The organism is Klebsiella sp. CN_Kp073 (assembly GCF_040065495.2).
GTDB classification, from domain to species: Bacteria; Pseudomonadota; Gammaproteobacteria; order Enterobacterales; family Enterobacteriaceae; genus Klebsiella; species Klebsiella aerogenes.
The window spans coordinates 569983-800668 of the sequence record NZ_CM198051.1 but is presented as its reverse complement, the minus strand read 5'-3'; the positions used below and the strand labels follow the sequence as shown (position 1 = coordinate 800668).

Below are 230686 nucleotides of genomic sequence, written 5' to 3'. Positions count from 1 at the left end.
TGGACGGTATGGGCGGCGCCTCAATCTTCCGCGTAAAAGCGGGCGATCCGAACCTCGGCGTCATTTCCGAAACCCTGACCGAACTGGGTAGCCGCTACTGCATGGCGCAGAATTACCTGCCTGCCATCAAAGACGGCGACAAACGTGTGCTGGTTGTGGACGGCGAACCAGTGCCATACTGCCTGGCGCGTATCCCGCAGGGCGGTGAAACGCGCGGCAACCTGGCCGCCGGCGGCCGTGGCGAAGCGCGTCCGCTGACCGAAAGCGATTGGGAAATTGCCCGCCGCGTCGGCCCGACGCTAAAAGCCAAAGGCCTTATCTTCGTCGGCCTGGATATCATCGGCGATCGCCTGACCGAGATTAACGTCACCAGCCCGACCTGTGTGCGCGAAATCGAAGCCGCTTTCCCGGACGTGTCGATTACCGGCATGCTAATGGACGCTATCGAAAAACGTATCAATAAATAAGTACTGGGGCGGGCAAACGCCCGCCCGCCAGGCGTCTTCCGGCGCCGGTAAAATAAAGTGCATCGACACGTTTCTACTTTACCCGCATACTGGGTGTTGTTTTTTTAAACCAGGAACAGAACCTCTGACAATGAATTTACAGCATCACTTTCTGATTGCCATGCCTGCGCTACAGGACCCTCTTTTCCGTCGCTCCGTCGTCTATATCTGCGAGTACAACGACGATGGCGCCATGGGCATTATCATCAATAAGCCGCTGGAAAATTTGCAGGTGGAAGGGATCCTGGAAAAACTGAAAATCGCGCCGGTGGCGCGCAACCCGGAAATTCGCCTGGATAAACCGGTGATGGTCGGCGGCCCGCTGGCGGAGGATCGCGGTTTTATCCTGCATACGCCGCCGTCTGATTTTTCCTCCAGCATCCGTATCTCCGACAACACGGTGATTACCACCTCACGCGACGTGCTGGAAACTCTCGGTACCGATAAACAACCGAGCAACGTGCTGGTCGCGTTGGGCTACGCGTCGTGGGAAAAAGGGCAACTGGAGCAGGAAATTCTCGATAACGCCTGGCTTACCGCACCGGCCGATCAGAATATTTTGTTTAAAACGCCGATTGCCGATCGCTGGCGCGAAGCGGCCAAACTTATCGGTATCGATATCGTGACGATGCCTGCCGACGCGGGGCATGCATAATGAGCGGTACCTTTCTGAGTTTTGATTTTGGCACCAAAAGCATCGGCGTCGCCGTTGGGCAGCGCATTACCGGCACGGCGCGTCCGCTCCCGGCGCTGAAGGCGCAGGACGGCAAACCGGACTGGAACATCATCGAAAAGCTGCTGAAAGAGTGGCAGCCGGAAGCGGTGATTGTCGGCCTGCCGCTGAACATGGACGGCACTGAACAACCGCTAACCGCGCGAGCACGTAACTTCGCCAATAAAATTCATGGCCGCTTCGGCGTAAAAATCACTCTCCACGACGAGCGTTTAAGCACCGTCGAAGCCCGCGCCGGGCTGTTCGAACACGGAGGTTTTCGCGCGCTCAATAAAGGCAGCGTTGATTCCGCCTCTGCCGTGGTTATCCTCGAAAGCTATTTCGAACAAGGATACTGATCGGTAGCTCTGGGATGAAAGCGAAGCATAGATTCGCTTTTGCGCCGGGTGGCGGCTTCGCCTTACCCGGCCTACAAAACTTCCGCTGGCATCACCCGTAGGCCCGCGCAAGCGTAGCGCCGCCGGGCAATCATGGCAGCGGACGCGGAGCCGCTTTCGCGCCGGGTGGCGGCTTCGCCTTACCCGGCCTACAACCCCTTCGCTGGCATCACCCGTAGGCCCCCGCAAGCGTAGCCCCGCCGGGCAATCATGGCAACGGACGCGGAGCCGCTTTCGCGCCGGGTGGCGGCTTCGCCTTACCCGGCCTACAACCCCTCGCTGGCATCACCCGTAGGCCCGCGCAAGCGTAGCGCCGCCGGGCAATCAGTGACGCAGATGTTCATTCGCCCAGCTCACCGCCTGGGTACGGTTCTTCACGCTCAGCTTACGGAACACATTGTACAGATGAGTACGTACGGTGTTTTCGCTGATAAACAGCGCGCGAGCGATATCCATATTTGTTGCGCCACAGCGCAGCTCGTTGAGGATCTCACATTCACGCTCGGTCAACGGTGAGTTCTCCGTCGGCGCCGTGACCTGATCCGCAGAATACAGCGCCGGGTGCATCACGCTCAATTCAGCCGTCTGTTCACCATTCAATACGGCTTTGACGCCCTCAATTAAGCGCGATTGGTCATCGTCATGACGGAATACGCCATATAACGCAGGCCATTGCGCCATTTCGTACAACTCATACTTTTGCGCGCTATTGATAATCAATAAACGCGGATTATCTGCCTGTACGCGAATAATATCTCGCCACACGCTATTCAATTTCTTATTGGAAACAGCAATATCAAACAATATTACGGAATCTTTTGCCAGGCGTTGAGTTAGCGGTTTGTTGATATTATGCAGAGTTACGTTTACGGATAGCTTCTCAGTCAACCACGTCGCAAATGCATTACTCTGAATGGACGGATGAGTAATGAAAGTCACCTGACGCGAATGCAGTAAATTCTCCGATAAATTAATCACTTGAAACTCTCCTTAGCAGTACCCCGCCATCTTAGCGGTTAAATTAACTGAAAATTAAACGTTCAATAATGTATTTATATTTTCAAATACATTTTGGTTATTGAAACATCATTTCATGAGAATCTTCCTATTCCCGCAAACAGCATAAATCGAACCCCGCAAAAGTGTCAAAAGGTAATCCCACTTTTTTCCTGGTTAAGCGGGGTAAATGTAAGCCCGCTGTCATAACATTCATTATTTAGTCTTAGGTCGTACCACTTATTTGTATTATAAAAACATTTATCAAAACATTAATTGAACACTGAATTAACAATTTAATGAATACCATCTTAGTTTCATCACTACGAGGGGGATAACTCACCTGCCGCTGCACGTTGTTGAAAACTCTGCGCAAAGGTTTGCATCCCAGCCTGCTGGCTGGTTTGCATCACGCCGGGTAGTTGATGCGTTTTCCCTTCGCGGATCAAATTTGCCACCGCCGGCGTGTTCACTAAAAGTTCGTATAGCGCAACCCGGCCGCCAGAAGCATTTGGCAACAATTTTTGCGCCGCCACGGCGCATAAACTCCCTGCCAGCTGGCTACGAACCGGCTCTTTTTCTTCCGCTGGAAAGACATCCACCAGCCGCTCGATGGCCTGCGCCGCGCTGCGGGTATGCAGCGTCGCCATCACCAGGTGCCCGGTTTCGGCTGCGGTCAGCGCCAGGCGAATGGTTTCGCTATCGCGCAGCTCGCCTAATAAGATGACGTCAGGGTCCTGGCGCAGCGCCACGCGTAGCGCCGCCGCGAAGGAGGAGCAATGGCGGCCGATTTCGCGCTGCTGGATCAGGCAGTTTTTGCTGGCGTGAATAAACTCCACGGGATCCTCAAGGGTTAAAATATGACCATGGCGATGTTGATTGAGGTAGTCCACCATCGCCGCCAGGGTGGTCGATTTGCCGCTACCGGTAGCGCCGGTAACCAGGATCAAACCACTCTCTTCATTTAGCAGTTCGCTAAGCGCGGCGGGCGCGCACAAATCAACCAACTGCGGGCATTGCTGCGGCAACAGACGCAAAGCCAGCGACAGGCCGCGCGTGTGGGCAAAAGCGCTGGCGCGCAGCCGAGGCCCGTTCGGGAGGACCAAAGCGAAGTCAACCTGACCATCGGTACGCCACTTCGCCAGCTGTGGGTCGTTAAGCCAGCGAGCGAGGATTTTCTCAACATCCGGCGAAGTAAAGGGCGCAGGCTCAAGCTTTCCCAAACGACGCCAGCGCGGCGGATACGCGCTGCACAGGTGTAGATCGGAGACGTTATGCTTTACACTAAGGGCCACGATTTCTTCCAGCTCCATAACTGATCCTCGGAATATGAACGATATTGCGCATAACCTGGCACAGGTCCGGGATAAAATCTCAGGCGCTGCCGCCCGCTGCGGCCGCGCTCCAGAAGAAGTTACGTTGCTTGCAGTGAGTAAAACCAAACCTGCGAGCGCTATCGAAGAAGCAATGGCCGCAGGACAGCGGGCATTCGGCGAAAACTACGTCCAGGAAGGGGTGGATAAAATCCGCTATTTCCAGCAGGCGGGCGTCAGCGGGCTGCAATGGCACTTCATCGGCCCGTTGCAGTCCAACAAAAGCCGGCTGGTGGCCGAACATTTTGACTGGTGCCACACCGTCGACCGGTTGAAAATCGCCAGCCGCCTGAGCGAGCAACGTCCGGCGGATCTAGCGCCGCTGAACGTGCTGATTCAAATCAACATCAGCGATGAACAGAGTAAATCCGGGATCCCGCTGGCGGAGCTTGACGCTTTAGCCGCCGGTGTCGCCGCCTTACCGAACCTCCAGCTTCGCGGGTTAATGGCCATTCCGGCGCCAGAGTCAGAGTATGAAAGGCAGTTTGCCGTCGCCCAACAAATGGCGGTAGCATTCGCGCAACTGAAAACGCTCTACCCTTCGGTTGATACGCTCTCTCTGGGCATGTCGGATGACATGGAAGCCGCTATCGCGGCGGGAAGCACTATGGTGCGCATCGGGACCGCAATCTTCGGCGCGCGCGACTACAGCAAAAAATAAGGAATCTGAGGAACGCCATGAAGACGTTGACCTTCCTGCTCTCCACGGTCATTGAACTCTACACAATGGTCATGTTGTTACGCGTCTGGATGCAGTGGGCGCGCTGCGACTTTTACAATCCGTTTTCGCAGTTCGTGGTGAAAGCCACCCAGCCTATCGTCGGGCCACTGCGCCGGATTATCCCGGCAATGGGGCCGCTGGATAGCGCCTCCCTGCTGGTCGCCTTCGTGCTCTGCGTTATCAAGGCGATCGTGCTGTTTATGGTAGTCACCTTCCAGCCGATTATCTGGATTGCCGCGGTGCTGATCCTGCTGAAAACCATCGGTTCGCTGATTTTCTGGGTGCTGCTGCTGATGGCTATTATGAGCTGGGTAAGTCAGGGTCGCAGCCCGGTGGAATACGTGCTGATGCAGTTGGCCGACCCGCTGCTGCGCCCGATTCGCAACCTTCTGCCATCCATGGGCGGCATCGACTTTTCGCCGATGGTGCTGGTGCTGCTGCTGTACGTGATTAATATGGGGATCGCCGAGCTGCTGCAAGCTACCGGCAATGTCCTGCTTCCGGGTCTGTGGATGGCGCTATGAGTGCCGTTGAAGTCTGTGCTGACGGGCTGGTGCTCAGGCTGTATATTCAGCCAAAGGCCAGCCGCGATAGCCTTGTTGGTCTGCATGGCGACGAGCTCAAAGTCGCCATCACCGCCCCACCCGTCGACGGCCAGGCAAATGCCCATCTGGTAAAATATCTCGCTAAACAGTTCCGCGTCGCGAAAAGCCAGGTGCTTATCGAAAAAGGCGAACTGGGCCGTCATAAACAGGTAAAAATCATTCACCCGCAGCAGATCCCGCCCGCCGTCGCGGCGCTGACTGACTAAACAGGATTGAATATGCAAAAAGTTGTACTCGCTACCGGCAACGCCGGTAAAGTTCGCGAGCTGGCCTCGCTGCTGGAAGATTTTGGTCTCGACGTCGTCGCCCAGACCGAGCTTGGGGTCGATTCCGCCGAAGAAACCGGCCTGACCTTTATCGAAAACGCGATCCTCAAAGCGCGTCACGCCGCGCAGGTCACCGGCCTGCCGGCCATCGCCGACGATTCGGGCCTGGCGGTGGATGCGCTGAGCGGCGCGCCGGGAATTTACTCCGCCCGCTACTCGGGCGAAAACGCCAGCGACCAGCAGAATCTGGAAAAGCTGCTGGATGCTCTGCAGGATGTGCCCGATGAGCAACGTCAGGCCCAGTTCCACTGCGTGCTGGTGTATCTGCGTCATGCCGAAGACCCGACGCCGCTGGTATGCCATGGCAGCTGGCCGGGCGTGATTACTCGTCAGGCGGCAGGTAACGGCGGCTTTGGCTATGACCCAATTTTCTTTGTACCGTCCGAGGGTAAAACCGCGGCGGAGCTGAGCCGTGAAGAGAAAAGCGCCATTTCCCACCGCGGGCAGGCGCTGAAACTGTTACTGGAAGCATTACGTAATGGCTAATTTGCCGCCTCTGAGTCTTTATATTCATATCCCGTGGTGCGTGCAGAAGTGCCCGTACTGCGATTTCAATTCGCATGCGTTAAAGGGCGAAGTGCCGCACGACGACTACGTCCAGCACCTGCTTGCCGATCTGCGCCACGATGCGCCATACGCACAGGGACGTGAAATTAAGACTATTTTTATCGGCGGCGGTACGCCGAGCCTGCTTTCCGGCCCGGCGATGAAAACCCTGCTTGATGGCGTGCGCGCCTGCCTGCCGCTGGCGGCGGATGCGGAGATCACCATGGAAGCCAATCCGGGGACCGTGGAGGCCGATCGCTTCGTTGACTATCAGCGTGCCGGCGTCAACCGTATCTCCATCGGCGTGCAGAGCTTTAGCGAGCCCAAATTGCAGCGTCTGGGACGTATTCACGGCCCGGAAGAGGCAAAACGCGCGGCGCGGCTGGCGAGCGGCCTCGGGCTGCGTAGCTTTAACCTCGATTTAATGCATGGCCTGCCGGACCAGTCGCTGGAAGAAGCGCTGGATGACTTACGCCAGGCGATCGCGCTGAATCCGCCGCATCTGTCGTGGTATCAGTTGACTATTGAACCGAACACGCTGTTTGGTTCGCGTCCGCCGGTGTTACCGGATGACGATGCGCTGTGGGATATTTTCGAACAGGGACATCAATTGCTGCGCGCCGCAGGTTATCAGCAGTACGAGACCTCCGCTTACGCCAAACCAGGCTATCAGTGCCAGCACAATCTCAACTACTGGCGCTTTGGCGACTACCTCGGTATCGGCTGCGGCGCGCACGGCAAAGTGACCTTCCCCGATGGCCGCATTCTGCGTACGGCGAAAACCCGTCACCCGCGCGGCTACATGGAAGGCCGTTACCTGGAGCGTCAGCACGACGTGGAGGCGGCGGATAAACCGTTCGAGTTCTTTATGAACCGCTTCCGCCTGCTGGAGGCCGCGCCGCGCGCGGAGTTCAGCTTGTATACCGGACTTGATGAGCAGGTTATCCGTCCGCAAATCGATGCCGCCATCGCCGAAGGCTATCTGCTGGAAGATGCGCAAAACTGGCAGATTACCGAGCACGGTAAGCTGTTTTTAAATTCGCTGCTGGAGCTGTTCCTCAGCGAAGAATAATCCCTGCGGGCGGCGCATCGTCGCCCGTATCTTCCCCCTACATCCTCTCCCGCTACGGTCAAATCGACTGGCGTTTTTTTGTTCGCTTATTTGCTGCGAATCACAAAATCCGATCGACTTTTTTCCTTTTCTTGACTCATTTTTTGCGCAATGGTAATCCTGCTTCATCGGTTGAGCAAATGTAAAACCGACGTATCCTACATGTGAATTATTGGTAACTCTGATTAAAAAAGTCTCTGTAACGTCGGCGCAACCCGGCGGGCTTAAGCCTATAAAAAAGAGGGTAACACAATGAATTACCGTAATATATTTATCACACTCGCCGCACTAACCGGCACCGTCACGGCTTCAGCCTGGTCTGCAGAGTCCGCCACCGTGGCCTTTTTAATGCCCGATCAGGCCTCTACCCGCTATGAGCAGCACGACTTCCCCGGTTTTAAGGCGGAAATGAGCAAGCTTTGCGCGGAATGTAAGGTCATCTATCAGAATGCCAACGCCAACGCGTCGCTCCAGCAGCAGCAGTTCAACTCGGTAATCGCCCAGGGGGCGAAAGTGATCGTCCTGGATCCGGTTGACTCTTCCGCCGCCGCCGCGCTGGTCGAAAACGCCCAGGCGCAGGGGGTCAAGGTCATTGCCTATGACCGCCCGGTGCCAAACAAACCGGCCGATTTCTACGTCTCATTTGATAACGAGGGCATTGGCTACGCCATCGCGAAATCTCTCACCGACCATTTGAAAGCGAGCGGCGTGCCGCAGGACGCCGGGGTGCTGCAAATTAACGGTTCGCCAACCGATGCCGCCGCAGGGCTGATCCGCGACGGTATCCATCGCGGATTGAAAGAGTCCGGTTACAAAACGCTGGCCGAATTCGACACCCCGGAGTGGGCGCCGCCGAAAGCCCAGGAGTGGACCGCCGGGCAGGTTACCCGCTTTGGCGACAAAATTAAGGGCGTGGTCGCGGCGAACGACGGTACCGGCGGCGGGGCGATTGCCGCCTTTAAAGCTGCCGGCGTCCAGCCGCTGCCGCCGGTCACCGGCAATGACGCCACTATCGCCGCGCTGCAGCTGATCATCGCCGGCGACCAGTACAACACCATCTCCAAGCCATCGGAGATCGTTGCCGCAGCGGCGGCCAAAGTGGCGGTTGATTTTATTCAGGGCAAAAAACCGCAGGCCAGCACCACCCTGTACAACACCCCTTCCCAGCTATTTACCCCGGAAGTGGTGACCGCCAAAAACATCAAAGCGGAAATCTTCGATAAAAAAATCCAGACCTGGGATCAGGTGTGTAGCGGCGAATACGCCGCCGCCTGCCAGAAGTTAGGCATCAGCAAGTAACCTGTGACCCTGCGCCCGCCGCGGCGGGCGTGATTTCGCCATTATTGAGGTCGTTTTGTATGCCGCAACAACAACACAACTCCGCCGCCGGGCGGCCAATACTGCAACTGCGCAACGTCTCTAAACATTTTGGCGCGGTGTCGGCGCTGACGGATATCGAATTAGAAGTCCACGCCGGCGAGGTGGTCGCGCTGGTCGGCGACAACGGCGCGGGCAAATCCACGCTGGTGAAGATCCTCGCCGGCGTCCACCAGCCGACCTCCGGCACCATTGAGTTTGACGGCAACCCTGTCACCCTCGATAGCCCCGGCAAAGCGCTGGAATACGGTATTGCCACGGTGTTTCAGGATCTGGCGCTGTGCGAAAACCTTGATGTGGTGGCAAACCTGTTTCTGGGCCATGAAATTTCGCCGTTCCAGCTTGATGAAGTAGCGATGGAAGTGAAAGCCTGGACGCTACTGCAGGAGCTGGCGGCACGAATTCCATCAGTACGCGAACCGGTGGCATCGCTTTCCGGCGGCCAGCGGCAGACCGTCGCCATCGCCCGTTCGCTGCTGCTGAATCCTAAAATCATCATGCTCGATGAGCCTACCGCGGCGCTGGGCGTCGCGCAGACCGCGGAAGTGCTCAACCTGATTGAGCGCGTTCGCGAGCGCGGGCTTGGCGTCATCATCATCAGTCACAACATGGAAGACGTTCGCGCCGTCGCCGACCGTATCGTGGTGCTGCGTCTCGGGCGCAACAAGGGGATCTTCACGCCCGATGCTTCTAATCAGGATCTGGTCGCCGCGATCACCGGCGCGACGGAAAACGCCGTCTCACGCCGGGTTGAACGTAAATCACAGCCCACGACTTCCGGAGCGATGTAATTTTATGAACAGTAAGACCGCATCCCACACCGCGCTGGACCGCAGCGATGAGCGCGTTCGTCACGACGAGGGCCTGTTCGGCGCCCTGCGCGCGCAGATAACCCGCATCAAAACCGGCGATCTCGGCACCGCGCCGGTGATCGCCGGGCTGATTGTGATTTCCCTGGTCTTCACCTTCCTCAATCCGGTCTATATCGCGCCGAATAACCTGGTGAACCTGCTGTTTGATTGCGCGACGGTCGGTTTTATCTCGCTCGGCATCGTCTGCGTTTTGATGCTTGGCGAGATAGACCTGTCGGTCGGCTCCATGAGCGGCCTGGCATCGGCTATCGTCGGCGTGCTGTGGGTGAACGCAGGATGGCCGCTGGCGGGAGCCATCGCCGTGGCGCTGGTCTGCGGTGTGGCCGTCGGGCTGGTCTACGCGCTGCTGTATAACCGCGTCGGGATGCCGAGTTTCGTCGCCACCCTCGCCGGCCTGCTGGCGCTGCTGGGCATGCAGCTGTATATCCTCGGGCCGAGCGGCAGCATTAACCTACCCTACACGTCGCCGCTGGTACGCTTTGGCCAACTGCTGGTGATGCCCGGCTGGTTCTCACACCTGATGGCGCTGCTGCCGGGGCTGGCGATTATTGTCTTTGGCCTGAAAAAACGCTCGCGGCGCCTGGCGGCCAATCTTTCCGCCGAGGGGGTCAGCTCGCTACTGGCGCGCGCGATCGCGCTGACGATTATCTTCGAGGCCGCGGTGCTTTACCTCAATCAGGGGCGCGGTATTCCGTGGATTTTCGGTCTTTTCGTCGCCTGCGTGATGATCCTCAACTACGCGCTGAAACGGACAAAATGGGGCCGCTCGATGTTCGCGGTCGGCGGCAACCGTGAAGCAGCGCGCCGTTCGGGCATTAACGTACGGGCGATTTATGTGAGCGCTTTCGTCCTGTGTACCACGCTTGCGACCTTCGGCGGCATTCTCGCGGCGTCACGACTGGCCTCCGCCAGCCAGCAGGCCGGCACCGGCGACGTCAACCTCAACGCCATCGCCGCAGCGGTGATCGGCGGCACCAGCCTGTTCGGCGGACGCGGCAGCGCCTGGTCCGCGCTATTGGGGATCATCGTGATTCAGTCGATTTCAAATGGGCTGACGCTGTTGAACCTGCCGTCATCGCTGCGCTATATCATTACCGGCGCGGTACTGGCGATTGCGGTTATCATTGATTCTCTGGCTCGCCGTTCACGCGTGTCGCACGGCCGGGCCTGAGTGGAGAAGAGCGCGGCCCAAAGCTATGCGGGCCGCGAAATCTTGATTATTTTAACGAGCCAACCAGCGCTTTGCGGCTCTCTTCCAGCGAGACCACCCGGCTGCAGACATCTTTGCCAAACTGCTGGAAATCCGCTTCCTGGTTTTTCCACTCATCCTGGATTGCGGTTTGCAGGCCGCCAAGACTGCCGAGAATGCCCTGCAGCGGGTTGCCGCCGCCTTTGAGCACCGCTTTGGCGCCCATCTCGTTAATGCTGTCCTGCAGAATGCCGCCCATCGCCTGATTCACCAGCTGTTGGCCATCGGCGCGAACCTGGTCGATAGCTTTATAGTGGAAAGTCAGGCCATCGCTGCGACGTTCGATAATGCGGTTCATCTGTTCTTTCAGCTGCGCGTCCAGCTTGGTCAGGCGGCTATGCATACTGCTGCTGGCGCCGACCTGCTCGGTGATGATTTTATCCAGCGCCTTGCGGCCCTTCTCGACGCGCGAGCGCGCGCCGTCGTCAATCCACGGCAGGCTGCTGCGCAGACCGGCCTGATAATCTTGCGCCTGTTCGCGCTGGGCGGCGCTAAGGGCATAGGCTTTACCGTTAAAAGTCAGATTGCCGTCCGGCTTAATCACCAGATCGCCGTTTTCCCCCTTCACCTGCACCTGCTGCGGGCTGAGGATCACATCGTCACGCGGCGTGACGCTACACTGGTAGTCCGCGTGGGCAGACAAAGCGGTGACGGAAAGCGCCACCGCCAGCAGCGTTTTGCGCATCTTTTTACTCCCTTAAGACAAATCGGGCCGGCAATTGCCGACCCTTGTCAAACTTAGTCCCACCAGACGTCAAAAAGTTCGCTGGTGCGCACATCCGCTAATTTACGATCTTCCAGCCACTTACGAACGATGGCCTGATGCTCTTCGGTGCATTTACCGATTTCCTGCATGCAGATGAGCCCTTCCCACGAGAGATAGCCGCTGCCGTCAAAGGCCAGTTTGTTTGGCTCAATGACCTCTTCGATCAGATCGTTGACCGTCTGGTCGATCTGCTCTTCGCTGGTCCCTTCCGGGAAACGCCAGGCTACGGAGAAACCTAACTCCTGAAACTCGTCGATATGCATTTTTTTACGCAGACGACGGCTACGATTCTTGGCCATTATTTCACCCTCTCGAACATTAAGTCCCATACGCCGTGGCCAAGACGATGGCCACGTTGTTCAAATTTGGTTACCGGGCGCGATTCCGGGCGCGGTACGTAATCGTTACTTTCCGACAGGTTACGATAGCCTTCCAGCGAAGACATCACTTCCAGCATATGCTCGGCATAGGCTTCCCAGTCGGTCGCCATATGGAAGACGCCGCCCAGCTTCAGCTTGCTTTTTACCAGCTCGGCGAAAGGCGGCTGCACGATACGACGTTTATTATGACGCGCTTTATGCCACGGGTCAGGGAAAAACAGCTGAACCATATTCAGCGAGTTATCCGGGATCATCGTGTGCAGCACTTCGACCGCATCGTGACACATTACGCGCAGATTTTGTACGCCTTCTTCTTCCGCGGACGCCAGGCATGCGCCGACGCCCGGCGAGTGCACTTCAATACCGAGGAAGTTTTGCTCCGGTTTAGCTTTCGCCATCGCCACCAGCGAGGCACCCATGCCGAAACCAATTTCTAAGGTGACCGGCGCTTCGCGGCCAAACAGGGCGGCGAAATCGAGCGGCGCATCGTTGAATTCAACGCCCATCACCGGCCAAATGTTATCCAGCGCATGCTGCTGCCCTTTCGTCAGGCGGCCCTGGCGACGGACGAAGCTACGAATACGGCGCAGCGGGCGACCGTTTTCATCGAATTCCGGAGAAATGACGTCGTTTTTCATAAAAGTTAAGTCTGCTTGTGAATGTGTTCGGAAAACGGGCATTATCCAAAGTTACCCGGCGGATGCAAGGGTTTACAGCCACTCGCCCTTGTGCTGCAATCTGCCACCCTGTAATCGCGATTCCGGAGCCGTAGCTTTGACTTTTCTCGCCGCGCAATTTTCAGCCCAGGTCCTGGACTGGTACGACAAATACGGCCGTAAAACCCTGCCCTGGCAAATCGCCAAGACGCCTTACAAAGTATGGCTCTCCGAAGTGATGTTGCAACAAACCCAGGTCACCACGGTTATTCCCTATTTTGAACGCTTTATGGCGCGTTTCCCAACGGTTGTTGATTTAGCCAACGCGCCGCTCGATGAAGTGCTGCATCTGTGGACCGGCCTTGGCTACTACGCGCGAGCGCGCAATTTACATAAAGCCGCGCAGCAGGTCGCCACGCTGCACGGCGGCGAGTTCCCGCAAACCTTTGAAGAGGTGGCCGCGCTTCCCGGCGTCGGGCGCTCGACGGCGGGGGCGATTTTATCCCTTTCGCTCGGTCAGCATTATCCGATTCTCGACGGCAACGTGAAGCGGGTACTCGCCCGCTGCTATGCTGTGAGCGGCTGGCCGGGGAAAAAAGAGGTGGAAAAACGGCTGTGGGAAATAAGCGAAGAGGTGACGCCGGCGCAGGGCGTAGAGCGCTTCAACCAGGCGATGATGGATCTCGGCGCGATGGTTTGCACCCGCTCGAAGCCGAAGTGCGAACTGTGCCCGCTGAGTAACGGCTGCGTGGCCTACGCTAACCATTCATGGGCGGAATATCCGGGGAAAAAACCGAAGCAGACCATCCCGGAGCGCACCGGCTACTTCCTGCTGATGCAGCACGGCGACGAGGTGTATCTCTCCCAACGTCCGCCGGTAGGTTTATGGGGCGGATTGTTCTGTTTTCCGCAGTTTGAGGATGAAGCCGGGCTACGCGAGTGGCTAGCGCAGCGTCAGATAAAGGCCGATAATCTGACGCAATTAACCGCCTTCCGCCACACTTTCAGCCATTTCCACCTGGATATTGTGCCGATGTGGCTTACAGTGCACTCATCTGGCGCATGCATGGATGAAGGTAACGCACTCTGGTATAACTTAGCGCAGCCGCCATCGGTCGGACTGGCGGCCCCCGTGGAGCGCTTGTTGCAACAGTTGAAAGCCGGAACGCCGGTCTAGTTTTTTCGGCTATAAAAGAGGATTGATTATGAGCAGAACGATTTTTTGTACTTTCCTGCAGCGTGAAGCGGACGGCCAGGATTTCCAGCTGTATCCGGGCGAGCTCGGTAAGCGCATTTACAACGAAATTTCCAAAGAGGCCTGGGCGCAGTGGCAGCATAAGCAGACCATGCTGATCAACGAGAAAAAACTCAGCATGATGAACCCGGAGCACCGCAAGCTGCTGGAACAGGAGATGGTGCAGTTCCTGTTTGAAGGGAAAGACGTTCACATCGAAGGCTACACGCCGCCGGAACAACAGTAAGGGCCTCACGGCCTTTACCAAACAAACACAACACGCACTCCCGGAATGATGAAAAAATACTTAGCGCTCGCGCTGATTGCGCCACTGCTCGTGTCCTGTTCCAGTTCCAATAAAAAAGGCGCCGAATATAACGAGGCCTGGGTCAAGGACACTAACGGATTCGATATCCTGATGGGCCAGTTTGCCCATAACATCGAGAACATTTGGGGGTATAACGAAGTTCTGCTCGCCGGGCCGAAGGACTACGTAAAATATACCGATCAATATCAAACCCGTAGCCACATCAACTTTGATGCCGGTACGATTACCGTCGAGACCATCGCCGGAACCGATCCGCAAGGAAGGTTACGCCAGGCGATTATCAAAACCCTGTTGATGGGCGATGACCCCAACTCTATCGACCTCTATTCCGACGTCGATGATATTCAGATTTCCAAAGAACCGTTCCTCTACGGCCAGGTCGTCGATAACACCGGTGAATCCATCCGCTGGGAGTGGCGCGCCGCGCGCTATGCCGATTATCTGCTGCAAACCCGCCTGAAGAGCCGTAACAACGGCCTGCGCATGATTTATAGCATCACCATTAATCTGGTGCCTAACCACCTCGATAAACGTGCGCATAAATATCTCGGTATGGTGCGCCAGGCCTCGCGTAAATACGGCGTAGATGAGTCGCTGATCCTTGCGATAATGCAGACAGAGTCGTCGTTTAACCCCTATGCGGTGAGCCACGCGGATGCCATGGGGCTGATGCAGGTCGTTCAGCACAGCGCGGGGAAAGACGTCTTCCGTTCGCAGGGCAAATCCGGCCTGCCGAGCCGCAGCTATCTGTTTGACCCGGCGAATAACATCGATACCGGTACCGCCTATCTGGCGATGCTGAACAACGTTTATCTCGCCGGCATCGATAACCCCACCTCGCGTCGCTACGCGGTGATCACCGCCTATAACGGCGGCGCCGGCAGCGTACTGCGCGTCTTCTCCAGCGATAAAGTCCAGGCGGCGAACATCATTAACAGTATGGCGCCAGGCGACGTCTACCAGACGCTCACCACCCGCCATCCATCTGCCGAATCGCGCCGTTATCTGTATAAAGTTAACACCGCGCAAAAAAGTTATCGCCGTAAGTAACGCTTCTCCCCCACAGGCCCGGGCATCGCACCGGGCCTCTCTTTTTTTATGACATACTTGGTAATATCTTTCGATTTTCTGCGGCAGTTAACAGAAGCTTGCAATCGCTGAATGATAGAATTACATCAAAATAACGTTGGTTATGTTATTTAAAACACATAACAAGCCCACATTCGTGAGGATAAATACATGAATCTTAAGCTGCAGTTAAAAATACTGTCGTTCCTGCAGTTCTGCCTTTGGGGGAGTTGGCTAACCACGCTCGGCTCGTACATGTTCGTCACCCTGAAGTTTGACGGCGCGGCCATCGGCGCGGTGTATAGCTCGCTCGGTATCGCCGCCGTTCTGATGCCAACGCTGCTCGGGATCGTCGCCGATAAATGGATCAGCGCCAAATGGGTGTATGCCATCTGCCACCTGGTCGGCGCGTTAACGCTGTACCTCGCGGCGCAGGTCACTACGCCAGGCGAGATGTTCCTCGTGATCTTGCTTAACTCGCTGGCCTATATGCCGACGCTTGGCTTGATCAACACCATCTCCTACTACCGCCTGCAGTCGGCGGGGCTGGATATCGTGACCGATTTCCCGCCAATTCGTATCTGGGGCACCATCGGCTTTATCCTCGCCATGTGGGGCGTCAGCTTCTCTGGCTTCGAACTTAGCCATATGCAGCTTTATATCGGCGCGACGCTGTCGGTCTTGCTGGCGCTGTTCACCCTGACGCTGCCGCATATTCCGGTCGCCAACGCCCAGCGCAACCAGAGCTGGACCGAGATGCTCGGCCTGAACGCCTTTGCGCTGTTTAAAAACAAGCGTATGGCAATCTTCTTTATCTTCTCCATGATGCTCGGCGCCGAACTGCAGATCACCAATATGTTTGGCAACACCTTCCTGCACAGCTTCGATAAAGACCCGCTGTTCTCCGGTAGCTTTATCGTCGAGCACGCATCGGTATTGATGTCGATTTCGCAGATCTCCGAAACGCTGTTTATTCTGACTATCCCGTTCTTCCTTAGCCGCTACGGCATTAAGAACGTGATGCTGATTAGTATCGTGGCGTGGATGCTGCGCTTCGGCCTGTTCGCCTTCGGCGACCCGACGCCGTTCGGTACTGTCCTGCTGGTGCTGTCGATGATCGTCTACGGCTGCGCCTTCGACTTCTTCAACATCTCCGGTTCAGTGTTCGTTGAGAAAGAGGTGCGTCCGGAAATCCGCGCCAGCGCCCAGGGTATGTTCCTGATGATGACCAACGGCTTCGGCTGCATCCTTGGTGGGATGGTGAGCGGCAAAGTTGTCGAGCACTTTACCGTTGAGGGGATCACTAACTGGCAAAGCGTGTGGCTGATTTTCGCCGCCTACTCGCTGGTGCTGGCCTTCGCTTTCGTGGCGCTGTTCAAGTATCAACACGTCAGACAGCCTGCCGCCGCGCGCCAGAACGCCTGATTGTCTTTGCCCGGTGACGGCTGACGCCTTACCGGGCCTACAGAATTTGTAGATACTGTTATCGGTTGGCAACGGTTTTGTCGCACAGGGGTTTTCCCGGAGGCGGCGCGTTGCGCCTTCTCCGGGCTACCAAATCGCACAGCGCTGTAGCCCCGGTAAGCGGCAGCGCCACCGGGGGTTTTGAGGCCATTGGTACCGGCAGTTTCAGCCAGCACGATGATTAAATTAAAGGCAGGCCGCACGGACCGTAGGCCGGATAAGGCGCCAGCCGTCATCCGGCAAAATACGCGCACAATGCCTGGTCCCGGCTTAGGCTTTCAACACATACCCATACAACCGCTTAATACCATCGGCATCCGTTTCGCTATAAACCCCCTGCAGCTCCGGCGAAAAGCCCGGCAGCATATTGACCCCCTCTTCCAGCGCGAGGAAGTAGCGCAGCACCGCGCCTCCCCAGATCTCGCCCGGCACCACGCACAGCACGCCCGGCGGATACGGTAGCGCCCCTTCCGCCGCGATGCGGCCTTCGGCCTCGCTCAGGCGCACCAGCTCAACGTTACCGCGGATAAATTCACGGTTGGCGTCCTGCGGGTTCATCACCACCTGCGGGAAACTCTGCTTGCGGAACATCGCCTTTTGCAGGTCTTTAACATCAAAACTGACGTACAGATCGTGCATTTCCTGACACAGCTGACGAATGGTGTAATCGCGGTAGCGAACCGGGTATTTGTTGTAAATAGTCGGCAATACCTCAGCAAGCGGCGAATCCGCTTCGATATGCTGTTCGAACTGGGCCAGCATCGCCACCAGCCGTGCCAGTTTCTCCGCGCTTTCCGCCGGCGTCAGCAGGAACAAAATCGAGTTGAGATCGCACTTCTCCGGCACGATGCCGTTTTCGCGCAGGTAGTGCGCCAGGATGGTCGCCGGGATGCCAAACTCGGTATAGTCGCCGCTATCGGCATCGATACCCGGCGTGGTCAGCAGCAGCTTACACGGATCGACAAAGTATTGATTGTCAGCATAACCGCTAAAGCCGTGCCAGCTCGCGCCCGGTTCGAAGCTAAAGAAGCGCCGTTCGCTGGCGATAGTCGCCGTCGAATGCTCCTGCCACGGTTTCCCGCCGACCAGCGGCGGCACAAACGGCCGCAATAATTTACACTGCGCCAGTATCGCTTTACGCGCTTCGATACCCAGCTCAACGCACTCCGCCCACAGCCGCCGACCGCTCTCTCCTTCGTGGATTTTGGCATTCACATCGAGCGAGGCGAACAGCGGATAAAACGGACTGGTGGAAGCATGCAACATAAAGGCATTATTCAGCCGCTTATGCGGGCAGAAACGCGCCTGGCCGCGCAGATGGTTATCTTTCTTGTGAATTTGCGAGGTCTGCGAAAAACCGGCCTGCTGCTTATGCACCGATTGCGTCACAAAAATGCCCGGATCGTTTTCATTGAGATCCAACAGCAGCGGCGAGCAGTCAGCCATCATCGGGATAAACTGCTCGTAACCGACCCACGCCGAGTCAAACAGGATGTAATCGCAGAGATGGCCGATTTTATCCACCACCTGGCGCGCGTTATACACCGTGCCGTCATAGGTGCCCAGCTGGATCACCGCCAGGCGGAACGGGCGCGGCGCGTCGGCTTTTTCCGGCGCCGCCTCGCGGATCAGCTCGCGCAGGTAGGTTTCATCAAAGCAGTGGTCGTCGATGCCGCCGATAAAGCCGAACGGGTTGCGCGCGGCTTCCAGATAGACCGGCGTCGCCCCGGCCTGGATCAGCGCGCCATGATGATTTGATTTATGGTTGTTGCGATCGAACAGTACCAGATCGCCGCGGGTCAGCAGCGCATTGGTCACGACCTTGTTCGCCGCGGAAGTGCCGTTAAGCACGAAGTAGGTTTTATCGGCATTGAAGACTTTTGCCGCAAATTTCTGCGCGTGCTTCGCAGAACCTTCATGGATCAACAGATCGCCGAGCTTGACGTCGGCGTTGCACATGTCGGCGCGAAAAACGTTCTCGCCGAAAAACTCGTAGAACTGGCGGCCCGCCGGATGCTTTTTAAAGAACGCGCCATGCTGATGGCCGGGACAGGCGAAGGTGCTGTTGTCCATCTCAACGTACTGGCTAAGCGTGTTGAAAAACGGCGGCAGCAGTTTCTCTTCATAGCCGCAGGCGGCCGCTTCCAGCTCCAGCCACTCCTGCTCTTTGCCGCTAATCACCGCGACGACTCCTTCCGGCTTATCCGTTTGCGTTTCGCTAAACAGATAGACCGGCAGATTGAATCCGCTGCGCTTGAGCAGGGCCAGGATACCGCTGCGGCTATCCGCCGCGGTGATGACGACCGCTGCCGCATCGGTAAAATCAGTGCTGTCCAGCGCCACAACCTGACGATGGGTGGACAGACGGGAGACCAGCTCGCAGCTGGCGGCAATGTGCATAGATTTCATAAGCGCAAATGCCCGTATCGGGAGTGTAAAAATCTCAGGCAAAGGTGGAGCCTTGCCCAACGATGTGTCCGGGTCTGACGGAATTCAGCTCCGACCGCCGGACATCAGTAAAAGCAGACGCGTCCGATCTTACTGTTGTCCTACAGTGAGCATACGTGGCCTTCACCGCATGGTGAACAGGGAGAGTGAGGAACGAGGCAAACCACGCAGCAGTACGCAGCGGCAACGGCGATGTAATGGCGATGTCGTCATCCCGGCGGCCTCAGGGTAAAGAGGTGAAAATCCGCGCAATCATGGCACCTTTCCGAAAGTGGCGCAAGATGAAATCCATATGCATTCTCCCCACGTATCCGCAAGCCTTCGCGGCAAAACATAGTCATAATAATGCGGACATCAGGAATAATTAACAGGAGTTTACTTTGGTTATAGGGCCATTTATTAACGCCAGCGCGGTGCTTGCCGGCGGCGTATTGGGCGCGCTACTGAGCCAACGATTGCCGGAACGGATCCGCGCCTCGATGACCTCGATTTTCGGGCTGGCATCACTAGGGATTGGTATTTTACTGGTCATCAAGTGCGCCAACCTGCCGGTGATGGTGCTGGCGACGCTGGTCGGCGCGCTACTCGGCGAAGTGTGTAATATGGAGAAAGGCATCAATACCCTGGTGAGCAAACTCCAGCAACTATTGTCGCCAAAGGGCAGGAAAAAGGCCTCGGCCCACGAGTCTTATATTCAGAGCTACGTGGCGATCATCGTGTTGTTTTGCGCCAGCGGTACCGGCGTTTTTGGCGCCATGCGCGAAGGAATGACCGGCGACGCCAGCATCCTTATCGCCAAAGCGTTTCTCGACTTTTTCACCGCCACGATTTTCGCCTGTACTCTGGGGCTGGCGGTGTCGGCAATCTGTGTGCCGATGCTGCTGATTCAGCTCAGTCTGGCGGCCTGCGCCTCGCTTATCATGCCGCTGACCACGCCGATGATGATGGCAGACTTCAGCGCCGTCGGCGGAATGCTGCTGGTGGCGACCGGCCTGCGTATCTGCGGGATTAAGATGTTCGCAGTGGTCAATATGCTCCCCGCCCTGCTGCTGGCAATGCCGATTTCGGTCGCGTGGACGGCCTTTTTTGCCTGACGACGCGTGCTTTTACGGCAAAGTGGTGATAGATTGTGCAGTCTGCTGCGAAATTTATAAATTTCGTTGACGAGGCGCGGTGAATCAGGTTTAATGCGCCCCGTTGCCCGGATAGCTCAGTCGGTAGAGCAGGGGATTGAAAATCCCCGTGTCCTTGGTTCGATTCCGAGTCCGGGCACCACTATTTAAAGAACCCGCCCAAAAGGCGGGTTTTTGCTTTTCTGCGGCCGGACTCTCCATCGAACTGCGTTCGATTATTCGCCGCAACGCGGCTCACCCCTTTGGGGCCAGCGCGACAAGCGCGCTGTTCAACGCCTGCGGCGTTAGTCCGAGTCCGGGCACCACTATTTAAAGAACCCGCCCAAAAGGCGGGTTTTTGCTTTTCTACGGCCGGACTCTTCATCGAACTACGTTCGATTATTCGCCGCAACGCGGCTCACCCCTTCGGGGCCAGCGCGACAAGCGCGCTGTTCAACGCCTGCGGCGTTAGTCCGAGTCCGGGCACCACTATTTAAAGAACCCGCCCAAAAGGCGGGTTTTTGCTTTTCTGCGGCCGGACTCTTCATCGAACTGCGTTCGATTATTCGCCGCAACGCGGCTCACCCCTTCGGGGCCAGCGCGACAAGCGTGCTGTTCAACGCCTGCGGCGTTAGTCCGAGTCCGGGCACCACTTATTCAGAGAACCCAGCCTATGGCTGGGTTTTTGCTTTTCTGCAACCGGACTCTCCATCGAACTGCGTTCGATTATTCGCCGCAACGCGGCTCACCCCTTCGGGGCCAGCGCGCTGTTATAACCAGTTGAGATAGTTATAAAATAACATCGGGTCATTCAAACCAAGTTTCTCTTTGAGTTTTGAGTGATAATATGAAACTTGTTTCCGGTTAAGATTCAACGTATTGCATATAGAGCCAATGGTTTTAATTCCCCGGGTCATCAGTAAAACAGCATGCGCCTGTTGGGTTAACCCTTCCCCATTGCAAATTGAATAGTAATACGAAATTAATACTTTAATTTGTTTTGAATTATCAACCAGTAATATTTTACGCCACTCATCTATTGATGAACGTTTTGATACAAAGAACAAAGACGCATCTCCCTGAACGATTCTATCGCTCAGTATGATGATTGAGGCATCCCTGCGTTCATAAATCAAATGAATCATATATAATAAAGTATAGACACTAAGGAAACCAAGCTCCTCAAGTATATATATTTTATTTTTTTCACCCAGTCTAAGCTCATCATACATCGTATCAAGACCCAATTTTACATATTGATTCTTGACATAAAAATGATATTCCATCGTCAAAGCACAATGTATAACAGATAAGTCATCATCAATTTTAATCATTCTGAAATTCATTGTTGTTGTTGATTCTTTTTTTATTACAAAGCAAACTAATAAAGCGCTTCGCTTTCTATTGTGAAGAATAGATAGTTTTCTGATTGGTTTACACTGAAAAGTCATTTCTTATTCTTATTCACTTTAGTTATGCCTTAATTTAGAGATTTTATTTCATATTAAGTTATCCTACTCGTCTTAGCGCGGAAGAAATAAACCATTAATATAAAAGGATTTTTTAATGATCAAAGAAAAAGAAAGCGGCTCAAAAAATAATCATTACTTTATAATTAATGGTCGTGTTAAATTTATTCCATTTCGCAGAACAATAGAGGACATGAATACTGGAACAAAACTTAAACTTCATGTTCCAGCAAGCCTTTGTCTGGATAGGTTATTAAAAAACCAAGGACGTCTTGTATCTCAGGATGAGCTAATCCTGTACGCCTGGGGCTTGAAGCGAGAGTCCACGGTGAGTTCTAATACTTTTTATCAGTGCATACTACATCTACGCAGAAAACTGGCACAGCTGGAATTATGTGATGTTATTGAAACCGTCCCACGTCATGGTATTATTTTTAACAATAGTGTCAGTGTATTAATTACGCAGGATACCCCCCCGGCGTTTCAACTCAATGAGAGTAATCAAACACCAGAAGGCACAGCGGAAAAGGATATAGAACCAGTGCCGTCCGTTGAAATCGGCAAAAAACACTTCACCGAGGAGATACCTGTATCGCTTCCTCCCGAATTTGGTTCTGATATGGTCCTCACGTCAACGATTCAGGTTGCGAAAAAGAATAGATTACAAATAAAAACCCGCTACGTTTTATTCACCGGAGCTATATTATTAATACTGATAACCGTATTGGGATTCATGTACATAACCTTCACTAACGATAATATATTCAAATCTTATAACCAACTCTCATCCACGAACTGCTTCATCTACACTATAGGTGATCAATATTCTGAAAATGAAATTAAAAACATAATGAAAAGTGTCGGGTTACCCTGCTTTAATAAAGAGAACGTTTTTTTACCGTATCTCCGATGCAATCAAAAATAAACATAATCAACTGCGCTACATATAATAAAAAACAACAAGACTGTCGCTCCGTTACCATAGCGAGAGAATTAGAGGAAACACCATGAGATATAAATCCATTTTATGCTCACTTGCATGTTTAGGCGCTTTTGCAGGGGTATATTTTTATTTACCTTCTCCATTTAATACCGACAGTGCTATTTCATGCCATAGCCGCCATACTCTCATTAACAATGATTTTAAATTAGATGCAAGTTATGGTTTTATTTTTGGCGGTAATAAAGGCGAGTTAACAATGTATGGTTATGCGGTAGACAATGGTGTTCGGATAAATATCAGGAGAGTGATTAGTTTTACCTATACAAGAATGGATGATATTTATACTTTTCACAGTAAAAGAGTAGAGAAGTTTTACGGAGATAACAGTGAAAAAGGAAATGTAAATATTCATCTCCCCGAATTTTTTTATCAGACAGGAAAAGACCTTACCATACAACTCAAGCGGGATGGCTTCAATATCCCGATAATTTTCGTGCATCGCATGCCTGTTTTTTATTGTAATCAATCAGGTTAATGTATTATCAACAAGATATATTTTACTGGTCACCAGTCAGCAATTGTGGGAGTCGATTCCGCGACGTCGTCGTGAGATCGTTGAGACGCCACGCGGATATTAATGATAATAAACCGGACGCCTTCTATTACCTCCGGTTGCTTTTCCTCTCCCGGTCCAGGGGGACGCATCTGGTATGACGCCCCCCTGGTGACAGAAACCCGTTTTAGTTTTGACATACGGTGATTCGCCAGCATAAGCCCCATCTGGCTATCTTTCCCTAAGCGCTTCACCAACCTTGTTAAATGGTTTAATCAGGTACTGAAGGATTGTCTTTTTGCCGGTCTTGATATCTACACTCGCCACCATCCCAGGAGAAATAAAGTGCTGTTTATTATCTTTAGTTTGCAAATGGTCCTTCGTGGTTCTGATATAAACACGATAAAAAACAACTTCCGGTTTTTGAGGATCGGAAATCGTGTCAGGTGAAATTGTTACCACCTCACCATCCAGTCCCCCATAGATTGAGTAGTCATAGGCGGTGATTTTGACGATCGCACGCTGTCCTGGATGAATAAAAGCGATATCACGTGGCAATATTTTAGCCTCGATAAGTAATCGGTCATCAAGGGGAACGATGTTCATGATAGTTCCATTTGGGGGAATGACGCCACCAATAGTGTTAACTTCAATATTTTTCACAATGCCCCTGACTGGAGAAGTGATGGTCGATTTTTTCAGTAGATCGCGCTGACCGATGATCTTCTGATATAACGAATCAACTTCTCCGGAAATTCTCGATAGTTCCTCTCCAGATTTTACCTGATAGTTGTAGTTTAGCTCTGATTCTTTCATATTCAGATCGACGAGCTGCTTCCTGAGTCTGATAACATCAACTTTACTTGACGCCCCTTGGGCCATAAGTCGAGTGTTAATCGCGAGTTCGTTATTCAATAATACTCTTGACGCCTGAATATCTTTCATCGACGCGATATAATTATTTTTCCGCGAAGTATAAAGCACCATTTCTCTATCGGTGATTTCTGCAAAATCATGTAATTCATCAGGAAAAACTAAAGGACGATTGCTAATCTCCGCCAAAAGTCTAACTTTGCTGGCCAATAGCGCCCGATATTTGGATTCAGATTCCATCACTGCAGCCTGGGTTCTTATCGTATCCAGATTAGCAATAATATCCCCCACCTGAACTATCTGTCCTTCAGTAACGTTGATTCTATCGAGAATCCCACCATCAAGAGATTGAATGATCTTCTCTTTCGAGCTGGGGATAACCCTCCCATCGCCTTTCGAGACTTCATCAATACTAAACATAGAAGCCCACAGCAAAAATACGCTGAGAAAAAATATAACGCTGAGCAATATATACAATGCCCGGCTAGTCTTAACGCCGCCATGCGTGTCGGCAAGCGTAAACTCGTCAGTCTCTCGTACCCTATGAGTCGCATCCTTATCCGTTGTAAAAAAAACATTCTTACAAAAGTCCTTTGTAAGTATAAAATTCTTTTTTACTTTTCCTGGTATATTTTTCATTAAAAACCATCATTTAAAATAGCTGGGCAAAATATAATGATATAATTAGTGGCAATATATTAATTACATATCATCAATAATTTCATCTTTGCGTTTATCTAACACCACCCTACCGCCAGACACCACGATAGTTCGATTAACAAGATCCAATATTTTCTTACGATGGGTAGCAATAATAACTGTTTTATCGGAAATCCAGTTGCTCATTTTTTTGACGAACTCATCTTCTGTCACATCATCCAGTGAGGAAGTGGGTTCATCCATAATAACAATATTAGGATTACGCAATACCAGTCGAGCCAACAGAATAGTCTGCTGCTGTCCGTCAGAAAGACCGTGCCCACCCTCCTGGATAATATAATCTAAACCCGATGGTAGCTGGTTGATGAAATTAATGGCACCGGTTATCTTAATGGCTTCAATAATATCTTCATCCTGGGCCAAGGGGGATCCCAGTGTAATATTTTCACGAAGCGAACCGAAAAATAGTCGAGAGTTTTGACTCAGGTATCCAACATCACGACGCAGATCGGCGGGATCGATATCATTAATATTGATACCATCCAGAATTACTTCGCCGGACTTCTGATGCATCATCCCTGAAAGCGCGTTTAACAGCGATGACTTACCCGAACCATTGCGCCCAAGAATGGCAATACGCTCACCCGCTTTGATCTCCAGCGAATCAATACTCACCGCGATTTTCTGACCGTCTACCTGATGCGTAAAAGCCGCGTTGGTAATCGAATACTGGCCTTCGATAAATTTCTTGTGAATCAACCGCTGATGTTCCGGTTGATCGATGGGTAATTGCATTATCGAGTCGAGACCAGTCATCGCGACTTTGGTTTGTTGCCAACGAGTTATGATGCTCGCTATTTGCGCAATAGGCGCCATCATTCTTGAGCTCAGAATGGATGAGGCCACTAATGCCCCGGTTGACAGATCGCCGGACATAACAAAGGGAGTTCCTACCAGTACCAGGCATACAAACACCGAACTCTGGACGAAATATGACCAGGTTGTTAAGGTATGCGTCAGATGCTTTAATTCCAGACTGTTTTCTGCCGTCGTCTTAATGTAGTGCAGCCATTGCTGTTGAAAGCGATGCTCGGCTTGCAAAAATTTGATGTCGTCCAGCCCTTGAACCGTTTCGACCAGCATGGCGTTACGCAGACTGGATTCTCGCGTAGCCGTGTTGGCTAACCTGAACAGTTTCTTTTGACTTAATAGACCAGGAAGCACCATAAGAATGGCCCCAGCTAAAGGTACGAGGAAGACAATTCCCCCCAAAAAATAGATAATTACCAGGAACATAAAGAAGAACGGTAAATCCGTGATGGCAACGACGGTTGACGAAGTCATCATTTCACGAACCTGTTCCAGTTCCTTTAGCTGAGAAATAAACGACCCTGTTGATTTCGGGCGATAAGGGTTTTTAATCCTCAAGGCACGACCAAAGACCCTGTCTGAAATAATCAAGTCTGCACGCTTGCCGAGGATATCAGTTACGCTATAGCGAATTAAGCGCAAGGTGAAATCAAAAATAAGCGCCAGGATCACACCAATGAAAAGCACCCACATTGTAGGATGTGACTGTGCTGGAATGACACGGTCGTAGGTCTGCATAGAGTAAGTAATACCGGCCAGACCAAGCACATTGACAAACAGAGACCCCAGTATGACCAGATAGTATGGTTTCATGTCGGCAAAAATAATTTTCCAGACCCAGTACTTTTCAGCCGGCTTGATGTAATCATCAATGCGAGGGTCGGAGACATTTTTGGCCGGGCGCAGCGTGATAATTCTACGACCTTCAGCGCGGACCTCATCTTCTTGTAATAGTGAGATCAGCTCATTATCTTCAATAAACGAGACAACAAAATTTTTATCTTCATCAATACTCTTGATAATGGCCAGACGGCCATCTTTCATTTCCAGCACTTGCGGAAACAACCACGAATTAAAACGATAACCCGCAACAGCGTCTTCCTTAAAAGAAAGCCCTGCCCGGCGACTCATAATCTCTACAACTTTACTGCTTGAATCTTTATCATGCCATAAAGATGTTATCAGGATATTCTGTTCTGAAACATTGAGACGATAATGGTGCGCGATAGTCACTAACGCGCTTTTCCACTGCTCCAGATAGTACTCTTTGGCGCCACTGTCATTTTCCATAGAGGAAAAGAAATCCATATCTTGCACTATATCATCCTTTATTTTTCATTAAATTAATTAATTTGCCAGCATAGTACAGACTTTCCATGGCAAGGTTCGACACGGTATAATGACTATTAATGATGTCGGCTTTGGTCTGATGGATCTCGGCTTCAGCGCTGGTTAAATCGGAAACCGAACGAGCCCCCAACTCCAGATACTGTGACATATAAAGATTACGCGTTCTTATAGCGCTCTGCTCCCTTTCGCGTTTGTTTTCCAGGCTAATTTTGGTGTTTCGCATTTGGCTCGAATATTCCATTATCCTCTGATCGGCATTATTCTTTTCAGCATCTAAGTTAAATTGCGCAGTATTGAGCGCTTCTTGTGCTTGCTGTACCTTAGAAGATACAGATCCGCCCTGATAAAGCGGGACTTTTACATTAATAAATGCGCCATAACGGTCGCGGTTTTTGGTGGTGCCATTGTTAGTCGATTGTTCAGTCAAATCATGTTCATAGTAAGGCGCCAACGTTATTGTCGGATAATATTCATTCTTTTGGACATCGATTTGTTTTTTGGCGATATCAATTTTAGCTCTGGCAATCCTGATAGCCGGTGAGTCAGTATTAACTGGATTATCACGTAAGATATTATTATAGAGTTCTTCGATTTCATTAGGGAACTCCATGATAATACTGGCTGATATTTTTTTATTTAATAGATGATCCAGCGTTGCCAGCCATTTTTTATATTGTGATATATAATCATTATAGTTTGAGAGTGCTTCGGCTACTCTGAGGTTTGCCTGAGAGTAATCAGATTCAGCGCTGGCCCCCAGCGCAACGCGTTTTTTCGTTAAATCTTTGATCTTAGAAAAACCGTCAATACGTTCCTTTGCCGCAGCGCTGAGTTGATGATAGCGGACTATTTGCAAATAGGCGCCAATCGTCTGATAAAGAATATCATTAATCTCTTTTTCTATTTCGTAGCTGGCGCTGGCGACATTCAGTTGAGAGAGCTCAACCCGGTCACTGGTGCTACCAAAATCATAAATCATCTGCTCAACTGATAAGTTGAGTTGATTGGTTTTATTATTATCATCACTATAATCATCTTTGGCGATACCGGAATTAAGGCCCATTTGCACATTAGGATAATATGCAGATTTAACCTCATCTATCATCGATTTTAGTCTTTCCGATTCAGCTATTGCCCGTTTAATTTCCGGGTGCCAGCTAACGGCCATCAGCATTGCGCTGTGCAGATTATATTTTTCTTTTGAAGAAATAATATTTTTTATAACCGTATCTGCAGGTGCAGCAGGCGGCAGTTGTTTTGCAAGTTGAGTTTTTTCAACCGGTTTAGCATATACAACTGGGGCATCATTGGATAGTGGCTTATTTGGTTGTGGAGTTTCTGGTGACGTTGATGATTTATCCTCATTAACAAATGAAACGGGAAAAGTGATAAGCTCACAGGAAGCACTAGCAATCATTAACAGATTTCCTATGGCAACGGATAAATAGAGTCGTGCTTTATGAGTAAGTCCCACTGGATAGCTCCCTGAATTATAAATACAACGCGTTATCATTCCATGATGATGTATATCTGGTATCGTGCATGAAGGCACATCTCATGACACCGTTGAGAACCACATACTGTAAAGCTATGTGGCTGACCAATCCCGGCGGCTAACCGATGTAGCAGCCGGGAAAGGTATTACTTAGAATTAAGCAGCAGCATACTGATAACTTTCTTCATTTAACTGTAGCTGATTGACGATTTGATTCAGTGCGTTATATTCTCCAGAATCTTCAGCACCTTGTTGCTGTTCAGTAACTTTGTTTTCTGCCACGACGGAATTGTTTTCTTCACCTACCAGAGAATCCAAATTGATATCGTTGGCATTATTTTCCTCCGTCAGCGAAGCGAGCTGTTCATCAGTCAACTCTTCGTTTACTGCTTCCTTAGAAGCCTGTGAAGCCTGAGAAGTCTGCGAATCAACCATTTCGTTAAGCGAAGTTACGTTGCTATCAGAGTAAGTGGCTAACTCATTAAGCGTATTGGTCATGGTGGCCAAATCATCAGTAGACAAACTTTTCTCGCTGCCTTCACCCACAGATTTTTCCAGAAGATTATCAACCGTTTTTTCTGCGCTAACGAGCAGTTTATCAAGGGTTTCAGCCGCTGGTTTCGCCGCCTCGGCAGCAGTTTCAACGGAATCAGCTAAAGTATTGAGCGCATTGGCGGCCACATTGTCATTGGAGGAACCGCCAAAAATTTTCGCGACAATATCGTTAATGATATTAGAGATCGTTTCCAGCGGATGAGTGATGCCATAAATAACTTCGGAGACAAAATCAATGATTCCCTTAAATGGACTCAAGATGGCATCAATGACCGAGTTAATAATATCTGTAACCGTTCCGACTGGGTCGCTAATAAATTTGACCATCAATGTAAGAGGATCGCCAAGCAGTTTTAATATCGAATCAATCGGATTAGTAATAAAGTTAAAGATGGAGCTAGCCGTATCAATAAAGAACTTACACGGCGCAAGAATAATATCTATGATATCCTGGAATATGTTACCAATAGCGCCAAACGGATCGCTGAGGAAGTTACCAATGCATTCTATGAGATTACCAATAACTTTGCCGATAGCCTCAAACGGCGCGGCAATAAAATCAATAATAGAACCTACTGTATCAATAATAAACTTGCATGGCGCAAGAATAACATCAATAGCACTCTGGATCATATTCCCAATAAAACCTAGTGGATCTTTAAAGAAATCCTGAATGCTATTGGAAATAGAGGAGAAAATATTTTTGAGGCCTTCGATCGGCGAAGAAATAAAGTCAATAATGGAGTCAATGAAATTATTGATCGGCGTATCTGGAGTATCGGAATCCGAGTTTAAACCCAGCATCCCTTTTATAAAGGCTTCGATTATGGTTACCGCCGATGTCCCAGCACTCATGGCGATCGGGAGACCCATGATCAGCGCCATGCCCAGTTTCGTGACCAGGTTGACAACATTACTTAAGCCATAATGAATAGCAATAAGAACGCCGTCAATAGCCAGCGTGAAATCTGAAACCACACTGGCAATAGGTATTAATCCCGGTATAAACTGCAGGAATCCTGTAATAATTCCCAGAATCCATTCGGCAATGACGCTTATAACTTCAACGCCTAGCTTAGGAATAGCCATAACTGCGACGAACAAATCGCCCAGTACTAATGGAATCAGTGGGTTTTGCAATAGCGATTGCGAGAAATCAGCGACGAAATCCTCCATCGCGGAGGAATCACCGTTTAGTAAGGCGGTAAATCCTTTAACCAGGGTTATCACCCAGCCGATGGCGCCGGTAACGATCGCAGGCAGGCTAATAAGACCAACACCGATACTCTCTACAATAATTTTTAAGCCGTTACCCAGGCCATCTACGAGAATCAGTATACCATTAAAGATATGTGGAATGGTTCCTAATGGTCCCCATATCCCTCCCAGAATACCGGTGATAAATCCTGTAACCCACTGAACCATATTGGAAATAAAGCTTAATGGCACGTGAATAACTTCAACGAGTGCTTCCCAGGCGACCAGGGCGACGCCGGTCAGTGCCGCAGGCGCGGATTCGAGCAAAAAGTGGTAATCACTTAACATCGGAATAACCGATTTAAGTGCTTCTAACAATCCTTTCGGAATGGCAATAATCGCATTCCAGATGCCGCTGAGAATATCTTCCAGGAATGACGGTTCGTTTTCAGCATTGAGGGTGGCGGCGTCGGATTGAGCTTTCTCCACTCCCGCAATATCAGTGGCGTCGTTTACCGCCTGATGGGCTGCGTCCTTTTCATCCTTGCTCAGGTTATCCATAGCGTCGATCGCCTTGTTGGCGCTATCTTTCGCGCCATCAAGGTTATTGCTGGTGGCATCGGCCAGTGCTTGCTCCAGGCCCGCCACGCCTGTCGCGTCGTTCACCGCCTGGTGAGCCGCTTCTTTCTGCTCGTCGCTGAGATAGGTCATGTCGTCGATCGCCTTGTTGGCGTCGGCTTTGCCTTCCTCAAGGTTTTTCTCGGCAGCGGCGGCTTCGGCTTTCTCCAGGCCCGCAATGTCGGTGGCGTCGTTCACCGCCTGATGAGCCGCTTCTTTCTGCTCGTCGCTCAGGTAGGTCATGTCGTCGATCGCCTTATTGGCGTCGGCTTTACCTTCCTCAAGGTTTTTCGCGGCAGCGGCGGCTTCGGCTTTCTCCAGGCCCGCAATGTCGGTGGCGTCGTTCACCGCCTGATGAGCCGCTTCTTTCTGCTCGTCGCTGAGATAGGTCATGTCGTCGATCGCCTTATTGGCGTCGGCTTTGCCTTCCTCAAGGTTTTTCGCGGCAGCGGCGGCTTCGGCTTTCTCCAGGCCCGCAATGTCGGTGGCGTCGTTCACTGCCTGGTGAGCCGCTTCTTTCTGCTCGTCGCTGAGATAGGTCATGTCGTCGATCGCCTTATTGGCGTCGGCTTTGCCTTCCTCAAGGTTTTTCGCGGCAGCGGCGGCTTCGGCTTTCTCCAGGCCCGCAATGTCGGTGGCGTCGTTCACTGCCTGGTGAGCCGCTTCTTTCTGCTCGTCGCTGAGATAGGTCATGTCGTCGATCGCCTTATTGGCGTCGGCTTTGCCTTCCTCAAGGTTTGTCGCCGCGGCAGCAGTCTCTGCTTTCTCCACGCCCGCAATATCGGTGGCGTCGTTCACTGCCTGGTGAGCCGCTTCTTTCTGCTCGTCGCTCAGGTAGGTCATGTCGTCGATCGCCTTATTGGCATCGGCTTTGCCTTCCTCAAGGTTTGTCGCCACGGCATCAGTCAGCGCTTTCTCTACGCCCGCCGGGTCCGTCGCGTCTTTCACCGCCTGGCGGGCCGCTTCTTTCTGCTCATCGCTCAGATAGGCCATATCGTCGATCGCCTGATAGGCGTCGGCTTTACCTTCCTCAAGGTTTTTCGCCGCGGTATCGGCCACCGCTTTTTCCACGCCCGCAATGTCGGTCGCGTCGTTCACCGCTTGCTGCGCCTCGGCTTTCTGCTCGTTGCTCAGGTACGCCATATCGTCGATCGCCTTGTTGGCGTCGGCTTTGCCTGCCTCAAGGTTTGTCGCCGCGGCATCGGCCTCGGTTTTTTCCACCTGCGCAATGTCAGTCGCGCCATTGATCGCCTGGTGTGCCTCGGCCTTCTGCTCGTTGCTCAGGTACGCCATATTGTCGATCGCTTCATTAGCGTCGGCTTTACCTTCCTCAAGGTTTTTCGCCACGGCATCGGCCAGCGCTTTCTGCACCTCGTCGACGCTGGTCGCATTATCAACGGCTTTCTGAGCTTCAGCCTTCTGTTCGTCGCTCAGGTACGCCATGGCGTTGATTGCCTCACTGGCGTCGGCTTTGCCTTCCTCAAGGTTTTTCGCCACCGCGTCAGCAAGCGCTTCCTCTACGCCCACAACGCCGGTCGCAACGTTCACCGCCTGTTGAGCCGCCCCTCTCTGCTCATCGCTCAGATGCGTCATGCCGTCGATCGCCTGATTGGCATCGGCTTTGGCTTCTTCAAGATTTTTCGCCGTGGCGTCGGACAGCGCTTTCTGCACCTCATCTACGGTGGTCGCATTTTCAACGGCCTGGTGAGCGGCTTCTTTCTGTTCGCTGCTCAGGTACGCCATAGTGTCGATCGCCTGATTGGCGCCGTCTTTCGCTTCCTTGAGTTTGGCTTTGGCCTTATCCTGGCTAGTATCACCGCCGTCATCGTTATCATTAACGGCGGCAATGGCGAGACCACCGATCGCAAGCGCGGCGATTAATGGCACGACCCATACATAAACATCGCTATCGTTCGCGGCTGGTTCAGCCGCGGTAAACACCTCTTCAAAGCTCTGTAATGGTTTAAATTGCAGACCGTTGAATTGTTCTTTGTCGAGATAATCAGCCTCAAAAATATCCTTACCATCGTCAAAAACCAGCTTCTTTTTTGTGTCGCCAAAAAAGTCTTCGATGACGATTTTTTGATTATCTTTCATTAAGATATTAAGGGCGTTCTTATCCTTTTGTACGCCCGTGACATCCCTCGCAGATACAGGTAAACGGATCGCTCCGCTTTCGACCGGGGCAGCCCCTGTCATTTCTGCCGTGCTTGCGAGTTTTTCGCCTGTTGGCGAGAAAAAATCTATTGTTCCATTCATATAAATTCAGTCCATATTTATTAATAAAAAAGAAAACACACGGTGATAAGCTCAAAACCACCCAGGAACATCCCTATTCCATTTCTGATTCAATGTATTTTCTTATAGTTTGAAGAGCTATTCTCCTGAGCTCCTCTTTAGCTTATTTGCGGTGTATCAGCCTTTTTCCCTCCCATACCCTTAATAATGTCAAGAATGCCATCGAGATTAAATACAATGGCTTCTTTCATCAGCATGATAATATCTTGCGGAGCCGAGAATAGTTTTGTAAGCTCGTGGAAAGATAGTTTTACTTTTTGTTCATCCTCTTTGATAGAAACAATCATTCCCTCAGAGAGTACTCTTTTTACCCATTTCTCTAAATTACGACTATCGATTACACCAGACAGTGATTTTAATAACTTCATTACATCTGGCTTAGCGCCCTGCTCGGATACAGCTGAAAAAACACCTTCCAGAGATTTTTCGCCCAGGTTATCCAGAAGCGGCGTAAGAATATCTTTCTGTAAATCCGCAACAAACATCAGGCGATTCCACGCTTGTAATTTTACCAACATGAATTTTTTGTCGTTCAGAACAAACTCTTTAGTTTCCATAATGTTTTCTCTGGCGGGATGAATAGTGTTTCAGGAGAAGACCGCCCTCTCTCCCCCCGAAAAATCAATGTGCTTCCCCTGATTACCGGGGATGGTTACGGCCAACTCAAACGCGCTATCACAGCGCCGATGAATAAACCACCAGCGTCTACAACCTCTTTCCTGCTGAGGGTAAAGAAAGTAATAGATTGAATTAAATGCCAAGATAGTAAGCTTTGCGCTTAATTTAAAATGAAGTTAGCTTCATTATTCTTATCAACATCTACCCAACCCCTAAAGTTATCTTTACTTACCTTAGCAAAACACAATAACTTATTGATAAAAAACAAATTATCACGTACTTAAGATATAAAAAAAACGGCGTTTTTTTGACGATGCTCTGCCCATCAACAGGCTCGCTGGCCGGAGAGAGCCGCAAGAAAAACGATAACCAGAAGTGGCTCCGGTTATACCTGTAGTATGATAGGGTTACGGCGATTCTCTAATGCGACTGGACGCCGCTGAGGGGGTTCCTTCGGACGAACGACGTCCGGCGCCTGGAATGTTGATAGCGTCATTATGGCGAGGGTATGATTCCATGATTGCAAAAAAGAAAAACAATTGAAATCAATGGAAAGCGTAAGCGCTTCTTATCATCTTTCCAGAAAAATGCGGGACGTTCCGTGGCCACATTATCCTATGGCATTCCCTCAATTTCCGGTGGAGGGATATAATATTTCCCTCCTTATAATATTCTCTCCCGCTTGCAAGGCCCCTGCCGCGTTAATACACTTTATAAAAATGCTCCATACAACTATATTTACCAAGAACAATGTACCGGGAAATTATGGTGAAATAAGAAACCCGCCATTTGGATAAAATAGAAATCCATCTTTATAAAAAACCATCATAATAAACATCCCTACCACCACAATATTAACCACGAACGTTTACATCTCTCTATTTACATACCAACCTTTAATAATAATAAACATCAAAACACGTCGCATGGCGTGACTGATTGCAGACATCAGTCCATATCTATCACCTACCGTGTCCCCGCTCATTCCTTTTTATCCTTACTTTCCGAGCGCTTACTGCTCCGATCTGATATTCCCTCCATTCCCTACAACTGAGATTTGCCCTATACGCCTTTCCGCTTTCATTCGATTCCTATTAATCATTGCAATCCTTAAATGAAATTGGTAATTATTCTTATTATTGTTTTTGTTAACACCCTGTCTGGCACGGTACCCCCAACGGTATGTGCAGGCTAAAATTAAAATTCACCGGCGGAAAAGGAAAAATCATCAGATGTATGCCCGCGAGTCTCGCTCCACGCCCCCGCGCAGGACGCTTTTTGCCATTTTCTCTTGCCTTACGCTCAGTTACAGCGCTCCTGTCTTAGCAAAACCCGATATGCAGCCGCTGGGGCCCAATATCGCCGAAAAGGGTTCGGCCTTTTACCACTTCAGCGTCCATCAGTTCGATTCCGCCGACGGCGCACGCCACTATCGGGTGTGGGCGGCAGTGCCGAACAAAGCCGCGCCGCCCACCGGCTACCCGGTGTTATACATGCTTGACGGTAATGCGGTAATGGACCGACTTTCTGACGAGCTGCTCAAACAGCTCACGGCGCAATCGCCGCCGGTGATCGTTGCGGTCGGCTATCAGACCAACCTACCTTTCGATCTGAAGGGCCGGTCCTTTGACTATACGCCTGTTGACAACAGCAAGGGCGCAACGCCGACTGGTCGTAAAAACGGGGGGAGTCATGACTTCCGTCAGTTGCTGGAAACACGTATCGCCGCCAAAGCGGAGCAAGGTCTGCATATCAACCCGCAGCGCCGCGGCCTGTGGGGCCACTCCTACGGCGGCCTGTTCGTACTCGACTCCTGGCTGTCGTCCTCGTACTTCCACGCTTATTACAGCGCCAGTCCATCGCTTAGCCGGGATAACTTTGCGCTACTTAGCCGTATCACGACGGCCGAACCTGCGTCGTACTGCGGCAAAAGTCTGGTCATTATGGAAGGGTCAGCGACGCCGGGCGATAAGCGGGATTCGAACGCTGATCACGTGCTAACAAAAGTGAATACCGCGATGACTACGCTGAAAGAGAAAGAGGTAGATGCCGCTGTTTGGGATTTCCCGGGCCTGGGCCATGGACCGATGTTTAATGCCTCTTTCCGCAGCGCGCTGCTAGATATCAGCCGTGAAAAAGCTGAACGCGTACCAGACTGCCACTAATCCAGCCACTGCCCGCATGACACGGGCAGTGAAACCTTCAACAGCATGCCGTGCGGCTAGGGCCACGGATAATAAATATGTTCCGCCTGTTCGCTCGCCGGCGCTTCATCGCCCTGTAATCGCGCCGCCAGGGTAAAAGCGAAATCAAATACCTTGCCCAACCCCCGGCCGCTGAGCAGATTGCCGTCTTCCACGACGTCGGCATCCACGTACACGCCATCGCTCACCTGCTGCCAAAGATCGCCGGAACAGACATAGCGACGCCCCTTCAGCAGCCCATTGCCGCCCAGCACGCGGGCGGCGGCGGAGCAAATCGGGCAGATATATTTACCCGCTTCATCGTGGCGGCGAACGAAGGCAATAACCTCCGCGCTTTTCGCCAGATTAACACTGCCTTCCGGGCCGCCCGGCAACACCACGGCATCAAAGGTTTGATCGAAGCTGGCCTTCAGGGTGCTATCCGCGATCGTTGGGATAGCGTGGTAGCTCACCACTTCGCGACTCTCGCCGCAGGCAATCGTCTGCACCGCAATATTCAGACGGCGCAGGATATCGATAGTGACTATCGCTTCCCCCTCTTCAAACCCGGGGGCTAATAACACGGCTACGTTTTTCATCTCGTTCTCCATTCCTTGAGGATTACCAGTACGGGTACCAAATCTGTCGCAGCCGCGCCAGCAGCTCAAGATAGAAATAGTCACCCCAGCTACAGCACTGATCGACGCCCTTTCCGCTGCCCATATGATAAACCGAGTGCTGCAGCAGCCCTTCGGTAGGGTCATCGTCGTGGGCCAGGTAGTTATCGGTCAGCGATAGCGCAATGCGTAGCGCCATCTCTTCGTAATACGCGCGGTTGGCGTCGAGCGTAGGCAGCGCTTTGACCAGCTCCAGCAGGCCGCAGGCGGCAATCGCCGCCGCCGAACTGTCGCGCACGGCATCGGTGCCGAGCAGCGCCAGATCCCAATGGCAAACATCATCTTCCGGCAGGCGGTTGAGGAAGTAGTGCGCCAGGCTGCGCGACAGCTCAACCATCTGCTTATCGCCGGTGTGCTGATAGCTCAGCAGGAAACCGTAAATGCCCCACGCCTGGCCGCGCGACCAGCATGAGGTATCGCTGTAGCCCTGATGGGTGTTGCCAAAGCGCGGTTCGCCGGTCTGCACATCCATATAGTAGGTGTGATAAGTCGAGGCATCTTCACGCACGATATAATTCGCCGCCTGTCCGGCATGCGCCGTTGCCGCCTGCGCGTAGCGCGGGTCGCCGGTCTGCTCGCTGGCCCAGTACAGCAGCGGCAGGTTCATATTGCAGTCGATGATCATTCGCCCCTGCTGTTCCGGATCGTTTAAATCGCCCCACGCCTGGATAATTTTGGCCGTCGGGTTAAAACGCTCCATCAGGCGCTCGGCAGCCAGCAGCGCCGACTGGCGAGCGGCTTCATTGCCGGTGAGCCGCCAGGCGCTGATGCAGGAGAGCGAATAAAGGAAGCCGAGGTCGTGGGTCGCGGTGTCGATACGCTGCTCAATACGCCGGGCGAACGACGGCAAATAGCGCTCAGCGGCTTCGCGGTAGCGCGCTTTGCCGGTCATCTCCCACGCCAGCCACAGTTGGCCCGGCCAAAAACTGGTGGTCCACTCTACGTTATCGGTACGCGGCCAGATGCCGTTTTCACAGGCTTCGCCGGGGAACTTATCGCCGAAGGCAACGATATTTTTGTCGAGCTTGCGCGTTACGCGAGCCAGCGCGTCTTCCAGCTTCTGGCTCAACGCCAGGCGGTCGACCTGATGCAGTTCTATCGGCCGCAGCGCTTCGGTGATAACAGATTTGGTCATAACAACTCCTGAATTAATGTTTGGCCGGTTCAACCGAGGCGGTATCTAAAGCCGGAGTAAAGGGTCGTGAGGCATCGCGCTTCGACTGGCAGCGCGATAGCGTAAAAGCGGAAATCAGCGTAAACGTCAGGGCGCAGCAGCCCATCAACAGATAGGTATGCTCAAAGCCGATTTTGTCGTACAGGTAACCCGCCGGCGGCGCGACCACAATCGATCCGACATAAATCATCGCCTGGTAACCCAGCAGGTACATCGTGGCGTTAACCCGACGATGGAAGTGTTCGGCGATGTATTTGAAGACCGAAATCAGCAGCAGCGCGATCTCAACGCCGTAAAACGGTTTGATGATGGAGATGACAATCGGGTCGTTGGTCAGGCCGGAGGCAATCAGCCGCGCCCCCACTACGCAGCCGCAGAACAGCAGGCCGCGCTTGGCGCCATAATGGTTCACCAGCCATGGGATAAACATCATCATTACGAACTCCATCCCCGACTGGACGGTACTCAGATAGCCGTACCAGGCGTTGCCCTGCTCTTTGGTGGCAAAGAACGAGACGAAATAGCGCGGGAACTGCTGCTCGGCGATGAACATCATCCACGCCACTCCGGCGACGTAGAGGCTGAACATCCAGAATTTGCGATTTTTCAGCAGCATCAGCACATCGGCAAAGACTATCTTATTCGCGGAAATGACGTTGTTATTGCGCAGTTGTTCATCACCGATTTTGAGGCTAATCAGCACCAGCAGCATCAGTACCGAGGTGCCGCTGCTGAGCAAAAAGTTAGCCAGCGGCGTGAAGTTAAACAGCAGTCCAGAGACCGAAGCCGCCATCGCCCAGCCCAGCGAACCCCACATTCTGATGCGGCCGAACTCCAGCCCGTACAGGCGGCTAAAGCGGTCGGCGTAAGATTCGGAAGCCGCCACCCCGGCGTACCAGCCGAGGCTCAAATACAGCGCGCCGATGATAATCCCCAGCGTCGCGTGGCTTTGCAGCAGCGGCTGGTACACCAGCGCGAAGAACGGCGCCATCAGCGCGGAAATGGCGCAGACAAAATAGAGCAGCCACTTGCTCATGCCGATTTTGTCCATGATGTAGCCGTACACCGGTTTCAGGACCACCGCGAAAACGCCATTAATGGCGAACACGCTGCCGATGGTAATGCTATCGAGGCCTACCTTCTGGCTCAGCCACAGCGCGTACAGGCCAAAACTGGATGACCAGGTGAAGAAGTAGAGAAAAATAAAGGTACTCATTTTGTACTGCGCGGCGCGTACGGATGATGATGTGCTCATAGCGATGCCTCCAGGGCCAGAACGAGCGTCGTTTCTTGTCGTGCCGTCACGAAGCGTACCGCGTCATCGCTAATGAAGGCCTGTGGGCAGTGTTGCGGTTCGAAGTCGGCGGCATTCCCCGCCCATACCGCGCTTACCAGGCAATGCGTCCCCGCATCGAGCTCGCCGCGCAGCACCGGCACCGCCGCGCGTTCGGCGAACAACAGATTGCTGTTCGGTGGCGTCAGCACCGTCTCGCCGCGGCGGGCGTGCGGATGTAAACAGAAAATCGCCGAGATATCGCGGGCGCTGCGTAAGCAGCAGGCGCCGTCACTCTCTTGCGTCTGCGGCAGCGGACGATTCGCCAGGCTAAAACCGCCTTCCGCGCAATCCAGCGCGCGCTGGGTAGTAATGCGATGGACGCGCAGCTGCCAGTCGCCCAGCGCCAGTAGCCAGCTATCAATCACCACGTCGCGCCACGGCAGCCAGCGGCTGTAAATAGTGCCATCAGCGGTGACCACCTGCTGGCATTCGCGGCGGCCGCGCCAGTAATTATCCTTTTCGGCCAGCAGCAACATCGAATCGGGAGCGGCATGGTTCAACCCGTAGCGCCCCCGTTCAATGGTGAAACCAAAGCGGGTGGAGTAGGCAAATTTGCAGTATTTCGCTTCGGTATTAACGAAGTTGTTCAGCTCCAGCTGGCCGGAAGTCAGCATCCACAGGTGATCGGCCTGATGTACCAGCACCTGATCCGCATGGGCTATCGTGTGCTGCGCGGGCAGCGGCGGCAGCGGCAGTTCAGCCGCCTGCCAGAAGGCGTCGCCCTCGCCTAACGCCAGCACCAGCATGGTTTTCAGCCCCCAGTACGGTGAACCCGGCGCGTTGTAATCTTCCGCCATCGCCAGGTTCGGGTAGCTGTAGCCGACGCTCAGTACGCCGTCGCGATCGAACATCGGCTGCTTCAGCCACCAGCGCAGGTGGCGCAATACGATGCCTTTAATCACGCCCGGCGAAAATACCTCCAGCCCGGCGAAGGCCGCCGCGCTCCAGAACGCCGCTTCAGCAAAGCGATAGGTCAGACTACGGCCGAACGGGATCGCCGCGCCGTCATCGGCAAAGAAATGGATGAAGTCAGAGGAGAAACGCGCGGCCCGCTGACGCAGTTCCGCACAGCGCTGCGGATCGACATCGGCCATCAGCTTCGCGTAAATCAGGCCATAGAAATGGAAGCCCATCGAGATGTAATAGTCGCGCGGGCGGCCCGGACCATCCGAGTACCAGCCATCGCCGAGGTAATAACGTTCCATGGCGGCAAAATGATCTTCCCGCGCCTGCGGATTGGTCGGCATTCCGCAATAATGAAAGCCAACCTGCACCAGAATCGGAAAGAAGTGCCAGTTATTATCCGGGATATCCTGGGTCTCGCACTGCTTTAACCAGCGCCATAAGTTCTCTTTTTCCGCAGCAGTGAAGTGCGCCAGTACGGTTTCGCCCGCCAGCGCCAGCAATAGTCCGTAAGCCGCCATCTCGACAATGCGTTGATCGTAAGGGGCGACTTCGCCCCAGTAATCGGCATGCTGCGGATTGGTGCCGTTTTTTATCGCCTGTAAATAGAAGGAGAAATGCTGCGGCTCGCTGCCGCCAGCCAACAGCGGCGTCACGCCCCACAGCAGACGGGAAAAGGTTTCCATGCTCGCAACCTGCTGGCCGTAGTGAGCAGTGAAGTTCGCTAAATCAATGCGGCTGGCGTCGTTTTTAAAATAAGGCGCTACCGCATTCAGCATTTCATTGACCAGCCGTAGCACCTCTTCCCGGCTTGTCAGTGGGTTATCCAGATGAATATTTTCAGGTTGCACAGGGTCCTCCCGTATAACACGAGGGTAGAGGTAAGTTATTGTTATTAGGCTTTTATCAAGCCACGTGTGCGACGTCTGGATGAAGAGTAACCGCTTTTATTCCCGGCGCTGAGTGAGCGGACTCACAAAATTAAACCGCCATTTCATTTTTGCTGGATTTTGTCGACCGCGCGGAGGATAAATTGCAAATGATGGCGTAAAAATTTAAATCTGTTGTCCTGGAGGCAAAATGGGCGAAGCACAACTGCTGGAACGTATTACGCTCGATCGGCAGGCCATTTCGTTTAATCGCATGTACACCACCAGCGTGCTTTACTACCACTGGCATCAATGCGTTGAATTGCTTTATATTTCCAGCGGCTATGGCATCGTGGTGGTGGATAACCAGCACTACACCGCCCGTCCGGGGCGATTATTTATCTTCCCGCCCTTCCGTTTGCACAAAGTGCAGGTCGATCATAGCGATAAAAATCCTTATCACCGCACCACCATGCACATTGAGCAGTCGGTCGTCGAGAGCGCGCTCAGCGCTTTCCCGCGCCATCAGGCCCAGTTCGCGGCGCTGGCCGCCAGCAATCTGCCGGCGCAAATTTACGACCTCAGCGAGCACGCGGCATTTATCGAAAGGATCCTTGAACAGTTTCAGCGTCTGGAGGATAACGAGCAGACCACCGCCTGCGAGGTGGCGTTTTTGATGATGCAGCTAATGACGTTTCTACCCGAGCAGCCGCAACGCTACCCGCCGCGCCAGCAGACCGTCGCCTCGCGGATTATGAACTGGATCGAAGCCCACTATGCCAGCAAGTTTTCCCTTGACCAGCTGGCTTGCGACCTCGGACTTTCGCGCAGCTACACCTCGCGGGTTTTTCGTCAGCAGACCGGCGGCAATATCCATGAATATTTGCTCACCCGGCGAATAAAACGCAGTTGCGATCTGCTACGTAATAGCGATGAGAGCGTTGATGCCATCGCAGTGGCGGTGGGATTTGGCGAGGTGACCTACTTCATTACCTGTTTTAAAAAGATGATGCGCCAGACGCCGCTGCAGTACCGTAAGGCCAGCCAGCGGCGCTCCGCTTTATAACTTAATCCATCGCCTGCTTGAGGCCAACCTGACGGCGACGCCAGGCGCTATCGCGGCTCGCCAGCCAGTAGTACAACGGCGAGGTCACCAGCAGGCCGACCAGCCAGGAGAGATCGGCGCCGTTAAACCACGCCGAGACCGGGCCAACGTACAGCGGGGTATTCATAAACGGGATCTGCACCAGGATGCCAATGGCGTAGGCCAGCAGCGCGTGCGGGTTGTAACGGCCATAGATACCGCCATCCACCTGAAATATCGAGTTAATATCGTAGTTGCCCTTGTGAATGGCGTAGAAGTCGATCAGGTTTATCGCGGTCCACGGCACCAGCACCACCAGCAGGGCCAGAACCAGATCGATAAAGTGGCTGATAAAGTCCGCCGAGGCGAAGATCGCCGCCGCCACGCAACAAATAAGCACGATGACCGACAGCAGCGCACGGCTACGACTGCCGGGGATCCAGCGCCACAGGAAGGTTTGCACCAGGGTTATCACCGACATCACCGCGCCATACAGATTAAGCGCGTTATGGCTGATGACGCTCAGCAGGAACAGCACCAGCATCAACGGGCCTATCGCGCCGGTCGCCAGCTTTACCGCATCCATGGTTTCCAGCCCCACCGGCGTTGCCAGCACCGCTACCGCGCCAAAAATAAACGACAGGCTGGAACCGAGCGTCGAGCCAAGGTATGTGGTCCAGAACGTCGCGGCGACGGGAACATCCGCCGGCAGGTAGCGCGAATAATCAGAAACATACGGGGCGAAGGCAATCTGCCACAGCGCCGCCAGCGACACGGTGGCCAGCCAGCCCGAGAAGGAAAAACCGCCGCGAGTTAAGAAATCGGCGGTATGCAGATGAGTGAAGATGTAGCCAAAGCCGACCATAATGCCGATGCCCAGCACCCAGGTGCCGATCCGGTTGAGAATGTGAATACATCGGTAGCCGATGATGCCAATCACGCAGGATCCCACCGCGCCGATCGCAATCCCCACCGGTAGCGGAACCGCGGGAGCGATGCCATGCAGCGACTGCCCGGCCAGCACGATGTTCGAGGCAAAGAAACCGACGTACATCACCCCGGCGATCGCCACCACCAGCAGCGAACCAAAAGATCCAAACTGCGCGCGGCTCTGGATCATCTGCGGGATCCCCATCTGCGGCCCCTGCGCCGAGTGCAGCGCCATCAGCGCCCCGCCGACCAGATGGCCGACTAAAATCGCAGCGATCCCCCACAGCAGATTCAGATGAAAGATCTGTACTCCCAGGGCGCCTGTAACGATCGGCAGCGGCGCGATGTTGCCGCCAAACCACAGGGTAAAGAGATCGCGGGTTTTACCGTGGCGATCTTCTGGCGGAATATAGCCAATGGTGTGCTTCTCAATAAGCGGCGGCGATGATTCTTTGGTCGGCATAGCATTCTCCAAAGTCAGGAACCATTAATAATGGTTGTGATGTGCAGGTGTTTTTATGTTTTGGAGATAATGCGCATTATTTAGCGAAAGGGTAAATTACTTTGTTTATGGCTACAGGAAATAAAAAAACTAATTAGCCAGGCAGAAAGCCGATAAATATCATAAAATTTTATCATAACCGTTCCGGTAAGATAAAATAATGATATTTTCAACGCAGCGGTAAATTGTCAATTAGGAATACAGAATAAATAATCGTGATGAGATGAATTTATGGCTGATAATAAAATACGGGCCGCTATTCAGGCCCGTATTATGTGATAAGTTAAAACTCAAACGGCTAGCGCTTAACTAAAAAACTTACCTTTCAGTAGATTAAGCCCTGCGGAGACCAGGTCGCCCTGGGCCGGCGCTTCGCCCTGCGGCGACAGGCCATCGACGATTTTTGGCAGGTATTCCGCAATCAGCGATGAGGCGGTTTGCGAATCAACGCCCAGTTTGGCGCCGAGATCCTGCAGCGCAGGCGAGCCGAACACCGAGGTAATCTGATCGCTGTTCACCGACATATTACTCTGCTGACTAAGCCACGACTCGACGATTTCACCTAAGCCGCCGTTGCGGAATTTTTCCAGGATTCCCTGAATACCGCCCTGCTGTTCAATCCAGGTCATGATCGCCTGAAGTTGTTCAGCTTTGCCAGCCTGCCCGCCAAGCACGCCGCCGATTTGATCTAATAATCCCATTACAATCTCCATCAAAACGTTGCTATTAATCCCTGATTCACGGCTTACTTCGCCGGGATAATCAGCACCTGCCCCGGATAGATCTTATCGGGATGCTTCAGCATCGGTTTATTGGCTTCAAAAATACGCTGATAGTCATTGGCGGAGCCATACATCGCTTTCGAGATGGCGCTGAGGGTATCACCGGATTTAACCGTATAGTAACGACTTTCCGCTCCGCTCTGCGTCACAGTAACGCTATCGTTGACCTGGCCAATCCCGGTTACGTTACCTACCGCGACCAGAATTTTTTCCTTATCTTCCTGTGAACCGACATCGCCCGTTACCGTCGCGGTACCATCGTCCGCTACGGCAATATTGACCTTTTCGGCACCAGGCAGGTTAAGACTATCAATATGTTTTTTCAGCTTGTCGGCCTGATCTTCCTTGCTGGAGCCGGACACGGCATCCCAGATCTTCTCGCCCGCTTCTTTCACAAAACTTAATAATCCCATCTATCCATACCTCCATTACTGTTTCACGATGAATGCTTTCATCAGACACGATAATCATAGCTTATAAATACCGTTCACTTCCTTTAACAAATGCTCGACGAAACGGGTAAGTTTCGGTAAGGGGCGCAGATCCTGGCGCCACAGCAGGTGTATCGGCCTCGGTTCCGGCGTGTAATTTTGCAAAATACGCACCAGTCGGCCATTGGCTAAATCTTCCGCCAGCAGCACTTCCGGCTGCAATAACAGCCCGGCGCCGGCCACCGCCGCCATACGCAGCGCGTAGCCATCGTTGCAGCGCAGCACCGCATCGCGCTTCCAGCGTACCTCTTCCGCAGCGCCCGGCAGCCGCCACTCGTTGCGCGCGGTCCACACCGTATGCGAAAGACACTGATGTCCGGCTAAATCAGCGGGCGTCTGCGGCGTGCCGTGGCGCGCCAGATAATCCGGCGCCGCGCAGATCGCCATACGATAGGGAGCGAGATACTTCGCCACCAGATCGGTACGCTGGATGTCACCGATACGAATCGCCAGATCGATTCCCTCATCCACCAGGTCCACCATGCGGTTCGTCAAATCAAGCTCGACGCGTACCTCCGGCCAGGCCTGCAGAAAGGAGGCGGTCAGCGGCGCGATAATGCTGGCGCCGAAAGAAACCGGCGCGCTCACCCGTAGCGTACCGGCAGGGGCCAGCCGTAACCGTTCAACCGAACGCTCGGCATTCGCCACCTGCTCCAGTACCCGCCGCGCCTCGTCAAAATAGACTCGCCCGGCATCGGTCAGGCTTTGCCGACGGGTATTTCGCTCCAGCAGGCGGGTGCCGAGCTGGCCTTCAATTAAGGCGATATATTTGCCGACCATCACCGCCGACATCTCAAGGCGCGTCGCCGCGCCGGTAAAACTGCCGCACTCTACCACCGCGACAAACGTTTCCATTCCACGCAGCTTGTCCATATTGCAAACCTCTGGTTAGTAATCATCTAACTTTTAGCCAGTTTATCCGACAATCGATTAATTAAAGAATAGAGGCTCACTTCACTGAGGAGTTTGCGATGAAAATTATCGTTATTGGCGCCAGCGGTACCGTTGGCCGCGCGGTTGCGGAAGAACTGAGCCGCCAGCATGAAGTTATCCGCGTTGGCCGCACCCACGGCGACGAGCAGGTTGATATCACCTCGCAGCACAGCGTGCAGGCGCTGTTCGAGAAAATTGGCCCGGTCGATGCCATTGTCTCAGCAGCCGGCAGCTTATACTTTGGCCCGCTAAGCACGATGACCGACCGCGATTTTGACCAGGGACTGCAGGATAAACTGTTGGGGCAGATTCGCCTCGCCCTCACCGGCCAGCATTATCTTAACGATGGTGGTTCCATAACCCTTATCAGCGGCATCGTCGCCGATGAACCGATCGCTCAAGGGGTGAATGCCACCACCGTCAATGCCGGACTGGCGGGTTTCGTTCGCGCCGCCGCCTGCGAATTACCGCGCGGGATCCGCATTAACCTGATAAGCCCCACCGTGCTCAGTGAGTCTGTCGAGACCTATGATGGTTTCTTCCCCGGTTTCGCCAGCGTACCGGCCGCAGCGGTGGCGCAGGCCTATCGCCGCAGCGTCGAAGGGATCCAAAGCGGGCGGGTTTATAAAGTCGGTTATTAATTATTTTCGGGCAGGATGTCGTATTCCTGCCCTTATATTGAATATCTGTTGGTTATTGTGAAGCGCCTCGCATAACGCACTTCACCCTGTTATTTGTGCGCCTTTAGGATACACTACACGATAATACTAATGTCATGATGTATCAGCTAATTATTTTATTTCTCCATTATTTTATCGGGCCAATCATCTATCTCATTAGACCATAATAAAAGCAGGGAATTGTTATTTCTCTCTACGGTTCATCATTCTAATCTCCTCGCAATATGGCAGAGTTTTATCTGCCCGATAAAAAACCATCAGCGGGTTTGCCAGTAAAAAATTAAGCACAAAGCATAAAACTCTAAAAATAGCGCAACGCACAGATGCAGCGTTTTTCCAGCGCCGGGTAAAGCATTTTTTTTATATCCAGCACCGATATTTTTTGTCATTTCGCAAATGATACAGAGTTGTAAAAATGGTGAATGAAATGTTGTGATGAGTAGATTAGCTGTACTCCTCATTGAAATATCACTCTTACGCTGATGAAGACCAAAATAATGAGAGAGCACCATGACAAAACATCAATCTGTTAATGTCGAGAATCTTGAAAGTAATACCATCAGACCTATCCCCTTAAATATGCGCCACGGCAAACCAGGCGATCTTTTTACCATTTGGTTTGGCTCCAACATTATGCTGTTAACGGTCATCACCGGCGCGATGTCGGTGACGATTTTCCACCTTTCCTTTTTATGGTCAGTGATTGCGCTATTTATCGGCAGCCTGGTCGGCGGGCTCTTTATGGCGCTGCATTCGGCGCAGGGGCCAAAACTCGGGGTACCGCAAATGGTCCAGACCAAGGGGCAATTTGGCTCCTATGGTTCGGTACTGGTGGTCTCCATCGTCGTACTGATGTATATCGGCTTTACCGCCTCCAGTCTGGTGCTCGGCGGGCAGTCGATACACGCGATTTATCAGCCGATGAACTCGGACATCGGGATTATCGTGGTCGGCGCGCTAAGCCTGTTCGCCACCATCTTTGGCTATAAGATCATCCACTCCTACGCGCGGATCATGTCGTGGATTTCCGGCATTGTACTGGCGGCAACCTTCGTGTGGATTGTCTTCATCCATGGCCTGCCGGGCGACTTTGTCGACCGCGGCGGCTTCAACATCGTCGGCTTTCTCGGCGCCGTCTCTATCGCCGCGCTCTGGCAGCTGGCCTATGCGCCGTATGTCTCTGACTATTCCCGCTATATGCCCTACAGCACCAACGATAAAAGCGTCTTTTACGCCAGCTATTTTGGCTGCATTCTCGGCTCCTATCTGCCGATGGTGCTCGGGGTGCTGGTGGCGATTTGTATCGGTAATGACGATATCATTCAAGGGATTATGGATCTGACCGGCAGCATGGGGGCGATAGTGATTATCGTACTGGCGCTGGGGATCGCCGCCACCAACTCGATGATGCTGTACTGCGGCGTACTCTGTACCCTGACCCTCGGCCAGACTTTTATCGACGGCTGGTCGCCGATGGCGCGGGCACGCATTATCACCGCTATTTTGACCATGCTGCTGGAGATATTCCTCGCTATCTATGGCCAGGAAAATTTCCTGCTAATCTACACCAATTTTATTACCGTGCTGCTGTATGTGCTGGTGCCGTGGACGGCGATTAATCTGGTCGATTATTATTTAGTGGCCCACGGCGAATATCACGTTGAATCGTTCTTTAAACGCGACGGCGGTATTTACGGTTACTTTAATGCAACGGCGATATCCTGCTATATCCTCGGTATTCTGGTCGAAGTACCGTTTATGTCGACCTCAATTTATACCGGGCCAATCGCCCTCTCCTTTGGCGGCGCGGATCTCTCCTGGATTGTGGGTTTATTGGTGGTCTCGCCGGTCTATTATTATTTCTCGAAAGCGAAGAGTGTTAAAAGCATGGCTTTTGCAAAAGAGAAGGTTTAAGGCCTACAAGAAAGCGCGCCGCCTTCGCGGCGCGCCGGCGTTTAAGCTGACATCCAGCGGCAGAGATTTTTCAACATCTGCTCGCACTTTTCCAACTGCGCCTCGCTAACAAACTCATCCGCCTTATGCCCCTGCTCCATGCTCCCCGGGCCACAAACAAGCGTGGCCACGCCGGCCTCATCAAACAATCCGCCTTCGGTGCCAAAAGCGACCGTTGAAAAATCCTCGCATTCGGCCCACTGCGCCAGCCAGCCGGCGAACGCCGACTGCGGGTCGCTCAGCAGGCCGGGATACTGGCTGAGCGGTTGAAAGGTAATAGCCGATTCCGCCGCCGTCGCGCGCATTTTTGGCAACAGCTCGCCTTCGGCATACGCCTGCAGCGAGGCCAGCGCATCATCGACCGACACATCCGGTAAATGGCGAATTTCAAAATCGAACTGACAGTGCTGCGGTACAATATTCAACGCCGCGCCGCCCTTAATTACCCCCACCTGCAGGGTGCTGAAAGGCGGATCGAAACGCGTATCCTGGCGAAGCGCAAGCTGCTCGCCCAGCTCATCCAGGCGGCCAATCAGCTTTGCCGCCCAGGCAATCGCATTCACGCCATCGGGCGCGTAAGCGGAGTGGCAAGCGTGGCCGTGAACATCGCAGCGCATCGCCAGCTTCCCCTTGTGACCATAGACCGGGCGCATCTCCGTCGGCTCGCCGATAATGCACATCGCCGGTTTCTCTGTCGACGCCTGCAGATGGGCGACCAGGCTGCGTACGCCAAGACATCCCACCTCTTCATCGTAGGAAAAAGCCAGGTGCAGCGGCATGCGTAACGGTTGGGCGAGAAAATCAGGAATGGCGGCCAGTACGCAGGCGAGAAAGCCTTTCATATCGGCACTACCGCGGCCGTAGCAGCGGCCATCGCGTTGCGTGAGGGCAAAAGGGGGAACCGTCCATGGCTGGCCGTCAACCGGCACCACATCGGTATGGCCGGAGAGCATAACGCCGCCGGGCCCCGCAGGGCCCAGTCGTGCATAAAGATTAGCTTTTCTCCCTTGCGCATCATAAAAGCGCTGCGTTTCGATTGCGAAGCCGTGGAGATAATCGGCAATATCGTCGATCATCGCCAGGTTCGATTCGCGGCTGGTGGTGTCAAACGCCAGCAGCCGCGCCAGAATATCCTGTAATCGACTATTCATCACCGGGTACTCCGTAACTGGGAGCCTCCCGCGGGTCGAGGGCGCGCGTGACATAGGCCTGCATTTGCGGTTCATAGGCCTGCCACAGCGCCGCCAGCTCGCCAATCGGGTCCGTTTCACTCCAGTCTACGCGCAGATCCACCAGCGGCCAGGAGTAATCATCCACCACTTTCACCGCCGCCGAATGGACCGGCCCGGCCTCGCCGCCCTGTGCGACGCCAGCCTGCAGCGCGGCAACCAGCCGCGTCGCCAGCTCGCCTTCGGTTTGCGAAAACGCCGCCGCCATCGCGGCAATCACCTCTTCCGACGCCAGCATATTACCGCCGGCAATACAGTTATCGCCCTGCACAACATGCCAGGTCCCCAGCGTTTTATCGCCGCTGAACCACGCGGTCTGGCCGCTGGCGTCGATGGCGATAATCTGCCGATAGCGGCTAAAGTCGTCTTCCGCCAGCGCCCGACGCATCGCTTTCTCCGCCGTCAGCCCCTGCTCCATCTGCGCCAGAGTGAGTTGCCCCAGCGCCGGTAAGGTAATGTTCTGGCTCGATACCGCCCCTACCCCCGCCTGTAGCCACGGACAGCGGGCGCCGACGGCAATGCTTGAAGAACTAATCGCGATACCAAACTGCCCGCTTTCCGGGCAGCGTGCGGCAATCGAAAATGTCATCCTGCCTCCTTATTTCGCCGCGTCATCAGGGATGACGGCAATAACATCGATCTCCATTAGCCACTGCGGCTGCGCCAGCGCGGAAATGACCAGTCCGGTGGAGATCGGGAACACGCCTTTTAACCACTTGCCTACCTCTTGATAGACCGGTTCGCGATAGCGCGGGTCGATAATATAGGTGGTCGTTTTCACGATATGCGACAGGTCGCTCCCCGCCTCTTCCAGCAGCTGTTTGACGTTTTTCATCGCCTGTTCCGCCTGCGCCCGCGGGTCGCCAAGGCCCACCAGATTGCCTTCAAAATCCGTCCCTACCTGGCCGCGAACGTAGACGGTATTACCGGCGCGTACCGCCTGACATAAGTCATTGTCCAGCGTCTGATTAGGGTATGTCTCTTTGGTATTGAACATCCGAATACGAGTATGGGTAGGCATAAGGGTTATCCTGTTCAGTAAGTCATGATTAACGCTGGCTGGCGTCTTTGTACTGGGTGTATTTACGGCGGGTGGCGATATGGTCAGCGATATGCTTCGCGTCGTGCCAGACGCCCCAGATAAAGGTTGATCCCCGGCGCGATAACCACGGCAGGCCGAGGAAGTAGACGCCCGGTTCGCTGGAGACGCCGCGCTGATGCTGAGGACGGCCCTGTTCGTTGAAAGCGTTGACGTTGAGCCAGCTGTAGTCCACCGCATAGCCGGTAGCCCAGATAATGGTGTTAATCCCCGCCTGCGCCAGATCGAGCGAGAGGAGCGGCGACGTCATGCAGTCCGGGTCCGCTAAGAATTGCCGTGCGGCGGGCTCTTCCGGTAAATCCAGGCCATTGGCGGCGATGTAAGCATCGGCGGCATCCAGCAGCGCCAGATAGTTTTCATCGCCGAGGCGAATGTTTTCGACGAGATTATTTTTAAAGGAGACGGTTCCCCCGGCGAAGGATTCGGTGAGACCAACCAGCGTGATACCACGATGCGCCAGCTCGCGGAAATCAACCGTGTGGCCGCCGTGCGCGCCGCTAACCGCGATGGTGACGTGCTCTTTACCGGGTTCGCTGGCCGGGGCATCCCACAGGCCTAATACCCCCAGCCACCAGCAGAAATCCCGGTTACGATAGGCACGCGGCGGGCGATCATGGGCGCCGACCGACAGATAAACCTTGCGGCCCGCGCGCTGCAGTTCATCGGCGATTTGCACGCCGGACGAGCCCGCGCCCACCACCAGCACCGCGCCTTCCGGCAGTTGCTGCGGGTTGTAATATTTCGCCGAATGAATTTGATGGATGGCGCTGTCGCGCGGAGCGATCGGCGGGATAACCGGCTTCTGGAACGGCCCGGTCGCCGCGACAATATTCAGCGCTTCAATCACGCCGTCGGTGGTTTCAATGGTAAAGCCCGGACGCCCGTGGTTACGCACCGCACTTTTGACTTCCACGCCGGTACGGACCGGAAGATTAAACTCGCGCACATAATCGACAAAGTATTGCGCAACATCATCCTTGGCAATAAAGGCATCGGGGTCGCCGCCTTTAAACTCCATGCCCGGAAAACGGTCATGCCACGCCGGGCCGTTCGCCACCAGCGAATCCCAGCGGCCGGTACGCCAGGCTTCGGCAATGCGATTCTTTTCCACGACCAGATGCGAAATACCCTGTTTGCTCAGGTGCTCGCTCATGGCGATACCGGCCTGCCCCCCACCAACAACCAGCGTCTCGATTTGTATTTTTTCTACGGTCATAAATATGTCCTTCGGTGATGTTCTGCTCATGACCGAGGTTAATAAACCGTTATGCACAGGTAAATTATTATAAATTTAGCACCTGAGAATAAAATAATGATGCAGCGAATTCGCCCCGCCGCCAGGCCATTTCCGCCACGCTAATACGCAGTATTTATTTTTCAGGCATGAGATTTTGAAAGGAAAAACAACCATGACTTTCAAGGCTCATAAAAATATCGTCAGAGCTTCGTTTTTTTATAGGCAATAAAACGCAGAAAATACCACATGAATATATTTACCCGCGCTAATGGCGGGTAAATTTGCTCATTCAGGCGACTTTCACTTCTTGCTGCGGCGGGCTTAATACCGCGTTGCGGCAATACTCCATAAACAGTTTGGTCGGTTTGGTCGGTTCGCTACTGCGCAGATGGGCCATCACCAGCGCGGAATTCGCCATTTCATCCTGAATCTCCACACAGCGTACCTGCTGGCCGTCATAGGTCATGTCGTTCACCGGACGCGTCACCAGCACCGAGAAGCCCAGCCCCTGGCCGACCATGCAGCGCACCATCTCAATCGACGGCGAACTGTAGGCCACCTGCGGGTTGTAGCCCTTATCTTTGAAAATGCTGATGAAGTAGTTTTTGCTCGGCACCACATCCAACAGGATCATTGGCAGATTGCTCAGCTCGGACAGCCGCACGGCGTGCCGCTGGGCCAGGGGATGATCCGCCGGTAACAGCGCATAGGGCTTCTGCGGCGCGTTGAGGCTCTCGGTATAAATCGAGGTATCCAGTTCGAGATCATAGAGAAAAGCCAGGTCAAAACGCCCGCGGTGCAGACCGTGAGCAATCTCGTGCTGCTCGCCGTCGTAAATTTTAATGGTGATTTCCGGATAAATTTTCTTAAACCCGGCCATCAACGACGGCATATACAGCGGCGCGGCGGTCTCGAAACAGCCGATGGAAATAATCCCGGAGACCAGCTCATTATCGGCCTTCGAGTTTTGTTCAAATTGATAAGAGAGCCGCAGCAGTTCTTTGGCTTTTTCATAAAAACGCTGCCCGCTCGGGGTCATTGATACCCCCTGGGCGTGGTGGCGAATAAAAAACTGCTGTTCAAACATATCTTCCAGCGTCTTCACGGCGATGGAAATCGACGGCTGCGCGATATGCAGCTGGCGTGAGGCTTCAGCAATACTTTCCGCCTCGACGACGGCAACAAAGTATTTGAGCTGTTTCAGGGTGAAATGGGGCATGTGATACCTTATTTTTTATCATCAAGGAGGCAGGCTGGTTAGCTTTAAACGATGAACACCCTGGCCTGCAACCCTCTGCCGTGAAAAAGATCAACAATCCGACAGCGATCAGATTTTTACAGAAAATTAACAGATACCTGGCGAGAAAATTGCGAACGCCGGAGGATAATACTTCGGCCAGTATAAGCAGGATGAGAAAAAACAAGGCATATAACTACCTTATATTACAAGACATTAATCTCGCTTTAATTCACAGAAACGCGCTAACGGGCTTGCCCGTCTCACCGTGATTCATTTTGTCATGAGTATTGTTTTTATTCTCAATAATTAAATCTAAGAATATTAAATGTTGCTAACGACATGTTCAGCTCGCCGACGCCGAAAATTAGCGGAAAACAAAAACTCTTTGAATTACAGCTTATTGAAAAATCGCACGTCCCCGTTATTTGAGCGCCATCACAGCGTACGACCTCCCGCCCTGGATCACAGAAAATCGCCAATCCTGGCTAACAACGATTTTTATAGAGGTTGCCTAGATTTTTAGTCCTTTCTCGCCGCATTGCCCTCCTGCATCATGAACTCAAAGAAACAAATAAATAACAATTACGCAACATGCGAAGGAGAAGGTTCATGTCTGATAGAAACTTTTGGCAGCGCAGGCTGCAGGAGCAGCGCTTTATCAGCCACGCCATTATCGATGGTCGACCGTACGTCGCGAAAAGCCGTAAAACCTGTCCCGCCATTAACCCAGCCAGCAATACGCTGCTGGCGGAAGTCACCTCGCTGCAGACGGAAGATATCGATATCGCCGTCGCCTCCGCGCGTCGCGCTTTTACCTCCGGCGTTTGGTCAGGTCTGGCGCCACAGGAACGTAAACGCGCGTTGCTGCGCCTGTCGGCGCTGATCCTTCAGCATCGCGAAGAGCTGGCGCTGCTGGAGAGCGTCAGCATGGGGAAACCGGTCAACGATGCGCTGAATATTGATGTCCCCGGCGCCGCGCACATCCTCAGCTGGTATGCCGAAAGCGTAGATAAACTCTACGATGAAGTGGCTCCCGCCAGGCCCGGTGCGCTGGCGACCATCACCCGACATCCCGTCGGCGTGGTCGCCGCCATTGTACCGTGGAATTTCCCGCTGGACCTCGCCTCCTGGAAGTTGGGTCCGGCGCTGGCCGCCGGCAATAGCGTGATCCTCAAGCCCTCGGAAAACTCGCCGTTTAGCGCCCTGCGTCTGGGCGAGCTGGCGCTGGAGGCCGGTATTCCGCCAGGCGTGCTTAACGTGGTGACCGGGCTGGGCACCGAAACCGGGAGCGCGCTGGGACTGCATCACGATATCGATGTCATCGCCTTCACCGGCTCAACCGCCGTCGGCAAAGCCTTTATGGCCTATTCGGCCCAGTCCAATCTGAAACAGGTATGGCTGGAGTGCGGCGGCAAGAGCGCCAATATCATTTTCGCCGACAGCCAGGATCTCGATCTGGCCGCTGAAAAAGCAGCCTTCGGCATCTGTTTTAACCAGGGCGAAGTCTGCTCGGCAAACTCCCGCCTGCTGGTTGAGCGCCCGATTTACGCGGCATTCATCGCCAAACTGCAAGAAAAAATGCAGGCCTGGGCCCCGGCGCATCCGTTCGATGCGGATGCCCGCATGGGGGCCATGGTCAGCGCCGCCCATGCCGAAAAAGTGATGGCGGCTATCCGCCGTGCACAAGACGAGGGCGCAACGCTGCTTACCGGCGGCCGTACGGTGGAAATAGACGGCGTCGCCAACTACGTTCAGCCGACGCTTCTGGCCGACGTAAACGAAGAGATGGCGCTGTGGAAAGAGGAGATTTTTGGTCCGGTGCTGGCGGTTTGCGCCTTCGATAGCGAGAAGGAGGCGGTTCATCTGGCGAATAACCATATCTATGCGCTGGCCGCCTCGCTGTGGACCGACAATCTGCACCGCGCCCATCGCGTCGCCGCGCAGCTGACCGCCGGAACAATCTCGGTAAATACCGTCGACGCGCTGGACGTCACCGTTCCCTTTGGCGGAAACAAGCAGTCGGGCTTTGGCCGCGATCTGTCTCTACATGCCTTTGATAAATTCACCAGCCTCAAAACCACCTGGTTTCAATTTCGCGAGTAGGCCGCAGCCTGCATCACTTTTTCAGTTTCAGCAGACAGGAGAGACGAAATGACTAATCCAAGCAATCAGAACCGTTCGACGTCCGATTACCAACATTCAGATGCGGCTCACCATATTCACGCCTTCCTGGATCAAAAAGCGCTGAACGCCGAAGGGGCGCGCGTGATGGTACGCGGCGAAGGGTTATACCTGTGGGACAATGACGGGAATAAATACCTCGATGGGATGTCCGGCCTGTGGTGTACCCAGTTGGGCTACAGTCGCCAGGATCTGGCGGACGCCGCCGCGGCGCAGTTTGCCAAACTGCCCTATTACAACATGTTCTTCCACACGACCCACCCGGCGGTTATCGAGCTTTCCGAGCTGCTGTTTAGCCTGCTTCCGCCGCACTACAGCCACGCTATCTACACCAACTCCGGTTCGGAATCGAATGAAGTGCTGATTCGCACCGTTCGCCGCTACTGGCAGATCCTCGGCAAGCCGGAGAAAAAGGTGATGATTGGCCGCTGGAACGGCTATCACGGCTCCACGCTGGCGGCAAGCGGGCTCGGCGGCATGAAGTTCATGCATGAAATGGGCGGCGTGATCCCGGACGTGGCTCATATCGATGAACCCTACTGGTTTATGCACGGCGGCGACCTGACGCCGCAGGAGTTCGGACTGCGCTGCGCCCGCCAGCTGGAAGAGAAGATCCTGGAACTGGGGGCGGAAAACGTCGCCGGCTTTATCGCCGAGCCGTTCCAGGGGGCGGGCGGCATGATCTTCCCGCCGGAAAGCTACTGGCCTGAGATCCAGCGTATCTGTCGGCAATATGACGTGCTGCTGTGCGCCGATGAGGTGATTGGCGGCTTTGGCCGTACCGGTGAATGGTTTGCGCATCAGTACTTTGGCTTTGAACCGGATACGCTGTCGATTGCCAAGGGGCTGACCTCTGGTTACGTACCGATGGGCGGTCTGGTGCTGAGCAAACGCATGGCCGACGTGCTGGTAGAAAAAGGCGGCGTTTTCCCACACGGCCTGACCTATTCCGGCCACCCGGTAGCGGCCGCGGTGGCGATTGCCAACCTGAAAGCCTTACGCGATGAAAATCATGTCACCCGGGTCCGCACCGATAGCGGCCCCTATCTGCAAAAAACGCTGCGCGAGGTGTTTGAAAACCATCCACTCATTGGCGAGGTACAGGGCGCCGGACTGGTGGCCGCCCTGCAGTTTGCCGAAGATAAAGCGACCCGCAAACGCTTTGCCAACGAGAACGAACTGGCCTGGCGCTGTCGCACCATCGGCTTTGAAGAAGGCGTGATCATCCGCTCGACGCTGGGGCGCATGATCATGGCGCCGGCGCTGATTGCCGGGCATAACGAACTCGATGAACTGGTTGAAAAAACCAAGCGCGCCGTTGACCGCACCGCTAAAGAGATTGGCCTGCTATAAGTCAATTACTTACTGCTTTTGATTATCTTTTAGCGGAGGCCTTCGGCCTCCGTTTTTACCTGCATTCCACTTAGCAGGATTCCGGGTATCAGCAGACCGTCATGAGATGCGCTTTTAGAGCGTCGGCAAAAAAATGTTGATCTGATACGAACAAGCTTTTATTTTGCTGCTAGTTTTCAAACTGAGATGAAACTGATGCCTACTATTATCGCCAGTAGTATGAAAGAAGCTAAAGAATTAGTTACCGCCAGAAAGTACCGGGAAATAGTACTGAATTTCGATGTTGACGCTGATGATTTTTTCACCCTTGCAACAGCGCAGCATGACACCAAAATCACCATTGCAAACAAAAATAGCCACTCACCGGTTACATTAGAAAAATAATAAAACCCCTGAGGAAATCTTTATGTTGTTGTTTATTGGCACTATTGCTGTCGCTTTTCTCTCTTCCCTGATGCTCATCTGGCTTGACGATCGCATCGCCGAGCAAGAGTAAACCCTCCCCCGATTTAAAGCTCTCCGCACCGGTCATCGGTGCGGAGACAAAAGATTACAGCGATTTCGCCAGACGTTCGACGGCGGTCAGCAGACCGGCTTCAGAAACCGTCGAGTAGGAAAGACGCAGCGTGCGGGTATCCGGATTATCGTTGTAGAACGCTTCACCAGGTACGTAAACCACGCCGTTTTCCAACGTCTTCTCCAGCCACGCCATGGTATCGAACGGATAGCGGAAACGGGCCCAGAGGAACATTCCCCCTTCCGGGCGGCTAAACTCAAGATGCTCGCCAAGACGACTTTCCAGCGCATCAGCCAGCGCCACGCACTTCTTGCGGTAGTCTTCGCGGATCAGAGCGATCTGATCGTTCAGGCGATTCATTTCCAGATACTCAGCAGTGATAACCTGAGAGAGCATATTAGTATGCAGATCCGCCGCCTGCTTCACGATCACCGCCTGGTGCGCCAGCCATTCCGGCATCACGATCCAGCCGATACGCATTCCCGGCGCAAGGATCTTGGAGAACGTGGAGGTGTACACCACCCGTTCTTCACAGCCTTGTTCGATCGCATGTTGATACAGCGGACGACGTACTTTATCGGTGAAGCTGATTTCGCCGTAGGGATCGTCTTCGATGATCACAAAATCATGTTGCTTCGCTAGCGCCACCAGCCGCTGGCGACGATCGTCGCTGAGGGTTTTACCGCCGGGGTTGCCAAATGTCGGCACCAGATAGACCGCTTTAACCTTAGTGGTTTCCAGCAGATCGGCCAGTTGTTCAACCAGCATGCCGTTATCGTCGGTATCAACGCTCAGGATATTCGCCTGCGCCAGCTGGAATACCTGCAGCGCGGCAAGGTAGGTCGGACGTTCAACGACGACCGCATCGCCCGGATCGAGCAGCGTGCGGGCGACGATATCCAGCGATTGCTGCGAACCGGAGGTGATATACACCTGGCTTGCCGAGCAGGCCACGCCGCGTGACTGGCAGATTTCGCTCACCGCCTGGCGCAGCGGCGGATATCCTTCGGTAAGGCCGTACTGGAACGCATCATTAAAACGTTCACTCATCACCTTTTGCACCGCGAGGTTGAGACCTTCGGTATCAAACAGTTCCGGAGCCGGAATACCGCCGCCAAGCGAAATGACGCCAGGCAGTTTACTGTGTTTGAGAAGTTCGCGGACGGCGGAGGGCTTAAGTTCACCCGCGCGGGCGGCGAGGCGCCGATCGTGCATATGCTTTTCCTTTTCTATCTTGTTGTTGTGTTAGTTGTTCGTTGTAGCTTTGCAGGTGCCGGGCAGCGATACTAGCCGCTGCCCGGTTTGCGGCCGTTACTCGTCGTCTTTCAGCACGACTAATGGCTCAATATCGCTCTCTTTTTTCACCACCAGCGAATCATCGCCGCGCAGGCAGGTACCGCCATAGTTACCGCCCACCGTGAAGGTGCACACCTGAATGTACTTGCCGTCAACCTTCGGCAGACACCACAGCTGCTGGTAAATATTTTTGCGATCGACAAATTGCCCGCTGGTCTGATCCAATACCTCATCGTGCGGGCTTATCAGATCGATGTTATTACCGCAGCGCCCGGAGATCGGTTTGACCGCATAACCGGTTTTCGCCAGCTCGTCATTGACCACAAAATCGGTATCCAGCAGATAGCGATGATGTGGGAACAGCGACCACAGCACCGGCAGAATCGCCTTGTTGCCGGGGATAACCGTCCACAACGGTTCGAATACCAATACTTCAGGGCGCAGCAGGACGTCAATCAGGCGCACCTCATTTTGCGGATGACCGGTACGAATCGGCACTGCCGCATACTCATCGGCGCTGACTTCGCGCACCTGCTCGATGGCGGTTTCCCACGCCCAGGTCTTCCACACGCAGTTAACCAAGCGGCCATCGCCGTCGATAAGCTGCCCGGCAGCATCCCAGCGCAGTTCATCAAGGCCAAAGAGAATTTTGCTCTCAAAGCCCGCCTCGGTTAGCGAACGCTGAATAAACTGGGCATGGTAGTTCTCTTCGAGATCCTTATCCTGCATGATATGCACGAACGGCCGCGCGCGGCTGTGCTTCCACGCCCCCGCCAGCTCCTCAAGCAGATTTTCCGCCGGATTATGGCCGGTACCGCGATAGCCCTGTTTCAGCCACTGTTCGAGAATCAATCCGCCTTCCGTATGGCAAGAGGCAGAGTCGGCGTTGTATTCGTACACCTTCAGCCCGCGCTCATCCATGCAGAAATCCATGCGCCCGGTAATCATATGATGACGGCGGCGCTGCCACGAGAGGCGCAGACGAGGCCAGAGAATTTTCGGAATATCGAACAGCGCCAGCAGGTTGTCATCCTTCATCACCTTATCAGTGGCGTGCAGATACATCAGATGCAGTTCATTGGTCGCTTTAATCAGTTCCTGTTCGGCGCTCTCGCTGATGGTGAAGTACTGGTAGGGATCCTGATTGATGAAATGACCGTTGGCTTCAACATAGGCCTTTTGCAGCGCGTCTTTCTCATTGAGCCAGTTACCGCGGAACTGGCCTTTATTCGGCAGCCGCGCGCCGCTGATTTTCATCTCCTCGCCCGGCAGCACCGGCTGCGGCAGGCTATGCTCGGTATCGGCGGTCTGGATCATCCAGCCTAAAATTTCGGTATCGGCAAAGGTATCTTTGATGGTGTAGACGCCGTCTTTCACTTCCAGCGTCAGCTCGCGGGTCCACTGCTGGCCCTGCGGCAGCGGCGCGTGGATGACGTTCTGCTCGGCGATACGGACCTTATTCCCTACCAGTTGCGTAATCACCGCCACGTGTCCGGTATGTTTAAACTCGCCGCCTTTCTGCCAGATTAGCAGCGAACCGGCGATCGGCGGACGGCGCGAGCCGTTGGCGAAGGCCTGCAGGGGAAGAATGTTGTCATTGACCACTTCGCGCAGAAAGCGCAGCGAGAAGATTTCATAAGCCATACCGACGTCGGTAAAGACAAAGCCGTAGGTGAGGAATAAAAAGCGCCGCGCGAACTCCACGCACTGCCATTTATGCCCCATATACTCGTTGCCGATATAGCTGCGGAAAGCGGCGTCATCCGGATAATCTTGTGGGTTTAAACTACTGTAATTCGAAGAATAAATTGCCACGCCGCCCGGCGCGTAGCCCAAAAGCGTGCCGAAAGGGGCGTCAATACTGGTCGATCCTTTACTCATTTAGCCTGACCTCAAATTAATGCAGCCCGGGCAGTTGGCGGAACAAAACTCCCTCTTCTTATCCTGCCGCAGGCACTTACCAGACAGAGGTGAAATGATGATACCACTCATTCGATTCGCTAAACGTGCCCTTATAGAAAATAACCCGGCGTCCATTGGCAAAAGTGATATTGTTAGCCAACACATAACAAAAAAACATCACTACATCAGGAGTCGACAATGAGCGCACCTTCGCATCTCAATGCCCAGCCGCTGGTCTGGGGACATGGCCCACGGACTTTTGAAGTATTCCTCGAACCAACCTGTCCGTTTTCCGTTCGCGCCTTCAACAAACTCGATGAATTGCTGGATGAAGTCGGCGCCGAGAACGTCACGATTAAGATTCGCCTGCAGTCCCAGCCGTGGCATCTGTTTTCCGGGGTAATCGTGCGCTGCGTGCTGGCCGCCTCCACCCTGCCGCACGGCAGAGAGCAGGCGCACAAAGTCCTGCAGGCGGTCGCCGATCATCGTGAAGAGTTTGAATTCACCGACCACTGCAGCGGGCCGAATATGAATACCACTCCGCAGCAAATTATCGAGCGCCTTGAGCGCTATAGCCACGTGTCGCTGGCGGCGGCATTTGCCCGCCCTGAGCTGCAAAACGAAATCAAATGGCACAGTAAATACGCCCGCCAGAACGGCATCCATGTGTCGCCGACGTTTATGGTCAACGGCCTGGTGCAGCCCGATCTCGGCAGCGGCGATGACGTCAGCGTGTGGGCCGCGCGGATTATGGCCTGAGATTAGCTGCTAGACTTTTTTGTACACCTTACTAAAGAGGCAGGTCAGTATGTCCGACAATCAATACCAACCACCGAAAGTATGGGAATGGAAACAGAATAACGGCGGCGCGTTCGCCAATATCAACCGTCCGGTTTCCGGCGCGACGCATGAAAAAGTGCTGCCCGTTGGCAATCACCCGCTACAGCTCTATTCGCTGGGCACGCCGAACGGGCAGAAAGTGACTATCATGCTGGAAGAGCTGCTGGCGCTGGGCGTGGCTGGCGCTGAGTATGACGCCTGGCTGATTCGTATCGGCGAAGGCGATCAGTTTTCCAGCGGCTTTGTCGAAGTGAACCCAAACTCGAAGATCCCGGCGCTGAGCGACCACTCCACCACTCCGCCGACCCGGGTATTTGAATCCGGCAGCATCCTGCTCTATCTGGCGGAAAAATTTGGTTTCTTCCTGCCGAAAGACCCGGCCGGGCGCACCGAAACGCTAAACTGGCTGTTCTGGCTACAGGGCGCAGCGCCGTTCCTCGGCGGCGGCTTTGGCCACTTCTATAACTATGCGCCGGTGAAAATTGAGTACGCCATCGACCGCTTTACCATGGAAGCGAAACGTCAGCTCGACGTGCTGGATAAGCAGCTGGCGCGCGGCCGCTTTGTGGCGGGGGAAGAGTACACCATCGCCGATATGGCGATCTGGCCGTGGTACGGCAACGTGGTGCTGGGCAACGTCTATAACGCCGCGGAATTCCTCGATGCCGGCAGTTACGTTAACGTGCTGCGCTGGGCGCAGGATGTGGGCAATCGCCCGGCGGTGAAGCGCGGACGGATGGTTAACCGCACCAATGGCCCGCTCGACGAGCAGTTGCACGAGCGCCACGACGCCCGCGATTTCGACACGCAGACCGAAGACAAGCGCCAGGCGTGATGCCCTTACCCGGCGGCGCGGAGCTGCCGGGTAAGTTGTCACATCAGTGTTTTACCTTGGTCAGGCGATCGAGATAGCCCATCACAAAGGCTGACAGCACAAATGTGAGATGGATAATGACGTACCACATCAGCTTGTTATCCGGCACGTTCTTCGCATCCATAAACACCCGCAGCAGGTGAATGGAAGAGATAGCCACAATCGACGCCGCCACCTTGTTTTTCAGCGATGTCGCATCCATTTTGCCAAGCCAGTTGAGCTTCTCTTTACCTTCGTTAATATCCAGCGTCGAGACGAAGTTTTCATAACCGGAAAACATCACCATCACCAGCAGCCCGCCCACCAGCGTCATATCGACCAGCGAAAGCAGCGTCAGAATCAGATCCGACTCGCCGACGCTGAAGATATGCGGCAGGATGTGGAATATCTCCTGAAAAAATTTTATCGATAGCGCGATAAGCCCCAGCGAGAGGCCGAAATAAACCGGCGCCAGCAGCCAGCGCGAAGCATAAATAGCGTTTTCCAGAAAGCGTTCCATAAGGTCCTGTCAGTTTGTAAAAATGGCGGCCATTATATCGCAGCTGGTCCATATCAAAACGGTGTGCAGGCGGCGGGGAAATAAAAAAGGCCAACGCAGTGTTGGCCTTTCGGGAGATATCCTGGGGGAAATTACTTCGCTTTGACGGTCTCTTCGCCCACCAGACCAATTTTCAGGTAACCGGCCTGATGCAGCGTATCCATCACTTTCATCATCGTCTCGTAGTCGACGGTTTTGTCGGCGCGGAAGAACACGGTGGTGTCTTTCTTACCCTGAGTCAGCGCGTCCAGCGAGGCAATCACGCTCTCTTCGGTCACCGGATCGTTGCCGAGGAACATCGATTTGTCGGCTTTCACCGACAGGTAAATCGGTTTTTCCGGACGCGGCTGCGGCTGGCTGGATGAGGCAGGCAGATTGACTTTGACGTCCACGGTGGCCAGCGGCGCCGCCACCATGAAGATAATCAACAGCACCAACATGACGTCGATAAACGGCGTCACGTTAATGTCGTGCATTTCGCCGTTATCATCGAGGTTTTCGTTAAAATGCATCGCCATAGCGGATCAACCTACCCGTAATTTCTGCGCCGGACGCAGCGGCTGAGAACCACTGGCGTTCAGGTCAAGGTCACGGCTTTGCAGCAGCATAATCTGCGCGGCCACATCGCCGAGAGAGGCTTTGTAGCTGGCAATCATGCGGGCGAAAACGTTGTAGATAACCACCGCCGGGATCGCGGCAAACAGACCAATCGCCGTTGCCAGCAGCGCTTCAGCGATACCCGGCGCGACAACCGCGAGGTTAGTGGTCTGCGTTTGCGCGATACCGATAAAGCTGTTCATGATGCCCCAGACGGTACCGAACAGGCCGACGAACGGAGAGATGGCGCCGATAGTCGCCAGATAACCGTTGCCGCGGCCCATATAGCGGCCAACCTGCGCCACGCGGCGCTCAAGGCGGAAACCGGTACGTTCTTTAATGCCTTCGTTGTCATCCACGCCTGCCGACAGTTCCAGCTCATTATTGGCTTCGTTAATCAGCTGAGTGGTCAGGCTTTTAGCATGGAATCCATTCGCGATAGTGTTAGCCTGATCGAGAGAACGCGCTTCGCTGAGCTGCTGCTGCTCACGCTTGAGGCGACGCTTGCTGGACAACATTTCGGCGCCCTTGCCGAAGAAGATAGCCCAGGTGACTACCGAAGCCAGAATCAAGCCAATCATCACAACCTTAACGACAATATCGGCGTGATGATACATACCCCAAACGGAGAGATCCGCCTGCATCAAATTATTACCCACACTGTTTCTCCAGGAGTCAATCACAAAAACTGAGCATAATAATATCAAAACGACATCGAATTGATAGTGGTTCTCATTAGTATTTACACTGTGCAGCAAATCACGTTTATTTTCTTTGCGCTTACGCAGTAAAAAAGCGGCTGACGCCGGTTTCGGGAAAATTTTTGCCTGTATCGTTTCCGGCCCGGTACACAAACCGGTATTCATGGTAGTTTAGACGTCCAGACGTATAAAAACAGGTTTCTATAACATGGCTGATAAACATCTTGATACCGCGCTGGTCAACGCCGGGCGCCGCAAAAAATATACTCAGGGTTCGGTGAATAGCGTTATCCAACGCGCCTCATCGCTGGTGTTTGATACCGTCGAGGCTAAAAAACACGCCACCCGTAACCGCGCCAAAGGCGAGCTGTTTTATGGCCGCCGCGGCACGCTGACCCACTTTTCGCTGCAGGAAGCCATGTGCGAACTGGAAGGCGGCGCTGGCTGCGCCCTCTTCCCCTGCGGCGCGGCCGCGGTCGCCAACACGATTCTGGCCTTCGTCGAACAGGGCGACCACGTGTTAATGACCAATACCGCCTATGAACCCAGCCAGGACTTCTGCACGAAGATCCTTGCGAAGCTCGGGGTGACGACCGGCTGGTTCGATCCGCTCATCGGCGCGGATATCGCCAACCTGATTCAACCCAATACTAAAGTCGTGTTTCTTGAATCCCCCGGTTCGATCACCATGGAAGTGCATGATGTGCCGGCCATCGTCGCCGCCGTGCGCCGCGTCGCGCCGGAAGCCATTATCATGATCGATAACACGTGGGCGGCAGGGGTACTGTTTAAAGCGCTCGATTTTGGTATCGATATCTCTATTCAGGCGGCAACGAAATATTTAATTGGCCACTCCGACGGGATGATCGGCACCGCGGTGGCCAACGCCCGCTGCTGGGAGCAATTATGTGAAAATGCCTATCTGATGGGCCAGATGGTCGATGCCGACACCGCCTACATGACCAGCCGCGGCTTGCGTACGCTTGGCGTCCGCCTGCGTCAGCATCATGAAAGCAGTCTACGCGTCGCCGAATGGCTGGCGCAGCACCCGCAGGTGGCGCGAGTCAATCATCCGGCGCTGCCGGGCAGCAAGGGCCACGAGTTCTGGAAGCGCGACTTCAGTGGCAGCAGTGGTCTGTTCTCTTTCGTCCTTAATAAACGTCTGACCGACGCCGAACTGTCAGCCTATCTGGACAACTTCAGCCTGTTCAGCATGGCCTACTCGTGGGGCGGGTTCGAATCACTGATCCTCGCCAACCAGCCGGAACATATCGCGGCCATCCGCCCCGGGGCGGAAGTGGATTTCAGCGGCACTCTTATTCGACTGCACATAGGTTTAGAAAATGTTGACGATCTGCTGGCGGATTTAGCGGCAGGTTTCGCGCGTATCGTGTAAAGTGACAGGAAGTGGCAACAAAAGCGGACGCTTTCAGAAAAGCGGCCGCTTTTGTTGCGCCCGGGATCAAGGTGCTCGGGCCGCTTCAGGAGTACACTAGTCGAAAAACGGTACCACTTAGGAAAGTCCATGGTTGTCATTCAAGAGATTGTCGCCGCGCTGTGGCAACATGATTTTGCCGCATTGGCAAACCCTCACGTTGTGGGTTTTGTATATCTGGTCATGTTCGCGACCCTGTTTCTGGAAAACGGGCTGCTGCCGGCTTCATTTTTACCGGGCGATAGCCTGTTGCTGCTCGCTGGCGCGTTAATCGCCAAAGGCGTCATGGATTTTGTCCCCACTCTCGCCATTCTGACCGCCGCCGCCAGCCTCGGCTGCTGGCTGAGCTATTTACAGGGGCGGTGGCTGGGTAATACCACTGTGGTTAAAGGCTGGCTGTCGCATTTGCCGCACAAATATCATCAGCGCGCCACCAACATGTTTGATAAACACGGCCTGCTGGCGCTGCTGGCCGGACGCTTTCTGGCGTTTGTCCGCACCCTGCTGCCAACCATGGCGGGTATTTCCGGCCTGCCGAATCGTCGTTTCCAGTTCTTTAACTGGCTCAGCGGTCTGCTGTGGGTTGGCGTCGTCACCGGTCTCGGCTATGCGCTGAGCATGATCCCGTTCGTGAAAAACCACGAAGACCAGGTCATGACCTGCCTGATGATTTTACCGATCGCCCTGCTGGTAACCGGCCTCGTTGGTACGGTTATCGTCGTTATCAAGAAGAAATACTGCAGCGCCTGATTCACTCGCGCCGGATGGTCTCAAAATCCCCGGTAGCGCTGGCGCTTACCGGGGCTACAGGCGCCGCATCCTTATCAAATCCCCTGCATCGTGCGAATACGCGCGGCATCTTCACCCGGTGTAATACCAAAATAGCGTTTAAACTCACGGCTAAACTGCGAGGCGCTTTCATAGCCGACGCGCATCGCCGCCGCGCTGGCTTTCATGCCGTCATGAATCATCAGCATTCTGGCCTTATGCAGGCGATAGGTCTTCAAATACTGCAGCGGCGAGGTGCTGGTAACCGATTTAAAGTTATGGTGAAACGCCGAGACGCTCATATTCGCTTCCGCCGCCAGCTGGTCGACGCTGAGGTTTTCGGTGTACTGGCTTTCAATGCGCTTCAGGACGCGGCTAATCAGGCTAAAGTGCGTCTGCCGGCTCACCAGCGCCAGCAGCGCCCCGCCGCAGGGGCCAATCAGGACGTGATAAAGGATCTCGCGGATAATCTGTTTGCCGAGAATGCGCGCGTCCAGCGGTCGCTCCATCACGTCTAACAGGCGTTCCGCCGCACAGAGGATCTCTTCTGATAGCACCGCCGAGTTGATCCCGCTGGAAGCGACCGACGGCTGAAAAAGCTCATCTTCGCCGATATCCATCAGCAGCTCCTGCAACTGCAAAATATCGACATTCAACCGCATTCCCGCCAGCGGCACTTCCGGAGTCGCGAAGGTTTCGCATTCGAACGGTAGCGGGACGGTTAACAGTAAGTATTCGTTGGTGTCATAACGGAAGGTTCGTTCATTGATATAGCCAATTTTATGGCCGGAAAAGAGAAAAACGATCCCCGGCTGGTACATCACCGGCGTACGGGTGCCCGGCTGTGTCCCGTACAGCAGACGGATATCCGGCAGCAGGTCACTTAGCATTTCTTGCTTATCTTTCAGCTTATTAACCTTGTCTGTTAATAGCTGGCATATCTCGGCACGGTTCATTTTCGCTGCTTCTCCGACGATTTTTCTACGTCCTTATTGTGCGTAGTTTCCTTCCTTTTCTCCAGTCCAATGGAGAAATGGGCAAGACAATGGCAGGAATGTGCATTGAGAGGAAACGGGCGCAGGAACACAATAGCCGCCATCGGGCAGAGAGTCGTCCTTTCTGCCGGGAGTTTCATCTTTATGAGGGCACCAGCCATGAATAACTTCAATTTACATACCCCAACCCGCATTCTGTTCGGCAAAGGCGCCATCGCCGACCTGCGCGAACAAATCCCAGCCGGCGCTCGCGTGCTGGTGACTTACGGCGGCGGTAGCGTGAAGAAAACCGGCGTACTGGATCAGGTACTGAGCGCGCTGGCTGGCTTTGACGTGCTGGAATTCGGCGGGATTGAGCCAAACCCGTCTTACGAAACGCTGATGAACGCGGTAAAACTCGCCCGCGAAGAGAAAGTGACCTTCCTGCTGGCGGTTGGCGGCGGTTCGGTGCTTGATGGCACCAAGTTTATCGCCGCGGCCGCGCACTATGACGCGAATATCGATCCGTGGGAAATTCTGGAAACCTACGGCAGCAAGATTACTCGCGCCATTCCGATGGGCTCGGTATTGACCCTGCCGGCGACCGGTTCCGAATCAAACAAAGGCGCGGTTATCTCGCGTAAAACCACCGGCGATAAACGCGCGTTTATGTCCGAACACGTTCAGCCGGTCTTCGCAATCCTCGATCCGGTTTACACCTACACCCTGCCGCCGCGCCAGGTCGCTAACGGCGTCGTTGACGCTTTCGTCCATACCGTTGAGCAGTACGTGACCTATCCGGTAAACGGCAAAATTCAGGACCGTTTCGCCGAAGGCATTCTGCTGACGCTGGTGGAAGATGGCCCGAAAGCGCTGCAGGAGCCGGAGAACTACGACGTGCGCGCCAACATTATGTGGGCGGCGACGCAGGCATTGAACGGTCTCATCGGCGCAGGCGTCCCTCAGGACTGGGCGACCCACATGCTCGGCCATGAACTGACGGCGATGCACGGCCTGGATCACGCTCAGACGCTGGCTATCGTGCTGCCGGCGCTGTGGAATGAGAAACGCGATACCAAGCGCGCTAAGCTGCTGCAGTACGCCGAGCGCGTGTGGAATATTACCGAAGGTTCCGAAGAACAACGTATCGATGCCGCTATCGCCGCAACCCGTCGTTTCTTCGAGCAGATGGGCGTGCCGACTCGCCTTTCCGATTACGGTCTTGACGGTAGCTCCATCCCGGCGCTGCTGGCGAAACTGGAAGAACACGGCATGACTAAGCTTGGCGAAAATCAGGATATCACTCTGGACGTCAGCCGCCGTATTTACGAGGCTGCCCGCTAAGTTATCCCCGCCTGATTCACCTCTCCTTACGTTAAACAAACGTCCGGGAGAGGTGTTTTTACTACCGTTTTTAGCTATTTCGTCCAGACTTAATGCTACCCCTCGGCGGATTTTTAACGCTGAGTTCATTAACAGGAGGAAGGCATGACACATCCAACCGTTATTAAACTACACGACGGCAACCTGATGCCGCAGCTGGGTCTCGGCGTGTGGAAAGCAGGCAACGAGGAAGTCGTCTCCGCCATTCATAAGGCGCTGGAAGTCGGTTATCGTTCTTTTGACACCGCCGCCGCGTACCAAAATGAGGCTGGCGTCGGCAACGCGTTAAGCAGCGCGGGCGTCAATCGCGATGAGCTCTTCATCACCACCAAACTGTGGAATGACGATCAAAAACGGCCGCATGAAGCGCTAAAAGAGAGCCTCAGCAAGCTGAAACTGGACTATGTGGATCTCTATTTAATCCACTGGCCGGTGCCAGCGATAGGCCATTACGTCGAAGCCTGGCAGGCGCTGATCGAACTGCAGCAGCAGGGGCTGGCAAAAAGCATCGGGGTGTGTAATTTCCAGGTGCCGCATCTGCAAAAGCTGATCGATGAAACCGGCGTCGCTCCGGTGATCAACCAGATTGAGCTGCACCCGTTAATGCAGCAGCGCCAGCTGCACGCCTGGAACGCCACCCACAAAATCCAGACCGAATCCTGGAGCCCATTAGCGCAGGGCGGCAAGGGAGTTTTCGATCAGAAGATTATTCACCATCTGGCGGATAAATATGGCAAAACGCCGGCGCAAATCGTCATTCGCTGGCATCTCGACAGCGGACTGGTGGTGATCCCGAAATCCGTCACGCCATCGCGTATTGCGGAAAACTTTGACGTCTGGGACTTCCGTCTCGACAAAGACGAACTCAGTGAAATCGCTAAGCTGGACCAGGGCAAACGTCTCGGCCCCGACCCGGATCAGTTCGGCGGGTAATCCCCTTCACTTTTGCCTTTAGCGCCGCGCGGCGCTAAAGGCTTTCGCAAATTAAATGGATATCCTCAGGCTCCAGCGCAAATAGCTCCGGGTCGGGCTCATCAATTAAACGACAGCCCTGGGAAAGATAAAAATCAACGGTACTTTTGTTAGGGATGGACGAAATATACAGGCCGGACGCGTCAAGGGCAGGAAGCTGTTGCAGCGCATAATCAAACAGACGTCGCCCCCATCCCTGACCGCGCTGCGCCGCGCCCACATAAAAGAATAGCAGTTGGCGTAGATCGCCATTTTTACCCCGTGGCAAGGTATCAATCGCCGCCGCGGCAATGATTTTATCCTGCTCGAAAAAGGCGAAAAAAATACCGCCGCGATCGTAGCAGGCCTCGTGAATAGGCGTATAAATCTGGCGATCGTGAGGATCCCAACCTCGCACATCATAATATTGCGGGTACGCCTGAAGCCGGCCATTATCGAGCTTATAAAGGGTGTCGATAATTTCACTGCGATCTATCTCCCACAACATTTCCAATTGTTGTCGCGACAGGATTACCGGCGTCATTATCGTTCTCTCTCCTTATATGACAGGTTTTCCCCCGGCGATCGCAACCGCCGGGGAAGCGTCTTAGCGGGACGCTGTCTTCGGCTTAATACGCTTTTTCGCCCCCGGAGCGGCCGGCGTCTGGCGCTGATGCGCAACCGGCGTATGCTTGGTCAGCGCCGGGCGGGTATGACGGTTCTGGCGACGCGCTTCACGCATCTCGTCCAGCGTCGGCGCCGGTACCAGGCAGTCACGGCGTGAACCAATCAGATGCTTTTTACCCATCGCCTCCAGCGCCTGACGGATCAGCGGCCAGTTTGCCGGATCGTGATAGCGCAGCAGCGCTTTATGCAGACGGCGCTGTTTATCGCCCTTCGGCACCACCACGTCCTCGCTCTTATAGCCGATTTTACCCAGCGGGTTCTTGCCGGTGTAATACATGGTGGTTGAGTTCGCCAGCGGCGACGGATAGAAGTTCTGTACCTGGTCGAGACGGAAGCGATGACGCTTCAGCCACAGCGCCAGGTTCACCATATCTTCATCGCGCGTCCCGGGGTGGGCGGAAATAAAGTACGGGATAAGGTACTGTTCTTTACCCGCCTGCTTCGAATAGGTATCAAACAATTCTTTAAAGCGGTCATAGCTGCCCATGCCCGGCTTCATCATCTTCGACAGCGGCCCCTCTTCGGTATGCTCCGGAGCGATCTTCAGGTAGCCGCCGACGTGGTGGGTCGCCAGTTCTTTGATATAGCGCGGATCCTCTACGGCGATGTCGTAACGCACACCCGATGCGATAAGGATTTTCTTGATGCCTTTCAGGTCGCGGGCGCGACGGTACAGATTGATCGTCGGCTCATGGTTGGTGTCCATGTGCGGGCAGATATCCGGATAGACGCACGACAGACGACGGCAGGTCTGCTCGGCGCGCGGCGATTTACAGCGCAGCATATACATATTGGCGGTTGGGCCGCCAAGATCGGAAATAATGCCGGTAAAGCCGGGAACCGTGTCGCGAATCGCTTCGATTTCATTAATGATCGAATCCTCGGAGCGGCTCTGGATGATGCGCCCTTCATGCTCGGTGATCGAGCAGAAAGAACAGCCCCCGAAGCAACCGCGCATGATGTTGATAGAGAAGCGAATCATCTCGTAGGCCGGGATACGCGCATCACCATAAGAAGGATGCGGCACACGCTTGTACGGCAGCGCAAAGACGCTGTCCATCTCTTCAGTCGACAGCGGGATCGCCGGCGGGTTAACCCAGATATAACGCTCGCCGTGCTTTTGCATCAGCGCGCGGGCGCAGCCTGGGTTGGTTTCATGGTGCAGAATGCGCGACGCGTGAGCGTACAGCACTTTGTCGCCTTTGACCTTCTCAAAGGATGGCAGTAATACGTAGGTTTTTTCCCACGGTTTTGGCCGCGGCGGCTGCACGACAACGGCTTTGGCCTCGGCTTTTTTCGGCGCCACCGGTTTGTTGTCTGCGCACGGCAGGTCTTCACCGTACGGATGCGGAATCGGGTCGATTTTGCCCGGCGTATCCAGACGCGTGGAGTCAACGCCGCTCCAGCCCGGCAGCGCCTCTTTTACCATGATCGCGGTATTACGCACATCGCGAATATCGCCGATGTCCTCGCCCATCGCCAGACGATGCGCCACTTCAACCAGCGGGCGCTCGCCGTTGCCGAACATCAGCATATCGGCTTTCGAATCCACCAGCACCGAGCGGCGCACGGTATCGGACCAATAATCGTAGTGCGCGGTACGGCGCAGGCTGGCCTCAATACCGCCGAGGATCACCGGCACGTCTTTCCATGCCTCTTTACAGCGCTGGGTATAAACCAGCGTCGCGCGGTCCGGGCGCTTACCCGCGACGTTGCCGGCGGTATAGGCGTCGTCATGGCGCAGCTTACGGTCGGCGGTATAGCGGTTGATCATTGAGTCCATATTGCCCGCGGTCACGCCGAAGAACAGATTCGGCTTACCCAGGCGCATGAAGTCTTCTTTGCTGTTCCAGTCCGGCTGGGAGATGATCCCTACGCGGAAGCCCTGCGCTTCCAGCATACGGCCGCAGATAGCCATGCCGAAGCTTGGATGGTCGACGTAGGCGTCGCCGGTCACCAGAATAATGTCGCAGCTATCCCAACCAAGTTGATCCATCTCTTCACGCGACATTGGTAAAAATGGCGCAGGGCCAAAACAGGCAGCCCAGTATTGCGGCCAGGAAAATAGGTCACGATCCGGCTGGATCAGGGATATTGCGCTCATATTGCTTCCGGGGAAAATGATAAAAAAATAACCAAAAGGGCGTGGATTATAAGCCGGAATGATAGTGGAAATGAAGGAGGATTTTCTCAAACCCTGACCGTGTTGCGGCCAGGGTTGCGGATATTACGGCGCCGGATTCACCAGAATCTGGCCAATCGAGCCGCGGTCGGCGAGTTCCAGCGTCTGGCTCAGGTACTGGAACGGGAAGTGCGGCCAGGAAGGCTGATTGTAATACACCAGCAGTTCTACCTGCCCGTCGATCCATACGGTATCTTTCCAGCCTCGGTCTTCCGGGAACGGCATCGTTCCATTAACGTTACGGATCTGGAACATCACGCCTTCAATATGGAACGACTGCGGGCGGTCGGCGCGAACGGTCCAGCGCTCCCACGTTCCCTGCTGGGCGGTGATATCAATACGCTGCGGATCCCACAGTTGGCCATTGATGCCGGGGTCGTCGCCGAGCGTAATATCGCGGCTGCGCAGCGGCGTGCCGGAGAGCAGCTCGGTCGGCAGCAGCCGCACCGGCAGGCTATCGGTAACCAGCGGCAGCAGGCCGGTCGGACGCAGCGTCAGCACCAGCGTGGAGATCAAAATGCTCGACGGCTCGAAGAAACCGCGGATACGGTCGACGATGCTCGCCGCTTCGCCGCAGGTAATCGACACTTCATCGCCGTTGGTCATATCCACCAGAATTTCTCGCCGCTCGCCGGGGGCCAGCGACAATTGCTTAAGTGAGACCGGCGCCGGCAGGAAGCCCTGATCGCCTGAGATAACGTGCAGCAGACGACCATCGCTCATCTGCAACTGATAGCGGCGCGAGTTAGACGCATTCAGCAAACGCAGTCGTACCCAGCCGCGAGAGACTTCGACATACGGCCCCTGCGCGCCGTTGACCAACAGGGTATCGCCAACGAAGCCGCCGCTGCCCGGTTCGCTATATTCCGGGGTGCCGAAGTTATCCAGCCGCTTATCCTGAATAATCACCGGGAAGTCATCAACGCCGTAGTGGTTTGGGATCGGCAGGTTTTTGCTGACCTCGTCTTCCACCAGCCACATTCCCGCCAGACCGTTGTAAACCTGTTTCGCCATCCGGTTCGGGGTATTCGCCTGATACCACAGCGTGGCCGCGCCCTGGCGGATCGGCAGCACCGGCGCCCAATCCGCATTCGGCGACATCATGCGCGCCGCGCCGCCAATCAGCGGCCCCGGCACCTGCAGGCCGCGAATCGTCATGGCGACGTTTTCGGTCAGGCGGTTACTGTAGATAAGTTTGACGTCATCGCCATTCCAGACGCGAATGGTCGGCCCCAGGTAGCGGCCATTGATGCCCCATACCGGCGCGCGCGTGCCCTGGGTGAATGACCAGTGGGAACGTTGCAGGGTCAGAAACAGCGGCTGACCGCGACGGGATTCCAGCAGAGGCGGTATGGGGAGCGCCGGCTGCTGGCCGGCGGCATGAGCCTTCAGCGGCGCGGCGCCCGCGCACAGCGCTACACCTGAAGCCTTAATAAACTGACGCCGACTGAGTGACATATTAACTCCATGAAATACTGACAATGCAAAAAGGGAATTCGTTTCCCGCCAGCAATACGCTCGCGTTCGCGGCGTTTCCTGTATTATTTCTTTCCAGCCGCTTCGCGCTCGGCCACTTCTTTATCCAGCTCGGCGATTTTAGCGGACATCAGCTCGCGGCAGTGTGTCGCCAGCGCGCGCACGTTATCTTTACCAAACTGGCTGGTATCGACCGGCGGCAGCATCTCGACAATCACCAGACCGTTGTTCCAGCGATTGAGTTTAATTTTGTTCGATGTATTCGACACGCATACTGGAATAATCGGCACGCCAGCGGCGATGGCCGCGTGGAACGCGCCGGTTTTAAAGGGCAGCAGACCGCGGCCGCGGCTGCGGGTTCCTTCCGGGAACATCCAGAACGAAATTTTACGCTTTTTAAACGCATTCACCACTTCAGCAATAGTGCCGTGCGCTTTGGTTCGGTTATTGCGATCAATCAGCAGGTTGCCCGTCAGCCAGTAAAGCTGGCCAAAGAACGGGATCCACAACAGGCTTTTTTTACCCACGGTAACCGTCGGCGGCTGCACGATGTTCGACGCTGTCACCATATCATAGTTGTTCTGGTGGTTAGCGATGTAGATCGCATTGCCGTAGCTTTCCGCGTCCGCAGGCTTACGCAGCTCGACTTTCAGGCCGAATACCGGGGACAGACGGCCAAACAGATGACCAAACGTCGCGACGTGCTTAGGGTTGCGCGGGCTGAACAAGCAGTAAAGACTGCCAAATATGCACACCACGATGCAATAAATGACAACAAAAATTAGTCGAAAAATAAATAACATAGCTTCCTCTGAAACCCAAACCGCTTAGCGTTATCCCTGTAGAATAACAGGTTCAGGACACCGCAGCCCTCTCAACGCGGGGCGGAAAATCTCCGCCCCTGGAGGACATGTTAATCGCAATGCCTGAATAAACAACGATTTTGCGGCAAATTTTCGCATCCTCCAGCCAGGTGAAGGATGCGGGTCTTACTCTTCGCTGTCGCCAGCCGAGGCGCGGCGCGGGGAGTCGATCTCCACGCGGTCGATTTTTTGCAGGCCGCGCATCAGCGAACCGCGACGACCGCGCTCGCCGGTGACTTTTTGCAGCTCTTCCGGACGCAGTTTGATCTTACGCTTGCCGACGTGGATAGTCAGCGTGCTCTGCGGCGGCAGGACAAACAGATGCGCCAGACCATCCTGGCCGGAGGCAGCTTCCGCAGATGGAATGTTGATAATCTTGTTGCCTTTGCCTTTCGACAGCTGCGGCAGGTCGCTCACCGGGAACATCAGCATGCGCCCGGCGTTGGTGATCGCCAACAGCATATCGGCATCGTCTTCAATGACCAGCGGCGGCATGACATGCGCGTTCTCCGGCAGCGTAATCAGCGCTTTACCGGCGCGGTTGCGCGCCACCAGGTCGTTGAAGGTACAGACGAAACCGTAGCCGGCATCGGAAGCCATCAGCAGCTTCTGATCGTCTGCCTCCATCAGCATATGTTCTACGCTCGCGCCCGGCGGCAGCGTCACTTTACCGGTGACCGGTTCGCCCTGGCCGCGGGCGGAAGGCAGCGTAATCGGGTCAATGGCATAGCTGCGCCCGGTGGTATCAATGAATACCACCGGCTGGTTGCTCTTGCCTTTCACCGACGCTTTCCAGCCATCGCCGGCTTTGTAGCTCAGCCCCTGCGCATCGATATCGTGACCTTTGGCGCTACGCACCCAGCCCATCTGCGACAGAACGATAGTGACCGGCTCGGACGGCAGCATATCGTGCTCGCTCATCGCCTTCGCTTCTTCGCGCTCGCGCAGCGGCGAACGGCGATCGTCGCCGAAGGTATCGGCATCGGCCTGCAGCTCTTTCTTCAGCAGGTTATTCATCTTGCGCTCAGACGCCAGAATCGCCTGCAGCTGATCGCGCTCTTTTTCCAGCTCGCTCTGCTCGCCGCGGATCTTCATCTCTTCCAGCCTGGCGAGATGACGCAGTTTTAATTCCAGAATCGCTTCCGCCTGGGTTTCGCTGATGCCGAAGCGGGCAATCAGCGCCGGCTTCGGTTCATCTTCGTGGCGGATTATCTCAATCACTTCATCAATGTTGAGGAACGCGACCAGCAAACCTTCGAGGATGTGCAGGCGCTTGAGGACTTTTTCCAGACGGTAGTTCAGGCGGTTACGCACGGTATCACGACGGAAGGTCAACCACTCCGTCAGGATTTCAAGCAGGTTTTTCACCGCCGGACGGTTGTCCAGGCCGATCATGTTGAGGTTGATGCGGTAGCTCTTTTCCAGATCGGTGGTGGCGAACAGGTGGTTCATCACCTGCTCCATATCCACTCGGTTGGAACGCGGCACGATCACCAGACGGGTCGGGTTTTCATGATCCGACTCATCACGCAGGTCATCAACCATCGGCAGCTTTTTGTTACGCATCTGCGCGGCGATCTGCTCCAGCACGCGCGCGCCGGACACCTGATGCGGCAGCGCGCTAATCACCACCGCGCCGTCTTCTTTCGCCCACACGGCGCGCATGCGCACCGAACCGCGGCCGTTCTGGTAGATTTTGCGAATTTCCGCGCGCGGGGTAATGATTTCCGCTTCGGTCGGGTAGTCCGGCCCCTGCACGATATCCAGCAGCTCATCGAGGGTGGTTTTCGGTTTTTCCAGCAGCGTAATCGCCGCCTGCGCCACTTCACGCAGGTTGTGCGGCGGGATATCGGTCGCCATACCAACGGCGATGCCGGTGGTGCCGTTCAGCAGAATGTTCGGCAGACGCGCAGGCAGCATTTTCGGCTCCTGCAGCGTACCGTCAAAGTTCGGTACCCAATCGACGGTGCCCTGGCCGAGCTCGCTGAGCAGCAGCTCGGCGTATTTCGACAGACGGGATTCGGTGTAACGCATCGCCGCGAAGGATTTCGGATCGTCCGGCGCCCCCCAGTTCCCCTGCCCGTCCACCAGCGGATAGCGGTAAGAGAAAGGTTGCGCCATCAGCACCATCGCTTCATAGCAGGCGCTGTCGCCGTGCGGGTGGTATTTACCCAGTACGTCGCCGACGGTGCGGGCGGATTTTTTGAACTTGGCGCTGGCGTTCAGGCCCAGCTCGGACATTGCATAGACAATGCGGCGCTGAACCGGCTTTAAGCCATCGCCAATAAACGGCAATGCCCTGTCCATGATGACGTACATGGAGTAGTTCAGGTAGGCATTTTCCGTGAATTCATGTAGCGCGAGGCGCTCTGCCATATCGCTCATTAATCGTGGATCCTCAATCTGGGACGCGGCCATTGCGGCGGCAAAACTACCCGCGATAATACCCGATCTCACGCCCTGAGTCACAGGAAGTGAGATCGGTTAAAGAGGATGAGGATATCAATCAGGCTAACGGTAAATAAATATCGGTGCGGAGTTCATGCTCGCCAACTTCATGCACAAAATTGAGGTAGCGGAAGTACACCGGAAAATCCCTTAGCGTCTCCCCGGAGGCGGGCAGCCAGTCGCGATAGAGAAACCAGACGCTTTGCGCCAGCGTGTCCAGCGAACCGTGATGGCGGGCCACTGCGCAACGGCCTGCCGGGATCTCGCCGTTAATCACGCCAAACGCGTTTTCGCTAATCGGTCGCTCAACGGTGCCGCAGATATCAAAACGAAACGCGTCGCCTGGCGTTGTTTGCGGATCGTCCCAGGCAATGCCCCAGGTTTCGCTGGTGGCGACTGGCGACAGCCCGCTCGTTTTGCGCCATGCGATAAAACGCGCGGCGGTGGCGTTGACCAGGTCCGGGCTCCCGCGATGTTGCAATACGGCGATCCTTGTGGCTGGAAATTGAATAATGTTGACGTCCATCGAAGTTTGCTCCTGTAGCGTATGTTTCGGTACGCGCCGATGCCACTCGCCCCAATCCGGTCGCTGACGGAACTGAGTCGGGCTTTGATCAAACGCGGTACGGAAGGCGCGACTGAACGACTCCGAATTTTGAAATCCGGCATCAAAGGCAATATCGATGATTTTATCCTGCGGGTTGAAGGCCAGGCGCCAACAGGCGCGCCGCAGGCGTAACCACTGAATATACCGGTACAGCGGAACGCCGGTATACGCGCTAAATTGCCGGTGAAAATGGTAAGGCGAGCTATACGCAATCGCGCTCAGCGCCTCCAGCGTTAGCGGCTCATCAAGATGGTTCTCAATGTACAAACAGACTCGCTGAAAACGCCCGACGTACGCCGGGCTGGCCTTAATATCGTTCATCGTCTCCTCCACGCGACACACTCTGCCAGAGCGAGGATAGCGATTCCTGACCGATCTTGCGCATTCTGGCGCGGGCGTTATGGCGTGATTTTACGGATCTGCTTCACGTCGATCTCGACCGAGTTCCAGTCTTTATCGACTTCACCCTGAATTTCTACCGTATCCTGCGGGCCGACGGTCACGCCGTTCCAGCGCTTGTGGTCGATATCGACGTTCACCACGCCGGAGGCATCCTGGAATTTATACAGGTCATCAGAGATGCGCTCGACGATTTTACCGCGCAGGGTCACCCAGGTGTCATCACGCAGCGACTTGGCGTTCGCCACGGTGGTCACCGCGCCGCTCGGCCCGGTGAAGCCGCCGGCCTGCGTGGTGGTGGTAGTCGACGGCCCGGTGAAGCCACCCTGCCCGGCGGCCAGTACCGGCATGGAAACCAAAGCAATAATCGCGGTCATCGCAGCAATTTTTTTCATCTTATATTCTCCCTTTTGTGTTGGTATGGCTCCTATTACGCCTGACAAAACTTAACGACTTCTTAAGCGGAAAAAAGAAATTTTAATGCTGTACATCCCCTGCTTCAACGCGGTTTACTGCGCAAAGAAACGGGATCGGCGGAGGGAAACATGCGCATATTATTGGTAGAAGATGACAAACTGATCGGCGACGGCATCAAAGCCGGGCTGAGCAAAATGGGCTTCAGCATCGACTGGTTTACCGCAGGCCAGGAGGGTAAAAATGCCTTATATAGCGCCCCTTACGACGCCGCGATACTTGACCTTACCCTCCCCGGCATTGACGGCCTCGATATTCTGCGCGAATGGCGCGATAAAGGCCGTAATGAACCCGTGCTGATCCTCACCGCCCGTGACGCGCTGAGCCAGCGGGTTGAAGGGCTACAGCTCGGCGCCGATGACTATCTGTGTAAACCCTTCGCCCTGATTGAGGTGGCGGCGCGTCTCGAAGCGCTGATCCGCCGCGCTCACGGCCAGAGCAGCAGCGAGCTACGCCACGGCAAGGTGAGCCTCGATCCAAACCGCTTAACCGCCAGCCTCGACGGCGAAAGCCTGGTGCTGAAGCCGAAGGAGTTCGCCCTGCTGGAACTGCTTATGCGCAACGCCGGGCGCGTATTGCCGCGTAAGCTTATCGAGGAAAAGCTCTATAACTGGGACGACGAGGTCTCCAGCAACGCGGTGGAAGTACACGTTCATCATCTGCGCCGCAAACTCGGCAGCGGTTTTATCCGCACCGTGCACGGCATCGGCTATACCCTGGGTGACGCATGAAACGACTCGCCCGTTTAAGCCTGCGCCTGCGACTGACGCTGCTGTTTGTCCTGCTGACCAGCGCCGCCTGGGGGATCGCCTGCGTGATCGCCTGGCAGCAGACCAGCGAAAAGCTGGATAAGCTGTTTGATACCCAACAACTGCTCTTCGCCCGCCGCCTGAGCGCGATGAATGTCGATGAGCTACAGGCGCGACCGACGCAAATCCGCGAAAAGAAAAAAGTAAAACACGGCCATCTTGATGATGACGCGCTGGCCTTCGCTATCTTCACCCGCGACGGGAAAATGGTGCTCAACGATGGTGAAAACGGCGAAGATATTCAATGGGGATCGCAACGCGAAGGCTTCAGTGACGGCTATCTGCGCGGCGATGACGACGAATGGCGCTTCTTGTGGTTGACCACCGCCGATGGCCGACATCGTATCGCCGTCGGTCAGGAGTGGGATTATCGCCGGGAGATGGCGGTGGATATCGTCACCTCGCAGCTCACGCCGTGGCTGGTCGCGCTGCCGCTGATGTTCCTGTTACTCATTGTGCTATTAAGCCGCGAGCTGGCGCCGTTGAAGAAACTGGCTCGAACCCTGCGCCAGCGCGCGCCGGACTCGGCGGAACGTCTGTCGGACGACAAAATCCCTTCGGAAGTTCGCCCGCTGGTCGATGCCCTGAATCAGCTATTCAGCCGTACCCACGAAACCATGCTGCGCGAGCGCCGTTTTACCTCTGATGCCGCCCACGAGTTGCGCAGTCCGCTGGCGGCGCTGAAGGTGCAAACCGAAGTCGCCCAGCTTTCGATGGACGATCCCGAAGGCCGCGATAAAGCGTTGGCGCAATTACATCAGGGCATCGACCGCGCCACTCGGCTGGTCGATCAATTACTTACGCTGTCGCGTCTGGATTCCCTCGCGCAACTGGATGACGTGCAGCCGGTCGCCATCGACGACCTGCTGCAGTCGGCGGTGATGGAGATGTATCACCACGCCCAGCAGTCCGCCATTGAGCTACGCCTGCATCTGAATGCCAGCAATATCGTCCGTACCGGCCAGCCGCTGCTGCTCAGCCTGCTGGTACGCAATCTGCTGGATAATGCCGTGCGCTATAGCCCGCGCGGTAGCCGGGTGGATATCACGCTTTCCTCCCGCGAGTTCCGGGTTCGCGACAATGGTCCAGGCATTAGTCCGCAAGCCCTGGCGCGCATTGGCGAGCGTTTTTATCGCCCGCCGGGCCAGGACGCCCCCGGCAGCGGATTAGGCTTATCGATCGTTCGCCGCATCGCCTCGCTGCACGGAATGCGGGTTGATTTTGCTAACGCGCCGGACGGCGGCTTCGAGGCACGCGTTTACTGGTAGCCTCATTATTGCCAAACATGCAAAAGACTTTGCACATTTTGCTCATTTTACTGCCCCGCTTCGCGGGGTAAAATTGCTGACAAATTTAATAGATTGAGGGCAAAAAATGAGCAACATCCTGATTATCAACGGGGCGAAAAAATTCGCTCACTCTAATGGCCAATTAAACGACACCCTGACCGAGGTCGCGGATGGTTATCTGCGCGACGTCGGGCATGATGTTAAAATCGTCCGCGCGGAAAGCGAGTACGATGTAAAAGAAGAAGTGCAGAATTTCCTGTGGGCCGATGTGGTTATCTGGCAGATGCCGGGCTGGTGGATGGGCGCGCCGTGGACCGTGAAAAAGTACATGGATGACGTCTTCACCGAAGGCCATGGTTCTCTGTACGCCAGCGATGGCCGTACCCGCTCTGATGACAGCAAAAAATATGGCTCCGGCGGGTTGATTCAGGGCAAACAGTATATGCTGTCGTTGACCTGGAACGCGCCGATGGAAGCTTTCACCGATAAAGATCAGTTCTTCCACGGCGTCGGCGTTGATGGCGTTTACCTGCCGTTCCACAAAGCCAATCAGTTCCTTGGCATGAGCGCGATGCCGACCTTTATCGCCAACGACGTGATTAAAATGCCTGACGTTCCACACGTCATCGCAGAATATCGCAAGCATCTGGCCGAGATTTTTGGTTAACTAGATGTCTACACTCGCTGTTATTCAAGTCACTAACCTTGAAGTATGGCGAGTTTACACACAGAAGGAGTTGAGTTAACCATGTTAACAGTGATTGCCGAAATTCGTACCCGTCCGGGCCAGCACCACCGTCAGGCGGTACTGGATCAGTTCGCTAAAATTGTCCCTGTGGTACTGCAGGAAGAGGGTTGCCACGGCTACGCGCCGCTGGTTGACCACGCCGCCGGCGTGAGTTTCCAGACCTCCGCCCCGGATTCGATCGTCATGGTCGAGCAGTGGGAAAGCGTCGCGCATCTCGAAGCGCATCTGCAAACGCCGCACATGAAGGCTTACGCCGAAGCGGTAAAAGGCGACGTGCTGGAAACCAGCATCCGCATTCTGCAGGCTGGCGTATAAGCCCGGCAAAAGCAAAAAAGGGAGCCTGGGGCTCCCTTTTTCGTATCTGGCGGCTGACGTCGGCTTAGGCTTCGAGATCCGCCATATCGCCTTTTTCCTGCAGCCAGTTGCGGCGGTCTTCCGAACGCTTCTTGGCCAACAGCATATCCATCACCGCGGTCGTTTGCTGCTCGTCTTCATCGGTGATGATGAGCTGCACCAGGCGGCGGGTATTCGGGTCGAGCGTGGTTTCACGTAGCTGCATCGGGTTCATCTCGCCCAGCCCTTTAAAGCGCTGTACGTTCGGCTTGCCTTTCTTACGCTTCAACTGCTCCAGCACGCCGGCTTTTTCTTCTTCCGTCAGCGCGTAGTAAACCTCTTTACCCAGGTCGATACGATACAGCGGCGGCAGCGCGACGTACACGTGCCCCTCTTTCACCAGGGTACGGAAATGCTTCACGAACAGCGCGCACAGCAGGGTAGCGATGTGCAGACCATCCGAGTCGGCATCGGCGAGAATACAGATTTTACCGTAACGCAGCTGGCTTAAATCATCGCTATCCGGGTCGATACCAATCGCCACCGAAATGTCGTGCACCTCTTGCGAAGCGAGCACTTCATCGGAAGAGACTTCCCAGGTATTCAGGATCTTGCCTTTAAGCGGCATGATCGCCTGATATTCACGGTCGCGCGCCTGTTTCGCCGAACCGCCCGCCGAGTCCCCTTCGACGAGGAACAGTTCGGTGCGGTTCAGGTCCTGCGCGGTGCAGTCCGCCAGCTTACCCGGCAGCGCCGGGCCGCTGGTGAGCTTTTTGCGCACTACTTTCTTGGCGGCGCGCAGGCGGCGCTGGGCGCTGGAAATGGCCATTTCCGCCAGCAGCTCCGCCGCCTGTACGTTCTGATTCAGCCACAGGCTGAAGGCGTCTTTAACCACCCCGGAGACGAATGCCGCGCACTGACGCGACGACAGACGTTCTTTCGTCTGCCCGGCGAACTGCGGATCCTGCATCTTCACCGACAGTACGTACGCGCAGCGATCCCAGATATCTTCCGCCGACAGCTTCACGCCGCGCGGCAGGATATTGCGGTATTCGCAGAACTCGCGCATCGCGTCGAGCAGACCCTGACGCAGACCGTTAACGTGGGTACCGCCCTGCATGGTCGGGATCAGGTTGACGTAGCTTTCGGTCAGCAGTTCGCCGCCTTCCGGCAGCCACAGCAGCGCCCAATCCACCGCTTCCGTTTCGCCGGAGAAGTTACCGACAAACGGTTTTTCCGGCAGCAGCGGCAGGCCGTTGACCGCCTCGCACAAATAATCATTAAGGCCGTCCGCATAACACCAGCGCTGTTCGCTGTTGTTCACCTGGTCGCGGAAAACAATTTCCACCCCCGGGCACAGCACCGCTTTCGCTTTTAGCAGGTGAGTTAGCCGCGAGACGGAGAAACGCGGGCTATCGAAGAAGCTTTCATCCGGCCAGAAATGGACGCTGGTCCCGGTGTTGCGTTTACCGCAGGTGCCGGTGACGCGCAGGTCTTCAACTTTTTCCCCGTTCTCAAAGGCGATGCTGTAGACCTGGCCATCGCGGCGCACGTTGACTTCCACGCGTTTAGACAAGGCGTTGACGACCGAGATCCCTACCCCATGGAGGCCGCCGGAGAACTGGTAGTTTTTGTTAGAAAACTTCCCGCCCGCGTGCAGCCGACAAAGGATCAGCTCAACCGCCGGAACCCCTTCTTCCGGGTGGATATCAACCGGCATCCCGCGTCCGTCGTCAATGACTTCCAACGATTGATCGGCATGAAGGATGACCTCCACGCGTTTGGCGTGACCGGCCAGTGCTTCATCCACACTGTTATCAATAACTTCCTGACCAAGATGGTTAGGACGGGTTGTGTCGGTGTACATTCCCGGGCGGCGGCGAACCGGCTCAAGCCCGGTGAGTACCTCAATGGCATCAGCGTTATATGAAGATTGCGTCATGGTGTGTATTCGTAGGTCGTTCTGAACCGCTTAGCGCAGGCCCAGAAAATCGATAATCTGGGTGAAATGATCTTCAAAGCCAACAAATGCGTGATTACCGCCCTCCTCGACCGTTTGACGGCAGGAGGCGAAGTAGTCAACAGCCTGGCGGTAATCAAGCACTTCATCGCCCGTTTGCTGCAATAACCAGATAAGGTCAGGCGCTTCCAGCGGGTCGATATGCATGACTTTAAGATCGTAAATATGGCGAGACTCTAGCACATATTGCTGCCCGGTGTACGGATTCTCATTGGGGCCAAGAAAATTGTTCAGCAGTTCAAATGGCCGCACCGCCGGGTTAACCACCACCGCCGGCAGCATAAAACATTGCGACAGCCAGGTGGCGTAGTAGCCACCCAGCGACGACCCCACCACGCCTAACGGCTCGCCGCCGTGCTCCAGCACGATAGCTTCCAGCATCTCTGCCGCCTGCGCCGGGAAAGCAGGCAGTTCCGGCACCACCATGTTAATTTCCGGGTGGTGCTGCGCCAGCCACGTTTTCAGCGCCGTCGCTTTTGCCGAGCGCGGCGAGCTGTTAAATCCGTGCAGATAAAGAAGAGTAGACATCAGTATCCTTCTGAAGCGATATCCGGGTGAAACTCGGCGCCGCTGAGACGACAGACTTCAGTCGTCAACGCGCCATCGGGATGCAGCTCCAGCCAGCGCCAGCCTGGAGAGACGGTATCGAGGGTGAAATTAGCGCAGTGCGGCTTAAACTGCACGCAGGTCGATGGCGTCGCCATCATCCGCCGCCCGTTCCAGTCGAGATCCAGCTCCTGGTGAATATGGCCGCATAGCAGGTGCTTAACCCGCGGATAGTTGCTCAGGATTTGGTCTAACGCCCCGGCATTGCGCAGGCTATGCTGATCGAGCCAACTGCAACCCGCCGGCAGCGGATGATGATGGAGTAACAGCAGCGTGTAGCGCTCAGGTTCAGCATTCAATTGATGCTCAAGCCACTCCAGTTGGAAATCGCTCAGCTCGCCGTGGGGCACCCCGAAGACCTGGCTGTCGAGCAGCAGGATTTGCCAATGGTCGCCCAACAGGACGCGTTTGGCGGGGGAGATGCCGGCATCGTGCAGCGTGCTGTACATCGCCGGTTGGAAGTCATGGTTTCCCGGCAGCCAGACGCAGGGTGCGGCAAAGCTCGCGATGCCTTCAGCGAAATGCTGATAGGCCGCGGCGGAGTGGTCTTGCGCCAGATCGCCTGTTGCTACAATCAGGTCGCATTCACGCTGTGAGGCATGTATCGCATCCAATACAGCCTGATAACTTTCCCAGGTATTGATACCCAACAGCGTTTCATGTTTTTCAGCAAACAGGTGAGTATCAGTAATTTGTAATATCCTGACTCTGGCCTCACCAGCCAGAGGTAGGTTTAACAGGCTTTCCAAATGGTGTCCTTAGGTTTCACGACGCTAACAAACCGGAATCGCCATCGCTCCATGTGCTAAACAGTAACGCAGCCAGTCGGCCAGAAACTGATTAATTTGATGCTTTTCGTCGCGTTGATGCAACTTTTTATTAGGATAATCATATCTCGCTTTGAAGCGAAAAATCTGCTGACTTGAACACACTTCAGCCACCATCGCGTCGTGGTACAGGCGCACCGTCATTGACGGCAGGCTCCAGTAGCTTACCGCAGGCTGGGTCTGTTCTATTGTCACCAATGTAGTGTAGCGGGTCGATTCGACCACCGTTAATCGGTATTGCGCCGCACCCACCTGATAGTTCGCCATATCGCCGACCGCCTCAGTGCGAGGCAACAGGCGGCGCAGCTGGGCGAAATTGGTTTCGCACAGGCGCATCATTTCCGGGAAGTCAGGTGTATAACGCTTCATATTATTTCCACTCGTTTCGTAAGCTATGATAATGCAGCTGCAGCCATTGCAGGGCGATGACAGAAGCCGCGTTGTCGATTTTCCCCTCTTCTACCCACTGGTAAGCCTGTTCCCGGCTCACCACATGCACCCGAATATCCTCGTTTTCTTCGGCCAGGCCGTGAATGCCTTTTGCCGTCGATGCATCAACTTCGCCCACCAGGATCGATAATCGTTCGCTGGTGCCGCCTGGGCTTGCCAGATAGCTTAATATTGGTTTGGTACGCCCAACTTCAAGCCCGGCCTCTTCCAGCGCTTCGCGGCGGGCGACATCCTCTACCGTTTCGCCTTCTTCTATCATCCCGGCGACCATTTCCAGCAGCCACGGGCTCTCGCTGGTATCATAGGCGGCAATGCGGATCTGCTCGACCAGCACAACTTCATCACGTACCGGGTCAAAGGGTAGCAAGACCGCGGCGTGCCCGCGCTCAAAAATTTCGCGGGTCACCTCGCCGCTCATCCCGCCGTTAAACAGGCGATGGCGAAAACGATACAAATCGAGCGAAAAAAAACCGCGATAAAGCGTTTCGCGTGCAATAATTTCTACATCGTTTTTAGAGAAGGTAATTCCCTGCTGATTGGGTTTGCTCATTGTCTGTGTCCTGCTCATCCGAAAGTAGGGATTTATAGGCCGTTTGGCTACCGTTTTACAGCCTGTATGTTAGATTGGTGCAAATTACCGCCCTATGGCACGTAACGCCAACTTTTTACGGCGACAGAGTCGATACAATCAGCGATTATTTTTAGAATTTGAGTAGCGCTAAATGCTTCACAACAAGGAATGCAAATGAAGAAACTTTTTCCCATCCTTATCGGCCTGGGCCTGACTGGCTTCAGCGCCATGAGCCAGGCAGAGAACCTGTTGCAGGTTTATCAGCAGGCGCGTATTAGCAACCCTGATCTGCGTAAATCGGCAGCCGATCGCGATGCTGCATTCGAAAAAATCAACGAAGCGCGTAGCCCATTACTGCCGCAACTCGGTCTGGGCGCGGATTACACCTATACCAGCGGGTTCCGTGATTACAAAAACCAGAACTCCAACGTCACCAGCGGTTCACTGCAGTTAACGCAAACCCTGTTCGATATGTCGAAATGGCGCGCGCTGACCCTGCAGGAAAAAGCGGCGGGCATTCAGGATGTCACCTATCAGACTGACCAGCAAACGCTGATCCTGAATACCGCGACGGCTTACTTTAAAGTTCTGGCCGCAATCGATACGCTCTCCTATACCGAAGCGCAGAAACAGGCCATCTACCGCCAGTTGGACCAAACCACCCAGCGCTTTAACGTGGGCCTGGTTGCCATCACCGACGTGCAGAACGCCCGTTCACAATACGACGCCGTGCTGGCAAATGAAGTGACCGCGCGTAACGACCTCGACAACGCCGTGGAAGAGCTGCGTCAGGTCACCGGCAACTACTATCCGGAGCTGGCGTCGCTGAACGTTAACGGTTTCAAAACCAACAAGCCGCAGGCGGTGAACGCGCTGCTGAAGGAAGCGGAAAACCGTAACCTGTCGCTGCTGCAGGCGCGTCTGAACCAGGATCTGGCTCGTGAGCAGATTCGCCAGGCGCAGGATGGTCATTTGCCTACCCTTGATTTGAATGCTTCTACCGGTGTCTCTAATAACCGTTACAGCGGTTCCAAAAACATTACCCAGGACGCCGATGTCGGGCAAAACAAAGTCGGCCTGAGCTTCTCCCTGCCGCTGTATCAGGGCGGGATGGTTAACTCGCAGGTGAAACAGGCGCAGTACAACTTCGTCGGCGCCAGCGAGCAGCTGGAAAGCGCGCACCGCAGCGTGGTGCAGACCGTGCGTTCGTCGTTTAACAACGTGAATGCCTCCATCAGCAGCATCAACGCTTACAAACAGGCGGTGGTCTCTGCGCAGAGCTCCCTGGATGCGATGGAAGCGGGTTATTCGGTGGGTACACGTACCATCGTTGACGTGTTGGATGCGACCACCACGCTGTACAACGCCAAGCAGCAGCTCTCCAACGCCCGTTATAACTACCTGATCAACGAGCTGAACATCAAGTCCGCTCTCGGCACGCTAAACGAGCAGGATCTGATTGCGCTGAACAACACGCTGGGTAAAGCGATCCCGACTTCACCAGACAGCGTCGCGCCGGAAAACCCGCAGCAGGACGCCGCCGCTGACGGTTATGCGAACACCGCCTCCGCACAGCCGGCTGCCGCCCGTACGACGAAGACCAGCGGTTCCAATCCGTTTAGTCACTAATCGTTGAATGCGATTACGTCTCGTCTGGCCTTCGGGTCAGGCGGGCGTAAAACGTAAGACAACGTAAAGACCCCCGCTTTTCCCCTCTTTCGCTTCAATTTCCACCACTCATACTCTATCCTGAGCGTTGACAAACGCACTACCACTGGGTCCTGGAAGACAAATATGAAACGGACAAAAAATATTAATCATGCGTCGTTCCGCAAAAGCTGGAGCGCTCGCCACCTGACGCCGGTCGCCCTTGCCGTCACCGCCGTCTTTATGCTCGCCGGTTGCGAAAAAACTGACGAGACGGTTTCTCTGTATCAGAACGCCGATGACTGCTCCGCGGCTAACCCAAGCAAAGCCGCAGAGTGCACCACCGCCTACAACAACGCGGTGAAAGAAGCAGCGCGCACCGCGCCGAAATACGCCACCCGCGAAGACTGCGTCGCCGAGTTCGGCGAAGGCCAATGCCAGCAGGCACCGGCTCAGGCGGGCGTCGCCCCGGAAAACCAGGCGCAGGCGCAAAGCAGCGGCAGCTTCTGGATGCCGCTGATGGCCGGTTACATGATGGGCCGCCTGATGGGCGGCGGCATGGCCGCGCAGCAGCCGCTGTTTAGCTCGAAAAACCCGGCTAGCCCGGCCTACGGCCAGTACACCGATGCCAGCGGTAAGAGCTATGGCGCGGCGCAACCGGGCCGTACCATGAACGTACCGAAAACCGCGATGGCGCCGAAACCGGCAACCACCACGACTGTCACCCGCGGCGGTTTTGGCGAATCTGTTGCTAAGCAATCGACGATGCAGCGTAGCGCCGCGGGCTCCAGCTCCTCTTCACGCTCGATGGGCGGTTAAGCGGCATGGAAAGAATCAGCATTACCGAGCGCCCGGACTGGCGCGAGAAAGCGACCGAGTATGGCTTCAATTTTCACACCATGTACGGCGAGCCGTACTGGAGTGAAGAGGCCTACTACAAGCTGACGCTGGCGCAGGTTGAAAAGCTCGAAGCGGTCACCGCCGAGCTGCATCAAATGTGTCTACAGGTCGTTGAGAAAGTGATCGCCAGCGACGAACTGATGACCAAATTCCGCATCCCTAAACACACCTGGGGCTTTGTGCGTCAGTCGTGGAAAACCAACCAGCCGTCGCTGTACTCGCGTCTGGATCTGGCCTGGGATGGCGTGGGCGAACCGAAGCTGCTGGAGAACAACGCGGATACGCCAACCTCACTATATGAAGCAGCGTTCTTTCAGTGGATCTGGCTGGAAGATCAGCTTAACGCCGGTAATCTGCCTGCCGACAGCGATCAGTTCAACAGCCTGCAGGAAAAGCTGATTGAACGCTTCGGCGAGCTGCGTGAACAGTTTGGCTTCCAGCTGCTGCATATGGCCTGCTGCCGCGATACCGTTGAAGACCGCGGCACCGTGCAGTACCTGCAGGACTGCGCGGCAGAAGCGGGCGTCGCCACCGAGTTCCTGTATATCGAAGATATCGGTCTTGGTGAGAAAGGCCAGTTCACCGATTTGCAGGATCAGGTCATCGGCAATCTGTTCAAGCTTTATCCGTGGGAATTTATGCTGCGCGAGATGTTCTCCACCAAGCTGGAAGACGCCGGCGTACGCTGGCTGGAGCCAGCGTGGAAGAGCATTATCTCCAACAAGGCGCTGCTGCCGATGCTGTGGGAAATGTTCCCCAACCACCCTAACCTGTTGGCGGCTTACTTTAGCGAAGATAACCATCCGCAGCTTGAGAAGTACGTCATTAAGCCGATTTTCTCCCGCGAAGGCGCTAACGTGTCAATCGTTGAAAATGGCAAAGTGGTGGAAGCAGTGGAAGGCCCATACGGGGAAGAAGGCACCATCGTGCAGGAGTTTTATCCGCTGCCGAAATTTGGCGATAGCTATACGCTGATTGGCAGCTGGCTTATTAACGACCAGCCTGCCGGGATCGGCATTCGTGAAGATCGGGCGCTGATCACCCAGGATCTTTCGCGTTTCTATCCGCACATTTTCGTCGAATAACGGCCAACCCCGGCAACCTGCGTGGCCGGGGTTTTTTCATGTGCGATAGCTGCCGTTACGCGGCGCCCACTACCACCGACAGCATACTCAGCGATCCCATCTCCATCCCTTCGACCGGGATTGTTATCGGCTCTTCGCCATCCCACGCCCCCAGAATATAGAGCAGCGGCAGGAAGTGCTCAGCCGTCGGGTTAGAGAGCGATCCGCCTTCATGGCTCAGGTAGTTCACCAGCGGATGCTCGTCGACCGGCCCTTTCCAGGTTAAATTCGCTTTCACATAGTCGTTGAACGACTCGGCCCACGGATACGGCGTACTTTCGCCATGCCAGCGCGCGGTACGCAGGTTATGCACCACGTTGCCGCTCGCCACCAGCATAATACCTTCATCACGCAGCGACGCCAGCTTACGCCCCATCTCCAGATGCCACGCCGCGGGCTTTGTGCTATCGATACTTAACTGAACCATGGGAATATCGGCATCAGGATACATTTTGATCAGCACCCCCCACGAACCGTGGTCAAACCCCCACGCCTCTTTATCGAGGGCGACGGGCACCGGCGCCAGTAGCTCAACCAGATGCTGCGCCAGCTCCGGCGATCCCGGCGCCGGGTAGTGCGTATCGTACAAAGCTTGCGGAAAACCGCCGAAGTCATGAATGGTTTTCGGCGCTTCCATCGCCGTCACGCCCGTGCCGCGGGTAAACCAGTGCGCGGAGATAACCACGATAGCTTTCGGGCGCGGCAGTGTTTCACCGAGATGGCGCCAGGCGCGGGTATAGATATTATCTTCCAGCACGTTCATCGGGCTACCATGGCCTAAAAACAACGCTGGCATACGGGTACGGGACATGATGGTATCCTTCAGTAGGGAGTATTTGATTCCTTCACATTACGCGCTTTTACCCGCGGATAAACTCAGATAAGCGTGATGATCATCATCAGAAAATTTGAATGTGAAAACTCTCTCCCTTTTTACCTGCGGAGAAAACCTATTGGCTCGGCCCAGAAACAACAAAGCCCACCGTAAAGTGGGCTTGTCATCAGAACAGCGGCATCTTAGCTGGCTTTGCGATCGTGCTCGCGGCGGTAAGCCACCAGATCTTCAATGGTAACCACGGCCATGTTGTGCTGCTGAGCGAACTTGATGCACTCCGGCGCGCGCGCCATAGTGCCATCGTCGTTAGTCAGTTCACAGAGCACGCCTGCCGGTTTGAAGCCCGCAAGGGTCACCAGGTCAATGGTCGCTTCTGTGTGACCGCCGCGGGTCATTACGCCGCCAGGCTGCGCGCGCAGCGGGAAGACGTGGCCCGGACGATTGAGATCGGAGGGTTTCGCGCCATCGGCAATGGCGGCGCGCACGGTCGTGATGCGGTCAGCGGCGGATACGCCGGTGGTCACGCCTTCTGCCGCTTCAATGGTGACGGTAAAGCCGGTGCCGTAGGCGCTGGTGTTGTTCTCAACCATCATTGGCAGGTCAAGCTGCTTGCGGCGATCTTCGGTCAGGCACAGGCAGACAATACCGCTGCCGTGACGAATGGTCAGCGCCATTTGCTCAACGGTCATGGTTTCGGCGGCGAAAATCATATCGCCTTCGTTTTCACGGTCTTCATCATCAAGCACCATCACACCGCGGCCTTCGCGCAGTGCGTCTAAAGCGTGTTCCACACGTTCAAAAGCGGTACCAAAAGAAGAAAGGAGCGTCTGATTCATGGTAAAAAAACCTCATTAAAATTATGGTTACCAGAATCAGGGCAGTCTTAGGAGTGCCGGTTTAGCGGCAAAAGTCAACGCAAGCGGAACGTAATCCGACTGAGCCGTTACTCTCTCCCATCCGGACTTTAACCGTCGGCCCCGGAATTACACCGGATCTGCTGACCTTCCCGTTTTCACAGGAAGCGCTCGCGGGCTTTCAACGCGTAGGTTGATTTACCGCCGGTGGGGAATTTCGCCCCGCCCTGAGAATAAGCGAGATAACTATAACGCCATTAACTATCTTCATCAATGGCTACTCGCTATACATCTTACATTTGTGGTTTATAGGCGCTCCCGTTCGCACTACAATGAACGGTAACTAGATCAGTGCAGGAATCCACCATGATTGACCCGAAAAAAATTGAACAAATCGCCCGCCAGGTCCATGAATCGATGCCGAAAGGCCTTCGCGATCTTGGAGATGACGTAGAAAAGAAAATCCGCCAGGTGCTGCAATCGCAGTTAACTCGCCTGGATCTGGTTAGCCGCGAAGAGTTCGACGTGCAAACTCAGGTTTTACTGCGCACCCGCGAAAAGCTGGCTTTACTGGAGCAGCGTATTAGCGATCTGGAAAGCCGTTCAGCTGCGCCGAAGAGCGAAGAACAGCAATAAAAAAACGGGCCTGAATGGCCCGTTTGAGATTGATGATAAACCTCATGCAATCTTTGCACTTACAGATTGCACCGATAAAAAATATGGAAAATCAATTTATTGATTTTCGGCTGATAACCACAAAGAAGGAAAAACCACGCTTTTTCCTTCTTTGTCAGTAGTCTGACGGGCCTGAATGGCCCGTTTTCATTTGGCTTAATGCTCTAACTCGGCCGGGCTATTCACCTGACGACAATAAAGCTCATAGCGTTGGCAAAACCATTCACGATGTTCCTCATCCATATTGCCGACAATAGCCTGAAGATCAACCGAATGGCCTTGCGCGTGCATCCTGGCGAAACTACGTGCCAGAAAATCGAAGTTCTTCATAGAATACATATCGTTATGGTTCATCCGCATACTCCTTCAGCCGTTGGCGTTCTGATTGGTCATATGCCTTTTACTCACTTCAGTATTTACGCTTACCTTAACGTACTTTGTACGAAAAATGCGCTTAACCGGGTTATTTATTGCGCTAAATCATTTTCCGCATGATTAAATAAAAACGGCCCGCGAAGGTATCCCCGCAGACCGTTGTAGACTACCCCGTTCAGAGCGGTAAAGCGTATTGATTACTTATCGCTATCTTTCTGAATTTTCTTGATAATATTGGTAGTCGAGCAGCCATCTTCAAAGTTGAGCACCAGCACTTCGCCGCCGTTGGCCCATACCTCTTCGCTGCCGGCGATCTGCTCCGGCTTATAATCGCCGCCTTTCACCAGCAGATCCGGCAGGATCCCGGCAATCAGCCGCTGCGGAGTATCTTCTTCAAACGACACCACCCAGTCGACGGCTTCCAGCGCGCCCAGCACGATCATCCGCTGTTCCAGCGGGTTCACCGGGCGGGTTTCGCCTTTCAGACGTTTGGTTGAGGCATCGCTGTTGACGGCGACGATCAGACGATCGCCCAGCTTGCGCGCATTAGCCAGATACGAGACGTGACCCGCGTGCAGAATATCGAAGACGCCGTTGGTCATCACCACTTTTTCGCCGCGCTTACGCGCCGCGGCAACCGCCTGTTTCAGCTCTTCTTCGTTCATCACGCCAAAACCGGTATCGGCACGCCCGCGCACCGCGTTTTCCAGCTCGATTGGCGAAACGGTGGACGTCCCCAGCTTGCCAACCACGACACCGGCCGCGGCGTTAGCGAAATAGCAGGCCTCTTCCAGCGTGTTGCCCGCCGCCAGCGTCGCCGCCAGCACGCCAATAACCGTATCGCCTGCGCCGGTGACGTCATACACTTCCTGCGCCTGGGTCGGCATATGCAGCGGCGGACGACCCGGCTGCAGCAGCGTCATCCCCTGCTCGGAGCGCGTCACCAGCAGTGCGGAAAGTTCGAAGTCAGCGATGATTTTCATCCCGCGTTCGACGATTTCCGCTTCATCCTTACACTTTCCGGCGACGGCTTCGAATTCAGACAGGTTCGGCGTCAGCAACGTCGCCCCGCGGTAGCGTTCAAAATCGGTGCCTTTCGGATCAATCAGCACCGGAACACCAGCATCACGCGCCAGCTTAATCATGGTCTGCACGCTGGCCAGCGCGCCTTTCGCGTAGTCAGACAGCACCAGCGCGCCGATCGAACCCAGCGCCTGCTGAATACGTTCATGCATCGGCTGCGGATCGACCCCGGAGAAGCCCTCTTCAAAATCGAGGCGGATCAGCTGCTGGTTGCGTGACAGTACGCGCAGCTTGGTGATGGTCGGATGCGTCGGTACCGACACGAAATCACATTTCACTTTTACGTCAGCCAACGCTTTGCTCAGCGCGCGTGCGGCATCGTCGATACCGGTCAGGCCGACCAGACGAGAAGTCGCGCCGAGCGAAGCAATGTTCATCGCCACGTTAGCCGCGCCGCCAGGACGTTCTTCGATATTTTCCACCTTCACCACCGGCACCGGGGCTTCCGGGGAAATACGGCTGGTAGGGCCATACCAGTAGCGGTCCAGCATCACATCGCCTACCACCAACACTCCTGCACGTTCAAACTCTGGCAGCGTTACTTTCATTACTCTCTCCTGCGAGATGCAAACTTTGCGCGCGATAATAGCACACCCGCTTTGTTAGTTAAGCCATCAACCACTTCTGCCAGCTGGCGCTCACCTGCTGGCGTTCGCCGTCGAAAGCATCCAGCGCAACGTTGCCCGGCTGCTCCTGCAGCGCCAGGTGGTGCAACGCATCGCGTAGCGTGGTGTAAGCATGGGTAAGCGCCCGCGCCTCTTCTTCATCCATGATGTCGTTCTGCGCCAGCAGTTCCAGAATACGCACATTATCGGACCAGCGCGTCAGCTTTGGCTTTTCATGCGCATAGCGCAGCACCAGATATTGGGTAATAAATTCAATATCGGTGATACCGCCGGCATCGGCTTTGATATCAAAGCGATCGCGCTGCTTATTGCCGAGATGGGCGCGCATCTTTTCCCGCATCTCACGTACTTCGGTTTGCAGCGTCGCGCCTTCACGCGGAGTGGTCAGGATATCGCGGCGGATCGCATCGAAGCGCGCCTGCAGCGCCGGGTCGCCATACACCACCCGGGCGCGAACCAGCGCCTGATGCTCCCAGGTCCAGGCTTCATTGCGCTGATAATCGGCGAAGGCGTCGGCGGTAGTCACCAGCATGCCCGCCGCGCCGGATGGACGTAAGCGAGCGTCCACTTCATACAAGATGCCCGACGAGGTGCGGGTGCTGAAAAGATGCATGATCCGCTGTGCAAGGCGCAGATAAAACTGGCGACCATCGATTTCCCGTTCGCCGTCGGTCATCACCTCCATCGGACAGTCGTGGAGGAAGACCAGATCGAGATCGGAACTATAACCCAGCTCCCAACCGCCAAGTTTACCGTAACCCACTACCGCAAAACCGCGTCCCTGACGGTCGCGCAGATGAGTCGGCTGGCCGTAGCGGGCGACCATCTGTAGCCACGCCTGCTGTACCACCGCGTCGATCATCGCCTCCGCCAGCCAGGTTAAGTGATCGCTCACTTTCATCACCGGTAGCGTACCGGCAATATCGGCGGCGGCGATGTGCAGCAATTGCGCCTGTTTAAACTGGCGTAGCGCTTCCAGCTGCTGTTCTTCGTCTTCTTCCGGCACGCGCAGCAAATACTGGCGCAGCTCGTCGCGGTACGCATCGGTCGCCGTCGGTTGATAAAGCGTGTTCGGATCCAGCAGTTCGTCCAGCAGCAGCGGGTGGCGCGCCAGCTGACTGGCGACCATCGGCGAAGCGGCGCACAGGCTAATCAGGTGTTTTAGCGCGCCGGGGAATTCGCTGAGCAGCTCCAGATAGGTGGTACGGGTGACGATACCGGTCAGCAGCGGGGTGATCCGCGCCAGCGGTAGCGGCGCATCCGCTCGCGAGCAAACCTCGCTAAGCAAATGCGGCATCAACTGGTCGAGCACCTGCCGCCCGCGCGGGCCGATGGTGCGCCGGTCGAGCTCTTTGCGAAAATCGGCGATCAGCGCCAGCACGCTGCGCCGGTCGTTGTCGTCGAGGTGCGCCAGCGCCGGCGTTGTGTCGTCTTCTTCCAGCGCGTCCTGCCACAGTTCGCGCCAGTACTCTTCCAGCTGTTCATCCGGCGATTGCGCTTCATCGTCGCCAATCAGTTCGTTAAAGACGCGACGCACGCGGCGCATCTGCTCTTCCAGCTGTGCGCCGAGCGTCTGCCAGTCGGCGACGCGCATCCCCCACGCCAGACGCGCGCGGTTGAGCTCATCCTGCGGCAGGGTTTGGGTTTGCTCGTCGTTAATGCTCTGCAGCAGGTTTTCGAGACGACGCAGGAACAGGTAGGCTTCACGCAGCTGGGCGGCATCGCCTTCCGGCAACAAATGCAGCTCGTCAATCGCCGCCAGCGTCGGCAACAGCGCACGCTGCTGCAAGGCCGGTTCGCGACCGCCGCGGATCAGTTGGAAAACCTGAACGATAAACTCTATTTCGCGAATGCCGCCCGCGCCAAGCTTGATATTGTCTGTCAGGCCGCGGCGGCGCACTTCACGGGCGATCATCCCTTTCATGTTACGCAGGGACTGAATGACGCTGAAATCGATGTAGCGGCGGAAGACGAACGGGCGCAGCATGGCGCGCAGTTCGTTGGCGTACACGCCGTCGTTATCGCCCATGATCCTCGCTTTCACCATCGCGTAGCGCTCCCAGTCGCGCCCCTGCTCCTGGTAATAGTCTTCCAGCGCCGCAAAGCTCAACACCAGCGGGCCGCTGTCGCCAAACGGACGCAGACGCATATCCACGCGATAGACGAAACCATCCTGCGTCGGCTGATCGAGTACTTTGATTAACCGCTGGCCCAGACGGGTAAAGAACTGACCGTTATCCAGCTCGCGGCGTCCGCCCTGGGTGGCGCCGTGTTCCGGCCAGGCGAAAATGAGATCGATATCGGAAGAGAAGTTAAGCTCGCCGCCGCCCAGTTTCCCCATGCCCAGAATCAATAGCGGCTGCGCTTCGCCCTGCGCATTGCACGGCGTCCCCCACTCCCGGCAGCAGGCGGCGTACAGCCAGTCGCGGGCGGCGACGATTAAGGTCTCCGCCAGGGCGCTGAGCTGCTGCAAACTGCTCTCTTCGCTCACCAGCAGCAGCGCCTGCGCCCAGGCGATACGCACCATTATCCGGCGGCGGAACTGGCGTAGCTCGCGCATCAGCGCGGCCTCGTCAGTCACCTCTTGTAACTGTTCCGCCAGCCAGTCGTCGTAATGGCGCCATTCGTCGGCCTGCGGCGGCGCGCTTTCCAGTTCAGCCAGCCACTGCGGCTGAGCGACCAGACTCTGTTCAACGAACTCGCTGAATGTCATCATCGACTGCGCCTGCGAACTTAACGTTTGCAGGGGAAAATCTGCCGGAAGCCGGTCTGCAACCGTCTGCCAGTGCTGCTGTAACTGCGAAGAAAGCGCCATTATAGGGGTCTCCCTGGCCTGAAATTATCGTTTTCCACTATGCAGCCAGAATGGTTCCGCGGCCAGCGCCTGACGACGGAAATATTCGATGACGCTGCGGTCATTGTTCTCGATAGCGCGGCGCACCTCTTGCCAGTTTTCCAGCCAGCTCTCGGCGACCTCGGCATAGGCGCTGGATAGCAATTGAATGGTGTCGATCTCGCGCGCCAGACGCGTGAGCCGATCGCTATAGTCGTCCTGCGTCTGCTGGAAGTTGCTTTTCAGCTCCGCCGCCGCTCGCGACAGCTGGATATCGGCAAAGCGTTTGAACGAACCAGCGATTTTCTTTTGCCCCGCGTCGTTGAGGAACGAACGCCAACCGCGGGTAACCAGCCACTCGGTCAGCAGCAGTTTGGCGCCAACCGTGGCGCGGTTGAATAACGCCGCTTCGGCTTTTTCCGCTCCGTCCAGCGCCGCTTCGGCCTCAGTGAGCAATTCACGTAACTGCACGGTGGCTTTTCGCGGCACAATGCCGCCAAACAGCACCAGCGCATGGCGCACGCGGGCCATCGCCCGCTGGATTTCACCTTTAGCGGCCGCGTTGCCCCGGTTCCAGACTTCATCATGATAGAGCCAGTGCGCCAGCGCGCTTTCCAGCGCCGCTTCCAGCCCCTGCTCGACGCTGGCTTTCGCCGCCACGCGCACGACCGTTAACGGTTTAACCGGGCGCGCTTCGTTGCCCTGCGCCAGCTGATAGCCGCGCGCCGCTTTGCTCAGGCTGCCCTGGCGCAGCACGCCGGTTGCCAGTAAACGATGCGCCAGCGCCAGAATGTCCGCGGTATCGCCGCTCAACAGCTCAAGCTCCAGTTCGCAAATGGCTTCCTGATGCTCACCGGCTTTGACGTCGCCAAGGTCGAGGGCTATCTCAATCTGACTGTCGCCCTCTTTCACCACCCATTTTTCACGGAGGAAATCAGTGCTGAACAGCGGCTGCACATTTTGCGCCAGTTCTGCCGGCAACTGCCCCTGCGGCCAGATTTCAGCCGGCAGTTTATCCAGCGCCAGCTCTGCTTTTTCCAGCGGGATATTGTATTCCGGACGCTGATGCAGGCCGCCCACCACCCGACCGGCAATTTTCAGCGTCATTTCATAGCGCTCCCGATCGCCGCGGATCCGCAGCCCCATGTCGTGCCGGCGCAGCCAGTTATCGGCGGTTTCGTAGTAAATATTCAGCAGTTGGCCTGCCGGCGTGTACTGCGCATCCAGCGAATTGAGATGCTGGCGCAGCGCCTCAACGCCGTCGTGGGCAACGATAAACTTCAGTTCGATTTCTTGAGCCATGGCTGAATTCTTCCACCTGATAAGCGTCGCCGGGAAAATGCGGCGAACTAATGACGATATTTTTTGTCAGTAAATAGTATTTTGCGGCGAATCGCCATGCAATGCGCATTTGCCAGCTGCATTTGGATGATTCCGATTGTGGCGGAAAACTTTGCGTCGCTCTGGCGATGCCACTACTATCGTTCAACTTTTTATGACCAAACGATGACCTGATGCCAAAATTACGCCTTATTACCTTTACATTGCTAGCGCTTAGCGCCGCTACGGCGGTTCACGCAGAAGAAAAGCGCTACGTTTCCGATGAGCTGAGCACCTGGGTTCGCAGCGGTCCTGGCGATAACTATCGTCTGGTCGGCACCATTAACGCCGGCGAGGCCGTCGACGTTCTGCAAACCAACGACAGCACGAATTACGCACAGGTACGCGATAGCAACGGCCGTACCGCCTGGATCCCGCTGAAAGAGCTGAGCAACGAGCCCAGCCTGCGCATTCGCGTGCCGGATCTGGAAAATCAGGTCAAAACCCTGACCGACAAGCTGAACAACATTGACGCCACCTGGAATCAGCGTACCGCCGACATGCAGAAAAAAGTCGCCGGCAGCGATGGCGCGATCAACGCCCTGAAAGAAGAGAACCAAAAGTTGAAAAACGAGCTGGTTGTCGCTCAGAAGAAGGTGAACGCGGCGAATCTGCAGCTTGATGATAAACAGCGCACCATTATCATGCAGTGGTTTATGTACGGCGGCGGCGTGCTTGGCGTCGGTCTGATCCTTGGTCTGGTGCTGCCGCATCTGGTACCGAGCCGCAAACGTAAAGACCGGTGGATGAACTAATTCGTCTTCTCTGCCAGACTTACGTATCATCTTGCGAAAAGTCGATGCGGGAGAAAGAGGCGTGAAGATTTATTTGGTCGGTGGTGCAGTACGAGATGCGTTATTAGGACTACCGGTCAAAGACAGAGACTGGGTGGTGGTTGGCGCCACGCCCCAGCAGTTGCTCGACGCGGGCTACCAGCAGGTAGGCCGCGATTTTCCCGTGTTCCTTCACCCGCAAAGCCGTGAAGAGTATGCGCTCGCGCGTACCGAACGTAAATCCGGCTCCGGCTATACCGGTTTCACCTGTTATGCCGCCGCTGACGTCACCCTTGAGCAAGATCTACTGCGCCGCGATCTCACCATCAACGCGCTGGCTCAGGACTCTGACGGTCAGATTTACGACCCCTACGGCGGCCTGGCCGATTTGCGTCAGCGCCTGCTGCGCCACGTCTCCCCGGCTTTTAGCGAAGATCCGCTACGCGTACTGCGCGTCGCGCGTTTTGCCGCGCGCTATGCCCATCTCGGTTTTCGCATTGCCGATGAAACCATGGCGCTGATGCGTACGATGGCCGACGCCGGCGAACTGGCGCATCTGACGGCGGAGCGGGTATGGAAAGAGACGGAAAACGCGCTTGGCACGCGTAATCCACAGGTCTTTTTCCAGACCCTGCGCGACTGCCACGCGCTGAAGGTGCTGTTCCCGGAAATCGACGCCCTGTATGGCGTCCCCGCGCCCGCCAAATGGCATCCGGAAATCGATACCGGTGTTCACACCCTGATGACGCTCACCATGGCGGCGATGCTATCGCCGGCCATCGACGTCCGCTTCGCCACCCTGTGCCACGATCTTGGCAAAGGCTTAACGCCCAAAGAGTTCTGGCCGCGCCACCACGGCCACGGCCCGGCGGGGGTGAAGCTGGTGGAACAGATTTGCCAGCGCCTGCGGGTACCGAACGATATCCGCGATCTGGCCAGACTGGTCGCCGAATTCCACGATCTGATCCACACCCTGCCGATCCTGCAGCCAAAAACTATCGTGAAGCTGTTTGATAGCATCGATGCCTGGCGCAAGCCGCAGCGCGTGCAGCAAATCGCCCTCACCAGCGAGGCAGACGTGCGCGGACGCACCGGTTTTGAATCCTGCGATTATCCGCAGGGGCGCCTGCTGCTTGAGGCCTGGGAAGTGGCGCAGGCGGTTTCCACTAAAGAAGTGGTAGCGGAAGGTTTCAAAGGACCGGAGATTCGCGAAGAGCTGACGCGGCGCAGAATTATTGCCGTGACGCGGTGGAAAGAACAACGGTGCCCCCAGCCGCAAGGCTGAGGGCCATGACCTCAGAAGAAGACCACGTAGACGGCTGCCGCGACGATAAAGCGGTAGATTGCAAATGGGATAAACGAAATACGTTTAATCAGCTGCAGGAAGGTTTTAATCGCAATCAGCGCCACGATGAACGCCATGATAAAACCAACGGCAAACATCGGGATATCGCTGGAGTTGAGAAAGCCGATGCTCTTGTAAACGTCCAGCACGGTGGCGCCCATCATCATCGGTACCGCCAGCAGGAATGAGAACTCGGATGCCGCATAGCGGCTAACGCCCATCAGCATGCCGCCGGAAATAGTCGCCCCGGAGCGTGAGAAGCCAGGCCACAGCGCCAGACACTGGAAGCAACCGATGGCAAACGCCTGACCATAGGTCATGTCGTCAAGACCCAACGCGCGCGGCTCTTTCGGTTTGAATAGCTCCGCCGCGATCAGCAGGAAGCCGCCGACAATCAGCGCGTACATCACGTTAACCGGGTTAAACAGCGATTTAATCAGGTCATGAAACACCAGCCCCAGCGCCACCGCCGGGATCATGCCTAACAGGATATGAATCAGCGACAAGCGCCCCTGGCTTACGCCCTCATGCTGCAGAGGACGGCCAAAATGAATGCCGATCAGGCCAAACAGTCGACGCCAGAACACCACGACGACGGCGAGAATAGATCCCAGTTGAATCACGACTTCAAAAGTATTGGCAGTATCCCCTTCAAAACCAAGGAGATGGCCAACGATAATCATATGTCCCGTACTGGAAACCGGTAAAAACTCCGTCAACCCTTCAACCACACCCAAAATTGCCGCTATCAGCAGCGAGTGTAAATCGCCCATTCAATAAACCCTTAAAATAAAAAGTAAAATTAAAATCCAGGCACTAAGACCGGTATAAAACAAATTTGTTTAAACATTATGACGAGAAACGTTTTGTTTCAGATTACTGCCACGTTCAATGATTACGCCGACGTTGGCCGCACGGGCCACCGCGCCAGGCTTGCTGACTTTAATCCGCACCCACGGAGAATTGAATTTTTGCAGCAGCAGCTCGGCTATCTCTTCGGCCACCCTTTCGACCAGCGCAAAACGCCCGCCCTCGACGTGGTTAATAACCAGTTCGCTGATATCAGCATAGCTCAGACAATCGCTGACATCGTCGCTGGCTGCCGCTTTGCGGTTATCCCACGCCATTTCGATATCGAACACTAACTTCTGTTCGATGGTCTGTTCCCAGTCGTAAACACCGATAGTGGTGATTACCGAAAGTTGCTCTATAAATACAATATCCATCACGACCTGCCTGCTTTTTGGCTAAACCGGATACCACTTCCGGCGAATTATGCGTATTATCCACAGATGCAAAGACATCCCCTAAAGAATTCACGTGCCCTGACAGCGGCGACGCAGCAAGATTTCGGGAACATAGCAGCATCACTATGTAACCTATCGCGCAAAGAAAGCCAACAAGCTGTTAACACGAAAATGGGTGGGGTCCTAACGACGTTTTCAAAATGGAACAGCTGATGAGTGCAATCGCGCCTGGACTGGTTATCCTCGCCTACCTCTGCGGCTCAATTTCCAGCGCCATTCTGGTATGCCGTCTTGCTGGTTTGCCCGACCCTCGCGATAGCGGTTCCGGCAACCCAGGGGCGACGAACGTACTCCGAATTGGCGGCAAGGGAGCAGCCGTAACGGTATTAATTTTTGATGTCCTGAAAGGGATGCTGCCGGTATGGGGCGCCTGGGCTCTCGGTCTGACGCCGTTCTGGCTCGGGCTAGTGGCGATCGCCGCCTGCGTAGGCCATATCTGGCCGGTGTTCTTTAATTTCCGCGGCGGCAAAGGCGTGGCAACCGCATTTGGCGCTATCGCTCCCATCGGCTGGGATCTCACCGGCGTGATGGCCGGCACCTGGCTGCTGACTATTCTGCTCAGCGGGTATTCATCGCTGGGCGCTATCGTCAGCGCGCTGGTAGCCCCTTTCTACGTCTGGTGGTTCAAGCCGCAGTACACCTTTCCGGTCTCGATGCTCTCCTGCCTGATCCTGCTGCGCCATCACGACAACATCCAGCGCCTGTGGCGCCGTCAGGAAACGAAAATCTGGTCACGATTCAAAAAGAAGAAAAAAACGCCAGAGCAGAAATAATCTCCGCGCCCGGCCGCCTGTGCCGGGCTTCTTTGCCCCCACAAACACATTCTATTTCCCACTTTTTTAGCCAATCATAGCGGCAAAAGAGAAAACCAAAGATAATCCTTTCACTACAATGACTTAGTTATGAGTTATAACCAAAAGTGATTTTTTCGTCCCCGCGTCGCTGTTTACTCTGAAGCTCTTTATAAGAGAAAAAAGCACAACACCATGACTGATGTAATTAACGCGACGCCCGCGGCAAACTCTGCGTCGCCCGGCGGGGAAGTAAAATGGATCGGCAGCGCGGCGGACGTCTCGCGCCTCATTAATGAAGGCAGCAGCGGGCGCAATAACGCGCGTATCGTCATGGGTATCGCCCTCGGCGGTATTTTCCTTGATGCCTACGATCTTGGCTCGTTGGCCTTCGGGCTGAAAGATATCACCCGGGAATTCAACCTGACGCCTGCCGGTACCGGGATGGTCGCCTCAGCCATCACCTTCGGCGCTATCGTTGGCGCGCTGCTCGGCGGTTACTTGACGGACAAAATTGGCCGCTATCGCGTGTTTATGGCGGATATGCTGTTCTTCGTGGTAGCGGCAATCGCCTGCGCGCTGGCGCCGAATGAATACGTCCTTACCGGCGCGCGCTTCGTGATGGGCCTCGGCGTCGGGATCGACCTGCCGGTGGCGATGGCGTTCCTTAGCGAATTCGCGAGGCTCAAAGGCCCCGGCAACAAGGCGGCCAGCGTGGCGATGTGGTGCCCAACGTGGTACGCGGCGATCAGCATTTCCTATCTGCTGGTACTCTTTTTTTATGCCGTCTTACCGGAGAGCCACAGCGACTGGCTATGGCGGATTATTCTTGGTTTTGGCGCGATCCCGGCGCTGGTGATTATCGCTATCCGCAGCCGCTACATGAGCGAATCGCCGGTGTGGGCCGCCAACCAGGGCAACCTGCGTGAAGCGGCCTCCATTCTACGCCAGGCGTACAACATCAATGCACACGTTGCCCAGGACGCGCTGGAAAAACCGGCGCCCAAAGTTCGTAGCGCCCAATGGAGTAACTATCTGCGCCTGTTCCGCGGCGTCTACCTGCGCCGCACGACGCTCTCCACTCTGCTGTCGGTGGTTTCCTCGTTTGCCTATAACGCCGTCGCGTTTGGTCTGCCGGTGATCATCTCCAGCTTCTTCGTACAGTCGATGCTGACGACGATTTTGATTTCGCTGGCGCTGAATTTGCTGTTCGCTTTCGTGGGAGGAATGCTGGCGGTACGGCTGGTACCGCGCTTCGGGGCCTGGCGGATGTCGCTGGCGGGTTATGGCTGCCAGTTGACGGCGCTGCTCGGCCTGGCGCTGATTGGCCGCCCTGATGGCGCAGGCGAAGGCGTCGCTGCCGTGGCGATGCTGGCGCTGTTCCTTTTCGGCCAGGGATTCGGCCCCGGCGCGCACACTATGACCTTCGCCTCGTTAAGCTATCCGACATCGCTGCGCGGCGTTGGCGTCGGGCTCAACCAGACGCTTATGCGCGGCAGCTCGACGCTTTCTTTATTCCTCTTCCCGCTGCTGGTCGCCGCGCTGGATACCCGCGTTTTCTGGATCATCGCCGCGGCGCCGCTGATTGGGCTATTGTCGCTGCTGGCGATACGCTGGGAGCCGTCGGGCTACGACATCGACGCCGAGGATTATCAGCAGCCTTAATCCACGCGTAAAAAAGCCGCCTCAATGGGCGGCTTCAGACTGCTGACCAAGAAGGAAAAAGCGTGGTTTTTCCTTCTTTGTGGTTATCAGGCGGCCGGCAGTTCCGCCAACGGCCAGCGCGGCCGCACGGTAACGCCGAGTCCGGCATTGGCGCCGCCCTGCAGGCGGACCATCCCGGCGTAAGCGATCATCGCGCCGTTATCGGTACAGAACTCAGGACGGGCATAAAACACTTCGCCGCCGCGTTTGCTCATCATTTCCGCCAGCTTCGCGCGCAGCGTACGGTTAGCGCTTACGCCCCCCGCCATCACCAGACGCTTAAAGCCGGTTTGCTCCAGCGCGCGGCGGCATTTAATCATCAGCGTATCGACAACCGCGTCTTCAAATGCGCGGGCGATATCGGCACGGGTTTGCTCATCGTCGCCGTTGTTACGAATGGTATTAGCGGCGAAGGTTTTCAGACCGGAGAAGCTGAAATCGAGCCCCGGACGATCGGTCATCGGCCGCGGGAAAACGAAGCGGCCTTCGGTGCCCTGAGACGCCATTTTCGATAGCATCGGCCCGCCGGGATAATCCAGCCCCAACAGTTTCGCTGTCTTATCAAAGGCTTCGCCAGCGGCATCGTCGATTGACTCGCCCAGCAGTTCATACTGACCAATGCCGGTGACGCTAATCAGCTGGGTGTGACCGCCGGAAACCAGCAGAGCGACGAACGGGAACGCCGGCGGATTATCTTCCAGCATCGGCGCCAGCAGGTGTCCTTCCATATGGTGTACCGGGATCGCCGGCACGTTCCAGGCGAACGCCAGCGAGCGGCCAACGGTCGCGCCGACCAGCAGCGCGCCCACCAGGCCAGGGCCTGCCGTATAAGCGACGGCATCAATATCTTTCGCCGTCAGGCCCGCTTCTTTGAGCGCCGCCTGGATCAGCGGAACGGTTTTACGCACGTGGTCGCGCGACGCCAGTTCAGGCACCACGCCGCCGTAGTCAGCATGCAATTTCACCTGACTATACAGCTGGTTGGCTAACAGGCCTTGTTTATCGTCGTAAATAGCGATGCCGGTTTCATCGCAGGATGTTTCAATTCCCAGTACACGCATGAGTTGTTTTACCTCGTTTCAATACCGCGCAGTGTAGGACCAATGACCGGCGATGTAAAACTTTGCTCACCCCTGGTGTTCTCTTCGTGTATACTCCTCACCCTTATAAAAGTCCCCTTTCAAAAAAGGCGCCGGTGCTTTACAAAGCAGCAGTAGTTGCAGTAAAATTCCGCACCATTTTGAAATAAGCTGGCATTGCGGCCAGCGGCAAACCGAATTAATCAAAGGTGAGAGGCACATGCCGGTAATTAAAGTACGTGAAAACGAGCCGTTCGACGTAGCTCTGCGTCGCTTCAAGCGTTCCTGCGAAAAAGCAGGTGTTCTGGCGGAAGTTCGTCGTCGTGAGTTCTATGAAAAACCGACTACCGAACGTAAGCGCGCTAAAGCTTCTGCAGTGAAACGTCACGCGAAGAAACTGGCTCGCGAAAACGCACGCCGCACTCGTCTGTACTAATCTGTTGAGAGCGAAGCTCTCAATTCAGACCGAGTTGTAGTTGTAAGGCCGTGCTTCCGAAAGGAATGCGCGGCTTATTTTCGTTTATGCATTAGCAGATACACGAGATCGTTCAAACTGTCTTCAGGCGACATATCGAGGCCGTTTGCAGGATGCAGTGTATAGATTACGGGGCATATGGCTGGACGAATCCCACGCGTATTTATCAATGACCTGCTGGCGCGCACCGACATCATCGATCTGATCGACGCTCGGGTGAAGCTGAAAAAGCAGGGCAAGAATTATCACGCGTGTTGTCCGTTCCATAACGAAAAAACCCCCTCCTTCACCGTCAACGGTGAAAAGCAGTTTTACCATTGCTTCGGCTGCGGTGCGCACGGCAACGCCATCGACTTCCTGATGAACTACGACAAGCTCGAGTTCGTCGAAACCGTCGAAGAGCTGGCCGCCATGCACAACCTTGAAGTGCCCTATGAAGCAGGTAATGGACCGAGCCAGATAGAACGGCATCAGCGGCAGAATCTTTATCAACTGCTGGACGGTCTGAACACGTTTTACCAACAGTCTCTGAACCAACCCGCCGCCGAACCCGCGCGCCAGTATCTGGCAAAACGCGGCTTAAGCAGCGAGGTGATTACCCGCTTCGCAATAGGCTTCGCTCCCCCAGGCTGGGATAACGTTTTAAAACGTTTTGGCGGCAATCAGGAAAACCGCCAGTCGCTTATTGATGCGGGCATGCTGGTCACCAACGATCAGGGGCGCAGTTACGACCGCTTCCGCGAACGGGTGATGTTCCCGATCCGCGATAAGCGAGGCCGGGTGATTGGTTTTGGCGGGCGCGTGCTGGGCGATGCGTTGCCAAAATACCTGAACTCCCCGGAGACCGATATTTTCCATAAAGGCCGCCAGCTGTACGGCCTGTATGAAGCGCAGCAGGATAACGCCGAACCTCAGCGTCTGCTGGTGGTCGAAGGCTATATGGACGTCGTCGCGCTGGCGCAGTACGGCATTAATTATGCCGTGGCCTCGCTGGGCACCTCGACGACCGCCGACCATATTCAGCTGTTGTTCCGGGCGACCAATCAGGTCATCTGCTGTTACGACGGCGACCGGGCAGGCCGCGACGCGGCATGGCGCGCGCTGGAAACGGCGCTGCCGTATATGACCGATGGCCGCCAGCTGCGTTTTATGTTTTTACCTGACGGCGAAGACCCGGATACGCTGGTGCGTAAAGAGGGCAAAGAGGCGTTTGAAGCGCGGATGGAGCAGGCACAGCCGCTCTCCACGTTTTTATTCAATAGTCTGATGCCGCAGGTCGACCTGAGCACCCCGGATGGGCGCGCGCAGCTGAGCACGCTGGCGCTGCCGCTGATTACCCAAGTGCCGGGCGAAACGCTGCGCATCTATTTGCGTCAGGAGCTGGGCAACAAACTGGGCATTCTGGATGACGCCCAGCTTGAACGTTTAATGCCGAAACAGGCGGAAAATAGCGCTCCGCGCCCGGCGCCGCAGCTAAAACGCACGACCATGCGTATACTTATAGGGTTACTGGTGCAGAACCCCGATCTGGCGCCGCTGGTTCCGCCCTTAGCCGGTCTGGATCAGCAGAAGATGCCAGGGCTTGGTTTATTCAGCGAACTGGTCAATACGTGTCTGGCGCAGCCAGGTCTGACCACCGGGCAACTTTTAGAGCAGTATCGCGGGACAAATGAAGCGGCAACCCTTGAAAAACTGTCGATGTGGGACGATATAGCAGATAAGGATATCGCTGAACAAACCTTCACCGACTCGCTCAACCATATGTTTGACTCACTGCTGGAACTGCGACAAGAAGAGTTGATAGCTCGCGATCGCACACATGGTTTAAGCAGTGAGGAGCGCCGGGAACTCTGGACTATCAGCCAGGAACTGGCCAAAAAATGAATTTAACGGCTTAAGTGCCGAATATCGATCGGGAAGCCCCCGACAGCCGCGCTGAGGCGCAGCGGCAATAATATAAGTACGCCCTCGCTTTAAATGTTGGCAGTTCGTCTGCCTGCACCAATCAAACGAATTAAGTGTGGATACCGTCTTATGGAGCAAAACCCGCAGTCACAGCTGAAGCTTCTTGTCCAACGTGGTAAGGAGCAAGGCTATCTGACCTATGCCGAGGTCAATGACCATCTGCCGGAAGATATCGTCGACTCCGATCAGATCGAAGACATCATCCAAATGATCAACGACATGGGTATTCAGGTGATGGAAGAAGCACCGGATGCCGATGATCTGCTGCTTGCTGAAACCTCCAATAATACCGATGAAGACGCAGAAGAAGCGGCGGCCCAGGTGCTGTCGAGCGTTGAATCTGAAATTGGCCGTACGACCGACCCGGTGCGCATGTACATGCGCGAAATGGGTACCGTTGAACTGCTGACCCGCGAAGGCGAAATCGACATCGCTAAACGCATCGAAGACGGGATCAACCAGGTCCAGTGCTCCGTTGCGGAATATCCGGAAGCCATCACCTATCTGCTGGAGCAGTACGACCGCGTTGAAGCTGAAGAAGCTCGCCTGTCTGACCTGATCACCGGCTTCGTCGATCCGAACGCTGAAGAAGATATGGCGCCGACCGCCACTCACGTCGGTTCAGAGCTGTCTCAGGAAGAGATGGACGACGACGAAGATGAAGAAGAAGATGACGACGACGACAACAGCGATGACGATAACAGCATCGATCCGGAGCTGGCCCGCGAGAAATTCGCCGAGCTGCGCACCCAGTACGAGCTGACTCGCGACACCATCAAAGCGAAAGGCCGCAGCCACGCCGCCGCGCAGGAAGAGATCCTCAAGCTGTCCGAGGTTTTCAAACAGTTCCGCCTGGTGCCGAAACAGTTCGATTACCTGGTCAACAGCATGCGCAGCATGATGGATCGCGTTCGTACTCAAGAACGTATCATCATGAAGCTGTGCGTTGAACAGTGCAAAATGCCGAAGAAAAACTTCATCACCCTGTTCACCGGCAACGAAACCAGCGAAACCTGGTTCAACGCCGCCGTGGCGATGAACAAGCCGTGGTCCGAGAAGCTGCATGACGTTAAAGAAGACGTTCAGCGCGGCCTGCAGAAACTGCAGCAGATTGAAGAAGAAACCGGCCTGACCATCGAGCAGGTTAAAGATATCAACCGTCGCATGTCCATCGGCGAAGCGAAAGCCCGTCGTGCGAAGAAAGAGATGGTTGAAGCGAACTTACGTCTGGTTATTTCTATCGCCAAGAAATACACCAACCGCGGTCTGCAGTTCCTCGACCTGATTCAGGAAGGCAACATCGGCCTGATGAAAGCGGTAGATAAGTTTGAATACCGTCGTGGTTACAAGTTCTCCACCTACGCCACCTGGTGGATCCGTCAGGCGATCACCCGTTCCATCGCGGATCAGGCGCGCACCATCCGTATTCCGGTGCATATGATTGAGACTATCAACAAGCTCAACCGTATCTCCCGCCAGATGCTGCAGGAAATGGGTCGCGAGCCGACGCCGGAAGAACTGGCTGAGCGCATGCTGATGCCGGAAGACAAAATCCGTAAGGTGCTGAAAATCGCCAAAGAGCCAATCTCCATGGAAACGCCGATCGGCGACGATGAAGATTCGCATCTGGGTGACTTCATCGAGGATACCACCCTCGAGCTGCCGCTGGATTCTGCGACCACCGAGAGCCTGCGTGCGGCAACGCATGACGTGCTGGCGGGCCTCACCGCTCGTGAAGCGAAAGTGCTGCGTATGCGTTTCGGTATCGACATGAACACCGACCACACGCTGGAAGAAGTGGGTAAACAGTTCGACGTTACCCGCGAACGTATTCGTCAGATCGAAGCGAAGGCGCTGCGTAAACTGCGCCACCCAAGCCGCTCTGAAGTGCTGCGTAGCTTCCTCGACGATTAATCGTCGCGCTGCAAAGAGAGTAAAAAGCTCCCCGCGGGGAGCTTTTTTTATGCCAGCTATTCGGGCGCCATCACCGCCCTCGCCCCGCCAGCGCCTCATCCAGTTCGCGATAGGCTTCAACCAGCTTGTCCAGCGACGCCCGGTTTAAACCGCTGGGATTGGGCAGCACCCAGATTTCGGTTTCACCGATGGTCGCTTCCTGGCGTCCCCACTTCGCACCACGCACCCTGAACGCCTGCTCAAAGGCCTGCTTGCCTAGCACCGCCAGCGCCTGCGGCTGATAGTCCTGAATTTTGCTTATTAGCTCCTGCGCGCCATTACGCAGCTCCAGCAGAGCGACTTCGCTGGCCTGTACCGTCGGCCGCTCAACCAGCATGGTGATACCGCAGCCGGTATCCAGCAGATGCTGCTCCTCTTCCGGCTTCAGCTGCCGCTCGGTGAACCCCGCCTGGTGAATAACCTTCCAGAATCGATTGCCGGGATGGGCAAAATGAAACCCCGTATGCGCGGAGGACTTCCCCGGATTGATGCCGCAAAAAACCACCCGCAGCTCCGGCGCCAGGATATCGCTAATCATAATTTCTCCGGCTGAATGACTAAAAAGCTGATTATAAAGGATTGAAAATGCATTGTTTATAAAAACAGCAGGCGCGCGCTTTACGCTGGATTGCCGCGTGCAGTTACATTATAATCCCTCGCCACGGCCCCTTAGCTCAGTGGTTAGAGCAGGCGACTCATAATCGCTTGGTCGTTGGTTCAAACCCAACAGGGGCCACCAAATATCAAGGGCTTACGATTACTCGTAAGCCCTTAGTTTTTTCCAGGATACCGACAGGAAACGGCAGGCAAGTACTGCGGAGTACAAACGCGCCTGTAAAGCTGATGCTCAAATTGAGCAGAACTGCCTATACCAGAGCCCGCAGCTCCTCGCGCATGTATGAAGAAAAGTACTCAGGATTCTTAATAACTATACGCTCGCCGGACTCAATTCGTTCCGCCCATCCAGCTAACGTTTTAGTAAATTCGGGATCCCAGCCCTCTTGAGTGCCCCGGGCATACACATCAGCCGCGCTGGCCGGAGAGCCTAACTCATTAAGATACTTGAAAATGCCTTTAGCCGTACTTTCATCCATGGTGTGCGGTGCTGAAGATGACGTGTTCATGCCATTAATAAAATCCAGTGCTTTATCAATTACTGCTGACATATTCTTATCCTTAAAATATCCACGTTCGGTACAAGGCTTTAATATGGACTATATTTTGCTTAAATATCAAAAGGTTTATCCATTTAATTGTTCAAATGTGAGCTATGTACAAATGGCTATATTTTTCTGCCGGGCAATCAGCACGGTAGTTAACATTATGCAAAGCGTGATTCTGGATATACATTGCTGGCGATGCCCTTCTGAGGCTACTACGTAAGCCAGCGCCATAAACCCGACATCCTTTTTGCTCAGTCGTCTGCCTGTATCACTTTGCCACTGCTCATATCATTCACTGAATCAAAAAAGCCAGCCCGGCTGCGAAAAGAATAGAAAGCAGCACCGATGCCAGGCCAGGCAGCAGAAAAGGATGATCGATAATATGCCGCCCCAGTTTAGTTGAGCCGGTAACATCCAGTTCCACCGCCGCCAGTAACGTCGGATAGTTTGGTAAAATAAAAAGCGAAGCGGTAGCCGGGAAGCAGGCCACCAGAATACCGGGGGCAACGCCCATACTCAGCGCGGCGGGAAATAAAATTTTTGTTGAAGCCGCCTGAGAATACAGGAAACATGACGCCGCCATAATAATAATGGCCAGCATAATGGGTGACTCCAGGAAGTGTGACGAGAGCGTACTTTGCAACCACTGCTGATTGCTGTCCATAAAGGTTGACCCCAGCCAGGCGACGCCGAGTATACAGATACAGGAGGTCATCCCGGTTTTAAATACCGAGCCGGACGGGACCTTTTGTACGTTAACCCGGCAACTCACCAGAATCAGCAGCGCAACGCCCAACATCACCCCTACCCGCGCCTGCCCGCTGCTCATGACCGGATCGGTAATCAGCCCTAATTTGGGGCTGGTGACAATCGCATAGCACAGCACCACCACCAGCCCGACGATAAAGATCAGCACCGAACGAGCGGCATAAGGCGGGATCTCCCGCTCAGTCCGAGCCTTCACCTGCACCGGATTGTCATAGAGCCTATCCTGCCGGCGAATTCTGTCCCAGCACAGGTAAAACACGGAGGTGACCAGTAACGCAAGAAAGGTGGAAGGGATGGATACCGCAATAAGCTCAATATAGCCCCAGCCAGAATGGCTCTTTTCCAGAATCCCCGAAAAGAAAATCACCGCCGCGGAAATGGGCGATGCCACAATGCCAAGCAAAGAGGCGCTGACGGAGAGAGCGAGCGCCCGGGTAGGTTTTATATTGTTCTCTTTCGCCACGCCGACAATCACCGGCATACAGGCAAAAGAGACCTGTCCGGTGCTGGCCATCATGGTTAATAGCCAGGTGGAAAGCGGAGCGGTGATGACTAACAATCGCGGATAGCGGCGCAGCAGGCGCTCGGTGAGGTCAACCAGATATTCGATACCGCCGGCCTCCTGCATGGCCGCAATCGCCACAATCACCACCATGATAAACACGATAACCAGCATCGGCATATCCCCCGGCGTGGCGCCGAGCGCGCTGAGGACAATCACGCCAGCGCCGCCGGCAAAACCTACGCCGATACCGCCAACCCGCATGCCGATATAAAGAAACAACAGCACGACCAGAAACTGAACTAATACCATAATTTGCCTCCACGGCTCCCTGTCCGGCATTAACCCTTTACATACTGAAATGACCTGCTAGTTCTGGTAGCCGGGTGTGTCGATCAGGATGACATCTCCCGGAGAGCTCGCGCTGAACGCGCCGATATCCGCAATACAGCAAGACATCTTTCTGCATTGCGGATTAACAACAGACTCAGCATAAATTAACGAACGAGGCCCAGCTCAGCAGCGCGCATGGCGTCGTGGATCTCTTTTTCAGCCCCTTTTTCGAGCGGCAAAAGCGGAGAGCGGACGGTGGCATGCTCAAGGATCCCACGCGCGACTAACGCATGTTTCAGCGCCACGGTACCTTCCATATGAGAACCGCGGTGGTATACGCTTTTGGTCACCGGCAGCAGTCGATCGTGCAGCTCACGCGCTTTCACATAATCACCCGCTTTACCCGCCTTAATCATTTCAATTAATGGTTCAGGCGCGATATTACCGTAGCCAACCAGGAAGCCATCGACATCAAACGCGGTGTGCAGCAGATATTCATCGTGGCAGCTTAAAATTTGCAGATCCGGACGCTCGCGGCGAATAACCGGAATTTCAGTATCCCAGCGGCGCATATTACGCACGCCATTCTTCATGGCGAATACGCCAGGCTGTGCGGAAATATCCAATAACGTTTGCAGATTGTAAGTGGCTTTAGTGACATCCGGATACTGGAAAAGAATCAGCGGCAGGCCGCTTTCTTCATAAACCACGCGGTAACGATCCTGAGGCGCGCCGTCCTGATAGCCAAAACGCAACCAGCCGTGAGAAGGATACAGCAAACCAGCGGATGCGCCGGCGGCAACAGCACGCTTGGCCTCCAGCGCAGCGACTTCCGTCCCTTCTCCGGTGATACCGGCAATAATTGGAAGCTTGCCATCTACCGACTTCACAAATGCGCGGATCACATTCGCCTGCTCTTCCTGAGTTAGAAAAGTCCCTTCCCCTGCGTGTCCCAGAACCACCAGACCTTTTACGCCGTCAATGCTGCCCAGCCAGCTACCGAGGCGCTGGATGGCATCATAATCTACGCGCCCCTCGCGAGTGAAGGGTGTAACCGGAGCCGGAGTCAAACCTCTGAGATCGATGTTAATCATAAGTATCCCCTTGATGAGTAAGCGTATATTTTCAGGTTAGCAATCGTTTGAAACGGATATGAAATCGTTTCTGCAATCGTTTTCACGCAGTTGACATTGAACCGCAAAAATAAAACCGTCAACGCCGAATTGGTTAAAAATGCAACGCAGATCACAAACTAAACAGCATTCCGCATCCGGGATGAGATCCGTTATACAAAATTCATTCCTCCCCGCTTTCACCAGGAAAGCCAGGAGGATCGCCGACGGATTAGTGACGTGGGGACGAGGTAGACTTACGAGGAATAAGGGAAGGCGTGGTAATCCGCATATTATTATTTACTTCTGGATTCAATAGCATATCAACCGCATTACTGGCGATATGCTCCAGTGGCGTTCTAACCGAAGTCAGGGCTACGGGCAGCCTGCTCACCAGAGGAATATCATTGTATCCCACCAGAGACAGATCCTCGCCAATCACCAGCCCTTGCTGATGCGCGGCCGCGAGCACGCCAATCGCCAACTCGTCATTGACGGCAAACAGCGCGCTCGGGCGATGGGGCTGGCTGAGAATTTTCATTCCCTGCTGCTCTCCAGAGGCGATATTAAAATCAGAATGGCAGCACCATTCCGCTTCGATCCTGAGCCCGGCCTCCTGCATTGCCCGCTCAAAGCCCTTACGCCGGTTAAGCGCATTGGAGGCAAAATCGGGACCGCCGATCAGACCAATATCACGGTGGCCTAAATCTATCAGGTGTCGGGTTGCCAGATAGCCGCCAAGCTCATCGTCCCCGACCGATGAAGGACTAAACCCATCGGTACGCAGCGCCAGAACATGGGGCACATCCCGTTCACGCAGGGCTTGCGGCAAAGGATCGTCCAGCCGGCAGGTTGACATAATCAATCCATCCACACGACGATCCAGCAGCGATTCAACGGCGTTCTTCTCCTGCTCCTTGCTATCTCCGCAGGTCGCCACGATCGCGAAATACCCTCTCCTCGCCGCAGCCCTGGCTATCTCTTCGAAAAGCATCGCCGTGACGGCATCGGTCAGCCTCGGAACCAGGACGCCAAGCGTTCCGGTATCGCCACGGCGCAGGCTGGAAGCAACATAGTCCCGACGGTAGCCCAGCTCTCGGGCCACCTGGCGAATTTTATCTGCCGAGGCGCTGCGCGAGGTGGGTAATCTTTCATCGAGTACGCGCGAAACGGTCGAGACGCTCACGCCCGCAGCGCGAGCAACGTCCCGCATTGTCACCAGCTTTTTTTCCGGAAAATCGTTCAGTTCACTTTCTTGATCCATCTGCTGCTCCAACTCATCAATGCGGGTAAAAATCCGTGTTGCCCGTGCAAGGGATACCATCGTGCAAACCGTGGGGTGAAAGGATCTTACGTCAAACCTCGCCCGGACAAAAGGAATGGTACTTAACTTTGCCGGGTTCATTCGACGGGCCGTTAATTCACATTTCTTATTCGTTTTAACCTGTATTCGTCACTTCGCTTTTTTGCGCGTTAGTTTATTTAGATTGTGAACTGTTCGACATTTATACAACGAGCGTAATTGACTTAGCGCCAAATCCAGCAAAGGATTAGCCGAGTGTGAAATCGATTGCAGTAACGTTACCACATACTAATCAAGACAGCATTATATGCAGCACGTCTATGAATAAGGGTTCGTTGCCCTGTGGTTATTCAGAACCTTACGTGTATGCCCCAGACAACGTTTAACAGGGTAATACTATGTCAACTCAGGCCATTGCTTCAGATTACGCCGTTGCCAGCGGAACGACGTCAACACCAGACGTGCTGCTGGCAAGGCTGGAACGCCTCCCTATCACCCGACGGCTGAAGGCTATCCGCGTTATCGTCGGCTTATCGACCTTTTTCGATGCCTATACCATTATCGCTATCGCTTTTGCGCTCCCGCAGCTTACCCAGGAGTGGGGTTTAACGCCGACGTTTGTCGGTCTTATTATTGCGGCCAGTTATGTGGGCCAACTATGCGGCGCGCTATTTTTTGGCTCGCTGGCGGAAAAAATAGGTCGTATCGGCGTATTACGTATCACCATCATTCTGTTTGTACTGATGGATGCGGCCTGTCTTTTTGCGTGGAACGGTTGGTCAATTCTGATTATTCGCTTTTTACAGGGAGTGGGAATCGGCGCGGAGGTTCCCGTTGCCAGCGCCTATATCAATGAATTTGTCGGGGCAAAAAAGCGGGGGAGGTTCTTTTTGTTGTATGAGGTGATTTTCCCCATCGGCATGATGTTTGCCGGGTTAGTGGGGTATTTTCTGGTGCCCATCTATGGATGGAAAGTCATGTTTTTAATTGGCTTAGTCCCTTCCGCATTGACCGTCCCTCTGCGCTGGTTAATGCCGGAATCACCCCGCTGGTTGGCCGCAAAAGGTAGACTAAAGGAAGCGGATAATATCGTATCTACGCTGGAATCAGAGGTCATCAGGCGCGGTATGACATTACCCGAGCCGGAAATGAAAGCCCCTACGGTGCAAAAAGCGGCTCCGGAAGGCGTAAAAGCCCTATTTGGCGGGATCTATAAATCCCGAACCTTTATGCTGTGGGGACTGTGGCTGACGGTTTATAGCGTCAACAACGGCATGATCACCTGGTTTCCAACCCTTTATAAAACCTGGTTTAACCTCTCTCTCGATACCAGTCTGGCCTACGGTTGGATCACCTCTTCCTGCGGCGTCGTGGCTTCAGTGATTTGCGCCCTGCTGATCGACCGTGTCGGGCGTAAGCGCTGGTACACATGGGCTTTTTTACTGGCCATCGTTCCGCTGATTACGCTTTCGATTCTCGGCGCCAAATCCGCCGTGGAAATTCTGATTCTGGGAAGCCTGACCTACGCCATTCTGCAAACCATCGCTTTCTCGCTTTATCTATACGCGGCAGAGCTATATCCCACCCGACTACGCGCCATTGGCACCGCGTATTCCAGCGCATGGCTGCGCGCAGGGTCATCCATTGGCCCACTGATGGTGGGTTTTATCGTCGGAGGCTTCGGGATCCGTTTTGTGTTCATCACTTTCGCGGTCATTGCGCTGATTGGCGGCTTAATTACCTGGCTCTTTGCCATTGAAACCAAAGGGAAATCGTTAGAAGAGCTGTCACCATAAACGCTCCGTGGCTCCGGGAGATGCGGGGCCGCCTCTGGCAATAAAACGACGCACCAGGCTGATTCAACTGCGTCTTATCGGAAAAACTCATAGACCTGGATCATCAACAGGCGGTGAAGAATATGAACAAACTGATTCAAAGCGGCACGATGCTGCTGGCTTTACTACACCCTTTCCTGGCGTTGGCCAACGATACGTTTTTTTCTCCCACAGCAAAAAACATGACCGGAGAGTGGGGCGGCGTGCGCATGGATCTGCGCCATCGTGGTTATGACTTTACGCTGGAATATAGTTCGATGACCGCCACGAATATTTCCGGCGGCTACGATCGCGATAAAACCCTGCGCTACAGCGATCAGTATATTCTCGGCATCGATATGGATCTGGAGAAGATTTTCGGCATTCACGACGGAGAATTTAAAGCGTCGCTAAACGATCGTAACGGGAGAGATTTGACTCAGGATCGTCTCCAGGATCCACGTGCTCCGGTAATCGGCTCGGGTGTTCAGAGTAACTACGGTCGGGGACAAACATGGCACGCGACGCAGTTCTGGTTTAAAAAAACCTGGCAGGATAAAAAGTGGGATCTCAAGGTCGGTCTCATGCCGCCAGGAGAGGACTTTGATAATAGCGGCTGTTTTTTTCAAAACCTGTCGTTGTGCGGTTCGTTAGCCGGGCACGGTAGCGGCGTCTGGTATAACACTCCCATAGGCCAGTGGGGTGGCCGCATTAAATACGCTCTTAGTTCGGCGCTTTATATCCAGGCTGGCGGATTTCAATATAACCCCAACTACGCTACCCGCCACGGCAGTTTCGAGCTCGATGGCACCGGGCATTTGGGGTACATGTACATTGTTGAACTAGGGCATAGGCCCACTCCAGGCGCCACATTCCTGCCGGACACCTGGAAAATCGGCGGCTGGTACAACACAGCGGACGCCAATGATGTACTGGATGACGACAATGGCGATCCCTATGTCCTCACGCGGCAGGCTGCCCGGCGACACGGCGGCCGTTACGGAGGTTATCTCTATGTCAGCCAGCAGCTGACCCACTCGGGCAGCCAGCGACAAAATGGCCTCAACATTTTCGGGCATCTGGCCATAAATGATAAAAATACGGCGACAATGGACTATCAGATCCAGGCCGGCATCATTTATAAGGGCCCTTTCGCCAGCCGCCCGCAGGACTTTATCAGCTTCGGCGTAAGTAAAATGCATGCCAACGCCAAAGTCGCTCGTCGAGCGCAGCTCCAGAACCAGATGCGGGGGATCGATGATTATGCTGATCCCTTGTATGTCCCGGTCCGCAGAAGCGAGTATGCCGCAGAGCTGCATTATAGCTTTCGCGTTACGCCATGGCTGACCTTGCGGCCTAATCTCCAGCTACTCGCCCATCCGGGAGGAATAGAGGAGATTAAAGATGCATGGGTTATCGGAAACCAGGTGACTATCAAGCTTTAATAAAACAGGCCTCGCCGTGTGGACTGATAAGAAAATATAATTAACAAAATCATACAATTAAGCCGCTCCTCAGAGTGGCTTTTTTCTGGAATCAGTAATGATGGTTCGATAGTCTCCAGCCATTTTGCTGTTTACGCAAAAAATTTTAGCGCTTCCAAAATCAAAAAATGAAACAGCGTTCCAATAACCTCTTGTTTTATCAACAGTTCCTGTCCCTTTTTCGCAAAAAACGACGCCCGCGCAGGGCAATAAAATATCGGCAAGGCTCACAAAATATAAACGCAAAATTTTTTCGTATTGCGCATACGAAATGCGTAGTGATTTAATTCTTATAGCCAAATCATCCTTAGAGCGAGAATGAGAATAAAAAATGGAAAAGCATTCACTGAATAAAAATATTGATTTACTGCTGCGCGGATTTACTGAATTAAAAGATAACGGACGGTTTAATGAACCCAATCTTGACGGTAGCGCCGGGGATTATATTTCATTTTCCAGTTGGGAATGGCCGCAGGGCGTAGGGCTATTTGGTTTGGTACGTTTATGGGAAAACACGAAGTCTGATGAGCTATATCAAATTATTGACCAGTGGTTTCAGGGAAATATCGAAAAAGGTCTCCCAGGCCTCAACGTCAATACCACCGCGCCGATGCTTCCCCTCTCGCTTTTCTGGTCCCATAACCGGCAGCCGCACTACCAGCAGGTGCTGGATAACTGGGCAAATCGCGTGATGACGGAACTGCCGCGTACGCCGGAACAAGGCTTCCAGCATGTGGTTTCCGACGGCATTAACGACATGGAGATCTGGGACGATACGCTGTTCATGGTAGTACTGTTCCTCGCGCACTACGGCACGGTATCCGGGCGCCAGGAGCTGGTAGATGAAGCCGTTCGGCAATTCCTGCTGCATGCGCGCTATCTCAACGATCCGCAAACCGGGCTGTGGTACCACGGCTGGAGCTTTGTCGAGAACAGCAACTTCGCCAAAGCCCGCTGGGCGCGCGGTAATGCGTGGATTACCGTCGGTATACTCGAATTACTGGAACTAGCCGACGTAGGCGCGGGCGTTCGGGAGTATCTGATAGAGTGCCTGAAAAAGCAGGTTAATACCTTAATCGATCTGCAGGCCGCTAATGGCGCCTGGCACACCCTGCTCGACCATCCTGACTCTTACATCGAAATTTCCGCGACTGCCGGTTTTGGCTATGGCTTATTAAAAGGCGCGCGTATTGGCATTGGCGATGAACGATGGCTACAGGCGGGTATGAAAGCGCTGGAGATTGTTCAGGATAATATTGATGCCGCAGGAACGGTACACAATGTTTCTTATGGCACGCGAATGGGGCGCACCCTGCAATTTTATAAAGATATTCCATTACAACCTACCGGCTACGGACAGGCATTAGCAATATTATGCCTGAGCGAAGGTTTGCGCCTCGCTGATAAAAAATAAAATACTGCCCTTCTCTTTTGGAGAAAATAATAATGGCTATCGAATATAGTAATTTTAATTTAACGGCGGGTAATGCCGTGCGCTACTGGCAGCTATCCGATATTACCAGTTTACGCTATGACACGGCGGACACGCCGATGGCTGGCGAAATGGATCCGTTTTTCTTTTTAAGTAAACATAAAAACTTCATTCCTCATACCTACCCGTGCCGCGACGATTTTCGCCAGCACTTTGCTGAAAAAAAACCGCAGCCTTTCACCAGCGCAAACTACTCTCGCTGGTGGTTCCCTTTTGCTTCCGACAGGGTCGATCTCTCCGGCTTTTGGTTTCGCCCAACCCGCGTCGGCGCCTGGGCCAGAACGCTGCTCGATTGCCCACAAGCGGGCGAGTATCGTTTTCGCCTCGCCACCTGCGGCGGCGCGCTGCTGAAGCTTAACGGCGAAGAAGTACTCTGGATGGCTGATTATCAGCGTAACCTCGAAAACCAGCGTGAATTCAGCCTGTCGCTACAGGCGGGGAAAAACGAGCTGGAGCTGTGGTTTGATGACTTAGCCGAACGCGATATTCGCTTCTTTTTCCAACTCGACTACCTTGACGGCGAGCCGCTGCGTATTGCGCTGGCAACGCCGCTGACCGACGCGCAGGTCAAAGAGATGGAGCAGTTACTGGACGGCGTTTCCTTCGAGCATCCGGTATATAACCGCGGCACCATTCGGCTCGTATTTCCTCAACCCGCGTCGACGGACTACTGCCTGCACGTCAACGTGCTGGGGGATTTTATCTCGCTGGATGAACCGGTCACGCTCGATAGCCGACTCTCCGCCGGCGAGTCGCTGGTCGCCATTGCCGAAAGCGAAGCTATCCCGGCAGACTTCCGCAATTTCCACATTACGCTGCAGCGTGAAGGGTTCAAGATAAGCCGCACGCTGGGCGTCGAAATCTGCCACGCCGACCGCCAGACGGCAATCCCGACAACGCTGGAAGCGCGGATCGCGGAAGCGCTGGAGGTGGTCGCTCATGAAGGTGAATACAGCAGCGTCAAAGCGCTGGCGCGCCTGGCCTGCGGCCTGAACGATGAGCAAACCCAGCAGATGCTGGATGGGGTCCTGGCGTCGGTGCTCGACTGTCACGATTGCGCCGACTTTACCCTTGTGCCGTTGCTGTGGTGCCGGACGGTATGGGGCGACAAGATCGATCCTGCGGTTCGCGGGCGCATCGATGACGCCATACTGCGTTTTCGCTACTGGATGGACGAACCCGGCAACGATGTACAGTGGTACTTCTCTGAGAACCATGCCCTGTTGTTCCACACTGCGGCGCTGCTGGCGGGCAATCTCTTCCCGGACGCGACTTTCACCCGTTCCGGGCGCAGCGGGCGCGAGCAGGCGGTAGCGGGTAAAGCGCGGGTCATCAGTTGGCTGGACCATTTCGAGCAGTGTGAAATGGCCGAATGGAACTCCGCGCCCTACTTCCCCATTGATTTAAAAGGTCTCACCGCGCTGGCGGCGCTGTCCGGCGACGCGCAAATAAGCCAGCGCGCCATCGCGGCAATCACGCGCTTGCTGGCGCAGATTGCCCGCTCCGCCCACCAGGGTTTTCTGACCGCCTCGCAGGGACGTTCTTACGAACACACCCTACGCGCCGGCCGCTCTCTGGAACTGGCGGCGATTTCGCGTCTGCTGTGGGGCAAAGGTAACTATGGCTGTCGTTTCCATACGCTGCCGCAATTAGCCCTGCTACTGCGTGATGGCCTGCTCACCCTTCCGGCGGAACTAGCAGAAGTTGCCGCCTGGCAAAAAGAGAGCGCCATCGAGTGGTGTTTTGCCCAGGGCGCTAACCGGATCGCCAAACTCTATCACTACAAAAACCGCCATGCGGCGATGGGGTCCATCGCCGGCTATCGCTGGGGAGAGTGGGGCTATCAGGAGACGCCGTTCCATTTACGTCTTGGCAACCAACCCGAAGCGCAGATCTGGATCAACCATCCAGGCGAGACCCTGCACGGCGGGTTCGGTCGCCCCTCCTACTGGGGCGGCTGCGGCACGCTGCCGCGCGTGCAGCAATATCGCGGACTGGCGGTGCTGACTTTCAATCTGCACGCCGATCAGCCTGACTTTACTCACGCCTGGCTGCCGCAAAGCCAGTTTGATGAGGTCGTTATTAGTGGCCAGCGCGCGGCGGTACGCAGCGGTGACGGTATGGCGCTGCTGGTGGGTAATCAGCCGTTTGAAACGGTGAATACGGGGCCAACCCGCGGCTGTGAAATACGCCTTAACGGGCAACAAACCCGCTGGCTGGTTCGCATCAACGATCGAGTCGATAGCTCCCTCGAGACCTTCAGCGCATGTTTCAGCGACCTGACCATGATGCAGCACGACGACGGCAGTATTGAAGTGAACGATCCGCAGTACGGAACGGTGCGCTTCCTGGCCGATGGACGAGTGAGCGCCGAGAACCGCACGCTGGACCCACAGCAGTGGAGCGTCGTGGGCAGCAGCCGTGAACTTCCTCTGTAACCAACGCCCGGCAGAGACCGGGCAAGGAAAATAATAATGGATACGCAAATCGACAAACAGGCTGTGCCCTCCGGGCAGGCCGCTGATGATGTTAATCCGAATACGCTGCACAATCCCGCTCGCGAAATGGCTAAACCGAAAAGCAACTATCGCTGGGTCATCTGCTCCATGCTGGTGTTTGCCACGACGGTTAACTATATGGATCGCCAGATCCTCGGCTTGCTGGCACCGATGCTGCAAAAAGATATCGGCTGGACGCAAATGGAATATAGCTGGCTGGTCAATGCGTTTACCGTCGCGTATGGCGTCGGCACGCTGGTATGCGGGCGAATTATCGACAAACTGGGAACCAAAATCAGCTATGCGGCGGCGATGGTCGTCTGGAGCGTCGCGGCGATGGCGCATGCGGTCGTCGGTTCGGTGGCGGGGTTTGCGCTGGTTCGCGTCCTGCTTGGGCTAGGCGAGTCCGCTAACTTCCCGGCGGCGATGAAGGTGATTGCCGAGTGGCATCCTAAAAAGGAACGCACGCTGGCGACCGGCATTCTTGGCGTCGCGGTCAATATCGGCGTAGTTATCTCGCCTGCGCTGATCCCGCTTATCGCAGTGCATTACGGCTGGCACGGCGCTTTTTTAATTCTCGGCGCCATTGGCTTACTGTGGCTGATTCCCTGGTTCATTGCCTTTGGTCCGGTGAAAGCGAAGGCCAGCGCCGAAGTTGCTCAGGATAAAGAAGAAGCCGTCAGCGTTTCGGCCATTAAATGGACGCATCTGCTGGGCTATCGCCAACTGTGGGCCGTGGCGTTAGGCAAAATGTTGACCGACCCAATCTGGTGGTTCTTCCTCTTCTGGCTGCCAAAATGGCTCAACGAATCCCGCGGTATCAACATGGAAGGTCTGGGACTGCCGCTGATCGTTATTTATCTCTTCGCCATCGTCGGCAGCCTCGGCGCAGGCTGGTTACCCGGCAAATTGATGAGTAAAGGATTTAGCACCGCCAGCGCACGTAAACTCACGATGCTGATCTGCGCCTGCCTGGTCCTGCCGATTTTCGCCGCCACCCAGGTCGAAAATCTGTGGGCCGCCGTCGCGCTGGTCGGGTTAGCTGCGGCGGCGCACCAGGGGTGGTCTGCCAACATTCTGACCTCGGTATCCGATCTGTTCCCGAGCGCAGCCGTCGGTTCGGTCGTGGGGATTGGCAGTACCTTCGGGATGATCGGCAGCGTGATCTTCTCTACGGTGATTGGCGCCGTACTTGAAACCTCTGGTAACTATTGGGCGCTGTTCGCCATCAGCTCTGTGGCTTATCTGCTGGCATGGGCGATTATGTATCTGCTGTTAGTGCCGAAGATGGAGCGGGCTAAATTCGACTAACCCGCTCTCTTTACCGGTGGCGCGTATCAGGCGATACGGGCCACCGATTGACGTTCGACGATGGCGCACGCCAGCTCAACCCGTCTTGGAATTTCGACACTACCCGCAATCATATCCTGCAGTAGCTCCAGCGCCAGCGTGCCGATTTCGTGTACCGGAAGGTGAACGGTAGTCAACGGCGGTGTGGCAAACTCCGCCTGCGGCAGGTTATTCATACCGACTACCGAGATATCTTCCGGCACGCGCAGTCCTAAGGCCCGCACGCCGTTGATCGCGCCGATCGCCAGCGAATCATTGGCGCACAGTATCGCCGTACACTCGCGCGGAGTATCACGGAAACGCGCAATCACCGCCTGCTCCGCCAGCTCCGGCAGCCAGTCGGTTACCGTCAGGATCCGCGAATCGTCGCACAACAGCTGGCGAGCGCGCATCGCTTCCCGCCAACCATCCTCACGCTGTTCAATGGTTCGCCTGCCTGGGTGGGTTAAAAAAAGAATGTCGCGGTGGCCGCGCTCGAGCAAATATTCACAGGCCATGCGCGTGGCCGAACGGTTACAGGGCAGCACGCTGGACAAGCGCATTAACGGATCGTCAGTATTCACCAACACCGCCGGTTTTTTCAGGTTCGCCACCGTATTCAGAAAACCGCTGTCGTCCACCGTCAGCGCCAGCACGCCGCCTACGTCCGCTTCTTCCAGCAGCGCCTGCAGAGCGCCATTGTCATTATCGCTGAGCTGATGAGTAATGAGATCAACGCCCAGCACCTTCGCTCGCTCTTTTAGCCCTTGCAGGACGTACCAGCTAAACTGATAGCGGTTGTAATCCAGCATCGCCACTTGTGAAATAGCCAGCACAATTCGCGCGCCGCCCAGCTCCTGAGCCGGCGTATATCGCATGGCCCGCGCCACTTCCTGAATACGCGTGCGCAGTTCGTGGCTGACCCCTTTTTCGCCCGATAGCGCCCGCGACACGGTACTGAGCGAGGTACGACAACGGGTAGCGATATCCTCCAGCCGCACGCGGCGATATCCTGCATCGCGCTCTGTCTGATTATCTGATTTACTCATCTCTCATCCTTTATGACACCGCGCGCCACTCGGCGTAAAAATGAAAACCGCCGCGACTGGCGAATAATATGCAGTATTCAGTGTAGCCATTGATGCTACCCGAACGGCTTCGCGCACTACGGCACGATAAGCCATTTTTTACCCGGCATCGATTAAGAATCGCGGATTTGTGATCGTCAGTCGCACTATCCGGTCACCGGCATCGCTGTCTCACTAAATTCGGCGAGCCCGAATAAATGGCGAATGCGTAAAGGGAGATTGCTATTTAAATGTATTGATAACTATCTTACCTTACGCCATAAATATAACAGACATAAATGATTATTTTGATGAAAAAATGGAAGAAGTTAATTTTTAAAAACAAAAGCATTCACAAACTCAATGGTTTAATTAAATAAAGCCCTTCAATCAAACATCTACAACATCACCAAAATGAATACTAACCTCAAATTTCTTTTTCCAAATTATCATTAACCCATTGGCATTAACACAACTCTCATTGCACATATAAAATGATGTCCAAAATCAAAGAAATGTATCAACCTGTAATCTATATATACATTTCGCATAATTATATAATGGATAACACAATGGAAATTTTTAAATTAACGACATGCATACTTCCCGCCATTTTATTAATCGGATGCGTATCAAAACCACCGATCGCGACAGAAAACGAAATGCGAGATGCCGCAGCGTTTACATTAAATGTCAATGCTTCTGACGTGACAATTTCAGATGTTCAGCAAAATGGCGTTAAAACCAATTTTGTGGTGACAATAGGTAAGAAAGCACACCGTTGTTATGTCACTAAAGCTGCAGAACCAAAACTTTATGGACTGATATCAATAGGGGGAAGCAGTACGGTTTCTGATGCTATTTGCGCTGGTGGTGTAGCAAGTTCTACTAGTAAAACATGTGATGCATTATCAAAAGCCGCAGGACGCTGTTAATTAATAATACTCGCCTTAGGTGTTCGCTCAGGGACACCTTAGGCGGCATAAAACATCCATTTGCCATGCCCCGATACTGATTCCATACTCTTTATTTTTACGACAACATTATTGTTAAAAAATAGCCAGTAGAACGGCATCCTATCTTCCCCACTCACAGCGCTTCCCACATATAAAACCAGTGGGTGGCGTCCCGACAAACGGCGCGGAACATGGCGGCGGAGACCAGCTGATAGCGGCGGTCCTGAGATTGTGCTGGCGTATAGGCGCACACGTAGCGCCCGCTATTGGCGTCGGGCAGCCCCTCTTTAACGGACATCCACGGGAGAATCAGCTGCTCCGGCGGGACGCCCGCCGAGATGGTATCGATCACTTCATGCGCCAGCGCGCGGGCGTCGCGGCTATAGGGGCCAGCAGCAACCTGTTCACAGTGTCTGAGTAAATTTTCCATTAATTATCGTTTCCTTTTTTGCCTCTCTATTTTCCCTTAATTATTGCAAAGATATCATTGGAAATAACTATTATTTAATAGAGTTTAATGGCACTTATTTACTTAAAAATAAATTTTTAATACGAAACTATAATGACTCGTATTTATATCCTATTGATATAAAAAAGCCATCTTCAGCTATCTCCATATCGACATAGCTGAATAATGGCTAATTCAGGCAATAACGCACTATGCGCAATTGACCGCAAACTCTACCGGCAAGTCGCCATAAAACCAGCCATCCTCCTGTTGGGTGAGATCGACACGAATAGTCTTCTTCTCGCCAAACTGAAACTGCCTCACCAGTACCTTACGGGTAAAAACGCCGCCGACGTTAATACGCACGCCGTGGTGCTCAACCTTCTTAACCCGAATGGTTCGTGCGGTATAATCTATTTGAATATCAACATGTTCTCCGTGACGAGCAATGAAAGTCGCGATCCTGACATGCCCCCCGTTTTTGGAGAAAGAGATAAACGGTTGGCTCTTTCTACCGCGCCTTCCCTTTTCTATATTAATGAAATTGTTTACGTCAGAGCGCGCTGCACCATTGAACACAAAGAAGCCTCCCTTCTCAGCAAAATCGTATCCTTTAAAACGAAAAAACAATGGTTTATTTCACTAGCAGGATGAATTTATAACAGAATAATTGACTGCATTTTAGTGCCATGCACAGACAAAATCAAACCCATAAACTGCCAGTGCAGGGCAACTATCACCGCATTCTCATCGCGGTAGAAGAAACACTACGGGCAAGATCCCGCACGATAACTGGCTTCGGCGAAACATATCGCCCCCCTGCGGGCAAGCGTAATGAAGAGTAAAGTAATCCCTGGTTCTGTTAGCTGACCTCCGCGCGTCTGAAATGACCTTAGCGCAACAACAGCAGTTTAAAATTTCTCCGGCAGCTCGTGCACAATATCGACCAGTTCACCGTTCTCCATTTTGATATATCCCCCCTCTTTTAGCTCAGCAAGAATTTTAAAAAGGTAGCTGCGCGACATCTTGGTTCTTTTTAGAATAAAGCTTGCCAGGCTTTCATCATGCAATACTCCCGCATCCTGCTGTTTTTTGTAACGATAAATCATCGATTTAATCGTATCGTAGCGTGAAGGTAAATTCTTTTCGTGATGCGCATCAATAATCAGCGATAACTGAAAGGCCATGACTTCCATCAGATAAACAAAGCGCTCACGCTGAATAAAATAGTGTTCAAACGCTTCTTTACTGCAGGTCACAATTTTGACATTTTTCTTCGCCGTATATTTTAGCGATAGCGCCGGACCATAGCTTTCAATAAGCCCGAAAATCATACCGCGGATTCCTTTACCGATCTGTAGCATGTCCAGCGTTTTACTCCGCGCGCCGCGTTTACTCGCGGAACCAAAACCCGCATTGTATTCCACTTCTATCGCAATTATGCCTTCAACAACAATAACCACTTCGCCGGGTTCTATTTTAAACACACCGTTATCTTTGATGATTCGTGGCTGATTTGCCGAGATCAACGGTTGAATCAACTCAAGATCGCTGGCGACAACATGGTTATATTGATCAATAACATCGGAATAAGTCGTTTTCATGTTGCCTCATTAATACCTATTTATTTAAATATGCATAAAAATAATCTGGCAAAGTTAACCCTGTCAATTAAAGATAGCATTTTTAGTTCATCCTGCCATTTATTTCAGTCCGTTTAGAGACTCCACTCTCGTATCGACCGATACGTCTAAATAAAATGCCAACACCGACGAGAACCGTAACACGGTTTCGCCCATTGAAGCGTCTAATTTATTTTTAACCTAAAACATCCTTGCTAATTTAAAAATAAATTAGACGCTTCGTTAACAACCTATTTTTCCAGATCATTTAAAAATCCGGAAAAATAAAAGGATAGCGAGCTATGTTTAAAAACATTCCCTTTAAGAGAACAATGTTAGCCAGTATGCTGACATTAGCTTCCGGCGCAGTGACCGTTGCTCACGCAGCCGACGCGGCAGCGCCGAAGCAGGATGCTAAAAAGCCTAACATCGTAGTTATCTTTGGCGATGATATCGGCTACCTGAACCTGAGCACCTACAATCAGGGTTTGATGGGCTACCAGACGCCAAACATTGACAGCATCGCCGCGCAGGGCGCGAAGTTTACCTCCTACTACGCCGAGCAGAGCTCCACCGCAGGTCGTTCCGCCTTCATTACCGGCCAGATGCCATTCCGTACCGGGATGAGTAAAGTCGGTATGCCGGGAGCGCCGCAGGGTCTGCAGAAAGAAGATCCGACCATCGCCAACGTCCTCAAGCAGTTGGGTTACGCGACTGGGCAGTTCGGTAAAAACCACCTGGGCGACCGTGATGAATTCCTGCCGACCGCGCACGGTTTCGATGAATTCCTCGGCAACCTCTATCATCTGAATGCCGAAGAAGAGCCGGAAAACCCGGATTACCCGAAAGATCCGAACTTCCGTAAACAGTTTGGCCCGCGCGGCGTGATCAAGAGCACCGCTGACGGCAAGATCGAAGATACCGGTCCGCTGACCGTGAAGCGTATGGGCACCGTAGATGAAGAGACGCTGGCCGCCAACAACGACTTTATGGCGCGTCAGGTGAAAGCCGGTAAACCATTCTTTACCTGGTTCAACACCACCCGTATGCACAACAAAACCCACCTCAAAGACGATAGCGTCGGCGTCACCGGGTTAGGAACCTATGCCGACGGCATGGTTGAGCACGATAAAATCGTCGGCCAGGTGCTGCAGAAAATTAAAGATCTCGGCATCGAAGATAACACCATCGTTATCTACACCACCGACAACGGTCCGATGACCGCCACCTGGCCAGACGCAGGCGAAACCCCGTTCCGCGGGGAGAAAAACACCGGCTGGGAAGGCGGCTTCCGCGTTCCGGCGATGATCAAATGGCCGGGCCACATCAAACCAGGCACCGTGGTGAACGATATGTTCGCCAGTTACGACTGGTTCCCGACGCTGGTTGCCGCTGCCGGCGACAGCAACATTAAACAGGAAATGCTGAAAGGTTATAAAACGCCGTCAATTACCTACAAGGTTCACCTTGATGGCTATAACCAGCTCGACTTCCTGCAGGGCAAAGGGAAAGACCAGCGTAACGAATTCTTCTACTGGAGCGATGACGGCGATCTGCTGGCGATGCGTCAGGGCCGCTGGAAGATCCACTTTATGATCCAGGAGCACACCGGCCTCGATCTGTGGCGCTATCCGTTCACCAAACTGCGCACTCCGCTGATCTTCGATCTGAAAGTCGATCCGCTGGAGAAAGGTTCCGACGGCATGGGCTACGACACCTGGTTCTACGATCGTCTGTTCCTGCTGGGCGGCGCGCAGAAGTCGGCAAAAGATATGCTGGCGACGTTTAAAGAATTCCCGCCGCGTCAGAAGCCGGGTTCCTTTACCGTCTCCGATGTCAGCGCAATGCTTGACCAGAACGCGAAAACCGGCAAGTAACGGTAATCCATCTCCCAGGGCGGTTCGCCGCCCTGTTTTTCTCCTCGCCTTACCCTCGACCTGACTAATCCGGGAGTTATTTATGAAACACAGCACCACCGTGCCTGTTAACGCATTACCTTCGGCAGAAAAGTACGCGGGTAACGGCCCCGCCTACCAACGTCGCTTTCATGTGATGGCGAAACCCAGCGGCTCCGCCTGTAATCTCGATTGTAGCTACTGCTTTTACCTGCACAAAGAACACTTACTCCAGCAGGAAAAGCGCAGCTACATGAGCGATGAAACGCTGGAAAACTTTATCCGCCAGTACATCGATGGACAGGATGGCGAACAGGTGGTCTTCTCCTGGCAGGGCGGCGAACCGACCCTGATGGGACTGGAGTTTTTCCACAAAGTGGTGAAATTCCAACAGCAGTATAAAAAGCCCGGCCAGCGGATCGAAAACGATCTGCAAACCAACGGTATCCTGATTAACGATGCCTGGGCTGAATTCCTCAAAGCAAATCATTTCCTTGTTGGCCTGTCGATTGACGGCCCGCGAGAGTTGCACGACCGCTATCGCATCACCCGTAGCGGCAAACCGACATTTGATAAAGTGATGGCCGGCGTCGACGCCCTGAAACGCCACGGCGTACCATTCAATGCGCTGGTCACCGTCAACCGTACCAACGCCCGTTTCCCATTAGAGGTTTACCGCTTTGTTACCCGCGAACTGGGGGCGACCTACGTGCAATTTAACCCCTGCGTCGAACCGGTGGACTTTACCCAGACCGCGCCTCATTTCTGGCGTGATGACAGCATCCCCACCGTCGGCAGCCGCCGCGCGCGCCCCGGCGATTTAGACGCTATCGTCACCGACTGGTCGGTCGACCCGGACGAGTGGGGACGCTTCCTGATCGCGACTTTCGAAGAGTGGGTGAACAACGATCTTGGCCGCGTACAGGTCAATCTGTTCGAAACCGCCGTGGCCCAAATGATGGGCATGCCGGCGCAAATTTGCACCACCGCGGAATTTTGCGGCAAAGGCCTCGCGGTCGAGAAAAACGGCGATGTTTTCTCCTGCGATCACTACGTCTATCCCGAATATCAAATCGGCAATATTGCCGATAACAGCCTGGCGCGGATGGCTTTCTCCGAACGTCAGCAGGCTTTCGGTATGGGTAAATGCGACACGCTACCGCAGCAGTGCAAGCAGTGCCCTTACCTGAAGCTCTGCCACGGCGAATGCCCGAAAAACCGTCTGGTGCTCACCGCCGACGGCGAAGCCGGCTTGAACTATCTCTGTCCGGGCATTAAGGCCTTTTTCAACTATGCCGAGCCGATTCTGGCGGGCATTGTCACCCTGGTGAAACGCGATTTTAAAGGAGTCAATCGATGAGCCTTCGCGAGAAAATGCTACAGCTGGAGCAGCGCATGAACACGCAGGTGCTCGGTCAGGAAAACGTCGTTCGAATGCTGCTCATCGCCCTGCTCTGCGATGGGCATATCCTGTTGGAAGGGCTGCCGGGGCTGGCGAAGACCCGCGCCGTCCGCGAGCTGGCGCGGCATATTGCCGGTGAATTCCGCCGTATCCAATTCACTCCGGATCTACTGCCCTCGGATATAACCGGCAGCGAAATTTATCAGCAAAACGCCGGCCGCGAAGAAGAACAATTTCGTTTTCGCCCGGGGCCGGTATTCGGTAACGTGATTCTGGCGGACGAAATCAACCGCGCTTCGGCCCGCGTACAATCAGCGCTGCTGGAAGCGATGGAAGAGCGCCACGTCACCGTAGCGGGCAAAAGCTGGCCGCTGCCGGGTGTCTTTATGGTGCTGGCGACGCAGAACCCCGTCGACCAGGAAGGAACCTGGCCGCTGCCGGAAGCCCAGCTTGACCGTTTTCTGATGAAAGTGCAGGTCGACTATCCGTCGAAAGAGCATGAACAGCAGGTGATGCAACTGGTTCGCGCCGAGCAGCAGGCGAAATACAGCGCGGCGACAAAAACCGCCCCTGCGCCGGAAGTGGAATCTCTGCAATTCAGCCAACAGGAGATCGCCTCCTGCTGGCAGGAAATAAGCGCAATCCACGTCGCGCCGATTATCGAAACCTGGATAGTCGAACTGGTCAACGCCACCCGCCAGCCGCAGCGCATCAGCGAGCAGTTAGCCAGCTATCTGGCCTACGGCCTGAGCCCGCGTGGTACCTTAGCGCTGGAGCGCTGCGCCCGCGCGCAGGCCTGGCTCGCGGGACGTGACGCGGTTCGTCCGGAAGACGTGCGTTTTATCGCGCCAGCGGTGATGCGCCACCGGTTGATGCTGAGCTATCAGGCCAGCGCCGATGGTTGCAGCGCCGACGATGTGATTACCATGCTGCTGAACGCCGTGGTGATCTAATGAGCGATCTCTGCGTTAATCGCCAGATTCTGCTCGACCTCGCGCCACAGTCGCGGTTGATTGCAAACCCGCCCGGGCAGATCCCGCCAGGTGCGCTGTCCGGCGAACGCGCCTCCCGCCAGCAGGGCCGTGGGCTCAACTTCGATAGCCTGCGTCGTTATCAACCCGGCGACGATGTTCGAATGATCGACTGGCAGACAACCGCCCGTCTACGTACGCCGTGGGTGCGCCAGTACAATGAAGAGCGAGAACGCCCGGTCTTTTTGCTGGTCGACCAACGATTAGATATGTACTTCGCCACCCGCGGACAAACGAAATCAGCGGCGGCGGCAAAAACCGCCGCGCTGCTGGCCTGGCGCAGCCATCATGATGGCGATCGCCTCGGCAGCCTGGTGTTTAACGATACCACGCTGGCGCTGCAACCATGTAGCGCCCCACGGCGCGCGCTACCCGAGCTGCTGGATAATCTGACGCATTATAATCAGCTGTTGGCCCAACAATATCCTCATGAGCCTCAGCGCACGCAGACGCTGGCGCAGGCGTTGCAGCGCGCCGTCAGCGCGATTCCACGCGGCGCCTGGGTCGCGATCCTGAGCGATTTTCATGACCTCGACGCCCCAGCGCAGGCCATGCTGGCGCATCTGCGCCGACGCTGCGAAGTCAGTGCATTTGTGCTGTTCGACGACCTTCATCTTCGCCTGCCGCGCTCCGGTACGCTGGCCGCCTGCTACGGCGGGCGCAGCGCTAGCGTCACTCTCACCTCTGCGCTCAGCGCCGATATTCGCCAACACATCATCGGTCGGCTGGCGCGTCAGCAGCAGCAACTCAACCAGTTAGGTATTCGGGTTAATCATCTGACGGTAACTCAGGACCTGCTGCGTCAGTTACAAAAAGGGCTTTAAATGTTTGAGAAAGGTTATGCGGTGCCGGATCTACTAACGCCCGCGCTCCCCTCCGCCCCCAGTGGGTTTCCGCTACCAATCGGCTGGCTGATTCTGCTTGCGATTGCCGCAAGCCTGGCAGCGCTGCTCCTGCTTATCCGCTACGCCCGCTGGCGTCGCAATCGCTGGCGGCGGGAAGCGCTGCTGGCGCTCAATCATCAGCATACCGCCGATAGCTGGATGCAGTTGATTAAACGCGTACAACTGGTCCACCAGCCACGTCGCACGGTTAGCCAAACGCTGGCGCCGGAAGCCGTGCTGGCGTCTTTGACGCTGGATACCGACCTGCGCGACCAGCTCATCTCCCGTTACTGCCGGGCAGACAACGCCCTGAACGACCAGCAGACGGCGCGGCTTCGCGCTCAGTTAGCGCAGTGGCTAAAGGAGCTTCCACATGTCTGAATGGCTCGCCCACATTGATTTCGCCTGGCCCTGGGCCGCGCTACTGCTGGCGCTGCCGCTGCTCACTCGTTTTCTCCCGCTCCCGGCAACTTCCACCGACGAGCGCGTGCGGGTACCGTTTTTACCCTCGCTAATTGACGCGTTACAGCTCGATACCCAGCCGAAACGCGGTGGCGGGGCCAGCGCCGTGCTGTTCTGGCTTATCTGGTCGCTGCTGGTCTGCGCGCTGGCGCGGCCGGAATACCTGACGCCGCCGCAGTACATCAGCAGGCCGATGCGCGACATCGTGCTGATCCTCGATGTCTCCGGTTCAATGGCCAAAAATGACATCCAGGGCGGTAATACGCGCCTGCAGGCGGTACAGCAATCGGTGCGCAAGTTTGTCGCCGCCCGGCAATCCGACCGCATCGGCATGGTAATCTTCGCCAGCAAAGCCTGGCCATTCGCGCCGATAAGCGAAGATAAACAGGCGCTGCAAACGCGCATTAATCAACTGGCGCCGGGCATGATTGGCCAGCAAACCGCTATCGGCGACGCGCTGGGCGTGGCGGTTAAGGTACTGGATAATGGCCCTGATAAGCAGGCCGATAAGCTGGCGATTTTACTCACCGACGGCAACGATACCGCTTCGCAGCTGTCGCCTGAACTGGCGGCAAAGCTTGCCGCCGACCACCATGTCCAGGTTCATACCATCGCCTTCGGCGACCTCAGCGATACCAGCAAAGACAAAGTCGATTTGCCGCTACTGCAGCGCATCGCGAAAACCACCGGCGGCCAGAGCTGGACCGCCGCGCATTCCGGCAGCGCGCTGGATAGCGTCTGGCAACAAATCGACGCCCTCACCCCGGCGCAGGTTAAAAGCCTCGGTTGGTCATGGCATCAGGCGCTCTATCCATGGCCGCTCGCCTCTGCGCTGTTACTGTTACTGCTGGCCGCCTGCGGCCGTGTCCTCAGGGAGAAAATGGCATGAGCGATTTTCACTTCCTCTATCCGTGGCGCTTAACCACGCTGCTGTTGTGTGTGCTGGTGGCCTGGCTTCCAGGCTACGGCGCTTGCGCCTGGTCAACGCTAATGGATAAACCTTTTCGCGCGTTGATTATTCAGCGCCGTCGCAGGCTAACCCGTCTGCTGCCATGGCTACTCACACTCGGCGTTGTGGCATTGGCGGGCCCGAGCTGGCAGCGTGAACTACCGGCGGCGCTCACCCCGCAGAGCAACGTAATGGTGATTCTGCAGCAGGATCTGGCGATGTATGCCCGCGATCTACCGCCCTCGCGCCATCAGCGCATGCAGCATAAAATCGCCGCGCTAATGCAGCAGCAGCCCGGGGCGCATTTCGGTCTGGTGGTCTACAGCAGCCAGGCTTTTCTCACGACGCCACTGACGCAGGATCCGCAGTTTTATCAGCTATTTCTCAACGCCCAGTCGCCCTCTTTGCTGCCGGAAGGTAGCGGTTCCGCCCTGCCGCAGGCGGTCGCGTTGGCGTTAAAAAATCTGCCTACTGCCAAAGACAGCCCGCATAGCCTGATCCTCGTTGCCGATACCCTGTCGCCTGCCGAGGTCGACTGGCTGAAAGGGCAACATCTACCGCTGCAAATTTGGGTCCCCGGCACCGCCGCGGGTGGAGCGCTGCCGGACAAGTACGCCAGCCTCGGCGTCGATACCCGGCTGAACGTCGATCGTTTCCGCCAGCTGCGCGACGCCGGGATCCCGGTGACATTGGTCAGCGATGATGGCGACGATCTGCGCGTCATCGCCAGCCACATTCAACAATCGGTGACTCAACAAAATAACGCCCGCCAGGATCTGCGCTGGAAAAACAGCGGCTATCTGCTGATCGTGCCGATGCTGTGCCTGCTGCTGTTCTGGCGACGCCAGCTACTGATGGCGGCGCTGCTGCTTCCCGCGGTGCTGTGGTCGCCGCATAGCGATGCCGCCTGGCTCGATGCCTGGGTTCGCCCGGATATCCAGGGGCAGCACGCCTTCAACCGCGGCGACTACGCCGCTGCCGCCGGGCATTATCGCGACCCTTTATGGCAAGGTATCGCCTGGTATCGGGCGGGCAACTATTCTGCCGCCGCCAGCGCGTTTCGCGCCGCGCCGCCAACCGCGGAAACCTTGCTGTGGCTAGGTAACAGCTATGCTCAGCAAAAGCAGTGGCAGCAGGCGCTCGACAGCTACGATCGCGCCCTCTATCTACATCCTGACTGGTCCATGGCGCTGCAAAATCGCGACAAAATCTCGCAGATCGTGATGCGCATTCGGCAGCAAGAGCGTGAACGCCAGCAGGCGCAGGGCGATGCGATGGATGACGGCCCGGATAAGCTGGTCCACGACCTGCAGAAAAACCAGGGCATCGATCAGCAGCAAATCGGCGCCATCGCCGGGGAGAGTCCGCAGGTTAATCAATGGTTTGATGCACTGGATGTTTCGCCAACGGGGCTACTGAAAAGCCTGTATCGCAACGGCTCGGGAGATACCACGCCATGAACAAAGCGCTACTTTTTCTGCTGGCCGCCACCCTGCCGGCGCATGCGGCGATGGACATCACCCGTGAACTGGAAGCGCCGACGCAGATCGTCCCCGGCCAGCCGGTTCGGGTGGCCGTCACCTGGTGGACGGATAGCTGGTTTAACCCGCCGCCGCAGTGGCCCGAGTTTGCGGTCAAAAACGGCGAACTCCTGCCTACCGCGTTGCCTTCACAGCTGGTGACGCGCAAAAAGAACGGGATCGTCTGGAGCGGCATTCGCCTTGAACGTCAGGTCAGCGCCTGGCAGCAGGGCGTGCTGCGCCTGCCGGCGATCGATATCACCGCGTCATCCGCCAATCAGGCGCCGGTCACGGTACATCTTCCAGCACTGGAACGCCCGGTTAATTGGCCTGCCAATACCACTCAGGCAGACCATTTTTTACCGGCCAGCCAGCTGACGCTCAGCCAGCAAATTCAACAGTACCACGCGGGGAAAGACGCCACGCTGCGGGTCGGTGATGTCGTTGACCGTATCGTGACCGTCGAGGCGCGGGATGCGCTACCGGGGCAAATTCCACCGCTGCTATACGCCATTAGCGGTAGCGAGAGCCAGCGTCTGGCGCCGGTCAGTGAGGCATTAAAAAGCGAGCGCGGCGATGTCATCGGCGCCCACCGGGTGGAACGACTGCGCTATTTACCCAGTCATAGCGGTACGCTGGTACTACCGCCGATTAGCCTGCGCTGGTGGGATACCGTTAATCATCAATGGCGAACGGCGAAGCTGGCGGGAGAAACGTTGAACGTCGCCGCGGCGCGACAGGGCGGCGCGGAGCAAGCGCTGCGCGGAACAACGGGAATGGTCTCCTGGCAAAGTCTGATGTGGGTATTCATTGCCGCCGCGGCGGTCGGAGGCGGATGGTTTGGCCGCCGCTGGAGTTATCGAACGCTTCTCGGCATCAACCGGCGCTGGCGGCGATTTTGGCAGCCGCAGCCGTTGCCGCCGCTGGCCCCTTAGACAATTATCCGTGGCGCAGGGAGCGCACAGAGGGCGGCCCGTCGCCACCAGGGATTTTCCCGGAGGCGGCGCGTTGCGCCTTATCCGGGCTACCAGACCGCACAGTACTGTAGCCCCGGTAAGCGGTAGCGCCACCGGGGATTTTGAGGCGATCAACACCGACAGTTTCAGCCAGGCACACGGACCGTAGGCCGAATAAGGCGCAGCCGCCATCCGGCAAAAATACGGATCCGAACTCACCGCCATTGCCCGGACCAACATGGGGCGTTTTTTATTTCGCCTTACACTGCGCCGGGTCGTATACCGTCTTCCAGTCCTGCTGCATATCGACGACTGTCCAACCCTTTTGTTTCGCCTCGGTCAATCCTTTCACCAGCTTGCCGCTGGCGGAAGGATGGCTGTCGTAGGCATACTCTCGCGCCGCATCGGTATGGTGGACCAGCAGCTCAAAGGTTTTATAGTTCGGGTTGGCTGCGGTGTATTGCAGCATCGCCAAATCGCCGTCGCTGTTACCAAAAGCCGCAACCGGGCGCTGGCCCATAAACAGGTGGATCGCCACCGGTTTGGCCGCGGCGTCATCATTGAATGCGCCTTTCATCGTTTTGCGCAGCTCGGTACCATTATCCGTCAGGCTAAACTCGCTGAGCGCGAACGAACCGATAACCTGCTCCGGCGGAATACCGTACATTTTCTCCGACACCACGCGCATGAAGTCAATTCCGCCGCCGGAAACGATCCACGTTTTAAAGCCATTGGCGCGCAGATAGTCCAGCAGTTGGCGCATCGGCTGATATCCCAACTGGTCATAGCGACAACCGGTACGTTTATCCTGATGGCTGTCAAACCATGCGCTGACTCGCTGACTAAACTCTTCGGTGGTCATGCCGCTATGGGTTAACGCCAGCAACTTGAGTAGCCCTTTTTCACCGCCCGCCGCTACCGTTTTCAAATCGTTGTTCAGTACCGCCGCCACCAGCGGATCTTTTTGCCATTGCGGATGTTCCGGCGCCAGTCTTTTCACTTCATCCACTGCGAACTGCAGTTGGAAAGTCAGCGGCGCTTCCGGCCACAGGGTGCCGTCATTATCAAAAACCACGTAGCGCTTATCTAACGGAATAAAGTCCGCTCCGCCTTCACGCGTCGCCCCCTGCACCCATTGCTCAATCGCCTGTTTAGCAGGGGTATCTTTCCATGCCGGCAGCATATCGGTGGCTGCCGCGCTGGTGAAGCTCAATAGCAGCATGCTGAGCAGTACTGTTTTTTTCATTGTTTTTCCTTCTTATTCCACCGCCAAAAACCAGACCTACTTCAGCATGGCGGCAATTTTCTCAAGCGTCGGTTTAACCGTCGCGTAAAAATGGCGAAAGCCGGGACACAAATAATTGAGCCCTTCTTCGCCGTCCGGGGCGCGCACGATGCGGTTTTTCGGGCATTCGCCCCAGCATAAATTCAGATGCGGGCAGCTTTTGCAGTAGGCCGGCAGCGTCTCTTTCTTGCCCATCCCAAACACTTTCTGCCGCTCGGAAAAGACCATATGCGCCAGCTTGTGCGCCTTAATATTGCCAAGCTTATATTCCGGATAGACGTAGTGATCGCAGGAGTAGACGTCGCCGTTTTTCTCAATCGCCAGCGCCTTACCGCAAAACGGCGCGGTAATGCATAACTGGGATGGGAGTCCCATGGTTTGCACCACGGCGGTTTCAAACAAATTGACCTGCACGCGGCCCAGATCACAGGTCACCCATTCATCAAAAGCTTCGGTCAGAAAATGTCCCCAATCGTCGGGATCCACCGACCAGTCGGTGACGATCGAATCCAGATCCCCCGGTTTCGCCCGGCGGCTGCCGGTGATGGGGATCGTCTCTTCGCGCCAGAATTGCGGCGCGGTAGTTTTAAACTCGGCGGCCTCTACGCAGGGCGTGAACTGGATATAGGTAGCGCCCAGTTCGCGGGTAAGAAAACGATATACCTCGCGCGGGAAACGGGCATTGACCCGGTTGACGACCGCAAGGGCGTTAAAAGGCACGCCGTGACGCTTCAGCGCCGCGATCCCTTCCATGACCTTGTCGAAGGTCGGTTTGCCGCTGCGCGTCACGCGAAAGCGATCGTGGATCTCACGCGGGCCATCAATAGACACGCCGACCAGAAAATTGTGCTGCTTAAGAAAGGCGGCCCACTTATCGTTAATCAGCACGCCATTGGTCTGCAGATCGTTCTCAATCCGCTGGTGTTTCGGCTGATATTTCTTTTGCAGCGCAACGACCTTTTCGAAAAACTCCAGCCCCATCAGGGTTGGCTCGCCGCCCTGCCAGGAGAAAATAATCTCTTCGCCATCCTGGCTTTGAATGTACTGACGAATGAAATTCTCCAGTACCTCATCGCTCATTCCTTTGTCGTGCGGCTGATGTAAAAGCTGCTCTTTATGCAGATAAAAACAGTATTGACAGTCCAGGTTGCAGGTGGAGCCGCTGGGCTTCGCCATCATGTGATAGCGACGTTTATAGGCGGGCAGATAGCGCCCCTGGTTCTGCAAAGGCGTTAATGGAATGGTGGTGCTTTTTTTCATCGACCAGAACCCATTTCGGAGAATGCTCACAACAGCAAAAGGCCCGGACATTTCGCCCGGGCCAACGTCATTTTAGTTGCCGGTCGGCATCGCCAACTGGAACCCTTCTTGTTTTAACTGTTCACGAATATTGCTAAAGCGTTGGTACTGCGACAGGGTAATCGGCCCACTGTAGGCTTCGCTCTGCGGCTTACGCGGCGGATACTCGACGTAGGTTTTCATCAACTTAGTGATGGCTTCGTTGAAGGTCACCAGCGTCCAGGTATGCTCGGTATAGTTGTTCATAAAGATATCGTAACGTTCCTGCGGATCCTGCCAGAGATCGAAAATCTGCGGTACCGTCGCGACATACGACTCCGGCCCTTTCCAGCCGAGGTTGGAATCCACCGCCAGGCCGCCGGTTTTCGCGCCGTTATCGCCGCGCAGGTTAAACACCGCCTTATAGTGGCCGACGCGCGCCGCCCCCGGGGTCAACTCGTTTTCGGTGAAGTAGAACCAGGAAGTACGCGGATCTTTGCCCGTGCCAAACAGTACCGGTGAAATATCGTAGCTATCGAAGATAATCGGCTGCCCAGCGCGGTCTTTGGTCGGTAACTTAATCCCGGCCACTGAAGCAAAAGTCGCCATCAGATCGAGGCCGCCAACGATATCGTGGTTACGACTGTGCTCTTTAATCTTGCCTGGCCACCAGGCAATAGCCGGAACGCGGCTGCCGCCCTCGCGGTCAGTGCCTTTGGTACCGCGGAATGGCGTATAGCCGGCATCCGGATAAACGTCCTGCCAGGCGCCGTTATCGGTGGTCCATACCACAAGGGTGTTTTTATCGATCCCCAACTCACGCAGCTTATCCATGATATGGCCTACGCGGGCATCCATTTCCACCATCGAGTCGGCGTATTTGCTCTTCGACATCGACTTACCGACGTAATCCGGATCCGGCATGTTCGGCTGGTGGTTCTTCATAAAATTGATGCTCATGAAGAAGGGTTCGGAAGATTTTGCGTTTGCTTCAAGATAGTCCAGCGAAGCCTTCTCGACGTAGCGGTCGAAGAATGGGATGCCGACCACGCCCTCTTTGCCATCAACGACCGGGGTATTCACATACTGGCCGTTGATTTTGAACTCTTCCTTCGGCGCTTCGCCTGCCTTGCCGGAGAGCGCGCCGCGGGTGACGCGAGCAAACATTTCACGCAGTTGCGGATCCATATCCGGGAACCAGGTCGGATCGGCATAGGTATAGGCGTTCAGGTGGTAGAGGCCGACGTATTTCATTTCGTCGTAGCCCTGAGCGTTAGGTAACGCATAATCGGCTTCACCGAGGTGCCATTTACCGGTGAAGAAGGTTTTATAGCCGCCGGTTTTCAGCACCGAGGCCAGCGTCCACTCTTCTTTCGGTAAACCGCCGCCCTGCCCCTGGAAGGCCACGGTGGTCATACCGCTACGGTTGGGAATGCGCCCGGTCTGCATCGCCGCGCGACCCGGCGTACTGCTTGGCTGGCCATAGAAGTCGAAAAAGGTCATCCCCTCATCGGCCATTTTGTCGAGGTTTGGCGTCGGCATACCGCGGCCTTCGCCGCCGCCGTAGACGCCGAGGTCGCCATAGCCGGTATCGTCAGAGACGATCAGGATAATATTGGGCTTCTTTGCCGCCCCATCGCTGGGAGCGACCGCATTTTGATCGGCGGCATTGACCGTCGCGCCGGGTAAGAGCGAGCCAGCGGCAAATGCCAGCACGCCGATACCCTTGTATTTTTTATTCATCTTCAAACCTCATTGCTCAGAATGCGCCTGATTTCACTTAGGATTTGGCTAATGTCAGGCAGGCGTTGTCAGATTAGATAAGTCTCAACATGAGATGAGCGACATCAGCGAAAACCTTGTCGCTACTGAGGCGATTCCGCTTAAGTGAAGTAGAGAAAGCAATAAAAATCCACACGTACAATTTTATTTTTTCATTTATGCAAAGCCAATCACCATCACCGTTTTATTAAATAAAACCGCGGCAAAAGCAATATTATCATTCAATATTTAAGTGGATTCTTAGTTACTAAAAAAAGAAGCCCAACTACCCCACTAAAACAGTCTAAGTGAGTGTTTTAAAAAGAGCGATAGATCAGTCCGTTAACGGACTGCAAAAGTGATGCTTGCTATCTGGCGCCAGCTTTTAAATTTAGATATTTTGTATCAGGCGTAATTCCGCGCCGTTAAAATATAAAGTATCGCCACTGCAAAATAGCAAAGAGTAATAAAGCGGTAGAGTTAAGTCCGGAGAGAAAATGAGTCGTATTCAAACGCCCTATTCCCACATCATCGATGAATATAATAAGATGATTTCAAAGAATATAAAGGCGATAGACTCGTTAACTCACAGCAATAATATACGCCAAATTGCTGATGATACGCCTTTCACCCTGAGTACAGGCGAGATTATTATTGTTCTTGAAGGCGTCATTGCCGTTGAGATGCAGGAGCACAACTTTATTCTCACCTCTGGAAAAGCGAAAACCCAACCGAAAAAGTTGTTTCAGATCGGCAAAGGCATCAAAGGGATGTTTTTTGGTATTGTCGAGAATTATGGTCCGGGCATTCAGTTGCACTATACCGCCAAAAAAAATGTCAAAGTGTTCAGCTGTAATCTCGAATACTTTGAGAAACATTTTACTCAGCCCGATAAATTCACCTTCCTGATGAACATGATGGCCATCACGCTGGCGTTTTTGCTCGATGCGCATGACGAAAGAGCTATTGGCACCCGCTATTTTGTCATTCGCTCCATGATTTATCGCTATCTCAAGCAGAAAAATGAGGGCGTATTACACGACCCGAGCCTGGCAAACTTTATCCTGCGACGCACGAAAATGTCGCGTAGCTATCTGTTTCAGGTACTTTCCGATCTGAAAAATGGCGGCTATATCACGATGAAAAACGGCGAGCTCGTCGATATTGTCAACGAGCTGCCGGAAAAATATTAACGCCGCTGGCTTAACCCTTATCCTGCCCCCGGCGCTTAAACTGCCCGGCGTCGATATCGTACTGCTTCATCTTGCGCCACAGCGTGGTACGGCCAATATTCAGCAACTGCGACATCTCCTGTACCCGGCCGTTGGTCACTCGCGCCGCCTGGATAATCGCCTCTTTCTCGATGGCGCTGAAAGACAGGCTCGACGGCAGTAGCGATGAGGCCGTTTCGCTACCAGGCCGGGTAGAGAAGAGATGTTCGGGGAGATTGCTTAAGCGGATATGCCCGTTATCGCTGCTCATCGCGATATTCTCAATAATGCTATTAAGCTCAAAATCATTTCCCGGCCACGGGTAGGCGGTCAGTTGGGCCAGCGCGTCGTCATCGACCTTCAGCCGCGATGAAAAGCGTTTCTCCAGCCGACGCAGACGGCTATGCACCAGCGAAGGAATGCTGCCGCGCCGCGCCCGCAGCGGCGGAATGACTATCTCAAACGAATGCAGCGCATAGTACAGCTGGCGGCTAAAGCGGTTCTGCTCCACCAGGTTCGCGAGGTCAACGGTGGTGGTGGCGATCACTTTCACATCTACCGGAATCAGCCGTCGGGCATCAAGACGCGTCAGCACGCCCTGTTTTATCACCTGCAGCAGCGCCGACTGCAGTTCGGGGGCCAGATACTCTATTTTTTCCAGGAACAGCGTGCCGCCGTTAGCCAGTTCGAGTCGGCTGAGGCGGCCATTTTCATCGTCGGTTGGCGCGCTGCCCATAAAATCCTGTCCCAGTACGCTGTCGGCGTACAGCTGGCAGTTAACCGAAATATACGGGCCCGGCGCCCGCTCGCTTTCGTTATGGATAGCCTGGCTCAGTAATTCTTTACCCACCCCTTCCTCGCCGCACAGCAGCACCGGGAAAGCGCCGCGCGCCGCCTGGCGGCCAAAGTGGATCAGCCTGCGGGTTTCCGGGTCATCCGCCGACATCTGTTCGAAGGTATGACTCACTTTGCCTAATTGGCTGGTCATTAATTGACGCATCTGCTCCACCGGGTGGAGCAGTAAAATGAAGCTATTGCCCTGCTCCTCCACGATAGGCTTCAGGGTGATCACCGCGTCGATAAACTGATGCTGGCTCTCGAAGGTCACTTCCACATGATTGAGGCCGCGGGCCTGTTTAATCGCGCGGCGCAGCAACGCCGGCAGGGTCAGCAGTTCGTTGATATTTCGCCCCTGGCTGGCCTGGGTATCGAGATGCAGCAGCGTGGCCGCCTGCACGTTGAGAAACTGCAGCACTCCCTGCTCGTTCCACGCCATCACCCCGTCGTCCATACTTTCCAGCAGGCCGTACATTTGATTAAGGTGACGGTTAGATTCCGCCAGCAGGCTGTCGGTAAGCAGCGAGTTACCCACTTCGCGGGCGATGGCCAAGGTCAGCGACAGATCCGCCGGAGCCCACTCTTCGCGCAGACAGCATAGCGAAATCGATCCAAACAGGCGGCCATGGTTATCGAACACCGGCGTCGAACTGAACGACCAGCGCCGCAGAGCCTGCTTAAAGTGCTCGTCGCCCGCGGTGTTGACCGGCTGTCCGAGCATCGAAGCCAGCGACAGCGCGCAGGTGCCGATAATGCTCTCCGCGCAGTAGCTGCCGTCGCGAAATCCCAGTTCCGCCAGCTGTTCCAGTGTCTGCGGGTTACCACAGCGGCTCAGAATGCAGGCCGACTCATCAAGGATGAACAGCGCGCAGGGGCGGTTGGCCATAAACTCCCACGCATCTTCCAGCGCCGCCTGACCGATGGTCAGCAGCGCGGTTTTGCGACGGCAGATCGATTCAAAGGTCAGCCCCTGCGCCTGATGCGGCGCCTGCCAGGTTTCCCGCTGCATAAATTTGCTGCAGCGATGCCACGACTGGCTGATAACGGCTGAAACTTCATTTTCCGCGCCCTGAGTCTGAGCTGTCATATCCCTTTTCCGCTGTAGTTAACACAGTTAAAACGACAAAACCCTCCGGCAGCGGCTGCCGGAGGGGAAAGTTCATGCCGCATTATGCTGCGGCGTCTCGGTCAGGCGAAAACGAATTAACGCGCCAGCCACTGCTGCCCAAGCAGGTCCGCGGTAAGGATGGCGGCGTAGACGCTATCCGCGGTGACCGGGAACGGCATATTGTGGATGGTTTCGCCTTCCGCGCAGGTGGCTTTCGCGACCGCGTGGATTTTGCTTTCAATACCCTCTTTCACGCCCATCTGCGCAAGGGTGATCGGCAGGCCAACTTTTTCACAGAAGCCCATCACGGTTTCGATCTCTTCCAGCGGGCTGTTTTGCAGCACCAGCTGCGCCAGGGTGCCGAAAGCGACTTTTTCGCCGTGATAAAGATGGTGGCACTCTTCAAGAATGGTGAAACCGTTGTGAATCGCGTGCGCGCCGGCCAGGCCGCTGCTCTCAAAGCCAATACCGCTCAGATAGGTGTTGGCTTCGACAATGCGCTCCAGCGCATCGGTCACCACTCCAGCCTGAGCCGCCAGGCGTGCTTTTTCGCCTTCCGCCAGCAGCGTATCATAGCACAGGCGCGCCAGGCTCAAGGCCGCCGCCGTGGACTGCCCGCCCGCCATGCTGGTGGCTCGCGCATCGAAGCAGGCCTTGGCTTCAAACCAGGTGGAGAGCGCATCGCCCATCCCGGCCACCAGCAAGCGTACCGGCGCTTTGGCGATAATCGCCGTGTCCATCACCACCATATCCGGGTTTTTCGGGTAGATCAGATACTCTTCAAATTCGCCCGCCTCGGTGTAGATAACCGACAGCGCGCTGGTCGGCGCATCGGTTGAGGCAATTGTCGGGATCACCACCACCGGCAGCTTCTGGTAATAGCCGATAGCCTTCGCGGTATCGAGGGTTTTCCCGCCGCCAATACCCACCACGCCGCGGCAGCCGTGCTGCTTAAGAATAGCGATCAGGCGGTTGATTTCCGCATGGCTGCACTCGCCGTTAAACCGTTCCGCATGGCAGCTAATATTGTGGCTATGCAGGCCGTTCAATACTTTGTCGCCCGCCAGCTTCATCACGAAGTCATCGGCGATAACAAAAAAGCTGTCGGCCAGGTTTTTAGCGTATTCGCCGAACAGCCTGGCGGCATCAGGTCCCTGGAGATATTTGGCTGGAGATTGAATAACTTTTAGCATTCCTTTCACCCTCAAATAAGTGCATATGTTGACACGTGAGCCCTGGCCGTCATGCCGCGGCGCCTGGTATCAATGGCGCCTACAGCCACGCTGCCGGAGCGATGCATCCACTGTAGGGCGAGCAAAAGCGAAAAAAATTTTTCCCTTTTTTGTTCTGTTCTGAAACAGATAAAAAAATAATACGTTCCATATTGAAACAATATGGCTGAGAAAGCGATGGGATTGCGATCGCGATCGGCTCATTTTGGCTAAAAAGCCATTATCGTCCCCCCTCTTTAACGCATAAAATCGCCTCAATGCGGCACAATGGCGAAAAAAATCATCATAGCCTCATCTCTGATAGCAGAAAAAAACGGCCACATTATTAGCGCTGGCTCGCAATTTTCCTGTTTATCGGCGAATAACGTTCCATAAAGGAACAAAAATCATTTTCTACGTTCCGTTATGGAACTCATTTTGACAGCGTTTTATTTTGCGCCCGCTCAGCCAGAATCATTACATCGCCGGGCTACCCTTATAGACAGGCGACCTCCCCTACCCTACGGAGCATAAACAATGAAAAAACTGATTAACCGTGTGGAAGATGTACTCAGCGAACAACTCGTCGGCCTGGCGAAAGCGCATCCTGAACTGACGCTGCACCAGGACCCGGTCTATGTCACCCGCGCCGATGCGCCGGTCGCCGGCAAAGTGGCGCTGCTCTCCGGCGGCGGCAGCGGACACGAACCGATGCACTGCGGCTACATCGGCCAGGGCATGCTCTCCGGCGCCTGCCCGGGGGAAATTTTCACCTCGCCGACGCCGGACAAAATGTTCGAATGCGCGATGCAGATTGACGGCGGCGAAGGCGTCCTGCTGATTATCAAAAACTATACCGGCGACATCCTGAATTTTGAGACCGCCACCGAGCTGCTGCACGAAAGCGGCGTTAAGGTCACCACCGTCGTGGTGGATGACGACGTGGCGGTAAAAGATAGCCTCTACACCGCCGGACGCCGCGGCGTCGCCAATACCGTGTTGATTGAAAAACTGGTCGGCGCCGCCGCCGAACGCGGCGACTCGCTGGAAGCCTGCGCCGAACTGGGCCGCCGTTTAAATAACCTTGGTCACTCGATTGGTATCGCGCTGGGCGCCTGCACCGTACCGGCCGCCGGACAGCCCTCCTTTACCCTGAAAGATGATGAGATGGAATTCGGCGTCGGCATCCACGGCGAGCCAGGTATCGACCGCCGCCGCTTCAGCTCGCTCGACCAAACCGTCGATGAGATGTTCGATACCCTGCTGGAAAACGGCGCATACAGCCGCACGCTGCGCCAGTGGGATAACGTCAAGGGAGCGTGGCAGGAAGTGAAACAGAGCAAAACCGCGCTGCAAAACGGCGATCGGGTTATCGCGCTGGTCAATAACCTCGGCGCCACGCCGCTTTCCGAACTGTACGGCGTTTACAACCGCCTCGCCCAGCGCTGCGAAGCGTCCGGCATTGTGATTGAACGCAACCTCATCGGCAGCTACTGCACCTCGCTGGATATGGCGGGTTTCTCCATCACCCTGCTGAAAGCGGATGATGACACGCTGGCGTTATGGGACGCCCCGGTCCATACCCCGGCGCTGAACTGGGGAAAATAAGGAGCACGACATGTCACTGAACAGAACGCAAATCGTCGACTGGCTGTACCGCTGCGGCGACATTTTCACCAAACAGAGCGATTTTCTCACCGGCCTTGATAAAGAGATCGGCGACGCCGACCACGGCCTCAATATGCATCGCGGCTTCAGCAAAGTCGTCGAAAAGCTGCCGTCGATCGCCGATAAAGACATCGGTTTTATTCTCAAGAATACCGGGATGACGCTGCTTTCCAACGTCGGCGGCGCCAGCGGCCCGCTGTTCGGCACCTTCTTTATCCGCGCCGCCCAGGTCACCCAGGCGCATCAGAGCCTGACCCTCGACGAGCTTTATCAGATGATCCGCGAAGGCGCGGACGGCGTCGTCAACCGCGGTAAAGCGGAGCCGGGCGATAAGACGATGTGCGACGTCTGGCTGCCGGTAGTGGAATCCCTGCGTCATTCCAGCGAGCAGCATTTGTCTATCCCCGCCGCGCTGGATGCCGCCTGCGAAGTGGCCGAGCGCGCCGCCCACGCCACCATCACCATGCAGGCGCGTAAAGGCCGCGCCAGCTATCTCGGCGAGCGCAGCATCGGGCATCAGGATCCCGGCGCGACCTCGGTGCTGTTTATGGTTCAGATGCTGGCTGCCGCCGCCAAAGAGTAAGGAAATCGCGATGGTAAACCTGGTTATTGTTTCTCATAGCGCCCGGCTGGGCGAAGGTGTCGGAGAACTGGCCCGGCAGATGTTAATGAACGATGGCTGTAAGCTGGCGATCGCCGCCGGGATCGACGATCCCGACAGCCCGATCGGCACCGATCCGATTAAAGTCATGGAGGCGATTGAATCCGTCGCCGATACCGACCATGTACTGGTGATGATGGATATCGGCAGCGCCCTGCTCAGCGCCGAAACCGCCCTCGATCTGCTCGATCCGGCGATTGCGGCAAAGGTGCGGCTGTGCGCCGCGCCGCTGGTCGAAGGGACGCTGGCGGCCACCGTCAGCGCCGCCTCCGGCGCCGGGATCGACAAGGTTATCGCCGATGCCATGAACGCCCTGGAAGCCAAGCGGGTTCAGCTGGGTTTACCCTCGCACACGCCTGACGCCGCCGCCCCAACGCTTGCTGACGACGGCGACGCTAAATCGGTTTCAGTCATTATTAACAATCACAACGGCCTGCACGTGCGTCCGGCATCGAAGCTGGTCGCCGCGCTGGCGGGTTTTAACGCCGACCTGGTGCTGGAGAAAAACGGCAAATGCGTTACCCCGGACAGTCTGAATCAAATCGCTCTGCTGCAGGTGCGCCGCCACGATAAGCTGCGCCTGCTGGCTCGCGGTCCGGACGCCGATGCGGCGCTGGCGGCGTTTCAGGCGCTGGCCGCCGATAACTTCGGCGAGTCGCCGGAGGCGCAGCCGACTGCGGAACCCGCCATACCTGCGCGTGTTGAAGGCGCGGCGCTGCTTTATCCGCTGGCGCCGATCCAACCGGCGCTCCCCGCCGCCGCCGACGTTGCTCGCGAGCAGCAGCGCCTGCGCCAGGCGATCGACCAGACGCTGGCCGATCTCAATGCGCTCACCGAGCTGGCGGAAAACAAATTTAACGCCGATATCGCGGCGATCTTCGCCGGTCATCACACTTTACTCGACGATGAAGATCTGTTTGATGCCGCCAACGATCGTCTGCTCACCGAACAGTGCTCGGCGGAATGGGCGTGGCATCAGGTGCTGATGGAGCTCAGCCAACAGTATCGCCAGCTGGATGACGCCTACCTGCAGGCGCGCTATATCGATATCGAAGATATTCTGCAGCGCACGCTACGCCATCTGCAGGGTATTAAGGAGACGCTGCCATTCGCCAGTGAGCCGACGATTATTATCGCCGACAATATTTATCCCTCGACCGTACTCCAACTGGATGCCAGCAAGGTCACCGGCCTGTGCCTGCGCGACGGCAGCGAACAGGCCCACGGCGCGATTATCGCCCGCGCGGCGGGGATCGCCTGGTTATGCCAGCAGGGCAACGCGCTGAATGATATTCAGCCTGGCGAAGCCATCACGCTCGATATGCATCAGCAACGTCTTATTCGTCGCTAAATCTACTTTGACCGTTACCACTCCGGAGGCCCGCCTCCGGAGGGTGAGTTTTCGCTTACTCTTCAGGAACCACTATGTCTCAATTCTTTTTTAACCAGCGCGCCAGCCTCGTTAACGACGTGATCGAGGGAACCATTATTGCCAGCCCGTGGAACAACCTCGCCAGGCTGGAGAGCGACCCGGCGATCCGCGTAGTGGTGCGCCGCGATCTGAATAAAAACAACGTGGCGGTGATTTCCGGCGGCGGCTCCGGCCATGAACCAGCGCACGTCGGCTTTATTGGTAAAGGCATGCTGACCGCCGCGGTCTGCGGCGATCTGTTCGCCTCGCCGAGCGTCGATGCGGTACTCACCGCGATTCAGGCGGTGACCGGCGAGGCGGGCTGTCTGCTGATCGTCAAAAACTACACCGGCGATCGGCTTAACTTCGGCCTCGCGGCGGAGAAAGCACGCCGTCTTGGCTACAACGTAGAGATGCTGATCGTCGGTGACGATATTTCGCTGCCGGATAACAAACAGCCGCGCGGTATCGCCGGGACTATTCTGGTGCATAAAGTAGCGGGCTATTTTGCCGAGCGCGGCTTCAACCTCGCCACCGTCCTGCGCGAAGCGCAATACGCCGCCAACCACACCGCCAGCATCGGGGTGGCGCTGGCCAGCTGTCACCTGCCGCAGGAAGCGGAAAGCGCGCCGCGCCATCAGCCCGGCCACGCCGAGCTGGGGATGGGCATCCACGGCGAGCCGGGAGCTTCGACGATCGCGACCCATAACAGCGCGGAAGTCATGCAGATTATGGTAGAGAAGCTGACCGCCGCCCTACCTGAAACCGGCCGCCTGGCGGTGATGCTCAATAATCTCGGCGGCGTGTCGGTGGCCGAAATGGCGATTCTGACCCGCGAGCTGGCCAACACCCCACTCCATGCGCGCGTTGACTGGTTGATTGGCCCCGCTTCGCTGGTAACGGCGCTGGATATGAAAGGCTTCTCGCTGACCACTATCGTACTGGAAGAGAGCATTGAAAAGGCGCTGCTGTCGGATGTCGAAACCGCCAGTTGGCAGAAGCCGGTGCAGCCGCGGGCCGTTAATATCATGCCGTCCGCGCTCGCCAGCGCACGCGTCGCCTTTACGCCATCGGCCAACCCGCAGGTGGGCGATTACGTGGCGCAGGTGACCAGCACCCTCTCCGGCCTCGAAGCCCATCTCAACGCGCTGGACGCCAAAGTGGGCGACGGCGATACCGGCTCCACTTTCGCCGCCGGCGCGCGCGAGATTGCCGCTCTGCTGCAACGCCAGCAACTGCCGTTAAATGATTTACCCACGCTGTTCGCGCTAATCGGCGAACGCCTGACGGTGGTAATGGGCGGCTCCAGCGGCGTCTTGATGTCGATTTTCTTCACCGCCGCCGGACAGAAGCTGGAGCAAGGCGCCAGCATGGCGGAAGCGCTGAATGCCGGTCTGGGGCAGATGAAATTTTACGGCGGCGCCGATGAGGGAGACCGGACGATGATTGATGCCCTGCAGCCGGCGCTGGCGGCGCTGCTGGCCGAGCCCGGTAACCTGCAGGCCGCTTTTGTCGCGGCGCAGGCCGGCGCGGATCGCACCTGCCAGTCGAGCAAAGCCGGCGCCGGGCGCGCCTCCTATCTCAACAGCGAGAGCCTGCTCGGCAACATGGACCCCGGTGCCCACGCGGTGGCGATGGTGTTTAAGGCGCTGGCTGAGCGCTAAGCCTCACCCGGTGGCGCTGCGCTTACCGGGGCGATAGAACACCATGAAAGGTAGCCCGGAGAAGGCGCAACGCGCCGCCATCCGGGTTTACCGTTCTATCTATTATTTGCTATGCCAGTACGCCTGCGAACGCACCAGTTGCTGATCGATACTCGGCACCTCAAAGCGCGCCAGCAGCGATTTCACCACGCCGCCTTCTCCGGTCAGCCAGATAAAATAATCTTCTGACGGTACCTTAACCTGAGCCAGCCGCTCGGAGACGAACGCCGGGTTGTGGCCTACCACCCATTCGATATTAAAGCCGTCGAGATCCGCCAGATAATCTTTATACGAAGCATCCGCGATGGTGACGATGGCCGTCACCTGCGGCGTCACCGGCAGCTGACGTAATCCCAGAAGGCGGCGGCGCAGCGCCGGCATGCCCGACTCGTCACAGACATAAAGCTGCCAGGCGTAATCTTCCGGCACCACCAGCGAACCGCGCGGCCCGCCGATCACCAGCTTATCGCCGACGTTGGCTTCCAGCGCCCAGCGGCTGGCAATACCGCCATCGTGGATATAAAAATCGTAGGCCAGCTCGTGGCGTTCGGCATCGTACAGCGGCGTGTAGTCGCGGGTCGCCGGGCGCACGCCCTCGCCCCAGTTAATGCCTTCGTCGGTCACTTCCGGCGGCGTAAATACGCTGCCCGCCTGCGGGAAAAACAGCTTAGTGTGGTCGTCAAAACCCTGGGAAACAAAGCCATCCAGCGCCTCGCCCCCCAGCACAATCCGCTGGAACGCCTGGCCGATACGCTCAACGCGCAGCACGGTTAATTCGCGAAAACGTAGTTCGTTACGCACGCGCTGCGGATATTTTGCTTGTTTAATTGTGGTCATCCGTCGTCGCCTTGTTGAAGGGTAAATAGATATATCTAAACTCAGTGCAAATGATAATGATTGCCATTAGTGAAAATGGCAAGTTTTTTTTGATATAAAGCGAGAGAAAGTCACAATAAAGCCAAAAGCAAAAATAAACTCTTTCTTATCAACAAATTAAAAATAAACCGTTGTCATTTATTATTTTTTAGATATAAATTAGATATATCAAAAATACAGGAGGCATCGATGCGACATCATCACGAAGAGGGCCACGGCGAACAGGGCCGTCGCGGCGGCGGACGCCGCCAGCGTTTCTTTGGCCACGGCGAATTGCGCCTGGTGATCCTCGATATCCTTTCGCGCAACGCCAGCCACGGCTATGAGCTGATTAAAGAGATTGAGGCGCTGACGCAGGGCAATTACAGCCCCAGCCCCGGCGTCATCTATCCGACGCTCGACCTGCTGCAGGATCAGGGATTGATTAGCGTAGAAGAGGAGAATGGGCGTAAAAAAATCGCTATCACTGAAGAGGGGCGCCGCCTGCGCGCCGAAAGCGGCGAGCTGTTAAGCCAAATTCAGACGCGCCTGCAGGAACGCATGGTCGGCTGCGAATTGCGCAAAAATCCGCAGATGAAACGCGCGCTGGAGAACTTTAAAGCGGTGCTGGACCTGAAGGTCAACCAGCAGAGCATCAGCGACGCTCAGTTGAAACAGATCATCGGCGTGATTGACCGCGCGGCGATGGAAATCTCCCAGCTCGATTAACCTCTCGCACCACAATAGTACCCAGGCTGCTCCATCACGCGGCAGCCTGCACCACCCCAATTCATACCGCTTCACACCCCAACGGCAGTTTATCTTGCAGCCTCAGGAATAAAACGTGCCAATAATTAAGTTATGAGATTAAATTTTGCACATTTGCGCCTTAACTTTGCGTTTATCCCGATTTTCATCGTCGCTGCCAGGCTGGCGTAATCCCTGCAATACTTAATTCAGTATCATGTGATACGCCCCCCCCAGGAGCACATTTTGAACAGGTTACCTTCCAGCGCATCGGCTCTGGCCTGCAGCGCGCACGCACTGAATCTCATCGAGAAGCAATCGCTCTCCCATGACGAAATGAAAGCACTGAACCAGGAGGTGAGAGAATACTTTAAAGAACATGTGAACCCGGGGTTTCTGGAGTATAGAAAATCGGTCACAGCCGGCGGGGATTACGGAGCCGTAGAGTGGCAAGCGGGAGGGTTAAATACGCTTGTCGACACCCAGGGACAGGAGTTTATCGACTGCCTTGGTGGGTTTGGCATCTTCAATGTAGGGCACCGTAATCCAGTTGTGGTATCCGCCGTCGAAAATCAACTCGCGAAACAACCGCTTCACAGCCAGGAGCTACTGGACCCGCTGCGGGCGATGCTGGCGAAAACGCTGGCGGCCCTAACGCCCGGCAAGCTCAAATACAGTTTCTTCTGCAATAGCGGCACGGAATCGGTGGAAGCGGCGCTGAAGCTGGCAAAAGCCTATCAGTCTCCGCGCGGCAAGTTTACCTTCGTCGCCACCAGCGGCGCGTTCCACGGTAAATCGCTGGGTGCGCTGTCGGCCACCGCGAAATCGACCTTCCGTAAACCGTTTATGCCGCTGCTGCCGGGCTTCCGCCACGTGCCGTTCGGCGATATCAACGCCATGCGTTCCATTCTGAGCGAATGCAAGAAAACCGGTGATGACGTCGCGGCGGTGATCCTTGAGCCTATCCAGGGCGAAGGCGGCGTGATCCTGCCGCCGGCGGGTTACTTACCGGCGGTCCGTAAACTGTGCGACGAGTTTGGCGCGTTGCTGATCCTCGACGAAGTACAGACCGGCATGGGCCGCACCGGCAAGATGTTCGCCTGCGAGCATGAAAACGTGCAGCCGGATATTCTATGTCTGGCTAAAGCGCTCGGCGGCGGCGTAATGCCGATCGGCGCGACGGTGGCGACGGAAGAGGTCTTCTCGGTGCTGTTCGATAACCCATTCCTGCACACCACCACCTTCGGCGGCAACCCGCTGGCCTGCGCGGCGGCGCTGGCGACGATCAACGTCTTGCTCTCGCAGAACCTGCCGGCGCAGGCGGAGCAAAAAGGCGATCTGTTGCTGGACGGCTTCCGTCAACTGGCGCGCGAATATCCGGATCTGGTGAATGAAGTCCGTGGGAAAGGCATGCTGATGGCCATTGAGTTTGTCGATAACGAGATTGGCTATAACTTTGCCAGCGAGATGTTCAGACAGCGGGTGCTGGTCGCCGGGACGTTAAACAACGCCAAGACGATCCGCGTTGAACCGCCGCTGACGCTCACCCTCGAACAGTGCGAACAGGTGCTGAAGGCGGCGCGCAAGGCGCTGGCGGCACTGCGCGTTTCGGTCGAAGAGACATAATTCACACCCGACCCTCTCCCGCCGGGAGAGGGTATTTTCGCGTTATACCACCCGCACGCCTGCCGGCATGGCGCGCTCCGGCGTCAACAGCACGCTTTCGCTTTCATCCTCGGTTTCCGCGCATAACAGCATGCACTCAGAAGTTTCACCACGCATTTTGGCTTTCGCCAGATTACACAGCACCACCACCGTTTTCCCCAGCAGCTCCTCTTCGCTGTAGTAGGGCACCAGGCTGGTGACCGTCTGCAGCGTGCGGTCGCCGACATCAATCCGCGCAATGTACAGTTTGTCAGCATTGTCATGGCGCTTCACCTCGACAATCTTGCCGACGCGCATCTCCAGTTTGGCAAAATCAGCGTAAGCTACGGTATCCATCTCTCACCTCCAGTAAATTTTTACTAAAAGATAGCAAGTTTTTGCCGTTCGTCTGCATAATGCTGAGAATAATGCTACTTCTGTCACGCTATCGCCGGGGAAAACAGCCCTCGCGCGCAGGCGTTTTTTACTGAAATAAGGTGCAGGACGCGACGCTTGCTTTACAATGGATGAGCAAACATGGGCAACGTCCGATAAAGGAAAAAGATGGCAACGCTAAAAGACATTGCGACCGAAGCGGGTGTTTCGCTGGCGACGGTTTCCCGGGTGTTAAACGACGATCCCACCCTGAACGTGAAAGAAGAGACCAAGCATCGCATTCTCGAGATTGCGGAGAAGCTGGAGTATAAAAGCAGCAGCGCGCGTAAAACGCAGGTCCTACCCGTCGGCCACCATCATATCCTGGCGCTGTACAGCTACCAGCAAGAGCTGGAAATTAACGACCCTTACTATCTCGCCATTCGCCACGGTATTGAAACCCAGTGTGAAAAGCTGGCCATCGAGCTCACCAACTGCTATCTCAATAACACCCTGCCCGAGCTGAAAAAGGTCACCGGCGTATTGATTATCGGCCAGCCGACGCGCGAGCTGCGCGAAACCGCCAGCGCGCTGACCGACAATATCTGCTTTATTGATTTCCACGAAGCCGGCAGCCCGTACGATGCGGTGGATATCGACCTGGTACGTATCGCTAAAGAGGTGGTCGACTTCTTTATCCAGCAGGGCGCGTCGCGTATTGGATTTATCGGCGGCCAGGACCAGCCCGGCAAGGCCGATATTCGCGAAGTGGCGTTTGTGGAGTACGGCCAGTTGAAGGGCGTGGTTTCAGCCGATGATATCTGGCGCGGCGGTTTTTCCAGCTCGTCCGGTTATGAGCTGGCGAAGCAGATGCTGGCGCAAGCGGAATTTCCGCGGGCGCTGTTTGTCGCCTCGGACTCCATCGCCATTGGCGTGCTGCGCGCCATTCACGAACGCGGGCTGGCGATCCCGGAAGATATTTCGCTGATTAGCGTCAATGATATCCCCACCGCGCGCTTTACCTTCCCGCCGCTGTCGACGGTGCGGATCCACTCCGAAATGATGGGTAGTCAGGGGGTGAACCTGCTGATCGAGAAGGCCCGCGATGGCCGCGCCCTGCCGCTTAACGTTTTTGTTCCCAGCGTGTTGAAGCTGCGCGGCACCACCCGTTAATCCAACCCCATCCCGGCGGCGCTTCGCTTAGCCGGGCTACCGGTCCTGGCCGGAACGCCATTCTGTAGGCCGGGTAAGGCGAAGCCGCCACCCGGCATAAAGCGGCTTCATCCCCCATCCAGTTCCCCGGCGGCGCTTCGCTTAGCCGGGCTACCGGTCCTGGCCGGAACGCCATTCTGTAGGCCGGATAAGGCGCAGCCGCCACCCGGCATAAAGCGGCTTCATCCCCCATCCAGTTCCCCGGCGGCGCTTCGCCTGGCCGGGCTACCGGCCCTGGCCGGAACGCCATTCTGTAGGCCGGATAAGGCGCAGCCGCCACCCGGCACAAAACGGCCTCATCCCCCATCCAGTTCCCCGGCGGCGCTTCGCTTAGCCGGGCTACCGGTCCTGGCCAGAACGCCATTCTGTAGGTCGGGTAAGGCGAAGCCGCCACCCGGCATAAAGCGGCTTCATCCCCCATCCAGTTCCCCGGCGGCACTTCGCCTGGCCGGGCTACCGGTCCTGGCCGGAACGCCATTCTGTAGGCCGGGTAAGGCGCAGCCGCCACCCGGCACAAAGCGGCTTCATCCCCCATCCAGTTCCCCGGCGGCGCTTCGCTTAGCCGGGCTACCGGTCCTGGCCGGAACGCCATTCTGTAGGCCGGATAAGGCGCAGCCGCCACCCGGCATAAAGCGGCTTCATCCCCCATCCAGTTCCCCGGCGGCGCTTCGCCTGGCCGGGTTACCGGTCCTGGCCGGAACGCCATTCTGTAGGCCGGGTAAGGCAAAGCCGCCACCCGGCATAAAGCGGCTCATTTTGTGATCAAGTTAAAGTAAATCATCCCTGACGATTTTATTTAGTAAAAGTTTTACTAAAATGAGTTTTATCTTATTAAGCCGTTCAGGGAGGCGATATGAATCGCTGGGAAAACCTTCAACTCACTCATGAAAACAGGCTGCCGCCGCGGGCGTATTTCTTCTCTTACGACTCACTGGCCCAGGCGCGGACCTTCGCCCGCGAAACCAGCAGCCGCTTCCTGTCCCTCAGCGGGCAGTGGAACTTCCGCTTCTTCACCAACCCGCTGCTGGTACCGGAGAGCTTTACCTCATGCTATCAGAACGAGTGGGGGCCAATTACCGTACCGGGTATGTGGCAGATGGAAGGCCACGGTCAGCTGCAGTACACCGACGAAGGTTTCCCCTTCCCCATCGACGTGCCCTATGTCCCGACCGATAACCCGACCGGCGCCTACCAGCGCCTGTTCACCCTCGGCGACGGCTGGCAGGGCAAACAAACCATCATTAAATTCGATGGCGTCGAAACCTATTTCGAAGTCTACGTTAACGGCCAGTACATCGGCTTTAGCAAAGGCAGCCGCCTGACCGCCGAGTTCGATATCAGCGCGGCGGTGAAAACCGGCGACAACCTGCTGTGCGTGCGCGTGATGCAGTGGGCGGACTCCACCTATATTGAAGATCAGGACATGTGGTGGTCGGCGGGCATTTTCCGCGACGTCTATCTGGTGGGGAAAAATCCGCTGCACGTGCAGGATTTCACCGTGCGCACCGATTTTAACGATGACTACATCGACGCGACCCTCTCCTGCCAGCTGACGCTGGAAAACCTGGCTCCGCAGACGGCGGCGGCGACGCTGGAATATACCCTGTTCGACGGCGAAAAGGCGCTTTATTCGGGCAACGTCGGTCAACTGCAGGTCAGCCAGCAGCTGAACACCGGCTTCACGATTGATGTGAGCGCGCCGCAGCAGTGGTCGGCGGAAAGCCCGTATCTTTATCATCTGGTGCTGACGTTAAAGAACGCCGCCGGCGAGGTGCTGGAAATCATCCCGCAGCGCGTCGGTTTCCGCGATATCAAAGTGCGCGACGGCCTGTTCTATATCAATAACCGCTACGTAATGCTGCACGGCGTAAACCGCCACGATAACGATCATCTGAAAGGCCGCGCGGTCGGCATGGATCGCGTGGAAAAAGATCTGCTGCTGATGAAGCAGCACAACATCAACTCGGTGCGCACCGCCCACTACCCGAACGACCCACGTTTCTATGAAATGTGCGATATCTACGGACTGTTCGTGATGGCGGAAACCGACGTGGAGTCCCACGGTTTCGCCAACGTCGGCAACCTCAGCGCCATCACCGACGATCCGGCCTGGGAACACATCTACGTTGAGCGCATCGTGCGCCACGTGCACGCGCAGAAAAACCATCCGTCGATCGTCATCTGGTCGCTGGGTAACGAATCCGGTTATGGCTGCAACATCCGCGCCATGTACCACGCCACCAAAGCGCTGGATGATACCCGACTGGTGCACTACGAAGAGGATCGCGACGCCGAGGTGGTGGATATCATCTCCACGATGTACACCCGCGTGCCGCTGATGAACGAATTTGGCGAGCATCCGCATGAAAAACCACGCATTATCTGTGAGTACGCCCATGCGATGGGCAACGGTCCCGGCGGATTAACCGAATACCAGAACGTCTTCTACCAGCACGACTGCATCCAGGGCCACTACGTGTGGGAATGGTGCGACCACGGGATTCAGGCCAGCGACGATAACGGCGCGGTGTGGTACAAATTCGGCGGCGATTACGGCGACTACCCGAACAACTACAACTTCTGCCTTGATGGGCTGATTTTCTCCGACCAGACGCCGGGGCCGGGCCTGCGCGAATACAAACAGGTCATCGCCCCGGTAAAAGTGCAGGCGCGGGATATCTGCCGCGGCGAACTGCGGGTGGAAAACAAACTGTGGTTCTCCACTCTCGATGACTACACCCTGCGCGTTGAAGTGCGCGCCGAAGGCGAAACGCTCTCCAGTCAGCTGCTGAAAGTGAAAGACCTGGCGCCGAACAGCGGCCGCGACCTGCAAATCGCCCTGCCGCAGCTCGACGAGCGTGAGGCTTTCGTCAACATCATGGTGACCAAAGATTCGCGCACCCCGTATAGCGAAGCCAATCACGATATCGCCGTCTATCAGTTCCCGCTTAAAGCGCGAACCGCCGCGCGAACGCCGCTGTTAAACGCCAGCGCCACGCCGCTGCAGATTGTCGATGAACGCCTCAGCTACACCATCTGCGGCCATAACTTCCGCGTGGTGTTCAGCAAGGTCAGCGGCAAACTGAGCGAATGGCAGGTCAACGGCGTCGACCAGGTAACCCGCGAGCCGAAGATTAACTTCTTCAAACCAATGATTGATAACCATAAACAGGAATACGAAGGACTGTGGCAGCCGGCCCACCTGCAGATAATGCAGGAGCATCTGCGCGAATTCAGCGCTGAAATAGAGGGCGAAACGGTGGTGATCACCACCCGCAGCGTGATTGCGCCGCCGGTGTTCGACTTCGGTATGCGTTGTACCTATCGCTGGCAGATTACCCCACAGGGCCACATCAACGTTGAGCTGGCCGGCGAGCGCTACGGCGACTATCCACACATCGTCCCGTGCATCGGCTTTATGCTGGGCATTAACGGTGAGTTCGACCAGGTGAACTACTATGGCCGCGGGCCGGGCGAGAACTACGCCGACAGCCAGCAAAGCAACATCATTGATATCTGGCATACCACCGTCGACGATATGTTCGTCAATTATCCGTTCCCGCAGAACAACGGTAATCGTCAGCACGTGCGCTGGGCATCGTTCAGCGACCGCCACGGCAGCGGTCTGCTGGTCGTTCCGCGCAATCCGCTCAACGTCAGCGCCTGGCATTATACGGCAGAAAATCTGCACGCCGCCCAGCACTGCAACGAACTGCAGCGCAGCGATGACATCACCCTGAATATCGATGCGCAACTGCTCGGTCTCGGCTCCAACTCCTGGGGCAGCGAAGTGCTGGATAGCTGGCGCGTCTGGCTCAACACCTTCAACTATGGCTTTACGCTGCTGCCGCTGGAGGGCGGATGCGGCACCTCGCAGGTACTGGCGAACCATAGCTTCGGCGCCGGTTTCTTTTCCCCCGTTGCACACAGCGAGGCTGAACAATGAGAATTCTCGATAATTTAGAACAGTTTAAGCAGGTTTATCATAGCGGCCGCAAATGGCAGCGCTGCGTGGAAGCCATCAATAACATCGACAACATCCGCCCGGGTGTGGCGCATTCCATTGGTGATTCGCTCTCCTATCGGGTGGAAACCGATAGTACGACCGATGCGCTATTTGTCGGCAACCGCCGCTACTTTGAGGTGCACTATTACCTGCAGGGGCAGCAGAAAATCGAGTTTGCCGCCAAAGAAAATCTGCAAACCGTCGCCTGCTACCGCGACGAAACCGATCGCGAATACCTGAAAGGGATCGGTGAAACGGTGAAGGTTCACGAAGGGCAGATGGTGATTTGCGATATCGACGAAGCCTACCGCTTTATCTGCGATGCGCCGGTAAAAAAAGTGGTGCTGCGAGTCACGGTTGAAGACGGATACTTCCTCAATAAGTAAACCCGCGTTAAGCGACAAGGGAGGTCAACGGGTACGCCCGTTGGCCTTTCGGTTCTAGCCCGCTGCGGCGGGTAGATGAATGATTGGAGGACGTATGTCCGAATCTGTACGTGCCAAAATCGGCAAGTTCGCGCTGCTATCGATGGCCTTTACCGCCGTCTTTAACGTGCGAAATATCGTCAATAATAACATTGAGTTAGGCCTCAGTTCCGCGCCTATCTTCTTATTCGCCACAATCGTTTACTTTATCCCGTTCGTGTTTATCATCGCCGAATTCGTCTCGGCCAACAAACACTCCGAATCCGGGATGTACGCGTGGCTGAAGCAGCCGCTGGGCACCCGCGCCGCCTATCTTGGTTCCTTCCTCTACTGGTTTGTGAACCTGTTCTTTTTCCTCTCGCTGTTGCCGAACGTGGTGGCCTACGCCTCGTATGCGATCACCGGTTACGCGATCCCCTTCTCGCCGATGGTGACCTCGCTTATCTCCATCGTGCTGTTCGCCATGGCTACCCATATATCCACCAAAGGGGCGACCTGGCTGGGTAAAATTTCCGAATGCGTAGCCTACGGCGTGTTCGCTTTGTTCGCGATTTACGTCGTCGGCGCGCTGACCGCGCTGGGTTCCGGTCACGTCCCGGCGCAGCCGATTACCCTGGCGGCGATGGAGCCGACCATCAACTGGGCGACGCTCGGTATCATGTGCTGGATTTTCCAGGCCGCGGGCGGCGCGGAAACCGTTGCCGCCTACCTCAACGACACCAAGGGCGGGCAGAAATCCTTTATTAAAGTCATCATCACCGCCGGGGTGCTGATTGGCGGTATGTACGCCTTAGGTTCGCTGCTGGTTAACGTCTTTGTCGCCCGTGAAAACCTGACCTACGCCGGCGGAATGGTGGAAATCTTTACCGGTCTCGGTGCCTACTTCCACATTTCTGAAGCGCTGATGGGCCGCTTCGTCGGCATCATCCTGTTTATCGCTATCTTCGGCAGCATGATGATGTGGACCGCCGCGCCGGTCAAAATCCACTTCTCGGAAATCCCGAAGGGTATCTACGGCCAAAAAACCACCGAGCTGAACGCCCACGGCGTGCCGGTACGCGCCGCCTGGTGGCAGTTCCTGTTCGTTTTCCTGATGTTGATTGTTAACGGCTTCGGCTCCGCCAGCGTGCAGCAGATGATGAACACCGCCATTAATCTCACCGCCGGCACCGCCATGCTGCCGCCGCTGTTCATCATGGCCGCCTACTTCGTCTTCCGCTGGAAACACGATGACACGCCGCGCGATTTCCGTATGGGCTCAAGAAAAGTGGGCATGAGCGTGGTCACCATGTTGATGGTTATTTTCGTCATCAGCATGACTGCTTCGGCTTTCCCGCCGGGCGTCGATCTGGTTAACGCTTTCTTTATCAACGTCTTTATGACCGCAGTCTTCTCCGGCCTGGCGTGGTGGTGGATCACCCGCTTTGAAAAAAAGCAGCAACGTCTGCGCGCCGCGGCGCCGGTTAACGCTGCCGCCGCCGGTAAATAACGTTCCTGTCGTCCCGTCAGCCCCTCGTCGGCTGGCGGGATTTTTTTAACCCCGCCTGATTACGTATTACTCAACCTTTTTCGTGATCGAGTTAAAGCTATTCGTTTTCTTTACTTCTATTTACTAAAACTTTTACTAAAATCGACATTAATTCTTAACTACCTCTACCCTACAAACAACACAACCCCCTTCAGCGACCCTCTGAAGGACAATGTGTGGAGATGTGTTATGTCTGATACTAAACGTAATACCATCGGCAAGTTCGGCCTGCTATCGCTGACCTTTGCCGCCGTTTACAGTTTCAATAACGTCATCAACAACAATATCGAACTGGGGCTGGCGTCGGCGCCGATGTTCTTCCTCGCCACCCTGTTCTACTTCATTCCGTTTTGCCTGATTATCGCCGAGTTCGTGTCGCTGAATAAAAACTCCGAGGCCGGGGTTTACGCCTGGGTGAAGAGTTCGCTCGGCGGCCGTTGGGCGTTTATCACCGCCTATACCTACTGGTTCGTAAACCTGTTTTTCTTCACCTCGCTGCTGCCGCGCGTGATCGCCTATGCCTCTTACGCCTTCCTCGGCTACGAATACATTCTGACGCCGTTCGCCACCACCGTGTTGAGCATGGCGCTGTTCGCTTTCTCCACCTGGATCTCCACCAACGGCGCGAAAATGCTGGGGCCTATCACCTCCGTCACCTCATCGCTGATGCTGCTGCTGACGCTCTCTTATATTCTGCTGGCCGGTACCGCGCTGGTGGGTGGCGTGCAGCCAGCGGATCCGATCACCGTCGAGGCGATGATCCCTAACTTCAACTGGGCGTTCCTCGGTATTACCACGTGGATCTTTATGGCGGCGGGCGGCGCGGAATCGGTGGCGGTGTACGTCAACGATGTGAAAGGCGGCTCGAAATCCTTCGTTAAAGTGATCATCCTCGCCGGGATCTTCATCGGCGTGCTGTACTCGATCTCCTCCGTGCTGATCAACGTCTTCGTCAGCAGCAAAGAGCTGAAGTTTACCGGCGGATCGGTGCAGGTGTTCCACGGCCTGGCGGCTTACTTTGGCCTGCCGGAAATGCTGATGAACCGCTTCGTCGGCCTCGTTTCGTTTACCGCGATGTTTGGCTCGCTGCTGATGTGGACCGCCACCCCGGTTAAAATTTTCTTCTCGGAAATTCCCTCCGGCATCTTTGGTAAAAAAACCGTCGAGCTCAATGAGAACGGCGTCCCGGCGCGCGCGGCCTGGATCCAGTATCTGATCGTTATTCCGCTGATGATCATCCCGACGCTGGGCTCCAACACCGTGCAGGATCTGATGAACACCATCATCAACATGACCGCCGCCGCTTCCATGCTGCCGCCGCTGTTCATCATGCTGGCCTACCTCAACCTGCGCCGCAAACTCGACCATCTGCCGCGCGATTTCCGCATGGGCTCGCGTACCACCGGCATCGTGGTGGTATCCATGCTGATTGTGATTTTCGCCATCGGCTTCGTCGCCTCAACCTTCCCAACCGGCGGCAACATCCTGACCATTATTTTCTACAACGTTGGCGGGATCGTTATTTTCCTCGGCTTCGCGTGGTGGAAATACAGCAGATACGTCAAAGGATTAACCCAGGAACAACAACAAATAGAAGCGGCTCCGGCTTCCCATACCTCTTAAATACCCTAAAAAAATGAAAACTAACCCTTACTTATACGGGGCACTCGTTGCCCTGGCTTTTTGCGCCCCTGCGGCGGCCGCTGAGACCGTCCATCCGGCCGAGCACGACGATACCAAAACGCCGGAATTAACCACCACCTCCTACCGCTTTTACGGCGAGTTGGGGGTTGGCGGATATATGGATTTAGAAGGCGAGGACAAACATAAATACAGCGATGGCACCTATATCGAGGGCGGGCTGGAAGTCAAAAACGGCCACTGGTTCGGGCTGATTTACGGCGAAGCCTGGACGGTACAGGCCGATAGCCAGGGCAATGCCTGGACGCCCGGCCACAGCTGGGGCGGCGTGGAAGGCGGCATTAACCGCCTCTATGGCGGCTATAAAACCGATAACAACACCGAGATCATGCTCAGCCTGCGCCAGGACTCGTCGCTGGACGACCTGCAGTGGTGGGGCGACTTTACCCCCGATCTGGGTTATGTAATCCCCAATACCCGCGACATCATGTACGCGCTGAAGGTACAAAACCGCAGCGGCGATTTCCGCTATAGCGTCACCGCCACGCCGGCCGGTCATCACGATGAAAGCAAGGCCTGGCTGCACTTCGGCAAATATGATCGCTATGACGATAAGTACACCTACCCGGCAATGGTCAACGGCTACGTGCAGTACGACATCGTCAAAGATGTCACCTGGATGAACGGCCTTGAAGTGACCGACGGCACCGGACAGCTATTCCTGACCGGCGTTCTGTCGCCCAATCTGGCCTTCCGCGCCTGGCACCATACCGGCCGCGCCAAAGGGCTGGATGTTCCCGGCAGTGAAACCGGCTTTATGGCCAGCGCCATGTATGAAGCCTTAAGCGGGCTCTACTTCTCCACCGCATACAGCTACGCCAAACACCGCCCGGACCACGCCGCTGATGAAACCACCGCGTTTATGCAATTTGGCATCTGGTACGAATACGGCGGCGGGCGTTTCGCCACCGCCGCTGACAGCCGTTTCTATACCAGCAACGCCAGCGGCGACCCGAGCGACAAAATTTTCCTGATGCAATACTTCTACTGGTAACAAGGAGCCGAGATACCATGAACCTCACCACTACGCTGACGCCGCTGGCCTGCGCGCTGATGCTGAGTTTTTCCGCCCACGCCGTCACCGCGCAGGCGTTTAAAAACGTCATCGATCGTAGCGGCGCGCCGCAGTATATGCAGGATTTCGACGCCGATGACCACCAGCGCTTCAACCCCTTTTTTGACCTCGGGGCATGGCACGGCCACCTGCTGCCCGACGGCCCGGCGACCATGGGCGGTTTCCCCGGCCCGGCGCTGCTGACCGAAGAGTACATCAACTTTATGGCCACCAACTTCGATCGCCTGACGGTGTATCAGAACGGCAAAAAGGTCGATTTCACCCTGCAGGCCTGGAGCCTGCCCGGCGCGCTGAAACAAACGCTGACCGCGCCCGGCGTGAAGGTGGAGATGACGCTGCGCTTCGCCAGCGCCCACACTTCGCTAGTGGAGACCAAAATCACCAGCAACACTCCACTGAAGCTGGTATGGGATGGCGAACTGCTGGAAAAACTGGCCGCCAAAGAGGGTAAAGCGCTGTCGGGCAAAACCATTGATGAAGCCTTCCCGGACTATCAGCGCCGTCTGAACGCCACGCCCGACGGCCTGACGGTCAGCTTTGGCAAAGTTCGCGCCGCCTCTGACCTGATGACTTCCGGCGAATCGCAGTATCAGATCCACCGTTCGCTGGCAACCGAGACCCGTATCGACGGTCACCGCTTCACCAGCAGCGCGGAGATCCGCGGCTCCACCACCCTCTACACCACTTATTCGCACCTGCTCACCGCGGAGCAAGCGCGGCGGGAAAAAGCGCAGATCCGCGATATTCTGGCGCGCCCGGCTTACTATCTCACCGCCTCCGAACAGCGCTGGGACGGCTATCTGCAAAAAGGGCTCAGCAATCCAGACGCTACCGCTGAACAGACCCGCGTGGCGGTGAAAGCCATTGAGACGCTCAACGGCAACTGGCGCGCGCCGGGCGGCGCGGTGCATTACCACACCGTCACCCCATCCGTGACCGGCCGCTGGTTCTCCGGCAACCAGACCTGGCCGTGGGATACCTGGAAACAGGCCTACGCCATGGCCCACTTCAACCCGGATATCGCCAAAGAGAATATCCGCGCCGTCTTCTCCTGGCAGATTAAAGCCAATGATAAGGTGCGCCCGCAGGATGCCGGATTTGTGCCCGATCTGATTGCCTGGAACCTGAGCCCCGAGCGCGGCGGCGACGGCGGCAACTGGAACGAACGCAACACCAAGCCAAGCCTCGCGGCCTGGTCGGTGATGGAGGTGTATAACGTCACCAAAGATAAAGCATGGCTGGAAGAGATGTATCCGAAGCTGGTGGCCTATCACGACTGGTGGCTACGCAACCGCGACCATAACGGTAACGGCGTGCCGGAATATGGCGCAACCCGCGATAAGGCGCACAACACCGCCGACGGCGCCATGCTGTTCACGGTGAAAAAAGGGCAAACCGAGCAGACGCTTTCCGGCCTTAGCGCCTACGAGCAGGTGACGGCCAAAGGCGATTACGACAGCCTCGAAATCCCGGCGCAGGTAGCGGCATCGTGGGAATCCGGGCGCGACGATGCGGCGGTATTTGGTTTTATCGATAAAGAACAGCTGGATAAATACGTCGCCAACGGCGGCAAACGCAGCGACTGGACGGTGAAATTCGCCGAAAACCGCGACCGCAGCGGCAACCTGCTGGGGTATTCGCTGCTTCAGGAGTCGGTCGATCAGGCCAGCTATATGTACAGCGATAACCACTATCTGGCGCAGATGGCGACGATTCTTGGCAAAGCGGAAGAGGCAAAGCGCTATCAGGCGCTGGCGACGAAGCTGGCGGATTATATCAATACCTGCATGTTCGACCCGCAGACTCGTTTCTATTACGACATTCGTATCGAAGAACAACCGCTGGCCAACGGCTGCGCCGGTAAACCGATCGTCGAGCGCGGCAAGGGGCCGGAAGGCTGGTCGCCGCTGTTTAACGGCGCGGCGACGCAGCAACATGCTGACGATGTGGTTTCGGTGATGCTCGACCCGAAAGAGTTCAACACCTTTGTGCCGCTGGGTACCGCCGCGCTGACCAACCCGGCCTTTGGCGCCGATATTTACTGGCGCGGACGAGTGTGGGTGGATCAGTTCTGGTTCGGCCTGAAGGGAATGGAGCGCTACGGTCATCGCGATGAGGCGCTGAAGCTGGCGGACGCCTTCTTCCAGCACGCCAAAGGCTTAACCGCCGATGGCCCGATTCAGGAGAACTACAATCCGCTGACCGGCGCCCAGCAGGGAGCGCCCAACTTCTCGTGGAGCGCGGCGCATTTATATATGTTGTATAACGAGTTTTTCCGTAAGCCGTAATTCCCCTCACCCTAACCCTCTCCCCACAGGGGAGAGGGAACCGTCCGATGCCGTTTTTCTCCCTCCCCCCACAGGGGAGAGGGAACCGTCCGATGCCGTTTTTCTCCCTCCCCCCACAGGGGAGAGGGAACCGTCCGATGCCGTTTTTCTCCCTCCCCCCACAGGGGAGAGGGAACCGTTCGATGTCGTTTTTATTCACTGCTCCGGCCCGCTTTTCTCCCTCTCCCACTGGAGAGAGGGAACCGTTCGATGTCGTTTTTATTCACTGCTCCGGCCCGCTTTTCTCCCTCTCCCACTGGGGAGAGGGAACCGTCAGATGCCGTTTTTATTCATTGCTCCGGCCCGCTTTTCTCCCTCTCCCACTGGGGAGAGGGAACCGTCCGATGCCGTTTTTATTCATTGCTCCGGCCCGCTTTTCTCCCTCTCCCCTCGGGAGAGGGTCGGGGTGAGGGCTCTTCTCACACCGCCGGTAACAGGCCGATAAAGCTGCGCTTCTGCCGCGGCTGCGACATCATCTCCTCCAGCTTTTCGACGCAGGCTAAATAGTGCGGCGTCTTCTTATGCGCCAGCACCGCCTCATCGTCTTTATAGGCTTCGTAGATAAAAAAGCGGGTTTTCACCTCTGGATCCTGCAGGACATCAAAGCGCAGGTTGCCCGGTTCCCGCAGCGCGCCTTCGTGGTTGGCGCGAAACACCTCGAGAAACTCATCCACCCGCTCGGGTTTAATATTGATCTCCACCAGCGTCACGTTCATTTCAGCTCTCCCTGTTTTTCTTCCTGCCAGAACTGATACGCTTCGCGCGCGTTCAGATTCTCATGCACCACCTTTTTCACCGCCTTCAGCATCGCGCGCGGGGCGCTGGACTGGAAGATATTGCGCCCCATATCCACCCCGGACGCCCCCTGGTCGATCGCCCGCCAGCACATCTCCAGCGCCTCATGCTCCGGCAGTTTTTTACCGCCGGCGATGACGATCGGCACCGGACAGCTAGCGGTTACTTTTTCAAAACCTTCCTCAACGAAATAGGTCTTCACAAACTGCGCCCCCATTTCGGCGGCAATCCGGCTGGCCAGCGAGAAGTAGCGCGCATCGCGGGCCATCTCTTTGCCGACGCCGGTAACCGCCAGTACCGGCATACCGTAGCGATTGCCGGCATCCACCAGTTTGATGATGTTATTGATCGACTGATGTTCGTATTCGCTGCCGATATAGACCTGCGCCGCCACCGCGCAAACGTTGAGACGTAGCGCGTCTTCCATCGCCACCGCCACGCATTCGTTAGAGAGTTCGCTCAAAATCGAATTACCGCCGGAGGCGCGCAGCACCACCGGCTTATTGGTGGCCGCCGGTACCTGGCTGCGCAGTACGCCGCGGGTGCACATCAGCACATCGGTGTCGGCAAACAGCGGCGCAATCGACAGGTCGATACGCTCAAGCCCGGTCGTTGGCCCCTGGAAGTAGCCGTGATCGAAGGCCAGCATCACCGTGCGGTTGCTGTGCGGATTAAAGATGCGCGCCAGCCGCGACTGCATGCCCCAATCCAGCGAGCCGCAGCCTTTCAGGGTATACAGCGTGTTCTGCTGCGGGCGGTCGATACCGAAGTCCTTACCCTCTTTGATGTCGTCTAAATCAGCCATCTCATCCTCCGTCAGAAGTCGTAGTTGTTGATATTCTCTTTGCTGAACACCACGCGCTCCGGCAGCAACACGATACCGTTGCCCTTCGCTTCATACTGGTAGCCCTGCACGCTATTCGGTTCGACCTTCAGCGAGCCGATATCTTTCACCTCAACGCTATCACCTACGTTAAGATCGCCCTTTTTCAGCAATCGATCGGCGACGTTAACCGCAATTTTGCCCTGCTGAACCACATCCCACAGGCCGAACGCTTTCACCGTGCCGCGCTCAACGTACGGGCGCATCACGTTCGGAGTACTAAAGCCGACGATCGCCACGCCCTGACGCTTGAGGTTCTCCGCCGCCTGCGCCGCCGCCGGCAGCGCATTGGCATCCGGCGCGATAATGGCGTCGAGATCCGGATAGGCTTTTAAGATCCCCTCGGCGGTTTGCAGCGATTTGGTGGCATCGTTATAGCCAAACTGGGTGGTGACAATTTGCCACTGCGGATGCTCTTTTTCGATTTTGGCTTTGGCTTCCTTCACCCACTGGTTCTGGTCGGTCACCGTCGGGCTGGAGTAGAAAAACGCCACTTTGGCGGCTGGTTTGGTCACCTGCTTTTCCGCCATCTCGACCAGCAGGCCGCCGAGCTGCTGCGGCGTGCCCTGGTTGATATAGATGCTGCGGCACTCCGGTTTGGTATCGGAATCCCAGGTCAGGACTTTCACCCCGCGCTGCATCGCCCGCTTCAGCGCCGGGCACAGGCCGTCCGGCGAGACGGCGGAGACGATAATCGCGTTGTAGCCCTGGTTGACGAAGTTGTTGATAAGCTGCACCTGGCCTGAGACGCTGGGCTCGGTCGGGCCGTCATAGGTGACATCAACGCCCAGCGCTTTCCCCGCCTCTTTCGCGCCGTTGCCGCCGCTGGTAAAGAAGCCGACGCCAACCAGCTTAGGAATAAAGGCGATGCGGTCCGCCGCCTGCGCGGTAACCACGCTCATCGTCAGCGCCAGCACGATCAGTTTTAATTTCATTTTATGCTCCGATTGTTTTATGCGAGAAAAGACGCCGCCAGGTTGCGCGCACCCATTCACGGTGCAGGCTCAGCGAACGCCCCATCACCACCACAACCAACAGCGCCCCTGACAGCGCGCTCGACACCTGGTTGGGGATGCCGACCATCTGTAAACCCTGTTGCAGATACCCCACCAGCAACGCCGCCAGCGCGGTACCCAGTATCGATCCCGAGCCGCCGTAAATATTGGCCCCGCCGAGCACCGCCGCGGTCAGCGCCGGCATCAGCAGGTCGCGGCCTAAATCCGAACGCGCCGAGCCGAAATAGGAGACCATCACCAGCGCTGCGACCGCCGAGGCGACGCCAACCAGGCCATACAGCACGTACGGGATGCCGTTCACCGACAGCGCGGCATAGCGCGCGGCGCGCGGGTTTTGCCCGAGTAAAAAGAGGTGGCGGCCAAAGCGCCCGCGATGGGCCAGCAACCAGAAGAGAAAGGTGATAATCGCGAACAGCACCAGCGGTAGCGGCAGCCCTGCGAGGGTTAAATTGGCGAAGGCGGTGAAGCTATCGGGAAAGCCGCCAATCCCCTCGTAACCGGTCGCGCCGGCCATGCCGGAAAGCAGCAGCGCGCCGCCACCGTACAGATACAGCGTCCCGAGGGTGATCACCAGCGGGCTGATGCCGGTGTAGTGAATCAGCGCGGCGTTAAATAACCCGCACAGCAGCCCCAATAGCAACGTCAGCGATACCGCCAGCCACAGCGGCCAGCCCGCCTGGGTCATTACGCCGAGGGCGATAGCGCACAGGCCGATGGTCGAGCCCAGCGAAATATCGATCCCGCCGCTGATGATCACCAGCGTCAGCGGCAGCGCGACGATGCCGATGCAGATAAAGTCGCTGGTGCTAAAGAGCAGCATATTGAGATCCAGCATGCGCGGATTCAACGCGCCGAATAGCAGGATTTCCGCGATCAGCAACGCCAGCAGCGCGCTTTCCCAGTTAAGCTTCAGCTTCATTTAAGCCACCTCTTTGCTTTTGCGTTCGGGAAAGCGGGCAACCTGTTTGCCCCCTTTATTACCGGGCTGGAAACGGCTGTACTTTAGCGCCCGCTGATGGCGGGCCAGCGCCTGGCGCAGGCGGCCATCGAGCACCAGCACGCCGAGCAGCACCAGGCCGGCGATAAAGTCATTCCACCAGGCGGGAAGGCGGAACAGCACCAGCACGGTGTCGATTTGGGTGAGGAAAAAGGCGCCGAGAAACGCGCCGAGCAGCGTACCGGTACCGCCGAGCAACGAGATCCCGCCCAGTACGCAGGCGGCGATGGCTTTCATCTCCAGCCCGCTGCCGGTCTGATTAGGCACAAAACCAATTTGCGCGGCGAAGACGATCCCGGCGCAGGCCGCCAGCATGCCGTTGAGGGTAAAGGCCAGCATCCGCGTGCGGTTGACCGCCACGCCCAGCTGACGCGCGGCGGCGAGATTATCGCCAACGGCGTAAAAATCACGACCAAAGGCGGTGCGCGATAGCAGCCAGCCGCCCGCCAGCAGCAGCGCCAGCACCAGCCAGCCCAGCGGCGACACGCCAATAAACGCGGGCTCCGAGAGCGATTTCAGGCTGTCGGGCAAGCCCTCGATCCATTTCCCGCCGGTCCACAGCAGCATCACTCCGCGATACAACCCCAGCGTACCGAGCGTCGCGACAATCGCCGGAATGCGCAGTCCCACGACCAGCAGGCCGTTAAAAGCCCCGGCCAGCGCGCCAATCGCCAGCGCGAAGGCGATAGCCGTCGCCAGCCCGTAACCGTTGTTCAGCGCCACGCCGACGGCGATGGCGCACAGCCCAACGGTCGAGCCTACCGACACATCAATATTGCGGGTCAGCATCACCAGCGTCGCGCCCAATGCCAGCAGGCAGAGGATCTGCGAGCTGGCGAAAATCATCGCCAGGGTCTGCAGGCTGAAATAGGCTGGATTGAGCGCCACCAGCACAACAAAGAGCGCCACGATGGCAAAGAAGGCGCTCAGTTCGCGATTCTTCAGTAACGTTTTCATGCCTGCCCTCCGAAGGCCAGGGTCATCATGCGATCGACGGTCACCGCCTGCCGCGCCAGTTCGCCACTGTAGCGGCCCTGATGCATCACCAGCACCCGGTCGGCCAGGCCAACGAACTCATCCAGATCGCTGGAGATCATCAACACCGCCACGTTTTGCGCGGCAACGCTTTTTAGCAGTTGATAGATATCGGCGCGGGCGGAGACGTCCACGCCGCGCGTCGGCTCATCGACAATCAGCAGCAACGGATTAGCTTCCAGACAGCGCGCCAGCAGCACCTTCTGCTGGTTACCGCCAGAGAGAGTGCGCACCGGCGGATCGCCATCGGCCAGCTTGATCCCCAGCGCACGGTGATAGCGCTCAACCACCGCCGCCTCCCGTTTCCCCTGCTGCCACCACGACGGCTGATTGAACATCACCGTGTTCCAGCGCACCGGCGCATCGAGAAACAGCCCCGAGACCTGGCGGTCTTCCGGCAGATAGACCAGCCCGCTGGCTAGCCTGGCGCGGGTGCTGTCGCGGCTAATCTCGCGGTTCTCCAGCCAGATCCGCCCGGCGCGCGGTGGACGCAGGCCGTATAGGGTTTCGGCAAATTCGGTGCGCCCGGATCCTACCAGCCCGGCCAGACCGACGATCTCTCCGGCGCGGATCTCCAGATTGAGATCGATAAAACCTTCTCCGGTGAGATCCTCCACCCGTAGCACGGGAAAGTCCTGCGGTTGAGTACGCCGGTTGCCCGGTAGCGCCAGCCACAGCTTTTGCGTGTCGCTCAGCGCATGGTCGCGGCTGGCCGGCGTCATAGCGTTAATCAGTTGCTCATCGCGATAAGCCGCGGTCTCGCCGCTCAGCACCACCGCGCCATCGCGCATCACCGAAATATGGCTGGCAAGCTGGCGGATTTCGGGCAATTTGTGTGAGATAAAGACGATCCCAACGTCCAGCGCCTGTAACGCGCGGATCTGGCTAAACAGTCTCTCGGTTTCACCCGGCGTTAAAGAGGCGGTGGGTTCATCCAGGATCAGGATCCTGGCCTCGCGCATCAGCCCGCGCAGGATCTCGACCATCTGTTGATCGGCTACCTCGAGCGTGCTGGCGCTGGCGTCGAGGTTGATCTGGCAGTTCAACTGCTGCAGTTTGTCCTGCAACCGCGCGGCGGTATCCGCCCGCTTCGGCAGGCGGAAGAGAATGTTCTCGCGCACGCTGAGGTTGGGAAACAGCATCGGCTCCTGCGGCACCAGATAGATGCCCAGCTGGTGCGCCAGCGCCGGATTGAGACGCGCAAACGCGCGGTCGCCGAGCGTCAGTTCACCGCTGTCCGGCGTTTCAACGCCAGCGATGATCTTCATCAGCGTTGATTTACCCGCGCCGTTGCCGCCCATCAGCGCATGCACCTGGCCCGCGCATAGCGTGAAATCGATGCCCTTCAGCACCGCAACGCCGGAGAACTGTTTGCAAATCTGACGAGCTTCAAACAGTGGCTTCATCATCACGCCCCAATTGAACAAATGATTTTTAAATTTAATAATGTTCAAAAGCGTAGACGGTGAACTATATTTACAACCGTGCGAAGATCACACTTTGGTGCTTTAGATCGTCAGGAATAAATGCGCCAGCGATGAAAGATCCGTTTTGCCAGTCGGCTCACACTTTCCGACCGCGCAATAGCGAACATATGATCTAAATTTTTATAAGAGTTCAATTTATGAGCGAAAAACGCATTACGGAAGAGAACCGCTACGCCGGGCTGGCGTTAGCCGAGGAAGAGCTGGTGGCGCGGGTGGCGTGGTGTTACTACCACGACGGCCTGACGCAAAATGACATCGGCGAGCGTTTGGGGCTGCCACGGCTGAAAATTTCCCGCCTGCTGGAGAAAGGCCGCCAGTCCGGAGTGATCCGCGTGCAGATCAACTCGCGCTATGAGGGCTGCCTGGCGCTGGAAAGCGAACTCCAGCAGCGTTTTGGCCTCAAGCTTGCCCGCGTGCTGCCGGCGCTCAATACCCCGCCGATGAATACCCGGCTGGGGATCGGCGCGGCGCAGTCGCTGATGGGCATTCTGCAACCGGGTCAACTACTGGCGGTCGGGTTCGGCGAAGCCACCATGAGCTGCCTGCAGCATCTCAGCGGATTTATTGGCTCGCAGCAGGTGCGGCTGGTGACCCTCTCCGGCGGCGTCGGCCCTTATATGACCGGCATCGGCCAGCTTGATGCCGCCTGCAGCGTCAGCATTATTCCGGCGCCGCTGCGGGTCTCTTCGGCGGAGGTCGCCGAGATCCTGCGCCGCGAGTCGAGCGTGCGCGACGTGATGCTGGCGGCGATGGCGGCGGACGCGGCGGTGGTTGGCATTGGCGCCATCGATCAGCGGCGCGACGCCACCATTTTACGCTCCGGCTATATCAGCGAGGGCGAACAGCTGATGTACGCGCGCAAAGGCGCGGTCGGCGACATTTTAGGTTATTTCCTGCAGGCCGACGGCCGGCCGGTAGAAGGACTGGAGATCCATCGGGAACTCCTCGGCGTAACCCTTGATGAGCTGGCGCAGCTGCCCACCATCGTCGGCGTCGCTGGGGGAGAACAAAAAGCGCAGGCGATTCATGCCGCTCTGATTGGCAAGCGCATTAATGGCCTGGTAACGGAAGAGACAACAGCACGCGCGGTGCTCGCACTGGCCTCCTGACGGCCTGGCGCCGCGCGACAACAGCGAGGCGCATGTCATGAGTTACCTGTTAGCGTTAGATGCCGGGACCGGCAGCATTCGGGCGGTCATTTTCGATCTTAATGGCCGCCAGCTGGCGGTAGGCCAGGCCGAATGGAAACACCTGAGCGTTGATAACGTCCCCGGCTCGATGGAGTTCGACCTTGCTACCAACTGGCAGCTGGCCTGCCAGTGCATTCGCCAGGCGCTCGATGCCGCCCGGCTCTCTGCCGCCGATATTCAGTCCGTCGCCTGCTGTTCGATGCGCGAAGGGATCGTCCTCTATGACCGCAACGGCGAAGCCATCTGGGCCTGCGCCAACGTTGATGCCCGCGCCAGCCGTGAAGTGGCGGAGCTTAAGGAGATCCACGACTATCGGTTTGAATCCGAGGTGTACGAGGTCTCGGGACAAACCCTGGCGCTAAGCGCCATGCCGCGCCTGCTGTGGCTGGCGCACCACCGCCCCGATATCTACCGCAAAGCGGCGACCATCACCATGATCAGCGACTGGCTGGCGGCGAAGCTTTCCGGCGAGCTGGCGGTCGACCCGTCAAACGCCGGCACCACCGGCATGCTCGATCTGTTCAGCCGCGACTGGCGTCCGGCGCTGCTGGATATGGCCGGACTGCGCGCCGATATGCTGTCGCCGGTCAAAGAGACCGGTACCCTGCTGGGCGCCGTCACCGAAGCGGCGGCGCAGCAGAGCGGCCTGCGCGCCGGGACACCGGTGGTGATGGGCGGCGGCGACGTCCAGCTCGGCTGCCTGGGCCTTGGGGTGGTACGTGCTGGGCAAACCGCAGTACTCGGCGGCACCTTCTGGCAGCAGGTGGTCAACCTGCCGCAGGTGCGTACCGATCCGCAGATGAATATTCGCGTTAATCCTCATGTCATTCCCGGCATGGCGCAGGCGGAATCGATCAGCTTCTTTACCGGGCTGACCATGCGCTGGTTCCGCGACGCCTTCTGCGCTGAAGAAAAACTGATTGCCGAGCGGCTCGGCGTTGATGCCTATTCGCTGCTGGAGGAGATGGCCAGCCGCGTGCCCGCCGGATCCCACGGCGTGATGCCTATTTTTTCCGACGCTATGCACTTTAAGCAGTGGTACCACGCCGCGCCGTCGTTTATTAACCTCTCCATCGATCCGGAGAAGTGCAACAAAGCGACCCTGTTCCGCGCGCTGGAGGAGAACGCGGCGATTGTCTCCGCCTGCAACCTGGCGCAGATTTCGCAGTTCTCCGGCGTGACATTCGAGAGCCTGGTGTTTGCCGGCGGCGGCTCTAAAGGCGCGCTGTGGAGCCAGATCCTCAGCGACGTCACCGGCCTGCCGGTGCGGGTGCCGGTGGTCCGCGAAGCCACCGCTCTGGGCTGCGCCATCGCCGCCGGAACCGGCGCCGGACTGTATGGCGATATGGCCAGTACCGGAGAGCGGTTAGTGAGCTGGCATCGCGAGTTCACCCCTAATCCGCAGCATCGCGAGCTGTATCAGGAGATGATGAGCAAGTGGCAAACGGTGTACGCCGATCAGTTGGGTCTGGTGGATAGCGGGCTGACAACGTCGATGTGGCAAGCGCCGGGTCTGGAGCGCCGCCAGCGCGTAGTCCCCTCACCCTAACCCTCTCCCGGTGGGAGAGGGAACCGTTCGGCGCAGGCCTTGAATACCGGTGCCGGTCCGCCTTTCCCCTTGCCCTTTGGGTGAGGGAACCGTTCGGCGCAGGCCTTGAATACCGATGCCGATCCGCCTTTCCCCCTCGCCCTTTGGGAGAGGGAACCGTTCGGCGCAGGCCTTGAATACCGATGCCGATCCGCCTTTCCCCCTCGCCCTTTGGGTGAGGGAACCGTTCGGCGCAGGCCTTGAATACCGATGCCGATCCGCCTTTCCCCCTCGCTCTTTGGGTGAGGGAACCGTTCGGCGCAGGCCTTGAATACCAGTGCCGGTCCGCCTTTCCCCTTGCCCTTTGAGCGGGAACTGTTCGGCGCAGGCCTTGAATACCGGTGCCGGTCCGCCTTTCCCCCTCGCCCTTTGGGTGAGGGAACCGTTCGGCACTAGCGTTGAATACCAGTGCCGGTCCGCCTTTCCCCCTCTCCCTTTGGGAGAGGGTCGGGGTGAGGGACAACGTGTTCCGTTCTTTGAATTCCATCACAATCACCGCACTCCCCTTTTCCCTTTTTCTCCGCGACGGCTAAATTAGTAACTCATCCGACCACATAACAATAATTTTACATTGGAAGCCACTATGAGCCGCTATCCGTCGCTTTTCGCCCCGCTTGAGCTGGGCTTCACAACGCTCAAAAACCGCGTGTTGATGGGCTCAATGCACACCGGGCTGGAAGAGCTGCCGGATGGCGCGCAGCGGCTGGCGGCCTTTTACGCCGAGCGCGCCCGCCACGGCGTGGCGCTGATCGTCACCGGCGGCATCGCCCCGGCGCCCTCTGGCGTCACCATGGCCGGCGGCGCGGTACTCAATGATGCCAGCCATCTGGCGCACCATCGCCATATTACCGACGCGGTACACCAGGAAGGCGGCAAAATCGCCCTGCAGATCCTGCACACCGGGCGCTACAGCTATCAGCCCGCGCTGGTCGCCCCCTCGGCGCTACAGGCGCCGATCAACCGTTTTACGCCCCATGAACTGAGCCACGATGAGATTCTTACGCTTATCGATGATTTTGCCCACTGCGCCCAGCTGGCGCGCGAAGCGGGCTATGACGGCGTCGAAGTGATGGGCTCTGAAGGCTATCTGATTAACGAATTTCTCGCCGCGCGCACCAACCAGCGCGACGACCAGTGGGGCGGCGATTATGCCAGGCGCATGCGTTTCGCCATTGAAGTGGTTAAGGCGGTGCGCCAGCGCGCCGGTCACGATTTCATTATCATCTACCGTCTGTCGATGCTCGATCTGGTCAACGATGGTAGCACGCTGGCGGAGGTCACCGAACTGGCCCAAGCCATCGAAGCGGCAGGGGCGACAATCATTAATACCGGCATCGGCTGGCACGAAGCGCGCATTCCGACCATCGCCACGCCGGTACCGCGAGGGGCTTTCAGCTGGGTCACCCGCAAGCTGAAAGGCGCGGTGTCGATCCCGCTGATTACCACCAACCGCATCAACGATCCGCAGGTCGCGGAGGATATTCTCGCCCGCGGCGATGCCGATATGGTATCGATGGCCCGCCCGTTCCTCGCCGACGCCGAATTTATGTCGAAAGCGCAGAACGATCGTGCCGATCAGATCAACACCTGCATCGGTTGCAACCAGGCGTGTCTCGATCGGATTTTCGTCGGCAAAGTCACCTCCTGTCTGGTCAACCCGCGCGCCTGCCATGAAACCCTGATGCCGGTCCTGCCTGCCAACGCGCCTAAACGGCTGGCGGTAGTCGGCGCCGGGCCTGCCGGCCTGGCTTTCGCCGTTAACGCCGCCGCCCGCGGCCATCAGGTCACGCTGTTCGATGCGCTCCCGGAGATCGGCGGCCAGTTTAATATCGCCAAACAGATCCCCGGCAAAGAGGAGTTTCACGAGACGCTGCGTTACTACCGCACCATGCTCGATCTTCATGGTGTCGATCTACGCCTGAACACCCGAGTCACGGCAGACGATCTGCTGACGTTCGATGAGACGATCCTCGCCACCGGTATCGCCCCGCGCCTGCCGGCGATCGCCGGGATCGATCATCCCAAGGTGCTGAGCTATCTGGATGTCTTGCGCGATAAAGCGCCGGTTGGCGCGAAGGTGGCGATTATCGGCTGCGGCGGCATCGGCTTCGATACCGCGATGTATTTAAGCCAGTCGGGCGCGGCCACCAGCCATGATATCGGCGAGTTCTGCCGTGAATGGGGTATCGATACCAGCCTGCAATCGGCGGGAGGGCTGAGTCCTGAAGGCCCGCAGTTGAGTAAAAGCCCGCGACAGATTGTGATGCTGCAGCGCAAAGCCAGCAAACCGGGCGAAGGGCTCGGCAAAACCACCGGTTGGATCCACCGCGCGACGCTGCTGGCGCGCGGCGTGAAAATGATCCCGGCGGTCAGCTATGAAAAGATCGATGATGAAGGATTACACGTCACTATCGGCGGCGAGCGCCAGCTGTTGGCGGTCGATCAGGTAGTTATCTGCGCCGGTCAGGAACCGCGCCGCGAGCTAGCGGAACCGCTGCGCGCGGCGGGGAAAACGGTGCATCTCATCGGCGGTTGCGACGTAGCGGCGGAGCTGGATGCGCGCCGGGCGATTGCCCAGGGCACAAAACTGGCGCTGGCGATTTAGCCGTGTCACGGGGGCGGCGCGATGCGCCTTCCCCGGGCTACCACGATAATCCCGAAAGGTAGCCCGGCTAAGGCGACAGTCGGTAGCCCGGCTAAGGCGAAAGCCGCAAGCCGGGGGAAGCAGCGACAACAATCAGCGCTGCTTACGCACCTTCGTTGCTTTCAAAATGACAAACTTATTGTTCGTCGCAATCGTCGTGCAATTACCAAAAGCGCGCTTCAGTTTACGGAAATAATCGAGGTGGCGGTTGCCGACGACGTACAGCTCGCCGCCGTATTTCAGGCTGCGGCGGGCATCGTTAAACATCTGCCAGGCGATATGGTCGGTAATGGCATGCTGCTGATGGAACGGCGGATTACACAGAATCGCCGTAAAGCGGTCGGGCTCTATGCCGGAAAGCGAATTGTTGACCATGAATTCACAGCGTTCGATATCGTCCGGCAGGTTGCGCTCGACGTTCAAACGGCTGGAAGCCACCGCCATGTGCGACTCATCGGTGAACATCACGCTGGCGTTTGGGTTTTGCGCCAGCGCCTGCAGGCCAATCACCCCATTGCCGCAGCCAAGATCGGCGATCTCGCCTTCTAAATCAGACGGTAAATGCTGCAGGAAGAAACGCGCGCCGATATCCAGTCCGCTGCGGGCAAAAACGTTGGCGTGGTTATGGATGGTCCACGGCGTGCCGTCCAGCTTCCAGCTGTAGGTTTGCGGCGCATCGGCAAGCTTAGGGGCGGTGAAAACGCAGTGGATCAGACGCGCTTTTTTCCACGCCAGCGAGGTGGTGGTGGTACCGAGGATTTTTTCAAACAGCGCCAGCGTCGAGTTGTGTACGTCACGGGCTTTCGCCGCGGCGATAATGCGAGTTTCCGGCGTCACCACTTCGCGCAGCGCGCGCAGCTGCTGTTCCAGCAGCGCCAGCTGTTTTGGCACCTTAATCAGCACCAGCGCCGGCGCGGCCGGCAGCGGGCTCAGGCTATCCTGAAAGCGCACGCTCTCTTCATCGGTACCGTTCATCCGCAGGTTGTGGCGGGTCGCCAACTCGGAAATAAAGGAGTCGTTGATGCTGACCGGGTTGCGCTCCGCCAGCGCGCAGGAGAGCGCGCCGAAGCCGTCGTTGAAGATGAGCGTCAGGCCGTCGACGTCATTCACCTGTTGCAGCAGATATTCATCCGCCGCTTCCCATGCCTGAAGCGCTTCTTCTTCAGCGTTAGGTGGGAACCGCTCTAATGTGAATAACTCACCGTTTAACTCTACCTGGCTCATCGCCCCTCCGAAATGCTAAAATTCGCGCGTGTTATCGCTCAATTCTCCGGAGAAGTAAACTTTTTTCACCATGAACACGCTACCTTACCTTCAGGGCTACCCCGAATCGCTGCTGTCGCAGGTGACGACCTTAATCGAGCAAGGTCGCCTCGGCGAGGTGCTACAAAAGCGCTATCCGCAGGGGCATGATGTCAACAGCGATAAGGCGTTATATCAATACACCCAGGATCTGAAGGCCCGCTATCTGCGCGGGGCGGCGCCGATCAATAAGGTGATGTACGACAGTAAAATCCACGTTCTGAAGAACGCGCTTGGCCTGCATACCGCCATTTCCCGCGTTCAGGGCGGCAAACTGAAAGCTAAAGCGGAAATTCGCGTAGCGACGGTGTTTCGCGACGCGCCGGAAGCGTTTCTGCGGATGATCGTAGTTCATGAACTGGCGCATTTAAAAGAGAAGGATCACAACAAAGCCTTCTATCAGCTGTGCTGTCATATGGAGCCGCAGTATCACCAGCTAGAGTTTGATACCCGCCTGTGGCTGACGCACCTTTCGTTAAACCGTTCTGCGTGATAGCGCACTCGTTTTGTCATCATGGCGTGCTAGAGTGACGAAAGGTCCCCTTTAACGGAGTTCGTCAACGTTTATGATACGTTTCGCAGTTGTTGGCACAAACTGGATTACTAAGCAGTTTGTCGATGCCGCCCATGAAACCGGTAAATTTAAACTCACCGCGATTTATTCCCGCAGCCTTGAACAGGCGCAAGCTTTCGCTAATGACTACCCGGTCGAGCATCTGTTTACTTCGCTCGATGAACTGGCGCAGAGCCCTGACGTTGACGCGGTCTATATTGCCAGTCCGAACTCGCTGCACTTCCCGCAAACCCGTCTGTTCCTGAGCCATAAAAAACACGTGATTTGCGAAAAGCCGCTGGCATCGAACCTGCAGGAAGTCGAAGCGGCGATTGCCGTGGCTAAAGAAAACAACGTGGTGCTGTTTGAAGCCTTCAAAACCGCCAGCCTGCCAAACTTCCTGCTGCTGCGCGAAGCGCTCGATAAAGTGGGCAAACTGCGCAAAGCCTTCATCAACTACTGTCAGTACTCATCGCGCTACCAGCGCTATCTCGACGGCGAAAACCCGAATACTTTCAACCCGGCCTTTTCCAATGGCTCGATTATGGATATCGGTTTTTACTGCCTCGCCTCGGCGGTCGCGCTGTGGGGCGAACCGCAAGCGGTCCATGCCAGCGCCAGCCTGCTGGCGAGCGGCGTTGATGGCCAGGGCACGGTGGTGCTGAGCTACGGCGATTTCGATGTCACCCTGCACCACTCGAAGGTCAGCGACTCCACTATCCCCAGCGAAATCCAGGGCGAAGAAGGCGCGCTGGTGATTGAGAAAATCTCCGAATGCCAGAAGGTAGCCTTTATTCCACGCGGCGGCAAAGCGCAGGATCTCACCCAGCCTCAGCACATCAATACTATGCTGTATGAAGCGGAAGCGTTCGCGCGGCTGGTGGAAACCAACGACGTCGCTCATCCCGGGCTTGAAGTCAGCCGCATTACGGCAAAACTGCTTAGCGAAATCCGTCGCCAAACCGGCGTGATCTTCCCGGCGGATACTCAGCCTGTGGAGTAAAGGAGTGTAAATGGGCCCTCGACCTCCATTGACGCCCTTTATAACTTGTAATACTTTGTTACGTGCAAAGGGGAGTAACTTCCTGGCCGGTCGATCGTCATTACGATGCGTGCAAAACCGCATCCGGTCGCCGGGCAACAAGATCAAGGATCCATGTCCGCTCTTGTTGTAAGTGAGACCTTGCCGGAAGGCGAGGTCTATGCATAAAAGCGCAGCGGCTGCCGTCTTCCGACGACAGCCGTTTTGTTTTTATGTAAGGAATAACGCAATGAATAGTGTCGGCACGCCGTTATTATGGGGCGGATTCGCTGTAGTCGTGGTCATCATGCTGGCGATCGATTTACTGCTTCAGGGAAGGCGCGGTGCGCATACCATGACCATGAAGCAGGCCGCCGGTTGGTCCATTCTGTGGGTCACCCTCTCCCTGCTGTTTAACGCCGCTTTCTGGTGGTATTTGGTGCAAACGCAGGGCCGCGCCGTCGCCGATCCGCAGGCTTTAGCCTTCCTCACCGGTTATCTGATCGAAAAATCACTGGCGGTCGATAACGTCTTCGTCTGGTTAATGCTCTTTAGCTACTTTGCCGTGCCGCCTGCGCTACAGCGCCGGGTACTGGTGTATGGCGTCCTCGGCGCGATTGTCCTGCGTACCATTATGATCTTCACCGGCAGCTGGCTGATTTCGCAGTTCGAATGGCTACTGTACGTGTTCGGCGCCTTCCTGCTGTTTACCGGGGTGAAAATGGCGCTGGCGAAAGAAGATGATTCCGGGATCGGCGATAAGCCGCTGGTGCGTTGGATCCGCAGCCATCTGCGCATGACGGATAAAATCGAGAGCGAGCGCTTCTTCACCCGTAAAAATGGCGTGCTGTTCGCCACGCCGCTGCTGCTGGTGCTGATCCTGGTTGAGCTGAGCGACGTGATTTTCGCCGTTGATAGCATCCCGGCGATTTTCGCGGTGACCACCGACCCGTTCATCGTGCTGACCTCTAACCTGTTTGCGATTCTCGGCCTGCGCGCAATGTACTTCCTGCTGGCAGGCGTGGCGGAACGCTTCTCGATGCTGAAATATGGTCTGTCGGTGATCCTGGTGTTTATCGGTATCAAGATGCTGATCGTCGATTTCTACCACATTCCGATCGCCGTTTCCCTCGGCGTGGTGGGCGGTATTCTGGCGGCGACGCTGCTGATCAACGCCTGGGTGAACAGACAGAACGATAAGAAGAAACAGCTGCAATAACCCCCTCCCCCCGGCCAGATATCGCGTATCTGGCCGGAATACGCCGCACGGCTTTAGGTTTCCCGCGCATAATCTCTATGCATGTCACAAAAACGTTAATATATAGTTAAAAAACAAGATCGGCGTGCAAGAAACAGTAGAATACGCTTCCTCCCTCGCGTTCTTTCCGTATACTCGACCATGCAAACATTCATTTACATCCGGACATAAACGTAACAAATAATACGTCGCCGGGATGGACTGCTACATCACTGGAAGGAATGATTTATGACAACACAAACCCGCCCGTCGGGGCTGCTGCAGCGCCTGGCGCAGGGCAGTCTGGTGAAACAAATCCTGTTGGGACTGGTACTTGGCGTGGTACTGGCGCTGGTCTCAAAACCGGCGGCCATCGCCGTGGGATTGCTGGGAACGCTGTTCGTCGGCGCGCTGAAAGCCGTCGCGCCGGTGCTGGTATTAATGCTGGTGATGGCGTCGATCGCGAACCATCAGCACGGACAAAAAACCAGTATCCGCCCGATTCTGTTTCTTTATCTGCTGGGCACCTTCAGCGCGGCACTCACCGCGGTGCTGTTTAGTTTTGTTTTCCCTTCTACGCTGCATCTGACCAGCGCGGCGGACAGCATCACCCCGCCGTCGGGGATTGTAGAGGTGCTGCGCGGACTGCTGATGAGCATGGTGGCGAACCCTATCGACGCGCTGCTGAACGCCAACTATATCGGGATTCTGGTGTGGGCGGTGGGACTGGGCTTCGCGCTGCGCCACGGTAACGACAGCACCAAAAACCTGATTAACGACGTCTCGCACGCGGTGACCTTTATCGTCAAGCTGGTGATCCGCTTTGCGCCACTGGGTATTTTTGGCCTGGTCTCCTCGACGCTGGCGACGACCGGTTTCGATACCCTGTGGGGCTACGCCCAGCTGCTGCTGGTGCTGGTCGGCTGCATGCTGCTGGTGGCGCTGGTGATTAACCCGCTGCTGGTATTCTGGAAAATCCGCCGTAACCCGTATCCGCTGGTGCTGACCTGCCTGCGTGAAAGCGGCGTCTACGCCTTCTTTACCCGCAGCTCCGCCGCCAACATTCCGGTGAATATGGCGCTGTGCGAGAAGCTGAATCTGGATCGCGATACCTACTCGGTATCTATCCCGCTGGGGGCGACCATCAATATGGCGGGCGCGGCGATTACTATCACCGTGCTGACGCTGGCGGCGGTGCATACGTTGAATATTCCAGTGGATCTGCCGACGGCGCTGCTGCTGAGCGTAGTCGCCTCGCTGTGCGCCTGCGGCGCTTCCGGAGTGGCGGGTGGTTCGCTGCTGCTGATCCCGCTGGCCTGTAATATGTTCGGTATTCCGAACGATGTTGCCATGCAGGTTGTCGCCGTCGGCTTTATTATCGGCGTGCTGCAGGATTCCTGCGAAACGGCGCTCAACTCGTCCACCGATGCGCTGTTCACCGCCGCGGCCTGTATGGCTGAAGACGAACAGCTGGCGAAGAACGCCCTGCGTAGTTAAATATTGCCTGATGGCGCTACGCTTATCAGGCCTACGGACCTATTCAGTTGGTAGCCCCGGTAAGCGTAAGCGCGACCGGGGAGCGTTCAATAGCGGCGCCGTTATTTTGTCGGATGGCGCTGCGCTTATCCGACCTACGGTCCGGTATTCGTTGGTAGCCCCGGTAAGCGTAAGCGCAACCGGGGAGCGTTCAATGACGGCGCCGTTATTTTGTCGGATGGCGCTGCGCTTATCCGACCTACGGTCCGGTATTCAGTTGGTAGCCCCGGTAAGCGTAAGCGCAACCGGGGAGAGTTCAATGGCGGCGCCGTTATTTTGTCGGATGGCGCTACGCTTATCCGACCTACGGTCCGGTATTCGTTGGTAGCCCCGGTAAGCGTAAGCGCAACCGGGGAGCGTTCAACGGCGGCGCCATTATTTTGTCGGATGGCGCTGCGCTCATCCGACCTTTCAAACACAGCGGTAGTCACTGTCGTTACAGCGTGACGCCGCTTTTAAAGATTGCCAGTTCGCGGAAATCATTGCGTTCGTTGCAGGTCTGCTTGCCGTTGGCGATATCGACGATCAGATCGACAAACTCCTCCAGCACCTGCGGCATCGCTTTCCCGTGAATCAACTGCCCGGCATCGAAATCAATCCAGTGCTTTTTCTTCGCCGCCAGCTCGCTGTTGGTAGCGATTTTTACCGTCGGTACGAAACCGCCATAAGGGGTGCCGCGACCGGTACTGAACAGCACCATATGGCAGCCGGCGCCCGCCAGCGCGCTGGTCGCCACCGCATCGTTACCCGGCGCGCTCAACAAATTCAACCCGTGGACTTTCAACCGTTCACCGTAGCGCAGAACGTCCACCACCTGGCTGGAACCCGCTTTCTGCGTGCAGCCAAGCGACTTATCTTCCAGCGTCGTGATACCGCCCGCTTTGTTACCCGGCGACGGGTTCTCGTAGATAGGCTGGTCGTGGGCGATAAAATACTGTTTAAAATCATTGACCATAGTGACCAGTTTGCCGAAGGTCTCTTCGTCGCGACAGTGGCTCATCAGCAGCTGCTCGGCGCCGAACATTTCCGGCACTTCGGTCAACACCGTGGTGCCGCCGTTCGCAATCAGGTAGTCAGAAAAACGCCCCAGCATTGGGTTAGCGGTAATGCCGGACAGGCCGTCCGAGCCGCCGCACTCAAGGCCAAACTTCAGTTCGCTCAGTTTACCCGCTTCGCGTTTATCATGGCGCATCACTTCATAGAGCTGGTGAAGATGCTCAATTCCTGCTTCCACTTCATCTTCCTGATGCTGGCAAATCATGAAGTGTACGCGTTCCGGGTCAAAATCCCCCAGCGTTTCACGGAAGGCATCCACCTGGTTGTTCTCGCAGCCGAGGCCAATCACCAGCACCGCCCCGGCATTCGGGTGACGGACCATGTTTTGCAGCATGGTACGGGTGTTGATGTGGTCATCTCCTAACTGCGAGCAGCCGTAGGTGTGGCTGAAAAGGAAGACGCCGTCGGTGCCCTCCGCGTCGTTGGTCTCTTTCAGGAAACGGTTCTGGATCTGCCGGGCGATACCGTTGACGCAGCCCACGGTCGGCAGGATCCACAACTCGTTACGCACGCCGACTTCACCGCTGGCGCGACGATAAATCTCAACGTCGCGATCCGCAGGCTGCGCCGGTTGTTCAACCAGGTCAGGTTGATAGCGATACGCGTCGAGATCGCTCAGATTGGTACGCGTATTATGCGCATGAACATGCTCGCCCGGCGCGATATCCGCCAGCGCATGACCAATCGGCAACCCGTACTTAATGACGTTTTCACCTTTCGCAATGGCCCGCAGCGCGAACTTATGACCGCGGACAACATCCTGGCTGAGGGTGACGGTATCGTTATCAATCGTCACCACGCTGCCTGACGCCATATCCGCCAGCGCCACCGCGACGTTATCCTGCGAATGGATTTTAATGTATTGCATATCAACCGACCTCAGGCCTTAGTTCAATTCAATGGCGAAGTAATCACGCGCATTGTTAAAGCAGATGTTTTTCACCATCTCGCCCAGCAGAGCGATATCCGCAGGCGCTTCGCCAGCAGCCACCCAGCGGCCGATCATCTGGCAGAGAATACGGCGGAAGTACTCGTGGCGAGTGTAGGAGAGGAAGCTGCGGCTGTCGGTCAGCATGCCGACAAAACGGCTCAGCAGGCCAAGCTGCGCCAGCTGGGTCATCTGACGTTCCATGCCGTCTTTCTGATCGTTGAACCACCAGCCGGAACCGAACTGCATCTTGCCCGGCATGCCTTCGCCCTGGAAGTTACCGATCATGGTGCCCAGCACTTCGTTATCGCGTGGGTTCAGGCAGTACAGAATAGTTTTCGGCAGCAGGTTTTCTTCGTTCTGTTTGCTCAGCAGCTTTGACAGTTCTTCGGCCATCGGACGGTCGTTGATGGAATCGAACCCCACATCCGGCCCTAACAGTTTGAACTGACGCAGGTTGTTATTACGCAGCGCGCCGATGTGGTACTGCTGTACCCAGCCGCGGCGCGCGTATTCCGCGCCGAGGAATACCAGCACCGCCGTTTTGAACTGCGCGACTTCATGCTCGCTGAGCGTTTCGCCCGCCAGACGGCGCGCGAGAATGCTATCCAGTTCGTTATCGCTAGCTTCAGCGAACAGCACCACGTCCAGCGCGTGGTCGGAAACTTTACAGCCGTGAGCGGCAAAGTGATCCAGACGCTTAGTCAGCGCGCTTTGCAGGTCGGCGAAGCGGCGAATCTCGGTATCGGAGACTTCGCCAAGCTTGTTCATATAATCGTTAAAAGTGGCCTGCTCGATGTTGAACGCTTTATCCGGACGCCAGCTCGGCAACACTTTGATATCAAAGGTACTGTCTTTGGCGACCGTCGCATGATGCTCCAGTGAATCTATCGGATCGTCGGTCGTCCCCACCATCTTCACATTCATCTGCTTCATGATTCCACGGGCTGAGAAGGATTCCTGAGCCAGCAACTCATTACACTGGTCCCAGATTTCATCCGCCGTGGCTGGCGACAACAACTTACCTGTAATACCAAAAGGACGGCGCAGCTCTAAATGCGTCCAGTGATATAGCGGGTTACCGATGGTATGAGGTACGGTCGCCGCCCAGGCGTCAAATTTCTCGCGATCGGAAGCATCGCCGGTACACAAGCGCTCCGCCACGCCGTTGGTGCGCATCGCGCGCCATTTGTAATGGTCGCCTTTCAGCCAGATGTCATACAGATTTTTAAAACGGTAATTTTCGGCAACCTGCTGCGGCGGAAGGTGGCAGTGGTAGTCGAAAATCGGCTGATCTTTGGCGTAATCGTGGTACAGACGGCGGGCAAACTCGGTATCAAGCAGAAAATCTTCGGTCATAAACGGTGTCATTGTCGTGTCCTCTTCGCCCCATCAAGGAGCCCATCAGATGATTGACTCTAATGCTGACAAAGTTATCACACCAATTTCTACAGGCCGAAGTATTTTTCGTGAGTTAGATCAATAAACGTCGACAAAAAAAGCACCACCAAAGGAGTAAACATCGCTGCAAGCCGCGCCAGCCCTGGCTTTAATTGACGCGATTAATGTCCCTACAAACTTTCCCACTTTTGTGACAGTACTCAACTTTTAAAGTTGTATGACAAGTTATCTTTCTGCCGTCGCAACATATAAACCGACGGAATGCATTACCGATGTGAATGACATCGGATTAAACGGTAGGGATGCCGGTTTCACTTTAACCACTGATGGCAAGGTTCAGTTCACGTCCTGAACCCTCCGTTTCCCCATCCTCCTCCCCTGGCGGGATGAAAGATGGCCGCAGACGCTGCGGAGAGACAACAACGATGAGGTTTTACATGCGTAAAATTAAAGGGTTACGTTGGTATATGATCGCACTGGTGACGCTGGGCACCGTGCTGGGTTACCTGACTCGTAACACCGTAGCGGCGGCTGCGCCGACGCTGATGGAAGAGTTGCACATTTCAACCCAACAATATTCTTATATCATCGCCGCCTACTCCGCTGCATATACCGTTATGCAGCCGGTTGCCGGCTATGTGCTTGATGTGCTCGGCACCAAAATTGGCTACGCCTTCTTTGCTATCGCCTGGGCGGTGTTCTGCGGTTCAACGGCGCTGGCAGGTAGCTGGGGCGGCCTGGCGCTGGCCCGCGGCGCGGTCGGCGCAGCGGAAGCGGCGATGATCCCTGCCGGTCTGAAAGCCAGCTCCGAATGGTTCCCGGCGAAAGAGCGTTCCATCGCTGTCGGCTACTTCAACGTCGGCTCTTCTATCGGCGCGATGATTGCTCCGCCGCTGGTGGTATGGGCGATTGTCATGCATAGCTGGCAGATGGCATTTATTATTTCCGGGGTTCTGAGCTTCGCCTGGGCGATGGCCTGGCTGATTTTCTACAAACACCCGCGCGATCAGAAAAAACTCACCGATGAAGAACGTGACTACATCATCGGCGGCCAGGAATCTCAGCATCAGACCAATAACGCGAAGAAAATGTCGCCGTGGCAGATCCTGCGTAACCGTCAGTTCTGGGGTATTGCGCTGCCGCGCTTCCTCGCAGAACCAGCCTGGGGTACCTTCAACGCCTGGATCCCGCTGTTCATGTTTAAAGTTTACGGCTTTAACCTGAAAGAGATCGCTATGTTCGCCTGGATGCCGATGCTGTTCGCCGACCTCGGCTGCATCGTCGGCGGCTACCTGCCGCCGCTGTTCCAGCGCTGGTTTGGCGTGAATCTTATCGTCTCACGTAAAATGGTCGTGACGATGGGCGCCCTGCTGATGATTGGTCCTGGCATGATTGGCCTGTTCACCAGTCCGTATGTGGCGATTGCGCTGCTGTGCGTCGGCGGTTTTGCTCACCAGGCCTTGTCCGGCGCGCTGATCACTCTCTCTTCCGACGTCTTTGGTCGTAACGAAGTGGCCACCGCCAACGGCCTGACCGGGATGGCGGCGTGGCTGGCCAGCACCATGTTCGCGCTGGTCGTCGGCGCGCTGGCGGATACCATCGGTTTCAGCCCGCTGTTCGCGGTGCTGGCGGTCTTCGACTTACTCGGCGCGCTGGTTATCTGGACGGTACTGAAAAACAAATCGGCCGACGATGACTCGACGCCGCTCAATACCACGAAACCGGTGACGCAAAGCTAGACTGCCAGATGATTTTGCACCGACTAAGCCGCCTTTTTGAGGCGGCTTTTTTTATGCCTTCCAGTGGTGGAAAGCGCGTAAAAGTGGTATAACAAATCGAATATTGTCGCCATCTTCCGGGAGCGAATATGGAAATCAGTGAACCGCGCCGTCTCTATCAGCAGCTTGCCGCTGAGCTAAAGACGCGTATCGAACAAGGCGTCTACCTTGTAGGGGATAAGCTGCCCGCAGAGCGCTTTATCGCCGATGAAAAAAGCGTCAGCCGCACCGTGGTTCGCGAAGCCATCATCATGCTGGAAGTCGAAGGCTATGTTGAAGTCCGCAAAGGCTCCGGCATCCACGTTATTTCCAACCACCCGAAATACCAACAGGTGGTGGATGAATCGCTGGAGTTCGCCAACTATGGTCCGTTTGAATTACTCCAGGCCCGTCAGTTAATTGAGAGCAATATCGCTGAATTCGCCGCGACTCAGGTGACCAAACAGGACATCATGAAGCTAATGGAAATTCAGGAGAAAGCCCGCAACGAGAAGTGCTTCCGCGATTCCGAATGGGACCTGCAGTTCCATGTCCAGGTCGCGCTGGCCACCCAGAACACCGCGCTTGCCGCCATCGTAGAGAAGATGTGGACCCAGCGTGTACATAACCCGTACTGGAAAAAACTACACGATCATATCGACCTGCGCACCGTCGACAACTGGTGCGACGATCATGACCAAATCCTCAAAGCGCTCATTCGTAAAGACCCTCACGCGGCGAAGCTGGCAATGTGGCAGCATCTGGAAAATACCAAGCTGATGCTGTTTAACGAAACCAGCGATGACTTTGAATTCAATGCCGATCGCTATCTGTTTGCCGAAAATCCGGTGGTTCATCTCGATACTGCGGCGAACGGGGCAAAATAACGTATTATCCCTTTCACGGGCAGAACCTCTTTTTCTGCCCGCAGACCCGACAGGGTAAGCAAAGCATATATAGTGTCAGCCTGTGTAAATCCTCTCGCTACTCGCCCCTGCAACCCGCAAAATCAATCAGCAACAAACTGCAATTTCTATGACGTGAAGTCAGCTAGTTTGTTACAATTAGATGCATTTTACCGTTCTGCAGGTAAGTGTTTACTTACTGTTTAATCAAGGACTCGATCAGAACGTATTAACAGCGGCCATACTCTCATAATAATTTAGTCGCTATACCCGATGGCTAATGAATACACCGCGTTCAGACGTACCGTTAACCGATGTACCAGGAATCGTGAATGGAACTACTAACCCAATTACTGAATGCCTTATGGGCCCAGGATTACGAAACGCTGGCTAATCCCTCCATGATTGGCATGCTCTATTTTGTCTTATTTATGATTTTGTTCCTTGAGAATGGTTTGCTGCCAGCGGCGTTTTTACCAGGCGACAGCCTGCTGGTGCTGGTTGGGGTGTTGATCGCCAAAGGGGCGATGGGCTTCCCGGAAACCTTACTGCTGCTGACGGCGGCGGCGAGCCTTGGTTGCTGGGTAAGCTATATCCAGGGCCGATGGCTGGGCAATACGCGGATCGTGCAAAACTGGCTCTCGCATTTACCCTCGCATTATCACCAGCGAGCTCATCACCTGTTCCACAAGCACGGGTTGTCAGCGCTGCTGATTGGCCGCTTTATCGCCTTCGTGCGTACGCTGCTGCCAACAATTGCCGGTATCTCCGGTCTGAATAACGCGCGTTTCCAGTTCTTTAACTGGATGAGCGGCCTGCTGTGGGTGCTGATTCTTACCTCTCTCGGCTATCTGCTGGGTAAAACACCGGTGTTCCTGAAGTATGAAGATCAGCTGATGTCATGTCTGATGCTGCTACCGGTTGCGCTGCTGGTCTTTGGTCTGATCGGCTCCCTGGTTGTACTGTGGAAGAAAAAACACAGTAGTCGGAGCTAAGCATGGTCATCAAACGTCCTTCCTGGCGCCAGATGCGGTGGATGCTGGGCGGCTCACTGCTGCTCTGCGCCGTCGTCTGGCTGTGGCTGACCGTCAGTCAGCATGAATCCACTCTGGCCATCCGTCCCGTCAGCCAGGGCGTCGCCATGCCGGACGGTTTTTCCGTCTGGCATCATCTTGACGCCAACGGCATCCGTTTTAAGAGCATCACGCCGCAAAAAGACGGCCTGCTGATCAAATTCGACTCCAACGCTCAGGGCGCCGCGGCAAAAGAAGTATTGGGCCGAGCTCTGCCTCACGGTTATATTATTGCTCTGGTGGATGAAGAAAATTCGGCCACCGCCTGGTTATCCCGCCTGCGCGATGCTCCGCGCCGTTTTGGATAACGCGTCAAAAATTCCGAATCTTTTCGCACGGTTTGGTGAAGTCCCGCTTTCGTGTCTATTATTAAAACTGCGGGAACCGCCTGGCTCGTATTGTTGACTGGATTGGGTGTATCGTCGATATACCCTCACACAATGGAAGGTAGAATCCATGAATTACCGCATCGCACTATTACTGGCTCTGACCTCACTTAGCGCCAGCGCCTTCGCAGCCTCTCCTTGTCAGGAAAAAGAACAAAGTATCCAACGGGAGATCAGCTATGCCGAAAAACACCATAATCAGCATCGCATTGACGGCCTGAACAAAGCGCTGCAGGAAGTTCGCGCTAACTGCAGCGACAGCAAGGTCAGGGCTGAACATCAGCAGAAAATCGCCAAACAGAAGGCCGAAGTTGCCGAACGTCAGCGCGATCTGAGCGAGGCGAAGCAGAAAGGCGATGCGGACAAAATTAGCAAACGGGAACGTAAACTGGATGAAGCGCAGCAGGAACTGAAAGCGCTTGAGTCACGCGATTATTAATTGGTAAACGCTACAGGAGAACAAGATGGCTAAAGATAACGTTGCAGAAGATCTACGCGCTGAGCTGAAAAATCTGGCTGACACGCTGGAAGAAGTTCTGAACTCCTCCACCGACAAATCGAAAGAAGAGCTCGGCAAACTGCGTAGCAAAGCGGAAAGCGTACTGAAAGACAGCCGTGTGCGTCTCAGCGACACCAGCGATGCCATCGTCAAGCAGACGCGTGAAACCGCCGCTCGCGCCGATGAGTACGTTCGCGAAAATCCATGGACCGGAGTGGGCATTGGCGCAGCCGTCGGGCTGGTTGTCGGCGTACTGCTGTCGCGCCGTTAATTATGGCAAACTCTCAACACACGCAGGGCCCGGGACAGAGCGTATTCGGCATCGGCCAGCGGATTATCACGCTGCTGGTCGAAATGGTGGAAACGCGCTTGCGCCTGGTCGTCGTGGAGCTGGAAGAGGAGAAAGCGAACCTCTTCCAGCTGTTGCTGATGCTCGGGCTAACGCTGTTATTCGCCGCTTTTGGGCTGATGAGCTTGCTGGTGCTGATCATCTGGGCCGTCGATCCACAGTACCGCCTGCATGTGATGATCGCGACCACCAGCGTCCTGCTGCTCGCCTCGCTGATAGGGGGAATCTGGACCCTCAGGAAAGCTCGCCGTTCAACGTTTTTACGCCATACCCGCGACGAGCTGGCGAACGATCGCGCGCTGCTTGAGGACGATCGTCGATGAGCGGCCAACAGGAACGCGACCAGCGAAAAGCGCTGCTGCTACGCCAAATCCAGCAACAGCGGCTGGATTTGGCCGCCAGCCATCGTCACTGGCTGGAAGCCACCTCACCTATCGATCGCGGCTGGCAAACGCTGAAACATCTGCGTTCATGGGCGATGGTCGGCAGCGGGGTAATGGCTATCTGGTCGGTGCGCCATCCGCGCTTTTTAATCCGCTGGGGCAAACGCGGCCTCGGCATCTGGAGCACCTGGCGGATGGTCAAAGGGATCCTGCGCCAGTCAGCATCGCGTTAATTACGCGCTCAGTGCGCCAGCGCGCTGAGCTCTTGCTCGCTTACCGGTGGTTTTACTGACCAGCGCGCTATCAACGCCGTTATGAAGCATCGCGAGGGCTATTTTACGCGTCGCCTGACGTTCGCCTTCTTCTCTACCTTCTTCACGCCCCTGTTTTCTTCCCTTTGTGCGCCCCCGCTCTTCAAACCATTCTGCTAATGTCATCAGTTGCTCCTTATGTTCAGGCATTCCCTGCGCCAGTTGACGAAAAAATCTGCCAGGGCTGGTCAAATGGCCGGAACGGGCAAGGATAAGATGCCTCTGGTGATAAAACAATCAATAGCCACGCACGCTGCGAGGCGCCTCGGAAAATATTTTCGCCGATCGCACCAATTGCTCAGAAAGTTTGAAAAAGAACTACAGTTTTCCTTGCTAACAATCCCCTCTCAAGCTCGCTAATATCCTCTCCATCGACAGCAAGCCCGCGTAACCACGCAGGATTGCACTAAAAAACGAAATCGCCGCCCTTTGGGTTTTCTGGAGTAAGAAATGAAAAAATTAGAAGATGTTGGTGTTCTGGTAGCGCGTATTCTGATGCCGATTCTGTTCATTACCGCTGGTTGGGGAAAAATCACCGGGTATGCAGGTACGCAGCAGTATATGGAAGCGATGGGTGTTCCGGGAGCGCTGCTGCCGCTGACTATTCTGCTTGAGTTTGGCGGCGGTCTGGCGATTCTGTTCGGTTTCCTGACTCGCACTACCGCGCTGTTCACCGCAGGCTTCACCCTGCTGACCGCGTTCCTGTTCCACAGCAACTTTGCTGAAGGCGTGAACTCGCTGATGTTCATGAAAAACCTGACCATCGCTGGTGGTTATCTGCTGCTGGCCGTGACGGGTCCGGGCGCATTCAGCATCGACCGCGTGCTGAATAAAAAGTGGTAAGCGCACTATACTAAGTAAAAATCTAAAAAAGCGAGGGGCTATCTCCTCGCTTTTGCTATCTGAAGGAGGAAGTAATGGGACAATTAGTCGACGGCGTCTGGCAAGATACCTGGTATGACACCAAATCCACCGGAGGACGGTTCAAGCGTTCCGTTTCAGCCTTCCGCAACTGGCTCACCGCCGATGGCGCGCCGGGTCCCGCGGGCGAAGGCGGCTTCGCCGCAGAGAAAGACCGCTATCACCTGTACGTTTCACTGGCCTGCCCGTGGGCGCATCGCACCCTGATTTTGCGCAAGCTGAAAGGATTAGAGCCCTTTATATCCGTCTCGGTTGTTCATCCGCTGATGCTGGAAAACGGCTGGACCTTCGCCGCCGATTTCCCGGATGCTACCGGCGACCAGCTCTATCATCATCAGTTCCTCTATCAACTTTATCTGCAGGCCGATCCGCATTACACCGGCCGGGTGACCGTTCCGGTGCTGTGGGATAAAAAACAACAGACCATCGTCAGCAATGAGTCGGCTGAAATTATCCGCATGTTCAATACCGCGTTTGATGGCCTGGGCGCGCGCGCAGGCGACTATTATCCGCCGGCGTTGCGGGACAAAATCGACGATCTGAATAGCTGGATCTACGACAACGTTAACAACGGGGTGTATAAAGCCGGTTTCGCCACCAGCCAGCAGGCCTATGATGAAGCCGTCGACGCGCTGTTTACCTCGCTCGAACGTCTTGAGCAGATCCTCGGTCAGCACCGCTATCTGACCGGAAACCAGTTAACGGAAGCGGATATCCGCCTGTGGACAACGCTGGTTCGTTTTGACCCGGTGTATGTCACCCACTTTAAATGCGATAAGCGCCGCATCAGCGACTATCTCAACCTGTACGGTTTCCTGCGCGATATCTACCAGATGCCGGGGATTGCGGAAACGGTGAATTTCCCGCATATCCGCAATCACTATTATCGCAGCCACAAAACCATCAACCCGACGGGGATCATCTCCGTTGGTCCGCAGCAGGATCTCAACGAGCCGCACGGGCGGGATCGCTTTTCCCGCTGATCGATAAGGCGCCTACGGGCGCCTTTTATTCAGATTACGGATATTTACCAGTTTGATATTCATGCCTATGATTATTTTGATCGCTTTGAAAACAAGTGATTAATGATTAACTAAGGCGTGAGAAAATGGACTGGTATCTAAAAGTATTACGAAACTATATTGGCTTTGGCGGTCGCGCCCGGCGCAAAGAGTACTGGATGTTTATTCTGGTCAACATCATTCTCACCGCAGTGCTCAGCATCATCGATAAGATGCTCGGCTGGCAACGTGCAGGGGGTGAAGGCATCCTGACGACCATTTACGGCGTGCTGGTTTTTTTACCCTGGTGGGCGGTGCAGTTTCGTCGCCTGCATGACACCGATCGCTCGGCGTGGTGGCTACTGCTGCTGCTGATCCCGGTCATCGGCTGGCTGGTGATTTTGATTTTCAATTGCCAGAACGGCACGCCCGGCAATAATCGCTTTGGGCCAAATCCAAAACCCTACTCCTACTGATTTACGCGCTCCTCGGGCCGAGGAGCGCATCTTCCCGTTATCTGCCGGCAAACAGTTTCGGGATCTCCCGAAGACACCAGGATTTGGCTTCGCCCATGCTGTCGCGGCGCCAGGCCATAATAATATCAATTTCGTTGGTGTATTCAGGACTCACAACCCGCAGGCGCCCTTCAGCAATATCTTTCTCAACCAACGGATACGGCATGGTCGCCACGCCAAGTCCCGCCAGCAGCGCCTGGCGTTTATCTTCAATAGTGCTGACAGTTAGGCGCGGCTGCTTATCCAGCAGTTGCACCGTCAGTACCGGACGCTCTCGTGCGGTATCCGCCACCGCGACGCCGCGATATTTCACTCGAGTCACCTCGGAAAGCGGTTCTGGCTCCTGATGAATCGGGTGATCCGGCGCGGCAACGTAAACGCTTAACACCGAATAGAGCTTACGCGAGTTAATTTCTGACGATGAACGAAAATGCATATCCGGCGCGACGACAATATCAGCACGCCCCTGCTCCAGCCTTTCCCAGGCGCCGGCCAGCACTTCGGTAATAATCGACAGCTGGGTATTAGATTTGGTCGCCAGCTTCTCAATCAGCGGAAACAGATCGGTGGTCGGAACCAAGGCTTCGGTAACAATGGTCAGGTGAGTTTCCCAGCCGCGCGACAGCGCTTCGGCGTCGGTGGTCAGCTTGTCCGCCGCTTCCAGCAGCACGCGCCCGCGTTCCAGCAGCATGCGGCCAACGTTCGTAAATTTTGTGCGATGGCCGGAACGGTCAAACAGCACCACATCCAGTTCTTCTTCCAGTTTTTGCATGGTGTAGCTTAGGGCCGAAGGCACGCGACCCAGCTCGTCAGCCGCAGCGGCAAAGCTCCCGCGTCGGTCTATCGCATCCATTACGCGTAACGCTTCCAGCGTTAATGCTCTCTCTTTCGCCATTTCGCTCTCATTCAGGAATTTTGAACATACCGGGCAGAATATCTGGCTAACAATACAGCGTCCATACCTTTACCATTGATTTAGTGTAAAGAGAGGTCAAGAAAATGATTACAACCCGAACAGCCAAACAATGCGGTCAAGCAGACTTCGGCTGGCTGCAGGCCCGCTACACCTTTTCCTTTGGCCACTACTTCGACCCTAAATTGCTGGGTTACGCCTCGCTGCGCGTACTCAATCAAGAAGTGCTGGCGCCAGGCGCGTCATTTCAGCCGCGTACCTACCCAAAGGTCGATATCCTGAATCTGATTCTGGAAGGTGAAGCGGAATACCGCGATAGCGACGGCAACCACGTACAGGCAAAGGCTGGCGAAGCTCTGCTGCTCTCCACTCAACCGGGGGTCAGCTACAGCGAGCATAATCTCAGTAAAGAGCAGTCATTGACGCGCATGCAGCTGTGGCTGGATGCCTGCCCTGAGCGCGAAAACCCGCTGGTACAGAAAATGACGGTTGGCGATTCGCCGATTCAGCTATTAGCCTCTCCGGACGGCAGCGGCGACAGCTTACAGCTGCGCCAGCAGGTGTGGATCCATCATCTGCAGCTGGCAAAGGGCGAAAAGATCAACGTTCAACTGCACGGGCCGCGCGCCTATCTGCAGTCGATTCACGGTACGGTACATGCCGTGGCAAAAAAGGAAGAGAAACAGGCATTAACCTGCGGTGATGGCGCTTTTATTCGTGACGAAGCTAACATTACCCTCGTCGCCGATACGCCGCTGCGCGCTTTGCTGATAGATTTACCGGTGTAACAAGGAAGCCGGGAGTTTGTGAGTGAGCAAGAAGAAGAGCAAAAAAGCGAAACCGTTAGACCTGCCAGTTACTCCGGAAGCCATGAGCCCAATCGGCTTTGGCTATGAAGAGATGCTGAGTGAACTGGAAGCCATCGTGGAAGATGCGCAAACGCGGTTGCAGGACGAAGATAACGCCGCCTGAAGAAATCGGCCCCATAACGGGGCCGACTTTATTACTCGCTCAGCGCCTGAGAGAGATCTTTTTTCACCTGAGTACGCTGTTCCGGCGTCAGTACCTGATTAACACCGAAATAGTACTTCACACGATAATAGCGCACCTGCTGCTCAACCTTGCTGAAAGCCGCAAGCTGATCTTTCACCGCTTTTTCATTCCATTTCCCGGAATCGATCACGTCAAATAACACGCCATCTTTAATATCTTTCTGCGAAACCTGTTGGACGTTCTTTTCCATTTCCTGATGCAGGCTCTTAATTTTAGCGACCTGATCCTGGCTCAATTTTAAATGCTGAACGATAGGATCCTGAGCCGGCGCCGGCGCGGCGGCAACCTCAGCGGCCTGTGCCGCCATGGAGAATCCTGCGGCTGCAGCCGTCATTAATACCATCCGAGAAAGTTTGTTCATTTTGTTATCCTGAATAAGTACGTAGTGATAAGACGCCCTATTATTCCCTGAACAATAATGACGATGTGTAAAAAAGCATGTTCACCAGTGTAAATATCCAGGCAATATATTCACCAAACCAATCGCATAAAACATAAAATTCATTATATCTATTAAATTCGCACTAAATCCGGTGATGTTAAATTAATATCCATGCGCGGCGCGGCCAGCATAATGTTATTTTCATCGAGCGCATTTTTGATATTTTCCAGAAAATCAAAATAGGTATCCCAATACTCCGCATTTTTCACCCATACGCGAATGGTAAAATTAAGCGAGCCGGGAGCCAACTCGATCAGGCGAACCGTGGTACCGCGAGAGTGATCGATGCGCTTTTCATCATCGATGAGCGTCTGGATCACCTGTTTAACGTGCGATATCTGGCTATGACATGCTACCCCAAGCGTGAGATCGATGCGGCGATAGGGATGGCGGGAATAGTTAACGATGCTATCGGCTATAATTTTACCGTTCGGGATAATGACTTCTTTATTATCTACAGTCAGCAACGTCGTAGAAAAAACATGTACCGATTGTACCAGCCCGGCTACCGCCCCCACCTGCACAAAGTTACCCGCACGGAAGGGACGTAACGTCACCAGCAATACGCCTGCGGCAAAATTTGACAGCGAGCCCTGCAGCGCCAGGCCAATGGCCAGACCTGCCGCGCCAAGGACGGCGATAATGGATGAGGTTTCAATCCCTACCCGGCCTAACGCGGCGATAATCGCAAAAGCCATGGTGATATAGCGCACCAACGCGGCGAAGAAGTGGACGATTGTCGCATCTACGTTGCGTCGCAGCAGAATTTTCTCGAGAGTTTTGCCGAGTAGTTTCGAAATCAGCTTACCAACAAACAAAATGATCAGCGCTGCCGCGATATTCCACGCAAACTGCATAATTGTATCGCCATGGCCGACAAGCCAGGCGAGCGCCGCTTTAATTTGGGGGAATAAAACTACATTTTTCACGACAACCGCTCCTGTCAGGATAACACGTAAAACCTGCTATCCATTAAGCTGAATGAAGACCGCTGCAAATGAGGGATTGAGATTAATGGATAGAAGATACAATTTCGAAGCGTGACAGTATCAATGCGCGCGGCCTGCAATGCAGCCAGAAAGCTGTTTAAAAATGGACAGTCATTCATCTTTGTTCCACCCTCCGGATAGCAAAAACCCCGCCGGAGCGGGGTTTTTACATTAAAGAGGTGAAACTGACCGATAAGCCGCTTTCTTTCTGGTATAGCGTAGTGGACAGTCATTCATCTTTGTTCCACCTTCCGGATAGCAAAAACCCCGCCGGAGCGGGGTTTTTACATTAAAGAAGTGAAACTGACCGATAAGCCGCTTTCTTTCTGGTATAGCATCGTGGACAGTCATTCATCTTTGTTCCATCTTCCGGATAGCATAAACCCCGCCGGAGCGGGTTTTTTACGTTAAAGAGGTGAAACTGACCGATAAGCCGCTTTCTTTCTGGTATAGCGTCGTGGACAGTCATTCATCTTTGTTCCAACCTCCAGATAGCAAAAACCCCGCCGGAGCGGGGTTTTTACATTGAAGAGGTGAAACTGACCGATAAGCCGGGTTCTGTCGTGGACAGTCATTCATCTAGGCCAGCAATCGCTCACTGGCTCAAGCAGCCTACCCGGGTTCAGTACGGGCCGTACCTTATGAACCCCTATTTGGCCTTGCTCCGGGTGGAGTTTACCATGCCGCGGACTGTTACCAGCCGCGCGGTGCGCTCTTACCGCACCCTTTCACCCTTACCTGATCCCGCTTGCGCGGGCCATCGGCGGTTTGCTCTCTGTTGCACTGGTCGTGGGCTGTGACACCCCCCAGGCGTTACCTGGCACCTTGCCCTATGGAGCCCGGACTTTCCTCCCCTCCGCCCGTCTCCCCCTAAGAGGACGACGACGAAGCGGCGACTGTCTGGTCAGCTTCGGCGCGAAGTATAGAGGGTTCGCGCGCCTTTGTCACCCCGCACAGCGCATTCCGCTCGCAAGCGTCGCGGCAATCATGACTTTCACCCTTCCCTCACCGGCAGAAAGGCTTTGTTTATCAGAGCCAGGGACGAAAAAATGTTCATGGTGATGTAGCCTGACGGCGCTGCGAAAAGTAAACATAACAGGGCGCAGGCACACGCCCATCTTGTTAGCGAGTCACTTCCACTTTCGCCAGTTTTTCGTAGTAACACGCCAGAGCGCTATGGTCCGCGGTACCCAGACCATCCGCGCGCAGCGCCTGCATCATCTCCATTACCGCCGCCGTCAGCGGTAGCTGGGCGCCGACGCCGTGAGATGTATCCAGCGCATTGGCCAGATCTTTGATATGCAGATCGATGCGGAAACCCGGCTTGAAGTTGCGATCCATAACCATCGGCGCTTTAGCATCAAGCACGGTGCTGCCCGCCAGGCCGCCGCGAATCGCCTGATACACCAGGTCCGGGTTAACGCCGGCTTTGGTGGCCAGGGTTAACGCCTCCGACATGGCCGCGATGTTCAGAGCCACAATCACCTGGTTGGCCAATTTGGTGACGTTACCTGCGCCAATATCGCCGGTATGAACCACGGATCCCGCCATCGCTTTCATCAGGTCGTAGTATTTATCGAAAATCGCCTTGTCACCGCCAACCATCACCGACAGGGTACCGTCGATCGCTTTAGGTTCGCCGCCGCTTACCGGCGCATCCAGCATATCGATGCCTTTGGCCTTCAGCGCTTCGCTAATTTCACGGCTCGCCAGCGGCGCGATAGAGCTCATATCGATCACCACGGTGCCCGGTTTCGCACCTTCGATAATGCCGTTTTCCCCCAACGCAACGTCTTTTACGTGCGGAGAGTTTGGCAGCATGGTGATAATTACATCGCACTGCTCAGCAATGGCTTTCGCTGTGCTCGCGGTTTCTGCACCCGCGGCAATCACATCAGCAATGGCTTCAGGGTTACGGTCGGATACCACCAGCGAATAACCCGCCTTCAGCAAATTTTTGCTCATCGGCTTGCCCATGATGCCAAGACCAATAAAACCCACTTTGATAGTCATAATCTTCTCTCTTAATCCTGGTGATTATTTTTTAAAAGAATCAGCAAGTTTCTGGGTTGCTGAACGGAAGACGCCTAAATCGCTACCGACGGCGACGAAGGTCGCGCCCCACTCCAGATAGCGACGCGCATCGGCTTCTACCGGTGCAAGAATGCCGCTCGGCTTACCGTGTTTCTTCGCGCTGGAGAAAATATGCTGGATAGCACGCTGAACCTCTGGATGGGCGGCATTGCCCAGATGGCCCAACGCCGCGGCAAGATCGCTCGGACCGACGAACAGGCCATCAACGCCATCGGTCGCAGCGATCGCGTCGACGTTGTCCACTCCGGTTTGACTCTCAATCTGCACCAGAATGGCGATGTTGTTATTAGACTGAGTGAAGTAGTCCGCTACGGTGCCGAACATATTGCCGCGATGAGAAACGGAGACCCCGCGGATCCCTTGCGGCGGATAGCGGGTTGATGCCACCGCCTGAGTCGCCTGTTCAGCGGTTTCGACAAACGGCACCAGGAAGTTGTAGAAACCGATGTCCAGCATACGCTTGATGATAATCGGTTCGTTGGTCGGCACGCGCACGACCGGCGCGCTGTGGCTGCCCTTTAGCGCCATTAATTGCGGGATAAGCGTGGTCACATCATTGGGCGCATGCTCCGCGTCGAGCACCAGCCAATCGAAACCAGCAAGCCCTAATACCTCGGTGCTAATCGGATTCGCCAGGGCGCACCAGCAGCCGATTTGTACCTGGTGGGCCGCCAACGCGGCTTTGAATTTGTTCGGGAAAATTGCGTTATCCATGATTTTTACCTTGGGTTAATCGTTGCTTACTGCTGTCATTCAATCCGTTTAATATCGTCAATCACAAATATAAACAGCAGAATTAAAAAGCGAACCGCTACCTATTTTCTCTTATCCAGGATCATTTAGATATTTTTCTGACACCGAATGTCCTTTATTATTTTTTAAGCGAGCTATTTATTCGCATATCGAACACCGCAAAACATGGCTCAGTATAATCATCCCACCGTTGCCAGACACTATGCACAATCACAATATAAACGCCTCAATAATCATTTTCGTTATGCAAATGCCAGAGAACGTGGGCGCTAATCCACACTTCTCAGGATTACCCATCTATGTGCAACGGTCGTCGCGGCAAGGAGTGACGTAGATCACAACCTAACGCTATAACTCCTGACATTCTTTATTTCATCATTTTGTTAAGCAGTAATTTAATTAACGATTTATTTTATTATTAGCACCGGTTTGGAGATCACTGGACAATGGCTGACATTGAAATTCGACAACAGTCACCGACGGCGTTTTATATAAAAGTACACCCTACCGATAATGTGGCGATTATTGTTAACGATCGCGGTTTAACCGCCGGAACGCGTTTTCCGGATGGCCTGACCCTCGTTGAACATATCCCGCAAGGCCATAAAGTCGCCCTTGTCGATATCCCTGCCCATGGTGAAATCATCCGCTACGGCGAAGTGATTGGCTTCGCCGTTCGCGATATACCAAAGGGAAGCTGGATTGATGAGTCGCTGGTCGAACTGCCAACCGCGCCGCCTCTCAATACCTTACCGCTGGCGACTAAAGTCCCCACACCGCTGCCTCCGCTGGAAGGATACACCTTTGAAGGCTATCGCAATGCCGATGGCAGCGTGGGCACCAAAAATTTGCTGGGGATCAGCACCAGTGTGCACTGCGTCGCCGGCGTGGTGGATTATGTGGTCAAGATCATTGAACGCGACCTGCTGCCAAAATATCCCAACGTCGACGGCGTAGTGGGATTAAACCACCTCTACGGCTGCGGCGTGGCGATTAACGCCCCGGCGGCCATCGTGCCGATTCGCACCATCCACAATATCGCGCTGAACCCTAACTTTGGCGGCGAGGTAATGGTGATTGGCCTTGGCTGTGAAAAGCTGCAGCCGGAACGTCTGCTGCAGGGCACCGAAGACGTGCAGCCGATCGCCGTCGATAGCGCAAGCGTAGTGCGTTTGCAGGATGAACAGCATGTCGGTTTTAAATCGATGGTCGATGATATCCTGCAGGTTGCCGAGCGCCACCTGGCGAAGCTGAACGCCCGCCAACGTGAGACCTGCCCGGCTTCGGAATTAGTGGTCGGTATGCAGTGCGGCGGCAGTGACGCCTTCTCCGGCGTGACCGCCAACCCGGCGGTGGGCTATGCGTCCGACCTGCTGGTGCGCTGCGGCGCGACGGTGATGTTCTCGGAAGTCACCGAAGTGCGCGATGCTATCCATCTGTTAACCCCGCGCGCCATCAACGAAGAAGTTGGTAAACGACTGCTGGAAGAGATGGCCTGGTACGATAACTATCTGGAGCTGGGAAAAACCGACCGCAGCGCCAATCCGTCGCCGGGTAATAAGAAAGGCGGTCTGGCGAACGTGGTGGAAAAAGCGCTGGGTTCGATTGCCAAATCTGGCAAAAGCGCCATCGTCGAAGTCCTTTCACCGGGTCAGCGCCCGACGAAACGCGGGCTTATCTATGCCGCGACGCCGGCCAGCGATTTTGTCTGCGGCACTCAACAGGTGGCTTCCGGCATTACCGTTCAGGTGTTCACCACCGGGCGCGGCACCCCTTACGGCCTGATGGCGGTGCCGGTGATTAAAATGGCGACCCGTACCGAGCTTGCCAACCGCTGGTACGACTTAATGGATATCAATGCCGGTACCATCGCGACCGGCGAAGAGACGATTGAGGAAGTCGGGCAGAAGCTGTTTGAGTTCATTCTGGACGTCGCCAGCGGGCGTAAGAAAACCTTCTCCGATCAATGGGGTCTGCATAACCAGCTGGCGGTGTTTAACCCGGCGCCGGTGACGTGATCCCGAACAGAGCGCGTATCACCAGCCGGGTTATACAGAATATCCCGGCTGGGAAGAGAGTTATGATTTGACCAGGATAACTTCAATCCCACCCTTACGTAGCTCCTCGAGACTCTCTTGCGGGATCGCATCATCGACAATAATGGTATCAATACGCTGCGTATCGATAATCTTATGCAAACTGGAGCGATTGAATTTACTGGAATCCGTCACAACGATAATGCGCTCTGCGACCTCGCACATTTTACGGTTCAGGCGGGCTTCGTCCTCATTATGGGTGCTGATCCCGCGCTCCAGATCCATCGCATCCACCCCCAGAAAAAGCATATCAAAGTGGTAATTCTGCAGGGATTGCTCAGCCTGATCGCCATAAAAAGACTGCGACTGGCGGCGTAGATGCCCTCCCGTCATCAGTAACTCCACCCCTTCTGCTTCTAACAACGCGTTGGCGACATTTATTCCATTGGTCATCGCGATGACATCCTGATGTTGTCTTAGCTGACGAGCGATTTCACAGGTAGTCGTGCCCGAGTCGAGAATAATACGGTGCCCCGGTTTTATCATTTCAACGGCGGCGCTGGCGATTTGGCGTTTGATGGCTGTATTCAGCGCGCTTTTGTCTTCCACTGACGGTTCGATGCCAGGTGTATGGCTATCGCAAATCAGCGCGCCGCCATAAGCTCGCACCGCAATACCCTGCTTTTCCAGAAACGCCAGATCGTTGCGTATTGTGACCGTCGATACACCATACGCCTCCGCCAGGTCATTAACCTGAACGCTTCCCTGCTGTCGCAACCGCTGGATGATCTGCTCACGCCTTTCACTTGTCCCGGAAATGCGCTTTTCGGCAGATGACTCGCTGCTGTTCATAACTATATCCTTGGTTGAATCTTTCGTTTCATTTCGTTTTGACTATTAACGCCTTTCTTTTAGCAGAATGCAAGCGCTATCGGGTCAGGAAACAGAGGTTCTCACCGCGCTGAAAGCTTTCATTATGTTTCTTTTGTGAAACAGATCGGAAAACTATTATCTTTCGTTTTATTTTTAAAGCACGCTGAAGCACTATAAAGCGAAACAAAACGAAAGATTAAAATCGTCAACATCTGACCCGGAGAGGAAAGTGAAACATCTTACACAATTGGTGGTGCGACACAAACAGGGTGAGGCTAACGGGATCTACGCGGTGTGCTCCGCGCATCCGCTGGTGCTGCAATCCGCCATTCGGTTTGCTCAGGCAAACCACACGCCGCTGCTCGTTGAAGCGACTTCCAATCAGGTTGATCAGTTTGGCGGTTATACCGGTATGACCCCCGCCGATTTCTGCTGCTTTATCTATCATCTTGCCGATTCACTGGGTTTCCCCCGCGACGATCTCATCCTCGGCGGCGATCACCTGGGGCCAAACCGCTGGCAACATCTACCGGCAGCACAAGCCATGGCCCATGCCGACGACCTGATCAAAAGCTATGTCACCGCCGGATTTAAAAAAATCCACCTCGATTGCAGCATGTCCTGTAAAGACGATCCTATTCCCTTAACCGATGACATCGTTGCTGAACGCGCCGCAAGGTTGGCGAAAATAGCGGAAGAAAGCTGCATTGCCCGGGGAGGCGACTCCGATCTTGTCTACGTGATAGGCACTGAGGTTCCGGTTCCGGGCGGCGCGCATGAAACGTTAAACACATTGCAGGTCACGACCCCCAATGCCGCACGAGCGACTCTCGACGCACACAAAAGAGCCTTTGCCAGACAAGGGCTTGAAGATCTCTGGCCGCGAATTATTGCACTCGTAGTACAGCCTGGCGTTGAATTTGATCACACACAAGTTATTGATTATAAATCAAAAAACTCAAAACCTCTTAGCGCAATGGTAGAGGATTACGCCACGCTGCTCTTCGAGGCGCATTCCACGGATTATCAGACGCCGCATGCGCTACGCCAACTGGTGGTCGATCATTTTGCGATTTTGAAAGTCGGCCCGGCGTTGACTTTCGCGTTACGTGAAGCGCTGTTCGCTTTAGCAGCGATTGAAGAAGAAATCGTGCCGGCAAAAGCCTGTTCAGGGCTACGCCAGGTACTGGAAAACGTCATGCTCGATCGCCCGGAATACTGGCAAAGCCACTACCACGGCGATGGCCACGCGCAGCGGTTAGCACGCGGCTACAGCTATTCCGATCGCGTTCGCTACTACTGGCCGGACAGCCAGATAGACACCGCTTTAGCGCATCTGGTGCGCAATCTGGCCGATGAGGCCATTCCGCTTCCGCTCATTAGCCAGTATCTGCCTTTACAGTATGTAAAAGTTCGCGAGGGGGCGCTCAGCGCTACGCCGCATGAACTCATCATTAGCCACGTCCAGGACATATTGCAGCAATACCATGACGCCTGTCAGGGCATGACATCTCATAACGGATAACAACGAAGAGGAAACGGCGATGCCAAATATTGTTTTAAGTCGTATTGATGAACGCTTAATCCACGGCCAGGTTGGCGTGCAGTGGGTCGGGTTTGCAGGCGCGAATCTGGTTCTGGTTGCCAATGACGAGGTGGCTGAAGACCCTGTGCAACAGAATTTAATGGAAATGGTATTGGCAGAGGGAATTGCCGTGCGCTTCTGGTCGCTGCAGAAAGTCATCGACAACATTCATCGCGCCGCCGATCGGCAAAAAATATTGCTGGTATGTAAATCGCCCGCCGATTTTCTGACACTGGTTTCCGGCGGGGTGCCGGTATCGCGCATCAACGTCGGCAATATGCACTACGCCGACGGGAAACGACAAATTGCCAAAACCGTCTCTGTCGACGGCAATGATATTGCTGCCTTTAACGGTCTGAAATCCGCCGGCGTTGAGTGCTTCATTCAAGGAGTTCCGACAGAACCGGCAATGGATCTTTATAAACTGCTCTAAGGGGCTCGCCATGGAAATTTCGCTTTTTCAAGCCATTGCATTGGGTATCCTTGCCTTTATCGCCGGCCTGGATATGTTCAACGGATTAACCCATATGCATCGTCCGGTGGTGCTTGGCCCTCTGGTGGGTCTGATCCTCGGCGATCTTCATACCGGTATATTAACCGGCGGCACGCTGGAGCTGGTGTGGATGGGGCTGGCGCCGCTGGCCGGCGCGCAACCTCCAAACGTGATTATTGGGACCATCGTCGGTACCACCTTTGCCATTACCACCGGCGTTAAACCCGATGTCGCCGTCGGCGTTGCGGTTCCCTTCGCCGTCGCGGTTCAGATGGGGATAACATTCCTTTTCTCGGTAATGTCCGGTGTTATGTCGCGCTGCGATCGCATGGCGGCAAATGCCGATACCCGCGGCATTGAGCGCGTGAATTACCTGGCGTTGCTGGCGTTAGGCGCTTTTTATTTTCTCTGTGCCTTTCTGCCCATCTACTTTGGCGCAGAGCACGCCAAAACCGCGATCGATGTACTCCCTGAGCGCTTGATCGATGGTTTGGGCGTCGCGGGCGGCATCATGCCAGCAATCGGTTTTGCCGTACTGCTCAAAATCATGATGAAAAATGTCTACATCCCCTATTTCATCATCGGGTTCGTTGCTGCGGCCTGGCTCAAGCTCCCCGTGCTAGCCATTGCCGCCGCCGCGCTGGCTATGGCGCTTATCGACCTGCTACGTAAATCTCCCGAACCGACTCAATCTGCGGCGCCTAAAGAGGAATTCGAAGATGGCATCTAATCAACATACGCTGCCCAATGTGGCAGAAAGTGAAACAACGTTACTCACAGGCGTCAACGAAAACGTTTATGAAGATCAAAGCATTGGGGCCGACCTGACGCGAAAAGACATTAACCGGGTGGCCTGGCGCTCGATGCTTTTACAGGCATCATTTAACTATGAACGTATGCAAGCTTCCGGCTGGTTATATGGACTGCTGCCGGCATTGAAGAAAATCCACACCAATCCGCGCGATCTGGCGCGGGCGATGAAAGGACATATGGGGTTTTTTAACACTCATCCTTTCCTCGTGACCTTTGTCATCGGCATCATCCTGGCGATGGAGCGCTCGAAGCAGGATGTTAACAGCATCCAGAACACCAAAATCGCCGTTGGCGCGCCGCTCGGCGGTATCGGCGATGCCATGTTCTGGCTAACGTTACTGCCGATTTGCGGCGGCATTGGCGCCAGCCTGGCGCTTCAGGGTTCGATTCTCGGGGCCGTCGTTTTTATCGTCCTGTTTAATGTGGTCCATCTCGGCCTGCGTTTCGGCCTGGCGCATTACGCTTACCGGATGGGGGTAGCGGCGATCCCGCTCATCAAAGCCAATACCAAAAAAGTCGGTCATGCCGCTTCCATCGTCGGGATGACGGTGATTGGCGCGCTGGTAGCGACCTATGTTCGTCTAAGCACCACGCTTGAAATCACTGCCGGCGACGCCGTGGTTAAACTGCAAACCGATGTCATCGATAAGCTGATGCCCGCCTTTTTACCGCTGGTTTATACCCTGGCGATGTACTGGCTGGTACGCCGCGGCTGGAGCCCTCTCCGTCTTATCGGCATCACGGTCGCGCTGGGTATCGTAGGTAAATTCTGTCACTTCCTGTAACGCTAAGAGGTTTTCGATGTTAGGAATCATTTTGACCGGCCATGGCGGGTTTGCCAGCGGGATGGAAAAGGCAATGAAACAGATTCTGGGCGAACAGTCGCAATTCATTGCGATAGATTTCCCTGAATCATCCACCACCGCCCTGCTAACCGCACAGCTGGAACAGGCGGTCAATGAACTGGACGGTGAAGAAGACATTGTTTTTCTGACTGACTTACTCGGCGGCACGCCGTTTCGCATCGCCTCCACGCTGGCGATGCAAAAACGCGGCCGGGAAGTGATTACCGGCACTAACCTGCAGCTATTGTTGGAGATGGTGCTGGAACGCGAAGGATTAACCAGCGAAGCATTTCGTCTTCAGGCGCTGGAATGCGGTCACCGCGGGTTAACGTGTCTGGTCGACGAACTGGGACGCTGTCGGGAAGATCATGCTGTTGAGGAAGGCATATGAGCCGCATACTGCGCGCCAGGCGCTTACTCACAGAGCAAGGATGGCTTGATGACCATCAGCTACGGATTGAAAATGACGTTATCGTGGCGCTGGAGCCGATTCCCGCGGGTGTCCTCACTCGCGATGCCGAGCTGCTGTGTCCTGCTTATATCGATATTCATGTCCACGGCGGCGCAGGCGTAGATGTCATGGATGACGCGCCGGATACGTTAGATCTGCTGGCGAAACACAAAGCGCGTGAGGGGGTCGCCAGCTGGTTGCCGACCACCGTCACCGCGCCGTTAGCGGCAATCCATGCGGCGCTGGAACGTATTGCGCGGCGCGTTCACGCAGGCGGTCCAGGGGCGCAAATTCTTGGCAGCTATCTTGAAGGCCCTTACTTTACGCCGCCGCACAAAGGCGCCCATCCGGAACAGTGGTTCAGGGAACTGGATCTTGCCGAATTCGATCGGTTGATTGCGGTTTCTCGCGAGACGCTACGCGTCGTCGCCCTTGCCCCGGAAAAAGAGGGGGCGCTACAGGCAATCCGTCATCTTAAACGGCAAGGCGTGCGGGTCATGTTGGGCCATAGCGCGGCAACCTGGCAACAAACCTGTGCCGCCTTTGATGCCGGCGCGGATGGCCTGGTACATTGCTACAACGGTATGAGTGGATTGCATCATCGCGAACCAGGAATGGTCGGCGCAGGATTAACCGATAACCGCGCCTGGCTTGAACTCATTGCCGACGGCCATCACGTACATCCCGCGGCAATGCAGCTATGTTGCCGTTGCGCCGGAGATCGCATCATACTGATAACCGACGCGATGCAGGCGGCGGGTATGCCTGACGGCAATTACACCCTATGTGGCGAAACAGTAGAAATGCGTGATGGTATCGTCCGTACGCTAAATGGAAGTCTGGCGGGAAGTACCCTTTCACTCGATTCCGCCGTGCGTGCCGTCAGTTCATTACCCGGTATGACGGCTGAACAGGCTATTCATATGGCTTCTCTTCACCCGGCGCGGCTATTAGGGCTGGATCGACAATTAGGATCGTTACAACCGGGAAAAATGGCCGACATCATTGCAGTAGATAACGAACTGCGACTGGAAAATATCTGGATCCGCGGTGAAACGTTTTCGCTTTAAGCCCACTTCTCTCCTCAGGTCTGCAGCCTGCCTGCAGACCTTTCTTTTCCTTTCTTTTTGGATTCGCAATCGGTTCAAATAAAAACCATATTATTTCAATTTGTTATGTAAAAAATAATCCCAGAACGCGGCTATTTTCGTTTTATTGTCAATCATATTATTGAGCTTTCGATTTCTTTCATGTAAATTTTAATACATTAAAAGCAAGTCAAAGTGAAACGAAACGAAAGAACTGCATTAGCCCACACCGAAAGCGGAAATCATCACCATAAGGATTGCGTTATGTCAGAAAGATATACCCCCGCGCCATCAACCACTGGTACCTGGACCGAAGAAGAGATCCGCCAGCAACCAGGCAGTTGGATACAATCTTTAAAGAATATCGATTGTTTGCGATCGGAGATTGATGGTTTTCTCACGCCGTTGCTACGAAAAAACGATCTCCGTATCGTCCTGACCGGCGCCGGCACTTCTGCATTTATCGGCGAGATAATCGCGCCCTGGCTGTCCCGCCATAGTGGTAAAAACTTTAGCGCCGTTCCAACCACCGACCTTGTAACCAACCCGATGGATTATCTGGATCCCGCACATCCACTACTGCTGGTTTCGTTTGCCCGTTCAGGCAATAGCCCGGAGAGCGTGGCCGCAGTGGAACTAGCGAACCAGTTTGTTACAGAGTGTTATCACCTACCCATTACCTGCAACGAAGCAGGCAGCCTGTATCAAACCGCGCTGGATAGCGACAATGCTCTGCCGCTGTTGATGCCGCCAGAAACCCACGATCGCGGCTTTGCGATGACCAGTAGTATTACCACGATGATGGCCAGTTGCCTTGCAGTGTTCGCACCCAACCTCATTAATAGCCAGACATTCAGCGATGTCGCTGACTGCTGCCAGACGATTCTTAACTCGTTGAGCGATATTAACGCTGGGGTTTTCGGCAACGGAGCGTGGAAACGGATCGTTTACCTCGGTAGCGGCGGGTTGCAGGGCGCCGCGCGCGAATCCGCCCTGAAAGTGCTTGAGCTCACGGCAGGTAAGCTGGCCGCGTTTTATGACTCGCCTACCGGCTTCCGTCACGGGCCTAAGTCACTGGTGAATAACGAAACGCTGGTGGTGATGTTTGTCTCCAACCATCACTATACCCGCCAGTACGATCTGGATCTTCTCGCTGAGTTGCGTCGCGATCGCCAGGCTATGCGGATAGTAGCCATCGCCGCAGGTTCCGATCCTGTTATTGAAGCAGGCCCGCATATCATTCTCCCGCCATCACGACACTTCAACGATGTCGAACTGGCATTCAGCTTCCTGATGTACGCCCAGATTTTCGCGCTTAACCAATCTCTCGCCGTGGGCAACACCCCGGATACGCCTTCCGCCAGCGGTACCGTTAACCGCGTCGTACAAGGTGTCGTTATTCATCCCTGGCAGGCTTAAAAGGAGCGCGCCATGAGCATTATTTCCACCAAATATCTTCTGCAGGATGCCCAGAGTAAAGGTTATGCGGTTCCTGCATTTAACATTCATAACGCCGAGACGATCCAGGCGATCCTGGAAGCATGCAGTGAAATGCGATCGCCGGTGATCCTTGCCGGCACGCCGGGAACCTTTAAGCATATCGCGCTGGAGGAAATTTACGCGCTCTGCCACGCCTACTCCGCCACCTACGCGATGCCAATTGCGCTACATCTCGACCATCATGAGTCGCTGGCGGATATTCGTCGTAAGGTCAATGCCGGGGTCCGCAGCGCAATGATTGATGGCAGCCATTTTCCGTTTGATGAGAATGTGAAGCTGGTGAAATCAGTCGTCGATTTTTGCCACGCGCTGGATTGTAGCGTCGAGGCGGAATTGGGACGGCTTGGCGGAATGGAGGACGATCTTAACGTTGACGCGGAAAGCGCCTTTCTCACCGACCCGCAAGAGGCTAAACGCTTTGTCGAATTGACCGGTATCGACAGTCTCGCCGTGGCGATCGGTACCGCTCATGGGCTATATCAAAAAACGCCTAAGATTGATTTCCAACGGCTGGCGGAAATCAGGGAAGTGGTCGATATCCCTCTGGTGCTGCATGGCGCAAGCGATGTACCGGATGACTACGTCCGTCGTGCTATCACGTTGGGAATTTGCAAGGTCAATGTCGCCACAGAACTCAAAATCGCCTTCGCCGCCGCGGTGAAAAAATGGTTTGCTGACAATCCGCAAGGTAACGACCCACGTTATTACATGCGTGTCGGCATGGATGCGATGAAAGAAGTTGTAAAAAGTAAAATTAGCGTGTGCGGTTCCGCTAACCGACTATTACAGGCCGCAGAAGCTTGAACACCATACAATGACAAAACGTTAGCCCGAGAGGGCTAACGTTATTAACCTCTGATATAACGACAGCAAGGATCTTTCTAATGAAAAAAGTGCTCACTGTTTCGTTACTGGCCCTACTGGTTTCGCAAAGCGCGGCGGCCGCTGAATACACATTAAATAACGCATCGATGGCGCTTTCATTTAACGATGCGAACTCAGCAACAATGGTAAAAGATGAAAAATCGGCCCATCAACTTTCACCGCAAGAACTGTTTTTTCTCACGCTACCAGATGAAACCATCATCCACACCGCTGATTTTAAAGTAAAGAATGTCGAGAAAAATAGCGACTCTATTATTATCGATTATACCCGCCCCGATTTTAACGTCACGGTAAAGATGAACCTGATAAAGGGAAACTACGCGAGTATTGATTACACCATCGCGGCGGTAGGTCAATCGCGAGACGTGGCAAAAATAACTTTTTTCCCGACTAAAAAACAATCGCAAGCACCGTATGTCGATGGCGCAATCAATAGTTCACCGATTGTGGCTGATACCTTTTTTATATTGCCCGATAAACCTATCGTAAATACCTGGGCATATGAGGCGACCACGAATCTGAATGTAGAATTAAAAACAGCCATCGACCCCGCCGCACCACTCAGCTATACGACCTACTTCGGCACTTTTCCGGAAACCAATCAACTTCGTCGCAGCGTGAATATCTTTATTGATGCCGTGCGTCCACGCCCCTATAAACCCTATCTACACTATAACAGCTGGATGGATATTGGTTTCTTTACCACCTATAGCGAACAGGATGTGCTAAGCCGGATGGATGAATGGAATAAAGAGTTTATTTCCGGTCGCGGCGTCACATTAGATGCCTTTCTTCTGGATGACGGTTGGGACGATCGTACCGGCAGATGGCTCTTTGGCCCCGCCTTCAGCCAGGGATTCAGCAAAGTACGAGAAAAAGCGGCCAGCATGCATAGTTCTGTAGGGCTGTGGCTTTCCCCTTGGGGAGGTTATAACAAGCCCAGAGATATTCGCGTCTCCCACGCCAAAGAGTATGGCTTTGAAACGGTCGATGGCAAATTCGCGCTATCCGGACCGCACTATTTCAACAACTTCAATCAACAAATTATTAAGCTGATTAAAGACGAGCATATTACCTCTTTTAAGCTTGATGGTATGGGCAACGCAAATTCGCATATTGCGGGTAGTCAGTTTGCTTCCGATTTTGATGCATCTATCGCTTTATTGCATAACATGCGCAGCGCCAATCCTAATCAATTTATTAATTTAACCACCGGGACCAACGCCAGTCCTTCCTGGCTCTTTTATGCTGACGCTATCTGGCGCCAGGGAGACGATATCAATCTTTATGGCCCTGGAACGCCAGTACAGCAATGGATGACCTATCGGGATGCCGAGACTTATCGCTCAATTGTGCGTAAAGGACCGCTCTTCCCGCTTAACTCACTGATGTATCATGGTATTGTCAGTGCTGAAAATGCCTATTACGGGCTGGAAAAACCGCAAACCGATGGCGATTTCGCCGATCAGGTCTGGAGCTATTTCGCGACGGGTACGCAATTACAGGAGCTATACATCACACCATCGATGCTTAACAAAGCGAAGTGGGATACCCTGGCGCAGGCGGCAAAATGGTCGAGGGCAAATGCGGATGTGCTGGTGGATACCCATTGGGTCGGCGGCGATCCTACCGCGCTGGAAGTTTACGGCTGGGCTTCATGGAAGAAAGATAAGGCGATATTAGGCCTACGTAACCCATCAGATAAACCGCAACAGTATTTCCTGGATCTCGCAAAAGCGTTCGAGATACCGCAGGGAGAGACATCGCGGTTTACGTTAAAAAGCGTTTACGGTAGTAACACGACCTTCCCAGCTGATTACCAGCAAGCGGTTATTGTTACGCTACAACCCTTACAAACGCTGGTTTTCGAAGCGACGCCGGTAAAATAGTCAGCCGCGCCCGGTTAACCCCGGGCGCAGTGGTTATCCCTGCTGCTCCAGCGCGTATTTATACAGAGCGTTCTTCTTCACGCCGTGAATTTCCGCGGCCAGCGCGGCGGCTTTCTTCAACGGCAGTTCCGCCTGTAGCAGCGCCAGAGTCCGCAGCGCGGCTGCCGGCAGCGCCTCTTCCTGGGCCTTAAAACCTTCGACGATCAGCACCATCTCGCCTTTGCGGCGATTTTCGTCTTCCTTCACCCACGCCACCAGCTCGCCAATCGGCGCGCCGTGGATAGACTCCCAGGTTTTGGTCAGCTCGCGTGCCAACACTACGTAACGGGATTCGCCCAGAACCGCGCAGATATCCTCCAGGCTCTCCACCAGACGGTGCGTTGACTCATAAAAGATAATAGTGCGCGGCTCTTCTTCCAGCGCCTTCAGGGTATCGCGGCGGCCTTTCGATTTCGCCGGCAGGAAACCTTCATAGCAGAAACGATCGGACGGCAAACCGGCGGCGCTCAGAGCGGCAATCGCTGCACAAGGGCCCGGTAGCGGCACGACGCGAATATTGGCTTCACGGCAGGTACGCACCAGATGGTAGCCGGGATCGTTAATCAGCGGCGTGCCGGCATCGGACACCAGCGCGATGTTTTGCCCCTCTTTTAATTTCGCTAAAAGTGTTTCGGCCTTTTGCTGCTCGTTATGGTCGTGAAGGGCAAATAAACGGGCGTTAATCGCAAAATGCTGCAGCAGCAAACCGGTATGGCGGGTATCCTCCGCAGCAATTAAATCAACAGCTTGCAACACTTCCAGTGCGCGCTGCGTGATATCAGACAGATTCCCTATCGGAGTGGGCACAATGTACAGTTGCCCCTGAGAATTATCCGCTGATTCGTGTTGTTTCATTGTCTCGTCCGTATTGCCGATTTAATATTGAGCATTGAGCCAAAAAAATATCACTGGATACATATGGTACCGTCAACATTTCTTCGTTCTAAGCCCGCGCGCTGTCTGCCCGTATTGCTGGCTACTCTTCTTTTTGCTGGCTGCGGCACCCACACGCAGGATCAAAGCACGGCGTTTATGCAGGGTACGTCGCAGGCCAACTCCAGTTTCTACCTACAGCAGATGCAGCAAAGCACGAATGATAGCAAGACCAACTGGCAATTACTCGCCATTCGTGCACTGCTGCAGGAAGGTAAGAAGCAGCAGGCTATCGACCTGTACAACCAACTGCCGTCGAACCTGAACAGCACGCAGGCCCGCGAACAGTCGCTGCTGGCGGTGGAAGTCAAACTGGCGCAAGGCGATTACCAGGGCGCGAAGGCATTGCTGAGCAAACTCGATCCTCTCAGTTTTGAGAAAAATCAGCAGCCGCGCTACTGGCAGGCGCAAATTGACGCCAGCCAGGGACAGCCGTCTCTGGCATTGCTGCGTGCGCTGATTGCCCAGCAGCCCCTGCTAAACCAGACGAAGCAAAAACAACAAAACATCGACGCCACATGGAAAGCGCTAACGGCGATGACCCCACAGCAGGCCAACGCGCTGGTAATCAATGCCGACGAAAACGTGCTGCAGGGCTGGCTCGATCTGCAGCGGATGTGGTTCGACAACCGCAACGATCCGGCAATGCTGAAAGCGGGCGTCAAAGACTGGCAAATCCGTTATCCGCAGAACCCGGGGGCGCAGATGCTGCCCACTGCGCTGGTGAATATGCAAAACTATAAACCGGCCTCGACCAATAAAATCGCCCTGCTGCTGCCTCTGAACGGCCAGGCGGCGATTTTCGGCCGCACTATCCAGCAGGGTTTTGAAGCGGCGAAGAATGGCGCCCCAGCGGTCCAGGGCAGCGCAGTGCCGGCGCAGGTCGCCCAGGCGGCGAATGTTGCCGGCAATAACGATGTGGTGAGCCCTTCGCAGGCGGAAGTCGGCGATCTCACCGCCACCGGCAGCCAGGCCGCGCCGGTGCAGGCGACAGCGGAGACGCAGGCCGCGCCTGCCGCAAAACCAGCAGCCGCTCCGCTATCCGCCCCGGTTACCGCAACGCCGGCAGCACAACCGGTAGCACAACCGGTGAGCGCGCCAGCCGCGCAGCCGCAGCCCGCGGTGGCGACCACCGCCAATCCTGCCGCTGAACTGAAGATTTACGATACCACCAGCCAGCCGATGAGCCAGCTGCTGGCGCAGGTACAGCAGGACGGCGCCACCCTCGTGGTCGGCCCGCTGCTGAAAGAAAACGTCGAAGAGGTGATGAAAAGCAACACCTCGCTGAACGTGCTCGCCCTTAATCAGCCGGGCAAAGTCGAGAACCGTCCGAATCTGTGCTACTTCGCGCTCTCCCCGGAAGATGAAGCCCGCGACGCGGCGCGTCATATTCACGATCAGGGCAAGCAAACGCCGTTACTACTGGTGCCGCGCGGCGCGCTTGGCGACCGCGTGGTCAGCGCGTTCGCCGACGAGTGGCTGAAACTGGGCGGCGGTACGGTGCTGCAGCAACGTCTGGGATCGACAGCGGAGCTGAAATCCGGCGTCAACGGCGGCGGCATCTCGCTGACCGGCAGCCCGGTATCGACGCTGCCGTCATCTGTGGATAGCTCGCTCGGCAGCCCAGGCGACGTTCCGGTCAGCAGCGGCGGCAGCATCGATGCCGCCTATATCGTCGCTACCCCGGAACAAATTGGCTATATCAAGCCGCTGATCGCCATGCGCAACGGCAGCCAGAGCAACGTCACCCTGTACGCCAGCTCCCGCAGCGCCCAGGGCACCTCCGGCCCGGATTTCCGTCTGGAGATGGAAGGCCTGCAATATAGCGAAATCCCGATGCTGGCTGGCAGTAACCCGGCGCTGATGCAGCAGGCGCTCTCCGCCGTGCGTAACGACTACTCGCTGGCGCGTCTGTATGCGATGGGCGCCGACGCCTGGTCGCTGGCGAATCATTTCGCGCAAATGCGCCAGAGCCCAGGTTACGAGCTGAACGGCAATACGGGCGATCTGACGGCCACGCCGGACTGCGTGATCAACAGGAAGTTATCATGGCTCAAGTACCAGCAGGGACAAATCGTCGCAGCCAACTAAGCAAACAGACCGGCGACGCCTGGGAAAGCCAGGCGCGTCGGTGGTTAGAACGGCATGGACTGCGTTTTATCGCCGCCAACGCCCGCGAGCGCGGCGGCGAGATCGATCTTATTATGCGCGACGGCGCGGTTATCGTGTTCGTCGAAGTGCGCTACCGGCGCAGCGCCAGCTACGGCGATGCCGCCGCCAGCGTCACGCCGCAAAAGCAACAACGTCTTCTCAAGGCTGCTCGTCTGTGGCTCTCCCGGCAGAATGGGAGTTTTGATACTGTGGATTGCCGTTTCGATGTGGTAGCCTTCACCGGCAACGACATCCAATGGCTGAAAAACGCCTTTGGCGAATAGCGTATTATCAGATTTAAGGGATCCCGTGCTCGACAGAATTAAAGCCTGCTTTACCGAAAGCATTCAAACCCAAATCGCCGCCGCGGAAGCGCTCCCGGACGCCATCTCGCGCGCGGCTATGACGCTCGTTCAGTCGCTGCTTAACGGCAACAAAATCCTCTGTTGTGGTAATGGCACCTCCGCCGCCAACGCACAGCATTTTGCTGCCAGCATGATCAATCGTTTCGAAACAGAGCGCCCTGGTTTACCCGCCATTGCACTAAATACCGATAATGTGGTCTTAACCGCAATCGCCAACGATCGCCTGCATGATGAAATCTACGCTAAACAGGTGCGCGCGCTGGGTCACGCCGGCGACGTACTGTTGGCGATTTCTACGCGCGGCAATAGTCGGGATATCGTGAAAGCCGTGGAAGCGGCGGTCACCCGCGATATGACTATCGTGGCGTTAACCGGTTACGACGGCGGCGAGCTGGCTGGCCTGTTAGGTCAGCAGGACGTTGAAATCCGCATTCCTTCGCACCGCAGCGCGCGGATCCAGGAAATGCACATGCTTACCGTCAATTGTCTGTGCGATTTGATTGATAACACGCTTTTTCCACACCAGGACGAATAAGGAGAACACATGAAGGCTCTCTCGCCCCTCGCCATCCTGCTTTCTGCGCTACTGCTACAGGGCTGCGTCGCCGCAGCGGTAGTCGGTACGGCAGCCGTCGGCACCAAAGCGGCAACGGACCCGCGTACGGTGGGTACGCAGGTTGATGACAGCACCCTGGAGCTACGCGTTAACAGCGCCTTAGGGAAAGATGAACAGATTAAGAAAGAAGCGCGTATTAACGTCACCGCTTATCAGGGTAAGGTCCTGCTGACCGGTCAGTCGCCGACCGCCGATCTCTCCTCTCGCGCCAAACAAATCGCGATGGGAGTTGAAGGGACTACCGAAGTCTTCAATGAAGTGCGTCAAGGCCAGCCGATTGGCTTAGGTACCGCGTCGTCGGATACCTGGATCACCACCAAAGTTCGTTCCCAACTGCTGGGCAGCGATCAGGTGAAGTCTTCCAACGTGAAAGTGACGACCGAAAATAGCGAAGTGTTCCTGATGGGCCTGGTCACCGACCGTGAAGGCCGCGCGGCGGCAGATATCGCCAGCCGGGTAAGCGGCGTGAGCCGCGTCACCACCGCCTTTACCTATCTTAAATAAACGTTATCTAACCCGGCTGGCGCTTCGCTAAGCCGGGCTACCAAATAGCATTATGCTGTAGCCCCGCGCCACCGGGATTTTGAGGCCACCAACACCGGCAGTATAAATTAAAGGCAGGCCGCACGGACCGTAGGCCGGGTAAGGCGCAGCCGCCACCCGGCACAAAATCCGGCGCCCCGCGCCGGATAAATTACACCAGCGCCAGCGCGCCGACGATCGCCCCGCACAACGCCACCAGCCCGCCGGTTAGCCACAGCGCTTTAGCCGGAAACGCCTTACGCAACATAACCAGCGACGGTACGCTCACCGCAGGCAAGGTAATCAGCAGCGCCAGCGCCGGCGCGGTGCCCATTCCAGCCAGCATCATCGTCTGCACAATCGGGATTTCCGCCGCCGTCGGGATAACGAACAGACAACCGGCTATCGCCATTGCGATCACCCAGAACAGCGTGTTATCGACCGCGCCCTCGGCGTGCGGGAACAACCAGACCCGCGCCGCGCCCAGTACCAGCACCGCGAGGATGTAAACCGGGATCGTACTCCAGAACAGCGACCACAGCGCGCGCAGCCAGCGGTTGATAAAACTGCCCTCATCATTCTTCAGTTGGCTAACGTCTTCCGCCGCTACCGGCTGCGTCGCCGCCTCTTTTACCCATTTTTGCACCAGCGTCGCCACCACCAGCACCGTCGCCAGCCCGGCTACCAGCCGGATCAGAGCAAACTGCCAGCCAAGCACGAAACCCATAAAAACCAGCGTCGCCGGGTTCAGCAGCGGGTTGCCCATCCAGAACGCCAGCGCCCCGCCCATCGACACCTGCTGTTTACGCATTCCGGCGGCAACCGGCGCGGCGCAGCAGGTACACATCATCCCCGGTAGCGAAAAAATCGCTCCCAGCAGCGTGCCCTGAAAACGAGATTGCCCAAGCGTGCGCAGCAGCCAGTCGCGGGGGATCAGCACCTGAATAAGCGAACCGAGCAGCACGCCGAGCGCCGCCGCTTTCCAGACCGCGAGGAAGTAAACCATCGCGTAATCCCATGCCGCCTGCAGCGGGTTTACATCAGCCTGGGCGAGAATAGATTTACCGATACTGTGGGTTTCCGCGGCCGTAAAGGCTTTACCGTAATACGGCTGCCATTTGACGTACCACAGGCCAACGATAACGACGAGAAAGAACAGCGCGGGTTTCCACCATTGAAATGGTGATGCCGCCTGAGATGAAGACTGACCAGCCATAGCATTCCCCAGGGAGAAGAGATAATAAATAAGGAGGTGAATACTACGCCTGCCGTCCAAATTTGAAAATGATTAATCCGCCTGCCTGGCGGCGCGTTCCCGTAGCTGAGACGAGGTCAGGATCTGGACGCCTTCATGGCTCGGCGCCAGCGCCTCGGCCAGCAGAGCCGTCGCCACATCGCGGGCCTGAATGGCTTTCCAGTCTCCAGGCAGAAAACGAAATAGCGGTGCAAAGAGCGTTTCATTGGCGCGTTTATGCTCCCGATCGCCCAGCAACATCGAAGGACGGGCAATAGTCAGCCGCGGCCACTCCTGCGCAATCAGCGCCTCTTCCATTTCTCCTTTCACGCGGTTATAGAAGAAGGGCGAATGCGAATTGGCGCCCATCGCGCTGACCACCAGCATATGTTGCGCCCCGAGGCGCTTCCCGACCAGCGCCGTATCCACCACCAGCGTATAGTCAGCATGCACAAACGCTTCTTTACTCCCCGCTTCCCGTCGCGTGGTGCCCAGGCAGCAGAATACGATATCGACAGGATCAACCACCTGCGCCAGTGCATCGGTCAACTGCGGATCGTGTGGATTGAATATCCCCTCCGCCGGAGCAAGCGGACGGCGCGTTGGCGCAGCAATCGCGCTAATACGCGGCTCACTCTGTAGCAGCCGAAGTAAGTGCCCACCAACTAAGCCAGTCGCGCCGGTTAATAATACCTGACTCATCAAATCTCCTTTGCAGAATTGTCTGCCTTGCACTTTGCCCCACATGTTCCAGGCTTAATAGCTTACGAGGTAAGTATCCACCATCATCATGGAAATGCCTCATTCACTGCCAAAAGATCGGAGGAAGAATGAGTAAAAAGATTGCCGTACTAATCACCGACGACTTCGAAGATTCTGAATTCACCTCACCTGCCGAGGCTTTTAAACTTGCCGGGCATCAGGTCGTGACAATTGAGAAACAGGCAGGAAAAACGGTAAAAGGGAAGCAAGGCGAGGCTGAAGTGGCGATCGACAAAGCGATTGATGACGTGACGCCGGCGCAGTTTGACGCCCTGTTGCTGCCTGGCGGCTATTCACCGGACCAGTTGCGGGGTGATGAGCGCTTCGTCACTTTTACTCGCGACTTCGTGAATAGCGGTAAACCGGTCTTTGCCATTTGTCACGGCCCGCAGTTACTCATCAGCGCAGACGTCATTCGCGGGCGTAAGCTCACGGCGGTTAAACCCATCGTGGTCGACGTGAAAAACGCCGGCGGTGAGTTTTACGATCAGGAAGTGGTGCTTGATAACGATCAGTTAGTCACCAGCAGAACCCCGGACGATCTTCCGGCGTTCAATCGCGAGGCGCTACGCCTGCTCGGAGCTTGAGTCGCGCAGCCAATATAGCTTTTTGCCAAAACCCAGCGTGTTGTCGGTAAATTTAAGCTCGTCGGGACGGATCTCCCACACCGGCGCCGACAACATGCGGGCGACCGGAAAGCGTTTAACGTAGCGTTTTCGCATCTCAGCCTCTTCGTCACCGTGAAGGCGGCGGATCTCCCCCTTAAACTGCACGCCGCGGATTAAGGCAACGGTCTTTGGCTGGCCGTTGACCGTCCCGGCGACCTTCGCGCGTTCGCCGGTCATCTGGCCGTGACGGGTTTTTTCGTCGCTCAGCAGATAAAAAACGACGTTATCCGGATCGTAAACGTAAAACGCATTGGCGCACCACAGCTCGTCATCACGTGCGACGCACCAGGTGATGACGTGTTGTTTACCCAGCCAGCGGCTAATCGCGGCAAGCGTATCCATCTTTATTCTCCATTATGCTATGGTGCACACACCCTAACAGACTGACGTTATTACCGTGTGCTGGTTTCTCTATCTTATTCGAACCGCTGATAACCGCCTGTATACCGGCATTACCACCGATGTTCCGCGCCGCTTTCTTCAGCATCAGGAAGGCAAAGGAGCGAAAGCGCTGCGCGGCAAAGGCGAACTGGCGCTGGCGTTTAGTCAGAAAGTTGGTGACCACTCACTCGCTCTGCGGCTGGAGTATCGCATCAAGCAGCTAACGAAGCGCCAGAAAGAGCGCCTCGTTGCCGGGGATGGTTCGTTCGAGACCCTGCTGGAGGGGCTCAGAAGCGATTGAAATGATCGCTGTACTCGACCAGACCGTGTACGCCCTGCAGCGCGTCATCCGCCAGACGGTGCACCTGGAAGGCTTCCGCGGTGTCCGGCCAGCGGCAGCGTAAATCGAACGCGGCGGCGGGTTCAAAGCCTAAACGGCCATACAGCGCCGGTTCGCCCAGCGTAACCACCGCGGCGTAGCCAAATTCATTTAATGAATCCAGCCCTTCGTAGACCAGCTGTCGGCCAATACCCTGGCCGCGATAGCTTTCATCTACCGCCAATGGCGCCAGACCTACCCACTGCAGCTCTTCGCCTTCGACGGTGACCGGGCTAAAGGCAACGTAGCCCACCACCTGGCCTTCATCGTCAGTGGCGACTAAGCCCAGCGTGATCAAACCATCTTCACGCAGATCGTGCACCAGCTTCGCTTCCGCGTCGCTGCCGAACGTACGGCGCAGCAGCGCGTCGATACCCGGCGCATCAATCCCAATTTCCACTCGAATCAGCATGCCTCACCTACCGATGTCTGTTCAGGTTTCTGCGGGCTCTTCAGGCCTGCTTCGACAAAATCCGCCATCTGCAGCAGCATGACCCGCAGTGCTTTCGGCATCTGCTCCAGCTCGATGGCATCCATCAGGTTCTTCACGTATAGACCCAGCTCAGTATCACCTTCAATCACCAGACGACGCTGGAAGAATAGCGTATCCGGATCCTGTTTACGCGCGGCAATCATCAGCAGATCGCTGGCATCGGCGCTAAAGCTGACGTCGGCGTCAGCCTGCTGGCTGACCACCAGGCGACCGTCGACTACCGAGGTATACCACAGCAGGCCAATATCGCGCACATTAATACTTAACCAGCGACCTTCGAGAAACTCCAGTTCTCCATCCGCCAGCGCCTGGCGAAATTGCCAGCTCAATACTTGTTCCAGCACCTGGCGCTTGAGGGCAAAAGGCGCCAGCTTAACCGGCACGCTCATTAAAGACGGGCCAAAACGGACCAGCCGGGAACGCAGTTCATCCAACACAAGCTTCACTCCATGCATGCAATAGTTTCGCTATTGTGCCATATCAAATAAACGACATAGCGGCGTAAATCAACAAAATCGCGATGATGGTCGCCAGCTATTGAGCCCACCAATACGCTTTTAACTGCCTCAAATCAAAAATTGTCACCAGAAGGTTAACTAAAATCCCAGCTCGTTAACCATTTTGCGTCCCTGACCGGCCGCGTTTTTCAGGAAAAATTATGGAGCTGCTCTGCCCCGCCGGTAACCTCCCGGCACTTAAGGCGGCCATCGAAAACGGCGCTGATGCCGTGTATATCGGGCTGAAAGATGACACCAATGCCCGCCACTTTGCCGGCCTTAATTTCACCGAAAAGAAATTGCAGGAAGCCGTCAGCTTTGTGCACCAGCATCGCCGTAAGCTACATATCGCGATTAACACCTTCGCCCATCCCGACGGTTATGCCCGCTGGCAGCGTGCTGTGGATATGGCCGCGCAATTGGGCGCCGACGCGCTTATCCTCGCCGATATCGCCATGCTGGAGTACGCCGCGGAACGCTATCCGCACATTGAACGTCACGTTTCAGTGCAGGCGTCCGCCACTAACGAAGAGGCGGTGCGTTTTTATCACCGCAACTTTGACGTTGCCCGCGTCGTACTGCCGCGGGTGTTATCCATTCACCAGGTGAAACAGTTAGCCCGCGCCACGCCGGTACCGCTGGAAGTCTTCGCCTTCGGTAGCTTATGCATCATGGCGGAAGGCCGCTGCTATCTCTCGTCGTATCTCACCGGCGAATCGCCAAATACCGTCGGCGCCTGTTCGCCCGCGCGCTTCGTCCGCTGGCAGCAAACGCCGCAGGGGCTGGAGTCACGCCTTAACGAAGTGCTGATCGATCGCTATCAGGATGGCGAGAATGCCGGTTATCCGACGCTGTGCAAAGGCCGCTACCTGGTCGACGGCGAGCGCTACCACGCGCTGGAAGAACCCACCAGCCTCAATACCCTGGAGCTGTTGCCAGAACTGATGGCCGCCAATATCGCCTCGGTAAAAATCGAAGGCCGTCAGCGCAGCCCGGCATACGTCACCCAGGTAGCGAAAGTCTGGCGTCAGGCGATCGACCGCTGTAAAGCCGATCCGCAGAATTTCGTGCCGCAATCCGCATGGATGGAAACCCTTGGTTCGATGTCCGAAGGAACGCAAACCACCCTTGGCGCCTATCACCGTAAATGGCAGTGAGAAACATGAAATATTCATTAGGGCCGGTGCTGTACTACTGGCCAAAAGAGACGCTGGAAGATTTTTACCAGCAGGCGGCAAACAGTAGCGCTGACACCATTTATCTGGGCGAGGCGGTGTGCAGCAAGCGCCGCGCCACTAAAGTCGGCGATTGGATCGAAATGGCGAAAGCGCTGGCCGGTAGCGGCAAGCAGGTGGTGCTCTCCACCCTCGCGCTGGTGCAGGCCTCCTCCGAACTGGGCGAGCTGAAGCGCTATGTCGAGAACGGCGAATTCCTGATTGAAGCCAGTGACCTCGGCGTGGTCAACCTCTGCGCCGAACGCAAGCTGCCCTTCGTCGCCGGTCATGCGCTGAACTGCTACAACGCCGTCACTTTGCGCCTCCTGCTGAAGCAGGGCATGACGCGCTGGTGCATGCCAGTGGAGCTTTCCCGCGACTGGCTGGCTAATTTGCTGACCCAGTGCGAAGAACTGGGCATTCGCAACCAGTTTGAAGTCGAAGTGCTGAGCTACGGCCATCTGCCGCTGGCTTATTCCGCGCGCTGCTTTACCGCCCGCTCGGAAGACCGGCCAAAAGACGAATGCGAAACCTGCTGCATCAAGTACCCAACCGGGCGCAGCATGCTGTCGCAGGAGAACCAGCAGGTGTTTGTGCTTAACGGCATTCAGACGATGAGCGGCTACGTCTATAACCTTGGCAACGAGTTAACCTCGATGCACGGTCTGGTGGATATGGTGCGCCTGTCGCCGATGGGCAGCGAGACCTTCGCCATGCTCGACGCCTTCCGCGCCAACGAAAATGGCGCTGCGCCGCTGGATCTCACCGCCAACAGCGATTGCAACGGCTACTGGAAACGGCTGGCCGGGCTGGAGCTGCAGGTCTGATACATCTGCCGGATGGCGGCATAAATGCCTTATCCGGCCTACAATCCGCGTGGCCGGTCGTTAATTTATCCACTTTTCCGGCTGAAACTACCGGTGTTGGTGGCCTCAAAATCGCTGAGACGTTCCCGGAAGGCCGGGGCAGCCCGCATGGATGCGGGCTGAGGGCCGTGATTTGCAAGGACGCTGCCTCGGCCCGACCCGAAGCCTGTAGGGATAAGTCGAAGGAACCACGGAGTGGCGATTTTGGCGGCCAGAGCCCGGGGGTACAGGGGGCGGCGGCGACTGGCCGCCCCCTGTGCGCTCCCTGCGTCATGAGAGATATAACGCTGGAGAAAGAGCCGGAGCGCAATATGCTCTAAAGTAACATGAGATACTTTTCCATAGCGGAGAAAGTGGCAAATCCATAACCGTATCTACTGTAGGCCCGATACACGTAGCCCCATCAAAAGCATCTTCTTTCCGCTTCTCGCTTTATAAAGCTCACTTTGTTAACACCATTCACTATTCTTTAATGCAGTATTAAATGATTAGCAGCTAGAAAAGTGAGCCTTTATGACTGATAAAACCATTCCGTTCTCGGTGCTCGATCTGGCGCCGATCCCGCAGGGATCTTCGGCTAAAGAAGCCTTTTCCCACTCTCTCGCTCTCGCCCGGCTGGCGGAATCCCGCGGCTACCACCGTTACTGGCTGGCTGAGCACCATAATATGGTGGGCATTGCCAGCGCGGCGACTTCGGTGTTGATTGGCTATCTTGCCGCCAATACCACCACCCTGCATCTGGGCTCCGGAGGCGTGATGTTGCCAAACCATTCGCCGCTGGTGATCGCCGAACAGTTCGGCACCCTGAATACGCTGTATCCCGGACGTATCGATCTCGGCCTTGGCCGCGCGCCGGGCAGCGATCAGCCGACCATGCGCGCGCTGCGTCGCCATATGAGCGGCGATGTCGATAATTTCCCGCGCGATGTGGCGGAGCTGGTGGACTGGTTTGACGCCCGCGATGCTCATCCGCAGGTGCGCCCGGTTCCCGGCTATGGCGAACGAATTCCGGTGTGGCTACTGGGCTCAAGCCTGTACAGCGCGCAGCTGGCGGCGCAGCTTGGTCTGCCGTTTGCTTTCGCCTCTCACTTCGCGCCGGACATGTTATTCCAGGCGCTGCATCTGTATCGCAGCAATTTCAAACCTTCGGCGCGGCTCGAAAAACCGTACGCGATGGTATGCATCAATATTATCGCCGCCGATAGCAATCGCGACGCGGAGTTCCTCTTTACTTCGATGCAGCAGGCCTTCGTTAAGCTGCGCCGCGGCGAAACCGGGCAGTTGCCGCCGCCGGTGGAAAATATGCATCAGCTGTGGTCAGCGTCCGAGCAGTATGGTGTGCAGCAGGCATTAAGCATGTCGCTGGTTGGCGATAAAACCAAAGTTCGCCACGGGTTAGCGTCGATTCTTCGCGAAACGGAAGCGGACGAAATCATGGTTAACGGCCAGATCTTCGACCACCAGGCGCGCCTGCATTCCTTTGATTTAGCGATGCAGGTGAAAGAGGAGTTGTTAGGTTAGTGACGCGGTAAGCCCGGTGCGCGTCACGCCACCGGGCGATGCGGTTATTGATAAACCGGCAGCAGATTAAAGCTCGACAGGAAATGCACCACCGCGTTGCCGAGCCCGAACAGCAGGATCAGCGTAATCATCGGTTTTCCGCCCCAAACGCGGAACTGCGGGCTACCGAAGCGTTTACGCGAAGCGCGGGCCAGCAGCGCCGGCACAATCGCCGCCCATACCGTCGCCGCCAGACCGGCATAGCCGATGGCGTAAAGGAAGCCATCTGGTTTCACCAGCCCGCCGATCATCGGCGGGATAAAGGTCAACAGCGCGGTTTTAAAGCGTCCCATCGCGCTATCGTCAAAGCCAAACAGATCCGCGAGATAATCGAACAGCCCCAGCGTCACGCCGAGGAAGGAACTGGCGACGGCAAAGTTGGAGAACACCACCAGCAGCAGATCCAGACCGCGGCTATTCAGCACGCCGCTCAGCGCCTGCACCAGCACATCAATGTTGCCGCCCTTCTGGGCGATACCGATAAACTGCGGACGAGGGATATTACCCATCGTCACCAGCAGCCAGACCACATACAGACCCAGCGCCAGCAGCGTACCGTAAATCAGACAGCGGGTAATGGTACGCGGATCCTTACCATAATATTTCATCAGGCTCGGCACGTTACCGTGATAGCCAAACGAGGCCAGACAGAACGGCAGCGTCATCAGCAGATATGGCGCATAGGAGGCATTCTTCTCCACGACGTTAAACAGCGTCGTCGGCTCGACGTGCCCCAGCAGGCTGCCGAAGGTCAGAAAGAAGGTAATCACCTTAGCGCCCAGTACGATAGCCGTCATGCGGCTTACCGCTTTCGTGCTCATCCAAACGATAAAGGCCACCAGCAGCGCGAAGCCGAAGCCCGCAGCGCGCGCGGGTACGTTCAGCGACATTTCACTGAAGGTGTGGTGCAGGATCGAACCGCTCGCCGAAATATAGGCGTAGGTCAGGATATACAGCACAAAGGCGATCGACACGCCGTTTACCAGGTTCCAGCCTTTGCCGAGCAGGTCTTTGGTAATGGTGTCGAAGCTGGAGCCAATCCGGTAGTTAAGGTTGGCTTCCAGAATCATCAAACCGGAGTGCAGCATGCAGAACCAGGTAAAAACCAGCGCCGCCAGCGACCAGAAGAACCACGCGCCGGACATAACCACCGGCAGCGAGAACATGCCCGCGCCAATAATTGTGCCGCCGATAATCACCACGCCGCCAAATAAAGACGGTCGGGTGGCCGTAGTGGTTAGTGTCGCCATTTGCCGAAATCTCCAGTCGAAAATACTTCGCTCACGTTGAGCATGACGCACTGTACCAGTACACGAGTACAAAAGAAATAAAAAAAGCCCCAATCATGACGATCGGGGCTGTATTATTTACTTTACGCTAGCGGATTGCGCTTATTACGCATCGCCACCGAAACGACGACGACCCGCGGAATCATCACGGCGCGGCGCGGAAGCATCGTCACGACGCGGCGCGCGGCCGCCTTCACGACGTTCGCCGCTGAAACGACGACCTTCACCACGACCGCCTTCACGACGTTCGCCACCGAAGCTACGACCGCCTTCACGACGCTCGCCGCCGAAGCCACGACCGCCTTCACGACGCTCGCCGCCGCCACGACGTTCGGTGCGCGGCTGCGCATCGCCCAGCAGCTGCATGTTCATCGGCTTGTTCAGGATGCGGGTACGAGTAAAGTGCTGCAGCACTTCGCCCGGCATACCTTTCGGCAGTTCGATGGTGGAGTGAGAACCGAACAGCTTGATGTTACCGATGTAACGGCTGCTGATGTCGCCTTCGTTAGCGATCGCGCCAACGATATGACGAACTTCAACGCCGTCATCACGGCCCACTTCAATGCGGTACAGTTCCATCTCACCCACGTCACGGCGCTCACGCTTCGGACGATCTTCACGATCGCCACGCGGACCGCGGTCATTACGGTCGCCACGGCGTTCGAAACGGTCATCACGATCGCGGAATTCACGACGCGGACGCATCGGCGCATCCGGCGGAACGATCAGAGAACGTTCGCCCTGGGCCATTTTCAGCAGCGCAGCGGCCAGCGTTTCTACGTCCAGCTCTTCGCCTTCCGCGGTCGGCTGGATTTTCGCCAGCAGCGCACGGTACTGGTCCAGATCGCTGCTTTCCAGCTGCTGCTGAACTTTAGCGGCGAATTTCTCCAGGCGACGTTTGCCCAGCAGTTCTGCGTTCGGCAGTTCTACTTCAGGGATCGTCAGCTTCATCGTACGTTCGATGTTACGCAGCAGGCGACGCTCACGGTTCTCAACGAACAGCAGCGCGCGACCCGCACGACCCGCACGACCGGTACGACCGATACGGTGAACGTAAGATTCGGAATCCATCGGGATGTCATAGTTAACAACCAGGCTGATGCGCTCAACGTCCAGGCCGCGGGCCGCAACGTCGGTGGCGATCAGGATGTCCAGACGACCGTCTTTCAGGCGCTCCAGGGTCTGCTCACGCAGCGCCTGGTTCATATCGCCGTTAAGCGCGGCGCTGTTATAACCGCTACGCTCCAGCGCTTCTGCCACTTCCAGGGTCGCGTTTTTGGTACGCACGAAGATAATCGCCGCATCAAAGTCTTCCGCTTCCAGGAAACGCACCAGCGCTTCGTTTTTACGCATGCCGTAAGCAGTCCAGTAGCTCTGGCTGATGTCCGGGCGCGTGGTGACGCTGGACTGAATGCGCACTTCCTGCGGCTCTTTCATGAAGCGGCGGGTAATGCGACGAATCGCTTCCGGCATAGTGGCGGAGAACAGAGCGGTCTGATGACCTTCCGGGATCTGCGCCATAATGGTTTCTACGTCTTCGATAAAGCCCATGCGCAGCATTTCATCTGCTTCGTCCAGTACCAGGCCGCTCAGTTTAGAGAGATCCAGCGTACCGCGCTTCAGGTGGTCCAGCAGACGACCCGGGGTACCGACAACGATCTGCGGCCCCTGACGCAGGGCGCGCAGCTGCACGTCATAACGCTGGCCGCCGTACAGGGCAACCACGTTTACGCCGCGCATATGTTTAGAGAATTCCGTCATTGCTTCTGCAACCTGTACCGCCAGTTCGCGGGTCGGCGCCAGCACCAGAATCTGTGGTGCTCTCAGCTCAGGATCGATGTTGTTCAGCAGCGGTAAAGAGAACGCTGCGGTCTTACCGCTACCGGTCTGGGCCATACCCAGAACGTCGCGGCCGTCCAGCAGATGCGGAATGCACTCAGCCTGGATCGGAGATGGTTTTTCGTAACCCAGATCGTTAAGCGCTTCAAGGATAGGAGCCTTCAGGCCCAGATCTGCAAAAGTGGTTTCGAATTCAGCCATGTAGTACGTGTGCCTCAAAATTAATGGCGGCCAGTCTACATAACTCATCGTGAAAATTTAGAGTAATTTTCATTGAAAAGTGTGAACCGGCTCAAAGTAGGTGTATTAACGAACAACAACGCCCTCACCCGCGAAGGTGATGGCAATCAAAAAATGGGCTGATGTGTGTTCGTCAGCTATTGCTGGTCCGATTCTGCCAGGTCATCTTGCTCCTGGCCCAAGAGCGATAATTCCAACAATGCGTATCGGTGCTCAACGTAGTTATGAACGTTGTTAGCGACCGCCAGTTTGAACAGTGCCGTAGCGCTGTCCTTG

At 55.5% G+C, this 230686-nt stretch carries 210 protein-coding genes, 2 tRNA genes, 1 other RNA gene, 1 pseudogene and 1 riboswitch (2 of these 215 running past the window's edge); of the genes and pseudogenes, 117 read left to right on the top strand and 97 right to left on the bottom strand.

Going from position 1 to position 230686, the window contains the following annotated elements; translation table 11 throughout:
* The 3 genes from gshB to ruvX all read left to right on the top strand — a co-directional run.
* Positions 1-467, top strand: the 3' end of a protein-coding gene (gene gshB, locus ABLV66_RS03895) for a glutathione synthase (protein ID WP_045392071.1). The gene continues 484 nt to the left of window position 1, outside the view; 467 of the gene's 951 nt are visible here — the last part of the coding sequence; its start codon lies off the left edge, out of view; the stop codon is at positions 465-467.
* Positions 468-597: 130 nt separating this feature from the next.
* On the top strand, positions 598-1161 hold the full coding sequence (locus ABLV66_RS03890) for a YqgE/AlgH family protein (protein ID WP_045392076.1): 564 nt from the start codon (positions 598-600) through the stop codon (positions 1159-1161).
* Positions 1161-1577 carry a Holliday junction resolvase RuvX gene (ruvX, locus tag ABLV66_RS03885; RefSeq protein ID WP_015369733.1) on the top strand — a complete coding sequence of 139 codons (417 nt, stop codon included), beginning with the start codon at positions 1161-1163 and terminating at the stop codon, positions 1575-1577. Before ABLV66_RS03890 ends, ruvX begins: the two co-directional genes overlap by 1 nt.
* 363 nt (positions 1578-1940) lie before the next feature.
* Here the strand turns inward: ruvX and ABLV66_RS03880 are convergent, their stop codons facing one another.
* Together ABLV66_RS03880 and ABLV66_RS03875 are read right to left on the bottom strand one after the other, a co-directional pair.
* Positions 1941-2594: a LuxR C-terminal-related transcriptional regulator gene (locus ABLV66_RS03880; RefSeq protein ID WP_047044084.1), complete on the bottom strand. Its 654-nt coding sequence runs from the start codon at positions 2592-2594 to the stop codon at positions 1941-1943.
* A gap of 341 nt (positions 2595-2935) precedes the next feature.
* On the bottom strand, positions 2936-3925 hold the full coding sequence (locus ABLV66_RS03875) for a type IV pilus twitching motility protein PilT (RefSeq protein ID WP_348877261.1): 990 nt from the start codon (positions 3923-3925) through the stop codon (positions 2936-2938).
* Between the two features lie 16 nt (positions 3926-3941).
* On the opposite strand from ABLV66_RS03875, the gene ABLV66_RS03870 reads away from it, so the two are divergent.
* The 8 genes from ABLV66_RS03870 (at position 3942) to ABLV66_RS03835 (ending at position 10714) form a co-directional block, all read left to right on the top strand.
* Positions 3942-4646, top strand: a complete 705-nt coding sequence (locus ABLV66_RS03870) for a YggS family pyridoxal phosphate-dependent enzyme (protein WP_063416375.1) — start codon at positions 3942-3944, stop codon at positions 4644-4646.
* Between the two features lie 17 nt (positions 4647-4663).
* Positions 4664-5230: a YggT family protein gene (locus tag ABLV66_RS03865; RefSeq protein WP_015369729.1), complete on the top strand. Its 567-nt coding sequence runs from the start codon at positions 4664-4666 to the stop codon at positions 5228-5230.
* Positions 5227-5517, top strand: coding sequence for a DUF167 family protein YggU (yggU, locus tag ABLV66_RS03860; RefSeq protein WP_015369728.1), 291 nt, complete (start codon positions 5227-5229; stop codon positions 5515-5517). The genes ABLV66_RS03865 and yggU overlap by 4 nt, the downstream gene beginning before the upstream one ends.
* A 12-nt stretch (positions 5518-5529) precedes the next feature.
* A complete protein-coding gene (locus tag ABLV66_RS03855) occupies positions 5530-6123 on the top strand; it encodes an XTP/dITP diphosphatase (RefSeq protein WP_316422649.1) in 594 nt (197 codons plus the stop codon).
* Positions 6116-7255 carry a radical SAM family heme chaperone HemW gene (gene hemW, locus ABLV66_RS03850; RefSeq protein WP_348877259.1) on the top strand — a complete coding sequence of 380 codons (1140 nt, stop codon included), beginning with the start codon at positions 6116-6118 and terminating at the stop codon, positions 7253-7255. Before ABLV66_RS03855 ends, hemW begins: the two co-directional genes overlap by 8 nt.
* A 291-nt stretch (positions 7256-7546) precedes the next feature.
* Positions 7547-8593 carry an ABC transporter substrate-binding protein gene (locus ABLV66_RS03845; RefSeq protein WP_045392084.1) on the top strand — a complete coding sequence of 349 codons (1047 nt, stop codon included), beginning with the start codon at positions 7547-7549 and terminating at the stop codon, positions 8591-8593.
* 59 nt (positions 8594-8652) lie between these two features.
* Positions 8653-9462, top strand: coding sequence for an ATP-binding cassette domain-containing protein (locus ABLV66_RS03840; protein WP_004181271.1), 810 nt, complete (start codon positions 8653-8655; stop codon positions 9460-9462).
* Positions 9463-9466: 4 nt separating this feature from the next.
* Positions 9467-10714, top strand: coding sequence for a sugar ABC transporter permease (locus ABLV66_RS03835; protein ID WP_045392085.1), 1248 nt, complete (start codon positions 9467-9469; stop codon positions 10712-10714).
* 46 nt (positions 10715-10760) lie between these two features.
* Here ABLV66_RS03835 and ABLV66_RS03830 read toward each other — a convergent pair whose 3' ends face one another.
* Genes ABLV66_RS03830 through trmB form a run of 3 tightly spaced genes read right to left on the bottom strand, consistent with a single transcriptional unit; the run spans position 10761 to position 12576 of the window.
* Positions 10761-11477 carry a YggN family protein gene (locus ABLV66_RS03830; RefSeq protein ID WP_015369723.1) on the bottom strand — a complete coding sequence of 239 codons (717 nt, stop codon included), beginning with the start codon at positions 11475-11477 and terminating at the stop codon, positions 10761-10763.
* 53 nt (positions 11478-11530) lie between these two features.
* A complete protein-coding gene (locus tag ABLV66_RS03825; protein ID WP_015369722.1) occupies positions 11531-11857 on the bottom strand; it encodes a YggL family protein in 327 nt (108 codons plus the stop codon).
* Positions 11857-12576: a tRNA (guanosine(46)-N7)-methyltransferase TrmB gene (trmB, locus tag ABLV66_RS03820; protein WP_045392086.1), complete on the bottom strand. Its 720-nt coding sequence runs from the start codon at positions 12574-12576 to the stop codon at positions 11857-11859. The genes ABLV66_RS03825 and trmB overlap by 1 nt, the downstream gene beginning before the upstream one ends.
* Positions 12577-12712: 136 nt before the next feature.
* Here trmB and mutY point away from each other — a divergent pair, with 136 nt between their 5' ends.
* From mutY to ABLV66_RS03800, 4 genes are all read left to right on the top strand, one after another.
* Entirely contained in the window at positions 12713-13771 is a 1059-nt protein-coding gene (mutY, locus tag ABLV66_RS03815) for an A/G-specific adenine glycosylase (protein ID WP_045392088.1), read from the top strand.
* A 28-nt stretch (positions 13772-13799) separates the two neighbouring features.
* Positions 13800-14075 carry an oxidative damage protection protein gene (locus ABLV66_RS03810; protein WP_045392090.1) on the top strand — a complete coding sequence of 92 codons (276 nt, stop codon included), beginning with the start codon at positions 13800-13802 and terminating at the stop codon, positions 14073-14075.
* A gap of 48 nt (positions 14076-14123) precedes the next feature.
* A complete protein-coding gene (mltC, locus tag ABLV66_RS03805; protein WP_045392092.1) occupies positions 14124-15206 on the top strand; it encodes a membrane-bound lytic murein transglycosylase MltC in 1083 nt (360 codons plus the stop codon).
* A 189-nt stretch (positions 15207-15395) separates the two neighbouring features.
* Positions 15396-16649: a nucleoside permease gene (locus ABLV66_RS03800; RefSeq protein WP_045387267.1), complete on the top strand. Its 1254-nt coding sequence runs from the start codon at positions 15396-15398 to the stop codon at positions 16647-16649.
* Between the two features lie 309 nt (positions 16650-16958).
* On the opposite strand, the gene ABLV66_RS03795 is transcribed toward ABLV66_RS03800, so the two are convergent.
* Entirely contained in the window at positions 16959-19097 is a 2139-nt protein-coding gene (locus tag ABLV66_RS03795) for an ornithine decarboxylase (protein ID WP_348877258.1), read from the bottom strand.
* Positions 19098-19516: 419 nt separating this feature from the next.
* Here ABLV66_RS03795 and ABLV66_RS03790 point away from each other — a divergent pair, with 419 nt between their 5' ends.
* Both ABLV66_RS03790 and ABLV66_RS03785 read left to right on the top strand, forming a co-directional pair.
* Entirely contained in the window at positions 19517-20230 is a 714-nt protein-coding gene (locus ABLV66_RS03790) for a DUF554 domain-containing protein (RefSeq protein ID WP_047078905.1), read from the top strand.
* 105 nt (positions 20231-20335) lie between these two features.
* Positions 20336-20411, top strand: a tRNA-Phe gene (locus ABLV66_RS03785).
* Between the two features lie 607 nt (positions 20412-21018).
* Here ABLV66_RS03785 and ABLV66_RS03780 read toward each other — a convergent pair.
* On the bottom strand, positions 21019-21582 hold the full coding sequence (locus ABLV66_RS03780) for a hypothetical protein (RefSeq protein WP_348876393.1): 564 nt from the start codon (positions 21580-21582) through the stop codon (positions 21019-21021).
* 232 nt (positions 21583-21814) lie between these two features.
* Between ABLV66_RS03780 and ABLV66_RS03775 the strand changes: the two genes are divergently transcribed.
* Entirely contained in the window at positions 21815-22642 is an 828-nt protein-coding gene (locus tag ABLV66_RS03775) for a winged helix-turn-helix domain-containing protein (RefSeq protein ID WP_348876394.1), read from the top strand.
* Positions 22643-22724: 82 nt separating this feature from the next.
* Positions 22725-23195, top strand: a complete 471-nt coding sequence (locus ABLV66_RS03770; RefSeq protein WP_080957272.1) for a YqeJ family protein — start codon at positions 22725-22727, stop codon at positions 23193-23195.
* Positions 23196-23444: 249 nt separating this feature from the next.
* Here ABLV66_RS03770 and ABLV66_RS03765 read toward each other — a convergent pair whose 3' ends face one another.
* The 5 genes from ABLV66_RS03765 to ABLV66_RS03745 all read right to left on the bottom strand — a co-directional run bounded on the left by ABLV66_RS03765 (position 23445) and on the right by ABLV66_RS03745 (position 33686).
* The gene (locus tag ABLV66_RS03765) at positions 23445-24725 is read right to left on the bottom strand and encodes a beta-barrel domain-containing protein (protein ID WP_047042957.1); all 1281 of its coding nucleotides are present in this window, start codon (positions 24723-24725) and stop codon (positions 23445-23447) included.
* A gap of 63 nt (positions 24726-24788) precedes the next feature.
* Positions 24789-26924 (bottom strand): type I secretion system permease/ATPase, encoded by a 2136-nt coding sequence (locus ABLV66_RS03760; RefSeq protein ID WP_348876398.1) that lies wholly within the window; start codon positions 26922-26924, stop codon positions 24789-24791.
* Between the two features lie 13 nt (positions 26925-26937).
* Positions 26938-28383: a TolC family protein gene (locus ABLV66_RS03755; protein ID WP_165430587.1), complete on the bottom strand. Its 1446-nt coding sequence runs from the start codon at positions 28381-28383 to the stop codon at positions 26938-26940.
* Between the two features lie 234 nt (positions 28384-28617).
* Positions 28618-33090: a BapA/Bap/LapF family prefix-like domain-containing protein gene (locus ABLV66_RS03750; protein WP_512173823.1), complete on the bottom strand. Its 4473-nt coding sequence runs from the start codon at positions 33088-33090 to the stop codon at positions 28618-28620.
* A 137-nt stretch (positions 33091-33227) separates the two neighbouring features.
* Positions 33228-33686: a phage tail assembly chaperone gene (locus ABLV66_RS03745; RefSeq protein WP_047078369.1), complete on the bottom strand. Its 459-nt coding sequence runs from the start codon at positions 33684-33686 to the stop codon at positions 33228-33230.
* Between the two features lie 1293 nt (positions 33687-34979).
* Here ABLV66_RS03745 and ABLV66_RS03740 point away from each other — a divergent pair.
* The gene (locus tag ABLV66_RS03740) at positions 34980-35912 is read left to right on the top strand and encodes an alpha/beta hydrolase (RefSeq protein ID WP_348876357.1); all 933 of its coding nucleotides are present in this window, start codon (positions 34980-34982) and stop codon (positions 35910-35912) included.
* A gap of 56 nt (positions 35913-35968) precedes the next feature.
* Here the strand turns inward: ABLV66_RS03740 and ABLV66_RS03735 are convergent, their stop codons facing one another.
* From ABLV66_RS03735 to ABLV66_RS03720, 4 genes are read right to left on the bottom strand one after another with little or no spacing between them, the layout of a single operon-like run.
* Complete coding sequence (locus ABLV66_RS03735; protein WP_320482926.1) at positions 35969-36529, bottom strand: DJ-1/PfpI family protein; 561 nt, start codon at positions 36527-36529, stop codon at positions 35969-35971.
* Between the two features lie 22 nt (positions 36530-36551).
* A complete protein-coding gene (locus ABLV66_RS03730) occupies positions 36552-37742 on the bottom strand; it encodes a glycoside hydrolase family 88 protein (RefSeq protein ID WP_348876358.1) in 1191 nt (396 codons plus the stop codon).
* Positions 37743-37755: 13 nt separating this feature from the next.
* Positions 37756-39036 carry an oligosaccharide MFS transporter gene (locus ABLV66_RS03725; RefSeq protein WP_015369698.1) on the bottom strand — a complete coding sequence of 427 codons (1281 nt, stop codon included), beginning with the start codon at positions 39034-39036 and terminating at the stop codon, positions 37756-37758.
* Complete coding sequence (locus ABLV66_RS03720; protein ID WP_348876360.1) at positions 39033-40871, bottom strand: DUF2264 domain-containing protein; 1839 nt, start codon at positions 40869-40871, stop codon at positions 39033-39035. Before ABLV66_RS03720 ends, ABLV66_RS03725 begins: the two co-directional genes overlap by 4 nt.
* A 229-nt stretch (positions 40872-41100) precedes the next feature.
* Here ABLV66_RS03720 and ABLV66_RS03715 point away from each other — a divergent pair, with 229 nt between their 5' ends.
* Positions 41101-41955: an AraC family transcriptional regulator gene (locus ABLV66_RS03715; RefSeq protein WP_047065659.1), complete on the top strand. Its 855-nt coding sequence runs from the start codon at positions 41101-41103 to the stop codon at positions 41953-41955.
* A gap of 1 nt (position 41956) precedes the next feature.
* Here the strand turns inward: ABLV66_RS03715 and ABLV66_RS03710 are convergent, their stop codons facing one another.
* The 4 genes from ABLV66_RS03710 to ABLV66_RS03695 all read right to left on the bottom strand — a co-directional run bounded on the left by ABLV66_RS03710 (position 41957) and on the right by ABLV66_RS03695 (position 45551).
* Positions 41957-43366, bottom strand: a complete 1410-nt coding sequence (locus ABLV66_RS03710; protein ID WP_047042982.1) for a purine-cytosine permease family protein — start codon at positions 43364-43366, stop codon at positions 41957-41959.
* Positions 43367-43710: 344 nt separating this feature from the next.
* Positions 43711-44106 carry a YidB family protein gene (locus ABLV66_RS03705; RefSeq protein ID WP_047078364.1) on the bottom strand — a complete coding sequence of 132 codons (396 nt, stop codon included), beginning with the start codon at positions 44104-44106 and terminating at the stop codon, positions 43711-43713.
* Positions 44107-44150: 44 nt separating this feature from the next.
* A complete protein-coding gene (gene lysM / locus ABLV66_RS03700) occupies positions 44151-44600 on the bottom strand; it encodes a peptidoglycan-binding protein LysM (protein ID WP_015369692.1) in 450 nt (149 codons plus the stop codon).
* Between the two features lie 54 nt (positions 44601-44654).
* Entirely contained in the window at positions 44655-45551 is an 897-nt protein-coding gene (locus tag ABLV66_RS03695) for a LysR substrate-binding domain-containing protein (protein WP_032712524.1), read from the bottom strand.
* A gap of 98 nt (positions 45552-45649) precedes the next feature.
* Here ABLV66_RS03695 and ABLV66_RS03690 point away from each other — a divergent pair, with 98 nt between their 5' ends.
* The gene (locus tag ABLV66_RS03690) at positions 45650-46252 is read left to right on the top strand and encodes a short chain dehydrogenase (RefSeq protein WP_047065654.1); all 603 of its coding nucleotides are present in this window, start codon (positions 45650-45652) and stop codon (positions 46250-46252) included.
* Between the two features lie 549 nt (positions 46253-46801).
* A complete protein-coding gene (locus tag ABLV66_RS03685) occupies positions 46802-48205 on the top strand; it encodes a purine-cytosine permease family protein (RefSeq protein WP_348876361.1) in 1404 nt (467 codons plus the stop codon).
* Positions 48206-48246: 41 nt separating this feature from the next.
* Here ABLV66_RS03685 and argE read toward each other — a convergent pair whose 3' ends face one another.
* The 5 genes from argE to ABLV66_RS03660 all read right to left on the bottom strand — a co-directional run bounded on the left by argE (position 48247) and on the right by ABLV66_RS03660 (position 53028).
* Positions 48247-49395, bottom strand: coding sequence for an acetylornithine deacetylase (argE, locus tag ABLV66_RS03680; protein WP_049059604.1), 1149 nt, complete (start codon positions 49393-49395; stop codon positions 48247-48249).
* Positions 49388-50062 (bottom strand): DUF1028 domain-containing protein, encoded by a 675-nt coding sequence (locus ABLV66_RS03675; RefSeq protein WP_047078361.1) that lies wholly within the window; start codon positions 50060-50062, stop codon positions 49388-49390. The genes argE and ABLV66_RS03675 overlap by 8 nt, the downstream gene beginning before the upstream one ends.
* Before the next feature lie 9 nt (positions 50063-50071).
* Positions 50072-50494 (bottom strand): RidA family protein, encoded by a 423-nt coding sequence (locus tag ABLV66_RS03670; protein WP_047042999.1) that lies wholly within the window; start codon positions 50492-50494, stop codon positions 50072-50074.
* Between the two features lie 28 nt (positions 50495-50522).
* A complete protein-coding gene (locus tag ABLV66_RS03665) occupies positions 50523-51788 on the bottom strand; it encodes a flavin-containing monooxygenase (protein ID WP_348876222.1) in 1266 nt (421 codons plus the stop codon).
* A 310-nt stretch (positions 51789-52098) separates the two neighbouring features.
* Entirely contained in the window at positions 52099-53028 is a 930-nt protein-coding gene (locus ABLV66_RS03660; RefSeq protein ID WP_015703484.1) for a LysR substrate-binding domain-containing protein, read from the bottom strand.
* A gap of 630 nt (positions 53029-53658) precedes the next feature.
* Here ABLV66_RS03660 and ABLV66_RS03655 point away from each other — a divergent pair.
* The 3 genes from ABLV66_RS03655 to ABLV66_RS03645 all read left to right on the top strand — a co-directional run bounded on the left by ABLV66_RS03655 (position 53659) and on the right by ABLV66_RS03645 (position 56967).
* A complete protein-coding gene (locus ABLV66_RS03655; RefSeq protein ID WP_047043007.1) occupies positions 53659-55152 on the top strand; it encodes an aldehyde dehydrogenase in 1494 nt (497 codons plus the stop codon).
* Positions 55153-55200: 48 nt separating this feature from the next.
* On the top strand, positions 55201-56583 hold the full coding sequence (locus tag ABLV66_RS03650; protein ID WP_042897817.1) for an aspartate aminotransferase family protein: 1383 nt from the start codon (positions 55201-55203) through the stop codon (positions 56581-56583).
* Between the two features lie 195 nt (positions 56584-56778).
* A complete protein-coding gene (locus tag ABLV66_RS03645) occupies positions 56779-56967 on the top strand; it encodes a hypothetical protein (protein WP_348876224.1) in 189 nt (62 codons plus the stop codon).
* Between the two features lie 166 nt (positions 56968-57133).
* Here the strand turns inward: ABLV66_RS03645 and ABLV66_RS03640 are convergent, their stop codons facing one another.
* The 3 genes from ABLV66_RS03640 to ABLV66_RS03630 all read right to left on the bottom strand — a co-directional run bounded on the left by ABLV66_RS03640 (position 57134) and on the right by ABLV66_RS03630 (position 60476).
* A complete protein-coding gene (locus tag ABLV66_RS03640) occupies positions 57134-58315 on the bottom strand; it encodes an aminotransferase-like domain-containing protein (RefSeq protein WP_015703496.1) in 1182 nt (393 codons plus the stop codon).
* Between the two features lie 96 nt (positions 58316-58411).
* Complete coding sequence (gene gss, locus ABLV66_RS03635) at positions 58412-60277, bottom strand: bifunctional glutathionylspermidine amidase/synthase (RefSeq protein ID WP_032712528.1); 1866 nt, start codon at positions 60275-60277, stop codon at positions 58412-58414.
* 76 nt (positions 60278-60353) lie between these two features.
* Positions 60354-60476 carry a hypothetical protein gene (locus ABLV66_RS03630; RefSeq protein WP_306463112.1) on the bottom strand — a complete coding sequence of 41 codons (123 nt, stop codon included), beginning with the start codon at positions 60474-60476 and terminating at the stop codon, positions 60354-60356.
* A 20-nt stretch (positions 60477-60496) separates the two neighbouring features.
* Here ABLV66_RS03630 and ABLV66_RS03625 point away from each other — a divergent pair, with 20 nt between their 5' ends.
* Complete coding sequence (locus tag ABLV66_RS03625; RefSeq protein ID WP_015703498.1) at positions 60497-61057, top strand: DsbA family protein; 561 nt, start codon at positions 60497-60499, stop codon at positions 61055-61057.
* A gap of 49 nt (positions 61058-61106) precedes the next feature.
* Entirely contained in the window at positions 61107-61973 is an 867-nt protein-coding gene (yghU, locus tag ABLV66_RS03620; protein ID WP_015703499.1) for a glutathione-dependent disulfide-bond oxidoreductase, read from the top strand.
* A gap of 43 nt (positions 61974-62016) precedes the next feature.
* On the opposite strand, the gene ABLV66_RS03615 is transcribed toward yghU, so the two are convergent.
* From ABLV66_RS03615 to exbB, 3 genes are all read right to left on the bottom strand, one after another.
* A complete protein-coding gene (locus tag ABLV66_RS03615) occupies positions 62017-62511 on the bottom strand; it encodes a TIGR00645 family protein (RefSeq protein ID WP_032712529.1) in 495 nt (164 codons plus the stop codon).
* Positions 62512-62642: 131 nt separating this feature from the next.
* Entirely contained in the window at positions 62643-63068 is a 426-nt protein-coding gene (exbD, locus tag ABLV66_RS03610; RefSeq protein ID WP_015369671.1) for a TonB system transport protein ExbD, read from the bottom strand.
* A gap of 6 nt (positions 63069-63074) precedes the next feature.
* Positions 63075-63806 (bottom strand): tol-pal system-associated acyl-CoA thioesterase, encoded by a 732-nt coding sequence (gene exbB / locus ABLV66_RS03605; RefSeq protein ID WP_015369670.1) that lies wholly within the window; start codon positions 63804-63806, stop codon positions 63075-63077.
* A 250-nt stretch (positions 63807-64056) separates the two neighbouring features.
* Here exbB and metC point away from each other — a divergent pair, with 250 nt between their 5' ends.
* Positions 64057-65244, top strand: coding sequence for a cystathionine beta-lyase (gene metC, locus ABLV66_RS03600; RefSeq protein ID WP_047043019.1), 1188 nt, complete (start codon positions 64057-64059; stop codon positions 65242-65244).
* Positions 65245-65373: 129 nt separating this feature from the next.
* Entirely contained in the window at positions 65374-66033 is a 660-nt protein-coding gene (yghB, locus tag ABLV66_RS03595; RefSeq protein WP_047043022.1) for a DedA family general envelope maintenance protein YghB, read from the top strand.
* Positions 66034-66107: 74 nt separating this feature from the next.
* Here the strand turns inward: yghB and ABLV66_RS03590 are convergent, their stop codons facing one another.
* A complete protein-coding gene (locus ABLV66_RS03590) occupies positions 66108-67007 on the bottom strand; it encodes an AraC family transcriptional regulator (protein ID WP_045392143.1) in 900 nt (299 codons plus the stop codon).
* A gap of 198 nt (positions 67008-67205) precedes the next feature.
* Here ABLV66_RS03590 and yqhD point away from each other — a divergent pair, with 198 nt between their 5' ends.
* Together yqhD and dkgA are read left to right on the top strand one after the other, a co-directional pair.
* Positions 67206-68369 (top strand): alcohol dehydrogenase, encoded by a 1164-nt coding sequence (gene yqhD / locus ABLV66_RS03585; protein ID WP_047043028.1) that lies wholly within the window; start codon positions 67206-67208, stop codon positions 68367-68369.
* A gap of 144 nt (positions 68370-68513) precedes the next feature.
* A complete protein-coding gene (gene dkgA / locus ABLV66_RS03580; protein ID WP_015369664.1) occupies positions 68514-69341 on the top strand; it encodes a 2,5-didehydrogluconate reductase DkgA in 828 nt (275 codons plus the stop codon).
* 34 nt (positions 69342-69375) lie between these two features.
* Here dkgA and ABLV66_RS03575 read toward each other — a convergent pair whose 3' ends face one another.
* The 7 genes from ABLV66_RS03575 to ABLV66_RS03545 form a co-directional block, all read right to left on the bottom strand.
* The gene (locus tag ABLV66_RS03575) at positions 69376-69903 is read right to left on the bottom strand and encodes a GNAT family N-acetyltransferase (protein WP_047043031.1); all 528 of its coding nucleotides are present in this window, start codon (positions 69901-69903) and stop codon (positions 69376-69378) included.
* A gap of 63 nt (positions 69904-69966) precedes the next feature.
* Positions 69967-72150, bottom strand: a complete 2184-nt coding sequence (locus tag ABLV66_RS03570) for a YgiQ family radical SAM protein (RefSeq protein ID WP_047043034.1) — start codon at positions 72148-72150, stop codon at positions 69967-69969.
* A 123-nt stretch (positions 72151-72273) separates the two neighbouring features.
* Positions 72274-73686 (bottom strand): cell division protein FtsP, encoded by a 1413-nt coding sequence (gene ftsP / locus ABLV66_RS03565; protein ID WP_045392156.1) that lies wholly within the window; start codon positions 73684-73686, stop codon positions 72274-72276.
* A gap of 83 nt (positions 73687-73769) precedes the next feature.
* Positions 73770-74507, bottom strand: a complete 738-nt coding sequence (gene plsC / locus ABLV66_RS03560; RefSeq protein WP_045377717.1) for a 1-acylglycerol-3-phosphate O-acyltransferase — start codon at positions 74505-74507, stop codon at positions 73770-73772.
* Positions 74508-74693: 186 nt separating this feature from the next.
* Positions 74694-76952 (bottom strand): DNA topoisomerase IV subunit A, encoded by a 2259-nt coding sequence (gene parC, locus ABLV66_RS03555; RefSeq protein ID WP_045392162.1) that lies wholly within the window; start codon positions 76950-76952, stop codon positions 74694-74696.
* A gap of 121 nt (positions 76953-77073) precedes the next feature.
* On the bottom strand, positions 77074-77943 hold the full coding sequence (locus tag ABLV66_RS03550; protein WP_020077912.1) for an AraC family transcriptional regulator: 870 nt from the start codon (positions 77941-77943) through the stop codon (positions 77074-77076).
* A gap of 77 nt (positions 77944-78020) precedes the next feature.
* Positions 78021-78416 (bottom strand): YgiW/YdeI family stress tolerance OB fold protein, encoded by a 396-nt coding sequence (locus ABLV66_RS03545; protein ID WP_045392168.1) that lies wholly within the window; start codon positions 78414-78416, stop codon positions 78021-78023.
* A gap of 150 nt (positions 78417-78566) precedes the next feature.
* Here ABLV66_RS03545 and qseB point away from each other — a divergent pair, with 150 nt between their 5' ends.
* The 4 genes from qseB (at position 78567) to ABLV66_RS03525 (ending at position 81656) form a co-directional block, all read left to right on the top strand.
* Positions 78567-79226 carry a quorum sensing response regulator transcription factor QseB gene (gene qseB / locus ABLV66_RS03540; RefSeq protein WP_348876225.1) on the top strand — a complete coding sequence of 220 codons (660 nt, stop codon included), beginning with the start codon at positions 78567-78569 and terminating at the stop codon, positions 79224-79226.
* Positions 79223-80572: a quorum sensing histidine kinase QseC gene (gene qseC / locus ABLV66_RS03535; protein ID WP_315711500.1), complete on the top strand. Its 1350-nt coding sequence runs from the start codon at positions 79223-79225 to the stop codon at positions 80570-80572. The genes qseB and qseC overlap by 4 nt, the downstream gene beginning before the upstream one ends.
* 106 nt (positions 80573-80678) lie before the next feature.
* Positions 80679-81260, top strand: coding sequence for an NAD(P)H-dependent oxidoreductase (locus ABLV66_RS03530; protein WP_020077910.1), 582 nt, complete (start codon positions 80679-80681; stop codon positions 81258-81260).
* 81 nt (positions 81261-81341) lie between these two features.
* Positions 81342-81656: a putative quinol monooxygenase gene (locus ABLV66_RS03525; protein WP_015369654.1), complete on the top strand. Its 315-nt coding sequence runs from the start codon at positions 81342-81344 to the stop codon at positions 81654-81656.
* 64 nt (positions 81657-81720) lie between these two features.
* Here ABLV66_RS03525 and parE read toward each other — a convergent pair whose 3' ends face one another.
* The 5 genes from parE to nudF are packed head-to-tail and all read right to left on the bottom strand — an operon-like array spanning position 81721 to position 86127.
* A complete protein-coding gene (gene parE / locus ABLV66_RS03520; RefSeq protein WP_015369653.1) occupies positions 81721-83616 on the bottom strand; it encodes a DNA topoisomerase IV subunit B in 1896 nt (631 codons plus the stop codon).
* A gap of 30 nt (positions 83617-83646) precedes the next feature.
* Positions 83647-84222, bottom strand: a complete 576-nt coding sequence (gene yqiA / locus ABLV66_RS03515; protein ID WP_045392174.1) for an esterase YqiA — start codon at positions 84220-84222, stop codon at positions 83647-83649.
* Positions 84222-85049, bottom strand: coding sequence for a 3',5'-cyclic-AMP phosphodiesterase (gene cpdA, locus ABLV66_RS03510; protein ID WP_045392177.1), 828 nt, complete (start codon positions 85047-85049; stop codon positions 84222-84224). Before cpdA ends, yqiA begins: the two co-directional genes overlap by 1 nt.
* Before the next feature lie 24 nt (positions 85050-85073).
* Entirely contained in the window at positions 85074-85496 is a 423-nt protein-coding gene (locus ABLV66_RS03505; RefSeq protein ID WP_045392180.1) for a DUF1249 family protein, read from the bottom strand.
* A 1-nt stretch (position 85497) separates the two neighbouring features.
* Positions 85498-86127, bottom strand: a complete 630-nt coding sequence (nudF, locus tag ABLV66_RS03500) for an ADP-ribose diphosphatase (protein WP_015369649.1) — start codon at positions 86125-86127, stop codon at positions 85498-85500.
* 195 nt (positions 86128-86322) lie between these two features.
* Here nudF and tolC point away from each other — a divergent pair, with 195 nt between their 5' ends.
* The 3 genes from tolC (at position 86323) to ABLV66_RS03485 (ending at position 89780) form a co-directional block, all read left to right on the top strand.
* Positions 86323-87777: an outer membrane channel protein TolC gene (gene tolC / locus ABLV66_RS03495; protein ID WP_047043046.1), complete on the top strand. Its 1455-nt coding sequence runs from the start codon at positions 86323-86325 to the stop codon at positions 87775-87777.
* 165 nt (positions 87778-87942) lie between these two features.
* Positions 87943-88614, top strand: a complete 672-nt coding sequence (locus ABLV66_RS03490) for a DUF1190 family protein (protein ID WP_045392186.1) — start codon at positions 87943-87945, stop codon at positions 88612-88614.
* A gap of 5 nt (positions 88615-88619) precedes the next feature.
* The gene (locus ABLV66_RS03485; protein WP_015703515.1) at positions 88620-89780 is read left to right on the top strand and encodes a glutathionylspermidine synthase family protein; all 1161 of its coding nucleotides are present in this window, start codon (positions 88620-88622) and stop codon (positions 89778-89780) included.
* 55 nt (positions 89781-89835) lie between these two features.
* On the opposite strand, the gene ygiD is transcribed toward ABLV66_RS03485, so the two are convergent.
* Both ygiD and ribB read right to left on the bottom strand, forming a co-directional pair.
* Positions 89836-90630: a 4,5-DOPA-extradiol-dioxygenase gene (ygiD, locus tag ABLV66_RS03480; RefSeq protein WP_045392192.1), complete on the bottom strand. Its 795-nt coding sequence runs from the start codon at positions 90628-90630 to the stop codon at positions 89836-89838.
* Positions 90631-90836: 206 nt separating this feature from the next.
* A complete protein-coding gene (gene ribB / locus ABLV66_RS03475) occupies positions 90837-91490 on the bottom strand; it encodes a 3,4-dihydroxy-2-butanone-4-phosphate synthase (protein WP_015703517.1) in 654 nt (217 codons plus the stop codon).
* 105 nt (positions 91491-91595) lie between these two features.
* A riboswitch (FMN riboswitch) is annotated at positions 91596-91747 on the bottom strand.
* Between the two features lie 127 nt (positions 91748-91874).
* Here ribB and ubiK point away from each other — a divergent pair.
* Entirely contained in the window at positions 91875-92144 is a 270-nt protein-coding gene (gene ubiK, locus ABLV66_RS03470; protein ID WP_015369643.1) for a ubiquinone biosynthesis accessory factor UbiK, read from the top strand.
* A gap of 195 nt (positions 92145-92339) precedes the next feature.
* On the opposite strand, the gene glgS is transcribed toward ubiK, so the two are convergent.
* A complete protein-coding gene (glgS, locus tag ABLV66_RS03465) occupies positions 92340-92537 on the bottom strand; it encodes a cell surface composition regulator GlgS (protein WP_015369641.1) in 198 nt (65 codons plus the stop codon).
* Between glgS and ABLV66_RS03460 the strand changes: the two genes are divergently transcribed.
* A complete protein-coding gene (locus tag ABLV66_RS03460; RefSeq protein ID WP_162184137.1) occupies positions 92529-92678 on the top strand; it encodes a hypothetical protein in 150 nt (49 codons plus the stop codon). The two genes, glgS and ABLV66_RS03460, sit on opposite strands and share 9 nt — an antisense overlap.
* A gap of 77 nt (positions 92679-92755) precedes the next feature.
* Here the strand turns inward: ABLV66_RS03460 and hldE are convergent, their stop codons facing one another.
* From hldE to ABLV66_RS03445, 3 genes are read right to left on the bottom strand one after another with little or no spacing between them, the layout of a single operon-like run.
* Positions 92756-94189, bottom strand: coding sequence for a bifunctional D-glycero-beta-D-manno-heptose-7-phosphate kinase/D-glycero-beta-D-manno-heptose 1-phosphate adenylyltransferase HldE (hldE, locus tag ABLV66_RS03455; protein WP_348876227.1), 1434 nt, complete (start codon positions 94187-94189; stop codon positions 92756-92758).
* Positions 94190-94247: 58 nt separating this feature from the next.
* Positions 94248-97085, bottom strand: coding sequence for a bifunctional [glutamate--ammonia ligase]-adenylyl-L-tyrosine phosphorylase/[glutamate--ammonia-ligase] adenylyltransferase (gene glnE, locus ABLV66_RS03450; protein ID WP_348876248.1), 2838 nt, complete (start codon positions 97083-97085; stop codon positions 94248-94250).
* Positions 97086-97106: 21 nt separating this feature from the next.
* On the bottom strand, positions 97107-98402 hold the full coding sequence (locus ABLV66_RS03445; protein ID WP_348876228.1) for a CYTH domain-containing protein: 1296 nt from the start codon (positions 98400-98402) through the stop codon (positions 97107-97109).
* Between the two features lie 212 nt (positions 98403-98614).
* Here ABLV66_RS03445 and ABLV66_RS03440 point away from each other — a divergent pair, with 212 nt between their 5' ends.
* On the top strand, positions 98615-99235 hold the full coding sequence (locus tag ABLV66_RS03440; RefSeq protein WP_015369636.1) for a TIGR04211 family SH3 domain-containing protein: 621 nt from the start codon (positions 98615-98617) through the stop codon (positions 99233-99235).
* 61 nt (positions 99236-99296) lie between these two features.
* Positions 99297-100538, top strand: coding sequence for a multifunctional CCA addition/repair protein (locus ABLV66_RS03435; protein WP_315711513.1), 1242 nt, complete (start codon positions 99297-99299; stop codon positions 100536-100538).
* Positions 100539-100549: 11 nt separating this feature from the next.
* Here the strand turns inward: ABLV66_RS03435 and bacA are convergent, their stop codons facing one another.
* Positions 100550-101371 carry an undecaprenyl-diphosphate phosphatase gene (bacA, locus tag ABLV66_RS03430; protein WP_045392213.1) on the bottom strand — a complete coding sequence of 274 codons (822 nt, stop codon included), beginning with the start codon at positions 101369-101371 and terminating at the stop codon, positions 100550-100552.
* A 69-nt stretch (positions 101372-101440) separates the two neighbouring features.
* Positions 101441-101824, bottom strand: coding sequence for a bifunctional dihydroneopterin aldolase/7,8-dihydroneopterin epimerase (gene folB, locus ABLV66_RS03425; protein ID WP_047065604.1), 384 nt, complete (start codon positions 101822-101824; stop codon positions 101441-101443).
* A 233-nt stretch (positions 101825-102057) separates the two neighbouring features.
* On the opposite strand from folB, the gene plsY reads away from it, so the two are divergent.
* Both plsY and ABLV66_RS03415 read left to right on the top strand, forming a co-directional pair.
* Entirely contained in the window at positions 102058-102678 is a 621-nt protein-coding gene (gene plsY, locus ABLV66_RS03420; protein WP_015703522.1) for a glycerol-3-phosphate 1-O-acyltransferase PlsY, read from the top strand.
* Between the two features lie 213 nt (positions 102679-102891).
* Positions 102892-104361 carry an MFS transporter gene (locus tag ABLV66_RS03415; protein ID WP_047078348.1) on the top strand — a complete coding sequence of 490 codons (1470 nt, stop codon included), beginning with the start codon at positions 102892-102894 and terminating at the stop codon, positions 104359-104361.
* An 86-nt stretch (positions 104362-104447) separates the two neighbouring features.
* Here ABLV66_RS03415 and tsaD read toward each other — a convergent pair whose 3' ends face one another.
* Positions 104448-105461: a tRNA (adenosine(37)-N6)-threonylcarbamoyltransferase complex transferase subunit TsaD gene (gene tsaD / locus ABLV66_RS03410; protein WP_032712539.1), complete on the bottom strand. Its 1014-nt coding sequence runs from the start codon at positions 105459-105461 to the stop codon at positions 104448-104450.
* Positions 105462-105699: 238 nt separating this feature from the next.
* Between tsaD and rpsU the strand changes: the two genes are divergently transcribed.
* The 3 genes from rpsU (at position 105700) to rpoD (ending at position 109833) form a co-directional block, all read left to right on the top strand.
* Positions 105700-105915, top strand: coding sequence for a 30S ribosomal protein S21 (rpsU, locus tag ABLV66_RS03405; protein WP_001144069.1), 216 nt, complete (start codon positions 105700-105702; stop codon positions 105913-105915).
* Between the two features lie 177 nt (positions 105916-106092).
* Positions 106093-107838: a DNA primase gene (dnaG, locus tag ABLV66_RS03400; RefSeq protein WP_045392225.1), complete on the top strand. Its 1746-nt coding sequence runs from the start codon at positions 106093-106095 to the stop codon at positions 107836-107838.
* A 150-nt stretch (positions 107839-107988) separates the two neighbouring features.
* Positions 107989-109833, top strand: coding sequence for an RNA polymerase sigma factor RpoD (gene rpoD / locus ABLV66_RS03395; protein ID WP_015369628.1), 1845 nt, complete (start codon positions 107989-107991; stop codon positions 109831-109833).
* A 70-nt stretch (positions 109834-109903) separates the two neighbouring features.
* Here the strand turns inward: rpoD and mug are convergent, their stop codons facing one another.
* A complete protein-coding gene (gene mug / locus ABLV66_RS03390) occupies positions 109904-110410 on the bottom strand; it encodes a G/U mismatch-specific DNA glycosylase (protein WP_348876229.1) in 507 nt (168 codons plus the stop codon).
* A gap of 125 nt (positions 110411-110535) precedes the next feature.
* Between mug and ABLV66_RS03385 the strand changes: the two genes are divergently transcribed.
* A tRNA-Ile gene (locus ABLV66_RS03385) sits at positions 110536-110611 on the top strand.
* 127 nt (positions 110612-110738) lie between these two features.
* On the opposite strand, the gene ABLV66_RS03380 is transcribed toward ABLV66_RS03385, so the two are convergent.
* From ABLV66_RS03380 to ABLV66_RS03365, 4 genes are all read right to left on the bottom strand, one after another.
* Entirely contained in the window at positions 110739-111038 is a 300-nt protein-coding gene (locus tag ABLV66_RS03380; RefSeq protein WP_348876230.1) for a DUF1889 family protein, read from the bottom strand.
* A gap of 289 nt (positions 111039-111327) precedes the next feature.
* Entirely contained in the window at positions 111328-112617 is a 1290-nt protein-coding gene (locus tag ABLV66_RS03375; RefSeq protein ID WP_348876232.1) for an anaerobic C4-dicarboxylate transporter family protein, read from the bottom strand.
* Between the two features lie 185 nt (positions 112618-112802).
* Positions 112803-113732 carry a dihydrodipicolinate synthase family protein gene (locus ABLV66_RS03370; protein ID WP_032709182.1) on the bottom strand — a complete coding sequence of 310 codons (930 nt, stop codon included), beginning with the start codon at positions 113730-113732 and terminating at the stop codon, positions 112803-112805.
* A gap of 250 nt (positions 113733-113982) precedes the next feature.
* Positions 113983-115014 (bottom strand): LacI family DNA-binding transcriptional regulator, encoded by a 1032-nt coding sequence (locus ABLV66_RS03365; RefSeq protein WP_047043090.1) that lies wholly within the window; start codon positions 115012-115014, stop codon positions 113983-113985.
* 437 nt (positions 115015-115451) lie between these two features.
* Between ABLV66_RS03365 and ABLV66_RS03360 the strand changes: the two genes are divergently transcribed.
* Together ABLV66_RS03360 and ABLV66_RS03355 are read left to right on the top strand one after the other, a co-directional pair.
* Positions 115452-116849, top strand: coding sequence for an MFS transporter (locus tag ABLV66_RS03360; protein ID WP_047043094.1), 1398 nt, complete (start codon positions 115452-115454; stop codon positions 116847-116849).
* Between the two features lie 122 nt (positions 116850-116971).
* Positions 116972-118312 (top strand): carbohydrate porin, encoded by a 1341-nt coding sequence (locus ABLV66_RS03355; RefSeq protein WP_348876233.1) that lies wholly within the window; start codon positions 116972-116974, stop codon positions 118310-118312.
* A 69-nt stretch (positions 118313-118381) separates the two neighbouring features.
* Here ABLV66_RS03355 and ABLV66_RS03350 read toward each other — a convergent pair whose 3' ends face one another.
* Entirely contained in the window at positions 118382-118651 is a 270-nt protein-coding gene (locus ABLV66_RS03350; protein ID WP_348876234.1) for a hypothetical protein, read from the bottom strand.
* Between the two features lie 31 nt (positions 118652-118682).
* On the opposite strand from ABLV66_RS03350, the gene bglB reads away from it, so the two are divergent.
* The 3 genes from bglB to ABLV66_RS03335 are packed head-to-tail and all read left to right on the top strand — an operon-like array spanning position 118683 to position 123652.
* On the top strand, positions 118683-119765 hold the full coding sequence (gene bglB / locus ABLV66_RS03345) for a beta-galactosidase BglB (RefSeq protein ID WP_047050794.1): 1083 nt from the start codon (positions 118683-118685) through the stop codon (positions 119763-119765).
* 32 nt (positions 119766-119797) lie between these two features.
* Positions 119798-122281, top strand: a complete 2484-nt coding sequence (locus ABLV66_RS03340; RefSeq protein ID WP_348876236.1) for a PA14 domain-containing protein — start codon at positions 119798-119800, stop codon at positions 122279-122281.
* 36 nt (positions 122282-122317) lie between these two features.
* Positions 122318-123652 (top strand): MFS transporter, encoded by a 1335-nt coding sequence (locus ABLV66_RS03335; protein ID WP_348876237.1) that lies wholly within the window; start codon positions 122318-122320, stop codon positions 123650-123652.
* Between the two features lie 26 nt (positions 123653-123678).
* Here ABLV66_RS03335 and ABLV66_RS03330 read toward each other — a convergent pair whose 3' ends face one another.
* The gene (locus ABLV66_RS03330; RefSeq protein WP_045392243.1) at positions 123679-124719 is read right to left on the bottom strand and encodes a LacI family DNA-binding transcriptional regulator; all 1041 of its coding nucleotides are present in this window, start codon (positions 124717-124719) and stop codon (positions 123679-123681) included.
* A 680-nt stretch (positions 124720-125399) separates the two neighbouring features.
* Here ABLV66_RS03330 and ABLV66_RS03325 point away from each other — a divergent pair.
* Positions 125400-125672, top strand: a complete 273-nt coding sequence (locus ABLV66_RS03325) for a hypothetical protein (protein WP_348876249.1) — start codon at positions 125400-125402, stop codon at positions 125670-125672.
* Between the two features lie 154 nt (positions 125673-125826).
* Here the strand turns inward: ABLV66_RS03325 and ABLV66_RS03320 are convergent, their stop codons facing one another.
* Positions 125827-126123, bottom strand: a complete 297-nt coding sequence (locus ABLV66_RS03320) for a hypothetical protein (RefSeq protein WP_045392246.1) — start codon at positions 126121-126123, stop codon at positions 125827-125829.
* 204 nt (positions 126124-126327) lie between these two features.
* On the opposite strand from ABLV66_RS03320, the gene ABLV66_RS03315 reads away from it, so the two are divergent.
* A complete protein-coding gene (locus ABLV66_RS03315) occupies positions 126328-126795 on the top strand; it encodes a hypothetical protein (RefSeq protein ID WP_348876238.1) in 468 nt (155 codons plus the stop codon).
* A gap of 257 nt (positions 126796-127052) precedes the next feature.
* Here the strand turns inward: ABLV66_RS03315 and ABLV66_RS03310 are convergent, their stop codons facing one another.
* Positions 127053-127745 carry a helix-turn-helix domain-containing protein gene (locus ABLV66_RS03310; RefSeq protein ID WP_047078337.1) on the bottom strand — a complete coding sequence of 231 codons (693 nt, stop codon included), beginning with the start codon at positions 127743-127745 and terminating at the stop codon, positions 127053-127055.
* Between the two features lie 320 nt (positions 127746-128065).
* Here ABLV66_RS03310 and ABLV66_RS03305 point away from each other — a divergent pair, with 320 nt between their 5' ends.
* The 8 genes from ABLV66_RS03305 (at position 128066) to ABLV66_RS03270 (ending at position 136841) form a co-directional block, all read left to right on the top strand.
* A complete protein-coding gene (locus tag ABLV66_RS03305; protein ID WP_348876239.1) occupies positions 128066-129640 on the top strand; it encodes an arylsulfatase in 1575 nt (524 codons plus the stop codon).
* A gap of 82 nt (positions 129641-129722) precedes the next feature.
* A complete protein-coding gene (locus tag ABLV66_RS03300) occupies positions 129723-131018 on the top strand; it encodes an anaerobic sulfatase maturase (RefSeq protein ID WP_047043111.1) in 1296 nt (431 codons plus the stop codon).
* Positions 131015-132013, top strand: a complete 999-nt coding sequence (locus tag ABLV66_RS03295) for an AAA family ATPase (protein ID WP_047043114.1) — start codon at positions 131015-131017, stop codon at positions 132011-132013. The genes ABLV66_RS03300 and ABLV66_RS03295 overlap by 4 nt, the downstream gene beginning before the upstream one ends.
* Positions 132013-132915, top strand: coding sequence for a DUF58 domain-containing protein (locus tag ABLV66_RS03290; RefSeq protein WP_348876240.1), 903 nt, complete (start codon positions 132013-132015; stop codon positions 132913-132915). The genes ABLV66_RS03295 and ABLV66_RS03290 overlap by 1 nt, the downstream gene beginning before the upstream one ends.
* On the top strand, positions 132916-133356 hold the full coding sequence (locus ABLV66_RS03285; RefSeq protein ID WP_316422690.1) for a DUF4381 family protein: 441 nt from the start codon (positions 132916-132918) through the stop codon (positions 133354-133356).
* Positions 133349-134326 (top strand): VWA domain-containing protein, encoded by a 978-nt coding sequence (locus ABLV66_RS03280; RefSeq protein WP_348876241.1) that lies wholly within the window; start codon positions 133349-133351, stop codon positions 134324-134326. Before ABLV66_RS03285 ends, ABLV66_RS03280 begins: the two co-directional genes overlap by 8 nt.
* Positions 134323-135846 (top strand): VWA domain-containing protein, encoded by a 1524-nt coding sequence (locus ABLV66_RS03275; RefSeq protein ID WP_348876243.1) that lies wholly within the window; start codon positions 134323-134325, stop codon positions 135844-135846. The genes ABLV66_RS03280 and ABLV66_RS03275 overlap by 4 nt, the downstream gene beginning before the upstream one ends.
* Entirely contained in the window at positions 135843-136841 is a 999-nt protein-coding gene (locus ABLV66_RS03270) for an oxygen tolerance domain protein (protein ID WP_315711534.1), read from the top strand. The genes ABLV66_RS03275 and ABLV66_RS03270 overlap by 4 nt, the downstream gene beginning before the upstream one ends.
* 271 nt (positions 136842-137112) lie before the next feature.
* Here the strand turns inward: ABLV66_RS03270 and ABLV66_RS03265 are convergent, their stop codons facing one another.
* The 3 genes from ABLV66_RS03265 to ABLV66_RS03255 form a co-directional block, all read right to left on the bottom strand.
* On the bottom strand, positions 137113-138108 hold the full coding sequence (locus ABLV66_RS03265) for an HAD family hydrolase (protein ID WP_047043132.1): 996 nt from the start codon (positions 138106-138108) through the stop codon (positions 137113-137115).
* 36 nt (positions 138109-138144) lie between these two features.
* Positions 138145-139407, bottom strand: coding sequence for an anaerobic sulfatase maturase (locus tag ABLV66_RS03260; protein ID WP_047043135.1), 1263 nt, complete (start codon positions 139405-139407; stop codon positions 138145-138147).
* Between the two features lie 72 nt (positions 139408-139479).
* Positions 139480-141168, bottom strand: coding sequence for an arylsulfatase (locus ABLV66_RS03255; protein ID WP_047043139.1), 1689 nt, complete (start codon positions 141166-141168; stop codon positions 139480-139482).
* A gap of 515 nt (positions 141169-141683) precedes the next feature.
* Between ABLV66_RS03255 and ABLV66_RS03250 the strand changes: the two genes are divergently transcribed.
* Positions 141684-142379, top strand: coding sequence for a helix-turn-helix domain-containing protein (locus tag ABLV66_RS03250; RefSeq protein ID WP_047043142.1), 696 nt, complete (start codon positions 141684-141686; stop codon positions 142377-142379).
* A gap of 10 nt (positions 142380-142389) precedes the next feature.
* Here ABLV66_RS03250 and dhaR read toward each other — a convergent pair whose 3' ends face one another.
* Both dhaR and ABLV66_RS03240 read right to left on the bottom strand, forming a co-directional pair.
* Positions 142390-144321, bottom strand: a complete 1932-nt coding sequence (dhaR, locus tag ABLV66_RS03245) for a dihydroxyacetone kinase operon transcriptional regulator DhaR (RefSeq protein WP_063416557.1) — start codon at positions 144319-144321, stop codon at positions 142390-142392.
* A 116-nt stretch (positions 144322-144437) separates the two neighbouring features.
* Complete coding sequence (locus tag ABLV66_RS03240; protein WP_348876244.1) at positions 144438-145535, bottom strand: glycerol dehydrogenase; 1098 nt, start codon at positions 145533-145535, stop codon at positions 144438-144440.
* Between the two features lie 555 nt (positions 145536-146090).
* On the opposite strand from ABLV66_RS03240, the gene dhaK reads away from it, so the two are divergent.
* From dhaK to ABLV66_RS03220, 4 genes are all read left to right on the top strand, one after another.
* Positions 146091-147161, top strand: a complete 1071-nt coding sequence (gene dhaK / locus ABLV66_RS03235; protein WP_047039461.1) for a dihydroxyacetone kinase subunit DhaK — start codon at positions 146091-146093, stop codon at positions 147159-147161.
* Between the two features lie 10 nt (positions 147162-147171).
* On the top strand, positions 147172-147804 hold the full coding sequence (gene dhaL / locus ABLV66_RS03230) for a dihydroxyacetone kinase subunit DhaL (protein ID WP_007372179.1): 633 nt from the start codon (positions 147172-147174) through the stop codon (positions 147802-147804).
* A 10-nt stretch (positions 147805-147814) separates the two neighbouring features.
* Entirely contained in the window at positions 147815-149233 is a 1419-nt protein-coding gene (gene dhaM / locus ABLV66_RS03225) for a dihydroxyacetone kinase phosphoryl donor subunit DhaM (RefSeq protein WP_063416559.1), read from the top strand.
* A gap of 74 nt (positions 149234-149307) precedes the next feature.
* Positions 149308-150957 (top strand): glycerone kinase, encoded by a 1650-nt coding sequence (locus tag ABLV66_RS03220; protein WP_348876245.1) that lies wholly within the window; start codon positions 149308-149310, stop codon positions 150955-150957.
* Between the two features lie 102 nt (positions 150958-151059).
* On the opposite strand, the gene ABLV66_RS03215 is transcribed toward ABLV66_RS03220, so the two are convergent.
* The gene (locus ABLV66_RS03215) at positions 151060-151833 is read right to left on the bottom strand and encodes a siderophore-interacting protein (RefSeq protein ID WP_348876247.1); all 774 of its coding nucleotides are present in this window, start codon (positions 151831-151833) and stop codon (positions 151060-151062) included.
* 228 nt (positions 151834-152061) lie between these two features.
* Here ABLV66_RS03215 and ABLV66_RS03210 point away from each other — a divergent pair, with 228 nt between their 5' ends.
* Positions 152062-152580 carry a PadR family transcriptional regulator gene (locus ABLV66_RS03210; RefSeq protein WP_015369599.1) on the top strand — a complete coding sequence of 173 codons (519 nt, stop codon included), beginning with the start codon at positions 152062-152064 and terminating at the stop codon, positions 152578-152580.
* A gap of 264 nt (positions 152581-152844) precedes the next feature.
* Positions 152845-154224, top strand: coding sequence for a putrescine aminotransferase (gene ygjG, locus ABLV66_RS03205; RefSeq protein ID WP_047043175.1), 1380 nt, complete (start codon positions 152845-152847; stop codon positions 154222-154224).
* A 42-nt stretch (positions 154225-154266) separates the two neighbouring features.
* Here the strand turns inward: ygjG and ABLV66_RS03200 are convergent, their stop codons facing one another.
* Complete coding sequence (locus tag ABLV66_RS03200) at positions 154267-154599, bottom strand: tRNA-binding protein (RefSeq protein ID WP_047043178.1); 333 nt, start codon at positions 154597-154599, stop codon at positions 154267-154269.
* Between the two features lie 207 nt (positions 154600-154806).
* Between ABLV66_RS03200 and ebgR the strand changes: the two genes are divergently transcribed.
* Positions 154807-155790, top strand: coding sequence for a transcriptional regulator EbgR (gene ebgR / locus ABLV66_RS03195; RefSeq protein WP_009485173.1), 984 nt, complete (start codon positions 154807-154809; stop codon positions 155788-155790).
* On the opposite strand, the gene ABLV66_RS03190 is transcribed toward ebgR, so the two are convergent.
* On the bottom strand, positions 155741-156535 hold the full coding sequence (locus tag ABLV66_RS03190) for a hypothetical protein (RefSeq protein WP_512173811.1): 795 nt from the start codon (positions 156533-156535) through the stop codon (positions 155741-155743). The genes ebgR and ABLV66_RS03190 overlap by 50 nt on opposite strands.
* 147 nt (positions 156536-156682) lie before the next feature.
* On the opposite strand from ABLV66_RS03190, the gene ebgA reads away from it, so the two are divergent.
* From ebgA to ygjK, 6 genes are all read left to right on the top strand, one after another.
* Positions 156683-159775, top strand: coding sequence for a beta-galactosidase subunit alpha (gene ebgA / locus ABLV66_RS03185; protein WP_348876388.1), 3093 nt, complete (start codon positions 156683-156685; stop codon positions 159773-159775).
* A complete protein-coding gene (locus ABLV66_RS03180; RefSeq protein WP_004900777.1) occupies positions 159772-160221 on the top strand; it encodes a beta-galactosidase subunit beta in 450 nt (149 codons plus the stop codon). Before ebgA ends, ABLV66_RS03180 begins: the two co-directional genes overlap by 4 nt.
* A 94-nt stretch (positions 160222-160315) precedes the next feature.
* The gene (locus ABLV66_RS03175) at positions 160316-161749 is read left to right on the top strand and encodes an amino acid permease (RefSeq protein WP_047043183.1); all 1434 of its coding nucleotides are present in this window, start codon (positions 160316-160318) and stop codon (positions 161747-161749) included.
* A gap of 228 nt (positions 161750-161977) precedes the next feature.
* Complete coding sequence (locus tag ABLV66_RS03170) at positions 161978-163411, top strand: amino acid permease (RefSeq protein ID WP_047065572.1); 1434 nt, start codon at positions 161978-161980, stop codon at positions 163409-163411.
* 13 nt (positions 163412-163424) lie between these two features.
* Positions 163425-164483 (top strand): protein YgjJ, encoded by a 1059-nt coding sequence (gene ygjJ, locus ABLV66_RS03165; protein ID WP_047077811.1) that lies wholly within the window; start codon positions 163425-163427, stop codon positions 164481-164483.
* A gap of 17 nt (positions 164484-164500) precedes the next feature.
* Positions 164501-166852 (top strand): alpha-glucosidase, encoded by a 2352-nt coding sequence (gene ygjK / locus ABLV66_RS03160; RefSeq protein ID WP_348876391.1) that lies wholly within the window; start codon positions 164501-164503, stop codon positions 166850-166852.
* 458 nt (positions 166853-167310) lie between these two features.
* On the opposite strand, the gene lsrG is transcribed toward ygjK, so the two are convergent.
* Genes lsrG through lsrA form a run of 6 tightly spaced genes read right to left on the bottom strand, consistent with a single transcriptional unit; the run spans position 167311 to position 173023 of the window.
* Entirely contained in the window at positions 167311-167607 is a 297-nt protein-coding gene (lsrG, locus tag ABLV66_RS03155; RefSeq protein WP_045392277.1) for a (4S)-4-hydroxy-5-phosphonooxypentane-2,3-dione isomerase, read from the bottom strand.
* Positions 167604-168491: a 3-hydroxy-5-phosphonooxypentane-2,4-dione thiolase gene (gene lsrF / locus ABLV66_RS03150; RefSeq protein ID WP_032733837.1), complete on the bottom strand. Its 888-nt coding sequence runs from the start codon at positions 168489-168491 to the stop codon at positions 167604-167606. Before lsrF ends, lsrG begins: the two co-directional genes overlap by 4 nt.
* Before the next feature lie 11 nt (positions 168492-168502).
* The gene (gene lsrB / locus ABLV66_RS03145; RefSeq protein WP_080841433.1) at positions 168503-169504 is read right to left on the bottom strand and encodes an autoinducer 2 ABC transporter substrate-binding protein LsrB; all 1002 of its coding nucleotides are present in this window, start codon (positions 169502-169504) and stop codon (positions 168503-168505) included.
* A 1-nt stretch (position 169505) separates the two neighbouring features.
* Positions 169506-170504 carry an autoinducer 2 ABC transporter permease LsrD gene (lsrD, locus tag ABLV66_RS03140; RefSeq protein ID WP_042946686.1) on the bottom strand — a complete coding sequence of 333 codons (999 nt, stop codon included), beginning with the start codon at positions 170502-170504 and terminating at the stop codon, positions 169506-169508.
* Positions 170505-171539, bottom strand: a complete 1035-nt coding sequence (lsrC, locus tag ABLV66_RS03135) for an autoinducer 2 ABC transporter permease LsrC (RefSeq protein WP_004174225.1) — start codon at positions 171537-171539, stop codon at positions 170505-170507.
* A complete protein-coding gene (gene lsrA / locus ABLV66_RS03130) occupies positions 171536-173023 on the bottom strand; it encodes an autoinducer 2 ABC transporter ATP-binding protein LsrA (protein ID WP_348876400.1) in 1488 nt (495 codons plus the stop codon). Before lsrA ends, lsrC begins: the two co-directional genes overlap by 4 nt.
* Positions 173024-173241: 218 nt before the next feature.
* On the opposite strand from lsrA, the gene lsrR reads away from it, so the two are divergent.
* From lsrR to ABLV66_RS03115, 3 genes are all read left to right on the top strand, one after another.
* Positions 173242-174213 (top strand): transcriptional regulator LsrR, encoded by a 972-nt coding sequence (gene lsrR / locus ABLV66_RS03125; protein ID WP_045392282.1) that lies wholly within the window; start codon positions 173242-173244, stop codon positions 174211-174213.
* Positions 174214-174250: 37 nt separating this feature from the next.
* Positions 174251-175843, top strand: a complete 1593-nt coding sequence (lsrK, locus tag ABLV66_RS03120) for an autoinducer-2 kinase (RefSeq protein WP_348876399.1) — start codon at positions 174251-174253, stop codon at positions 175841-175843.
* A 622-nt stretch (positions 175844-176465) separates the two neighbouring features.
* A complete protein-coding gene (locus ABLV66_RS03115; RefSeq protein WP_348876401.1) occupies positions 176466-178487 on the top strand; it encodes an oxidoreductase in 2022 nt (673 codons plus the stop codon).
* A 132-nt stretch (positions 178488-178619) separates the two neighbouring features.
* On the opposite strand, the gene rlmG is transcribed toward ABLV66_RS03115, so the two are convergent.
* Positions 178620-179750, bottom strand: coding sequence for a 23S rRNA (guanine(1835)-N(2))-methyltransferase RlmG (gene rlmG, locus ABLV66_RS03110; protein ID WP_348876402.1), 1131 nt, complete (start codon positions 179748-179750; stop codon positions 178620-178622).
* 70 nt (positions 179751-179820) lie between these two features.
* On the opposite strand from rlmG, the gene ABLV66_RS03105 reads away from it, so the two are divergent.
* From ABLV66_RS03105 to sstT, 4 genes are all read left to right on the top strand, one after another.
* Positions 179821-180321: a M48 metallopeptidase family protein gene (locus tag ABLV66_RS03105; protein WP_045394898.1), complete on the top strand. Its 501-nt coding sequence runs from the start codon at positions 179821-179823 to the stop codon at positions 180319-180321.
* Between the two features lie 73 nt (positions 180322-180394).
* Positions 180395-181384, top strand: coding sequence for a Gfo/Idh/MocA family protein (locus tag ABLV66_RS03100; RefSeq protein WP_047044803.1), 990 nt, complete (start codon positions 180395-180397; stop codon positions 181382-181384).
* Positions 181385-181652: 268 nt separating this feature from the next.
* Complete coding sequence (locus tag ABLV66_RS03095) at positions 181653-182621, top strand: TerC family protein (RefSeq protein WP_045394902.1); 969 nt, start codon at positions 181653-181655, stop codon at positions 182619-182621.
* Positions 182622-182888: 267 nt separating this feature from the next.
* A complete protein-coding gene (gene sstT, locus ABLV66_RS03090; protein WP_015369581.1) occupies positions 182889-184136 on the top strand; it encodes a serine/threonine transporter SstT in 1248 nt (415 codons plus the stop codon).
* A 475-nt stretch (positions 184137-184611) separates the two neighbouring features.
* On the opposite strand, the gene ABLV66_RS03085 is transcribed toward sstT, so the two are convergent.
* Positions 184612-186099 (bottom strand): UxaA family hydrolase, encoded by a 1488-nt coding sequence (locus tag ABLV66_RS03085; RefSeq protein ID WP_047077802.1) that lies wholly within the window; start codon positions 186097-186099, stop codon positions 184612-184614.
* An 18-nt stretch (positions 186100-186117) separates the two neighbouring features.
* Positions 186118-187530, bottom strand: a complete 1413-nt coding sequence (gene uxaC, locus ABLV66_RS03080; RefSeq protein WP_045394905.1) for a glucuronate isomerase — start codon at positions 187528-187530, stop codon at positions 186118-186120.
* A 467-nt stretch (positions 187531-187997) separates the two neighbouring features.
* Here uxaC and ABLV66_RS03075 point away from each other — a divergent pair, with 467 nt between their 5' ends.
* From ABLV66_RS03075 to ABLV66_RS03040, 8 genes are all read left to right on the top strand, one after another.
* Complete coding sequence (locus ABLV66_RS03075; protein ID WP_045394906.1) at positions 187998-189299, top strand: MFS transporter; 1302 nt, start codon at positions 187998-188000, stop codon at positions 189297-189299.
* Positions 189300-189427: 128 nt separating this feature from the next.
* Positions 189428-190204 (top strand): transcriptional regulator ExuR, encoded by a 777-nt coding sequence (gene exuR / locus ABLV66_RS03070; protein ID WP_015369577.1) that lies wholly within the window; start codon positions 189428-189430, stop codon positions 190202-190204.
* A gap of 350 nt (positions 190205-190554) precedes the next feature.
* On the top strand, positions 190555-191217 hold the full coding sequence (yqjA, locus tag ABLV66_RS03065; RefSeq protein ID WP_015369576.1) for a DedA family general envelope maintenance protein YqjA: 663 nt from the start codon (positions 190555-190557) through the stop codon (positions 191215-191217).
* Between the two features lie 8 nt (positions 191218-191225).
* On the top strand, positions 191226-191603 hold the full coding sequence (gene mzrA, locus ABLV66_RS03060; protein WP_162184075.1) for an EnvZ/OmpR regulon moderator MzrA: 378 nt from the start codon (positions 191226-191228) through the stop codon (positions 191601-191603).
* Positions 191604-191751: 148 nt separating this feature from the next.
* The gene (locus ABLV66_RS03055) at positions 191752-192120 is read left to right on the top strand and encodes a DUF1090 domain-containing protein (protein WP_047044796.1); all 369 of its coding nucleotides are present in this window, start codon (positions 191752-191754) and stop codon (positions 192118-192120) included.
* A gap of 25 nt (positions 192121-192145) precedes the next feature.
* Entirely contained in the window at positions 192146-192451 is a 306-nt protein-coding gene (locus ABLV66_RS03050) for an ElaB/YgaM/YqjD family protein (protein ID WP_015369573.1), read from the top strand.
* Positions 192452-192453: 2 nt separating this feature from the next.
* Entirely contained in the window at positions 192454-192852 is a 399-nt protein-coding gene (locus tag ABLV66_RS03045) for a phage holin family protein (RefSeq protein WP_015369572.1), read from the top strand.
* A complete protein-coding gene (locus tag ABLV66_RS03040; RefSeq protein ID WP_015703570.1) occupies positions 192849-193145 on the top strand; it encodes a YqjK-like family protein in 297 nt (98 codons plus the stop codon). Before ABLV66_RS03045 ends, ABLV66_RS03040 begins: the two co-directional genes overlap by 4 nt.
* Here the strand turns inward: ABLV66_RS03040 and ABLV66_RS03035 are convergent, their stop codons facing one another.
* Complete coding sequence (locus ABLV66_RS03035) at positions 193146-193349, bottom strand: Rpn/YhgA-type helix-turn-helix domain-containing protein (RefSeq protein WP_047044794.1); 204 nt, start codon at positions 193347-193349, stop codon at positions 193146-193148. It abuts the gene before it with no gap.
* A 324-nt stretch (positions 193350-193673) separates the two neighbouring features.
* On the opposite strand from ABLV66_RS03035, the gene ABLV66_RS03030 reads away from it, so the two are divergent.
* The 3 genes from ABLV66_RS03030 to ABLV66_RS03020 all read left to right on the top strand — a co-directional run bounded on the left by ABLV66_RS03030 (position 193674) and on the right by ABLV66_RS03020 (position 195621).
* On the top strand, positions 193674-194066 hold the full coding sequence (locus ABLV66_RS03030; RefSeq protein ID WP_015703571.1) for a DoxX family protein: 393 nt from the start codon (positions 193674-193676) through the stop codon (positions 194064-194066).
* A 74-nt stretch (positions 194067-194140) separates the two neighbouring features.
* The gene (locus ABLV66_RS03025) at positions 194141-195127 is read left to right on the top strand and encodes a glutathione S-transferase family protein (protein WP_045394910.1); all 987 of its coding nucleotides are present in this window, start codon (positions 194141-194143) and stop codon (positions 195125-195127) included.
* A 125-nt stretch (positions 195128-195252) separates the two neighbouring features.
* Positions 195253-195621 carry a DUF805 domain-containing protein gene (locus ABLV66_RS03020; protein ID WP_015369567.1) on the top strand — a complete coding sequence of 123 codons (369 nt, stop codon included), beginning with the start codon at positions 195253-195255 and terminating at the stop codon, positions 195619-195621.
* A 37-nt stretch (positions 195622-195658) separates the two neighbouring features.
* Here ABLV66_RS03020 and ABLV66_RS03015 read toward each other — a convergent pair whose 3' ends face one another.
* Positions 195659-196555, bottom strand: a complete 897-nt coding sequence (locus tag ABLV66_RS03015) for a LysR family transcriptional regulator (protein WP_045377888.1) — start codon at positions 196553-196555, stop codon at positions 195659-195661.
* A gap of 104 nt (positions 196556-196659) precedes the next feature.
* Here ABLV66_RS03015 and ABLV66_RS03010 point away from each other — a divergent pair, with 104 nt between their 5' ends.
* Both ABLV66_RS03010 and ABLV66_RS03005 read left to right on the top strand, forming a co-directional pair.
* Positions 196660-197361 carry a pirin family protein gene (locus tag ABLV66_RS03010; RefSeq protein WP_348876250.1) on the top strand — a complete coding sequence of 234 codons (702 nt, stop codon included), beginning with the start codon at positions 196660-196662 and terminating at the stop codon, positions 197359-197361.
* 22 nt (positions 197362-197383) lie between these two features.
* Positions 197384-197545, top strand: coding sequence for a protein YhaL (locus ABLV66_RS03005; protein WP_072251530.1), 162 nt, complete (start codon positions 197384-197386; stop codon positions 197543-197545).
* A gap of 31 nt (positions 197546-197576) precedes the next feature.
* On the opposite strand, the gene ABLV66_RS03000 is transcribed toward ABLV66_RS03005, so the two are convergent.
* The 5 genes and pseudogenes from ABLV66_RS03000 to garL all read right to left on the bottom strand — a co-directional run bounded on the left by ABLV66_RS03000 (position 197577) and on the right by garL (position 201865).
* Positions 197577-197987: a Spy/CpxP family protein refolding chaperone gene (locus ABLV66_RS03000; RefSeq protein ID WP_045394911.1), complete on the bottom strand. Its 411-nt coding sequence runs from the start codon at positions 197985-197987 to the stop codon at positions 197577-197579.
* A gap of 152 nt (positions 197988-198139) precedes the next feature.
* Complete coding sequence (locus tag ABLV66_RS02995; protein ID WP_047044790.1) at positions 198140-198997, bottom strand: mechanosensitive ion channel domain-containing protein; 858 nt, start codon at positions 198995-198997, stop codon at positions 198140-198142.
* A gap of 591 nt (positions 198998-199588) precedes the next feature.
* Positions 199589-199969, bottom strand: an RNA gene (gene rnpB, locus ABLV66_RS02990) — RNase P RNA component class A.
* 210 nt (positions 199970-200179) lie between these two features.
* Positions 200180-201070: a 2-hydroxy-3-oxopropionate reductase gene (gene garR / locus ABLV66_RS02985; protein WP_045394913.1), complete on the bottom strand. Its 891-nt coding sequence runs from the start codon at positions 201068-201070 to the stop codon at positions 200180-200182.
* Positions 200970-201865, bottom strand: a pseudogene (gene garL / locus ABLV66_RS02980) (2-dehydro-3-deoxyglucarate aldolase). The gene garR and the pseudogene garL overlap by 101 nt, the downstream one beginning before the upstream one ends.
* Positions 201866-202350: 485 nt before the next feature.
* Between garL and garD the strand changes: the two are divergent.
* Positions 202351-203922: a galactarate dehydratase gene (garD, locus tag ABLV66_RS02975; protein ID WP_047044783.1), complete on the top strand. Its 1572-nt coding sequence runs from the start codon at positions 202351-202353 to the stop codon at positions 203920-203922.
* 60 nt (positions 203923-203982) lie between these two features.
* On the opposite strand, the gene ABLV66_RS02970 is transcribed toward garD, so the two are convergent.
* Entirely contained in the window at positions 203983-204792 is an 810-nt protein-coding gene (locus tag ABLV66_RS02970) for a DeoR family transcriptional regulator (RefSeq protein WP_348876251.1), read from the bottom strand.
* A gap of 250 nt (positions 204793-205042) precedes the next feature.
* Between ABLV66_RS02970 and kbaZ the strand changes: the two genes are divergently transcribed.
* The 9 genes from kbaZ (at position 205043) to ABLV66_RS02925 (ending at position 214362) form a co-directional block, all read left to right on the top strand.
* On the top strand, positions 205043-206338 hold the full coding sequence (gene kbaZ, locus ABLV66_RS02965; protein ID WP_348876252.1) for a tagatose-bisphosphate aldolase subunit KbaZ: 1296 nt from the start codon (positions 205043-205045) through the stop codon (positions 206336-206338).
* Between the two features lie 19 nt (positions 206339-206357).
* Positions 206358-206831: a PTS N-acetylgalactosamine transporter subunit IIB gene (gene agaV / locus ABLV66_RS02960; protein ID WP_015369555.1), complete on the top strand. Its 474-nt coding sequence runs from the start codon at positions 206358-206360 to the stop codon at positions 206829-206831.
* Between the two features lie 10 nt (positions 206832-206841).
* Complete coding sequence (gene agaW, locus ABLV66_RS02955; RefSeq protein ID WP_045394918.1) at positions 206842-207621, top strand: PTS N-acetylgalactosamine transporter subunit IIC; 780 nt, start codon at positions 206842-206844, stop codon at positions 207619-207621.
* Entirely contained in the window at positions 207611-208489 is an 879-nt protein-coding gene (agaE, locus tag ABLV66_RS02950) for a PTS N-acetylgalactosamine transporter subunit IID (protein ID WP_045394919.1), read from the top strand. The genes agaW and agaE overlap by 11 nt, the downstream gene beginning before the upstream one ends.
* Positions 208490-208505: 16 nt before the next feature.
* Positions 208506-208940 carry a PTS galactosamine/N-acetylgalactosamine transporter subunit IIA gene (gene agaF, locus ABLV66_RS02945; RefSeq protein ID WP_045394920.1) on the top strand — a complete coding sequence of 145 codons (435 nt, stop codon included), beginning with the start codon at positions 208506-208508 and terminating at the stop codon, positions 208938-208940.
* Positions 208937-210070 carry an N-acetylglucosamine-6-phosphate deacetylase gene (nagA, locus tag ABLV66_RS02940; protein WP_045394921.1) on the top strand — a complete coding sequence of 378 codons (1134 nt, stop codon included), beginning with the start codon at positions 208937-208939 and terminating at the stop codon, positions 210068-210070. The genes agaF and nagA overlap by 4 nt, the downstream gene beginning before the upstream one ends.
* Before the next feature lie 282 nt (positions 210071-210352).
* Positions 210353-211507 carry an SIS domain-containing protein gene (locus tag ABLV66_RS02935; RefSeq protein WP_315711591.1) on the top strand — a complete coding sequence of 385 codons (1155 nt, stop codon included), beginning with the start codon at positions 210353-210355 and terminating at the stop codon, positions 211505-211507.
* Between the two features lie 12 nt (positions 211508-211519).
* Positions 211520-212392: a tagatose-bisphosphate aldolase subunit KbaY gene (gene kbaY / locus ABLV66_RS02930; protein ID WP_045394923.1), complete on the top strand. Its 873-nt coding sequence runs from the start codon at positions 211520-211522 to the stop codon at positions 212390-212392.
* An 80-nt stretch (positions 212393-212472) separates the two neighbouring features.
* Positions 212473-214362 carry an alpha-galactosidase gene (locus tag ABLV66_RS02925; RefSeq protein ID WP_047077794.1) on the top strand — a complete coding sequence of 630 codons (1890 nt, stop codon included), beginning with the start codon at positions 212473-212475 and terminating at the stop codon, positions 214360-214362.
* A gap of 33 nt (positions 214363-214395) precedes the next feature.
* Here ABLV66_RS02925 and rsmI read toward each other — a convergent pair whose 3' ends face one another.
* A complete protein-coding gene (rsmI, locus tag ABLV66_RS02920) occupies positions 214396-215256 on the bottom strand; it encodes a 16S rRNA (cytidine(1402)-2'-O)-methyltransferase (protein ID WP_045394926.1) in 861 nt (286 codons plus the stop codon).
* 63 nt (positions 215257-215319) lie between these two features.
* Here rsmI and ABLV66_RS02915 point away from each other — a divergent pair, with 63 nt between their 5' ends.
* From ABLV66_RS02915 to dolP, 4 genes are read left to right on the top strand one after another with little or no spacing between them, the layout of a single operon-like run.
* Positions 215320-217425, top strand: a complete 2106-nt coding sequence (locus ABLV66_RS02915; RefSeq protein WP_047077793.1) for a penicillin-binding protein activator — start codon at positions 215320-215322, stop codon at positions 217423-217425.
* Positions 217383-217769, top strand: coding sequence for a YraN family protein (locus ABLV66_RS02910; RefSeq protein WP_047077792.1), 387 nt, complete (start codon positions 217383-217385; stop codon positions 217767-217769). The genes ABLV66_RS02915 and ABLV66_RS02910 overlap by 43 nt, the downstream gene beginning before the upstream one ends.
* Before the next feature lie 25 nt (positions 217770-217794).
* The gene (gene diaA, locus ABLV66_RS02905; protein WP_015369544.1) at positions 217795-218385 is read left to right on the top strand and encodes a DnaA initiator-associating protein DiaA; all 591 of its coding nucleotides are present in this window, start codon (positions 217795-217797) and stop codon (positions 218383-218385) included.
* A gap of 9 nt (positions 218386-218394) precedes the next feature.
* Positions 218395-218970: a division/outer membrane stress-associated lipid-binding lipoprotein gene (gene dolP, locus ABLV66_RS02900; protein WP_045394929.1), complete on the top strand. Its 576-nt coding sequence runs from the start codon at positions 218395-218397 to the stop codon at positions 218968-218970.
* 190 nt (positions 218971-219160) lie between these two features.
* Here dolP and ABLV66_RS02895 read toward each other — a convergent pair whose 3' ends face one another.
* The gene (locus tag ABLV66_RS02895) at positions 219161-220204 is read right to left on the bottom strand and encodes a permease (RefSeq protein ID WP_045394930.1); all 1044 of its coding nucleotides are present in this window, start codon (positions 220202-220204) and stop codon (positions 219161-219163) included.
* 72 nt (positions 220205-220276) lie between these two features.
* Positions 220277-220924 carry an NAD(P)H-binding protein gene (locus ABLV66_RS02890; RefSeq protein WP_045394931.1) on the bottom strand — a complete coding sequence of 216 codons (648 nt, stop codon included), beginning with the start codon at positions 220922-220924 and terminating at the stop codon, positions 220277-220279.
* A 128-nt stretch (positions 220925-221052) separates the two neighbouring features.
* Between ABLV66_RS02890 and ABLV66_RS02885 the strand changes: the two genes are divergently transcribed.
* Positions 221053-221571 (top strand): type 1 glutamine amidotransferase domain-containing protein, encoded by a 519-nt coding sequence (locus ABLV66_RS02885; protein WP_015703592.1) that lies wholly within the window; start codon positions 221053-221055, stop codon positions 221569-221571.
* Here the strand turns inward: ABLV66_RS02885 and ABLV66_RS02880 are convergent.
* Positions 221551-221994, bottom strand: a complete 444-nt coding sequence (locus ABLV66_RS02880; protein WP_047044733.1) for a YhbP family protein — start codon at positions 221992-221994, stop codon at positions 221551-221553. The genes ABLV66_RS02885 and ABLV66_RS02880 overlap by 21 nt on opposite strands.
* Positions 221995-222043: 49 nt before the next feature.
* Here ABLV66_RS02880 and ABLV66_RS02875 point away from each other — a divergent pair, with 49 nt between their 5' ends.
* Positions 222044-222334 carry a GIY-YIG nuclease family protein gene (locus ABLV66_RS02875; RefSeq protein WP_026612209.1) on the top strand — a complete coding sequence of 97 codons (291 nt, stop codon included), beginning with the start codon at positions 222044-222046 and terminating at the stop codon, positions 222332-222334.
* Here ABLV66_RS02875 and ABLV66_RS02870 read toward each other — a convergent pair.
* Together ABLV66_RS02870 and ubiT are read right to left on the bottom strand one after the other, a co-directional pair.
* Entirely contained in the window at positions 222321-222824 is a 504-nt protein-coding gene (locus tag ABLV66_RS02870) for a GNAT family N-acetyltransferase (protein ID WP_015703593.1), read from the bottom strand. The two genes, ABLV66_RS02875 and ABLV66_RS02870, sit on opposite strands and share 14 nt — an antisense overlap.
* Positions 222818-223342, bottom strand: coding sequence for a ubiquinone anaerobic biosynthesis accessory factor UbiT (gene ubiT / locus ABLV66_RS02865; RefSeq protein WP_015369536.1), 525 nt, complete (start codon positions 223340-223342; stop codon positions 222818-222820). Before ubiT ends, ABLV66_RS02870 begins: the two co-directional genes overlap by 7 nt.
* A 221-nt stretch (positions 223343-223563) precedes the next feature.
* On the opposite strand from ubiT, the gene ubiU reads away from it, so the two are divergent.
* The 3 genes from ubiU to ABLV66_RS02850 all read left to right on the top strand — a co-directional run bounded on the left by ubiU (position 223564) and on the right by ABLV66_RS02850 (position 227003).
* Positions 223564-224559: a ubiquinone anaerobic biosynthesis protein UbiU gene (gene ubiU / locus ABLV66_RS02860; RefSeq protein WP_045377933.1), complete on the top strand. Its 996-nt coding sequence runs from the start codon at positions 223564-223566 to the stop codon at positions 224557-224559.
* Between the two features lie 5 nt (positions 224560-224564).
* On the top strand, positions 224565-225443 hold the full coding sequence (locus ABLV66_RS02855; protein WP_348876253.1) for a U32 family peptidase: 879 nt from the start codon (positions 224565-224567) through the stop codon (positions 225441-225443).
* Positions 225444-225995: 552 nt separating this feature from the next.
* The gene (locus ABLV66_RS02850) at positions 225996-227003 is read left to right on the top strand and encodes a luciferase-like monooxygenase (RefSeq protein WP_045394935.1); all 1008 of its coding nucleotides are present in this window, start codon (positions 225996-225998) and stop codon (positions 227001-227003) included.
* Positions 227004-227047: 44 nt separating this feature from the next.
* Here the strand turns inward: ABLV66_RS02850 and mtr are convergent, their stop codons facing one another.
* From mtr to nlpI, 4 genes are all read right to left on the bottom strand, one after another.
* A complete protein-coding gene (gene mtr, locus ABLV66_RS02845; protein ID WP_045394937.1) occupies positions 227048-228292 on the bottom strand; it encodes a tryptophan permease in 1245 nt (414 codons plus the stop codon).
* Between the two features lie 144 nt (positions 228293-228436).
* Positions 228437-230371, bottom strand: coding sequence for a DEAD/DEAH family ATP-dependent RNA helicase (locus ABLV66_RS02840; protein WP_015369531.1), 1935 nt, complete (start codon positions 230369-230371; stop codon positions 228437-228439).
* The gene (gene yrbN, locus ABLV66_RS02835; RefSeq protein ID WP_086538083.1) at positions 230364-230444 is read right to left on the bottom strand and encodes a protein YrbN; all 81 of its coding nucleotides are present in this window, start codon (positions 230442-230444) and stop codon (positions 230364-230366) included. Before yrbN ends, ABLV66_RS02840 begins: the two co-directional genes overlap by 8 nt.
* A 103-nt stretch (positions 230445-230547) precedes the next feature.
* Positions 230548-230686: the final stretch of a lipoprotein NlpI gene (gene nlpI / locus ABLV66_RS02830; RefSeq protein WP_020077841.1), read on the bottom strand. 746 nt of this gene lie beyond the right edge of the window; 139 of the gene's 885 nt are visible here — the last part of the coding sequence; its start codon lies beyond the right edge, outside the window; the stop codon is at positions 230548-230550.

Excerpts from the sequence above, each read along its gene's own strand:
- ABLV66_RS03170 (WP_047065572.1), top strand. The coding sequence starts at position 161,978 with ATGTCTGATACTAAACGTAATACCATCGGCAAGTTCGGCCTGCTATCG.
- ABLV66_RS03675 (WP_047078361.1), bottom strand. The coding sequence starts at position 50,062 with ATGACATTTTCGATTGCCGCACGCTGCCCGGAAAGCGGGCAGTTTGGT.
- agaE (WP_045394919.1), top strand. The coding sequence starts at position 207,611 with ATGGCATCTAATCAACATACGCTGCCCAATGTGGCAGAAAGTGAAACA.
- ABLV66_RS03320 (WP_045392246.1), bottom strand. The coding sequence starts at position 126,123 with ATGGAAAATTTACTCAGACACTGTGAACAGGTTGCTGCTGGCCCCTAT.
- ABLV66_RS02840 (WP_015369531.1), bottom strand. The coding sequence starts at position 230,371 with ATGGCTGAATTCGAAACCACTTTTGCAGATCTGGGCCTGAAGGCTCCT.
- ABLV66_RS03375 (WP_348876232.1), bottom strand. The coding sequence starts at position 112,617 with ATGGTATTAGTTCAGTTTCTGGTCGTGCTGTTGTTTCTTTATATCGGC.
- yggU (WP_015369728.1), top strand. The coding sequence starts at position 5,227 with ATGAGTGCCGTTGAAGTCTGTGCTGACGGGCTGGTGCTCAGGCTGTAT.
- ABLV66_RS02970 (WP_348876251.1), bottom strand. The coding sequence starts at position 204,792 with ATGAACAGCAGCGAGTCATCTGCCGAAAAGCGCATTTCCGGGACAAGT.
- qseC (WP_315711500.1), top strand. The coding sequence starts at position 79,223 with ATGAAACGACTCGCCCGTTTAAGCCTGCGCCTGCGACTGACGCTGCTG.
- ABLV66_RS03360 (WP_047043094.1), top strand. The coding sequence starts at position 115,452 with ATGTCAACTCAGGCCATTGCTTCAGATTACGCCGTTGCCAGCGGAACG.
- ABLV66_RS03875 (WP_348877261.1), bottom strand. The coding sequence starts at position 3,925 with ATGGAGCTGGAAGAAATCGTGGCCCTTAGTGTAAAGCATAACGTCTCC.
- ftsP (WP_045392156.1), bottom strand. The coding sequence starts at position 73,686 with ATGTCACTCAGTCGGCGTCAGTTTATTAAGGCTTCAGGTGTAGCGCTG.
- ABLV66_RS03220 (WP_348876245.1), top strand. The coding sequence starts at position 149,308 with ATGTCTCAATTCTTTTTTAACCAGCGCGCCAGCCTCGTTAACGACGTG.
- gss (WP_032712528.1), bottom strand. The coding sequence starts at position 60,277 with ATGAGTAAAGGATCGACCAGTATTGACGCCCCTTTCGGCACGCTTTTG.
- ABLV66_RS02855 (WP_348876253.1), top strand. The coding sequence starts at position 224,565 with ATGAAATATTCATTAGGGCCGGTGCTGTACTACTGGCCAAAAGAGACG.
- ABLV66_RS03265 (WP_047043132.1), bottom strand. The coding sequence starts at position 138,108 with ATGAAAAAAACAGTACTGCTCAGCATGCTGCTATTGAGCTTCACCAGC.
- ABLV66_RS03095 (WP_045394902.1), top strand. The coding sequence starts at position 181,653 with ATGAATAGTGTCGGCACGCCGTTATTATGGGGCGGATTCGCTGTAGTC.
- ABLV66_RS03075 (WP_045394906.1), top strand. The coding sequence starts at position 187,998 with ATGCGTAAAATTAAAGGGTTACGTTGGTATATGATCGCACTGGTGACG.
- ABLV66_RS03830 (WP_015369723.1), bottom strand. The coding sequence starts at position 11,477 with ATGCGCAAAACGCTGCTGGCGGTGGCGCTTTCCGTCACCGCTTTGTCT.
- ubiK (WP_015369643.1), top strand. The coding sequence starts at position 91,875 with ATGATTGACCCGAAAAAAATTGAACAAATCGCCCGCCAGGTCCATGAA.
- ABLV66_RS03035 (WP_047044794.1), bottom strand. The coding sequence starts at position 193,349 with ATGACATTAGCAGAATGGTTTGAAGAGCGGGGGCGCACAAAGGGAAGA.
- parE (WP_015369653.1), bottom strand. The coding sequence starts at position 83,616 with ATGACGCAATCTTCATATAACGCTGATGCCATTGAGGTACTCACCGGG.
- ABLV66_RS03765 (WP_047042957.1), bottom strand. The coding sequence starts at position 24,725 with ATGAAAAATATACCAGGAAAAGTAAAAAAGAATTTTATACTTACAAAG.
- ABLV66_RS03750 (WP_512173823.1), bottom strand. The coding sequence starts at position 33,090 with ATGAATGGAACAATAGATTTTTTCTCGCCAACAGGCGAAAAACTCGCA.
- mug (WP_348876229.1), bottom strand. The coding sequence starts at position 110,410 with ATGATTAGCGATATCCTGGCGCCGGAGCTGCGGGTGGTTTTTTGCGGC.
- ABLV66_RS02850 (WP_045394935.1), top strand. The coding sequence starts at position 225,996 with ATGACTGATAAAACCATTCCGTTCTCGGTGCTCGATCTGGCGCCGATC.
- ygjK (WP_348876391.1), top strand. The coding sequence starts at position 164,501 with ATGAACCTCACCACTACGCTGACGCCGCTGGCCTGCGCGCTGATGCTG.
- rpsU (WP_001144069.1), top strand. The coding sequence starts at position 105,700 with ATGCCGGTAATTAAAGTACGTGAAAACGAGCCGTTCGACGTAGCTCTG.
- ABLV66_RS03840 (WP_004181271.1), top strand. The coding sequence starts at position 8,653 with ATGCCGCAACAACAACACAACTCCGCCGCCGGGCGGCCAATACTGCAA.
- dhaM (WP_063416559.1), top strand. The coding sequence starts at position 147,815 with ATGGTAAACCTGGTTATTGTTTCTCATAGCGCCCGGCTGGGCGAAGGT.
- rlmG (WP_348876402.1), bottom strand. The coding sequence starts at position 179,750 with ATGAGCCAGGTAGAGTTAAACGGTGAGTTATTCACATTAGAGCGGTTC.
- rsmI (WP_045394926.1), bottom strand. The coding sequence starts at position 215,256 with ATGAAACAACACGAATCAGCGGATAATTCTCAGGGGCAACTGTACATT.
- ABLV66_RS03285 (WP_316422690.1), top strand. The coding sequence starts at position 132,916 with ATGTTTGAGAAAGGTTATGCGGTGCCGGATCTACTAACGCCCGCGCTC.
- ABLV66_RS02885 (WP_015703592.1), top strand. The coding sequence starts at position 221,053 with ATGAGTAAAAAGATTGCCGTACTAATCACCGACGACTTCGAAGATTCT.
- ABLV66_RS03030 (WP_015703571.1), top strand. The coding sequence starts at position 193,674 with ATGAAAAAATTAGAAGATGTTGGTGTTCTGGTAGCGCGTATTCTGATG.
- ABLV66_RS03250 (WP_047043142.1), top strand. The coding sequence starts at position 141,684 with ATGAGTCGTATTCAAACGCCCTATTCCCACATCATCGATGAATATAAT.
- hldE (WP_348876227.1), bottom strand. The coding sequence starts at position 94,189 with ATGAAAGTAACGCTGCCAGAGTTTGAACGTGCAGGAGTGTTGGTGGTA.
- ABLV66_RS03640 (WP_015703496.1), bottom strand. The coding sequence starts at position 58,315 with ATGCACGATCGGCGCCTCGCCGCCCGCGCGGGTGAACTTAAGCCCTCC.
- dhaR (WP_063416557.1), bottom strand. The coding sequence starts at position 144,321 with ATGACAGCTCAGACTCAGGGCGCGGAAAATGAAGTTTCAGCCGTTATC.
- ABLV66_RS03105 (WP_045394898.1), top strand. The coding sequence starts at position 179,821 with ATGAACACGCTACCTTACCTTCAGGGCTACCCCGAATCGCTGCTGTCG.
- ABLV66_RS03180 (WP_004900777.1), top strand. The coding sequence starts at position 159,772 with ATGAGAATTCTCGATAATTTAGAACAGTTTAAGCAGGTTTATCATAGC.
- qseB (WP_348876225.1), top strand. The coding sequence starts at position 78,567 with ATGCGCATATTATTGGTAGAAGATGACAAACTGATCGGCGACGGCATC.
- ABLV66_RS03175 (WP_047043183.1), top strand. The coding sequence starts at position 160,316 with ATGTCCGAATCTGTACGTGCCAAAATCGGCAAGTTCGCGCTGCTATCG.
- ABLV66_RS03040 (WP_015703570.1), top strand. The coding sequence starts at position 192,849 with ATGAGCGGCCAACAGGAACGCGACCAGCGAAAAGCGCTGCTGCTACGC.
- ABLV66_RS03550 (WP_020077912.1), bottom strand. The coding sequence starts at position 77,943 with ATGAACGATATTAAGGCCAGCCCGGCGTACGTCGGGCGTTTTCAGCGA.
- metC (WP_047043019.1), top strand. The coding sequence starts at position 64,057 with ATGGCTGATAAACATCTTGATACCGCGCTGGTCAACGCCGGGCGCCGC.
- ABLV66_RS03085 (WP_047077802.1), bottom strand. The coding sequence starts at position 186,099 with ATGCAATACATTAAAATCCATTCGCAGGATAACGTCGCGGTGGCGCTG.
- ABLV66_RS03445 (WP_348876228.1), bottom strand. The coding sequence starts at position 98,402 with ATGGCTCAAGAAATCGAACTGAAGTTTATCGTTGCCCACGACGGCGTT.
- nagA (WP_045394921.1), top strand. The coding sequence starts at position 208,937 with ATGAGCCGCATACTGCGCGCCAGGCGCTTACTCACAGAGCAAGGATGG.
- trmB (WP_045392086.1), bottom strand. The coding sequence starts at position 12,576 with ATGAAAAACGACGTCATTTCTCCGGAATTCGATGAAAACGGTCGCCCG.
- ABLV66_RS03855 (WP_316422649.1), top strand. The coding sequence starts at position 5,530 with ATGCAAAAAGTTGTACTCGCTACCGGCAACGCCGGTAAAGTTCGCGAG.
- ABLV66_RS03800 (WP_045387267.1), top strand. The coding sequence starts at position 15,396 with ATGAATCTTAAGCTGCAGTTAAAAATACTGTCGTTCCTGCAGTTCTGC.
- yqiA (WP_045392174.1), bottom strand. The coding sequence starts at position 84,222 with ATGTCTACTCTTCTTTATCTGCACGGATTTAACAGCTCGCCGCGCTCG.
- garR (WP_045394913.1), bottom strand. The coding sequence starts at position 201,070 with ATGACTATCAAAGTGGGTTTTATTGGTCTTGGCATCATGGGCAAGCCG.
- ABLV66_RS03845 (WP_045392084.1), top strand. The coding sequence starts at position 7,547 with ATGAATTACCGTAATATATTTATCACACTCGCCGCACTAACCGGCACC.
- ABLV66_RS03310 (WP_047078337.1), bottom strand. The coding sequence starts at position 127,745 with ATGAAAACGACTTATTCCGATGTTATTGATCAATATAACCATGTTGTC.
- lsrK (WP_348876399.1), top strand. The coding sequence starts at position 174,251 with ATGAGTTACCTGTTAGCGTTAGATGCCGGGACCGGCAGCATTCGGGCG.
- ABLV66_RS03210 (WP_015369599.1), top strand. The coding sequence starts at position 152,062 with ATGCGACATCATCACGAAGAGGGCCACGGCGAACAGGGCCGTCGCGGC.
- lsrC (WP_004174225.1), bottom strand. The coding sequence starts at position 171,539 with ATGAAAACGTTACTGAAGAATCGCGAACTGAGCGCCTTCTTTGCCATC.
- ebgA (WP_348876388.1), top strand. The coding sequence starts at position 156,683 with ATGAATCGCTGGGAAAACCTTCAACTCACTCATGAAAACAGGCTGCCG.
- ABLV66_RS03655 (WP_047043007.1), top strand. The coding sequence starts at position 53,659 with ATGTCTGATAGAAACTTTTGGCAGCGCAGGCTGCAGGAGCAGCGCTTT.
- hemW (WP_348877259.1), top strand. The coding sequence starts at position 6,116 with ATGGCTAATTTGCCGCCTCTGAGTCTTTATATTCATATCCCGTGGTGC.
- ABLV66_RS03670 (WP_047042999.1), bottom strand. The coding sequence starts at position 50,494 with ATGCCTACCCATACTCGTATTCGGATGTTCAATACCAAAGAGACATAC.
- ABLV66_RS03505 (WP_045392180.1), bottom strand. The coding sequence starts at position 85,496 with ATGAAGCGTTATACACCTGACTTCCCGGAAATGATGCGCCTGTGCGAA.
- ebgR (WP_009485173.1), top strand. The coding sequence starts at position 154,807 with ATGGCAACGCTAAAAGACATTGCGACCGAAGCGGGTGTTTCGCTGGCG.
- dhaL (WP_007372179.1), top strand. The coding sequence starts at position 147,172 with ATGTCACTGAACAGAACGCAAATCGTCGACTGGCTGTACCGCTGCGGC.
- ABLV66_RS03870 (WP_063416375.1), top strand. The coding sequence starts at position 3,942 with ATGAACGATATTGCGCATAACCTGGCACAGGTCCGGGATAAAATCTCA.
- lysM (WP_015369692.1), bottom strand. The coding sequence starts at position 44,600 with ATGGGATTATTAAGTTTTGTGAAAGAAGCGGGCGAGAAGATCTGGGAT.
- ABLV66_RS03825 (WP_015369722.1), bottom strand. The coding sequence starts at position 11,857 with ATGGCCAAGAATCGTAGCCGTCGTCTGCGTAAAAAAATGCATATCGAC.
- ABLV66_RS03260 (WP_047043135.1), bottom strand. The coding sequence starts at position 139,407 with ATGAAAAAAAGCACCACCATTCCATTAACGCCTTTGCAGAACCAGGGG.
- plsY (WP_015703522.1), top strand. The coding sequence starts at position 102,058 with ATGAGTGCAATCGCGCCTGGACTGGTTATCCTCGCCTACCTCTGCGGC.
- yqjA (WP_015369576.1), top strand. The coding sequence starts at position 190,555 with ATGGAACTACTAACCCAATTACTGAATGCCTTATGGGCCCAGGATTAC.
- yrbN (WP_086538083.1), bottom strand. The coding sequence starts at position 230,444 with ATGAAAATTACTCTAAATTTTCACGATGAGTTATGTAGACTGGCCGCC.
- ygiD (WP_045392192.1), bottom strand. The coding sequence starts at position 90,630 with ATGTCCCGTACCCGTATGCCAGCGTTGTTTTTAGGCCATGGTAGCCCG.
- exuR (WP_015369577.1), top strand. The coding sequence starts at position 189,428 with ATGGAAATCAGTGAACCGCGCCGTCTCTATCAGCAGCTTGCCGCTGAG.
- ABLV66_RS03615 (WP_032712529.1), bottom strand. The coding sequence starts at position 62,511 with ATGGAACGCTTTCTGGAAAACGCTATTTATGCTTCGCGCTGGCTGCTG.
- ABLV66_RS03365 (WP_047043090.1), bottom strand. The coding sequence starts at position 115,014 with ATGGATCAAGAAAGTGAACTGAACGATTTTCCGGAAAAAAAGCTGGTG.
- ABLV66_RS03775 (WP_348876394.1), top strand. The coding sequence starts at position 21,815 with ATGATCAAAGAAAAAGAAAGCGGCTCAAAAAATAATCATTACTTTATA.
- ABLV66_RS03045 (WP_015369572.1), top strand. The coding sequence starts at position 192,454 with ATGGCAAACTCTCAACACACGCAGGGCCCGGGACAGAGCGTATTCGGC.
- uxaC (WP_045394905.1), bottom strand. The coding sequence starts at position 187,530 with ATGACACCGTTTATGACCGAAGATTTTCTGCTTGATACCGAGTTTGCC.
- ABLV66_RS03370 (WP_032709182.1), bottom strand. The coding sequence starts at position 113,732 with ATGATTAACATCGATCTCAGAGGTTTGACTCCGGCTCCGGTTACACCC.
- ABLV66_RS03010 (WP_348876250.1), top strand. The coding sequence starts at position 196,660 with ATGATTACAACCCGAACAGCCAAACAATGCGGTCAAGCAGACTTCGGC.
- tsaD (WP_032712539.1), bottom strand. The coding sequence starts at position 105,461 with ATGCGTGTACTGGGAATTGAAACATCCTGCGATGAAACCGGCATCGCT.
- ABLV66_RS03115 (WP_348876401.1), top strand. The coding sequence starts at position 176,466 with ATGAGCCGCTATCCGTCGCTTTTCGCCCCGCTTGAGCTGGGCTTCACA.
- nudF (WP_015369649.1), bottom strand. The coding sequence starts at position 86,127 with ATGAGCAAACCCAATCAGCAGGGAATTACCTTCTCTAAAAACGATGTA.
- sstT (WP_015369581.1), top strand. The coding sequence starts at position 182,889 with ATGACAACACAAACCCGCCCGTCGGGGCTGCTGCAGCGCCTGGCGCAG.
- ABLV66_RS03000 (WP_045394911.1), bottom strand. The coding sequence starts at position 197,987 with ATGAACAAACTTTCTCGGATGGTATTAATGACGGCTGCAGCCGCAGGA.
- lsrD (WP_042946686.1), bottom strand. The coding sequence starts at position 170,504 with ATGAAGCTGAAGCTTAACTGGGAAAGCGCGCTGCTGGCGTTGCTGATC.
- ABLV66_RS03685 (WP_348876361.1), top strand. The coding sequence starts at position 46,802 with ATGACAAAACATCAATCTGTTAATGTCGAGAATCTTGAAAGTAATACC.
- ABLV66_RS02870 (WP_015703593.1), bottom strand. The coding sequence starts at position 222,824 with ATGCTGATTCGAGTGGAAATTGGGATTGATGCGCCGGGTATCGACGCG.
- ABLV66_RS03730 (WP_348876358.1), bottom strand. The coding sequence starts at position 37,742 with ATGACCAAATCTGTTATCACCGAAGCGCTGCGGCCGATAGAACTGCAT.
- lsrB (WP_080841433.1), bottom strand. The coding sequence starts at position 169,504 with ATGAAATTAAAACTGATCGTGCTGGCGCTGACGATGAGCGTGGTTACC.
- ABLV66_RS03325 (WP_348876249.1), top strand. The coding sequence starts at position 125,400 with ATGCGAGATGCCGCAGCGTTTACATTAAATGTCAATGCTTCTGACGTG.
- ABLV66_RS03645 (WP_348876224.1), top strand. The coding sequence starts at position 56,779 with ATGCCTACTATTATCGCCAGTAGTATGAAAGAAGCTAAAGAATTAGTT.
- ABLV66_RS03725 (WP_015369698.1), bottom strand. The coding sequence starts at position 39,036 with ATGAGCACATCATCATCCGTACGCGCCGCGCAGTACAAAATGAGTACC.
- ABLV66_RS03055 (WP_047044796.1), top strand. The coding sequence starts at position 191,752 with ATGAATTACCGCATCGCACTATTACTGGCTCTGACCTCACTTAGCGCC.
- dolP (WP_045394929.1), top strand. The coding sequence starts at position 218,395 with ATGAAGGCTCTCTCGCCCCTCGCCATCCTGCTTTCTGCGCTACTGCTA.
- ABLV66_RS03460 (WP_162184137.1), top strand. The coding sequence starts at position 92,529 with ATGGTTCATCCGCATACTCCTTCAGCCGTTGGCGTTCTGATTGGTCAT.
- ABLV66_RS03590 (WP_045392143.1), bottom strand. The coding sequence starts at position 67,007 with ATGAACCGTGCCGAGATATGCCAGCTATTAACAGACAAGGTTAATAAG.
- ABLV66_RS03630 (WP_306463112.1), bottom strand. The coding sequence starts at position 60,476 with ATGTTTTTTTGTTATGTGTTGGCTAACAATATCACTTTTGCCAATGGA.
- yqhD (WP_047043028.1), top strand. The coding sequence starts at position 67,206 with ATGAATAACTTCAATTTACATACCCCAACCCGCATTCTGTTCGGCAAA.
- ABLV66_RS03625 (WP_015703498.1), top strand. The coding sequence starts at position 60,497 with ATGAGCGCACCTTCGCATCTCAATGCCCAGCCGCTGGTCTGGGGACAT.
- ABLV66_RS03760 (WP_348876398.1), bottom strand. The coding sequence starts at position 26,924 with ATGGATTTCTTTTCCTCTATGGAAAATGACAGTGGCGCCAAAGAGTAC.
- ABLV66_RS03290 (WP_348876240.1), top strand. The coding sequence starts at position 132,013 with ATGAGCGATCTCTGCGTTAATCGCCAGATTCTGCTCGACCTCGCGCCA.
- dnaG (WP_045392225.1), top strand. The coding sequence starts at position 106,093 with ATGGCTGGACGAATCCCACGCGTATTTATCAATGACCTGCTGGCGCGC.
- mltC (WP_045392092.1), top strand. The coding sequence starts at position 14,124 with ATGAAAAAATACTTAGCGCTCGCGCTGATTGCGCCACTGCTCGTGTCC.
- lsrA (WP_348876400.1), bottom strand. The coding sequence starts at position 173,023 with ATGAAGCCACTGTTTGAAGCTCGTCAGATTTGCAAACAGTTCTCCGGC.
- ABLV66_RS03690 (WP_047065654.1), top strand. The coding sequence starts at position 45,650 with ATGAAAATTATCGTTATTGGCGCCAGCGGTACCGTTGGCCGCGCGGTT.
- yghU (WP_015703499.1), top strand. The coding sequence starts at position 61,107 with ATGTCCGACAATCAATACCAACCACCGAAAGTATGGGAATGGAAACAG.
- ABLV66_RS03330 (WP_045392243.1), bottom strand. The coding sequence starts at position 124,719 with ATGAGTAAATCAGATAATCAGACAGAGCGCGATGCAGGATATCGCCGC.
- argE (WP_049059604.1), bottom strand. The coding sequence starts at position 49,395 with ATGAATAGTCGATTACAGGATATTCTGGCGCGGCTGCTGGCGTTTGAC.
- ABLV66_RS03770 (WP_080957272.1), top strand. The coding sequence starts at position 22,725 with ATGAGATATAAATCCATTTTATGCTCACTTGCATGTTTAGGCGCTTTT.
- ABLV66_RS03810 (WP_045392090.1), top strand. The coding sequence starts at position 13,800 with ATGAGCAGAACGATTTTTTGTACTTTCCTGCAGCGTGAAGCGGACGGC.
- ABLV66_RS03305 (WP_348876239.1), top strand. The coding sequence starts at position 128,066 with ATGTTTAAAAACATTCCCTTTAAGAGAACAATGTTAGCCAGTATGCTG.
- ABLV66_RS02880 (WP_047044733.1), bottom strand. The coding sequence starts at position 221,994 with ATGGATACGCTTGCCGCGATTAGCCGCTGGCTGGGTAAACAACACGTC.
- ABLV66_RS02910 (WP_047077792.1), top strand. The coding sequence starts at position 217,383 with ATGGCTCAAGTACCAGCAGGGACAAATCGTCGCAGCCAACTAAGCAAA.
- exbD (WP_015369671.1), bottom strand. The coding sequence starts at position 63,068 with ATGGCGATGCATTTTAACGAAAACCTCGATGATAACGGCGAAATGCAC.
- ABLV66_RS03275 (WP_348876243.1), top strand. The coding sequence starts at position 134,323 with ATGAGCGATTTTCACTTCCTCTATCCGTGGCGCTTAACCACGCTGCTG.
- ABLV66_RS02915 (WP_047077793.1), top strand. The coding sequence starts at position 215,320 with ATGGTACCGTCAACATTTCTTCGTTCTAAGCCCGCGCGCTGTCTGCCC.
- ABLV66_RS03335 (WP_348876237.1), top strand. The coding sequence starts at position 122,318 with ATGGATACGCAAATCGACAAACAGGCTGTGCCCTCCGGGCAGGCCGCT.
- ubiU (WP_045377933.1), top strand. The coding sequence starts at position 223,564 with ATGGAGCTGCTCTGCCCCGCCGGTAACCTCCCGGCACTTAAGGCGGCC.
- ygjJ (WP_047077811.1), top strand. The coding sequence starts at position 163,425 with ATGAAAACTAACCCTTACTTATACGGGGCACTCGTTGCCCTGGCTTTT.
- lsrR (WP_045392282.1), top strand. The coding sequence starts at position 173,242 with ATGAGCGAAAAACGCATTACGGAAGAGAACCGCTACGCCGGGCTGGCG.
- ABLV66_RS03545 (WP_045392168.1), bottom strand. The coding sequence starts at position 78,416 with ATGAAAAAAATTGCTGCGATGACCGCGATTATTGCTTTGGTTTCCATG.
- rpoD (WP_015369628.1), top strand. The coding sequence starts at position 107,989 with ATGGAGCAAAACCCGCAGTCACAGCTGAAGCTTCTTGTCCAACGTGGT.
- ABLV66_RS03270 (WP_315711534.1), top strand. The coding sequence starts at position 135,843 with ATGAACAAAGCGCTACTTTTTCTGCTGGCCGCCACCCTGCCGGCGCAT.
- ABLV66_RS03050 (WP_015369573.1), top strand. The coding sequence starts at position 192,146 with ATGGCTAAAGATAACGTTGCAGAAGATCTACGCGCTGAGCTGAAAAAT.
- agaF (WP_045394920.1), top strand. The coding sequence starts at position 208,506 with ATGTTAGGAATCATTTTGACCGGCCATGGCGGGTTTGCCAGCGGGATG.
- ABLV66_RS03890 (WP_045392076.1), top strand. The coding sequence starts at position 598 with ATGAATTTACAGCATCACTTTCTGATTGCCATGCCTGCGCTACAGGAC.
- ABLV66_RS03710 (WP_047042982.1), bottom strand. The coding sequence starts at position 43,366 with ATGCCGACCAAAGAATCATCGCCGCCGCTTATTGAGAAGCACACCATT.
- ABLV66_RS03695 (WP_032712524.1), bottom strand. The coding sequence starts at position 45,551 with ATGGACAAGCTGCGTGGAATGGAAACGTTTGTCGCGGTGGTAGAGTGC.
- ABLV66_RS03835 (WP_045392085.1), top strand. The coding sequence starts at position 9,467 with ATGAACAGTAAGACCGCATCCCACACCGCGCTGGACCGCAGCGATGAG.
- ABLV66_RS03380 (WP_348876230.1), bottom strand. The coding sequence starts at position 111,038 with ATGTCAGCAGTAATTGATAAAGCACTGGATTTTATTAATGGCATGAAC.
- lsrG (WP_045392277.1), bottom strand. The coding sequence starts at position 167,607 with ATGAACGTGACGCTGGTGGAGATCAATATTAAACCCGAGCGGGTGGAT.
- ABLV66_RS03650 (WP_042897817.1), top strand. The coding sequence starts at position 55,201 with ATGACTAATCCAAGCAATCAGAACCGTTCGACGTCCGATTACCAACAT.
- mtr (WP_045394937.1), bottom strand. The coding sequence starts at position 228,292 with ATGGCGACACTAACCACTACGGCCACCCGACCGTCTTTATTTGGCGGC.
- ABLV66_RS02925 (WP_047077794.1), top strand. The coding sequence starts at position 212,473 with ATGAAAAAAGTGCTCACTGTTTCGTTACTGGCCCTACTGGTTTCGCAA.
- ABLV66_RS03740 (WP_348876357.1), top strand. The coding sequence starts at position 34,980 with ATGTATGCCCGCGAGTCTCGCTCCACGCCCCCGCGCAGGACGCTTTTT.
- ABLV66_RS03240 (WP_348876244.1), bottom strand. The coding sequence starts at position 145,535 with ATGCTAAAAGTTATTCAATCTCCAGCCAAATATCTCCAGGGACCTGAT.
- ABLV66_RS03020 (WP_015369567.1), top strand. The coding sequence starts at position 195,253 with ATGGACTGGTATCTAAAAGTATTACGAAACTATATTGGCTTTGGCGGT.
- dkgA (WP_015369664.1), top strand. The coding sequence starts at position 68,514 with ATGACACATCCAACCGTTATTAAACTACACGACGGCAACCTGATGCCG.
- ABLV66_RS03315 (WP_348876238.1), top strand. The coding sequence starts at position 126,328 with ATGGCTAATTCAGGCAATAACGCACTATGCGCAATTGACCGCAAACTC.
- ABLV66_RS03255 (WP_047043139.1), bottom strand. The coding sequence starts at position 141,168 with ATGAATAAAAAATACAAGGGTATCGGCGTGCTGGCATTTGCCGCTGGC.
- ABLV66_RS03780 (WP_348876393.1), bottom strand. The coding sequence starts at position 21,582 with ATGATTAAAATTGATGATGACTTATCTGTTATACATTGTGCTTTGACG.
- ABLV66_RS03100 (WP_047044803.1), top strand. The coding sequence starts at position 180,395 with ATGATACGTTTCGCAGTTGTTGGCACAAACTGGATTACTAAGCAGTTT.
- ABLV66_RS03280 (WP_348876241.1), top strand. The coding sequence starts at position 133,349 with ATGTCTGAATGGCTCGCCCACATTGATTTCGCCTGGCCCTGGGCCGCG.
- ABLV66_RS02895 (WP_045394930.1), bottom strand. The coding sequence starts at position 220,204 with ATGGCTGGTCAGTCTTCATCTCAGGCGGCATCACCATTTCAATGGTGG.
- ABLV66_RS03025 (WP_045394910.1), top strand. The coding sequence starts at position 194,141 with ATGGGACAATTAGTCGACGGCGTCTGGCAAGATACCTGGTATGACACC.
- ABLV66_RS03300 (WP_047043111.1), top strand. The coding sequence starts at position 129,723 with ATGAAACACAGCACCACCGTGCCTGTTAACGCATTACCTTCGGCAGAA.
- glgS (WP_015369641.1), bottom strand. The coding sequence starts at position 92,537 with ATGAACCATAACGATATGTATTCTATGAAGAACTTCGATTTTCTGGCA.
- ABLV66_RS03190 (WP_512173811.1), bottom strand. The coding sequence starts at position 156,535 with ATGGCGTTCCGGCCAGGACCGGTAACCCGGCCAGGCGAAGCGCCGCCG.
- lsrF (WP_032733837.1), bottom strand. The coding sequence starts at position 168,491 with ATGGCTGATTTAGACGACATCAAAGAGGGTAAGGACTTCGGTATCGAC.
- ABLV66_RS03525 (WP_015369654.1), top strand. The coding sequence starts at position 81,342 with ATGTTAACAGTGATTGCCGAAATTCGTACCCGTCCGGGCCAGCACCAC.
- bglB (WP_047050794.1), top strand. The coding sequence starts at position 118,683 with ATGGAAAAGCATTCACTGAATAAAAATATTGATTTACTGCTGCGCGGA.
- ABLV66_RS03755 (WP_165430587.1), bottom strand. The coding sequence starts at position 28,383 with ATGATTGCTAGTGCTTCCTGTGAGCTTATCACTTTTCCCGTTTCATTT.
- ABLV66_RS03355 (WP_348876233.1), top strand. The coding sequence starts at position 116,972 with ATGAACAAACTGATTCAAAGCGGCACGATGCTGCTGGCTTTACTACAC.
- ABLV66_RS03715 (WP_047065659.1), top strand. The coding sequence starts at position 41,101 with ATGGGCGAAGCACAACTGCTGGAACGTATTACGCTCGATCGGCAGGCC.
- ABLV66_RS03485 (WP_015703515.1), top strand. The coding sequence starts at position 88,620 with ATGGAAAGAATCAGCATTACCGAGCGCCCGGACTGGCGCGAGAAAGCG.
- ABLV66_RS03745 (WP_047078369.1), bottom strand. The coding sequence starts at position 33,686 with ATGGAAACTAAAGAGTTTGTTCTGAACGACAAAAAATTCATGTTGGTA.
- ABLV66_RS03795 (WP_348877258.1), bottom strand. The coding sequence starts at position 19,097 with ATGAAATCTATGCACATTGCCGCCAGCTGCGAGCTGGTCTCCCGTCTG.
- ABLV66_RS03200 (WP_047043178.1), bottom strand. The coding sequence starts at position 154,599 with ATGGATACCGTAGCTTACGCTGATTTTGCCAAACTGGAGATGCGCGTC.
- yghB (WP_047043022.1), top strand. The coding sequence starts at position 65,374 with ATGGTTGTCATTCAAGAGATTGTCGCCGCGCTGTGGCAACATGATTTT.
- ABLV66_RS02890 (WP_045394931.1), bottom strand. The coding sequence starts at position 220,924 with ATGAGTCAGGTATTATTAACCGGCGCGACTGGCTTAGTTGGTGGGCAC.
- ABLV66_RS03865 (WP_015369729.1), top strand. The coding sequence starts at position 4,664 with ATGAAGACGTTGACCTTCCTGCTCTCCACGGTCATTGAACTCTACACA.
- ABLV66_RS03340 (WP_348876236.1), top strand. The coding sequence starts at position 119,798 with ATGGCTATCGAATATAGTAATTTTAATTTAACGGCGGGTAATGCCGTG.
- ABLV66_RS03570 (WP_047043034.1), bottom strand. The coding sequence starts at position 72,150 with ATGAGCGCAATATCCCTGATCCAGCCGGATCGTGACCTATTTTCCTGG.
- ABLV66_RS03415 (WP_047078348.1), top strand. The coding sequence starts at position 102,892 with ATGACTGATGTAATTAACGCGACGCCCGCGGCAAACTCTGCGTCGCCC.
- ABLV66_RS03705 (WP_047078364.1), bottom strand. The coding sequence starts at position 44,106 with ATGGGATTATTAGATCAAATCGGCGGCGTGCTTGGCGGGCAGGCTGGC.
- ribB (WP_015703517.1), bottom strand. The coding sequence starts at position 91,490 with ATGAATCAGACGCTCCTTTCTTCTTTTGGTACCGCTTTTGAACGTGTG.
- garD (WP_047044783.1), top strand. The coding sequence starts at position 202,351 with ATGGCTGACATTGAAATTCGACAACAGTCACCGACGGCGTTTTATATA.
- ruvX (WP_015369733.1), top strand. The coding sequence starts at position 1,161 with ATGAGCGGTACCTTTCTGAGTTTTGATTTTGGCACCAAAAGCATCGGC.
- ABLV66_RS03575 (WP_047043031.1), bottom strand. The coding sequence starts at position 69,903 with ATGACGCCGGTAATCCTGTCGCGACAACAATTGGAAATGTTGTGGGAG.
- tolC (WP_047043046.1), top strand. The coding sequence starts at position 86,323 with ATGAAGAAACTTTTTCCCATCCTTATCGGCCTGGGCCTGACTGGCTTC.
- folB (WP_047065604.1), bottom strand. The coding sequence starts at position 101,824 with ATGGATATTGTATTTATAGAGCAACTTTCGGTAATCACCACTATCGGT.
- ABLV66_RS03660 (WP_015703484.1), bottom strand. The coding sequence starts at position 53,028 with ATGCCCCATTTCACCCTGAAACAGCTCAAATACTTTGTTGCCGTCGTC.
- ABLV66_RS02935 (WP_315711591.1), top strand. The coding sequence starts at position 210,353 with ATGTCAGAAAGATATACCCCCGCGCCATCAACCACTGGTACCTGGACC.
- ABLV66_RS03295 (WP_047043114.1), top strand. The coding sequence starts at position 131,015 with ATGAGCCTTCGCGAGAAAATGCTACAGCTGGAGCAGCGCATGAACACG.
- dhaK (WP_047039461.1), top strand. The coding sequence starts at position 146,091 with ATGAAAAAACTGATTAACCGTGTGGAAGATGTACTCAGCGAACAACTC.
- ABLV66_RS03015 (WP_045377888.1), bottom strand. The coding sequence starts at position 196,555 with ATGGCGAAAGAGAGAGCATTAACGCTGGAAGCGTTACGCGTAATGGAT.
- parC (WP_045392162.1), bottom strand. The coding sequence starts at position 76,952 with ATGAGCGATATGGCAGAGCGCCTCGCGCTACATGAATTCACGGAAAAT.
- ABLV66_RS03490 (WP_045392186.1), top strand. The coding sequence starts at position 87,943 with ATGAAACGGACAAAAAATATTAATCATGCGTCGTTCCGCAAAAGCTGG.
- ABLV66_RS03440 (WP_015369636.1), top strand. The coding sequence starts at position 98,615 with ATGCCAAAATTACGCCTTATTACCTTTACATTGCTAGCGCTTAGCGCC.
- agaV (WP_015369555.1), top strand. The coding sequence starts at position 206,358 with ATGCCAAATATTGTTTTAAGTCGTATTGATGAACGCTTAATCCACGGC.
- ABLV66_RS03665 (WP_348876222.1), bottom strand. The coding sequence starts at position 51,788 with ATGACCGTAGAAAAAATACAAATCGAGACGCTGGTTGTTGGTGGGGGG.
- ABLV66_RS03215 (WP_348876247.1), bottom strand. The coding sequence starts at position 151,833 with ATGACCACAATTAAACAAGCAAAATATCCGCAGCGCGTGCGTAACGAA.
- bacA (WP_045392213.1), bottom strand. The coding sequence starts at position 101,371 with ATGGGCGATTTACACTCGCTGCTGATAGCGGCAATTTTGGGTGTGGTT.
- plsC (WP_045377717.1), bottom strand. The coding sequence starts at position 74,507 with ATGTTATTTATTTTTCGACTAATTTTTGTTGTCATTTATTGCATCGTG.
- ABLV66_RS03530 (WP_020077910.1), top strand. The coding sequence starts at position 80,679 with ATGAGCAACATCCTGATTATCAACGGGGCGAAAAAATTCGCTCACTCT.
- ABLV66_RS03735 (WP_320482926.1), bottom strand. The coding sequence starts at position 36,529 with ATGAAAAACGTAGCCGTGTTATTAGCCCCCGGGTTTGAAGAGGGGGAA.
- kbaY (WP_045394923.1), top strand. The coding sequence starts at position 211,520 with ATGAGCATTATTTCCACCAAATATCTTCTGCAGGATGCCCAGAGTAAA.
- agaW (WP_045394918.1), top strand. The coding sequence starts at position 206,842 with ATGGAAATTTCGCTTTTTCAAGCCATTGCATTGGGTATCCTTGCCTTT.